A 230,686-nucleotide genomic window follows, 5' to 3' on the forward strand; every position below is an offset into this window, starting at 1 on the left:
GCTAAGCCCTTCAGCGCCGATGGTACTGCACTCGGTAGGGTGTGGGAGAGTAGGACACCGCCGAACATAATTTACGCAGAGGGTCGGTCACGAGCACTTGAAAGTGTTTGTGACCGGCCCTTTGTCATGTTTGGGAACGTTCCGCCGGCCGAGGGGCCGCGCGGCGTACGGTGAAGTTCGAGCGCGGTGGTCGACTGAAGGATCATGGCGCACGGGAATCTTGGAGAGTTGGTGCGTCCGGTGACGAATGACGATGAGGCGCAGCCCGGTAAGGGCTCCGACGGTGGCCGCCGTTCTGGACGTTGGTCACGTGCAGCAGGCGACGGCTCGACGCGCCGCGGGAGTGCCGGCGATTTCGGCGACCGTACCGAGCGCACCGACCAGACCCGTCAAGACCGAGGGGGTCCCGACCAGGACCGTCAGGACCAGAAGGCCGGGCGGTCCGACGTGCGTGGGCGCGGTAGTAGTCCGGAACGTCCCGCGGATCGGGAGCGACCACGACGGGACGACCGTGGAACGGCCGCCGGACGGCGCGATGCCGACCGTGGTGGACAGCGCAGGGACGACCGCGGGCGCCCGCCGCGTCGCGACGGCGGACCACGTGACGAGCGTGGCCGCGACATCGGGCCTGGACGGGACGATCGCGGTGCCGGCTCCGGTGCGCGTGGCGGCGACCGACCGAGCTACGGCCGTGGGCCGCGTGAAGCTGACCGTCGGGACAGTCGCGGGAGCGGCGGTTCGTACGGTGACCGGCGTCCCCCTCGGTCCAGCGATGGTCCGCAGCGTGGCCGGAGTGATCGCCCGCAGCGCGGCGGCAGTGATCGGCGGGACGACCGGCGTGATGACCGGCGGGATGAGCGTTCGTCGGCTGGAGACCGTGCGCCGCGGGGGCCGCGCTCCTGGGACCGTTCCTCGCCGTCGCATCGCTCCGATCGTGACACACGGGTAGAGCCGCCGCTGCCGGAAGAGATCACCGGCAAGGAGCTGGACCGCTCTGTGTGGCGTGAGATGCGCACGCTGACGAAGGAGAACGCTGAAGGCGTCGCCAAGCACTTGGTGGCCGCGGCGACATTGCTGGAAGAGGACTCCGATCTCGCACTGGCGCATGCTGAGCACGCTGCACGACGGGCTGGCCGGGTGGCTGCTGTGCGCGAGGCGCTGGGGCTGGTGCACTACCGGCGCGGAGAGTTCAATGATGCGATCCGCGAATTTCGTACTGCCAAGCGACTTTCGGGCTCCAATCACCTGCTGCCCTACTTGGTCGACTGCGAACGCGGGCTGGGCCGCTACGAACGTGCCCTCGACCTGGCAGCGTCGCCCGAAGCGCGGAGCTTGGGTGAGGCGGACAACATCGAACTCGCGATCGTCGTGTCCGGTGTCCGGCGAGACCTCGGTCAGCCGGAGGCCGCCCAGATGGTGCTGCGCATTCCTGCTCTGGAGCGTGCTTCGAAACAGCCATGGGCAGCCCGACTGTTCTATGCGTATGCCGAGGCGCTGCTCGCAAGCGAATCCGAGGACGAAGCCCGCGACTGGTTCGCCAAGGCCTTGGATGCGGACTCGGAGGGTCAGACCGATGCGGCCGAGCGGGTCGCCGAACTCGAGGGTCTGGTATTCATCGATGCCCTGAGTGATGACGATGAAGACAATGGCGAAGCCGTCGATGAGCAACACGATGCTGCCGGTGTGGCTCTTCCGAAGCCGTCGCCTGCTGCAGCGCAGCCCGATGATGATGGTTCGACGGCAACTGCGACGGCAACTGCGACGGCGCCGGCAACGGCGCCGGCCGATCGCGACGACTCGTTGGAGCAGGCCGAGTCGACAGATGAGGCGGCTGTGGCCCCAGAGCCGATCGTGCCGGGACAGCTGACCTTCGACGACGGGGACGAGGACAACCGTCGGGCTTGATACGGGCGTCGGACGGTGATCGTCCACATCCCCGGTCCCCGCGGCTCGAGCGTCCACAGCGCGCCGCGCGGTAGTGGTCGGCGGAGTATCGAGTCCGCATGCTGGATGGGAACACATGTTCCCATCCAGCAAGGAGTAGCGATGACTGCACAGCCGAAAGCGACCCGACCCACTCGACCGGCTGGGCCGCCTCGGCCCGCCGAAGCATCGGGCGCCGTCAACGAGGTACGTCTGGTGGGACGACTCAGCGCACCGCCGGTGGTCAAGCATCTCCCGAGCGGTGCCGAAGTCGTCCAATTGCGGGTCGTCGTCGACCGAGAGCGACGCCCCGGGGCGAAGGCATCCGACGGCGCGACCCGGTCTCCGACAGTGGACACGATCGACATCGCATGCTGGTCGGCGCAGGTTCGCCGCCGCGCGATGTCGTTCGCCGGCACCGAGACGGTAGAAGTGTCGGGTGCGCTTCGGCGCCGATTCTGGCGTGGCCCCGTGGGGGTGGCCAGCCGATACGAAGTCGAGGTCGACAAGCTGCGGGTGATCAAGCGCGCGTCCTGACGGGTGAGCCACCCGGTCCGCGTTTGCGGGATCACGGGCAAGATGGTCGGGTGCCACACACTTCACAGCCGCAAGGGACGCCGGACGATCAGGAGAGCCGGCGTCCGTCGGATCAGCAGTCGTCGGATCAGCAGTCGCCAGATGGGCGGTCGCCAGATGGGCGGTCGTCTACCGGTGAGCGCAGCCTGGTTGCCGCCTACCCAGGGTTGGTGTGTGACCTGGACGGGGTGGTCTACCGCGGCGCGCAGGCGGTGCCCCATGCGGTCGTCGAGCTGACGGCTGCACGAGAAGGTGGCGCAAGGGTGGTGTTCGCGACCAACAATGCATCGCGTCCGCCTGCCGTCGTGGCGGAGGCGCTGCGTGGGCTGGGGCTCACCTTGGACGACCAAGACGTGCTGACCAGTTCGCTTGCGGGTGCGCGGCACCTGGCCGAGCATTTCCCGGACGGTGCCACAGTGCTGGCGATCGGTGGGCCAGGGGTGGCAGACGCGTTGCATTCGGTCGGTTTGCGTCCGGTGCTCGCGGCCGACGCTGCGGACGCCGATATCGATGCCGTCCTCCAGGGATACGGCGCCGCCGTCACGGCAGCCGAATTGGGTGAAGCGGCATACGCGATTCAACGGGGAGCGAAGTGGGTCGCGACGAACAATGACCTGACGCTGCCGACGGACCGAGGGGTGGCACCGGGCAACGGGTCACTGGTCGCTGCGGTGCGGTTGGCGGTCGACGTCGAGCCGACTGTGGTGGGAAAGCCGGGTCCGTTGCTCTACGAACTCGCGGCGCACGAACTCGGCACCGGCCCGGAGGCTACGCTCGGGATCGGCGATCGGTTGGAGACGGATACGGCGGGTGCCCACGCTGCCGGTATGGACGCGTTGCACGTGTTGACCGGTGTGCACGGGCCGGGCGATCTGGTTCGCGCGCCGCGCGAGTTGCGGCCGCGTTATGTGGGAGTGGATCTGCAGGTGCTGCGCGAGCCCTATGCCGAGCCCGAGCGGTCGGGGGACGGGCGCTGGACCGCTGACGGGTGGACCGCGGCGCTGGACGGCATCGGGTCGTCGGCTCGGATCGTGTACGGGTCGGGCGCAGGGGCGGAGGGAGCGCTCGAGTCAGGGTCGGGCTCGGCGTCGGCCTCGGAGTCCGGACCGGCGTGGGTCACGCGGTTGCGTTTGGCGCTCCGAGTGCTCTGGGAGGCGATCGACGACGGTCGGATCACTGAAGCCGAGGCCGTAGCCGGGTTGCCGGACCAGCAGTAGCCTGTGCCGCAGGCGTGCAGATCACGTCACACCATCAGTGTCGGTGGTTGTCCAGCGCAATGCTCGAGGAGACAGCGAAATGGCGATCAACAGCGTGCGAACGGCCCTGCAACTGCTGAGTGGAGCAGGTGAGGTGACACGCGCCAAAGCGCTGGAAGCAGCCGGCACGCTGCTGGAATTGCCAGGTGTCGGCGAGACGTCCGCACGGGCCGGACAGCTTGCCGAAGAGCTCATCGAAGCGGCTACCGCCAACCAGGCGATGGTCAGCGACCTCGTGCGCACCGAGGTCGACGGTCGGCTCGCGTTCCTGGGCCTGGCGCGAGGCAGTGACCTCGAGGCGGCGCAGCGCAAGATCGAGGCCCTCGAGCGAGAGGTCGCCGAGCTGCGCGAGACGGTCGGGAAGCGCGGGACGTCCGCCGGCGCCGCCGCTGCCAGCGGCGGCGCCGGAGTGACCCGGACCGCGATCAAGACGCCCGCCACGCCGGCGGCCGGTAGCGGTACGGCTGCGAAGGCACCGGCGTCGCCCAAGGCCCCCGCGAAGAAGACGGCCAAGAAGGCAGCGACTCCCGCCAAGAGGGCCACAGCCACCAACAAATCGACCACAGCGAAGAAGTCCGCAGCCACCAAGAAGTCGGCGGCCAAGAAGACAGCCAAGAAGACGACCACTAAGGCAGCCACACCGGCTGCTGCCAAGAAGGCGAGTTCGCGCAGGTCATAATGGTGGGCGTGAGTGACGACGCGGAGCAGACACTTAGCGCACCGATCCCGTCCCCGAAAATGTTCGGGCGGCCAGCCGCTCCGGCCGGGCATCCCGACCAGGGTTCCGCCGACGAGAACTCTGCGGACCAGGACAGCGGTGATGAGACCTCGGTGACCCCGGCGTCGACGGCGACCGAACCGGCCGCATCCACAGCGCCCCCGTCGCGCTTTCCGAGCACCGGAGATGCCCGCGTCGACCAGGCAGTGGCACATCTTCCGGACCCGGACGAGCACCGACCGAACACGCGTCACGACGAGGCGGCATACTCGACGGGCAGCCACGGTCACGGTTCCGTGCCGACGACGGCCGGCGCAGACCCCAACGCAGATCCCGGCGCTCTCGAGACCGAAGGCCCCGCGGAAGGCTCTGCGGAGGCACCGAGCGACGTCAGCCTGCCCGATCCGGGTCTGCTGGACACCCACATCGCCGATGTGACCTCGGTGCACCGGCAGCTGCAGCAGCGCCTGTCGGACCTGTCGGGCTGATCGGTGCGAGCGGACGCAGCCCTGGTCGAGCGCGGCCTGGCCAGGTCACGTGCTGTTGCCCGGGAGCTCATCCAAGCCGGGCAGGTCTCGGCGGCCGGTCGGACCGTCGGCAAGCCGTCGACACCGGTCGATCCCGCTGAGCTGATGGTCTCCGGTGAGGTTGACCAGTGGGTCGGCCGGGCGGCATACAAGCTGCTGCAGGCACTGGAGACGTTCCCGGTGTCAGTGAGCAGGAAGCGATGCATCGACGTCGGAGCGTCTACCGGCGGGTTCACCCAAGTGCTGCTCGACCGAGGGGCTCGCGAGGTCGTCGCCCTCGACGTCGGCCACGGCCAACTTGCCGCAGTGGTGCGAGCGGATGCCCGCGTGATCGAGCGCTCCGGCACGAACGTGCGCGACATCGGGGCTGACGACGTCGGCGGCCCGGCGGACATCGTGGTCGCGGACCTCAGTTTCATCTCGCTGCGGCTGGTCCTCGACCGGCTGGCCGTGCTGACCACGTTCGAAGGCGACCTCATCACGCTGGTCAAGCCGCAGTTCGAAGTCGGGCGCGAGCGGTTGGCGCGCACCGGGGTGGTGTCGTCGCCCCACGAACGACACCGGGTCCTGCGTGACGTGCTGGCCCTGGTGCCGCAGCTCGGGCTGCACGTGCACGGCTTGACGACGAGCCCGATCTGCGGTGGCACGGGCAATCGGGAGTACCTGCTGTGGGCGCGACGGGTGGCGGGGGGCAGTATGACGGAGGTGGACGTGCAACAGGCGCTGGAACAACTGCTGGCCGACGAGCTGAAGGACGCGCACGTATGACGCGGCGCGTGCTGCTGGTCGGGCACCCTGGCCGGCCGGAGGCCCTCGACGTGGCAGCGGAGCTGGTGCACGGACTGACCGCGAACGACATCGAGGTCATCGGCCAGACGGACGAACTCGATGCCTTTGGCGTCCTCGGCGAATCCGGCGTCACCGGTTATGCCGCACCGCAGCCGGACGGCGCCGAGGTGGCGCTCGTCCTCGGTGGTGACGGCACGATCCTGCGTGGCGCCGAGATCGTCCGGGAGAGCGGCGTACCGCTGCTCGGCATCAATCTGGGGCACGTCGGATTCCTCGCCGAGGCGGAGCGGGACGACATACATCACACCGTCCGCAAGGTCGTCGACCGCGACTGGACCGTCGAGGAGCGTGGAACCCTTGAGGTCGAGGCGTCCCTGGACGGTCGCTCCCTGTGGACCAACTGGGCGCTCAACGAAGCATCCGTCGAGAAGGCGGCACGGGAGCGCATGCTCGAGGTGACCCTCGCGATCGACGGCCGGCCGCTGTCCACCTGGGGCTGTGACGGGGTCGTGATGGCGACACCGACGGGATCCACGGCATACGCGTTCTCGGCGGGTGGGCCCATCGTGTGGCCCGGAGTCCCGGCGACACTGGTCGTGCCGATCTCGGCGCATGCGTTGTTCGCGCGTCCGCTGGTGCTCAGCCACGACGTGCACATCGCGATCGACCTGCGCGACACCAGCGATGCCCAAGCCGTGCTCTGGTGCGACGGGCGGCGCTCCTTCGACGTACCGCAAGGAGCACGCATCGAGGTGCGCCGCAGTGACCAGCCGGTCCGGCTGGCGCGCCTGGGCACCGCACCGTTCACCGACCGGCTGGTCGCGAAGTTCGACCTGTCCGTGTCCGGCTGGCGCGGCGCGGATCGGCGTTCGCACAGCTGACCGAGGCATCACGAAGTATCGGCGGAACGGGTCCGGCGAGAACTTCGTGGGGTGACGGAGCAAGGGAGCAGGCCGAGGGTGACTAGGCTGCCGACGTGCTGCGTGAACTGCGGATCCAAGGTCTGGGTGTCATCGACGACGCCCTGCTCGGCCTGTCGCCCGGGCTGAACGTGGTCACCGGCGAGACCGGAGCGGGCAAGACCATGGTCGTGCAGGGACTCGGTCTGCTGCTGGGTGGCCGCAGCGACGCCGGTCTGGTGCGCGGCGGCGCCGACAAGGCATTCGTCGAAGGCATCGTCGAACTCCGCCGGGATCACCCTGCCGTCATACGCGCGCGGGAGGCCGGTGCCGAGGTGGAGGACGAGCTGATCCTTGCTCGGACCGTGTCCGGGCAAGGGCGTTCACGGGCGCACATCGGCGGCCGCACCGCGCCGGTCGGGGTGCTGAGTGAGCTGGGCGAGTTGCTGGTCGCCGTTCATGGCCAGGCCGACCAGTGGCGGTTGCAACGGCCCGAGCAGCACCGGGTGATGCTGGACGACTTCGGCGGTAAGCCCATCGCGTCGGCGCTTGCGGCATACCGCAAGCTGCACCAGGACTGGCAGGACGCGCGCAGCGAGCTCGCGGAGCTGACCGAGCGGGCGCGGGACCGTGCACAGCGGCTGGACCTGCTCACGTCGGCGTTGGCGGACATCGAACGCGTCGACCCCGTGTCCGGCGAGGACGTCGAGCTCGCGGCCGAGTCGGAGAAGCTGACCCACGCGGACGGTCTTCGCGAGGGTGCCGGTGTGGCGCACGATCTGTTGGCCGGCGACGACGACAACGACGACGCGCCGCACGTCATCGACCTGGTCGCCAGGGCTCGCCACGCGCTCGGCGGACTTGTCGCACACGACGCGGAGCTGGCCGGGCTGGACGGCCGGCTGCGGGAGCTGGGCGTGCTCGCCGCGGACATCGCCGGTGACCTCGCGTCCTACCTGGCCGATCTGGAGATCGACCCGGCGCGGATGGAGCGCGTTCAGCAGCGCAGGGCGGAGCTGACCGCGCTCCTGCGCAAGTATGGCGAGAGCATCGACGACGTGTTGGTCTGGGGCAAGGGTGCGGCGGCGGAAGCCGCGGAGCTCGCCGGGTCCGACGACCGCATCGAGGCGTTGCGGGTCCGGCTGGACGAACTCGAGCCGCAACTCGATGCGGCGGCAGAGAAGCTGAGCAAGGCCAGGAGGACGGCGGCCCGGAAGCTGCAGAAGGCCGTGACCGAGGAACTCGGACACCTGGCGATGGGCTCGGCGAAGCTGACTGTCGAGGTGTCCGGCGACCCCGCGCACCGCGGGGCGCACGGCATCGACGAGGTGGAGATCCTGCTCGCTGCCAACGCCGGCGCTGCACCGCGCAGTGTCGCCAAGGCGGCGTCCGGCGGTGAGCTGTCACGTGTCATGCTCGCGCTGGAGGTGGTCACCGCGACCGGCTCGGTCCCGACTTTCGTCTTCGACGAGGTCGATGCCGGTGTCGGTGGAGCGGCCGCGCTCGACATCGGTGCGCGACTGGCGCAACTGGCCGAACACGCGCAGGTCATCGTGGTGACGCACCTGGCGCAGGTAGCGGCATACGCCGACCGCCAGCTGGTGGTGCACAAGTCGAGCGACGGACACGTCACCGCCAGCGGCGTGACGGCCGTTGACGGTGACGAGCGGCTGGCCGAACTGGCCCGCATGCTCGGCGGTGTCAGCGACTCCGCCGCTGCTCGCGAGCATGCGCAGGAGCTCCTCGACGGTGCGTCTCGGGCATCGGCATGATCACTGGGCGTTCCCGGACACGCCCGGAGCGTTCGCTGGTTTCTGACACGAAACACCTTGTGAACGGCGGGATTCCAGCGTTGTATCGCATTTCATCCCTCGACTTGGACCGGCGTGGTCAGTGCCGTGCCGATCGTGGCCTAGACTGAGAGCCCGTGGTGGAGCAGACGAAACATATCTTCGTAACCGGAGGCGTAGCCTCTTCTCTCGGCAAAGGCCTCACGGCCTCAAGCCTCGGACATTTGCTCCGTGCTCGCGGTCTGCGGGTGACGATGCAGAAGCTGGATCCCTATATCAATGTCGATCCGGGCACGATGAACCCCTTCCAGCACGGCGAAGTCTTCGTCACCGAGGACGGCGCCGAAACGGACCTGGACATCGGGCATTACGAGCGATTCCTGGACGTCAACCTGGCCGGCGACGCCAATGTGACGACCGGTAAGGTCTACAGCGAAGTCATCGCCAAGGAACGGCGCGGCGAATATCTCGGCGACACCGTGCAGGTGATCCCGCACATCACCAATGAGATCAAGGCGCAGATGCGCGCTCAGGCCGCGCCCGACGTCGACATGATCATCACCGAAATCGGCGGTACGGTCGGCGACATCGAATCGCTGCCGTTCCTGGAGGCAGCCCGCCAGGTCCGCCAGGACGTGGGCCGCGACAACGTCTTCTTCCTGCACGTGTCGCTCGTGCCATACCTCGCCCCAAGCGGAGAGCTGAAGACCAAGCCGACCCAGCACTCCGTTGCTGCGCTGCGCCAGGTCGGCATACAGCCGGATGCTCTCGTGCTGCGGGCCGATCGCCACCTGCCGGACGGGATCAAGCACAAGATCGCGCGGATGTGCGACGTCGACCTCGAAGCTGTCGCCGCCTGTGTGGACGCACCGAGCATCTACGACATCCCGAAGGTGCTGCACACCGAGGGCATCGACGCCTACGTCATACGCCGGCTCGGCCTGCCGTTCCGCGACGTCGACTGGCACGACTGGGATCGGCTGCTGGAGCGGGTGCACGAGCCCGAGCACCGCGTCGAGATCGCACTGGTCGGCAAATACATCGACCTGCCGGACGCCTACCTGTCGGTCACCGAGGCGATGCGCTCAGGCGGCTTCCACCACGACGCCAAAGTGAGCATCCGCTGGGTGCCCAGCGACGACTGCACCACACCAGCGGGCGCGGCAAAGGCACTCGGCGGGGTCGACGCGATCCTGGTGCCCGGCGGTTTCGGTGTCCGCGGCATCGAGGGCAAGCTCGGCGCACTGCGTTGGGCGCGCGAGCACCAGGTGCCGACCCTCGGGATCTGCCTCGGCCTGCAGTGCATGGTCATCGAATACGCACGCAACGTCGCCGGCATCGAGGGTGCCTCGTCCAGCGAGTTCGACCCGGACACTCCCGACCCGGTCATCGCGACGATGGAGGAGCAGAAGGTCTACGTCGACGGGCAGGGCGATCTCGGTGGCACCATGCGACTGGGTGCCTACCCGGCGCGGCTTACCGACGGCAGCGTCATAGCCGAGGCGTATGGCGCGACAAGCGTCTCCGAGCGGCACCGACACCGCTACGAGGTCAACAACGCCTATCGCGCACAGTTGGAAGCCGCCGGTCTGTCGTTCAGCGGGCTGTCCCCGGACGGTCAGCTGGTCGAGTTCGTCGAACTGCCGCGCGACGTGCATCCCTACTACGTCTCGACGCAGGCTCACCCCGAGTTCCTGTCCCGTCCCAACCGCGCACACCCGCTCTTCGCGGGACTGGTCGGAGCGGCGATCGACCAGCAGCGCGCCAGCAGGCTCGTCGAGGTGGAGAAGCCGAAGGCAGCCGATTCCACCGTGGCCCAGTAGTGCAGTGCACCTGCTCGGTTTCTGAGTCACAGCAATAGCTTTCGCGAGAGGACACGATGAACTCAGTGCACGGTCGCCTGACGACACCGCTCGCGGACCGGCTCGATCCACAACCGGTGACATCGTCGTCACTGGTCTATCGAGGGCGCATCTGGGACGTGGTGTCCGAGGACGTCCAGCTCGGTGACGACAACCACGTCACGCGCGACTTCGTGCGTCATACCGGCGCTGTGGCCGTGGTCCCGATGCGCGGCGCAGCCGGAGCGGAGGAGGTGTTGATGATCCAGCAGTACCGCCACCCGGTCGGCACCTTCGACTGGGAGGTGCCTGCCGGCCTGCTCGACAAGCCCGGGGAGGACCCACGGGCCGCGGCTTCCCGTGAGCTGCGAGAGGAAGTCGACCTCGACGCGAGCACCTGGCATGTGCTCGTCGACATATTCACCTCGCCCGGAGCGCTCTCGGAGAATCTCCGCGTGTTCCTCGCACGCGACGTGCATCCGGCCGTGGCCGACGGCTTCGTGCGCGAAGGTGAGGAGGCCGGTATGCCGACGGGCTGGGTGCCGCTGGACGACGCTGCCGACGCGGTCCTCGACGGCAGGGTGCACAACGGCGTGGCGGTGTCCGCCATACTCGCGGCAACCGTTGCGCGACAACGCGACTGGGAGACCCTGCGGCGGGCTGACGCACCGTGGCCGGAGCACCCGGCATACCGATGAGCGAACGACCGTCGCAGCGGAGTGCTGTCGAACCCTTCCATGTGATGGAGGTCCTGCGCGCTGCCGCTGCACGTCAGCGCAGCCACGGCGACATGATCCTGTTGTGTGTCGGCCAGCCCTCGACACCCGCACCACGGGCCGCCCTCGACGCCGTTCATGCGGTGCTGGAGACCGACAGCCTCGGTTACACCGAAGGTGACGGGATCCCGCAGTTGCGCGAGACGATCGCGGCGCACTATCGCACCGCCTACGACGTGCCCGTGACTCCGGAGGAGGTGCTGGTCAGCACCGGATCGTCCGGTGGCTTCAGCACGGTGTTGATGGCGGCGTTCGATGCCGGAAGCCGTGTCGCGATGGCCCGGCCCGGGTATCCGGCATACCGGAACACGTTGCAGGCATTGGGTATCCAACCGGTCGAGATCGACTGTGGGCCGAACACCCGCTTCCAGCTCACCGTCGATCACCTTGCGGGCGCGCACGCCGTCGCGCCACTGGACGGGGTGATCGTGGCGAGCCCGGCCAACCCGACCGGCACGATCATCGAGCCCGGCGAACTCGAGGCCATCGCGCAGTGGTGCGACGCGCACGACGTGCTGCTGATCTCCGACGAGATCTACCACGGGATCTCTTACGGCGCGCCAGCTCAGACCGCGCGTCGTTTCAGCCGGGACGCAGTGGTGTTGGGTTCGATGAGCAAGTTCTGGTCGATGACCGGTTGGCGCGTGGGCTGGAACCTGCTGCCTGAGGCGTTGCGCCGGCCGGTCGACGTGCTGCAGACAAACCTCGCGATCTGTGCACCAGCAGTCTCGCAACACGCTGCGGTTGCTGCGTTTTCGCCGGAGGCGACGGCAGAGCTGCAACGGCACGTCGAGCGGTATGCCATGAACCGCGACCTGCTGCTGCGACGTCTGCCGGAGTTGGGCATCCAGTCCTTCGCGCCGCCGGACGGCGCGTTCTACGCCTATTGCGACGTCTCACATCTGACCGACGACACCACGCAATGGTGGGCGGAAGTGCTCGACAGGACAGGAGTCGCGATTGCTCCCGGCATCGATTTCGACCCGGTCAACGGACACCGCTTCGTCCGGTTGAGCTTCTGCGGCGCCACCGATGCGCTCGACGAAGCGCTCGACCGTCTCGTCGCCGTCATCTGAGGGGCAGACACCGCCGAGGGCTCACGCGGAAACCCGCAGCGTGCCACCGCTGGACGGACGCTCCTTCGCCGAGAGGACGGCGAACGACCGAGGGGATAGGCGTTTCCGGCCGAAAATGGCCGAATTGCCTATCCCCTCGGTGCTTGGCCTATCCTCTCGGCGAGAATGGTGGGGTGGCAGTCGGCTCAGGCCAGGCCGAGGAAATCCCGTATGGCGGGTAGCTCGCGCTGGGCCTGGTCGTATCCGGCGCGGTAGCTGGCCTCGAGGACGGGCAGGCGGCGCTCCCCGTTGCTCACCGGCTCGATCTCCGGTGCGAAAACGTATGCCTTGCCGGCCTTTTCGAGCTCGAAGAGCTCCTCGCGGGTTCGGTTGTAGCGAGTGGCGCGGGTCCGCATCGCTTCAGCGACTGCGGGGTAGCGACGGTAGTAGGTCTTGAAGAACCAGTCCTTGCCCTCCGGTGTCTTCACGTAGGACCTCGGTTGGGTCAGCACCACGACGAACTTGTCGAACCCGTCGGCCTGTGCGGCATCCAGGGCGATGCCGCCGGACGTGCCGAGCGCGCCGTCGACATACAGGTGGCCGTCGAGCTTCACGGGCGGCATCAGCACCGGCATCGACGCCGACGCCTGCACCCGTGTCAGCAGGTCCGGCAGCGTCTTCATGTCGTCGCGGCCCCAGTAGATCGTTTCCCCGGTCGTGGCATCGAACGCCCCGATCTTCCACTCGTCCGGTGACTCGACATAGCTCTGCCAGTCGAACGGCAGGACGTTGTCCGGCAAGCCGGACTGCTGATAGATGAACTCCGCGTTGAAGATGCCCTTGCGGCGTACGAAGGTGCGCCAACCGCCGAACTCCGGCTCCTGAGCGAACGTCGTGAAGGAGGCGTGCGCTCGCCATACATCTCGGGTGATGTAGTTGGAGGCGTTCGTCGCCCCCGACGAGATCCCGGCCACCCAGGGCAGCCGGATCCCGGCGTCGATCAGCGTGACGACGAAGCCCGCCGAGTGGCTGCCGCGCATGGCGCCGCCCTCGATGACGAGAGCGGCGTCCGCGGCGGTCGGATCAGTCGACACCGAAGTCGATGGCCGCGCGGTCGAGTGCGTCGTCCTCGTCGGACTCCACCGACGGGTTGGCCGAAATCGCAGCAGCGCCACCGGGTTTCAGCTCGCCGACCAGGTCGGAGTCGCGCTGTGGCAGCGCGCCCAGCCCGGCATACAGCTCCAGCTTGGAGCGGGTGTCGGCGATGTCCAGGTTGCGCATCGTGAGCTGGCCGATGCGGTCGGTCGGGCCGAACGCCGCGTCCTCGGTGCGCTCCATCGACAGCTTGTCGGGGTGGTAGCTGAAGGCTTCGCCGCGGGTGTCGACGATCGAGTAGTCCTCGCCGCGGCGAAGCCGCAACACGACTTCGCCGGTGACTGCGGAAGCGACCCAACGCAGCAGGCCCTCGCGGATCATCAGCGACTGCGGGTCGAACCAACGGCCTTCGTAGAGAAGGCGACCCAGCCGGCGGCCGTCGTTGTGGTACTGCGCGACCGTGTCCTCGTTGTGTATGGCGTTGACCAGCCGCTCGTATGCCGCGAAGAGCAACGCCAAGCCGGGTGCCTCGTAGATGCCGCGCGACTTCGCCTCGATGATGCGGTTCTCGATCTGGTCCGACATGCCCAGGCCGTGGCGGCCACCGATCTCGTTGGCCAGCTTGAAGAGGTCGACGACGTCGTCGAAGGTGCGGCCGTTGATCGACACCGGCCGACCGCGCTCGAATCGCACTGTCACATCTTCGGTTTCGATCTGCACCTCGGGGTCCCAGAAGCGGACGCCCATGATCGGCTCGACGATCTCCAGAGAAGTGTCGAGGTGCTCGAGCTTTTTGGCTTCGTGGGTCGCGCCGAGGATGTTGGCGTCGGTGGAATAGGCCTTCTCGGTGGAGTCGCGATAGGGGAGGTTCTTGGCCTTCAGCCATTCGGACATCTCGTGCCGACCGCCGAGCTCGTCGACGAACTGCGCGTCCAGCCACGGCTTGTAGATGCGCAGGTCAGGGTTGGCCAGCAGGCCGTAGCGGTAGAACCGCTCGATGTCGTTGCCCTTGTAGGTGGATCCGTCACCCCAGATCGAGACGTTGTCCTCGCGCATCGCGCGGACCAAAAGGGTGCCGGTCACCGCGCGCCCGAGCGGCGTGGTGTTGAAGTAGACGCGGCCGCCGGAGCGGATGTGGAAGGCGCCGCACGCGATCGCGGCGAGGCCCTCTTCGACGAGCTGGCGCTTGCAGTCGACGAGGCGCGAGAGCTCAGCGCCGTACTCGCCGGCGCGACCCGGGACCGAGTCGATGTCCAGCTCGTCGTACTGGCCGAGATCCGCGGTGTAGGTGCAAGGGACTGCGCCCTTGTCGCGCATCCAGGCCACTGCGACCGAGGTGTCCAGGCCACCGGAGAAGGCGATGCCGACGCGTTCGCCGACGGGGATGGAATTCAAGACTTTCGACACGGCTCAACAGCCTAAGGGCAGCGGGACAGTCGTGGTGGGGCGGTCTACCGTGTGGACGATGAGCACCGACGATCTCTGCCCGTGCGGCTCCGGCAAGGCGTATGACGACTGCTGCGGCCCGCTGCTCGCCACTGAGGAGCTCGCGTCGACCGCGGAGCAGCTGATGCGGTCGCGCTACACCGCGTACTTCTACGGAAATCGGGAACACCTCTGGCGCACCTGGCACCCGCGGACACGTCCGGCGGAGGTCACCGTCGATCCATCAACGACGTGGACAGCGCTGCGGATACTGGATGTTCGCGACGGTGGGCCCGATGACGACACCGGCGTGGTGGAGTTCGTTGCGTCATACGATGGGGGAGAGCTGCGTGAGCGAAGCCGCTTCGCGAAGCGGGGCGGGCGCTGGTTCTACCTCGACGAGGAGTCCTGATGACCGACGCGTTCGGCATACCCAAACGGTCGGGCGAGAGCGGCGCCGGCGATACCGGGAATCCCGTGCACGCTGCCTTGCCGGATCAGAGCAGCGCGATGCGCGAGGCCGCGAGGAATTTGCTGGACAAGGCCGTCCTCGCGCTCGAGGGCGGGGCGACCGAGAAGGCGTTGGGCTACCTCCGCAAAGCGGAGCGCCTGCCGTATGACGACCACGACGCTGCGTCGCCGTTGTCCCTGGCTGCGCACATGTATGCATTGCGGTCGGTGCTCGACGCATACGAGATCGACCGCAGGGTGTGGCTTGACGCCGCTGACGTCCTCCTCGACCCGATGCGGACGTGGAATCCCTTGGCAATGGGCGACTTTCGTCATGTGTTGACCGTCGTCCAGCACGACTACGGGACCACAGCCACCGAGGATCGGAAGTTGCGAGCGCTGATCGCGGGGCAGAAGGTGGGGACCATCCGCGAGATGCAAATACTCGCCGGCGAGGAGTTGTGCGCTGTGGTCGTCGACCTGCTCGAGATCGTCATCGAATACAGCCATGAGGCCGACGCTCTCATCGACGAGCGCACGCCTGACGACTACTGACCCGGACGGTCCGCCAGATAGCGCACCAGCCCGGCGGCGTTGTCCAACTGTGCCGCTTCGGCCGCCGGCATGAAATCGACTCGGTCACGACGGAACTCGACTGCTTCCGGTAGATGGGTCAACGGTTCGGCGGAGCCCAGGAATGCGTCGAGCAGGTCGGTCGCGTCGAGCGCGTCGTCCTCGGTGCGGTAGGCCAGCGCATAACAGGCCAGGATCACCGAGGTGACGGCGACGTCCAGCCCGGGCGGACCCCAGCAGGCGTTCTCCCAATCGATCAGCTGCGGCCCGGCCGGCGCCATCAGCACGTTGTTCGGATGCAGGTCGAGGTGCAGCAGCCGATCCCCGTCCGCGTGGCTGGGCAACTCCTTCTCCCCGTCCGGTCTCCGCACGGCGTGCGTCACCCTGTGCAGGTCTGCCAGCAGCCGCATGGCGGTGTCCATCGACAGCCGTCGGGCCGTCATCTCGGCGAGCATGGTGGGCGCGTCGACCCGTTCCAGGATCAGATCCGGCCCGTGCGAGGCGAGGACGCGAGGAGTGGGCACACCCGCCGACCACGCGATGTCGGTCGCGGTCACGAGCCGGCCGACCGGGCGTCGTTCGTCCCGATAGCGACGCAGCACCCGCCGATCGTCGAGTTCGTAGACCAGGGCCGTCGCGCCGGTCGCGAGCAACGCTCCCGGGTGGTCGCAGGTGGTCATGTGGTCAGCCTAGGGCTGCATCCCGTCGCCGTATGGCGAGTCCACCGGCACCCGCAGCATGAACTCCTCGCCATACGAGCGAAATCCGGCACGCCTCAGCGTGGGTGCGGAGGTCTCCAGTCGGCCGGACACCAGTGCGACTCGGCAGCCCCGCTCGATGGCTGCGCGCAGACGGGACTCCAGGACTGCTCGGTATGCCCCGCGGCCACGGGCCCAGACGGCGCTCGATCCGCCCCACAGCTTCGCGACTGTGCCGTTGACGGGAAAGCTGACGCCGCCGGTTGCTGCGGGGCGTCCGTCGAGATACGCCACGTATGACGTGCCCGAGCCACTGTCGACGGTATGCCGCTGCCCTTCGACGTCCTCGTCTCGTACGGGGCGGACAGGAGTGTCGAACGCTTCGGCCGCGACGGCTGCGGAGTCCTCACAGGTGCCCCTGTCCAGGGGGACGATCGTGGTGACAGCAGCGGGTACGTCGAGGTCTGGGCGTCCTACGGTCAGGTCGAGGGCGAGGATCGCCATACGTTCGAGTTCGACGCCGCCGCGGTCTCGCAGCAGGTCCGCGAGGTCCGCGGGACGGGTGCGGTCGGTGAGGCCATTCCAGTAGAGCGCGTGGCGGCCCCACTCGACGGCTTGGCGTTCGGCCGCGGCAATGACGTCCGGCGCCGACAGGTCCGAGTTCACTGCGTAAACGCCGGTGTCGTAATGGAATCCGTTGTCATAACGCACCATCTCGAAGCCGTCGAGCTGGACGTGCTCGCTCTCGGGCGGGATCCAGAACGTGTGCGCGGAGAGGCGCAGAATCTCGTCGACATCCATCACGACAGCGCGGGACGGATGTCGGTGTGCGTGAAGTCATCGCCCTTGAAGAGCAGCGGCTCGTCATACGCCTTGGCGAGTGCATAGCTGAAGCAGTCGCCGAAGTTGAGCTTCGCCGCTGAGCCGCTTCCTCGGCCAAACGTCTGGTGCGCCATCCGAGCGAGCCGGAGGTGGGCGCGGTCGAAGGGAATAATCTCTGTGCCGGCTGATCCCAGAAGCTCGGTCAGCTCGTCCTCGCGGTCGTGGTGCAGGACCAGCGATGTCTCCAAGAGGGTGGCTGTGCAGATCCGCGAGTGCTGACGCTGTAGGGCCAACGCCATCGAGGTGGCCTCCGGCTCGTCCCACAGAATTGCCACGAGTGCTGAGGTGTCAACGATCATCGAGGCAAGCCGTCTTCGTCGTACATCTCGTCGTCCGTGAGCGGTGGCCGGCCGCCCTTGGCCGCGGACCGCCGGCCGATCGCCAGGATGCGCTCGGCCACGTCGTCTCTGCTTCGTGCGATGGCGGCGTCGTCCTCGGCGAGCGCCTTGGCCAGGGCATCACGGACCGCCCCGGTGGCCGTCGTATGGCGACGCGCCGCCAGCTCGTGCGCCATCCGATGCACCTCGGGATCCTTGATGTTCAGCGTCGGCATGTTCAAATTCTACCGTAGGTAGAAATTGCGGTCCAGGGATGGTGACGCCCATCGGGGAAATGCATTTCAGAGGACAGTACCCGGCGTCGTAGGATGGGCGTCGCCCGTGGTGGTGGTGTGACGAACCACCGGGCGTTCGACGTGTATGACGCGGCAGCTGCCGCCATACACAGGGCGCCGGCCGAGGGACGCGCGTTCGGCGACACCGACGAGAGGCCGAGGTCTCCTCGGCGAAGGTGTGGTGGCACCGCGATCTGGCCCCCGCCCACACCTCCAGGGCTGCCTTTTCGTCAAGGTGGCCGATCTCGCGACCTTGACGGGAACCAACCCCGAAAGGATTCGCACTCATGCTTCGAACTCATGACGCCGGCACCCTGCGCGCCGCCGACGCCGGACAGACCCTGACCCTTGCCGGCTGGGTGGCCCGACGCCGCGACCACGGCGGCGTGGCCTTCCTCGACCTGCGCGACGCGAGCGGCGTCGTCCAGGTCGTCGCCCGCGACGAGGTGCTCACCGGCGCCGCTCACGGCCTGCGCAACGAATACTGCATCACGGTCACCGGCACGGTGCAGCCGCGCGACGCCAAGGACGTCAACTCCGACCTGCCGACCGGTGAGATCGACGTCGTCGCCGACACGATCGAGGTGCTGAGCGCGTCCGCGCCGCTGCCGTTCCAGATCGACGAGCGCATCAACGTCGGTGAGGAAGCCCGCCTCAAGCACCGCTACCTCGACCTGCGTCGCCCGGCCCAGGGCGGCGCGATCCGGTTGCGTTCCCAGGTGAACGCCGCCGCTCGCACCGTATTGGCCGAGCGCGACTTCGTCGAGATCGAGACGCCGACCCTGACCCGCTCGACCCCGGAGGGCGCTCGCGACTTCCTGGTGCCGGCACGGCTCGCGCCGGGCAGCTGGTACGCCCTGCCGCAGAGCCCGCAGCTGTTCAAGCAGCTGCTGATGGTCGCCGGCATGGAGCGCTACTACCAGATCGCGCGCTGCTACCGAGACGAGGACTTCCGCGCCGACCGGCAGCCGGAGTTCACTCAGCTCGACATCGAGATGAGCTTCGTGGAGCAGTCCGACATCATCGAGCTCGGTGAGTCGATCGCGAAGGCGCTGTGGCAGGTCATCGGGGTCGACATCCCGACGCCGTTCCCGCAGATGACGTATGCCGACGCGATGGCGAAGTACGGTTCGGACAAGCCGGACCTGCGCTTCGACCTCGAACTGACCGAGTGCACAGACCTTTTCAAGGACACGACGTTCCGTGTCTTCCAGGCTCCGTATGTCGGTGCAGTGGTCATGCCTGGTGGTGCATCGCAGCCCCGTCGTCAGCTGGACGCCTGGCAGGAGTGGGCCAAGCAGCGCGGCGCGAAGGGCCTTGCCTACATCCTGGTCAAGGAGGACGGCACCCTCAGCGGACCGGTCGCCAAGAACCTCACCGAGGCCGAGATCGCAGCATTGCCAGGACATGTCGGTGCGAAGCCGGGTGACTGCATCTTCTTCGGCGCAGGCGACGCGAAGTCCTCGCGTGCGCTGCTCGGTGCGGCACGGCTGGAGATCGGCCGCCGCTGCGAGCTGATCGACGAGTCGAAGTGGTCCTTCCTCTGGGTGCTGGACGCGCCGCTGTTCGAGCCCGCCGCCGACGCGGTCGCCTCGGGTGACGTCGCGGTCGGTGCCGGCGCCTGGACCGCTGTGCATCACGCGTTCACCATGCCGAAGAAGGAGTATGTCGACACGTTCGACACCGACCCCGGTGCGGCGTTGGCCTATGCCTACGACATGGTCTGCAACGGCAACGAGATCGGCGGCGGCTCGATCCGTATCCACCGCAAGGACATTCAGGAGCGGGTCTTCAAGGTGATGGGTCTGTCCGAGGAGGAGGCGCAGGAGAAGTTCGGCTTCCTGCTGGACGCCTTCGCCTTCGGCGCGCCGCCGCACGGAGGCATCGCGTTCGGCTGGGACCGCATCTGTGCTCTCCTCGCTGGCACCGACTCGATCCGTGAGGTCATCGCCTTCCCGAAGTCCGGTGGCGGCTACGACCCGTTGACCGCAGCGCCTGCGCCGATCACGCCGGCTCAGCGCAAGGAAGCCGGCGTCGATGCGAAGCCGGAGAAGAAGACCGAGGAGTCCGAGACGGCGGAGTAGCGCGGGCGCAGACTTTCACCGAGTGGCACAGTAAACGCCGAGTGGCACATCTGTAGATGTGCCACTCGGCGTCACGTGTGCGACTCGGCGTCAGTCGAGGCTTGCGGGAAACCGTGCCGAGGCGAGTTGCCTCGAGTGCGCGACGAGGCGGCCGGTGGAGTCCCACACCTCGCAGTCCTCGTTGAGGAGTCCGCCGGCGACGTGAGTCGTGTGCAGTCGCAACTGCAGCCAACCCGGTGCGGGTATGCCGCGCACGTAACCGGTGAACTCCACGGTCGGCACCCAGCCGCTCGATCCGAGGTCGAACGACACGGGCGGGAACGCGTCCAGCACGAGCAGGAGACCGATCGCGTCGATCGGGGCCTCGTCCGCGAGCCGTAGCCATCCGCGCATCTCACCCTCGCCGCTGGGTTCGCCGACGGCCCAGCCGATCGTCGCCGGATCCATTCGGGCGTCGAAGCGCTGGAGGAAGCCCGACTTGGTGAGCGTCGACGGTGGGGCATCACTCGCCGAGAGACACTTGTCCGGTGGCGGGATATCAGGCGCCGCAACGGTTTTCAGCACCGGTTCGGCATACCTGTCGAGGTCGCCGAGTGTCACGAGCGCTCGCGACCGCTCGACGGACCTACCGTCGACGTCTTGCGACACCGTGACCTGCGCGGTGGTCATCGAGCGCCCGGATCGCAGGATCTGTGGCTCGACCAGCACCGGGCCCGCGGTGCCGGGGGAGAGGAACACCCCGGAGAAGCTCAGCGGATCGCGATGCCCGCCGGCCGATTCGCTGGAGCGTGCCGTCGCTGTGGTGGCGAGTGACATCAGCAGACCGCCGTTGACCGCCTCGCCGATCGCCCAGTCGTCGCTGAGTTCGCCGGCCCAGCCGGTCCCGGATTGTTCGAGGCGGAGTGCGTCGCCGAGTTCCGTCATGACGACATCATGACGGAGCGGGTTCCCAGGGTTGTCAGCCGGTGATGGTGACCGGTGCCGACTGGCCGAGGAGGGTTCCGTTTGCGTAGACGGCCGCCGCGCACGTAGTCCATGGCTTACCGAAGACGAGTAGCACTCTGGAACCGCGGATCGTGTTCGCGCCGAGCGTGAACGTGGTGGGGAGCTGCTGGCCGTCGAAGACGAACACCATCGTGGTTCCACTCGGCCAGTTCCCGGACGTGAGAGTGCCTGCCGCCGACGCATGCACGTTGTACGCGCCGTCACCCTCGGACGCGTAATAGGCAGACACACTGCTGAAGATGACCAGGGATGCCGGCGTCGAGGCAGATGCCGCCGGAGCCGCCGCGGCGAACGCGACGACGGGCACGCTCCAGGCCGCCGATCGCAGCACGTTGCGTCTGCCGGCTACGGGTTTGCTCATGGCACCATCCTCTGCTCCGGGAGGGGCGCAGGATCAGCGTCCGACAGAGCAAAGGTAGATCCGGAGGTGCCATCAGTAAGGACAAATTGCAGCCCCGATCACGACGAGGGTTGCAGCCTCCGGCTGGCCCAGGCGCGAGCGACGGTGAAACCGAGCCCTTGGTAAAGGGCACGGGCGCGATCGTTCTCGGCATACATGCCGAGCGTGCAGACCCCGTGTTCGGCGATGGCGCGCCGCGTGAGTCCGGCGGTGACCGTGGCACCCAGTCCGCGGCCGCGCAGTCCCGGATGCACGACGATGCCAGCCAGATGCGGCGCACCACCCGGTGTCAGATGTATGGCGCCGACGGCGACCAGCTCGCCCCTCTCCCGGAGCCCGAGCCACAGGCGGGTGCGACCGCTGCCGGGTTCGGACTCGGCGGACGGGTTGCCGACCTCGTACAGCGCGCTGATCTCAGCGGCATCGTGCACGTCGTCCAACTCGACGAGTGCATCCTCCGCCGCGATCGGGTGCGGCGCGCGCTCGGTCCACATCCAGTCCCAGTCCCCGCCGCCGGTCATCCGTGTTCCGAGCCGGTCCTCGAGCAGGGGCAGGAAGCGTCGCTCGACGCCCAGGCCGTTGACCTCCGGTGGCAGGTCGGCTAGCACGGCATCCAGCAGTGACGGGACGTCGTCGTTCCCGATCAGCGAGACGCCGTGGATGTGCCGCGAGTGCGAATGACGTTGGAAACCCACGGCATCCCCGTAGGCCCAGATGTCCGAGCGGTGCGGACGGGCGAGATCCCAGCGAATGAACGGGTCGTCTGGAAACAGCGTGTGCAGTGCGCTGCCGGGGAGGCGGCGAATCATGGTGTCGGCCACAACGAGGCATGTTCTCGCTTGGCGTTGCGAGTCGCAAGTTCCCCGCAGTGCCAACCCAGTCCAGCCTCCGGTGTTCGTGTCGATGAACTTCAACGATTAGCGTGGCATGCGTGTCCGATGATCTGTTCAGCGCTACCAGTGACGAAGCGTCCGAGGGCGCGAGCACTGCGCCGCTCGCGGTACGGATGCGCCCCCGATCGATCGACGAGGTCCGTGGTCAGGACGACGCGCTGAAACAGGGGAGTCCGTTGCGCCGGCTGATCGAGGGCGCGAAGGGCGCCGCCGGCCCCGTGTCGGCCATCCTCTGGGGCCCGCCCGGGACGGGGAAGACCACCGTCGCACACCTTGTTGCCACGGCGGCGGACCGACGATTCGTGGAGTTGTCGGCGATCAACGCGGGTGTCAAGGACGTGCGTGCGGTCATGGAGCAGGCGACCCGTGACCGCAGCCTTTACGACCGGCAGACCGTGCTGTTCCTGGACGAGATCCACCGTTTCAGCAAGGCGCAGCAGGACGCGCTGCTGCCCGGCGTCGAGAACCGCCTCGTGGTCCTCGTCGCGGCCACGACCGAGAACCCCAGTTTCAGCGTCATCGCACCCTTGCTCTCCCGCTCCATGCTGGTGCGGCTGGAGTCGCTGAACGACGACGACATCGCGGCGCTGCTCGATGACGCCGTCACCGAGTCTCGAGGACTCGCAGGCGAGTTCACCCTCGCCGAGGATGCTCGTGCGCACCTCGTGCGGATGGCGGGCGGCGACGCGCGCCGGTCCCTGACCGCTCTGGAAGCAGCCGCTGGAGTCGCGCAGGACGCCGCTGCGATCGGCGTGGACCCGGTGCCGATCGAGTTGCCGCACGTGGAGCAGGCGATGGCGACCGCTGCGGTGCGTTACGACCGCGCGGGGGACCAGCACTACGACGTCGCCAGTGCGCTCATCAAGTCGATGCGTGGCAGCGACGTCGACGCGGCGCTGCACTACCTCGCACGGATGCTCGAGGCAGGGGAGGATCCACGCTTCATCGCCCGCCGGATCGTGATCAGTGCCAGCGAGGACGTCGGTATGGCGGACCCGACCGCCCTGCAGACTGCCGTCGCAGCCATGCACGCCGTCGCTCAGATCGGTATGCCGGAGGCGCGCATCATCCTCGGTCAGGCAGTGGTGCACAACGCACTCGCTCCGAAGTCGAATGCGGCATATAAGGGCATCAACGCGGCCATCGAGGATGTCCGCGCCGGCCACGGGGGAGCGGTGCCGTCGCACCTGCGCGGTTCGGGGTACGCCGGGGCGGCTGCGCTGGGCCATGGCGACGGTTATCGCTACACCCACGACGAGCCTGCTGGGGTCGGGACACAGCAGTTCCTGCCCGACGATCTGGTCGACGCCGACTATTACCGCCCGACCGACCGCGGCTGGGAGCAGAAGCTCGGCCCCCGATGGCAATCGCTGCGCGCGATCATCCGCGGTGTGGACGGTCCGATGAATTGAAGCCCGCGCGGTGAGCGGTGATGGTAAACAAGTAACGATCTCGTTTCAGGGCCTGTAAATGGCGCACCTGTCAGCGGTTCTCATGGCAGCGTGTGCGAGATCGTCCCGTCGCTTCACCGAATCGGAGTAAACAATGCGTAGGTCGAGCAAGATCGCCGCTGCCGTGGTAATGATGGCCATGCCATTGGCCGCGTGCAGCAGTAGTGGACCGAGCAACAACAACGACAAGTCGGACACGTCCGCGTCCACCCCACGGGCCAAGGTGAAGTCCTCGGCCATGGACGCGTCGGTCAAGGGACCGGCGCCCGACATCGCAGGCGCCAAGAAGGGCGGGACCCTGACCATCACGGACGCCGGGGCACCGCCGACGTTCGACCCGGCCGGCGCCTACTACGAGTTCTCGATGACCATCCTGTCGGAGTTGGTGACCCGTGGGCTGACCGGCTACCAAGTAGACCAGGACGGAAAGTCCACCCTCGTGCCCGACATGGCGCAAGGGCTGGGCAAGGAATCGGCGGACGGCAAGACCTGGACCTTCAAGCTCAAGCCGGGGATGAAGTACAGCAACGGCCAGCCGGTGAAGGCCGCGGACTTCGTCTACGCGATCAAGCGCTCGTTCGACGAGAACCTCGGTGGCCAGGGTCCGGTGCCCTACCTGAAGACCACTTTGGTGGGTGGCGACACCTACAAGGGCCCGTTCAAGGACAAGGGCAAGGACTTCAAGGGCGTCACCTCAAAGGGCGACGACACGGTGATCTTCCATCTGACCCGGAAGTGGCCGACCCTGCCCTACTACCTGGCGTTCCCGGCTGCCAGCCCGGTGCCGCAGTCCGCCGAGAAGAAGTCCACCTACGAGAAGAACCCGTTGGCCACTGGCCCCTACAAGTTCAAGACGTTCAACAAGGGCACGCGCATCGTGCTGGAGAAGAACACGCAGTGGGACGCAAAGTCGGACCCGATCCGGCACCAGTACCCGGACACCATCGACGTGAAGCTGGGCGTCACCGCACTCACCGAGCAGCAGCGGATCTTCGCCAACTCGGGCCCGGGCGCTACGACGCTGGACATCTCCGGTCTCGACGCGGGACTGGAGACCAAGGCCAAGTCGCAGGCGAAGCAGGTCGTCTTCGGCCCGTCGCCGTGTGAGTCCTATCTGCCGCTGAACTCCAAGAAGATCCCGCTCGAGGTCCGCCAGGCGATCGCCGTCGCCTACCCCTATGACCAGACCCGCAAGGCCGGTGGGGAGAGCCGTCTCACCTACGACCCGGCCACCACCTACGCGCCACCGCAGGTGCCCGGTATCAAGCAGTACCCCGCGGTCAACGGTCTGATCGGCAAGGGTTCGGGTGACCCGGCCAAGGCCAAGGCGATGCTGAAGAAGGCGGGCAAGTCCAACTTCGAGCTCTCCTGGTACTACGTGAGTGGTAAGGGCCAGGACGAGGCGGCCAACAACGCGCTGAAGTCGGCGATGCAGAAGGCCGGCTTCAAGGTGAAGGACGTTCCGGTCAGTCAGGCGGAGATCTCGGAGAAGATCAACGACCCGAACGCTCCGCAGAACGTCGGTCAAGGCATCAGCTCCTGGTGCTACGACTGGCCGTCCGGGGACTCGATCTACCCGCAGCTGTTCAGCACGACGACTGCCAAGGACGGTCGTTCGGTCGCGAACCTGCAGGACAAGGCAATCGACCAGGAACTCGACCGGATCAGCGCACTGGACCCGACGGAGGCGGCGCCGGAGTGGCTCGCCTTCGACAAGAAGATGACCAAGCAGGTCATGGGCATCCCGTTGTCCTACTCGAAGGCGAGTTCGGTGTTGGGCAACAAGGTGCACAACGTCGTCCCCGACCCCAACCACGGATTGCCCGATTTCGCGCAGGTCTGGGTGGGCTGAGACATAGCTCACTCAATGTAACGATTGGGTGACCTTCACCAAGTCGTGGTTGTGCGCCGCGTCCGCTGTGGCATCGTTAGTGCGTCGCAGCGGGCGGGGGCACGGCTGAGGGACCACGAAAGAGTCGGCCACGACCAATGATTGGCCGACTTCCAAAACTCGTATGGAGGATCGATGACCGCTGGGCCAGGCGGCGTCAATGAGACGCTGACGGAGGTCGGTCAAGTTCACGGGACCGACGGCGCCACCGCAGTCCTGGGCAAGACGGATCACGGGGATGACGGGGGGCAGCAGAGCAAATCGCCGCGGCAGATCGCCTTCGCTCGGTTGCGCAAGGACCGCATCGCCGTCATCTGCACCGTCATCATCGGGCTGTTCCTGTTGATGGGGATCTTCGCACCGTTGATCGCGGGCATCGAGGGCCAGAACCCCACCGACCCGCACTTCGACCTCATCGGTGACGACAACCTGCCGACCTTCTACACCAGTGGCGACCATTGGCTCGGCCTCACGGCCAACTCCGGGTATGACGTCTTCGCCCGGTTCGTCTACGGCATCCGGCCTTCCTTCGCCATTGCGCTGATCGTCACCATCGTCACCACCATCATCGGTGTGCTGCTCGGTCTGGTTGCGGGCTTCTTCGGTGGCTGGATCGACCGGGTCATCGGCTGGCTGGTCGACTTCGTCCTCTCGCTGCCGTTCCTGCTCTTCGCGATCGCGCTGGTGCCGATCATGACGACCTACCTGGTGCCCGGCGGGCAGCCGACCTCCAGCGAGGTGCAGAAGATCCGCATCTTCGCGGTCTTCATCGCCTTGATCTTCTTCGGCTGGGCGGGGCTGTGCCGCCTCATCCGAGGCGAGGTTCTGGCGCTGCGTGAGCGCGAGTTCGTGCAAGCCGCACGGTCACTCGGAGCACCGACCAAGCGCATCCTCTTCAAGGAGATGCTGCCCAATCTGACCAGCGTCATCCTGGTGGCCTTCACCACCTCGCTGCCTGCCTGGATCGGTGCGGAGGCCGGACTGTCCTACCTCGGTGTCGGCATCAGCCTGCCGACGGCCGACTGGGGCCTGGACATCGCTCTCGGCCAGCAGCAGATGCAGGCATTCCCGCTGCCGATGCTGGTCCCACTCGTCGGCCTGCTCATCCTGGTGCTCTGTCTGAGCCTGCTGGGCGATGCGGTGTCGGACGCGTTCAACCCCAACACCCGGCGCTGATCGCGACCGACACACCACAACGCACTTCACACACTCTTTCCGGGCTGTGCCGGGAAGTAACGAAAAAGGGAGAATGACAAATGCGCTGGACGAAATTGGCTGCGCTGAGCGCCGCCGGCGTCACTGCGGTCTCGTTGGCTGCGTGCAGCAGCGGAGGCCCGTCGGGCAGCGGCGGCAGCGGCAGCGGAAACGGCAATGGCAACAACACCGCCGCCGCGAAGCAGTCCGAAGCTGCGGTCGCCGCAACCAACCCGGACCTGAAGGCTCCGGCGCCGGAGGTCAAGGGCGCCAAGAAGGGTGGCACGCTCTACATCGACGACCACTCGAACCCGCCCACCATGGACCCCGCCGGCATCTACTACGTCGACTCGAACGCGTTCGCGACGCAGTACATGTACCGCACGCTGACGCAGTTCCAGATCGTCAAGGGCAAGCCGGTGCTGGTGCCGGACATGGCCGAGGGCGTCGGCAAGCAGTCCGCGGACGGGCTGACCTGGACCTTCAAGATCCGCAAGGGTCTGAAGTACTCCGACGGTTCGCCGGTCAAGATCGAGGACTTCGTCTACGGCCTGAAACGCTCCTTCGCCAAGGAGAGCGTTGCGCTCAACGGCACCGACTACCAGCGCCAGTTCTTGGTGGGCGGCAAGGACTACAAGGGTCCCTACAAGCAGCCCAACGCCGACTTCAAGGGTGTGACGACCAAGGGTGACGACACCCTGGTGTTCCACCTGGTCAAGAAGTTGCCGTCGTTCAACTACTTCGCCTCGTTCCCGGAGTTCACCCCGGTCCCCAAGGCCAAGGACACCAAGGGCGACTACCAGAAGCACCCGCTGACCACCGGCCCCTACAAGGTCGACTCCTACAACATCGGCTCCAAGCTGACGCTGTCGCGCAACACGAACTGGGACCCCAAGACCGACCCGGTGCGGCACGCCTACCCGGACAAGGTGCAGATCAACCTGGCGATCACCGACCTCGGTTCCCAGCAGCGCATCCTGGCCAACAGCGGCACCGGCACCAACACGGTGAACATCGGCGAGATCGACGCATCGCTGGAGTCCAAGGTGACCGGCGCGCAGAAGGACCAGTTCGCACTCGGCCCGTCGTCGTGTGAGTACTACGTCAACCTCGACGTCAACAAGATCCCGTTGGAGGTGCGCAAGGCGGTCGGTTACGCCTACCCCTTCAACCAGATCCGCAAGGCCGCCGGGCTCTCGAAGCTGAACTACCAGCCGGCGACCACGTATGCCGCGCCCAGCCTGCAGGGTTACAAGAAGTACGACCCGCTGCCGTACGCCACTGGTCAGGGCAATGGTGACCCGGCCAAGGCCAAGGCGATCTTGAAGAAGGCCGGCAAGGTCGGCTTCGAGCTGAAGTACTACTACACCGGTGACGACCCCTCGGCGGTCGCTGCCAACACTGCGAAGAAGAACGGCCTGATCAAGGCCGGCTTCAAGGTCAAGGACATCCCGGTGCCCAAGGCCGAGCGCACCAAGAAGATCGCCGACCCGAAGGCGCCGGTCAACATGAGCCAGGGCACGCCGGGCTGGTGCTACGACTGGCCGACCGGTGACTCGGTCTACCCGGTGCTCTTCAGCGGCGAGGGCATCCCGGACGGCACCACCGTGGGTCAGTTCAAGAACGCCACGGTGAACGCCGAGATGGACAAGATCAGCAAGATGGACCCGGAGAAGGCTGCTCCCGAGTGGGCCAAGCTGGACCAGGAGATCATGACGAAGTACGTGCCCGGCCTGCCGGACTACTACTCGATGAACACCGCGACGTTCGGCAAGAACGTCCAGAACGTCACGCTGAACCCGATCATCAGCATGCCCAACTTGTCCCAGCTCTGGGTCAAGCAGTGAGCTGACGGACGACGTCAAATTCACCGGTGACCGGAGCGGGGAGCATCGTCTCCTCCGCTCCGGTCACCGGCGGGTCACCATCTTTCTAGGAGCCACCACGTGATCGTCTACATCGCCCGACGGTTGCTGCTCGCAATCTCGGTGCTGTTCGCGACAATCGTGCTGACCTTCGGCCTCTTCTTCACCGGACCGGCCAAGGACGGCGTCGCATATCAGATTTGCGGCACGAAGTGCACCAATCAGAAGGTGCACGACATCAACCACAGCCTCGGCCTCGACAAGCCTGTCGTGGAGCAGTTCGGCACTTACGTCAAGGGTCTTGTCGCCGGTCGCGACATCACCAACGACGGTCAGGTCACCGGTCACTGTGACGCGCCGTGCCTGGGTTGGTCCTACGTGCAGAGCCAGTCGGTGACCGACCAGGTCAAACAGGTCATGCCGGTCACCTTCGCCATCGTGTTCGGGGGGATGTTCATCTACATCCCGCTCGGCCTGCTGCTCGGCGTGGTCTGTGGACGCAACCGTGGTTCACCCCTGGACCGCTTCCTGGTCGGCGCCTCTCAGCTCATCAGTGCGACGCCCTACTACGCGATCGCGCTCCTGCTGAACCTCTACCTGATCTTCACCTGGAAGGTCCTGCCCGCCACCGGCTACACGCCGTTGACGGAATCTCCGGGAACCTGGTTCAAGGGCTTCATCGCCATCTGGGTCATCTTCGGACTGTTCGCCTCGATGACTTACGTGCGCTATGTGCGTGCCTTCATGATCAACACGCTGTCCAGCGACTTCGTGCGCACGGCACGGTCCAAGGGCATTTCGGAGCGGACGGTGGTGTGGCGGCACGCGTTGCGCGCCACGATCGCGCCCTACCTGACGTTGATCGGTGTCGAGGTGGCCCTGCAGTTGTCCGGATCCATCTTCACCGAGCAGGTGTTCAATGTTCGTGGGATCGGTCGACTCGGACTCGACGCCATCAGCACCAACGACCTGCCGGTGATCGCCGGCACCGTGCTGGTGGGCGCGACGTTCATCGTCCTCGGAAACCTGCTCGTTGATCTCCTCTACGTTGCCGTCGACCCGACAGTGAAGCTGACATGACCCAGACAACAACGCCCCCGGCCGGTGAGCCGGGCACCCAGCGACGCCCACCGCTCGATCCCAACGCCCCGGTAGTCCTCACCGTCGAGGACCTCAAGGTTCAGTTCCCGACCGAAGAGGGCCTGATCAGCGCGGTCAACGGTGTCTCCTACCAAGTGAAGGCCGGCCAGACATTGGCCATCGTCGGTGAGTCCGGCTCCGGGAAGAGCGTCTCGTCCATGGCGATCATGGGCCTGCACGACCCGAAGCGCAGCCGGATCGGCGGTTCGATCAAGCTGGACGGTCAGGAGCTCGTCGGCGCCTCGCAGGCGGAGTTCCGCAAGCTTCGCAGCGCGACAGCAGCGATGATCTTCCAGGACCCACAGTCCTCGCTGCACCCCTTCAAGAAGGTCGGGGCGCAGATCGCGGAGGCATACCTGGCGCATCACAAGGTCTCCAAGTCGGTGGCTGCCAAGCGTGCGGTCGAGATGCTGGACCGGGTGGGTGTGCCGAACCCGGACCGACGGGCCAAGCAGTATCCGTTCGAGTTCTCCGGCGGTATGCGCCAGCGCGCCATGATCGGCCTGGGGTTGGTCAACGACCCGAAGCTGCTCATCGCCGACGAGCCGACCACCGCGCTGGACGTCACGGTGCAGGCCCAGATCCTGGACCTGATGAACGACCTGCAGCGCGAGTTCGGGTCGGCGATCATCATGATCACCCACGACCTGGCGGTCGTTGCCGAGGTCGCTGACCACGTGCTGGTGATGTATGCCGGGCGCAGCGTCGAGCACGGCACGGCACAACAGGTGTTGGCCAACCCGCGGATGCCCTACACGTGGGGTCTGCTCAGCTCGGTGCCGTCGCTGACCGCGGATGTGGGTTCGGACCTCAAGCCGATCCCGGGCAATCCGCCGAGCCTGCTCAACCTGCCCGGCGGCTGCTCGTTCCGGCCACGCTGTGCGTATTCGGACCGCGTGCCGGACAACCGGTGCGCGACCGAGCTGCCGGAGTTCCTCGAGGTGCCGGGCGAGCCGGGACGACTCAGCCGCTGCCACCTGGCAGACCCTGCCGCGATCTTCGCCGATGAAGTCGCCCCCAACCTGGAGTGATCGATGACTGACAACACCACTGACGCCGTCGAAGGTGCGGGCGCCATCGACATCAGCAAGCGGGCCGAAGAGTCCGTCGTGCACGAGTCGCAGCGTGACCGCGAGGTTCTGCTGACGGTCAAGGACCTGGCCAAACACTTCCCGGTCAAGGAATACAGCGGCCTCTTTCCCAAGACCCTGCAGACGCGAGCGGTCGACGGAGTGAGCTTCGACCTGGCCAAGGGCGAGACCCTCGGGCTCGTCGGGGAGTCCGGCTGTGGCAAGACGACCACCGGTCGGCTGGTGACGCGGCTGCTGGAGCCGACATCAGGCTCGATCGAGTTCGAGGGACGCGAGATCGCGCACCTGAAGGAGAAAGCGCTGCGGCCGATGCGGCGCGACATCCAGATGATCTTCCAGGACCCCTACGGGTCTTTGAACCCGCGGTTCACCGTGTCGAAGATCATCGGTGCGCCCTTGGAGATCCACGGACTGGTCCCGAAGGACAAGATCAAGGCCCGTGTCCAGGAACTGCTGGAGATCGTCGGTCTGAACCCCGAGCACGTCAACCGCTACCCGAACGAATTCTCCGGCGGTCAGCGCCAGCGCATCGGGATCGCCCGCGCGCTGGCGGTGGAGCCGAAGGTCGTGGTGGCGGACGAGCCGGTCTCCGCGCTGGACGTGTCGATCCAGGCACAGGTCATGAACCTCATGAGCCAGCTGCGGCGGGACCTCGGCATCGCGTTCGTGTTCATCGCGCACGACCTGGGCATCGTGCGGCACTTCTGTGACCGCATTGCGGTGATGTACCTGGGCAAGATCGTCGAGGTGGGTGACCGCGAGGACATCTACGAGAAGCCCCAGCATCCCTACACCCAGGCGCTGCTTTCCGCGGCGCCGGACCTCAACGTCGTGCGTGGCGCGGTGCCGAACGAGCGGATCCGGTTGATCGGCGACGTGCCGAGTCCGATCGACCCGCCGAGCGGTTGTCGGTTCCGGACCCGTTGCTGGAAGGCACAGGAGATCTGTGCTGCGGAGGAGCCGCCGCTGGATCCCGAGGACGGCAAGCCGAGTCACACCATCGCCTGCCACTTCCCCGAGGTGAAGACCAACCTGGTCGCCGAGGCGGATGCCTCCTGACCTACCCATCAGTTCGTCGCCGGGCCCGTGCCACTCCTGAGTGGCACGGGCCCGGCGTCGCCATGGGGCCGGTTTCGCTAGGCTGGAGCCCAATCATGGAACGAGACCTGTAATGAGCACCCCACGAAGTTTCTCCCCCGCTCCGTCACCCCACGAAGTTCTCCCCCGCTCCGCTCCTCCGATACTTCGCGGGTGCCCCGACACCCTCCTCCGAATACTTCGCGAGGACCCCGCATGAATGTGTCCCTCGGGGACGTCGCCGGGATGATCGCCGCGTTGGCGTTCGTCGTTCTCGTGCTGCGCCTGGGCTCGGTCGTGGGGAAGGCGGGCAAGGTTCTCGACGAGACCCGTGCCGGTGTCCGCGAGATCACCGACGAGACCGTGCCGTTGTTGCGCGAGGTCACCGACACCGTTGCCGCGACGAGTCAGCAGCTGTCGCGCCTGGACACCATCTCCTCCAACGTCGCGACGATGACCACCAACGTGAGCGCGCTGACGTCGGTGGCGACCGCGACAGTCGGTCGGCCGCTGATCAAGATCGCGGCGTTCTCCTACGGGGTGCGTTCCGCGGTGGAGTCCCGGCGCCTGAAGCCGGTCAACAAGGGCGGTGACGGCTCATGAAGTGGTTGCTGCCGGTGACGGTCGCCGCGATGGGCGTCGCGTTCGCGAGTCGACGTGGCACGCGTGAGGAGGCCGCGCGCTTCCGCGACGACGTGCGGCACGGCATGGGTGCCCGCGAGGCGCAGCTGCGCGAGGTGCTGGCGATGGACACCCACCTCACCCTGCCCGGTGAGCGGGTCGCCGATGGCCGGGACACCGACGCGCGAGCTATCGAGGGCCGGTAAGGCCCCGCTTCCGACCCGACCTGTGTTCTTTGGCTCGACTCCTCGCGGCCGACTCGCGCGTCATGCTCGCGTAGACGCGCGACCCGACCGGTCGCCCGTCTCGCGTTGCACCCAGGTGCAGCGCCGTCGCCGTGCGAGACTCGAGCCGCACTTTGCTACGTAAAGGAATTGATGATGGAAACCGCAGAGATCCGGCGACGCTGGCTCGACTATTTCGAGCGGAACAAGCACACAGTTGTGCCTTCCGCGCCCCTGATCTACGACGACCCGAACCTGCTGTTCGTCAACGCCGGCATGGTGCCCTTCAAGCCCTACTTCCTGGGCCAGCAGACGCCGCCCTGGGACCGCGCCACCAGCGTGCAGAAGTGCGTGCGCACCGGCGACATCGAGGAGGTCGGCAAGACCTCCCGGCACGGCACTTTCTTCCAGATGAACGGCAACTTCAGCTTCGGTGACTACTTCAAGGAGGGCGCGATCCGCCTCGCCTGGGGTCTGATCACTGCCTCCGTCGAGGACGGCGGCTACGCGCTGGACCCCGAGCGCATCTGGCCGACGGTCTACACCGACGACGACGAGGCGTTCGCGATCTGGCACGAACAGATCGGCATACCGACCGAGCGCATCACCCGTCGCGACGCCAACGACAACTACTGGCACATGGGCGTGCCCGGGCCGGGCGGACCGTGCTCGGAGTTGTTCTACGACCGGGGACCGGAGTACGGCGCCGACGGCGGCCCGGCGGTCGACGAGGACCGGTTCATGGAGTTCTGGAACCTGGTCTTCATGCAAGAGGTGCTGTCCGACGTCCGCTCCAAGGCCGACTTCGACGTCACCGGGCCGTTGCCGCAGCGCAACATCGACACCGGCATGGGCCTGGAACGGATGGCGACCCTGCTGCAGGGCAAGGACAATCTCTACGAGATCGACGAGGTCTATCCGGTGCTGGCCAAGGCCGCCCAGATGACCGGCAAGCAGTACGGCGCGCACTCCGGGCACGCCGCGACCTCCAGCCACCCCGACGACGTGCACCTGCGCGTCGTCGCGGACCATGTCCGGTCCTCGCTGATGCTCATCGGTGACGGGGTCACCCCGGGCAACGAGGGCCGCGGTTACGTGCTGCGCCGCATGTTGCGGCGTGCGGTCCGCGCGATGCGACTGCTCGGCTACCGCGACACGGTGCTGCCGCAGCTGCTCCCGGTGAGCCTGGAGAAGATGAAGGCGTCGTACCCGGAGTTGGAGGCCGACTTCGGCCGGATCAGCCAGATCGCGTATGGCGAGGAGGACGCCTTCCGGCGCACGCTGGACCAGGGCACGACGATCCTGGACACAGCGGTGACGAAGGCGAAGCAGTCGTCCGCGGCGCTCGGCGGCAGCAGCACGCCGACGCTGCGCGGCTCCGAGGCGTTCGCGCTGCACGACACCTACGGCTTCCCGATCGACCTGACCCTGGAGATGGCGGCCGAGCAGGGCGTCGAGGTGGACCGCGAAGGCTTCACCCGGTTGATGACCGAGCAGCGTGAGCGCGCGAAGGCCGACGCAAAGTCGAAGAAGAGCGGCCACGCACACACCGAGATCTGGCGGGAGCTGCGGGCGCTCGGAGCGACCGATTGGCAGGCCTACCAGGCGCTTTCGACCGAGGGCAAGGTCGTCGGGCTGGTCGCCGACGGACACCGCGTCGAGGGGTTCGAGCAGGGCGCGACCGGTCAGGTCGTGCTCGACCGGACGACGTTCTACGCCGAGTCCGGTGGTCAGATCGCCGACGAGGGCGTCATCACGACCCCCAGTGGCCAGCTGCGGGTGCTCGATGTCCAGCGTCCGGTCAAGGGCCTGGTCGTCCACACCGTGGAGGTCGCTTCCGGTGAGGTCAAGGTCGGCGAGCAGGTGGAGTCCCAGGTCGACCCCGACTGGCGCATCTCGGCATGCCAGGCGCACTCCGGAACCCACGTGGTGCACGCGGCGCTGCGGCAGGTGCTCGGCCCGTCGGCGCTGCAGAGCGGTTCCTACAACAAGCCGGGCTATCTGCGGCTCGACTTCGCCTGGAGCAGTGCCCTGTCGGCCGAGACCCGCTCCGAGATCGAGGAGGTCGCCAACCTGGCCGTGCGTCAGGACCTGCCGGTGTCCTCGCAGTACATGACGCTGCCCGAGGCGCGCGAATGGGGCGCGCTCGCACTCTTCGGTGAGACGTACGACGAGCAGGTCCGCGTCATCGAGATCGGCGGACCGTGGTCGCGCGAGCTGTGCGGTGGCACGCACGTGGCGCATTCCTCCCAGGTGGGCGCGCTGACGCTGACCGGCGAGTCATCGGTCGGCTCCGGTGTGCGCCGGGTCGAGGCATTCGTGGGCATGGACGCGTTGCGTTACCTGGCCAAGGAGCGCGCGATCGTCGCCGAGCTCGGCCGGTTGGTCAAGGCGCAGCCGGGCGAGTTGCGCGAGCGGGTCGAGGAACTGCTCGCCCGGGTCAAGACTGCCGAGCGAGAGATCGCGACCCTGCGGCAGCAGCAGTTGCAGGCGCAGGCCGGCGAGTTGCTCTCGGGGGCGACCTCCATCGGGGGAGTGCGGGTGCTCACCCACGACGGCGGCGACCTCGGCGCGGACGAGGCGCGGTCGCTCGTGACGAACCTGCGCGACCGCCTCGGCGACGAAGCCCCGAGCGTGGTTGCCGTGACCGGCTCGGCAAAGGGCCGTCCGCTGGTCGTAGTCGCGACGAATGCACGCGCCCGCGACCGCGGCATCAAGGCGGGTGACCTGGTGCGGATCGCGGCGGGTGTGCTCGGCGGCGGTGGAGGCGGCAAGCCGGACCTCGCCCAGGGTGGTGGCACCGACGCCTCGGCGGTCGGTGCGGCCCTCGAAGCGGTCGAGAGCCGGCTGCACACCCTTACCGGGGTCCAGTGAGGCACGGCATACGGATCGGCGTCGACGTGGGCAGTGTCCGCGTCGGCGTCGCCGTGTGCGACCCGGACGGCGTCCTCGCGACGCCGCTGCGGACACTGCGGCGGGCCGGCGACGAATCCGACATACAAGAAATAGCGCACCTCGCCGCCGACAGCGCCGCGATCGAGGTCGTGGTGGGCCTACCGCTGTCCCTGGACGGAGCCGAGCGGGCAGCGGCCGAAGTGGCCCGCGGATGGTCCAAAGCGCTGCGCCGGCGGGCTCCCGGTCTGGCCGTGCGCCTCGTCGACGAACGGATGACGACGGTCGACGCGCACCGTGCGATGCAGGCCAGTGGCCTTCATGAACGTGACCGGCGTGACGTGATCGATCAACAAGCAGCTGTGCTGATCCTGCAAGCCGCGCTTGACGCGGAGCGCATTTCCGGCCAACCTGCCGGAGAACTCGTCGGCGGACGCAAACCACGCCACTCGCACCGAGCCGACACGGAAAGGTGACACTGAGTGCCGACCGAACCGAGGACCCGAGTGAGGATTGAGCGAGGTGCGGGGTCCCCGCGAAGTATCGGAGCGAGGTACGAGCGGAGAACTTCGTGGGGTGCAGACCCGCAGGCGAGGGAAGAGGCGCGACAGAAGGTATGAACACTCCTCCAGACGGGCCGTCGGGCCACGCACCGGGCCCACGTACCCGCCGCGAAGCACGAGACGCGGCGCGCCGTGCCGCCGCGACCGCTGATACGCGCGCGACCGGCCGCCAGCGCAGGCCCGCTTCCCGACCCGCGCCACCGCCCCCGACTGTTGCGGACGACGACGAGACGAGGGAGTTCGTCGCCGCCTCGGTCGACGGTCCGCGAGCTGACGGCGAGCAGGAATGGACCGGCATCCACGACTGGCTGAGTGAGGACGACGCCGAGGGTCGGCACGGCCACCACATCTCCTACGAGGAGCAGCAGCGCCACCGGCGTCGTCGGGCCGGGCGTTCGTGCCTGCTGTTGGTGGTGTTGATGCTCCTGGTGGTCGGCGGCGCCGGTTATGCGGCGAGCCGGGTCGGGCGGATCAGCCTGCCCGGCATGGAGGAGGGCAGCCCCGACTACGCCGGCAAGGGAAGCGGCTCGGTCACGATCGTCGTCAAGGAGGGCGATTCCGGCACCGCGATCGCCCAGAGCCTGCTCAAGGCCGGTGTGGTGAAGTCCACCGGCGCCTTCGTCCAGGCGGCGGGTGCCAGCCGTGACTTCGGCCGGATCCAGCCGGGTAGCTACACACTGCACCAGAAGATGAGTGCGCGCGCCGCGCTGGCGATGATGCTTGACCCGAGCAGCTTCAAGAGCACCGGCATCACCATCCCCGAGGGCCTGTGGGCCGGCCAGATCTTCACGCTGCTGTCGAAACGGACCGGCGTGCCGGTGGCCGATTACCAGAAGGTGAGCGCGGCGTCGATCGGGCTGCCCGCGGCCGCGAAGGGCAACGTCGAGGGTTACCTGTTCCCGTCGACATACAACTTCGGCAAGGACGCGACCGCGCAACAGCAGTTGCGCGCGATGGTCACCGAATGGCACAAGAAGGTCGAGTCGCTGCACATCCCGCAGGACAAGCTGCACGACGTGATGGTGAAGGCGTCGCTGGTCGAGGCAGAGTCCCGCCTCGCGGCGGACGGCCCGAAGGTCGCGCGGGTCATCGAGAACCGCGTCGAGCAGGGTATGCCGCTCCAGCTGGACTCGACGATCCATTACGCCGAGAAGAAGCGCGGCACCATCACCACGACCGACGAGGAGCGCGCCAAGAAGGGCCCGTACAACTCCTATCTCAACACCGGGCTGCCGCCGACGCCGATCAACAGCCCTGGCCTCGCGGCGATCAAGTCGGCACTGAATCCGGCGAAGGGTGGCTGGCTCTACTTCGTCACCGTCGACCCGGAGACCGGTGAGACCCTCTTCGCCGACACCTACCCCGAGCAACAGAAGAACGAGCAGGTGTTCCACGCGTGGTGCAAGAAGCATTCCGGCAAGTGCTGACCAGACATCGGGCAGCAGTCCTCGGCAAGCCGATCGCCCACTCGATGTCGCCGGTGTTGCATCGCGCGGCATACGAGGCGTTGGGTATGGCGGATTGGTCCTACGACCTGCGTGAGTGCGACGTCGCCGCGCTGCGTGAACTCGTGTCGGGCCTGGGCCCGACCTGGCGCGGACTGTCGCTGACCATGCCGCTGAAGGCGGAGGCGCTGCTGATCGCCGACACCTCCAGCGAGGTCGCGCGGCGGACCGGTGCGGTCAACACGCTCGTCCGGGACGGCAGGGCCTGGCACGGCGACAACACCGACGTCGTGGGCATCCGGCAGGCGTTGTGCGACGCCGGAGTCATCGCCGGTGTGGTGCCGCAGGCCGTGGTGGTCGGTTCCGGGGCGACCGCGCGGTCGGCACTGGCCGCGCTGGCCGACCTCGGTGTGCCCGAAGTCGTCTTCGTCGTACGCAGCGACGTGCGTGCCTCGACCCTGGCCCAGGCACGTGACCACGGTTTCCGAGTGGTGGCGCTGGGGGAGTCCGACGGTGCCGCCGCGCTGCTGGAGTCGCCGTTGGTGATCAGCGCCGTCCCCGCCGGTGCCGCCGACTCGCTCGCCGGCGCGGTGGCCGCGAGGGTTGCCGAGGGCGCCACCGGCTCGGCCGGTCAGGTGCTGCTCGACGTCGTGTATGCCGGCTGGCCGACCGCACTGGCTGCGACAGCCGCGGCATACGGTGCCCGCGTCGTGCCCGGGATCGAGATGCTGATCCATCAGGGCGCCGCACAGTTCGAGCTGATGACCGGCAGTCCGGCACCGCTGGAGGTCATGCAGCGCGCCGGCCGCGCGGCGAGCGGGCTGGGCGCGAGCTGAGTCACCGCGTCCGGCATACGGCGGCGGCATACGGGCCCTTGCTGCCACATGAAAAGATCAGCCCATGCTTCGTTGGTTGACTGCAGGTGAATCCCACGGGCCCGAGCTCACCGCCGTGATCGACGGCCTTCCCGCCGGTGTCACCATCAGCGCGAACGACCTCGCGGACGCGCTCGCCCGGCGCCGCCTCGGTTACGGGCGGGGCGCCCGGATGAAGTTCGAGCAGGACGAGGTGTCGTTGACCGGCGGCGTCCGGCACGGCAGCACGCTCGGCTCACCGATCGCGATCACCATCGCCAACACCGAGTGGCCCAAGTGGCAGGTGGTGATGAGCCCGGAGCCCATCGACCCCGACGCGCTCGCGGCCGCCGCCGACGTCGGCGCATCCGGCGAACTGGCCCGCAACCGGCCGTTGACCAGGCCGCGGCCGGGCCACGCCGATCTGGTCGGCATGCAGAAGTACGGCTTCGACGAGGCCCGCCCGGTGCTCGAGCGCGCGTCCGCACGGGAGACCGCGGCGCGGGTGGCGCTCGGACGTGTCGCCGCGGCGTTCCTGGAGCAGGCACTGGGCATCCGGCTGGTGTCTCACACGGTCGCCATCGGCGGCGAGGGGACGACTGACGACGCGCCGTTGCCCGCGCCCGACGACGTCGCCGCGCTCGATGCCGACCCGGTGCGCTCCCTCGACGCGGACGCATCCGGTCGGATGGTCGCGGCCATCGACGCGGCCAAGAAGGACGGCGACACGCTCGGCGGCGTCGTGGAGGTGCTCGCGTATGGCGTGCCACCTGGCCTCGGCTCGCACGTGCACGGCGACCGCCGGCTCGACGCACAGCTGGCCGGCGCGCTGATGGGCATCCAGGCGATCAAGGGCGTCGAGGTCGGTGACGGTTTCCGCACCGCGGCCCGGCGCGGCTCGGCCGCGCACGACGAGATCGTCCGCGAGGACGGTCGCATCCGCCGCGAGACCAACCGCGCCGGCGGCACCGAGGGCGGTATGTCGACGGGGGAGGTGCTGCGCGTGCGTGCGGCCATGAAGCCGATCTCGACCGTGCCGCGGGCCCTGAAGACCGTGGACGTCGCCTCCGGTGACGACGCCACCGCCATCCACCAGCGTTCGGACGTCTGCGCGGTGCCCGCTGCAGGCGTCGTTGCCGAGGCGATGGTGGCGCTGGTGCTCGCCAAGGAAGTGCTGGAGAAGTTCGGCGGGGACAGCGTGCCCGAGGTGGCGCGCAACCACGACGCGTATCTGGCTGCGATCCCGGAGTTGCTCAAGTGACGCGTCCTGTAGTTGTCCTCATCGGTCCTCCCGGCGCCGGCAAGACCACCGTCGGCCGGCTCGTCGCCGCCGAGTTGGGTATGCCGTTCACCGACACCGACGAGCTCATCGAGACCGAGCAGCAGATGTCCATCTCGGACATCTTCGTCGAGCGCGGTGAAGCCCACTTCCGGCAGTTGGAGGCGGACGCGGTCGCCCGAGCTGTCACGACAGGTGGGGTCGTAGCCGTTGGTGGCGGGGCACCGATGACGCCGGCGACGGCAGAACTCCTCGAGTCGATGCCGGTGGTCTTCCTGAGCGTCACCATCGCCGACGCAGCCGGACGGGTCGGTTTCTCCTCGGCTCGGCCACTGCTGTCAGTCAATCCGCGGGCGACCTGGACGCGCCTAATGGGGGACCGGCGCCCGACATACGAGCGACTGGCTACCTGGGTCGTCGAGACGGACGGCAGGAGCGCCGAAGAGGTCGTTGGCGACGTCGTCGCTGAGGTCCGTGGATCATGAGTGATACCAAGGTGATCCGCGTCGGTGACGACTATGACGTGATCATCGGCAATGGCGTGCTGGACCAGGTCGTCCCCGGGGTCCCTGCCGGTGCGCAGCGGGTGCTGATCGTGCACGCGCCGGTCATGGCCGATGCTGCGGCGACCATCGCCGGCGCCGCGACGGCCGCGGGTCTGGAGCCGTTCGTCGAGGAGTTGCCGGACGCCGAGGCGGCCAAGACGGTCGACGTGGCGACCCGGTTGTGGTCGGTGCTGGCCGAGGCCGGATTCACCCGCACCGACGCGGTGATCGCGCTCGGCGGCGGCGCCACCACCGATCTCGGCGGCTTCGTCGCCGCCACCTGGCTGCGCGGAGTGCCGGTCGTGCAGGTTCCGTCCACCGTGCTCGGCATGGTGGATGCGGCGGTCGGTGGCAAGACCGGCATCAACATCCCCGAGGGCAAGAACCTCGTCGGTTCGTTCCATCCGCCCGCCGCAGTGATCTGCGACCTCGACCTGTTGCGGACCCTGCCGCGCGACGACCTGGTGGCCGGACTCGGCGAGGTCGTCAAGTGTGGGTTCATCGCCGACCCAAGGATCCTGGAGCTCGCAGCGGATCCCGTTGCCGCCACTGATGTTTCGGGTGCGGTGCTGCCCGAGCTGGTTGCCCGCGCGGTGCAGGTCAAGGCCGATGTGGTGTCCACCGATCTGCGTGAAGCCGGGCTTCGCGAGATCCTGAACTACGGGCACACCTTCGCGCACGCCGTCGAGCAGGTCTCCGGCTTCAGCTGGCGGCACGGCGACGCTGTGGCGGTCGGGATGGTCTATGTCGCCGAGGTGGCCCGCAGGGCCGGACTGATCGACGACGCGCTGGTCGACCGGCACCGGAAAGCGTTGCAACTGTTGGGACTGCCCACGTCATACCCGGTGGATGGCGATGTCGACGAGCGGTGGACGGCACTGCGCGTGGCCATGGGACGGGACAAGAAGACCCGCGGCTCGACATTGCGCTTCGTCGCGCTGACCGAGGTCGCCGCGCCCACCCGGCTCAGCGGGCCCGACGAGACGATGCTGCGCGAGGCGTTCGACGCCGTGCGCTCCTGAGCACCACGCAGCACCTCATGTGGCGGTCTGCCGCCGGCGGACCAGCGACCGGCCGCTCAACTCACTGGTCGCCCACTCCAACGGACCCTTGCCGATGGTGCGTGCCCACAACCAGCTCAGCAACAGGCACGCCCCGACGAAGACCACCGCAGGCTGCCAGCCGAAGGGCAGCCACGACGGCGGATGCTGGACGAGCACCTTGAGCAGCACGAACTGCAGGGCGTAGGCCGACAGCGCCACCGTGCCGATCAGCGCCGCCGGCCGGAGCGCAACGCGTGACACCTTGCCGACGGCGGCGGGGGCGCCTGCCGCCATACAGACGACGGCGAAGACGATGGCGCACAACGCCAGGTCGTGGGTGCTGTCGACCCACCGGCCGGGATCCGTCGACAGGTGCAGCGCCTTGCCGGCCAGCCAGCCGATCGCTGCGGCCACGCCGACCGCGAGAGTCAGATGCAGGGTGTGGCGGTGGGTGTGCCCGACCCGGCCGACGACGACGCCGAGCAGGAAGAGCGGAAGCAGGCCGGTCAACCGATAGTGGGAATCGCTGAGCACATAGACGTGCAGCCAGTGCCAGGGTGCGTGCCAGTCGGCGTTGTCCGGCTCCGTCCCCGGCAGGGTGTTGGCCAGCGCCAACAGCCAGGTCAGCACGGCCAGCGGGATCAGGTGCCGCGGGCGGAGGAACATCACGAACGCGCCGACGAGTGCGGTCAGCCCGAGTGGCTGCAGCACGACGGCGATCCAGGTGTCGAACTTCACCAGCAACTCGCCGATCACGATCAACAGCACTGCGCGCACCGCGAAGTGCGCGATGGTCGGCCAGCGCTCCTGGTGTCGGGCGACGATGTCCCGCGCGACGAGTCCGGCCGAGACTCCCATCACCAGCGCGAACAGCGGTGACGCCAGGTCGTTGATCTCGCCGACGAGCCGATTCAGCGGACCGGGTGCGACGAACCAGGGATGAGCGTGGGCGATGACCATCGCGACGATGGCCAGACCGCGGGCGGCGTCCAGACCGAGGTCGCGACGCGGGGGAACGCGGTCAGTGGTCACGAGCAGCGAGTATGTCGCATCAGGGCGCCTCGGGGACGCCATACGCATCGACGGTCGGCGTAGCGTGACGCGCATGCAGGTACATGCCGAACGTGCCGACATCACCAAGGTGCAGGTGGACGCCGTTGTCAACGCTGCGAATTCGTCCCTGATGGGCGGCGGTGGCGTCGACGGAGCGATCCATCGGGCAGGAGGGTCGGACATCCTGGCCGAATGCCGGGTGTTGCGTGACGAGCGTTATCCGGACGGTCTGCCGACCGGTCAGGCGGTGGCAACGACCGCCGGGCGACTGCCCGCACGATGGGTGATCCACACGGTCGGCCCGGTCTTCTCGAACACCGAGGACCGGTCCGCGTTGCTGGCGAGTTGCTACCGGGAGTCACTGCGGGTCGCCGACGAACTCGGCGCTGCGACGATCGCCTTCCCGGCGGTCTCGGCGGGCATCTACGGCTGGCCGATGGACTCCGCCGCACGGATCGCGGTCGACACCGTGCGCAGCAGCGGCACCGCCGTCCGAGAAGTGACGTTCGCGCTGTTCTCGGCGGATGCGCTCGCGGCGTTCGAGAGCGCGCTGGCGGGCGCGTGAACGGTCCGGGTCGGACAAACCGCTAGACTTGTGACCTCCCGCCACCTTCCGCGGCTGCCCCACGCCCTGACACAGGCAGCCCACGACGTGGCGGCGCGTCATACGTCCCGAGCGCCGACGGCGTCCGTAGATCCGAAAGAGAAGAGCGAAACGTGGCATCCACCAACGACCTGAAGAACGGCCTGGTCCTCAAGATCGACAACCAGCTGTGGTCCGTGGTCGAGTTCCAGCACGTCAAGCCCGGCAAGGGCCCGGCGTTCGTGCGCACCAAGCTGAAGAACGTCCTGTCCGGCAAGACCGTCGACAAGACCTTCAACGCCGGCGTCAAGGTGGAGACCGCCAACGTCGACCGTTCCGACATGCAGTACCTCTACAACGACGGCACCGACTACATCTTCATGGACACCAAGACCTACGACCAGCTGCCGATCGCCGCTGACACCGTGGGCAAGGCCGCCGACTACCTGCTGGAGAACCAGGAGGCCATCGTCGCGCAGCACGACGGCACCGTCCTGTATGTCGAGCTGCCCGCCTCGGTCGTCCTCGAGATCAGCCACACCGAGCCCGGATTGCAGGGTGACCGCTCCTCCGGTGGCACCAAGCCGGCGACGCTGGAGACCGGCGCCGAGATCCAGGTGCCGCTCTTCCTCGAGCAGGGCACCAAGGTCAAGGTCGACACCCGCGATGGTTCCTACCTGGGCCGCGTCAGCTGACGATGCCGCAGACGCCGGACACCTCCGCCCGCCGAGGCTCGCGCAGCAAGGCGCGCAAGAAGGCGCTCGACCTGCTCTTCGAGGCCGAGCAGCGTGGCGTCAACGCCCGTGACCTGGTCGACCAGCGGGTCGATGTGCCGACCACGCAGACACCGCTGCCGGACTACACCGTGCAGATCGTGCGCGGCGTCGTCGATCACTGGGCCGCCATCAACGAGGCGTTGCTGACGTACAGCTCCAGCGACTGGCCGCCGGAGCGCATGCCCGCCGTCGACCGGTCGCTGCTGCGTGCCGCGACCTGGGAGCTGGTGTGGGCCGAAGGCGTCGATGCGCCGGTCGTCATCTCCGAGGCGGTCAAGCTCGCTCAAGAGCTGTCGACCGACAGCTCCCCGAAGTTCGTCAACGGACTGCTCGGCAAGATCGCGGCCGTCAAGCACTCGCTCGCCTGACGGATCCGACGGCGCCCGTCGCGAGTCGGAACCTGTATGACGAAAGCCGCACCGGACGCAGCCGCGACCGAGGTCGGGGCCTGCGCCGGGTCTCCATTCGACCGCCCATCACGCACCGCGCGATGGGCGGTCGTCGACGTGTTGCGCGGGATCGCGATCATCGCGGTGGTGGCGTTCCACCTGACCTGGGACCTGGGCGACCTCGGATTCATCTCCTGGCGGATCAGCGCCCACTGGTCGGGCAAGGTCATCGCGCACGCCATCGCCGGGTCGTTCCTGTTGCTGGTCGGGCTGTCGCTGGTGCTGGCGCATCGGCGGGGGATCCGCTGGGCATCGTTCTGGCGGCGGGAGGTGCAGCTGGTCGCACTCGCGCTGGTCATCACCGGATTCAGCGCGATCTTCGAGCCCGGTGAGCTGGTCACGTTCGGGATCCTGCACGCCATCGCGCTCGTCTCGCTGGTCGGGTTGCCGGTGGTGCAGGCCCCGCGCATCGTGCCCTGGGCGCTCGCGGTCGTCGCCCTCGTCCTGCCGTGGATCGTGCACCTGCCGGGACGGTCGCCGTGGGTGTCGTGGACCGGACTCGCCGACGGGACCGAGCCGTCGCTGGACTGGCAGCCGATGCTGCCGTGGATCGCGTTGACCTTCGGGGGTGTCGGCCTGATGCGGTGGCTGCTGGATACCGGCGAGGAAGCGACGACAGTAGCCAGATTGCGGGCGTGGCGTCCGACTGCGACGCCGGTGCGGTGGGTCGGCGTGCTCGGGCGCCATACGCTCGCGATCTATGTGGTCCACCAGCCGGTTCTGTATGGCGCCCTCTGGCTCCTCGCCCAGCCGCACCCCTGACCACCCCCTCTCCTTAGCCGACAGGACAGGCGATGACCGAAAGGACAGGGGATTTGGGGCATTTCGACCCGGTTTCGCCTGTCCTCTCGGCAATCGGGTGTCCTCTCGGTAATGGGGTGGCGGGGCGGGCAGCGACATGAGTGAGGACCGGTGCGTGGACGTGGTGCGGACCACATCGGCGTGAGCGGTACCCTTGCCGCGTTCGACATCCTTTAACGATTCCGTCCTGTGAGGCGGCGAAGGAGGTCCTGACGCATGGAGCGTCCTGACTCAACTGTGCCCAGGCCTGAGGCGGATCCGCCCGGCCGGATCGTGCTCACCGCATCCGACATCTCCCGCGCGCTACGGCGCATCGCACACGAGATCGTCGAGCACAACAAGGGCGTGCAGGACCTGGTGGTCCTCGGCATCCCGACCCGCGGCGAAGCGCTCGCCACCCGCATCGTCGCACTGCTGCGTGAGATCGAAGGCGTCGACGTCCCTGTCGGGTCGCTCGACACGACGATGTACCGCGACGACCTGCGCAGCCAGCCGACCCGTGCGGTCGGCGCCACCACGATCCCCGACAGCGGTGTCGACGGGAAGGTCGTGGTGCTCGTCGACGACGTGCTCTACTCCGGTCGCACCGTCCGCGCCGCACTGGACGCGCTGGGTGACCTCGGCCGGCCGCAGGCGGTACGGCTCGCCGTGCTCGTCGACCGCGGCCACCGCGAGCTGCCGATCCGCGCCGACCACGTCGGCAAGAACCTCCCCACCGCCCGGTCCGAGCGAGTGAGTGTGCGGCTGACCGATCCGGACGGTGTCGAGGAAGTCCGCATCGCGACACCCCATGGAGAGTTGTCATGAAGCACCTGTTGTCGGCGGCGGACCTCAGCCGTGACGACGCCCGGCAGATCCTGGACACCGCGGCCCAGATGCACGACGTGCAGCAGCGCGAGGTCAAGAAGCTGCCCGTCCTGCGCGGCCGCACGGTCGTCAACCTCTTCTTCGAGGACTCCACCCGCACCCGCTCGTCGTTCGAGATCGCCGGCAAGTGGCTGTCCGCCGATGTCATCAACGTCTCGGCCAAGGGCTCGTCGGTCAGCAAGGGCGAGTCGCTGCGCGACACCGCGATGACGGTCGCGGCCATGGGGGTCGACGCCCTCGTCATACGGCACCATGCGAGCGGAGCGCCATTGCAGGTGACCGACTGGGTGGACGCTGTCGTGATCAACGCCGGCGACGGCACCCACGAGCACCCGACGCAGGCACTGCTGGACGCCTACACGATGCAGGCCCGGCTCGGTGATCTGGCCGGCAAGCGGATCGGCATCATCGGCGACCTGACCCACTCCCGGGTGGTGCGCAGCAACCTCATCCTGCTGCGCACGCTGGGGGCGGACGTCACGCTGGTCGCGCCGCCGACGCTGATGCCCAGCGGCATCGCGAACTGGGCTGCGGCAGAAGGATTTTCGTACAGCTATGACTTCGACGAGGTCCTCCCGAAACTGGACGCGGCGATGATGCTGCGGGTCCAGAAGGAACGTATGTCGGGAGGCTTCTTCCCGACCCCACGCGAATACACCGTCGGCTACGGGCTGACCCGTGACCGGCTGCGCGCACTGCCCGAGCACGCGGTGATCTGCCACCCCGGACCGGTGAACCGCGGACTGGAGATCACCGCCGACGCCGCGGACGAGGCACGCTCGCTCATCCTCGACCAGGTCTCGGCCGGAGTCGCGGTCCGGATGAGTGTGCTCTACCACCTGCTCGGAGGGGCTGAGAACGCATGACGACATACCTCATCAAGGGCGCCGACCTGCTCGGCGCCGGCCGACAGGACCTGCTGGTCACGGACGGTGTCATCGCCGAGGTCGGCACGGTCACGGCCGTCGACGCCACGGTGATCGACGCGGACGGGCTGGTCGCACTGCCCGGTCTGGTCGACCTGCACACCCATCTGCGTGAGCCGGGCCGCGAGGACGCCGAGACCGTCGCGACCGGATCTGCGGCCGCCGCGGCCGGCGGCTTCACCGCTGTGCTGGCGATGGCCAACACCAGCCCGGTCACCGACACCGCCGAAGCGGCCGAGCGGGTCTTCGACCTGGGACGCAGCTGCGGCCTGGTCGACGTCCAGCCGATCGGTGCGGTCTCCAAGGGCCTCGCGGGGGAGGAGCTCGCCGAGCTCGGTCTGATGGCACGCAGCCGCGCCGCCGTCCGGGTCTTCTCCGACGACGGCAAGTGTGTGCACGACGCGCGGCTGATGCGCCGGGCACTCGAATACGTCAAGACGTTCGGCGGCGTCGTCTCACAGCACGCGCAGGAGCCGCGGCTCGCCGACAGCAGCGCCTGCTGCCACGAGGGTGAGCTGTCCGGACGGCTTGGCCTACCGGGCTGGCCCGGCGTCGCCGAAGAGGTCATCGTCGCCCGCGACGTGATGCTCGCGCGCCATACCGGCTCACGCGTGCACATCGCACACGTCTCCACGGCCGGCTCGGTCGAGGTCGTCCGATGGGCCAAGTCGCAGGGCATCGCGGTGACCGCCGAGGTCACCCCGCATCACCTGATGCTCGACACGACCCGGCTCACCGACTACGACCCGACGTTCAAGGTCAACCCGCCGCTGCGCCCGGCCGAGGACATCGCCGAGCTGCGAAAAGCCTTGGCGGACGGGACGATCGACGCAGTCGCGACCGATCATGCGCCGCACGCACGGCACGACAAGGAGCACGCGTTCGCCGAAGCGGCGTTCGGGATGCTCGGCCTCGAGCAGGCGCTGCAGGTCGTCAACACCGTCATGGTGCAGCCCGGCCTGATGAGCTGGGAGCAGGTGGCCGCTGCGATGTCGACCACGCCTGCCCGGATCGCGGGCCTGACCGGCCACGGCCGCCCGCTCGCCCTGGGTGAGCCCGCGAACATCACCCTGATCGACCCCAGCGCCACTGTGGAGGTCGACCGCGCCGACTCGCGCTCGCTGTCGCGCAACAACCCGTGGCACGACATGACGCTCACCGGCCGGGTGCACTCCACCCTGCTGCGCGGCCGACCGACGCTACTCGACCAGGAGGTTCAGCAATGACAACTTCGACCGACCCACTCTCGGGGCGTCGTCGCGCGACCCTGGTGCTCGAGGACGGCACCACCTTCACCGGCCTGGCGTATGGCGCCATCGGTGAGACCTTCGGTGAGGCGGTCTTCTCGACCGGCATGACCGGTTACCAGGAGACGCTGACCGACCCCAGCTACCACCGCCAGGTGGTCGTGATGACCGCACCGCACATCGGCAACACCGGCGTGAACGACGAGGACTCGGAGTCCAAGCGCATCTGGGTCAGCGGCTACGTGGTGCGCGACGCGGCGCTGCGTCCCTCCAACTGGCGCTCGCAGCGCACGCTCGAGGACGAGCTGGCCGAGCAGGGCGTCGTAGGCATCTGTGACATCGACACGCGCGCCCTCACCCGCCACCTGCGCGAGTCGGGTGCGATGCGGGTCGGCATCTTCTCCAGCACCGACGAGACGGCCGCGGTCCTGACCGGGCGCGTGCGCGAGCAACCGCAGATGGCCGGATCCGAGCTCGCCTCCGAGGTCAGCACCGACACGGCGTATGTCGTCCCGGCGCAGGGAGAGCGGCGCTTCACCGTTGCGGCCCTCGACCTGGGTATCAAGGCGATGACACCGCAGCGGCTGGCCGAGCGTGGCATCGAGGTGCACGTGCTGCCCGCGGACAGCACGTTCGAGCAGATCCAGGCGGTCCGGCCCGACGGTGTCTTCTTCTCCAACGGCCCCGGGGACCCGGCCACCGCTCCGCAGGTCGAGGTGCTGCAGCAGGTGCTGGCGGCGAAGGTGCCGTTCTTCGGGATCTGCTTCGGCAACCAGCTGCTCGGGCGGGCGCTCGGCTTCGGCACCTACAAGCTGAAGTACGGCCACCGCGGCATCAACCAGCCGGTGCTCGATCGCACGACGAACAAGGTCGAGGTCACCGCGCACAACCACGGCTTCGCGGTGGACGCACCGCGCGACGGTCAGCCGGTGCCGGCCCCGGCCGGTGAGCAGTTCGGGCAGGTGCGCGTCTCGCACATCTGCCTCAACGACGACGTGGTCGAAGGGCTGGAATGCCTTGACATTCCTGCCTTCTCGGTCCAATACCACCCTGAGGCGGCCGCCGGACCACACGACGCGGCATACCTCTTCGACCGGTTCGTGGGACTTCTCGAGTCCAAGAAGGAGAACAAGTAATGCCGAAGCGGGACGACATCAAGAGTGTCCTGGTGATCGGCTCCGGCCCGATCGTCATCGGCCAGGCGTGCGAGTTCGACTATTCCGGCACCCAGGCCTGCCGGGTGCTGCGCGAGGAGGGCCTGCGGGTCGTCCTGGTCAACTCCAACCCGGCGACGATCATGACCGACCCCGAGTTCGCGGACGCGACCTACGTCGAGCCGATCACTCCGGAGGTCGTCGAGACCATCATCGCCAAGGAGCGCCCGGACGCGGTGTTGGCGACCCTGGGTGGGCAGACCGCGCTAAACACCGCGATCGCGTTGCACGACGCGGGAGTGCTGGAGAAGTACGACTGCCCGCTGATCGGAGCGAGCGTCGAGGCGATCCAGCTGGGCGAGGACCGCGAGCGGTTCAAGGGCGTCGTCGAGCGCTGCGGCGCGGAGTCGGCGAAGTCGATCATCTGTCACACGATGGACGAATGCATCGCTGCCGCGGGCGAACTCGGCTACCCGATGGTCGTCCGGCCGTCGTTCACGATGGGCGGACTCGGCTCCGGTTTCGCGTATGACGAGACCGACCTGCGTCGCATCGCGGGCGCCGGCCTGCACGCCAGTCCGACCACCGAGGTGCTGCTGGAGGAGTCGATCCTCGGCTGGAAGGAGTACGAGCTCGAGGTCATGCGCGACCACGCGGACAACGTGGTCGTCGTCTGCTCGATCGAGAACGTCGATCCCGTCGGTGTGCACACCGGTGACTCGATCACCGTCGCGCCGGCGCTGACGCTGACCGACCGCGAGTACCAGCAGATGCGCGACATCGGCATCGCCGTCATCCGCGAGGTGGGTGTCGAGACCGGTGGCTGCAACATCCAGTTCGCGATCGATCCCGAGAACGGCCGGATCATCGTCATCGAGATGAACCCCCGCGTGTCCCGGTCTTCTGCATTGGCTTCCAAGGCAACGGGATTCCCGATCGCGAAGATCGCCGCCAAGATGGCTATCGGCTACACCCTCGACGAGGTGCCCAACGACATCACGCGCGAGACGCCGGCAAGCTTCGAGCCGACCCTCGACTACGTCGTGGTGAAGGTGCCGCGCTTCGCGTTCGAGAAGTTCCCCGCCGCCGACCCGACTCTCACCACGACGATGAAGTCGGTCGGCGAGGCGATGGCCATCGGTCGCAACTTCACCGAGGCGCTGCAGAAGGCTCTTCGGTCGCTGGAACGCAGCGGCGCGACCTTCCACTGGGACCCGGACAACGCTCCGAGCAAGGAGATGGGGCAGGCGCTGCTGGACCAGGCACGCACTCCCACCGACGGCCGGATCGTGTTGGTGCAGCAGGCTCTTCGCGCCGGATTGAGCGTCGAGGAGGTCTTCGACGCCACCAAGATCGACCCGTGGTTCCTGGACCAGATCGAGCTCATCAACAAGATGGCCGGCATCATCGCCGAGGCCGACCAGCTGACGCCGGAGCTCTTGCGGCTGGCGAAGCGGCACGGTTTCTCCGACGCACAGATCGCTCAGCTCGCGCGGATGCCTGAGGCGGTCGTGCGCGGGCTGCGCTACGCGCTCGGTGTGCGGCCGGTCTTCAAGACGGTGGACACCTGCGCCGCCGAGTTCGCGGCGCAGACGCCCTACTACTACTCCAGTTACGACCAGGAGTCCGAGGTGCTGCCGCGTGAACGTCCGGCGGTGCTGATCCTCGGCTCCGGACCCAACCGCATCGGCCAGGGCGTCGAGTTCGACTACTCCTGCGTGCACGCTTCCTTCGCGCTGCAGGACAAGGGATTCGACACCATCATGGTCAACTGCAACCCGGAGACGGTCTCGACCGACTACGACACCTCCAGCCGGCTCTACTTCGAGCCACTGACCCTGGAGGACGTGCTCGAGGTCGTGCACGCCGAGCGACAGGCCGGCCCCATCGCCGGCGTCATTGTGCAACTCGGCGGTCAGACACCGCTCGGTCTGGCGCAGGCGCTCAAGGACGCGGGAGTGCCCATCGTCGGCACGTCGCCCGAGGCGATCGACCTCGCCGAGGACCGTGGCGCCTTCGGGCGGGTCCTCGCCGAAGCCGACCTGCCCTCGCCCAAGCACGGCACGGCATACAGCGTCGACGAGGCCCTGGCGGTCGCCCGCGAGATCGGCTACCCGGTGCTGGTCCGGCCGTCATACGTGCTCGGTGGGCGCGGCATGGAGATCGTGTATGACGACCCGACGCTCACCGACTACATCACCCGGGCGACCGAGGCATCGAGTGACCACCCGGTGCTGGTCGATCGGTTCCTCGACGACGCCGTCGAGATCGATGTCGATGCACTCTTCGACGGCACCGACATGTACCTCGGCGGCATCATGGAACACATCGAGGAGGCCGGGATCCACTCCGGTGACTCCGCCTGCACGTTGCCACCGGTGACCCTCGGTGCCGAGGAGATCGAGCGGGTCCGCACCTCCACGCGGGCACTGGCCGAGGGTGTGGGAGTGCGTGGCCTGATCAACGTGCAGTTCGCGCTGGCCCACGACACCCTCTACGTCCTCGAGGCCAACCCGCGTGCGAGCCGGACCGTGCCGTTCGTCGCCAAGTCCACCGGAGTGCCGCTCGCGAAGGCCGCGGCCCGAGTGATGCTCGGCGAGTCGATCCAGCAGCTGCGCGACGACGGACTGCTGCCACCGGCCGGCGACGGCGGCATGTTGCCGCCCGACTCCGCGATCGCGGTGAAGGAGGCGGTCCTTCCCTTCAAGCGCTTCCGTACCCGCGAGGGTGACGTGGTCGACAGCCTGTTGGGCCCGGAGATGCGCTCCACCGGCGAGGTCATGGGTTTCGACGACGACTTCGGCGCCGCCTTCGCCAAGAGCCAATTGAGCTCGATCACCGGCCTGCCACGCGAGGGACTGGTCTTCGTGTCCGTCGCCAACCGCGACAAGCGCGCGATGATCTTCCCGGTCAAGCGCCTGGCCGACCTGGGCTTCCATGTCCTGGCCACCGCAGGCACCGCGGATGTGTTGCGGCGCAACGGGATCCAGGCCGAGGTCGTGCGCAAGCACAGCGAGGGCACGGGGGAGCACGGGGAGCCAACGATCGTCGACCGCATCCAGGCCGGTGACGTCGCCATGGTCGTCAACACACCGTCCGGACAGGGCGCCCGCGAGGACGGCTACGCGATCCGCGCAGCCACCACCAGCATGGATCGCCCGATCATCACGACCGTGCAGCAACTGGCGGCGGCGGTGCAGGGGATCGAGGCCCAGCTCGCCGGACCGTTCAAGGTGAAAGCGTTGCAGGACCACGCAGTCGATCTGGACCTCTACGGTCGCGGACGGTGACCGCTGCCATGGCAACAGATCAGCACAAGGACCGAAAAACGTTGGATCCGTTTGGGATTCGGCTCGGCGAGGCCGTCGCCCGGTTCGGTCCGGTATGTGTCGGCATCGATCCCCATGCATCGCTGCTGGAGGCGTGGAAGCTGCCCGACACGGTGCAGGGGCTACGCCAGTTCGCCGAGATCACCGTCGAGGCGTTCGGCGGGCACGCCGCACTGGTGAAGCCGCAGAGCGCCTTCTTCGAACGTTTCGGGGCGGCGGGCGTGGAGATGCTGGAGGACGTGCTCGCCGGGTTGCGCGAGGTGGGCACACTCAGCCTGCTGGACGTCAAACGAGGCGACATCGGCTCGACGATGGCGGCATACGCCCAGGCCTACCTGTCGGATTGCTCGCCGCTGCGTGCCGATGCGATCACCGTCAGCCCGTTCCTCGGATTCGGTTCTTTGACACCGGCATTCGACCTCGCCAAGCGAACCGGCCGTGGTGTCTTCGTGCTCGCCATGACCTCCAACCCAGAAGCCGGCCACGTGCAGCACGCCGTCTGGGAGCAGGAAACCGTCAGCGGCGCGATCATCGACGAGGTCGCCGAGGCGAACGCGTTGGCGTCGGCCGGAACCTTCGGCGATGTCGGCATGGTCGTCGGCGCCACCGTCGGCGAGGACATCGCCGACCTCGGTCTCGGTGAGCGGCTGGCCCAGTCACGAGCGCCGCTGCTGGCGCCCGGGGTCGGCGCGCAGGGCGCGACCGTCGGTGACATCGGCCGCGGTTTCGGTGCCGCAGCGCCGCTTGTGCTGCCGGCCACCTCGCGAGCGGTCCTCGAGGCAGGCCCTGACGTCGATGCGCTGCGGAAGGCACTGCAGGCCGTCCAGGAGGAGGCGTCGGCGCTGCGGCCGCCTGCGCCACTGGACTGATCGCCACCTCCCGGAGTGGGCAACCTCACCCGGACGCGCCGTCAGCCGAAACGTAGGCTGAAATCGTTGGATCGGCACGGGGTCCCCGGGCCGTGACGTGAGCGCGCAGCGAAGGAGTTGGCATGATCCTGGTGGGGTATGACGGATCGCCGCAATCGGCGGAAGCGGTGCGATGGGCGGCCCGGGCAGCGGACTTACGATCGGAGGCGTTGCGGGTGCTCTCGGCAGTGCCGCTACCGGTGGTGCCCGGCATCGAGTACCTGCCGACGACCTCCGTCGACGACTTCTCGCGCGCGGCTGAAGTACTCGCCCAGGAAGGGCTGGAGTTGGCCCGCGCGGAGGGATCCGCAGATGCGGACGCGCAGGGTCTGAGCGCCAACCCCGCGCACGCGCTCGTCGAGGCGTCGGACCACGCATCTCTGGTCGTCGTCGGGCATCGCGGTCACCACGAGTTGATCGAGACGCTGCTCGGATCAGTCGGATTCGCGGTCGCGGCCCACGCGTCGTGTCCTGTAGTCGTCGTGCGCGGGGAGTTCGCCACTCCCGCACGCCGCATCGTGGTCGCCGTCGACGGGTCCGAATCCTCCCTGAAGGCAGTTGATTTCGCTGCAGACGCAGCTCATGGCGCGGGCGCGACGGTGGAGGTGGTGAGTGTGTGGGGTGATCCGGTGCTGGCCGCCGGGCTGCCGGTGTGGGACGACCCCGACGAGGTACAGCGCGCGGTCACCGACGATCTGGAGCGGGCGCGGACGGCCGCGCTCGAGCGGCACGCCGGGCTCACCGTGACCACTGAAGTTGCGCGTGGTCAGGCTGCTCCGGAGATCGCCCGGCTGGCCGACGGGGCGGACCTGCTCGTCGTCGGCAGCAGGGGGCGCGGCGGGTTCGCGTCGTTGCTGCTGGGCTCTGTCAGTCGGCGGCTGGTCTCCTCCGCTTCGTGCCCGGTGGCCGTGATCCGCTGAACGGGCGGTCGCGCAGGGCCGGCTCAACCGCCGAGGTGCTTCAGTGCCTCCCGCCGCGACAGCGGACTGAGTGATCCGCCATGCGCGGTGACGAATCCACGCACCCACTCCGGCCGGACCTTGGCGTACTCCCGCAACGCCCACCCGATCGCCTTGCGGATGAAGAACTCCCGGTCCGACAGGTTGGCCTCGATCACCTCGCCGAGCAGTACGGGATCCAGCCGGTCCTTGCGTCCCAGCTGGCTGATGATCGCCAGCCGCCGTAACCACATGTCGTTCTCGACGCTCCAGCGACGCACCGCGACCGCCGTCTCGACCGGATGGATGTCGTGCAGATCCGCGATCCGGTGTGCGGTCTCGTCGACGAGATCCCACCACGCGCCGGCGCTGGCGAAGTGCTGGTGCAGCGGGAGCAACTCCAGCTTCCCGCGCGCCGGTGGCAACGCCAGCAGCGCCAGGGCGGCATACCGCTCCTCGCGGTGGGTCGCGTGGTCGAACAGCTCCCGTGCGGCGGCCGCGAGCGTTTCGATGCCGGGACCGGTGTCGGAGACGCCGGCGTCCCGGACGGCCGCGCGGACGATCGTCCGGACCTGTGGAAGGCGGACGCCATACAGCGGCAGCACCGACTTCACGTAGGCCCGCATCGCCGGCGCGGCATCCGGGTCACCGGCGGTGGCGAGCTCGGCGCGCACCCGCATCACCAACTCATCGGGTTGCTCGCTCATGCCGACCTCCTCGTTCCTCGGGTGTCGGCATTCGCCCTGCGCTCATCGGTCGCTCGCTCACGCGGCACCGTCGTCCGGTTCACCGCTTCAGCGTAGGCACGGGTTCGAGTTCCTCGGCCGCGGCAGCCGCACGGGCCTCCTCCTCGGCGGCCTCGGTGCCCGGGATCTCCTTGCCGCGCAACGAAACACCCTTGGTCTCCAGGACGAACCACAACGCCACCAGGCCGATGACGCAGGCGCCGGACATGTAGTAGGCCGGCCAGAGGTCGTCGCCGCTCCAGCTGATCAGTCGATCGTTGAACACCGGAGCGGTGCCGCCGAAGAGTGAGGTGGCGACGTTGTAGCTCAGCGCGAGTCCGGCGAACCGGACGTGCGCCGGGAAGAACGCGGGGAAGGTCGCCGAGATCGTCGACAGCTGTGGCGCATAGAGCAGCGCGAGCACTGCGAAGGCGACCATCGCGCCCACGGTCCCGGTCGACATCAGCGCGAACATCGGCACCGACAGCACCGCGAGCGAGATCAGCGACGTCGCCCACAGCGGTTTGCGTCCGACCCGATCGGACAGGGCACCCAGGAAGGGCAGCACCGCCATCATCAGGAACTGCCCGATCACCGGGACGATGAGCGCGCCGTTGTCCGACAGCCCGATCGCGTCCTGCAGGTACGTCGGCATGTACGAGATGAGCGTGTAGTTGACGACGTTCAGCGCGAGCACCAGACCGAAGAGCTGGAAGATCTGCGGGGAGTACTTCGCGACGAGATCGCGCAGATTGCGGGCCGGGCTCTCCTGCACCTCGTCCTGCTTCTCCAGGTCGCGGTAGACCGGGGTGTCCTGCATCTTCGAGCGCAGGTAGCTGCCGATCAGCCCCAACGGCCCGGCCACCAGGAACGGCAACCGCCATCCCCAGGTGTCCATCTGGCTGTCGCTGAGCACATTGGTCAACAGCAGCATCAGCAGGGCGCCGAGGTTGAACCCGGCAAGCGTGCCGAACTCCAGGAAACTGCCCCAGAAGCCGCGGCGACGGTCCGGTGCGTACTCGGCCATGAAGGTGGCGGCACCGCCGTACTCCCCGCCGGTGGAGAAGCCTTGGAGCATCCGCAGCAAGTACAGCAGGATCGGCGCCCAGATGCCGATCGTGGCGTATGACGGGATGACCCCGACCAGCACGGTCGAGCCGGCCATCAGCAGGATCGTCGCCGCCAGCACCTTCTTGCGGCCGATGCGGTCGCCCAGCGGCCCCCAGAAGAAGCCGCCGATCGGCCGGATGAGGAAGCTGAGCGCGAAACCCAACAGGGTGAACGCGACGGCGCTGTCCGAGCCGGACGGGAAGAGCGCATTGGATATGTGTGCAACGCCATACGCGTAGATGCCGTAGTCGAACCATTCGACGGCATTGCCGAGTGCGGAGGCACCCACGGCACGGCGGAGGACAGAATTCGGGACAGGTTTCGAGGTCGGGTGAGTGGCACTCACCGAATCATCTCCAGGTCCTGATCGAGGACTTTCGGGCACAAACGGCGTACGACGTTACCCGCCGGTCGGCAGCGGACCAATTCGCCGCCGCCCCGCCGCACGCGATGACGACCCCTCGTTGCCGAACGGCGCTGACACTCGCTAGGTTCGCGGGGTGGGGGTGATGAGCACCTTCGCAGCGACTACTTCACAACTGACGCACGCCAGGAGAAAGACACGTGGCCCTACCGCAATTGACGCCGGAGCAGCGCGCTGAGGCACTCGCCAAGGCGGCGGCCGCGCGGCGAGAACGGGCCGAGATCAAGAACCGCCTGAAATACGCACAGGGTTCGTTGCGCGAGGTCATCGAGGCGGGCAAGGGCAACGAGGTCATCGGCAAGATGAAGGTCTCCGCGTTGCTGGAGTCGCTGCCCGGTGTCGGCCGCGTGCGTGCGCGGCAGATCATGTCCGAGATCGGCATCGCCGAGACCCGCCGGGTCCGTGGCCTGGGAGCCAACCAGGTGCACCGGCTCCTCGAGCACTTCGAGCAGGCGGGGGACTCGTGACGTCCGACCAGGACAGTCAGCAGGAGCGCCCGGCGAACGCTGCCAAGGACTGCGCTCCGCTGGTCGTGCTCGCGGGACCGACCGCGGTCGGCAAGGGCACCGTCTCGGCATACATCCGCGAGCACTACCCGGAGGTGTGGCTGTCGGTGTCGGCGACCACCCGCGCAGCACGCCCGGGTGAGGTCGACGGCAAGCACTACCACTTCATCAGCCAGGAACGCTTCGACCAGATGGTCGCCGACGGCGAGTTCCTCGAGCACGCGATCGTGCACGGACGCGCCAGCTACGGCACCCCCCGGGGGCCGGTCACCGCGGCCGCTCGAGAGGGCAAGCTGCCGCTGCTGGAGATCGACCTGCAGGGCGCTCGCCAGGTGCGTGAGCAACTTCCCGAGGCCTTCTTCGTCTTCCTCGAGCCGCCCAGCTGGGACGAACTCGTCCGCCGCCTGGTCGGCAGAGGCACCGAGGGCCCCGCCGAACGCGAGGTCCGGCTGGCCACGGCGCGGCGCGAACTCGCCGCCAAACCGGAGTTCGACACGACCATCGTGAACGACGATGTGCAGCGGGCGGCCGAGGAACTCGTACACTTGATGCAGCAGCACATCTGCGCGACCTCCTGACCGCGCGCGTGCTGACCCGATACAACCCCAACGAGAAGTGAGATTTTCTTCGTGTCTGGCACCAAGGCTGCCCCCGAGGGCATCACCAACCCGCCGATCGACGACCTGCTGAAGGTTGCCGACTCCAAGTACGCGCTGGTCATCTACTCGGCCAAGCGGGCACGGCAGATCAACGCCTACTACTCCCAGCTGTCCGAGGGTCTGCTGGAGTACGTCGGCCCGCTCGTCGACAGCCAGGTCAACGACAAGCCGCTCTCGGTCTCGCTGCGCGAGATCAATGACGGCCTGTTGTCGATCGAGAAGATCGAGGCCTGAGAAGACCACCGCTTCCATGCGCATCGTCCTCGGCGTCAGCGGAGGCATCGCCGCCTACAAGGCGTGCCTGCTGCTGCGCCGGTTCACCGAAGCAGGTCACGACGTCACGGTGATCCCGACCGCCGCCGCGCTGCGGTTCGTCGGCGCCCCGACATGGGCCGCGCTGTCCGGCAAGCCGGTCGCCGATGACGTGTGGACGCGCGTCGAGGACGTCCCGCACGTGCGCATCGGCAAGAGCGCCGACCTGGTGGTCGTCGCACCGGCCACCACGGACCTGATCGCCAAAGCCGCTCAGGGGCTCGCCGACGATCTGCTGACCAACACCCTGCTGACGGCCCGGTGCCCGGTCGTCTTCGCCCCGGCGATGCACACCGAGATGTGGCAGCACCCGGCCACCGTCGCCAACGTCGCGACGTTGCGCGAGCGTGGCGTGCACGTCATGGATCCCGACTCCGGCCGACTCACCGGAGCCGACACCGGTCCCGGCCGGTTGCGCGAGCCGGAGGAAATCGCTTCCTACGCACTGGGATTCGCCCAGGACGCCGCTGGGGACTCGGCCGATGGCCCACTGGCCGGCCGACGCGTCGTCGTCTCCGCCGGAGGCACTCGAGAGCCGATCGACCCCGTGCGGTTCCTCGGCAACCGCTCCAGTGGCAAGCAGGGCTACGCGCTCGCGACCGTCGCCGCCGAGCGGGGCGCCGAGGTCACCCTGGTCAGCGCCAACTCGTCCTTGCCGACACCTTCAGGGGTGGAGCTGGTGCGGGTCGAGACGACACTGCAGCTGCAGCAGGCCGTGACCGCCGCCGGTCAGGACGCCGACGTCATCGTGATGGCCGCCGCGCCCGCCGACTACCGCTCAGCGGCATACACCGATCACAAGATCAAGAAGACGGCTGACGGCGATGACCTGACGCTGCGCCTGGTCGAGAACCCTGACATCGTCAAGGGCCTGGTCGCCGCACGAGGTGAGGCGACACACCCGGTGATCGTCAGCTTCGCCGCCGAGACCGGCGACGCCGGCAGCTCGGTCATGGAACACGCCCGCGCCAAGTTCGCCCGGAAGGGCAGCGACCTGCAGGTCGTCAACGAAGTGGGGCCCGACGTGACCTTCGGTCAGGACCGGGCCGCCATACACATCCTCACGCGCCGCGGCGACGAGACCGAGGTCGGTCCCGCCGACAAGGCGACTCTCGCACGCGCTGTGTGGGATGCCGTCCAAGAGCACCTCGACACCGTTTAGACTCCGGTTGGCCCGCCGGTCGGTGGGCCAGCCAGCAGCCGCTGCACATCGAAGGAGCAACCTGTGGCCCGTCTCTTCACCTCGGAATCGGTTACCGAGGGACATCCCGACAAGATCTGCGACCAGATCAGCGATTCGATCCTGGACGCCATGCTCGCCGACGACCCGAAGTCACGCGTCGCCGTCGAGACGATGGTGACCACAGGTCTGGTGCACGTCGCCGGCGAGGTGACGACCAACAGTTACGTCCCGATCGCGAAACTGGTCCGCGACACCATCAAGGAGATCGGTTACGACTCCTCGCTCAAGGGATTCGACGGCACGTCCTGTGGTGTCTCGATCTCCATCGGGGAGCAGTCGCAGGACATCGCGCAGGGCGTCGACACCGCACACGAGCACCGCGCCGAGGGCGGCACCGACGCAAAGGACAGCCAGGGCGCCGGCGACCAGGGCCTGATGTTCGGCTACGCGTGCTCCGACACCGCAGAGCTGATGCCGCTGCCGATCTTCCTGGCGCACCGCCTGTCCGAGCGACTGACCGGTGTGCGCAAGAGCGGCGAGCTCGCCTACCTGCGCCCCGACGGCAAGACCCAGGTCACCATCGAGTACGACGGTGAGAAGGCCGTCCGTCTCGACACCGTCGTCCTGTCCACCCAGCACGCCGAGAACATCTCGCTGGAGGGCATGCTCGAGCCGGACATCGACACGCTGGTCATCCAGCCGGTGCTGGCCGAGCTGGCGGCGACCGGCAACACCCTGGACACCTCGTCCTACCGCAAGCTGATCAACCCGACCGGCAAGTTCGTCATCGGTGGCCCGATGGGCGACGCCGGCCTGACCGGCCGCAAGATCATCGTCGACACCTACGGCGGCATGGCCCGCCACGGTGGCGGCGCGTTCTCCGGCAAGGACCCCTCGAAGGTCGACCGCTCGGCGGCATACGCCATGCGCTGGGTCGCCAAGAACGTCGTCGCAGCCGGTCTCGCGGACCGCTGCGAGGCGCAGGTCGCCTACGCGATCGGCAAGGCGCAGCCGGTCGGTCTGTATGTCGAGACGTTCGGCACCGAGAAGCAGCCGCTGGAGAAGATCGAGAACGCCATCACCACGGTCTTCGACCTGCGCCCCGCGGCGATCGTCGAAGAGCTCGATCTGCTGCGACCGATCTACAAGCCGACCGCGGCATACGGACACTTCGGCCGGACCAGGGCCGACGGCGTCGACAACCCCTTCACCTGGGAGCGCACGGACAAGGTGGAGGCACTGCTCAGCGCGTTGTGAGCTGGTTTGCTTCAACTCCTCGCACGCGAACAGGAACGCCCGCCGAATCCGTTCGGCGGGCGTTCCTGTTGGCGTGACACCCACAAACGCCGAGAGGACAGGCGATACATCGAGCGGACAGGGGATTCGGGCAGAATTGCCCAGAATCCACTGTCCCCTGGGTAATCCGGTGTCCTCTCGGCGAGGTGGTGCCGGTATGGCGTCGAGGGTGTCCGAGCGATCGCGTATAAACATGACATGCGTTCGTCCGACCGGCCCACCGATCTGCCGGCCGACGGACGGGACACCGACGACGCTCCACGACCGGCGACACCGGAGCAACTGCATCTGCTGCACGCCGCCGCGCCGCGGGTGAAGACCGAGCGCGTGCAGGCCGAGCCCGTCGGTCCCGAGGTGCCGTTGCCCGTGGCGCGGGTGGTGCTCGACGTCGGACTCGCGCACCTGGACCGGCCGTTCGAATACTCCGTGCCGGCCAAGGTCGCCGACGACGCGCAGCCCGGTGTGCGTGTCAAGGTCCGCTTCGCCGGCAAGGACGTGTCGGGCTACGTGGTCGAGCGGGTGCAGGAGCCGGAACACACGGGCAAGTTGACGCCGCTGCGACGGGTGGTGAGCCCCGAGCCGGTGCTGACCCGGCCGGTCCTTGACGCCTGCCGTGCGGTCGCCGATCACTACGCGGGTCCGCTGGCCGATGTGCTGCGGCTCGCGGTGCCGCCCCGGCACGCGGCCGCCGAGAAGGCCCTCGACGCCAGACCGGTGTCCGAGGAGGACCTGCCGGGACCCGGTGCCGCCACCGCCTGGGACTGTTACCCGGCCGGGGAAGCCCTGATGCGCCGGCTCTCCGGTGGCGACGATCCGGCAGCATCCTGGCTGGCGGCGCCCACGGTCGAGACCGACCGGGACTGGCCGGCCGCGCTGGCCCAGGCGGCCCGGGCGACGCTGCACGGCGGCCGCGGCGCTCTGCTCGTGGTTCCTGACCATCGTGACCTCGACCGACTCGACGCTGCACTCACCGCCGAGCTCGGCGAGGGTCGACATGTGCGGCTCACCGCCGAGCAAGGACCGCAGGCCCGCTACACCGCCTGGCTGAAGGTTCTGCGTGGCCACGTGCGCTGCGTCATCGGCACCCGCGCTGCGGCATGGGCACCGGTGCAGGACCTCGGCCTGCTCGCATGCTGGGACGATGGCGACGACCTGCTGGCCGAGCCCCGTGCGCCATACCCACAGACCCGCGAGGTGCTGCGGCTGCGTTCGGTGTGTGAGCACGCTGCTCTGGTGCTCGGCGGGTTCGTGCGATCGGTCCCGGTGCAGGCCTGGCTCGATGCCGGGTTGGTCCGCCCGGTCCAGGCGCGCACGGCACCGAGCTCGGTGCCACGTGTCGTCGTCGCCGGCGACGAGCGTGAGGTGGAGCGGGCCGGGGCCGCAGCGCACGCGCACCTGCCGCCCGTCGCCTGGTCGGCCGCGCACACCGCGCTGGCCGACGGACCGGTGCTCGTCCAGGTGCCGCGCCGTGGCTACCTGCCGACCCTGCGGTGCGGGCAGTGCCGCGAGGTGGCGCGTTGCGAGCACTGCCACGGTCCGCTCGGGCTGACCTCGCCCGACGCTCCGGCACTGTGCCGATGGTGTGGGCGGGCGGCACAGCCCTGGCGCTGCCCGGAATGCTTCAGCACCCGGCTGCACGCCGCGGTGGTCGGCGCACGCCGGACCGCCGAAGAGCTCGGCCGCGCGTTCCCCGGTGCCCCGGTGTTGCGTTCCGGATCCGGCGAGGTCGTCAGCAGTATCGGCCCGGAGCCGAGGCTGGTGATCGCCACCCCCGGCGCCGAACCCGTGGCTGAATCCGGTTATGCCGCAACGCTGTTGCTCGATGGATGGGCCTTGCTGGACCGATCCGCACTGGACGCAGGGGAGGAGACCCTGCGCCGCTGGACCGCTGCTGCGGCCCTGACCCGGCCCGCGTCACTCGGCGGCATGGTTGTCGTGTGCGGAGTCACTTCCGGCGTCACACTGCCGCCGGTCGAGGCCCTCGTGCGATGGGCGCCGGACAGCTTCGCCGAGCGTGAGCTCGCAGCGCGCCGTGAGCTGGACCTGCCGCCCGCATCGTGGATGACGATGCTCACCGGCGAGCCGGCCGACCTGGACGGCTTCGCCTCGGCCGTCCGGCACGCCCTGGACGACTCCGTGCCGCTGGAGCGCATCGGCCCCATGCCGGCGCCGGGCGGCGGTGACGGGCTGCACCTGCTGTTGCGGACCACGCGCTCCCACGGGGCGGCGGCGGCCAAGGCGGTGGCTGCTGCGCGTGCGGTCCGCAGTGCGCGCAAGCTGCCAGGCACGGTGACGGTGCGTGTCGATCCGAGCGGCGCCCTGCTCTAATCACCCCACGAAGTTTTCTCTCCCGCTGCGCTCCTCCGAAATACTTCGCGGGGACCCCGATCTTCTTTCCAGAGTTTCCTTGGAACGTGGACACGAGCTGCCCTCTAACCCCACGGGACGTCCCGACTGTCAGCGCCGTTAGTCTCTGCGTGGTGAGCCAGCAGCAGAGCGTGACCCCCGACGAGCCCGACCTCAACCCCTCACCGGTGGATGCCGTCGTCTTCGACCTCGGCAACGTGCTCATCGACTGGGATCCGCAGCCGGCGATCGCGGCCGGTGTCGGTGAAGACCGCGCCCGCAAGTTCCTGACCGCCGGTGAGTTCGACTTCGGCGCCTGGAACCACGAGCAGGACGCCGGCCGCACCTTCGCCGAGGCGGAGCAGGACGCAGCGACGGCATATCCTCACCTGGCCGACGAGATCCACTCGTACCGCGCTAATTTCGCGAAATCTCTGCGCGGTCAGATCGACGGCACCGTCGCCATACTCAAGCAACTGCATGCTGCCGAGATCCCGCTCATCGCGCTCACCAACTGGTCCGCGGAGACGTTCCCGATCGCGGTCGACAGGTTCGATTTCCTCGATCTGTTCGAGGACATCATCGTGTCGGGCGAGGAGGGCGTGGCCAAGCCGGACCCGGAGATCTTCGAGGAACTGGCCGATCGCGTGCGGCACCTCGGCAGCCTCGACGACTGCATCTTCATCGACGACAAGCTCGCCAACGTGCAGGCGGCCGTCGAGGCGGGCATGGACGCGATCGCGTTCACCACCCCGGACGAACTGCGCGCCGACCTGCTCGTGCGCGGACTTCCGGTGGAGGCGTAGGAACACGATGTCGATCACCCCCATCCGCCTGTATGGCGACCCCGTCCTGCGGACCCCGGCCGCGCCGGTCACGACGTTCGACAAGGAGCTGCGGACCCTCGTCCAGGACCTGACCGACACCATGCTGGAGGCGCCGGGCGCCGGACTCGCCGCGCCCCAGTTGGGTGTCGGCCTGCGGGTGTTCACCTATTACGTGGACGGACAGCTCGGACATCTGGTCAATCCCGACCTCGACCTGTCCGCCGACATCGAGGTGGACGAGGAGGGCTGCCTGTCGATCCCGGCGTTCTCCTGGCCGACACCGCGATCGCTGTCCGTGGTCGCACGCGGCCTCGACATGTATGGCGAGCCGGTCGAGCTCGAGGGCAGCCACCTGCTGGCCCGATGCATCCAGCACGAGACCGACCATCTGGACGGGATCCTCTTCATCGATCGGCTCGACAAGGAGCAGCGCAAGCTTGCGCTGAAGGAGATCCGGGCCGCTGAATGGGCCGGGATGCCCGGGCCGATCATCCGCGACAGCCCACATGCCAACCCGAGCTACGGAGCCTGAGATGCGCGTTGTCTTCGCCGGTACGCCCGACGTGGCGCTGCCCAGCCTGCGGGCGATCGCGCAGTCCTCGCACGAACTCGTCGGTGTCGTCACCAGGCCGGACGCCCGCGCCGGTCGTGGCAGGTCGCTGCAGCCGTCGCCGGTGAGTCGGCTCGCCGACGACCTCGGTGTCCCGGTGCTCAAACCCCGCTCGGCCAAGGCCCCGGGTTTCGTCGAAGAACTCGCCGCGTTGCAGCCGGACGTCTGCCCGGTGGTCGCTTACGGCTCGCTGGTCCCGCGGCCGGTCCTTGAGGTGCCCCGCTACGGCTGGGTCAACCTGCATTTCTCGTTGCTGCCGGCCTGGCGCGGTGCGGCACCGGTGCAGCACGCGATCCTGCACGGCGACGAGGTGACCGGAGCCACGGCGTTCCTGCTCGAGGAGGGCATGGACACCGGCCCCGTCCTCGGCACCATGACCGAGGCGATCCGCCGGTCCGACACCACCGGTGACCTGCTGGGCAGACTGTCCGATGCCGGCGCCGGACTCCTCGTCGCGGCGCTCGACGGCCTGGCCGATGGTTCGATCACGCCAGTGCCACAGCCCGCCGAGGGCGTGTCGATGGCGCCCAAGATCACCACCGCGGATTGCGAGATCCGTTGGCAGGAGCCAGCATTCGCTATCGACCGGCGAGTTCGGGCGTGCACACCGGACCCCGGTGCGTGGACCACATTCAGGGATGCGCGGCTGAAGGTCGTCGGTCTGACCGGCGACGTCGCCGACGACATACGGCTCGATGCAGGCGAGCTGCTGGCGACCAAACGCGCCGTGTATGCCGGGACGGGCACCACGCCCGTCCGCCTCGACACCGTGCAGCCGCATGGCAAGAAGGCCATGGCAGCGGCAGACTGGGCTCGCGGCGTCCGCGTCGCAGAAGGAGAGACTTTCGCATGATCACCCCACTCCGGGCACTTTGCGGGGCCACCGCATGAACTCCGACCATCCGGGCGGATACCGGGATGACCGCGGTCGTCAGCGACCGGAGTCACGTCGCGCCGGTGCCAAGAACCGCACCGCGACACGTCCGGCCGACCGGCGCCGTGGCGGCGACCCGGCACGCAAGGTCGCGTGGGAGGTCAGCCGCGCGGTCGCGGACGGCGCCTACGCCAACCTCGAATTGCCGAGGGCGCTGCGATCCGCGGACCTGCACGGCCGGGACGCCGCTTTCGCCACCGAGCTGACGTATGGCGCCATCCGGATGCGCGGTCTCTATGACGCCATCATCGAGTTCGCCGCCGGCCGGCCCGTGGGACAGATCGACCCGCCAGTCCTGGACTCGCTGCGGATCGGCGCCCACCAGATCCTCGGCATGCGCGTGCCACCGCACGCGGCGGCGTCGGAGACGGTCGCGCTCGCTCGCGAGGTGAACGGCACGGGCGCCTCGGGGTTCGTCAACGCGGTCCTGCGGCGGGTCACCGAGCGCACCCGTGAGGAGTGGATCCGCGAGGTCACTGCGGGCCGTTCCACCGACGAGGCGCTCGCCGTGGAGCACTCGCACCCGACCTGGATCGTCCGTGCGCTGCGTGGTGCGCTGCGTGCGGACGGCATCTCCGACGACGCGGATCTGGACGTGGCACTGGTGTCACTGCTGGAGGCCGACAACGCGGCTCCTGCGGTCTCACTGGTTGCTCGCCCCGGCCTCGCGACCGTGCAGGAGTTGGTCGACGCGGGGGCCGAGCCATCGAAGCTGTCGCCGGTGGGCGCCGTTCTGCCCAGCGGTGACCCGGCCGAGATCGCCGCCGTCCGGCAGACCCGCGCCGCGGTGCAGGACGAAGGCTCGCAACTGGTCGCCCTCGCGCTCGCGGCGGCTCCACGACGTGCCGAAGGACCGCAGGACTGGCTCGACCTGTGCGCCGGCCCCGGCGGGAAAGCCGCTCTGCTGGCTGCGCTTTCGACCGAGCAGCCCGACACGACAGTGTTCGTCAACGAGATCAGCGAGCACCGCACTGAGCTGGTGCGCCGCACGTTGCGCGCGGCCATCGATGCCGGCATCGAAGTGATGATCGGCACCGGGGACGGGCGTGACCTCGGTGCGGAGGAGCCGGACACCTACGAGCGCGTGCTCGTCGACGCGCCGTGCACCGGGCTGGGCGCCTTGCGGCGACGGCCGGAAGCACGCTGGCGGCGCAGCCCCGGTGACGTGACCGACCTGACCGCCATACAGGCTGAGTTGTTGCGGTCCGCGCTGGACGCGACGGTCGACGGTGGTGTGGTCGCTTATGTCACCTGCAGCCCACATGTCGCCGAGACGACTGCGGTCGTCCACGAGGTAGTCCACGGCCGGCAGGACGTCGTCGTCGAGGATGCTCGGCCGCTGTTCCGCGACGCGGCAGGGGAGCAGCTCCAGCAGCTCGGCGACCACCCGACGGTGCAACTGTGGCCGCACGTGCACGGCACGGACGCGATGTTCTTCGCGCTGTTGCGCAAGTCGGCATCGCCCGAAAGCTGAAGAACGACAACCTGATCCGCCTGAACACCACAACTGGAGGACGCGTGCAAATCGCACCCAGTATCCTGTCGGCCGACTTCGCCAACCTCGAGCGGGACCTGAAGCGCATCGCGGGCGCGGACTCGGCGCACGTCGACGTCATGGACTACCACTTCGTGCCCAACCTGACGATCGGCCTACCGGTCGTCGAGGCGCTGCACCGGGTGAGCCCGATCCCACTGGACTGCCACCTGATGATCGACGACCCCGATCGCTGGGCGCCGGCCTACGCCGAAGCGGGCGCCGACAGCGTCACCTTCCACATCGAGGCCGCCGGCCACCCCGAGGATCTGGTCAAGGACCTGCACGCCGCAGGTGCGAAGGCCTGTATGGCGCTGAAGCCCGGCACGGCGTTCGCGCCCTACGAGGAACTGCTCGAGGTCGTCGACATGGTGCTGGTGATGACGGTCGAGCCGGGCTTCGGTGGGCAGAGCTTCATGGCGGACCAGCTGCCGAAGGTGCGCGAGGTCCGTGAGGCGATCCGCCGCCGCGGGGGAGAGATCCGCATCCAGGTCGACGGCGGTGTCTCGGCAGCGACCATCGAGCAGTGTGCCGAGGCCGGCGCCGACGTATTCGTCGCAGGCTCAGCGGTTTACGGCGCCGAGGACGCTGCTGCGGCGATCGACCAGCTGCGTGAGTTGGCGTCCGCCTGCGTCGGCCACGGCTGATCTCGTCAGCCGGACGTCCCGTCCACAGGGGTTGACGGGGCGTGTAATACTGATGTTGAACGTGCTCCGGGGTCGGTGAAATTCCGAGCCGGCGGTGATAGTCCGCGACCCGGTTGCCAGTGGCAACCGGTTGACCTGGTGGAACTCCAGGACCGACGGTTAAAGTCCGGATGGGAGGCAGCACGAGGGATGCGTCAATGGCGCTCCCTGCGGAGACGCATTCGCCGATGAGGCGAGTCGCGTGACCGCTCGTCACCCCCGGAGCCGGTGAGACCGGACCGGGAAGGAGTGACGAGGCGATGTCGTCCCAGTTGTCGACCCATGCTGACACCCCCGCCTTCGAGCAGCGGATGCGTGCTGCGCTCGAGCTGGCCGCACGTCGCCCCGCCGTCGACCCGAACCCCCGCGTGGGCTGTGTGCTGGAGCGTGACGGCGCGGTCGTCGGGCGCGGCTGGCATGCCGGTGCCGGCACACCGCACGCCGAGGTGTCCGCGCTGGCCGATGCCGGTGAGTTGGCCCGCGGCGCAACGGCATACGTCTCCCTGGAGCCCTGTGCGCACACCGGGCGCACCGGACCGTGCATCGACGCCCTGACCGAGGCGGGCGTGCGGCGAGTGGTCTTCGGGCAACACGACCCCAACCCCGTCGCGCAGGGCGGGGGCGAGGTGCTGCGGTCCCGCGGGCTCGAGGTGGTCGGCGCTGTGCTGGCCGATGAGGCCCGGGCGCTCAACGAGCACTGGACCTTCGCCGTGTCCCACGAACGCCCCTGGGTCCGCTGGAAATTCGCCGCGACGCTCGACGGTCGCTCCGCGGCAGCGGACGGCAGCAGCCAGTGGATCAGCAACGCGCTGTCCCGTGTCGACGTCCACGAGCAGCGACGACTGGCCGGCGCGATCATCGCCGGCACCGGGACCGCGTTGGCCGACGACCCGCACCTCACCGCGCGGTCCAGCACCGGGGGAGTCGCCGGTCCGCAGCCGTTACGTGTCGTGGTGGGCGATCGCGAACTGCCGGCGGACGCCCGCGTCCTGGACGACGCAGCCGCAACTATCCAAGTGCACACCCATGACCCTGCGGTCGTCCTCAAGGAGTTGCACGCCCGCGGCGTTCGCTCCGCCCTGCTGGAGGGCGGCCCGACGCTCGGTGCCGCGTTCTGCGCTGCGGGACTGGTCGACGAGGTCATCGCGTATGTCGCACCACTCATGCTCGGAGCGGGCCGCTCAGCGGTCGGCCCACTGGGCGTCGGGACGCTGTCCGACGCCACAGCTTGGACCCTCTACGACGTCACGCGGTTCGGCGATGACGTCCGACTCATCTATCGGAGGAAGTGACGTGTTCACTGGCATCATCGAGGAGCTTGGACGAGTGGAAGAGCTCGTCCGGCAAGGAGATTCGGCACGGTTGGCGATCGCGGCGACGGAGGTCGTGGCGGACGTGCAGCACGGTGCGTCGATCGCCGTCAACGGCGTCTGCCTCACCGTCGTCGAGCACGCACCGACCGGCTTCACGGTCGATGTGATGGCCGAGTCGCTCGACCGCAGCAGTCTGGGAGCGCTGCAGCCCGGCAGCGCCGTCAATCTCGAACGCGCCGTCCGCGCGGACGGCAGGCTCGACGGGCACATCGTGCAGGGACACGTCGACGGTGTCGTGGAGTTGCTGCGCCGCTCCGAGCACGAGCACTGGACCGAGGTGACCTTCGGATTGCCGTCGGCCCTGGCGCCATACATCGTCGAGAAGGGGTCGGTGGCGCTGGACGGCGTGTCCCTGACCGTCGCTTCCGTCGGCGACGATGAATTCTCGGTGTGCCTGATCCCGACCACGCTGTCGCTGACGACGCTCGGTGCGCGTCAGCCGGGTGACCCGGTGAATGTCGAAGTGGACGTGCTGGCCAAGTACGTCGAGCGCATGATCGGTCTGCGGGTGACCGCATGAACTTCTTCGAGCGCCTCTACGACGCGTCGATCACGATCGGCGGACACGGGATCACTTGGCGCGAGATCATCGGCAACCTCTTCGGGCTGGCGTCCGCGATCGGTGGCATGCGGCGCCGCGTGTGGGCGTGGCCGGTCGGCATCATCGGCAACGCGTTGCTGTTCACTGTGTTCTTCGCGCTGGGCTTCACCGCGCACGGCGGCCAGGTGATGTTCGGCCAGGCCGGCCGCCAGGTGTTCTTCATCCTCACCTCGATCTACGGCTGGTGGGTCTGGCAGGGCAACAAGGCCGGCCGGCGGCGTGACGCTCCGGCGGTGCAACCGCACTGGGCGAGCATGAAACAACGGCTGGCACTCGGCGGATTCTGGGTCGTCGCAGTCATTTTCGTCCAGTGGGTCACCAGGATGATCGGTGTCGGCTGGACGCCCCCGAGCTGGTACTACTGGGCCGACGCGTGGATCTTCGTCGGCTCGATCGTGGCGACGTTCGCGATGGCGCGCGGCTGGAACGAGTTCTGGCTGGCGTGGATCGCGGTGGACCTGGTCGGCGTGCCCGAGCTGCTGCACTTCGAGTACTACCCCTCGGCAGTGCTCTACGCGATCTACGCGGCATTCGTGATCTGGGGCTTCGTCGTCTGGTTGCGGGTCAGCCGCAACTCGGCTCGCGGAGCTGATCGAAGTGAGGAGTTGGTGACGTCATGATCGCCACCGTCGAGGCCGCACTGGCCGAAATCGCAGCGGGCCGACCGGTTCTCGTGGCTGACGACGCGGATCGCGAGAACGAGGTGGACCTCGTCATGGCGGCCGAGCACGCCGACCAGCGCTGGATCGGCTGGGCGGTCCGGCACGGTTCCGGCGTCATCTGCGCGCCGATGCCCGATCAGGTCGCCGACCGACTCGCGCTGCCGCAGATGGTCCGGGACAACCAGGACCCGAAGGGCACGGCATACACCGTGTCGGTGGACGCCGCAGGGCTGACGACCGGCATCAGCGCCGCCGAACGCGCGACGACGCTACGGCTGCTCGCGGACCCGGGCGCGGTCGCCGAGACCTTCACGCGACCCGGTCACGTCTTTCCGCTGCGGGCCCGGTTCCGCGGTGTGCTGGAGCGTGCCGGACACACCGAGGCCGCAGTGGACCTGGCCCGGTTGGCCGGGTGTGCGCCGGTCGGCGCAATCGTGGAGCTGGTCCACGACGACGGCTCGATGATGCGGCTCGCCGACGCCGAGGAGCTTGCCGAGCGGGAGGGCCTGGTCGTGATCACGATCGAGGACCTCGCCACCTGGCGCACCCTGCACGATCGGGTGGAGTGCCGCGCGCGGACGAGCCTGCCGACGGTGCACGGCACCTTCGAGATGACCGGGTATGCCGACCTGCTCACCGGCGCCGAACACGTCGCGCTGGTCTCGCCGCTCGGCATACCCGACGAATCACCGCTCGTGCGAGTGCATTCCGAATGCCTCACCGGTGACGCGTTCGGGTCGACGCGGTGCGATTGCGGCCCGCAGCTGGCCGAGTCCATGCGCCGGGTCTCGGCCGAGGGCGGCGTGGTCATCTACCTGCGCGGCCACGAGGGTCGTGGCGTCGGACTGCTGGACAAGCTGCGTGCCTACGCCCTGCAGGACGAGGGTCTGGACACCGTCGACGCACAGACCGCGCTCGGGCTACCGGTCGACGACCGCGAGTTCGGCGCCGCGGGATCGATCCTGCGCGACCTCGGCATCAGCGCGATGCGGCTGCTCACGAACAACCCCGAGAAGGAGAAGCAGTTGAGGTCTTTGGGTCTGACCGTCGACCGGTTGCCACTGGTGACCGGCCGCACCATCAACAACAGTCGCTATCTCGACACCAAACGCGACCGCCTCGGTCACCAGATCGGAGAGACGGCGTGACCGAGCGCAGCGGCGGAACAATGACTCAGGCTCGTGACGGCATCCGAGGAACGAGGAGGGCGCAATGAGCGAGCGCAGCGAGGGAACAATGACTCAGGCTCATGGCGGCATCCGAGGTACGAGGAGGGTGCAATGAGCGAGCGCAGCGAGGGAACAATGACTCAGGCTCATGGCAGCATCCGAGGGATTGTCCGAGGAACGAGGAGGGCGCAATGAGCGAGCGCAGCGAGGGAACAATGACTCAGGCTCATGGCGGCATCCGAGGAACGAGGAGGGCGCAATGAGCGGGCACGGCGCACCGGAGACGGTGGCGGACGGCAGTGGCCTGCGGGTGGCGATCATCGCGGCGTCCTGGCACGAGCAGGTCATGGGCGGTCTCCTCGACGGTGCCCGCCGCGGGCTCGCGGCGTGCGGGGTCACCGAGACCGCAGAGGTCCGCGTGCCGGGCACCTTCGAGTTGTCCGTCGCGTGCGCCCGGCTGGCGCCGTCGTATGACGCACTGGTCGCGCTCGGCGTCGTCATACGCGGCGGCACCCCGCACTTCGACTACGTGTGCTCGGCCGCCACGAGCGGCATCACGGACGTCACGGTGCGCACAGGTGTGCCGGTCGGTTTCGGCGTGCTGACGTGCGACGACGAGCAGCAGGCGCTGGACCGGGCCGGGCTGCCGGGTTCGGTGGAGGACAAGGGCTTCGAAGCGGCGACCGCTGCTGTCGCGACGGCGGCCACTCTGCGAGCCGTGTGACCCGAAGTGAGCGGCGGCCCGGCATACCTGCGGACCACAGTGTGGCCGGGTGCGCGGTCGACCCGCCGGTGCAATTAGCCTTGGCCGACGTGAAGACGTTCGATCAGCTGCATGCGGAGCTGACTGCCAAAGCCCAGGACCGGCCGGCTGATTCCGGCACCGTGCGCGAGCTCGATGCCGGAGTGCATTTCATCGGCAAGAAGATCGTCGAGGAAGCCGCGGAGGTCTGGATGGCCGCGGAGTACGAAGGTGTGGAGCGCACCGCTGAGGAGATCAGCCAGCTGCTCTACCACCTGCAAGTGCTGATGGTCGCCCAGGACATCTCGCTGGAGGACGTCTATGCCCACCTCTGAGCCCACCTCTGACGCGCTGCGGGTCGCGATGCCCAACAAGGGCGCGCTGGCCGAAGCGAGTGCAAATCTCATGCGCGAAGCCGGTTACCGGGTCCGCCGTGAGTCCAAGGAGCTCGTCGTCGTCGACGCCGAGCAGCAGATCGAGCTGTTCTACCTGCGGCCGCGGGACATCGCGGTGTATGTCGGCCGCGGCCACCTCGAGGTCGGCATCACCGGCCGCGACCTGCTGCTGGACTCCGAAGCTCCGGCTGTGGAGGTCCTGCAGCTGGGCTTCGGCGGGTCCACCTTCCGCTACGCAGCGCGTGCCGGACAGGTCTCCTCGGTGGCCGACCTGGACGGCAAGCGCATCGCGACGAGCTTTCCCGGTCTGGTCCGCAAGAACCTCGCGGACCACGGCGTCGACGCATCCGTCGTCCGGCTGGACGGCGCGGTGGAGACCGCGGTCACCCTCGGCGTCGCCGATGTCATCGCAGACGTCGTGGAGACCGGCACCACGCTGCGGAACGCGGGGCTCGAGGTCTTCGGGGACCCGATCCTGCAGAGCGAAGCGGTGCTGATCCGGCCGCAGGACCGTGCCGAGACGACACCGGCCGTCGACGTGCTGGTGCGCCGTCTGCAGGGCGTGCTGACCGCGAACCGTTACGTGATGATGGACTACGACATCCGGGTCGAGTTGGTGGAGCAGGCCTGCGCGCTGACACCGGGGCTCGAGTCGCCGACCGTGTCGCCGCTGCACCGTGAGGGCTTCGTCGCCGTTCGGTCGATGGTGCCCCGCACCGCGACCAACGCGGTCATGGATCGTCTCTACGAGCTGGGTGCCCGCGCCATTCTGGTGACCGAGATCGCGGCCTGTCGGCTATGACATCCCGCCGGGAGGACGCCTACGCCACGTTCCGCCCGCGACGTTCGCGGTACGTGAGCATCGGCACGGCGATCGCCGTGGTGGTGGTGTTCGGGATCACCGCGTTCACGATCCCGCGCGGTGGTGTCACCGGGTGGAGCGGCGTCGACTCCGCGGCGATGTTCGTCTTCGGCCTGGCCGTGGCGGGGTTCCTGCTGCGCTACGCGCTGGTGCGCGCGACGCCGACGAAGGAGGGTCTGCACGTCCAGAACCTCATCGTGTCGCGCGACATCGCGTGGGCTCAGGTCGTCAATGTGCAGTTCGGCGGGGGAGCCCCCTGGCTCGTTCTGGAACTGGATGACACCGACACGTTGGCGGTGATGGCCGTGCAACGTTCCGACGGCGACTTCGCCAACGCGGAGGCCCGGCGGATGGCCGCACTCGTCGAGGCGCACAACCGTCGCGCCGGCAACGACTGATCGACCGGACGGAAGACCCGCTGGCGACGTCAGTCGGTGTGCAACACCAGATGGGCGTGCGCGGCAGTGTGGTCGGCGGCGAAGACGGTGTCCTCCTGGTCGGCCCAGCGCTGCCAGTGCGGTGCGTAGGCGTCCCCGTCACGGTCCAGGCCACGACGTTTCCGCACGGCAGGCTCGGCTTCCAGCCAGACGCGCACGTCGGCATACGGCCGAGCGATGCCGACACTGCTACCGGCGCCCTCCACGATGACGTAGCGCGTGCGGGGGACCGGCACCGAGTCGGCGAAAGTGCCTCTGGCCCAGTCGAATCGGCGGTATGACGCGGGCTCACCGCGCCGCAACGGCTCCAGCACTTGGGCGGCGAGCAGCGGCGGTGTCGCGGCCAGACCGTCCCAACCGGGATAGATGTCGTCCAGGTGCACGACCGTTGCGTCCTGCAATTCGGCCGCCACCGCACCGGCCAGGCTGGTCTTGCCGGAGCCGCTGCGGCCATCGATCGCAATGATGACCGCAGCGGGGCCGACCGCACGCGCGAGCGCGGCGATCTGCTGCACGTACTCGGCGGACGCTCGGTCGTTCACGCCGGCAATCTAGTGCAGGGGAGTGAAGTCACGGGCGGCGATGTGGGCCGGCCGCGGTGTCCGAGCTGCGTAGGGCTCGACCGGGGTGTTCGCCACGCTGTTGAACACCAGGAAGATGTTCGAGCGCGGGTATGGCGTGATGTTGTTCGCGGACGCGTGCATGATGTTCGAGTCGAACCACAGCGCCGAACCGGCCGGCCCGGTGAACTGGTCCACCCCACAACGATGCGCCAGATCGGCGATGGACTCCTCGTCGGGCACACCCACCGTCTGCTCCTTGAGCGACTCTGCGTGGTTGTTGTCCGGTGTCTCACCGATACCCGGGACGAACGTCTGGTGCGATCCCGGCATGACCATCAGACCGCCGTTGAAGGGGTAGTTCGGCGTCAGTGCGATAGAACAACTCACCGCCCGGGGAGCGGGCAGACCGTCCTCAGCGTGCCAGGTCTCGAAATCCGAATGCCAATAGAAGCCAGTGCCTTTGAAGCCCGGCATGTAATTGACACGCGTCTGGTGGAGATATACGTCGGACCCGAGCAACTGGCGAGCCCGGTGCAGCAACCGCGGATCGCGGGTCAACGCATCGATCTGCTCACTCAACTGCTCGACCTGGAACACCGAGCGCACCTCGCCCGAAGTCTTCTCGGTGATGACCCGTTCGTCGCCCCGCAGCGTCGGATCGGAGGCCAGCCTGTTCAGCTCGGCAGTGAAGGTCTCCACCTCGGTAGGAGTGATGAAGTCCTGCAGGATCGTGAAGCCGTGTCGCTCGTGCTCGTCGAGTGCGGCTTCGTCGAATGGCCCGTCAGCATCGGTACCCCAGACCGTCGGGTGCGTTCTCGGCGTCGGCGCCGCCTCCGCCTCCACGTGATGGCGCGTCGGATAGTGATCCGTCGTGCGAGTCGTCGTCATACCTTCTCCTCTCGGTCGGAAATGGCTCGACACCCCCACGCGGCTTCGCGTGGGGGTGTCGGGGGTTCTTGGGGTCAGGCGTCCTCGAGCACCAGCGGGTATACGCCGTTCTCGTCGTGCACTTCCCGGCCGGTGACCGGCGGGTTGAACACGCAGACCGTGCGCATCTCGGTCCGTGGCAGCACCTGGTGCTTGTCGTGGTCGTTCAACAGGTAGAGCGAGCCGGGGCGCAGCTCGTGGCGCTCGCCCGTGGCCTTGTTGAGGATCTCGCCCTCGCCCTCCACGATGAAGACGGCTTCGATGTGGTTGGCGTACCAGAAGTCGTTGACCGTGCCGGCATACAGCGTCGTCTCGTGCACGGAGAAGCCAACGCCCTCACGTGCCAACACGATTCGCTTACTGCGCCAATTCTCGGTCTTGATGTCGTCGTCGGTGTCGGTGACGTCGTCCAGGGATCGTACGAGCATGCGGGGTGGTCCTTTCAGGTCAGGTGGAAGTCGGGGAAACGTGCGGCCAGAAGGTCAGTCGAGCGCGTCGGTGGCGGCGTTGCGCAGCAGGGTCAGGCCGTCGTTGAGCTCGTCCTCGCTGATGGTCAGCGGCGGAAGCAGCTTGATGACCTCGTCGCGAGGACCGGAGGTCTCGACCAGCAGGCCGGCGTCGAAGGCGTTGCGGCAAGTCTCGGCCGCCTTCTCCGGGTCGGCGAACTCCAGACCGCGAATGAGGCCGCGACCCTTGGCGGTGAGCTCACCCTCGGGGCGCTTGGCCACCATGCTGTTCAGCGTGGCCTCGACGAAGGCGCCCTTGCTGATCGTGGACTCCTCGAGCGTCTTGTCCGACCAGTAGGTGCGGATCGCCTCGGTGGCGGTGACGAACGCCGGGGCGAACCCTCGGAACGTGCCGTTGTGCTCGCCCGGCTCCCACACGTCCAGCTCGGGACGGATCAGGGTGAGCGCGAGCGGCAGGCCGTAACCGCTGATCGCCTTGGACAGGCAGATGATGTCGGGCACGATGCCGGCTTCCTCGAAGCTGAAGAAGCCGCCGGTGCGACCGCAGCCGACCTGGATGTCGTCGACGATGAGCAGGATCTCGTACTTCTTGCAGACCTCGGCAAGCTGACGCAGCCACTCCAGGCGCGCGGCGTTGACGCCGCCTTCGCCCTGCACGGTCTCAACGATCACGGCCGCCGGTTTGTTCAGGCCCGAGCCGCTGTCGGCGAGCATCCGCTCGAAGTAGACGAAGTCGGGGACGTCGCCGTCGAAGTAGTCGTCGTACGGCATCGGTGTGGCGTGGACCAGCGGGATGCCGGCGCCGCCGCGCTTCATCGAGTTGCCCGTGACGGCGAGCGCGCCGAGCGTCATACCGTGGAAAGCGTTGGTGAAGTTGACGATCGACTCACGCCCGGTGATCTTGCGGGCCAGCTTGAGCGCCGCCTCGACGGCGTTCGCGCCACCAGGCCCGGGGAACATCACGGTGTGGTCGAGTCCACGCGGTCGCAGGATCTGCTCGGTGAACGTGTTGAGGAAGTCCTCGCGCGCGGTGGTCAGCATGTCCAGCGAGTGAACGATGTTGTCCTCGGTCAGGTAGCGAAGCAACGCGTCCTTGAGGATGGGGTTGTTGTGCCCGTAGCTCATGACTCCGGCCCCGGTGAAGAAGTCGAGGTACGGCTCGTCGTCCGGTGTGTAGAGGAAGCTGCCCTTGGCCCGCTGGAACGTGGTGGGCCAGGTCCGGGAGTAACTCCGGACGCCGGACTCAAGGCTCGTGGTGTCGGCGGTCACGGTCATGGAGTTTCCTTCGGTCGATCGGCAATGAGGCTGATTCCCCGTTGGCGTTGGAGGTCGCAAGCTCCCTGCAACGCCAATGGATCTCGAGCCTTCTGGCTTGTTCTCGATAACTTCCGTGCGCGCTTTCCCGGGCACGGACGCCGCGACTGGCGGATGCGGCGTTACAGCTGTGGCGCTCAACGCAATGGGCTGATGCGCAGCAAGGGTTCCCCGGCGTGGCCGTCGGGGAAGTGTGCTGCGGGAATGCCCTCGGACCAGGTCAGCTCGGCCTGATGCTTGCGGGCGATGCTGGCGAACAACGCGCGTGACGCCCCGTTGGTCTCCTCGACGGTCGCCTCGAGGGCGTCCACGTCACCGGTAGTGACGAGGTGCTCGAGCATGTGCGCCGCGACACCGCGCCCGCGCTGGTCGCCACGCACGGCGACCTGCCAGACGAACAGATGTGTCGGGCGTTCGGGCGGGCAGTAACCGAGGACGTATCCCACAACTTCGTTGTCGGACAACGCAACTCGGCACGTCGTGGCGAAATCGCGCGCCATCATGAGATAGGCGTATGACGAATTCAGGTCGAGTTCGCCGCCGTCGCGAGCGACGGTCCACATCTGGGCGCCCTCGGACGGGTGCGGTGTCCGGATCACCAGCGAGTGTGCGTCGCCGGATCGCGGACCGTGCGCTCGGGAGGAGCGCCCGATGTGCTGCTTGGTGGACGATGGTCGGGTCGGTACTTCGATTGGTATCGGCATGACTGGCCTCGACGTTATGCGCTGGCAGAGCTAAGTCAACTCAAGATCGACGCGCAACGCCGCGAACGAATCACGTTGCGGGAGCGCAATTTCCGCTGTCTGACGTGGATAGATCGATTTCTCGCAGTGCGGTTTCAGGGCCTCCAAAGTCCGTCTCATGATTTGAGATGAACCCTTACGGCTGTTTCCTGCGGCGCGTGCCGGGGGTCACACTCTCGCCCCGGACTGGCGCCGGGGACACTCACGCCGCGGGCTACCCTTGGCTGCCATGACGGTTGCCGTGCGCGTGATCCCCTGCCTGGACGTGGACGCCGGTCGGGTGGTCAAAGGCATCAATTTCGAGAATCTGCGCGACGCGGGTGACCCGGTGGAGCTGGCCGAGCGGTATGACGGCCAAGGCGCGGACGAGCTGACCTTCCTGGACGTCACTGCGAGTTCGGCCGGCCGGGAGACGACATACGACGTCGTTGGCCGGACCGCGGAGCAGGTGTTCATCCCGCTCACCGTCGGCGGTGGGGTCCGCACGGTCGAGGACGTCGACCGGTTGCTGCGCGCCGGCGCCGACAAGGTCGGCATCAACACCGGCGCGATCGCCAGACCCGCAGTCATCACCGAGATCGCCGAGCGGTTCGGTTCCCAGGTGCTCGTGCTGTCGGCCGACGTTCGTCGTTCACAACACGGCAACTTCGAGGTCACGACACACGGTGGCCTGAAGTCGACGGACCTGGACGCAATCGAATGGTGTGCTCGTGCAGCACGGTTGGGCGTCGGGGAGATCCTGCTCAACTCGATGGACGCCGACGGCACCAAGGACGGCTTCGACCTGGAGCTGATCCGCGCGGTCCGCGCGGAGGTGGATGTGCCGATCATCGCCAGCGGGGGAGCCGGGCACGTGCAGCACTTCGTGCACGCGGTCGAGGCCGGGGCCGATGCGGTGCTCGCGGCGTCCGTCTTCCACTTCGGTGAGTTGACCATCGGCGAGGTCAAGGACGCGCTGCGGGACGCCGGCCACGAGGTCCGCTGATGGCCGTGGACTCCGCGTGCACGGTGGTCACGGCGCTGCGGCGGGCGACCGGCTGACCGAGCCGCCGAGCCGGTTGCCGTGCTTGGGACCAGCAGGAGGCGCGTCATACCGCACGTGCTGCTGGTCCCAGTTGTGGGGCGGCGTTGGTGGTGGGTTGGCTCCTGCCGATGGTGCGCGCGTGCCCTGCGCACGGTGTGCAGGCCCGGGATGTGTCAGGTGGCGTGTGCGTGCTTGGGACCAGCAGGAGGTGCGTCATACCGCACGTGCTGCTGGTCGGTAGCGCTCAGAAGCCGAGCGTGGTGGCTCGGAACGCCTCGATGTCGGAATCCGAGCCGTCGAGTCCCACATCGGTGACGGCATCGCGGCCGAAGATGTAGAGCAACACCTCGCTGGGCGCGCCGGTCAGCACCACGTTCCCGCGTTCGTCCCTCGGACCACGCAGGCTCCGCCGGCCGTGGCCGGGGCAGTCCGCGACGACCCCGGTGCGGGAGTCGCGCAGTGTCAGCCGGCCGATGCGGGGCAGGATCTTCCACAACGCCGCCTGCTCGTCGGCCGGCACCTCGCGGCGGGCGTCCGGGTGGTCGCCTGCACGCAGCACGTCCTCGTGATGGATGAAGAACTCCGACAGATTCGCCTTCTCGTCGACGCCTGGCAGGCCGAAGGGCCCGAGCCGCGGCGGGCCGGAGCGCACCTTCTCGACGAGCTCTTCCCAGGGCGCTTCGGCGATCTTGCGCTGCACCGATTCCAGCCGGCCGGACAGCAACGGCAGGAACATCCCGGCGGCCGCATCCGGTCGGCCCTCGCGCACCACGAGGTGTGCCGCGAGGTCGCGAGTGGTCCAGTCCCCGCACAACGTCGGCGCGTCGGGCCCGACCTCGGCGAAGACATCACACAGCGCAGCGCGTTCGGCTCGGGCGAAATTCGGCATACGCCAAGCATGACCTACGGCGACGCGACACAGGTCACACCGTCACACCTCACCTGCTGCGGCGGCCGCGTGACGCCGACGCCGGTGCGGCAGAATGGCAATCGTGAGTCCTTCCGCTCTCGACCCCGACATTGCCGCACAACTGAAGCGCGACCCGGCAGGGCTGGTCCCTGCCGTGATCCAGCAACACGACACCGGCGAAGTGCTGATGGTCGGCTGGATGGACGACGAAGCCCTGCATCGCACGCTGACCTCCGGCCGGGTGACGTTCTGGTCGCGCAGCCGCGGCGAATACTGGCGCAAGGGCGACACGTCCGGTCACGTCCAGCACGTGAAGTCGGTCGCGCTCGACTGCGACGGCGACACCCTGCTGGTCCGTGTCGACCAGATCGGCGCTGCCTGTCACACCGGCGAGCGGACCTGCTTCTTCACCGATCTGCAGGCGGTGACCGCGTGAGCGCCGAAGGACAACTCAACGCCGAGCTGGAATGGGGTGTGACCTGGCCGAGCCTGCCGCAGTTCCTGCAACTGGCGAGTGACGGCCGCCGCGTCATACCGGTGGTGCGCCGGCTGTTGGCCGACGGCGAGACGCCGCTGGGCATCTACCGCAAACTCGCCAGTGACCGTCCGGGCACCTTCCTGCTGGAGTCCGCGGAGCACGGGGGAGTGTGGTCGCGCTACTCGATCATCGGTGCGGACAGCCGCGCCACTCTCACCGAGCAGGACGGCCGGGCGCTCTGGCTCGGCTCGCCACCGCTGGGAGTGCCCACCGACGGCACCGCGACCGATGTCCTGCGCGACACGATGCAGGTCCTCGCGACCCCTCGCATCCCGGGCCTTCCGCCGCTGACCGGCGGCTTGGTCGGCGCCGTCACGTATGACGCGGTCCGGCACTGGGAACGACTGCCCGACACCGGAACGGACGAGTTGCACACCCCCGAGCTGGGGATGGTGCTGGCGACGGATCTCGCGGTCATGGACCACTCCGACGGCAGCGTGCTGCTGATCGCCAACGCGATCAACCATGACAACACCGATGCGCGCGCCGAGCAGGCGTGGGCGGGCGCGGTGGACCGGCTCGACGCCATGCAGGAAGCGCTGGCCGTCGACGCGCCGAGCACGGTGTCGGTGCCGGAGCCGGTCGAGCTGCAGCCGACCAGCACCCACACCCGCGAGCAGTACCACGACATGGTCGAGCAGGCGAAGGAGGACATCCGCTCCGGCGAAGCCTTCCAAATCGTTGTGTCACAACGGTTCTCGGTGCCGTGTGGTGCCGACGCGCTGGACGTCTACCGGGCGCTGCGGGTCGGCAACCCGAGCCCCTACATGTATCTGCTGCGCCTGCCGCATCCCAACGGCTCGACCTACGACATCGTCGGGTCCAGTCCGGAGGCGCTGGTCAAGGTCACCGGCGACCATGTGATCACCCACCCGATCGCAGGGTCCCGCCCGCGCGGCAAGAGTCCCGAGCAGGACGAGGACCTCGCCGACGAGTTGCTCGCCGACCCGAAGGAACGCGCCGAGCACCTGATGCTCGTCGACCTGGCACGCAACGACCTGCAGAAGGTCTGCGACGCGGGCACGGTCGACACCGTCGAGTTCATGCAGAACCGCCGCTACAGCCACATCATGCACCTGGAGTCGACCGTGGTCGGCCGCCTCGCGGAGGGTCGCTCGGCATACGACGTGCTCGTGGCGACCTTCCCCGCCGGCACGCTCAGCGGTGCCCCGAAACCGCGGGCGCTGCAGATCATCGAGCGGCTCGAGGGCGTTCGCCGTGGTGTGTATGGCGGAGTCGTCGGCTACTTCGACTTCGCCGGGGACTTGGACATGGCCATCGCCATTCGCACGGCGGTGCTGCAGGACAACGTCGCCTACGTGCAGGCCGGTGCCGGCATCGTCGCGGACTCGGTGCCGGAGTCCGAATACCAGGAGACCCGCACCAAGGCCGCCTCGGCGCTGCGCGCGGTCGCGGTGGCCTCCGGGATGCGACTGATCGGGTGACGCAGCATCAGAGGAGAGGAAGCAGATGATCGGCAAGCGGACCGTCCTGCTCACGGGGGCCCTCGCGGTGATTCTGCTGGTGGCGGCCAACACTCGCACCTGGGTCAGCGGCACCGTGACCGATGCTGTGCTGCAGGGCGCGCACACCGACGCCTCCGGGGGCAAAGCCGCTCCGGCGCTGCTCGCGTCGGCACTGGTGGGCGCAGCGGCAGTGTTGGCGACCCTGACGACCGGCCGCATAGCGCGCTGGATCGCCGCCGTCATCACCCTGCTCGCCGGCATCGTGGCAGTCATCGCCGTGATGGTGGTCGTGCGCGACCCGGTCAAGACACTTGGCGACGTCGCGACGTCGATGACCGGCCACACCGGCGACCGGAAGGTCACCGCCGATCTGACGTTCTGGCCATGGGTGGCGCTGCTGGGCGCCGTACTCCTGGTGCTGACCGGCGTGCTGGGGATCCTCGGCGCGCGCGCCTGGTCCGGCCTGTCCAGTCGGTATGACGCCCCCACCGCCCCCAAGGCCGCCGCGCGTTCGGACTGGGACAAGCTGACCGACGGCGAGGACCCGACAGACTCCTCAGCCGGGTCTGACACAATCGACGACACCAGACCGACTGACCGGTAGGGCACGAACGACAAGGTCGTGATGACGACCGAGTGACGTGTGGGACGCGAGGGACCAAGTGATCGCGTCGCACACCGCGCTCGCGAGAGGTTTGCGACCACAGACTCAGGCGAAGGAGCAACGGCTGATGGCCGAAGAAATCCACGAGGACCACGGACACAGCGTCGCTGCTTGGACCACCGTGTGCTTCCTGCTGGTGGCCGCGATCTGCGTGAGCATCGGCGTGGCCTGGGGTCTGCACCCGTTCTATTACATCGGCGGGGCCCTGGCGGTCGTCGGAGTCCTGGTCGGCAAGGTCCTGGGCAAGATGGGCTTCGGCAACCACCACAAGATCGCAGCTCCGCCGCTCACTCCGCAGGAGCAGGCGCAGATCCGGTCCCAGCAGGCGTCCTAGGTGGCCACGGTCCTCGACGACATCATCCTCGGGGTTCGCGAGGACCTCGAGGATCGACGACGTCACATCTCGGCACCGGAGGTCGCGCGGCACGCCCGCGAGACCGCACCGGCCCTCGATGCACTTGCTGCTTTCCGGGCGGACGGCCCGGTCAAGGTCATCTCCGAGGTGAAGCGCCGCAGCCCCAGCAAGGGAGATTTGGCGACGATCCCGGATCCGGCGGAGCTGGCAGCGGCATACGAGCAGGGCGGTGCGACCGCGATCTCGGTCCTGACCGAGCAGCGTCGCTTCGGCGGCTCAATTGCCGACCTCGACGCAGTGCGTGCCAGCGTCCGGATTCCGTTGCTGCGCAAGGACTTCATGGTCGATCACTACCAGATCGACGAGGCACGTGCGCACGGCGCGGACATCATCCTGCTGATCGTCGCGGCGCTGGACGACGTCCTGCTGCGCGACCTCTTCCAGCACGCGACCGAGCTCGGTATGACGGCGCTGGTCGAGACCCACGACGAGCCGGAGATCGATCGGGCGCTCGCCGTCGACGCCCAGCTGATCGGCGTCAACGCGCGCAACCTCAAGACCCTGGACGTCGACCGTGGCTTGTTCGCCGAACTCGCACCGCGCGTGCCGGCCGACCGCGTGCGTGTCGCCGAGTCCGGCATCCGCAACCCGCAGGACGTCGCCGACTACGTCGCGGCCGGCGCTGACGCGGTGCTCGTCGGTGAGGCCCTGGTCACCGGCGGCGACCCGCGCTCCGCAGTCCGCACGATGATCGAAGGTTCCCGATGAGTCAGACCACACCGCCACTCGGCCGCTTCGGTGCGTATGGCGGCCGCTATGTCCCCGAGGCCCTGGTCGCGGCGCTCGAGGAGTTGGACGAGCACCGTCGCAAGGCATCGGCCGACCCGTCGTTCGTCGGCGAGTTGTCCGAGCTGCACCGCAGTTACACCGGCCGGCCCAGCATCATCACGCCGGTCCACCGCTTCGGTGACGAGCACTGCGGGGGAGCGCAGGTCGTGCTCAAGCGCGAGGACCTCAACCACACCGGCTCACACAAGATCAACAACGTGCTCGGCCAGGCACTGCTCACCAAACGCATGGGCAAGACCCGTGTCATCGCCGAGACCGGCGCGGGCCAGCACGGCGTCGCGACCGCGACGGCGGCTGCGCTGATGGGACTCGACTGCACCGTCTACATGGGTCGGGTCGACACCGAGCGGCAGGCACTGAACGTCGCCCGGATGCAGCTGCTCGGCGCCGAGGTCGTCCCGGTCGACCACGGGTCGCGCACCCTGAAGGACGCGGTCAATGAAGCGTTCCGTGACTGGGTCGCCAATGTCGGACACACCCACTACGTGCTGGGTACGGTCACCGGCCCCTACCCGTTCCCGGAGATGGTCCGCGACTTCCACCGCATCATCGGTGTCGAGGCCCGCGCCCAGATGCTCGACGCCTACGGCCGGCTGCCCGACGCCGTGTTGGCGTGCGTCGGCGGCGGCTCCAACGCGATGGGCATCTTCCACCGCTTCATCGACGACCCCGACGTCCGGTTGATCGGCCTCGAAGGCGGCGGGGACGGACCCGACTCCGGGCGTCACGCGTCCCGCTTCAGCGGCCAGGCGAGCCCCGGGGTGCTGCACGGCGCGTTCACCTACGTGCTGCAGGACGACGAGGGCCAGACCATCGAATCCCATTCGGTGTCAGCGGGTTTGGACTACCCGAGCGTCGGACCGGAGCACTCCTTCCTGCGTGACTCCGGCCGTGCCGAATACCTCCCGGTCACCGACACCGAGGCCATGAGCGCCTTCCAAGCGCTCTCCCGGACGGAAGGCATCCTGCCCGCCATCGAGAGTGCACACGCGCTCGCGGGGGCGATGAACCTCGGTCGCGAGCTCGGCCGCGACGCGTTGCTGCTGGTCAACCTGTCCGGCCGTGGCGACAAGGACGTGCACACAGCAGCGCAGTGGTTCGGTCTGCTCGACGAGAAGGACACCCAGATATGAGCACCCCACGAAGTTCTCCCCCGCTGCGCTCTTCCGATACTTCGCGGGGGCCCCGCATGTCTTCGTCGGATTCGTCGCAGGGCCATGTGAGTGCGGTGTCGGAGCGACTCGCGAAGACGAAGTCCGAGGGGCGCGCAGCGCTCGTCGGTTACCTGCCGGTCGGCTACCCCGACGTCGACGGCTCCATCGAGGCGATGGTCACGATGGTCAAGGCCGGTGTGGACATCGTCGAGATCGGCCTGCCCTACACCGACCCGCTGATGGACGGCCCGGTCATCCAGACCGCCGCGACCGGTGCGCTGGCCGCCGGCGTGCACGTGCGCGACGTCTTCCGCGCCGCCGAAGCCGTCGCCGCTGCAGGCGCCGCGTGCGAAGTGATGACCTACTGGAATCCCGTGCTGCGGTATGGCGTGGACGCCTTCGCCCGCGACCTCGCCGCGGCGGGCTGCTCCGGCCTCATCACGCCCGACCTGGTGCCGGACGAGGCCGCCGACTGGATCGAGGCCAGCGCGGCGCACGACCTCGACCGGGTGTTCCTCGTCGCTCCGAGCTCGACACCTGAACGCTTGGTGACCACCACGGCCGCCTGCCGCGGATTCGTGTATGCCGCCTCGCTGATGGGTGTGACCGGAGCGCGTGCGCAGGTCGACAGTGAGGCAGCGAAACTGGTGCAGCGCGTCCGCGCGGTGAGCGACATACCGGCCTGCGTCGGCCTGGGCGTCTCGACCGCCGAACAAGCACGAGAGGTCGCGGGCTACGCCGACGGCGTGATCGTCGGATCCGCGCTCGTCGCCACGTTGGTGGACGCCGACGACCGGCAAGCAGGTCTGTCCGCGCTCGCACGCAAGGCCGAGTCCCTTGCCGACGGAGTGCGAGGGTGATCGCCGAGGGGTCGTACTTCCCGAGCCCGACGGTCGGGGTCTTCTGGCTGGGACCGTTCCCGATCCGGATGTACGCGCTGTGCATCCTGGCCGGCATCGTCCTGGCGATCTGGGTCACCGGACGCCGGATGGAGGATCGCGGCTACCAGCGTGAGGACGCACTCAACGTCGCCTGGTGGGCGGTGCCGTTCGGCATCGTCGGCGGGCGCATCTACAACGTCATCACCTCGCCGCAGCCCTACTTCGGCAAGCACGGCAACCCCTGGGACGCGTTCGCGATCTGGCACGGCGGCCTCGGCATCTGGGGCGCCATCGCGATCGGTGCGCTTGGCGCGTACATCGGCTGTCGCCGCAACAACATCCGCTTCCTCGACTTCGCCGACGCCGGTGCGCCCGGTGTCGTCCTGGCGCAGGCGCTCGGCCGGTGGGGCAACTACTTCAACAACGAGCTGCACGGCCGCACCACCGATCTGCCCTGGCGGCTGAAGATCTATGAATGGGACGAGACCGCCGGCCACGCGGTGAAGGACTCGGCCGGTCACCCGATCGTCAAGGGCTACTTCCAGCCGACCTTCCTCTACGAGTCGCTGTTCTGCCTGGTCATCGCGCTCATCGTGGTGTGGCTGGACCGCCGTTACCGGCTCGGCCGGGGCAAGTCGTTCTTCCTCTACGTCACGCTCTACCCGATCGGCCGGATCTGGATGGAGTGGATGCGCAACGACCCCGCCAACCACATCCTCGGCCAGCGCGTCAACGTGTGGGTGTGCGTGCTGGTGTTCATCGGCGGCCTCGTCGGCCTGGTGATCAATGCGCGTCGGCATCCGGACGGTGAGCGGGAGCCGATCCCGGGCAGCACCCCGACCGACGACGGGGCGCAACCGGACGCAGCGGCCGAGGACCCGTCACCGGCGCAGGCCGGGCCGGTCAAGGACCCCGGCCCACCGCACGACAACTGATCCGCACCCGCGCGTTCGAATGCGCGGATCGTGCAGTGGTGTCATAAGATCGGCCCGCAGCGGGGGATGAACGCGCCCGAACCAGTGGGTGAAACGAAGGAGTACGACGATCGAACTCGCGGTCGAGCCTGTCCCGAGGGACGCCGACACCCCGACCTTCGGGGTGGTGGTGCTCACTCAGGGGACCCGCCCACCGGAGTTGCGTCGCGGCCTCGACTCGCTGCTGGGTCAGACCGGTGTCCGGCTCGACATCGTGGTCGTCGGCAACGGCTGGGATCCGGTCGATCTGCCTCCTCGGGTCAAGGCGTTGCCGCTGCCGGAGAACGTCGGCATACCCGCCGGACGCAACGCGGGTGTCGATCACGTCACCGGCGACCTGCTCTTCTTCCTCGACGACGACGCGTGGCTGCTGGACGACGACTTCCTGGTCAAGTGCGCCGCGGAGTTCCGCGCCGACCCGACGATCGGGATGATCCAGCCGCGCATCGAGGACCCCGAGGTCGGAGACCTGCCGACCCGGTGGATCCCGCGGCTGCGCAAGGGCAGTCCCTACCGTTCGTCCAACGTCTTCTCGGTCGTCGAGATGGCTGTCGCCATACGTCGGGAGGTCTTCGAGCAGACCCTGGGCTGGCCGGCACCCTTCTTCTACGCGCACGAGGGCATCGAGCTCGCCTGGCGCGTCTGGGGCGCCGGCAGTCGCACCGTCTACCTCGGTCACCTGCGCGCCGGGCACCCGGTCATCGACCCGCGCCGGCACGACGACTACTTCACCAAGAACGCCCGCAACCGGGTCTGGCTCGCGCGTCGCAACCTGCCCTGGCCGGTCAGTTGGGGGTATGTCGGCTCCTGGACAGCGGTGCAGGTGGTCCGCTCCCGCAACGTGCGCGAGAGCCTGCGGCCCTGGTTCGCCGGCTGGCGCGAGGGCTGGACCACCCAGCCGTGGGCGCCCGGTGAGCCGCACCGCAAACTGCCGTGGTCAGCCGTATGGCGCATGGCCCGCAACGGTCGATGGCCGGTGATCTGACGTGACGATTCGTTCCTCATCGCCACGTCAATCACCTGATGTTCTCTGCGACCTTCGGCCGGTCATCTAAATGGCGACCACCAAACCCACCATCGAAGAGCTGCGGGAGCGCTCGCAGCCGATGTCCGTCCGTGGCCGCCAGAACGCCGAGCACTGGTCGGGCGAATACCTCCGGCACGGCTCGCTCTACCTGACCCGGCAGCTCGTGCCCACCCGGATGACGCCCAACGGCGTCACCGGCCTGATGATCCTGTCCGGTTGGTGCATCGCCCTGTCGTTGCTCGTGCCGGGTGTGCTCGGTGCGCTGCTCGCGGTGTTCTTCGGGCAACTGCAGATGTATCTCGACTGCGTCGACGGCGAACTCGCCCGGTGGCGGCAGAAGTTCAGCCCGGCCGGTGTGTTCCTGGACAAGGTCGCGCACTACACGACCGAGGGCTTCGTCGGGCTGGCGTTCGGGCTGCGTGCGGCCGGGGTCTTCGGTGGGCAGACCGGCTCGACCGACACCTGGAAGTTCGCGTTCCTCGGTGCGGTGCTGATGTCCGGCATCATGCTCAACAAGGCCCTCAACGACTTCGTCCACGTGGCACGCGCGTTCAGCGGCGTGGACCGGCTGCCCGACACCGCCGAGGCCAAGGCGGTGCCGCGTCGAGGCCTGGTCGGCATACTCCGCGGTGCCGCGCGCTTCCTGCCGTTCCACCGGATCTTCCACTCCGTGGAGTTGAGCCTGCTGGCGCTGGTCCTGTCGATCGTCGGGCTGATCACCGGCAACGACGTCGACGTCTTCCGGGTGACGGTCTGGGTGCTGGCGCCCGTCGTCTGGACCGTCGTGCTCGGCCACTTCGTGTCGATCATGGCCTCGCCCCGTGTGAAGGCGGCGAGGTGACCGCGCTGCGCCGACTCGGTCAGTCCCTGCTGGCCGTTGTCGGTCTCAACCTGTTGGCGACGCTGCTGGTGATCGTCACCGCGTTCGGGTTGCCGGAGTTGGTCGTCGCGCTGGTCTCCATCGCGCTGATGATCGGTCTTGCCTGGGTCGGTCGACTGCGCCCGGGCCCGGCCCTCAACGTGATGGCCCTGGTCGGGGTCCTCGCGACCTTCGTGGGGTTCGTGCAGCACGAGGACGAGACACCGTGGTTGGTCCTCGCAGTGGCCGTTGTGCTCGGCGCCGGCCTGGTCGACGAGCCGCTGGAGCGACGGTTGGTGCCGGAGATCCGCGCCGCCCAGTTGCCCGGTGTGCCGGACGATCGCCGCCCGCAGACCCTCGGTCCGATGGCCGGCGCCGTGCAGGCCAGCACCCTGTTGTTCGCCGTCTGGCTGCTGCTGGAGTGGCTGGTCGACCTACCGGACCCCGCCGACGCGATCCTGCTGGTGGCCGTGGTGGCGATCATGGCGCGCAGTGTGCTGCGACTGCGATCGGCGGTCCATGTCCGGCGGGCGCAGACCGTCAACCGAGCGGTGACCGAGGCCCTCGTCGCATACGCGCCCGCGTTCTACATCTACTTCAGCGGCCAGGTGGCCGGCGACTATCAGGTGCGGATGTGGGTGCCCTACCTCGAGCGTCTCGGACTGCCGTATGCCGTGCTCGCGCGGGACCCGCAACTGCTCGCGCGGGCCGCCGCGCTGACCGACCAGCCGGTCGTCGCCTGCCAGCGGCTGGCCGGACTTGACGACGTCATGGTGCCGAGCGTGCGTGCGCTCTTCTACGTCAACACCGACGCGCAGTGCGTCGATGGTGTGCGCTTCCTCGACCGCACCCACGTCCACCTGAACCACGGCGACTCCGACAAACCGTCCAGTTATCACCCGATGATCGGGATGTTCGATCAGATCTTCGTCGCCGGGCAGGCCGGCATCGATCGCTTCCACCGCAACGGCGTCGTCGTCCCGGAGGAGAAGTTCCGTCTCGTCGGTCGGCCCCAGGTCGCCGACGTCCTGGAGCACAACACCGATCCGTGTGCCGGCACCCGGACGGTGCTCTACGCGCCGACGTGGCGCGGCGGCATGCGAGACATGAACTTCAGTTCGTTGGCACGCGGCGAGACCATCGTCCGGGCGCTGTTGGAGCAGGACGTCCGAGTTGCCTTCCGGCCGCATCCGCTGTCGCGGAACGAGCGGCGCTCCGCGGCCGCCATCGGCCGGATCGATGCGCTCCTCGCGGACGCAGCAACCGCCGAACGCCCGCATCTGACCAGCGAGCAGACCCGGCACGACACAGTCTCAGAGTGGTTCAACCGCTCCGACGCGCTGGTGACCGACGTCTCGAGCGTCGCGTCGGACTACCTGCACTCGCGCAAGCCGATGGCGGTCGTCGACCTGGCGGCCACGGGGGAGGGGCAGCCGGCGGACCCGGAGGCCTTCCCGATGCTGCGAGCGACCTACCTGCTCGACCTGGGCGGGGAGCTCAGCACCGGTCTGCGCGCCATGCTCACCGACGACCCGCTCGCCGAGACGCGCTCGCGATTGCGGACCTATTACCTGGGCGACCATCAGGACGAAGTGGCCCGCTTCGTCGACATGGCATCCCGTGCGGTGCACGGGGAATCTCCGGGACGACCCTGATCCACGGAACTACTGAAAGGTTAAGGTGCACGGCATGTATACCCTCGCTCTCCTGAACGGCGGTGTAGGCACTCGAGTCGCTGCTGGTCAGCCCAAGCAACTCATCCGGGTCAATCACATCCCGGCGATGATCTACCCCCTGATCGCTGTCGACGACATCCCAGAGATCGACCAGATCATTCTCAACTTCCCGGCGGGCTGGGAAGACACCATGCGCAAGCTGGTCGCCGACTATGCGATCAAGACGCCGATCACGTATGTCGAGGGCGGCGACACCCGCCACGCGTCGGTTCGCTCGATGCTCGAGCACTGCGACAACGAACACGTGATCCTGCACGAGACCGCACGGCCGCTGGTCACCAAGGCCGAGTTCGAGGCGCTCATCGCCGCCGACAAGGACAACGTCAGTTTCATGCTGGAGATCCCGTTCACCGTCGCGCCGGTCGACCCCGACACCCAGCAGGTGACCGGGTCGCTGGAGCGCGCGCGGCTGCGCAATGTGCAACTGCCGCAGAAGTTCCGCAAGACCACGCTCGAGGCGGGCCACGCCTACGCGCAGAAGGAGGACGTGGTGTTCACCGAGGACGCCACCCTGTGCGCGGTGGCCGGCGCGGACGTCTACTACATCCCCGGCAACGACCGGAACTTCAAGGTCACCACCAAGACCGACGTCCGTCTGGCGGGCTACCTGCTGGCAGGTGACGACGACGATGCGTAAGACCATCCTGATCAGTGGTGCGTCCAAGGGCATCGGGCTGGCAACCGCGGAGCGCTTCTTCCGCGAGGACAACGACGTCACCGACTACGTGCTGCTGGCACGCAAGTCCGACGACTTCGCCGAGGCCGAGAAGGAACTGCTGGCCGACAACCCGTTCGGCAAGAAGGTCTTCTGCTACGAGATCGACCTCAACGACCGCGACGCCATCGGGCAGCTCATGCCGAAGATCATCGAGAAGCACGGCAACATCGAGTTCCTGGTCAACAATGCCGGTTACACCGCGCCAGACCCGATCCACGAGATCGACTTCGGCGACTTCGAGCGCACCATCGGCGTCAACCTCTACGCACCGTTCCTGATCGTGCAGCATCTGCTGCACCTGGGGAACACCTTCGAGTACATCGTCAACGTCGCCTCGACCGCCGGCATCACCGGCCGGTCCGGCTGGCTGACCTACTCCAGCTCGAAGGCGGCGCTCATCGCGATGAGCCAGGTCCTCAAGGAGGAGCTGGCCATCTACGGCACCCGCGTCATCACCATCTCGCCCGGCCGGTGCGCGACCGCGTTGCGGCGCAAGCTCGCGCCCGACGAGGACCCCACGACGATCATGCAGCCGGAGGACGTCGCCGATGCCATCCGGATGCTCACCAGTCCGGTGGGACGCTACGTCGACAGTGAAAACCTCGTCGTACGCCTGTGAGCAGCGCGCGACCCGGGCGGCATATCACGGCCCGGGTCGGCGCTGCCGCCGTCGCGTGACCGTCGCCGGCCGGCGACAACGGCGACGGATCGACCTCATCAGCTCCTCACAATCCTGCAGCGTCGTCTGCTGAATCGGGTACCTCCTTGCTCCAGCGTGAACTCCGCAACGTGTCGATCGTCCTCATGGCGCTCGTCGCAACCCTGCTGCTGCTGTCCGGGGCGAAGTACCCGGGCGTGGTGGTCTGGCTGGTGGGTTACGCCGGCTGCGTCGTCATGTGCCGCAAGATGTGGCGCGGGCGCGGACTCGGCGCGCACCTCATCGCGCGGGTGCTGTTCGCCATCGGGCCGGCCGGCCCGATCATCCACCACGGCCTGAGCGTCGCCTGGGCGGCCTGGACCGCGATCGCCATCCTGGTGATGCTGGTCCGCAGCGAATCGTTCGTACGCCGTGCCCACGGTTACACCGGTGTGCGTGCCTCCGGGTTCGACCAGCTCACCCTCCGGCAGAAGAAGCCGTGGACCGTGCGCCTCTACGGCCGGATCATGCTGGTCCTCCCGGTGGCTCTGCTCGCCGCGGGCTACTTCCATCTGAACGGCCTGTGGTGGCTGCTGATGTCGCTCATCGCCGGCATGATGGCGACCTTCATCCTCGCCGACGCTTTCGCGCGTCGCACCGCTTCGCGGCGGGCCCAACAGATGCTGCCCACCGTGTTGGAGACGCTGAACCCCGCGTTCGTCGTCTACTGGGACGCGCCGCGCAACTCCCAGCAGCAGCTGGGCATGTGGATCCCGCACCTCAAGCGAGTCGGGGTGCCGTTCTACGTGATGGTCCGCGATCGGCGCAGCTACGGGCAGGCGGTCAGCGTGGTCGACGACGTGCCGATCCTGCACTGCCCGACGATGGCGACCGTCGAACGCAACCGCAGCGAGAGCCTGCGGGCGGCGTTCTACGTCAACAATGCCGCGCGCAACACGCATTTCGTCCGGTACGGCGAGCTGACGCATGTGCAGTTGCTGCACGGTGACAGCGACAAAGCGCCGAGCTACAGCCCGGTCACCGCGATGTTCGACAAGGTCTTCGTCGCCGGTCAGGCGGGCATCGACCGCTACGCGGCGCACGGGGTCTTCATCCCGGACGAGAAGTTCGTGATCGTGGGTCGCCCGCAGGTCGTCGGTATCGAGCGGCGGCACACCGAGACACTGGACCTGACGGACTCCACGGTGTTCTACGCACCGACGTGGAAGGGCTTCCACGAGGACGCGGCATACAGCTCGATCCCGCGCGCGTTGGACATCGTCGGTGAGGCGCTCGCCCACGGGTGTCGGGTCATTTTCCGGCAACACCCCTACAACGACCGCGACCCCGAGTTCGCCCTCATCGCCGAGCAGGCCCGCGAGCTCCTCGCGGCCGATGCCGCGAAGACCGGCCGCGCTCACGTCTTCGGGGCCGCAGCGGAGCAGGAGATGTCCATCCTGGAGTGCTTCAACGCCTCGGACCTGATGATCGCGGACGTCTCGAGCGTGGTCGCCGACTACCTCTACTCCGAGAAACCGATCCTGCTGGTCAACCCCGGCCAGGACCCGGCCGAGTTCCGGGAGGAGTTCCCGCTGGCGTCGGCCACGTATGTCGTCGACGGCTCTCGCGAGGAGGTCGGTGCGGCCCTCGAGTCGGCCGCGACCGACGACCCGCTGGGCGTGGTGCGGCGGGAGAAGCGCACCTACTACCTGGGCGACTTCCCGGACGCGACCTACGAGGAGGGCTTCCTCCGGGCGGCGGCCGAGGTGGCGCACGCGCCGTGGCCACCCGCGGAGGCCGTGTGGCCGCCGGTGCGAGCCACGGACGACCTGACCGCGGAAGTGCGGGCGGAGGCGCAGGGCCCCTCGTCGGCTAGTCCGCCTGCTTGAGCCGCTTCATCCGGTCCGCGGCTCGCTGAGCGTTCAGCGGGTCGATGGTCAGCGAGCGGTAACCCTTCTTGCTGATCACCACTTCGTCATACGTCACGGGGACGCGGGATATCTGGCCCGCACGTTCGCGCTCGATGATCTGCTCGATCGCCTGCTCGACGTCGTCGAAGGGGATGCCGGACAGATCGCTGACATCGAACTCCCACCACTTCAGCTCCAGCAGTTTGTCGATGATCTCGTCGCTGAAGCGTTTGCCGATCACCTTGGCCGGCAGGCCGCCGACGATCGTGTATGGCGCCACGTCCTTGTTCACGAACGCGCCGGCGGCGACGATGGCGCCGTCCCCGATGGTCACCCCGCGACGGATCAGCACGTTGGCACCGATCCAGACGTCGTTGCCGATGTTGGCGTTCGCCATCGTCTTCGGGTCGATGTTGCCCGCGTGCCGCTTGATGGTGCGGGGACCGGAGTCGGCCTCCGGCGGGTAGTAGTGGAAGCGGCTGGCGTGGTGGACCGCCGGTGATGTCGTCAGCCAGCTGACCGGGTGCTCACCTTCGCCGATGGTGACGTCAGGCCCGATGCTGGTGTAGCGCCCGATGGTGTCGAGGTAACGGAACCGGCCGCTGCGCAGGAAGGTGTAGCGCCCGATGGCGATGTCCCGGTAGACGTGCATGGTCGCGTTGTTCAGTTGGGCCGGCGGCTCGAAGCGCACCTTGATGTGCCCGGGGCCGGAGCCGAAGAAACCGAGCCCGGGCTGCACGCGGAGACCGTGTTTGCGCAGGCCCGTCCACGGGTTCTTCTTCGGCGCGGGCTTCCCCGACGCCGGCGCCGACGTCGTGTCGGACGGAGCCTCGCCGAGGATCCGCCAACTCGCAGATCGCACTGGACGGACCACACGGGAACGCACGGTACGTCGGACGCTCGAGCGGAAATTCTTCATTGCTGGGGGCACACCTCACTGTGTCTTTGCTGGACCGGTGCGGCGACTCTACAGCGCAACCACAGGTGCTCCTTGTACAACCCATGTGAGGTTCATACGTCTTGATCGGGAGCTCGTTTCGCGCCCCGGCCTCCAGCACCGGGCGACGTACGGTGGTTGGGGAGGGGCGGCGGCACGCTCAGGGGAAGGTGGGAGATGATGCTGAAAATCTCGGTCGTGGTCGCGGTGTACAACCCGGGACGGGACATCGACGAGTTGCTGACGAGCATCGATGCGCAGTCCATGTCGGCCGAGGAGTTCGAGGTCATCTTCGTCGATGACGACTCCACCGACGGCACCCGCGAACGCCTGCAGGAGTGGGCGGGCGAGCGAGCGAACATCCAGGTCCTGCACAACACGCCCAACTCGGGCTGGCCGGGCCGGCCGCGCAACCTCGGCATCGACGTCGCTCGTGGCGAATACCTCTTCTTCGCGGACAACGACGACAAGTTGACCCCCGACGCCCTGACGTCGATGTACGACTATGCCCGCGAGAACGATTCCGACGTGGTGATCCCGAAGGAGATCGGCGTCGGACCGGGGCGGTCGGTGCCGCGCGCGCTGTTCCGGCGCAACATTCCGGACGCGAAACTCGTGCGCGATCCGATCCTGGGCATCCTCACACCACACAAGTTGGTTCGCACCGCGATGGTCCGGGAACACCGGATCCGGTTTCCCGAGGGTCGGGTACGCCTCGAGGACCACTTCTTCATGATGTCGTGCTACTTCGCCGCGCAACGGATCTCGGTGTTCGCGGATGCGCCCTGCTATTACTGGATGCGGCGCACGGGCAGTGGCGACAATGCGAGCTTCTCGGTCGCCGACCCGGTGATGTACTACCAGTCCGTCGAGCGGGTGCTGGGCGTCGTGGAGGTCCACACCGAGCCGGGAGTCTTCCGCGACAAGCTCTACAGCCACTGGTATCAGGCCAAGATGCTGGCCCGCCTGCGCGGCGGATTCCTCCTGGAACAGCCGGAGGATTACCAGGAGTCGCTGCTGACCGAACTGCGCAGAGTCAGTGCGAAGTTCGGCCTCGATGAGCGACTGTTCCCCTACCTCGGTGCAGGTTCCCGGGCGCGGGCGCGACTGTTGTTGCACGGAACGATGGACGAGATCCGGGCGCTCGCCTCGGCCGAGCGTGGGGTGACGCAGCGAGTCCGACTGCGCGACGTGCGGTGGACCGACGACGGCAAGCTCTCGCTGTCGATCGACTCCGAGTTCGTGTATGCCGACGGCTACCCGATCACCATGCAGCGCGACGGGGATCGGGTGCGCTGGGACGTCGCCCGGCGGGTGCCCGAGGTCTCGCTGGAGCCGATCGACGTCTCCGACATCGCGGGCGGCGTCCGGCTGCACACGCTGCTGTCCGATCGCCGCACGATGGAATTGCAGTTCTGCGAGGCCGACATACGCCCCACCACCGGTGACCGGCTGGGCGCGCACTCGGACGTCCTGATCGATCCGGCGGAGGCGTTCCGCGACAAGCCGTCGGAGACCGTCCTCGACCTGCGGGTGCGCTTGAACGGGCTGGGCTGGGCGTCGGAGGTCCGGCTGCCGGTCGGTGAGGTGACGACCCTGTCGTCCGGCCCGTTCCTCGGGGACCGACGGGTCGAGGTCTACGCGACGAAGGGGTATCGGAAGTTGAGTATGCGGCTGGTCGCCCCGCAGACCGGACGGTCCGGAAGTGCGAAACCGACCTCGTTGCGCGAGGGCCGGACAGCGCGCCTGCGTTGGGAGGCGGCGCATTATGCACGCGGTGCGCTGCGCAGGGCGCGGCGGGGCGCAGGGCGTACCCGACGCGCGGTGCGTGGGCGGCTGCGCCGCGGATGAGTGCGGCGTCTCGCAGAGCGAGACGCGACGTCCACTTTGTGAGCACGCCCGGTCACCGGTAAGCTGTGCACGCCTCCTTGGCCAACGTCGTCCACGAGGGGTTTCGGTTCTCCCTTCCAGCGACGTCGTTCGAGGCGTCGCTCGCGACAACTGGACGGTGGTTTGGTGACGACGCACAGCGGCTTCTCTGCGGCTCCGCAGGCGCAAGGCCTCTACAACCCGGCGAACGAGCACGACGCGTGTGGTGTGGCCATGGTCGCCACGATGCGCGGCACGGCCGGGCACGACATCGTGGATCATGCGCTGACGGCGCTGCGCAACCTGGAGCACCGCGGTGCGACCGGCGCGGACCCGGCCGTGGGCGACGGTGCCGGCATACTCACCCAGATCCCGGACGAGTTCTTCCGCGCGGTCTGCGATTTCGATCTTCCGGCCAAGGGCACGTATGCCGTGGGCATCGCCTTCCTGCCGACCGACCCCGATGAGCAGTGGTACATCGGTGAGCGCGTGGCCGAGATCGCGGCCGAGGAGGGCCTGCGGGTGCTGGGTTGGCGCGACGTGCCGACCGACCCGACGCTCGTCGGCGCACCGGCGCAGGCCGTGATGCCCGTCTTCCGGCAGCTCTTCGTGGCCGCAGCCGAGGGCGAGCTGAGCGGCATCGACCTGGACCGCAAGGCCTACGCGCTGCGCAAGCGCATCGAAGCCGAGCGGCAGGTCTACTTCCCGTCGCTGTCCGGTCGCACCGTGGTCTACAAGGGCATGCTGACCACCGGTCAGCTGGAGCCGTTCTACCCGGATCTGTCCGACCGCCGCTTCGCGACCGAGCTGGCGCTGGTGCACTCGCGGTTCTCCACCAACACGTTCCCGTCGTGGCCGCTGTCGCACCCCTACCGGATGATCGCGCACAACGGTGAGATCAACACCGTCCGCGGCAACCGCAACTGGATGCGTGCGCGCGAATCCACTTTGCACAGTGATGTTTTCGGCGGCGACATCGATCGCCTTTTCCCGATCTGCACCGACTCGGGTTCGGACTCGGCCAGCTTCGACGAGGTGCTTGAGCTGCTGCACCTCGGCGGCCGCAGCCTGCCGCACGCGGTGCTGATGATGATCCCCGAAGCCTGGGAGAACCACGAGACGATGGACCCCGCACGACGGGCGTTCTACGAGTACCACTCGGCGATCATGGAGCCCTGGGACGGGCCGGCGTGCGTCGCGTTCACCGATGGCACCCTGGTGGGTGCGGTCCTGGACCGCAACGGCCTGCGCCCCGGGCGGTATGCCGTCACCGACGACGGACTCGTGGTGCTCGCCTCCGAAGCGGGTGTCCTCGACCTGGACCCGGCACACGTGGTGCGCAAGGGGCGGCTCCAGCCGGGCCGCATGTTCCTGGTCGACACCGCACAGGGCCGGCTCATCAGCGACGACGAGATCAAGCGTGATCTGGCCGCCGAGCACCCCTACCAGGACTGGCTGCACGCCGGCATCATCAAGCTGGCCGAGCGGCCCGAGCGCGAGCACGTCTGGCACACACCGGCATCCGTGGTCCGCCGACAGCAGACCTTCGGTTACACCCACGAGGAGCTGCGGATCCTGCTGACGCCGATGGCCGCAGCGGCGGCCGAGGCACTCGGCTCGATGGGCACCGACACTCCGGTCGCGGTCCTGTCGGACCGCCCGCGGTTGCTCTTCGACTACTTCAGCCAGCTGTTCGCGCAGGTGACCAATCCGCCGCTGGACGCGATCCGCGAGGAGCTCGTCACCTCGCTCGGTACCCTGATGGGTCCGGAGCACAACGCGCTCGAGGTCGGTCCGCAGCACGCTCGGCAGGTCGAGTTGGACTTCCCGGTCATCGACAACGACGAGTTGGCCAAGCTGGTCAACCTCAACAAGGCCGGCGACTTCCCGGGTTATCAGACCTACGTCATCCGCGGCACCTACCGGGTCGCCGGTGGCACCAGCGCGCTGCGTGCCCGGCTCAAGGGCATCTGCGCCGAGGTGTCGCAGGCGATCGCGGACGGACACCGCTTCGTGGTCCTGTCGGACCGGGAGAGCACCGCGGCGTTCGCCCCGATCCCCTCGCTGCTGCTGACCGCGGCCGTGCACCACCACCTGGTACGTGAGAAGACCCGCACCCAGGTCGGTCTGATCGTGGAAGCCGGCGACGTCCGCGAGGTCCACCACGTCGCGCTGCTGATCGGGTATGGCGCCGCCGCCGTGAACCCTTATCTTGCAATGGAATCCGTCGAGGACCTGGTCCGTCGCGGTGCGATCGACGGTGTCACGCCGGAGCAGGCGGTCAAGAACCTCATCAAGGCGCTCGGCAAGGGCGTGCTGAAGGTGATGTCCAAGATGGGCATCTCGACCGTCGCGTCATACCGCGGTGCGCAGGTATTCGAGGCGCTTGGCCTGTCACAGGACCTCATCGACGAATACTTCACCGGCACCGTGTCGCGCATCGGTGGCATCGGCCTGGAGGAGATCGCCGAGGAGATCGCGCAGCGGCACCAGACGGCATACCCGAAGAACGGCCTGCACCAGTCGCACCGCACCCTGGAGACCGGCGGCGAATACCAGTGGCGTCGCGAGGGCGAGCCGCACCTCTTCGACCCCGAGACCGTCTTCCGGTTGCAGCACTCCACCCGGTCACGGCGCTACGACATCTTCAAGAAGTACACGCAGCGCGTCGACGACCAGTCGCAGCGGCTGATGACCCTGCGAGGACTGTTCTCCTTCAAGGGAACCCGCCCGAGCATCCCGATCGAAGAGGTCGAGCCGGTCAGCGACATCGTCAAGCGGTTCTCGACCGGCGCGATGAGCTACGGCTCGATCAGCAAGGAAGCACACGAGACGCTCGCGATCGCGATGAACCGGTTGGGCGCCCGCTCCAACACCGGTGAGGGCGGCGAGGACCTCGACCGCCTGCTGGACCCGGAGCGCCGCTCGGCCATCAAACAGGTCGCATCGGGCCGGTTCGGCGTCACTTCGGTCTACCTGACCGGTGCGGACGACATCCAGATCAAGATGGCCCAGGGTGCCAAGCCGGGGGAGGGCGGTCAGCTTCCCGGCCACAAGGTCTACCCCTGGGTGGCCAGCACCCGGCACTCGACCCCGGGAGTCGGTCTGATCTCGCCGCCGCCGCACCACGACATCTACTCGATCGAGGATCTGGCACAGCTGATCCACGACCTGAAGAATGCCAACCCGTCGGCACGCATCCACGTCAAGCTCGTGTCCGAGGTCGGCGTCGGCACCGTCGCCGCGGGGGTGTCCAAGGCGCACGCGGACGTGGTGCTCGTCTCGGGCCACGACGGAGGCACCGGTGCGGCACCGCTGACGTCGCTGAAGCACGCCGGTGGTCCGTGGGAACTCGGTCTCGCCGAGACCCAGCAGACGCTGTTGCTCAACGGGCTGCGTGACCGGATCGTCGTGCAGACCGACGGCCAGCTCAAGACCGGTCGCGACGTGATGATCGCTGCGCTGCTGGGTGCGGAGGAGTACTGCTTCGCGAGTGCGCCGCTGGTCGTCAGCGGCTGCATCATGATGCGTGTCTGCCACCTCGACACCTGCCCGGTCGGCGTCGCGACCCAGAACCCCGAGCTGCGTCGGCGCTACAGCGGCAAGCCGGAGTTCGTGGAGACCTTCTTCGAGTACATCGCCGAAGAGGTCCGAGAGCTGTTGGCACAGTTGGGTTTCCGTACCCTCGACGAGGCGATCGGTCAGGTCGGGCTGCTGGACACCGAGCGCGCGGTCGACCACTGGAAGGCCGCCGGGTTGGACCTGGCGCCGATCCTCACCGACGTGGACCTGCCCGAGGGCACGCCGCGCCGGCACGTCGTGCCGCAGGACCACGGGTTGGCGAAGGCACTCGACCAGCAGCTGATCACGATGAGTCACGACGCACTGGAGGACCAGGCGCCGGTCCGGCTGGACCTGCCGGTGGCCAACGTCAACCGCACGGTCGGGACGATGCTCGGCCACGAGGTCACCAAGCGCTATCCGGGCGGCCTGCCGGACCAGACGATCGACGTGACGCTCACCGGTGCCGCCGGGCAGTCGCTCGGTGCGTTCCTCCCGACCGGCATCACGCTGCGCCTCTTCGGCGAGGCGAACGACTATGTGGGCAAGGGACTTTCAGGTGGTCGCGTGGTCGTCCGACCGCTGCGTGACGCGTCGCTGGTCGCTGAGCAGAACGTCATCGCCGGCAACGTCATCGGGTATGGCGCCACGAGCGGCGAGCTCTTCCTGCGCGGTGTGGTGGGCGAGCGGTTCTGCGTGCGCAACTCCGGTGCGACCGCGGTGGTCGAGGGTGTGGGTGACCACGGTCTGGAGTACATGACCGGCGGCACGGCGCTGATCCTCGGCCCGACCGGCCGCAACCTGGGCGCCGGTATGTCGGGTGGCGTCGGCTACGTGCTGGACCTCGACGAGCAGCTGGTCAACCGGGAGCTGGTGGACGTGAGCCCGTTGCGCGAGGAGGACCGGGCGGCTGTGCATGCGCTGCTCGAGAAGCATCAGGAATGGACCGAATCATCCGTGGCCGCAAAGCTGTTGGCGCAGTGGCCGGTCAGTGCGGAGCGTTTCTCGCTCGTGCTGCCGCGTGCCTACCAGCAGGTGCTGGACGTGCGAGCGAAGGCTTCGGAGGAAGGACTCGATCCGGACGGCGATGTCGTCTGGGCGCGAATCATGGAGGTGTCCCGTGGCTGACCCACGCGGCTTTCTGAAGGTGCGGGAGCGCAGCCTCCCGGAACGTCGTCCGGTCCCGGTGCGGATCAAGGACTGGAAAGAGGTCTACGAGGAGCAGCAGCTCTCCGACCTGCAGCAGCAAGCGGGCCGGTGCATGGATTGCGGCATCCCGTTCTGTCACCAGGGATGTCCGCTGGGCAACCTGATCCCGGAGTGGAACACCCTTGCGTGGCGCGGGGACTGGCCCGATGCGAGTGACCGGTTGCACGCGACCAACAACTTCCCGGAGTTCACCGGGCGGCTGTGTCCAGCTCCGTGCGAGACCGCCTGCGTGCTGAGCATCAGCCAGCCCGCGGTGACGATCAAGCAGATCGAGGTGACCACCGTCGAGCAGGCGTTCGCGGAGGGCACCGTGGAGCCACAGCCGCCCGAGCGGCTGACCGGTCGAACCGTCGCGGTCGTGGGTTCCGGACCTGCGGGCCTGGCTGCCGCGCAGCAGTTGACGCGTGCGGGTCACACCGTCGCGGTCTTCGAACGGGCAGACAAACCAGGCGGATTGCTGCGTTACGGCATTCCCGAGTTCAAGATGGAGAAGTCGATCGTCGACCGGCGCATCGACCAGATGACCGCGGAGGGCACTCGGTTCCGGTGCAACACCGAGATCGGCAAGGACATCACCTGGGCACAGTTGCGCGCACGGTATGACGCCGTGATCGTCGCGATCGGCTCGACCGTGCCACGTGACCTGCCGGTGCAGGGCCGCGAGCTCGACAGATTCGTCCAGGCGATGGACTTCCTGCCTCCGGCCAACCGGGTCGCCCTGGGCGAGCAGGTGACCGACCAGGTCACCGCCGAGGGCAAGCACGTCGTGGTGATCGGTGGCGGCGACACCGGAGCGGACTGCATCGGCACGTCGCTGCGACAGGGCGCGAAGTCGGTGACCTCGCTGGAGATCATGCCGCGGCCGGGGGACGAGCGTTCCGAGGCACACCCGTGGCCGACATACCCGATGATCTTCCGGGTCGCCAGCGCGCACGAGGAGGGTGGTGAACGCGTCTACGCGATCAGCACCAAGGAGGCCATCGACGATGGCACTGGGAAGCTGCGCGCGCTGCGGGTAGCCGAAGTCCGTTCCGGTGACAACGGATTCGAAGAGGTCGAAGGCACCGAACGCGAGATCGACGCCGACCTGGTGTTGCTCGCGATGGGCTTCCTCGGGCCGTTGACCGAGAGCCTGGTCAGCGACCTCGGCGTCGAGCTCGACGAGCGCTCCAACGTGCGGCGTGACGCGGACTTCATGTCGTCGGTGCCGGGGGTCTTCGTCGCAGGTGACGCCGGTCGTGGACAGTCGCTGATCGTGTGGGCGATCGCCGAGGGCCGCGCCGCCGCGCACGGCGTCGACGCGTTCCTGTCCGGTGGGCACTCCGACCTGCCGGCGCCGATCGCGCCGACCGACCGCCCGCTGACCGTCTGAGGAGCGACCCACTCGCTACTGTCGCGAGTTATTCGTCCTGCGAGGCGGTTCCGGGCGAGTAGGTCGCTACTGTCGCGAGTTATTCGTCCTGCGAGGCGGTTCCGGGCGAGTAGGTCGCTACCGTCGCGACTTACTCGTGCCGCGAAACGGAAGTTACTCACTCGTATGTCGGACGGTCTGCCCGACGATGCGTTGAGTGGTTGTCCGGCTCACTAGGGTGGAGGCATGCGTCGAGCCAAAATTGTTTGCACCCTCGGACCTGCCACTGCTGCACCGGAGAAGGTGCGGGCCTTGGTCGACGCCGGAATGGATGTCGCGCGACTGAACCTCTCGCACGGCGCCTACTCGGACCACGAGCAGGTCTACCGGGCGATCCGTGCGGCGTCGGACGATTCCGGTCGCGCCGTGTGTGTCATGTGCGACCTCCAGGGCCCGAAGATCCGGACCGGCAATTTCGCAGACGGTCCGATCATGCTCGCCAACGGTGATCCGTTCACGATCACAGTCGACGACATCGAGGGCGACCAAAGCCGAGTTTCCACTACTTACAAGGGTTTGCCGGGCGACGTGCAGCCCGGCGACCTGCTGCTCATCGACGACGGCAAGGTCTGCCTGCGGGCGCGGGAAGTCACCGAGACCGAGGTGCATGCCGAGGTGATCGAGGGCGGTCCGGTCTCCAACCACAAGGGCATCAACCTGCCCGGGGTCGCGGTGAGCGTCCCCGCACTGTCGGAGAAGGACGAGGCCGACCTGCGCTGGGCACTGAAGCTGGGCGCCGATGTGGTCGCACTGTCCTTCGTGCGGGATGCCTCCGACATACGGCGTGCGCACGAGATCATGGACGAGGAGGGGCGGCGGGTCCCGGTGATCGCGAAGGTCGAAAAGCCCCAGGCGGTCGACAATCTCGCGGCGATCATCGACGCGTTCGACGGTGTGATGGTGGCGCGTGGTGACCTGGGCGTGGAGCTCCCGCTGGAGGAGGTCCCGCTCGTGCAGAAGCGCGCGATCGAGATCTGCCGGCGCAACGCCAAGCCGGTCATCGTCGCGACGCAGGTGCTCGAGTCGATGATCGAGAACTCCCGGCCGACGCGGGCCGAGGCCAGCGACTGCGCCAACGCGGTGCTCGACGGTGCCGACGCGATCATGCTGTCCGGGGAGACCAGTGTCGGCGCGTGGCCGATCGAGTCCGTCCAGACGATGGCTCGCATCATCGACAGCACCGAGGAGCACGGGCTGGACCGGGTGCCGCCGCTGGGCACCCGCCCGCACACCAAGGGTGGCGCCGTGACCGCCGCCGCAGCGGAGGTCGGCGACCTGCTGGGCGTCCGCTATCTGGTGACGTTCACCGAGTCGGGCGACTCCGCGAAGCGGATGTCGCGCATCCGCAGCGCCCGCCCGATGCTGGCGTTCACACCGGCGGCGTCCACGCGGTCCCAGCTGGCGATGGTGTGGGGAGTGGAGACCTACCTCGTGCCGCAGGTGAAGCACACCGACCAGATGGCCATGCAGGTCGACGAGACGTTGCTGGGGGAGGGCCGCGCGGAGGAAGGCGACCTCGTCGTCATCGTGGCCGGTTCGCCCCCGGGGATCCCCGGCTCCACCAACGCGTTGCGCGTGCACCGGATGGGTGACGCCCGGAACAAGGTCGCCCCCGCCTACCACTGAGCCTTCTGCTGCGCCTCCTCGCAGAACGCCGCAGATGTAACGCTCGCGAGCTCGCGAACATCGGCGGCGTTCTGGTCGTCGGCTCCGCGCGAGTTGGCGTTTCGTCGGGTGCCGTTGCGCTGCGTTGTCGCCTGTGTGTTCCGGGTAGGGGATGGCCCGCGAACATCGGTTGCTTTCTGGTCAGCTGGTCACCAGGCGGGCGAGGTGCTGCAGTGAATTGTTCAGGTGTGCGCTGTCGGCTGCCGGGAACGAGATCATCGCCCGCACGTCGCCCGGCACGTGTGACCAGTCGTAGGTGAGCGTGACGGCGGTCCGACCGGTCCCGACCGGCACGAGGTCGTAACGCCAGCTCCACCCACCGGCGTGCACCTCACCGTCCGCGCCTTCCTGGCCGGGCAGCCAGCCGATCGCTTGAGGCACGTCGAAGACGTTGACCCTGTTGGCGATTCGGTAGTTGCCGTCCTCGAACTCCGGGTTGTCGAAGTACATGTCCATCCTGAAGAGCTGCCCGTCGGCGGTCAGCGGGTCCGGATCGACCGGTTTCACGACCCACCCGGTCCCGTCGATCACGGGATGGGTGGTCGGATCCGCGAGCACCCTGAACACGGCGTCCGCCGGTGCATCGATGGTCAGCGTGGCCGTCAATTGCTCGATCATGTGGTGCCTTTCTGCCGCGGCCGGTCATCGGCCGCCGGGACGTTCCCACCTGTATGACACGCCGGCCACGCGGAATTCATCGGTCCGCGCCGAAGGAGCATCGCCGCGGGCGGAACCGACATACGGTCAGTCGGCCACGAGCTCGTAGACGTTGCCGTCCGGACCCCTGAAGTGCTGCCAGGTCGGGCCGGGTTCGCCGAGCAGTTCGACCCCAGCAGCTCGCAGTTCCTCGGCCGCGGACGGTAGATCCTCGACGGCGAAGCCGACCACCGGTCCGGTGACCATGTGCTGTTTGCCCGCGTAACCCTCGCCGAACACCTCGACGTTGCGTCCGTCGGGCAACGTGAAGACCCAGAAGTCGGCTTCGTGGTGAGCGAGCGGCAGACCCAGGACGTTGGCGTAGAAGTGGGCGAGCTCCGGCGCTGCCGACGTCCTCGAACCTGACCAACCCAGTCCAGTGATGTTCATGCGTCGCATCCTGGGTCTTCAAGCATGCTTGAGGTCAAGGCTGGTTCTGCCGGGGCGCCGCGCGTCCGATTGGAGCCGCACACGGACTCTCCCGTATGCTGTCCCAGCACTCCTGCCGGAGTGGTGGAACGGCAGACACGGAGCACTCAAAATGCTTTGCTCGAAAGGGCGTGCGGGTTCAAATCCCGCCTCCGGCACCCAATGACCAGCCTGCTGTGGCTGCGTCGCGACCTGCGGCGATCCGATCTTCCGGCCCTGCGCTCCGCGGCGGATGCCACCGGCGACGACGTCGGCGTGGTGTTCGTCGTCGACCCGGCCCTCTGGAAGTCCGCCGGCACTGTCCGCCGCGCATGGTTGGCGACTTCGGTCGAGGCGGCGGTCGACTCCTACGACGGCCACCTCGCGGTCCTGTATGGCGACTCCCGGCAGGTCATCCCGCAGACGGCTCGCCGGCTCGGCGCCACCTCCGTGCACGTCTCCCGGGAAACCACACCGTTCGGAGCGCGCCGAGACCGTGAAGTCGCGAAGGCGTTGCAGGACAACGGAATCGACTGGGTGGAGACAGGCACGCCATACGCGATCGGTCCGGGTGTCCTGACCACCGGGGCGGGGACCGGGTTCAAGGTCTTCACCGCGTTCCGGCGGGCGTGGAACGAGCACGGAGCTCCGGGACCGGCCGGTGAGGTGGACGTGTCGTGGCGCGCCGTGGACTCCGACGAGGCAGCGTTGACCGCACTGCAGTCCGCGCGTGCGGCCGACGGCCTCCCGGATCTGCCGGACGCCGGGGAGGGAGCCGCGCTGCGCCGCTGGCGTGACTTCCTCGACGAATCGATCGGTGACTACGACACCGCGCGGGACCGGCCCGATCTCGCCGGGACGAGCGGACTCAGTCCCTACCTGAAGGTCGGCGCGATCCACCCACGCACGCTCCTGGCGGATCTCGCGTCCGTGTCCGGTCCGGGCCGCGACTCGTTCGTCTCCGAGCTCGCGTGGCGCGAGTTCTACGCCGACGTGCTGTGGCGGCACCCGCGCAGCGCCTGGCACGATCTCACGACGACGCTCGGCCACATGTCGTATGACGAGCCGGGCCTCGAGCTGACAGCGTGGCAACAGGGCCGGACCGGCTACCCGCTGGTGGACGCCGGAATGCGCCAGCTGGTCGCGACCGGCTGGATGCACAACCGGGTCCGGATGGTGGCCGCGAGCTTCCTGACCAAGGACCTGCACCTCTGGTGGCCGCTGGGTGCGCGCTTCTTCCTCGACCGGCTGATCGACGGAGACGTGGCGTCGAACAACCACGGGTGGCAGTGGGTGGCCGGGACCGGGACCGACGCTTCGCCATACTTCCGGGTCTTCAACCCGGTCACGCAGGGCAAGAAGTTCGACCCCGACGGCGACTACGTCCGCCGGTGGGTGCCGGAGCTGCGGCACCTGAGCGGGGGCGCCGCACACGAGCCCTGGCGGCAGACCGACGGATACCGTGAGGGATATCCCGAGCGGATCGTCGACCACGCCGTCGAACGGGAGGTCTCCCTGTCCAGGCTCCGTGGGGGTTCCGCACCACCTGCTTCCTAGCGGCCGGCGCGCCGCCAGGAGGCGCCTCTGGTGCCATACTCAGATCATGGGTCGGCCGGGTGCCGGCCACGGGGAGGGCACGACATGGGATACCAGGTCTCTTTTGCAATGGCACTGCCGCTGATAGTCCTCGGCGTGCTGCTCATCGCCTACTGCCTGGTCGACATCGCACGGACCGAGCGGCAGCTGTTGCTGCGCAAGTGGCAGTGGGCGCTGGCGGTGCTGATCCTCGTGCCGCTCGGCGCGTTCGCCTACCTCGCCTTCGAGAAGCTGGGCATCGTGCAGCAACCCAGCACCGCCCCGGAGGAGCTGACCACCAAGGAGGGCGACGGCACCCTCTTCCTGAGAAGGGACCGCTGAGGACGGCGGGCGCGGCGAGCGGCGCTACCTGGTGGCGTGTGCCGACGGGTGAGGCATCCTGCGGGAGGGACGAGGGTGGTGCCGGAGCTGGGACACATCGACGGCGTCCAACGTGTCGACCCGGAACGATTCCGACGACGAGTGAGTGCCTCGACAGCGCCGAACCGCACTGGTGTTTGATAGCTCCCATGGCACTTTTCGGCAAGCGACGGGACACCAGTGGCGACGCGATCGACGCGTTCTGGTCCTGGTGGAGTGACGGCGGATCGGGACAGGTCGCGATGGCCGACCCGGAGACCGGCACCGTCGCATTGCTCGACCCGCGGGTGCACGCCATCGACGAGCGCCTGGCGTGGGAGATCGCCCCGGGCAGCGCAGCGGCGCACCTGCTGGTCGTCACCGCTGATGGCGACCCCGAGGTGCGCGCGGTGGCCCGCCGCTGGCTCGCAGCGGCTCCGCAGGCCGACTTCGTCTGGTCGTATGCCGACAGCCGTCAGCCCGCGACGACGATCGATGGGCGGGTCCTGAAGTTCGACGGGCACGAGTTCGACCTGGGCGCCGTCCAGGTCGGTGTGCGCCGCAGCGGCAGCCGCGTCGACGTGACCGTCTACCACCCGCGGCTGGCGGACGTGGCCGAGGATCAGCGGCTCGGGGTCTGCTTCGTCGCGCTGGACACGGCTCTCGGCGAGGAGATGACCGAGACCTGGATCGGCGAGTTGCAGCCGGTGACGACGCCGCCGTTGGACGGTTTCGGCCTGACCGGGTTGCGGGCCGTGGTGCGCGACCTGCGTGAGGAGTTCACCGGCGACGACGGTCGGCCACGGTGGATCACGTTGCAGGGCACCGGTCCTCGCGGTCCAGTGACCGCCGGCGCGCAGGTGCCGCTGGCGGCAGCGTCTGCGCCGCAGTTGGACCAGCACATCGTCGTGGCCGTCCCTTATCGCGGGCACAACGACAACGGACTGCCGAGCGCCGCCGCGCTGACCGAGCTGGAACGACTCAAGCAGCACGTCACGGACCGGCTGGAGGAGCAGGGCCGGGTCGTGGCGCACGAGTGCAGCGGCGGCGTCTGCCTCGTCCACGTGTACGCCGACGGGACGACGCCGGCAGCCGACCAGATCAAGGCTGCCGTGACCGGCTGGCCCGACGGCACCGTCAAGGTCGACGTCGAGTCGGATCCCGGGTGGTCCGGTGTGGCGCACCTGCGAGGCTGACGTCCGTGCGGTGGGAGGTGAGCCACGCCATACACCGGCACATGCGAAGCTGATGCGCGTGACGAACCAAGAGACCAACGTGCGAGTGCTGGTCGCCGAGGACGAAGCGATCATCCGACTCGATCTCGCCGAGATGCTGCGGGAAGCCGGGTATGACGTCGTGGCCGAGGTCGGCGACGGGCGTCAAGCGGTCGACTCCGCCCGGGAGCTGACCCCCGACCTGGTGGTGATGGACGTCAAGATGCCGGTCCTGGACGGCATCAGCGCGGCGGACGAGATCGGGCGGGACGGCATCGCGCCGGTCGTCATGCTGACGGCGTTCTCCGACAAGGAGCTGGTGGAGCGTGCCTCCGACGCCGGCGTGATGGCCTACGTGCTGAAGCCGTTCACGATCGACGACCTGCAGCCGGCGATCACGGTCGCACGGTCCCGGTGGGCCGAACGCAAGGCACTGGAAGGTGAAGTCGCGGACCTCGGGGCGCGCCTGGAGACACGCAAGCGGATGGACCGCGCCAAGGGCATCCTGATGAGCCGGCTCGGGTTGGACGAACCCGGTGCCTTCCGGTGGATCCAGAAGACCGCGATGGACCGCCGTCTGGGCATGCGCGAGGTCGCGGATGCGGTGATAGCGGGCGGTTCCGAGGAGGATCCCGGCGGTTCCGCGGACGGCCTGCCGACCGAACCCTGAGGCAGTAGAGTTGAACGGCCGTACACGCCTCGGCGTCCTCTCAGCCCGATGTGGGCAGGCTGTGAGCGAGCGCTGAACGACTAGGCGTAATCTGCGGCATGCACGTGTGGCTCGGGGTCATTCGGCGGAGGTTCGAAAGTGGCAAGATCGGCGGTTCAGGTCACGCGCATGACATCCGGCGACGAGGAAGAACTCGTCGCTTTGTGGCGTCAGGCCAAGAGTGCCGAAGGGCACAGCGACGACCATGTGGAGCGCTCGTTGCGAGAGGGTCGGTTGACCCGTGCCTGCGCACGCGCGGATGTGCGCGTCTATGTCGCCTCGATCGACGCGGAGCCGGTCGGCTACAGCGTGGTGATGTCCGGTCCGGTGTCTGCGCTGCAGGACACGCCGGCGGTCTGGGTGGACGTGCTCTGGGTGCGGCCGGGTCGACGCCAGCGCGGCGCCGCCGGCGCGTTGCTGAAGGCAGTGGCGTCATACGCCGAGCACATCGGTGCCCCCGAGATCGTCTCCTGCGTCCCGGCGAGCAGCCGTGACGCCAATCGCTTCTTCGCCCGACTCGGCTTCTCCGCGGTGGTGACCGAGCGCAGCACGACCCCCGCGGCGTTGCGGCGGCGACTGGCCGGCCACGGCCTGTCGACCGTCAGTGACGCGGTCCGGTTACGCCGGTCGCTGCGCGCCAGGGCACGTGCCCGCGACTGCGACCCGGTGCTGGTCCCGGCGCAGTCCACGCTTGTCGACTGAGCCGCCTACTGCGCCTTGGGCGCACTGTCCCGAAGCAGGCAGGTGATCCGACTGGTGCACAGCCGGTTGCCGTCCTCGTCGGTGACGACCACTTCGTATGAGGCGAGCGTGCGACCGAGCGACAACGGCGTCGCAGTGCCGGTGACCAGTCCCGAGCGTGCGCCACGGTGATGTGTGGCGTTGATGTCCAGGCCCACAGCGATGCGTCCTTCGCCGGCGTGCAGGGCGGCGCCGACCGACCCGAGCGTCTCGGCGAGCACCACGCTGGCGCCGCCGTGCAGCAAGCCGTAGGGCTGGTTGTTGCCCTCGACGGGCATGGTCGCAACGATGCGTTGCGGGCTCGCCTCGACGAATGTGATGCCCATCCGCTCGCTGAGCGTTCCGGCACTCATGTCGTTGAAGAGCTTGACGAGTTCCGCGTCGGCGGCCGGAGTGGGGGACTGCGCACTGGTGTCGGTCATGCCCCTTAGGCTGCCATGCGTGAAACGCCTCCTTCTCCTCGACGGTCATTCGCTCGCCTACCGCGCGTTCTACGCGCTCCCGGTCGAGAACTTCTCGACCTCCACCGGGCAGCCCACCAATGGCGTCTACGGCTTCACCTCGATGCTGATCAACGTGCTGCGGGACGAGGAGCCCACCCACATCGGTGTCTGTTTCGACGTCTCCCGGCAGACCTTCCGCGCGGAGGAATACGCCGAATACAAGGCCGGTCGGGCCAAGACCCCGGACGAGTTCAAGGGGCAGGTGTCGCTCGTCCACGAGATCCTCGACGCGCTGAAGATCCGCTACATCGAGCTGGCCGGCTGGGAGGCCGACGACCTCATCGCGACGCTGTCGACCCAGGCCGAGGACCAAGGCTTCGACGAGGTGCTGATCGTGTCCGGCGACCGCGACGCGATGCAGCTGGTCACCGACAAGGTGACCGTGCTCTACCCGGCCAAGGGAGTGTCCGACCTGTGGCGGATGACACCGGCGAAGGTCGAGGAGCGCTATCTGGTCTCCCCGGAGCGCTACCCCGACCTGGCCGCGCTGGTGGGGGAGAAGTCCGACAACCTGCCCGGGGTGCCCGGCGTCGGCGCCAAGACTGCTGCCAAGTGGCTGGCGCTGTATGGCGACCTGCCCGGCATCGTCGACCACGTCGGTGAGATCAAGGGCAAGGTCGGCGACTCGTTGCGTGAGCATCTGGACGGGGTGCTGCGCAACCGTCGGCTCAACCAGCTGGTACGTGACGTCAGCCTCGACGTGACCGTCGACGACTTGGAGCGCCAGGTGTGGGACCGCGACCAGGTGCACCAGGTCTTCGACGGCCTCGAGTTCCGGGTGTTGCGTGAGCGGCTCTTCGCGACCCTCGACGCGGCCGGTGATGAGGCTGAAGGTGTGGTCGAGGTCGAAGGTTCGGTCCTGGCGCCGGAAGAGGTCGCCGGCTGGGTCGCCGACAACCTCACCTCGAAGGAACGCGCCGGACTGCACGTCATCGGCGACTGGTCCCGCGGGACCGGCGACGTGCGTGCGATCGCCGTCGCTGTCGGTGACGGGGAGGCCGCACGGGCGGCATACTTCGACGTGGCGGAGCTGACGCAGGCGGCCGACAAGGTCGTGCGCGAGTGGCTGGCCGACCCGGAGCGTCCGAAGGTCATGCACGACGCCAAGGGTCCGCTGCAGGCGTTGTATGCCGCGGGCCTCCCGCTCGCCGGGCTGGTGAGCGACACCGCGCTGGCGGCATACCTCGTGCGGCCCGACCAGCGCGCCTACGACCTCGCCGACCTGGTGTTGCGCTTCCTGCGCCGCGAGCTGCGGCCCGAGCAGGACAACCCGGCCCAGGGGATGCTCGACCTGGACGGCCACGACCACCAAGGCGAGGAGGCGATGGTCCAGGCGCGCGCCGTGCTCGACCTGTCGACGGCGCTGGACGAGCAGGTCGCCGAGACCGGCGGCACCGAGCTGCTGGCCGAGATGGAGCTGCCGCTGGTCGATCTGCTGGCGCAGATGGAGCGCGTCGGCATCCACGTCGACCCGGAGCTGCTGGAGCGGCTGGAGAGCGATTACGCCGACGCGCTGGATCGCGCGGCCGAGGACGCCTACGAGGCGGCCGAGGGTGAGCGCATCAACTTGGGTTCGCCGAAGCAGTTGCAGGTGCTGCTCTTCGACAAGCTCGGCATGCCCAAGACCAAGAAGACCAAGACCGGCTACACGACTGACGCCGATGCGTTGACCGATCTCTACGCCAAGACCGAGCACCCGTTCCTGGAAGCGCTTCTGCGGCATCGGGATTCGGCACGTCTGCGGGTGACCGTGGAGGGACTGACCAAGTCGATCGCGGACGATGGTCGCATCCATACGACCTACCAGCAGACGATCGCGGCGACCGGTCGGCTCTCGTCGACCGACCCCAACCTGCAGAACATCCCGATCCGCACCGAGGAGGGGCGCCGCATCCGTGAGGCGTTCGTTGTCGGTGACGGATTCGAGTCGTTGATGTCGGCCGACTACAGCCAGATCGAGATGCGGATCATGGCGCACCTGTCCGGCGACGAAGGCCTGATCGAGGCGTTCCGCAGCGGTGAGGACCTGCACCGGTTCGTAGGCTCCCGGGTGTTCGCCGTCGAGCCGCAGGACGTGACGGCCGAGATGCGCGCGAAGGTCAAGGCGATGTCCTACGGCCTCGCCTACGGTTTGTCGGCATACGGACTGTCGAAGCAGCTGGCGATCTCCGCCGGCGAGGCGACGACGCTGATGGAGGAGTACTTCACCCGGTTCGGGGGAGTGCGTGACTACCTGCGGGAGGTCGTCGACGTCGCTCGCAAGACCGGTTACACCGAGACGATGCTCGGCCGCCGGCGCTACCTGCCTGACCTGACGTCGGACAATCGGCAGCGACGCCAGGCGGCCGAACGGATGGCGCTCAACGCACCCATCCAGGGTTCGGCCGCCGACGTGATGAAGCTGGCCATGCTGCACGTGCGTGCTGCACTCGATACCGCGGACGTGAAGTCCCGCATGCTGCTGCAGGTCCACGACGAGCTCGTCATCGAGATCGCGCCGGGGGAGCAGGCCACGGTCGAGGAGATCGTCCGGCGCGAGATGGGTGCCGCGATCGAGCTCGACGTGCCGCTGGACGTCAGCATCGGCGTGGGAAACTCCTGGCACGCCGCCGCGCACTGACTCAGCCGACCCGTGGCCGCCTGCGGTCACGCTGACCCACGTCCACTTCCGAAAACGGCTGAGCGCCGGTGCGTTTCGCACCGGCGCTCAGCCGTTCGTGGTTACGGGTCGCCCGGCGTGTACCGAAGTCTCCCCAGTGTCGGGGTATGGGCGGTGTGAGTGGCCGCACGCGTGCACGGCTTGACCCTGGGGCGGCGTATGGGCGGTGTGAGTGGCCGCACGCGTGCACGGCCTGACACTGGGTCGGGACACACCCGGATCGGTGCGGCGGCGGCGCAGGTCAGGCGCGGTCGTCGTCCCAGTCCCGACGCGGTCGACGACGCTCCCGTCGCGACTCGAGGTGATCGGACTCGTCCTGTGCGGCGGCCCCGAAACCGGCGCGGTCCGCGCCGTCATCGGCATGCTCGACGCGGTCGGGCCGGTCGTCGTCCTGCCGACGGCGCGGCTCGTCGTCCCACCCACGGTCGTCGCGGTCGGCCGAGCGCGGCCGGTCGTCCGCATAACCCTCGTGCCGGGCACGTCGGGTCTCGGTCCGACGGTCGACCCCGAACATCACCGCACCCAGCACGATCGTCAGGATGCCGATGGCGGCGGCGGCTATGGCGCGGTACTTCTCCACGTCGGTCACCCGCCAGCAAGTGCCCTTGGCGAACGTGCTGTTCGACGGGTTCGCAGCGGTGCCGCACCCGAAGACCGATCCGCTGTCGGTGTGCACACTCGTTGCGGGGACGAAGTAGAAGTAGACGGCGGCGACGATGAACGCCAGGCCGACGAGGATGCAGATCTTGGTGCCGGTGCGAGGTGTCATCACCGTGCGGGTCTCGAGGTCTTCGGGCATGGCCCGAATGTTACTCATCGGTCGGATCGGATTTGTGCCTCACCGGGCCATGATCGAGGGAATCTTCACCCATGCCCGCACGTCGGTGTCGCGGAAACGGCCCAGGTCCAGTTGCGCAGCCCCGTCCGGTCGCTCCCGCGACCACTTGCCACCGTCGGTGCGTTCGGCGATGACGACGCTGACATGGGTCGGTGGCGCATGATCGACGTGCCACTTGTCGGTGTCCTCCGGCACCGGCCAGCCGAGCATGTAATAGGTGTCGAAACCCTGCCGGCCGAGCTGGAAGCCGATCGCCGAGTCGACACTGAGCGAGTAGATTCCGCTGCCCTGCACCGCGACCGGCGCGGAGGGTTGCACGTGCTTGCGCAGGTATGACGTCACGACCGACGAGGCGTGCCGGGCCGCGGACTCGTTGCCCCATGACGGCGCGGCAGCGCTGACCGACGCGAGCACCGCCAGCACGACCGCGACGACCGCCGAGACCCCGAGACGCCATACGGCCGGGATGCGCTGCAGCACCGTGACCAGCCGGCGACGCGGCACCAACTCGGTCGCCCGGACCAGCAGCGCGGCCACACCGAACGCTGCGATCACCAGGGTCGGTAGCAGCCAGTAGCCGACCGTGAAGCCGGCCATGTGGGTCAGCCCCCACGCCTCGATGGGTATGGCGACCAGGGTGACGCCACACGCGAAGCTGCCCGCCGTACGCGGCCGCCGGGATCCGGCGAATGCGCCGAGGCCGAGCAGCAGTGCTCCGACCGCTCCGACGACGACGGCGAGCCCGGTCTCGGCCGGTCGGTAGGTGTTGTGGAACCGACCGAAGCCGAGCGGCGACAGCCGGTCCAGGGTGTAGGCGAGCGCGTGCGGCCAGGAGGCGCCGACATCGGTGGACTGCGAGCGGTACTTCAGCAGTTGCTGCAGATTGTTGGGCTGGTACGCGACCAGCTCCAACAGCGACGGCAGCCACACCAGGAACAACACCCCGCTGGCGATCTGCCAGGCCCGCCGCAGCCGGTCGTGCCCGAGGCGGGACATCCGCACGTGTCGCAGCCGGCGCGAGAGCGTCAGCAGCGCGAGTGCCACGGTCAGCCCGACGACGAACGGCGCGAACGCCAGATTGGACTGGGCGACGAACGACGCCGAGACGGCGTAGAGCCACAGCACCGACAGGTCACCGTCGACCAGCGCCCACGCGCACGCCAGCACCAGCAGCATCGGCAGCGTGGCGACATACACGTTCAGCGGACGCACCAGTTGCTCCGGCCCGAGGGACCATTCGAGCAACAGCGCCGCGAGTGCCACGGGTATGGCGGTCCGCAGCGCCCGCAGCCGGAACGCGACAATGATCGATCCGGCGGCCGCGATCGCGTTGCCGATCGCGACCGACAGCAGGATGCCGGCTCCGGAGAAGCCGAAGAGTGCCGCGATCGGTGCGCCGAAGTAGTACTCGAGCGGGCCGAGATGGTGGGTGGGCACGTTCGCGCCCTCGGTCAGGATGCTGGTGGAGCGCTGGCCCATCAGCGGCGGGTGCCAGCTGAGGACCGCCCGCATCCGGTCGGCGATGACGGCGTCGTCACCCTCGGGCGCCCACCCGTGCGACACGGCGCGGACATACGCCACGGCGATCGGCACGAGCGCGACCACGACGAGCCAGGTGACCGGCAGGCGTGCGACATACCGCAGCCGGCGCAGCAGGTTCACCTGCATGTGTCACCTCGGGGTCGTGGGCGGGCGTTGGGTGCCCGTGGCAGGTTACCGGTGAGTCAAGCAGGACATAATGCGGACGTGACTCTCGCAGGGATCGTGCTGGCCGGGGGAGCGGGCAGCCGGATGCGTCCGCTCACCGACGATTGCCCCAAACCACTGTTGCCGCTCGGCCCCGAGCCGCTGATCGGCTACCAGTTGCGGCGCCTCGCGGCGGCGGGCGTCCGGGACGTCGTCATCTCCACCGGCTACCTGGCCGGTCATTTCGACGCCGTGCTCGGCGAAGGGGCCCGGTGGGGCCTGCGCCTGCGGCACTGCGTCGAGGACGAACCGCTCGGCACCGGTGGCGCACTGCGCGCGTCGATCGAGCACCTGCCGGACGCGGACCGGGTCGTCGTGCTCAACGGCGACCTGCTGTCCAGCCACGACCTGTCCGGCCAACTCGCCGCGGCCCGGTCGGCGCAGGTGTGCCTGCACGTGCGGCGGGTGCCGGACGTGGCGCCATACGGCCAGGTGACCTGCGACGACGACAGACGGGTGCGGGGTTTCGCCGAGAAGTCCGGCACCGGCCCCGGGCTGGCCAACGCCGGCACGTATGTCGTCGACGCCGACCTCCTCCGGTCGCTGCCTGTCGGCCGGTCCTCGTGGGAACGCGACGTACTGCCGACCCTGATCGCCGACGGCGTCGTGGTCCACGCGTGGACCGGCGACGGCTACTTCCGGGACGTGGGCAGCCCCGCGGCATACCGGCTGGCGAGCGTGGACGCGGTGACCGGCGGGCTGCCGGGTGCGATCGTCGACCACCACGACGTCTACGTCGCACCCGAGGCGTATGTCGATCCTGCCGCGCGGCTGACCGGCGGGTGCAGCGTGCACGCCGGTGCGGCGGTCGACGCCGGCGCAGTGCTCGAGGGGTCGGTGGTGCTGCCCGGCGCGCGGGTCGGCGCGGACGTTCGGCTGATCCGCTGTGTGGTGGCGGCCGGTGCTCGCGTCACCGGCGGCACCGACTGGGCGGACGCGGTACTGACCGCGCAACCTACTGGTCAGTAAGGCCTGGGTGTGACCTGCATCTCGGGCAAGTATGCTTGCGCGACGTCCCGACCCCCGAGCACGTCTGCGACTTGATGAGCCCACGACCCACCGGCGGTGGTTACCGCCCGGCACTGGACGGCATGCGTGCCGTGTCGGTGCTGACGATCATGCTCTTCCACGTCCCCTACCAATGGGTGACCGGAGGTTATTGGTCGGTCAACGTCTTCTTCATCGTCTCCGGTTATCTGATCACCGGTCTGCTGCTGAAGGAGCTGGACAAGTGGGGGTCGATCGACCTCGTCGGCTTCTACGTACGCCGGGCCCGCAGGCTGCTGCCCGCCCTGCTCATCATGCTGATCGTGGTGTCGGTGGCGTGGCCGCGGATCCTCGGTGATGCGACACCCAGCACCATCAAGGGTGACGGTCTGGCCGCGCTCTTCTACGTCGCCAACTGGCGGATGGTGCTGACCGGGCAGTCCTACTTCGAGCAGTTCGGCGCGGTCGCCCAGTCGCCCTTCAAACACGCCTGGACCCTCGGCATCGAGGAGCAGTACTACCTGCTCTTCCCGATCCTGATGATCGTGCTCTTCCGGATGTTCGGGCGGCGGGGCCGCGGCAAGATCCTGGCGGTGATGATCGCGCTGGCCGCGTTGTCCGCGCTGGTCATGGCCAAGCTCTACGTGCCCGGCGGTGACCCGTCGCGCGTCTACTACGGCACCGACAGCCGGATGCAGGACATCCTCGTCGGTGCCGCGCTCGCGGTCGGTATGTCGATGCTCGACCGGCAACGTCTGGCGGCCTGGGCGCAGCGCAACCGGCCATTCGTGGTCGGCGGCGGCTGGGTGGTCGCGGCGCTGACCCTCTACTGGTTCTTCTGGATCCCCGCGCACGGCTGGGTCTTCTACGGCGGCTACCTGGTCTTCGACACGATGTTCGCCCTGCTGATCGCCTCGGTCGAACTGCTGCCCGGCAGCTCGATCGCCCGGGTGATCGCCTGGCGGCCGCTGGCCTGGGTCGGGATGATGTCCTACGGGCTCTACCTGTGGCACTACCCGCTCTTCGTCGTGCTCACCCCCGATCGGACGCACCTGTCCGGCATACCGTTGCAGTTGCTGCGTTTCGGGCTGACCTTCGCCATCGCGAGCGCCTCCTACTACCTGGTCGAGAACCCGATCCGCAAGGGTGCGCTGCGCAAGCTCGGTCGCAAGGTGAGCACCCTCGTGCCGGTCGCGGCGGTCGCGGCCACCGCCGTGGTGATCGCGGTGTCGGTCAACGGGATGCGGCTGGCGCCCGCAGCCCGCGCCGGTGAGGGCGTCACGGTCTCCGGTGGCTCGGGCGGTTACTCACTGCTGATCGTCGGCGACTCGGTCGGCTTCTCGCTGGGCTACAACTTCCCGAAGCACGCGTACCCGGATGTCCGGCCCACCGCCGCTGTCGACTTCGGCTGCGGCACCGCCGAGCAGAGCATCGTCGTCTCCGGCAAGCGCCAACCCACCGAGTCGGAGTGCTCGAACATCTTCGAGCACTGGGCGGAGGGAGTCGGCAGCACCAAGCCGAAGGTCGTCGTGTGGAGCATGGGGCCCTGGGAGGTCTACGACCACTACGTCGACGGCAAGACGCTCAAGGTCGGCAGCGCGGCATACTCCTCCTACCTGCTGTCCCGGATGGAGACCGGATTGGAGGCGATGGACAAGGCCGGCAAGCACGGGCCGATCGTCATACCGACGGTGCCGTGCCTCGGTCAGCCGAAGTACATGGTCAACGGCGTGAACATGGCCACCGACCGCAACGACCCCGAGCGCGCCGCCGCCGTCAACAAGATCCTGCGCACCTTCGCCGCCAAGCACCCGAAGACGGTCCATCTGGTCGACCCGGGTGAATTGGTCTGTCCCACAGGGAAATTCACCGAGAAGGTGCACGGTGTCAAACTCCGCGACGACGGCGTGCATTACACCAAGGCCGGCGCCGAGGATTTCTGGAAGTGGCTGCTGCCGCAGGTCGCCAAGTGGGTGCCCGGCACGCCGAAGGCCACGAAGTGAAGAACGCCTCGTCGACCGGTCGCGTTGACGCGCTGGACGGCATCCGTGGTGTGTTGGTCATCTTCCTGCTGAGCTACCACTTCGGACTCAGCCGGCTCTCCGGCGCCTGGCTGACGCTGAACGTCTTCTTCGTCCTGTCCGGATTCCTCATCGTGCGGCTGCTGGTCCAGGAGCGGGCGCGCTCCGGCCGGATCGACTTCCTGGCGTTCTACGCCCGCCGAGCCCGGCGACTGCTGCCGGCGCTCGCGGTCCTGCTCGCGGCGGTGCTCGTCTACGGCCTCGCGTTCGCGTCCGAGTCCCAGCGCGCGACGATGCGGTGGGACGTGCTGGGCACGATGTTCTATTTCATGAACTGGCGGCTGATCTCCCAGAGCGACCAGTACTTCGTGCACTTCACCGAGCCGTCGGTGTTGCAACACGCCTGGTCGCTGTCGGTCGAGGAACAGTTCTATTTGGTCGCGCCGCTGCTCGTGCTCGCGCTGATGGCACTCCTGCGCACCCGCCGTGCGTTGATCGCCGTGCTCGTCGGTCTCGCGGTGGTCTCCGCCGGCTGGATGGCGTATGTCGGGGTCGGCAGCGATCTTGCACGCTCGCACCTCTATTACGGCACCGACACACGAGCGCAGTCGCTCCTGCTCGGAGCTGCGCTGGGCGTCGCGTCCGCGCACCTGGGCCGGAACGCGCAGTCCTATTCGGTGCCGGTGAAGCAGGTGCAGATCATCGGCTGGGCAGCCTTCGCCCTCACGGTGCTGTCCTTCGTCGTCGCCGCACCGCAGACGACCCTCATGGCGGACGGCGGCATGTTCGTCCTGTCCCTGATCACCGTCGTGTGGGTCTGGGCGACCGCTGACGAACGCGGCGGATCGATGCAGCGTGTGCTGGGCTGGCGACCGTTGGCCGGGCTGGGCCGGATCTCCTACGGTGCTTACCTCTACCACTGGCCGATCGGTCTGTGGGTGGAGCAGGCGCTGCCTGACGCACCGGTGTGGCAGCGAGTGCTGCTCGCGTTCCCGCTGAGCATCGGGGTCGCCACGCTGTCCTACCAGCGCATCGAGCGGCCGATCCACGATCGGGGTTGGCGCGTGGTGGTCGGCGGGCCGATCAAGGCCCGGACCGTCGCGGTGGGGATCGCCGTCGCACTGGCCGTGGGAGCGCTCGGTGTCCACGGAAATCCGGCAGCGGCGGCCGAGAGCCCCAACGTCTCCGCCCCGACGCCCGATCTGGTGAGGGGGCAGGCGGCATACGAGGCGTCCGACGGCAAGCGGACGATCGCGCTGTTCGGCGACTCGGTGCCGGACCGGTTGGCGAAGGACTTCCCGTCGAGTGACTACCGGAACCTCGAGGTGGTCGACGCCGCGAGCTCCGGATGCGATCTGCTGGACGTGCCCTACCTCAATCCGGGCAACGGTGATCGCGAACCATTGCGGAAGGACTGCGTCGCGTTCAAGAAGAAGTGGCCGCAGCAGTTGGAAGGCACCGGCACGGAGCTGCTGCTCGTCATACCGTCGCGGCTGCTGCAGTTCCCTCACCAGCTGGACGGCAAAGCGCGCACCTGGGGTGACCCCGTCTATGACAGGGCCGTCGAGAAACAGCTGGACGTCGTCGCTGCCGGCGCCGAACGTGCCGGCGCAGGGGTCGCGATGGTCACCATGCCCTGCTACGACGAGAAGTCCGCGGCCGGCGTCTTCCTGAAGACCATGCGGGAGCACTCGCCGCAGAGCCTGCGCTCGTTCGCGCATCCGGCCCAGCTGAACGCCATCGTCCGCAAGTGGGCGCGCGCCCACGGTGCACCGGTGATCGATCTGAAGGACGCGGTCTGCGGATCGGGCGACAGCCCGAAGCGTCCCGGCGGTTACAGCCTGTATGCCGACGGCGTCCACTTCTCGCCCTGGGGCGCGAAGGTCGTCTGGAAGTGGCTGGTACCGCAGGCAGTTCGCCTACTTGGAGAGAAGTCGTGAGCGACCCGGTCAAGTCCCGCGCGAGTCGCCACTACATTCCGGCCATCGACGGATTCCGCGGTGCCGGTGTGCTCATCGTGCTGCTCTACCACGCAGGTTGGTCGGTGCTGACCGGCGCGTTCCTGTCGATCGACATGTTCTTCGCGATCAGCGGTTACCTGATCACCGCGCTGTTGTTGCGGCAGGTCGGACGCTGGGGGACGGTGCCGTTGCTGGCTTTCTGGTGCGGTCGCGCGCGTCGTCTGTTGCCGGCGATGACCGGAGTGGTCGTGCTGGCGGCGGCATACGCGAAGTTCTTCGCCGACCCGACGACGCTGGGCCGCTTCCGGGTGGACATGCTTTCGGCGCTGACGTTCTGGTCCAACTGGCACTTCATCGATGACAAGCAGTCGTATTTCCAAGGTGGCGCAACAGTTTCGCCGTTGCTGCACACCTGGTCGCTCTCGATCGAGGAGCAGTTCTACGTCGTCTGGCCGCTGCTGTTGCTGGCGTGGCTGACCTGGCGTCGGGGACGGCTACGTGGGCTGCCGGCCGTGCTCGCGGTGCTGGCCGGCGGGTCCGCGTTGTGGATGGCGATGATCTATCACCCGACCGGTGACCCCTCGAGCGCCTACTACAACACTTTCAGCCGCGCCCAGGCGATCCTGGTCGGCTGTGCGCTCGCCGTCGTCCTCGAGCAACAGGCCAGGCGCCGCCGGCGCCCGCGTCGACAGGTGATGGTCGTGCTCGGCATACCGATGCGTTCCTCGATGTGGTCGACGCTGGCAGCCGCCGGGGGACTGATCTGGCTCTTCGGGGTGCCCCTGGTCGTAGACGCGCAGACCGAGTGGATCTTCCGGGGCGGGTTCCTACTGTCCGGGCTCGCTGCGACCGGACTGTGCTGGCACCTGGCGACCTGTCGGGACAGCCGCATCTCTCGCGCGCTGGAGTGGGCGCCACTGACAGCTGTCGGCCGGCGCATCTACGGGCTGTACATCTGGCACTGGCCGCTGTTCCTGATCTTCGACTCGCAGCGCACTCATCTGTCCGGGGTGCCTCTCGTGGCAGTCCGGATGGCCATCGTCTTCGTCGTGGCCTTCGCCTTCGACTGGTTCGTCGAGCGACCGATCCGCTCCGGTGCGCTGCGCCGGCTGGTGCCACACGGCGGCGTGGTCGGCGCCGTGGTCGCGCTGGCGCTCGGCACGACCTGCGCGTTCGCGTCGACGGCCGCCGCCAAGGATCCGATCTTCGGCACCGCGTTGCCGGGCAGCGTCACCACCGTGACCGGCCCGATGCGCGCGGACCAGAGCCGGGTCGACATCTTCGGTGACTCGGTGGCGTTCACCCTCTGGAAGTACCACTCGGCGGGTGCGCCGCACTCCCTGAGCGTCGGTTCGAGCACTCAGCTGGGGTGTGGGGTCGCCATACCGCAGCAACTGCAGGTGGGGAAGTTCGAGACGGCGCCCGCACCGCAATGCGCGAACTGGCAGCAGCGCTGGGCAGCGCTGGTCGAGGAGACCAAGCCGCGACTGTCGATCGTCGTCTCCGGATCCGCCGAGCTGTTCGATCGCCGGGTCGGCGGCAAGGTGTTGCGGGTCGGGACACCCGCCTGGCGTGATTTTCTGCGGAAGGCATACGGACAAGCAGCCGACGTCGCGGGTCAGCACGGACGCTTCCCGGTGACCATCGCCAACATCCCGTGCTACGACCGCAAGGGCGCGAGCGGCATCGGAGCACTGCCGGGCGTGAACCAGGACGAGGACGCCGAGGCGGCGTCGACCCAGAACCAGGTATGGCGCCAGCGCGCCGTCAACGACGTGCTGGCAGAGGTGGCGAAGACCCATCCGAAGACGAGCCTGCTCGACATGCGCAGCTACCTGTGTCCCAACGGGAAGTACCAGAAGCAGCTGGACGGCGTCACCATGCGTTCCGACGGAGTGCACTTCGACAAGGAGGGCGCGGCCCAGTGGTGGCGGCACTTCACGCCCGAGCTGCGCAAACTCTTCGGGCCGAAGCTTTCTGTTGACTCCGTCTCGCAGTGACCCGGGGCCATAAGGTGTGACGGTGAGATGGGGGAGGCGGTCGGGCACCGTCCTGTTCGGCCTCCTGCTGTTGCCCCTCGTAGTCAGCTCGATCTGTTGGCTGAGCACTGGTTGGCTCCCGCAGGGTGACGAAGGCTGGATCGCGTTGCGAATTCACGATGTCTTCAGCGCGCACCCGCCGCTGCAGGGGATGCGCTCGACCAGCGGCATCACGAATTCCGGTGTGTGGGCGCATCATCCGGGTCCCATCGAGTTCTATCTGCTTGCCGTCCCGTATGCCGCGACGGGCTTCCACCCGGCGGGTCTGGTCCTCGGTTGCCTGTTGCTGGCGGCAGGCATGGTCGCCACGGCGTTGTGGCATGGGCGGCTGGCCGGCGGACGCACCGGCGTGGCCATGGTGGTCATCGCAGTCGCCGGTTGCGAGCTCCTGCTCGGCCCGTTCCTGGTGCTGCCGTGGAATCCGTGGCCGGCCGTGCTCGGGTTCATCGCGCTGATGGTCGTGTCGTGGCGGATCCTGCTGGGCCACCGGGCGGCGTTGCCGTGTTTCGTCGCGGTCGGCTCGGTGGTGGTGCAGGCAAATCTCGCCCTGATCCCGATGGTCCTCCCGCTGTTCATCGTCATGTGCGCAGTGGGCATGCTGCGCTGGCGCCGGGAGCGGGGAACGGTCTGGCCGCTGCCGGGCTGGCGGCCGCGGGGCCGACCACCGATCTGGCGCCGCCCCGGAGTCCTCGCCATCGTTCTGACGCTGGCGCTGTGGTTGCCGGCTCTGGTGGAGCTGTTCGTGGTGACGCCGAACAACGCGTCGCAGGTCTGGGCGCTTGCACTGGACACCCTGGGCAGCCCGCTGCGGTTGGTGGCGACAGTGGTCCTCGTGGCGGGTTGTTGCTGGTGCGCGTGGCCGATCGACTCGACTGTGCGCATCTCGCCGCGCAGCGCCCTGCGGTGGGTCAGCGGTCTCGTCGGGCTCGGCCTCGCGCTGTCCGTTGCGGCCAGCGGCGCGACCCGTGTGCTTTACCTGGTGATGGCTCTCGGGGCCATCATCCTCGCCGGAGTCGCGTGGTGCGACACCTGGGTGAGATCCCTTCCCGCGCAAAGAGTTCCACCGGTCGCGTGGGCGGCCCTCGGATTGCTGGTCGCCCTGCTTATCGGTCCCGCCGGTCCGATGCACAACCGGTTCGTCGGCGGCGAGACGTCGGACTCGAAGCTTGCCCGCCAACCGGTCGAGGAAGCGGTTCGCCAGCTGCGCGCGGCGGGCGTCCACGGCGGAGCGGTCGTCGTCCATTGCGACGCCGGCCGCGCACTCGTGAGCTTCTGTCCTGCCGTCGTGGCGCGGCTCGCTGCGGACGGTTATGCGCCGTACTTCGACACCTACTGGCCGAAGCGCGAGGACGATGCCTATCGACGGATCGATCGCGCGCCGGCCGACGCGGTGGCGGTCACCATCCGGGACGACCACTCGCCGCTCGTCACCATGCCGTCCGGGCGGGGCTGAGTCTGCGCTCGGTTGGTGTGGTCGGGAGGGCGACCAAGTCTTCGTTGGGATGCCGGAGGCGGTCAACGCGGCTTGCAGCGGATGCTGTCGAAACCGTCTACGAGTCAGGTTTGATGGCCGTCCAGCCTACGGAATACCCGAAATATGTTCGATGATTCCCTAGTCATTGACGGTGCTTCCAGGTATCCTGTAAGTAGGCGAAAATGCTTACAGGGGAAGGGGATTCACGTCATGATCGGTGATCAATCCGTGCTGGATGGTGTCCCGGTCGCGGAGCCGGGGCGGGGGCCGGAAGTGCTTGCCGGGTTGCAGGCGGCGGAGCAGGTGTTGGACGAGGTCCCCGGTGCGGTGCATCAACTGGGGCAGGGCCAGGAAGCCGAGCTGGTGACAACGCTTTTGCGGTTGCTGGGCCGGTCCGCGCAGGTCGTGACGTTGGTGGCTTCGGATGCGGTGACTCGTGGCGTGCTGGTTGGTTCCGATGCTGCGACCACGGCGCAGTGGTTGGGCGGGCAGGTCCGCGATGTCCCGGTGGAACCGCGGACGGTGCGGGTGGTGGCGTCGGTGGCTGATGCGTGCCGGGACCGGAAGAACACTGTCATCACGGCCGCGTTGCGGGAGGGTTCGTGTTCGGTGGAGTCGGCGCGGACTGCGTTGACGCAGGCCGACAAGGTGGCACCGGTGATTCCGACCGCGGAGCGTGAGGAGATTCTGGGTTGGTACCTGCAGCTGGACCCGGCCCTCGGGTGTGCGGGGTTGACGCAGTTGACGCGGCAGATCATCGCCCGGTTCGACCCGGACAAACTCTCTAAGGGCGACGAGAAGCTGGAGCGGACTGAGTCGTTGACCTGGTCGACGACCCCGACGGGGATGACGCGGTTGGTGGCGGAGTTGTCGCCGGCGAACGCGGCGATCCTCAAGGACGCGATCAACGCCAAGTCCGCACCCGACCCCGCGAAACCCGCCGATGGTGGTCCAGTAGCGGCGGAGGTGCGGGACGAGCGGTCCCCGGGCAAACGACGCCCGGACGCGCTCCTCGACCTCATCGGTGCCGGCGCCCGGGCCGCGACCGGGGAAGGCACCCAATCCAGTGCGGCAACAGTGCTGTTGACGATGGGGTTGGAGGCCCTCGCCCAGGGTGTGGGTGCGGCGTCCACGACCACCGGTGACACGGTCGACGCGGGTGCTGCTCGCCGGTTCGCGTGCACCGCGGACCTGATCCCGGCCGTGCTCGGCGGACCCAGCGCACCGTTGGATGTGGGCCGGCGAGAACGGTTGGCCACTAAGGCGATCCGGGCCGCGGTGATCCTGCGCGATGGCGGGTGCAGCTTCCCCGGTTGTGACCGGCCACCGGGTTTCTGCGAAGTGCACCATGTCCGGCCGTGGTGGGCCGGCGGCGAAACCTCCCTGGCCAACTCGGCCATGCTGTGCGGCCGGCATCATCAGACCGTGCACCGCAAGGGCTACACCGCCGACATACAACCCGACCGCGTGCACTGGGACCTCACACCCGGCCTGATGCCCGGCCACCGGACCGCAGCGGCCTGAACCTGCGAATCGGCAACTCCGCGAACAGGATTCGCGTGCTTAGGTCAATCTCCTTGTCGCGATAGAGGATTCGCCATGGACGCGGTCGTGTGGCCGCTGGGCAATTCACCGCGTCGCCACTGCCGTGTTGATAGCTGGCAGGAGAGTTCGGTAACCGGCGCCACTGACGTGCACGCCGTCCCGAGCGAATGCTTTCTCGCCAAGGGGCTCCAGGAGCTGGTCCGCCTGATGACCCGGACACAGCAAGCCCGACAGACGTCGAGGGCAGTGGCGCGGTACTGGTCGATGGTCGCGTTCGCCCAGGTCGTGCCCGGCGGCACGCGAGCCTCGACCACTCCCGGCGGCGCGACGTAGGTCACGGCGGCGGCGTTCAGCCGGCCCAGGACGCGCGCCAACTCGTCAGTGAAGCCCTCGAGGTCGACGCTTCGCCACGGCGCGGCGTCGTTCGTCCCGATCGACAGCACGATGCTCGTCGGGTCTTCGACGTCGATACCGGTCAGTTGAGCCGACAGGTCGAAGACTGTCGAACCGCCAACGGCCAGGTTGCAGACGGCCGCGTCGATGGCACGGAGCGACCGTCGCACGCGGGCGAGGTGACTGTCCCCGACGAAGAGGACGTCTGCTGCGGCAACAGTGGAAAGTGCTCGAGTTGATGTCTCTCGCGGTCTCTTCGGCACGGACACGCTGCCACGATCCCAGAGACCAGTTGCCGTCGCCCGGAAAGAGATCGTTGTCGAGCGCCTTGCTCGCAGCCACATCGGAGCATCCGACCGCAATCGGGACGAGTCAGGAACACGCTTTGCCAGGATGTCCACCATGACGACCCTCCGCTCCCTGGCTCTGTTCGTTGTGGCGGCTTTCGCTGAGATCGGCGGAGCGTGGCTGATCTGGCAAGGAGTACGTGAACACCGAGGCTGGGTCTGGATCGGAGCCGGTGTCGCGGCACTAGGAATCTACGGCTTCGTTGCGACCCTGCAACCCGATGCGACATTCGGACGCATCCTCGCTGCCTACGGCGGCGTCTTCGTCGCAGGTTCGCTTGCCTGGGGCATGGTCGCCGATGGTTACCGCCCCGACCGGTGGGACGTCGCGGGCGCTCTCATCTGTATTTGCGGGATGGCCCTCATCATGTACGCACCACGCGGGACGTGAGCGGCTCCGAAGTGGGAACCTTCCAAGGTGAGCGAACTGACCGACGACGAGCGCCGCGTGCTGGACCTGGTGGACGAGGAGGCGATGCTGGCCGATCTGTCGGCGCTGGTCGGCATACCGTCCGTCGGCGGAACGCCCGGTGAGGTCGCGGCACAGCGCTGGTGCGCCGACCGACTGCGTGTCCTGGGCCTCGAGGTCGATGAGTGGGAGATCCACCTTGCGGAGTTGAGTGCCGATCCCGACTTCCCCGGAGTGGAGGTCGATCGTGCGCGAGCGGTCGGTGTCGTCGCAGTCCTTCCGCCGTCAGACGACGTGGCACCGAGCACGCCGGCGCTCGCGTTCTGCGGACACACGGACGTGGTGCCGCCCGGCAATCTCGACGCATGGACCAGCGACCCGTTCGTGTTGCGCGTCCAGGACGGCCGTGCCCACGGCCGCGGCGTCTGCGACATGAAGGCGGGCGTCATCGCGATGATGAGTGCCGTGGACGCGTTGCGCCGTGCCGGCGTGCGACGGACGCGGCCGATCGCCATACATTGCGTGAGCGGTGAGGAGGACGGTGGTCTCGGCAGCTTCGCCACCCTGCGCAGGGGACACCGGGCCGAGGCGTGCGTCATCGCCGAGCCGACCGCCGAGAGCGTGATCCCCACCAACGCCGGTTCGCTCACCTTCCGGCTCGAGGTGCCCGGTCTGGCCGTCCATGGCTCGCGTCGCGACCACGGTGTCAGCGCCATCGACAAGCTGGCCGTGGTGCAGGACGCGCTACGCATCCTGGAGATCGACCGAAACACAGATGTACCAAGCGAATTCGCTCATCTGGACCTGCCGTGGCCGCTGTCGATCGGCATGGTGCACGCCGGCGACTGGGCCAGCACCGTGCCCGACCTCCTGGTCGCCGAAGGCCGCTACGGCGTGCGACCCGGAGAGACGACCGCCGAAGCGCGCGCCGCGTTCGAGCACGCCGTGGCCGAGTGCGTCGAGCAGGACCCGTGGTTGCGCGATCATCCGGTCCGGATCAGCTGGCCGGGCGGCGAGTTCGCGCCGGGCAGCCTCCCGAGCGGCCATGCGCTGTTGGCCGACGTCACCGAGGCAGCGACACAGGTGCGGGGGAGCGCACCGGCGGTGACGGGTGCGCCATACGGTTCCGATCTGCGGTTGTATGCCGCCGCCGGCGTGCCGACGCTGCAGTACGGACCGGGGCGGGTCGAGGACGCCCACGCGGTCGACGAATCGGCCGAACTCGCCGACCTGCTGGCCTGTGCACGGGTGTTCGCGATCCTCGCGACACGCGCGTGCAAGAAAAGAAGTGACTGACGGGTAACAAACGCGGGAAGAGCCGCTATTCTCTGCGGCCATGCAGACATCGCGCTTGTTCGACGCGCTTCCGGACGCTTTCCACGGCGACCCGCACACGGGCGACCCGGTCGACCCCCGTTGGCACGACATCGCCGAGCACGTCAGCGGTTTCACCAGCCCGAACGAGCTCGCCGTGCTCAACCTGGCAGCCGCCGTCCTGCCGGCCGACGAGGCGTACCTGGAGGTCGGGACCTTCAAGGGCCGATCGCTCGTGGCGGCCGTCCAGGACAACGCGGACAAGACGTTCTACGCGATGGAGAACTTCGTGGAGTTCGGTATGGCGGGCCAGGAGGCCCACGCCGAGCTGAAGGACAACCTGAAGCGCTTTGCCGGCGAGACCGACGTCCATCTGTTGGAGGGCGACGCCTTCACGCTGATGGCCAAGCCGGGCCTGATCGACCGACCGGTGGGTGTCTACTTCTACGACGGTGAGCACACCCTGCTGTCGCACTACCTGGCGCTCGCGGTCGTCGAGCCGCTGCTCGCCGACGAGGCACTGGTCCTCGTCGACGACGCCACCTGGCCGGTCGTGCAGCGGGCGCACCGCCTCTTCCTCAAGCGCCATCCGGGCTGGCGGATCGAGGCGACCTGGGACGCCGAGCGCGCCGACGACCCGCGCTGGGCCAACGGACTGCACGCGCTGGTGTTCCGCCGGGTCCCGGGTCGGCGCCGGGGGATGTCCCGCACCGACGAGGCGCTGCGCGGTTACCAGACGACGGTCCAGGACCGGGTCAACAAGGTGGCGTGGGCCGCTGCCCACCGTTTCCCGGGACCGGTCAAGAAGGCGGCGTCCGTGCTGTTGTCACGCTCGCGGGCTATCGGCGGTGACGATCACTGAGTCGTCCGCAATGGCGGTCGCCTGATGGCGCAACACCACGCGCAGCAGCCCGGACATCGCGACGATGAGCGCGCCGACCAGGCAGACGCAGACGATCTCGGTCGGGGAGTGGTGCCACTGGACGGCGATCGCGATCAGCTCGACGACGATGACCGCCCACGTCAGGGCACCGAGCAGGCCGGTGTCGCTGCCCATCTCGGAGAACAGCCACACCTGCGCCAGCGCCCACGCGACACCGAGCACCACACACAACAGCGCGAGGCTGCCGAACTCGCCGTAGTCGGCGCCGCCCGCGACGGTGATCCAGGTCCGCGGTGAGATCGCGACGATCCCGAAGCCGACGAGGCCGATGATGCCGACGACCCCGCTGGCCCGCAGCAGCGTCCGGGTCGGCCGCGACCCCTGCATCCGCGGCACGATGATCAGCGCGACGAACTGCGTGCCCCAGCACATCGCCCGCGCGAAGGTAGTGGCCAGCGCGTAACCGCCGGAATCGTGCGGGGTCAGGAAGTGCCGGGCGAGCAACATGTCCACGTTGGTGAGTGCCACGTATGCCGCCAGGGTGCTGTTGGACCGGATCAGCTCGCGAGCCAGGCGGGCGGTGCGCGGCAGCCGGGCCAGGTCGGCTCGGCAGAGCCACGCGCCGTACAGGCCGGCGGCGACCCCGGCGATGAGCATGGCCGCGAAGACACCGGTGACATCGGCGCCCAGGAAGGCGCACGCGGCGGCCGCGAACACCCGGGTGACGGCGTTGGACAGGTAGAGCAGTGACAGCGCCCGCAGTCGCCCCCGACCCAGCAGGATGCCCTGGAAACACCCGGTCACCATCATCGGCACGAGCATCCCGCCGAGCAGCACGGCGGCCCAGGACGACGGCAGGTGGAACCAGTGCGCCAGCGCGGGGGAGAGAGCGGCGGTGACCGCGAAGCAGACCAGGCCGGTCAGCAACGCCGGTCGTATGGCGCTGGTCGGCCCCTCCGGATCATCCCCGGACAGCCGCCGCGCCACCACGACCTGGAACACCCCGGCCGGTATGGCGAGCAGCACGCCATACGTGGAAAGTGCTGTGTAGCCACCGAATTCGCCCGGTCCGAGGGGACGCGAGAGCAGCACGACCACGAGATAACCGAGCGCGTTCGCCATACCCATGGCAACGCCGAGCAAAGCACCCATCGCGGTCCTCGATGAGGGAGAGCGAAGAGCGCTACGTGAGGTCACGACCATTGAGGTTACCCGCGAGTTATATTTGGGTGCTCGCAACCGTAAGGACACCGCGACGACAGCCGACCTCAACCCCGGGAGCCGACCACGTGCGCCGACTGATGACGGGCTATCGGCTCACCGTCCTCGGACTGACCCTGCTGCTCGCGCTGATCGTGGCGCTGAACGGATTCGGGCACTTCTACACCGACATCAAGCCTGAGGTCTATCTCGCGCCCGGCCGGATGATCGGTCAGTACCTCTCCGCCTGGACCGACACGCCCTATCTCGGCTCACCCAACTTCAACGTCGGCCTCGTGCCGGTGCTGCTGGTGACAGGGGCGCTACGCGGTATCGGTCTGTCGCCGGAGTGGACCTTCAAGGTCTTGCACTTCGCTCTGTGGCTGGCGACCGCTTGGGGAACTGCCCGGCTGACCCGTCGGATCGTGCCGAAGGCAGGTCAGTGGGCTGGGCTCGCGGCAGGCGTGCTGATCCTGGCCAACCCCTACACCATCCAGGCCGGCAGCACCCTCGCGATCGCGCTGCCGATGGCGCTGCTGCCCTGGTCGTTGCTCGCCTTCATCAACGCGCTGTGGAACCCGGGCCGGCGATGGTTCTCTCCGCAAGGATGGCTGTGGCCGGCAGTCTTCGGGCTGGTCTTCTTCGCGATGAGCGGCATGAACGTCGCCATCGTGCCGATCTTCCAACTGCTCGCACTGCTGCCGATCCTGTATGTCGCCCGCCACGCCTGGCGACTCCGCTGGTCCGTGGTGCTCGGCGCACTCGGGAAGTGCGCGGCGTTCGCCGTCGGCGTCTCGATCTACTGGCTCATCCCGGGCTTCGGCGCCGTGGCGACCGGCAATCAGATCGTCGACGAGTCCGAGTCCCTGACCGGTATCGCCAAGGTCGCGTCCTTCCCCGAGGTGCTGCGCGGCATGGGGTTGTGGTCGCTGTACGGCCAGGACAACCACGGCGCCTGGGTGCCGCAGGACGCGGTCTTCCTCACCAGCTCCGTCGTGATGGTGCTGACGATGCTGTGGCCGGCACTCGCGCTGCTCGCGATGCGCTGGCTGCACGGCGCCGCGCGGATCATCGTCGCAGGGACGGTCGCGATCTCGGCGGTGCTGATGGTCGGCATGTTCCCGGCCGCGGGCCATCCGGCATCACCGTTCGGCGTCGCGTTCCACTGGTTCGTCGACCTACCGGGCATGGCCGCCTTCCGAACCTCCAACAAGGTCGGCGCCCTGCTCGCGCTGTCCTTCGCCATCGCCCTCGGCGCAGCGGCCGCGAAGGTCGTCCCCAAGATCATGCGACGCGACGGCCTGGCGCCGATCGCCGCCGTGGCCGTCGCCATGCTGCTGCTGTCCTGGACGCTGCCGGCGCTGACCAACCGGCTCTACACGTCGCCGATGGACGTCCCCGCCTACTGGAAGCACGCGGCGTCCGCGATCGACAAGGGCGACCCCGACTCCGCGGTGCTCTTCCTGCCCGGTCAGACGCGGCCGGCCTACCGCTGGACCGTCGACCGCCCCGACGACGTGGCCAACTCCCTGTTCAGCCGGCGGGTCATCCTGCCCGAGACAAGCCCTAACGCCTCCCCGCCGGGCGGCAACTTCCTCGCCTCGCTCGACTCGACCCTGGAGAACGGCGTGGTGCCGGCCGGGACGCTGTCGACATACGCGCGCTACCTGGGTGCCGACACCGTGCTGATGCGGCACGACATCAACTGGGAGGACGCCGGCGGGGTGCGTCCCGGCCTGGTGTCCGCGCTTGCCGCGCAGGACAAGGGACTGCACGGCGTCGCCAACTACGGCTATCCCGGTGAGTATGTCGGCAGCACGACCGCCGACAGTTCTGCCGACGAGCAGCAGCTGCCACCGTTGCAGCAGTACTCCGTCAAGGGCGCCGGCAACAGCGTGCGAGTCGAACCCACCGACAACTCGGTCGTCGTCGCGGGTGACGGCTGGGCGGTGCCGTCGATGGTGGACGCCGGTCTGCTCAAAGGCAATCCGAGCTTCCGCTATGCGCAGGACTTGTCGACACGCCAGTTGGCCGGCAGCCTCGGCGGCGACCACACCCTGGTGCTGACCGACACCAACGCACGTCGTGACGCCATACCCAACCGGCTGTCGAACAACCAGGGACCGCTGCTCGCGGCCGACCAGTCACTCGGGGTCACCCGCACGCTCGGCGACGATCCCAAGGATCAGACGGTGCTGCAACGCTCCGGTGCCCGGGTGACGGCGACCTCGCAAGGCGGTGCGTTCTTCGATCTGCCGTATGCCGTGCCGGAGAACGCCGCCGACGGTGACCCGTCGACCGCATGGTTGTTCGGTGACTTCGGCCGGGCGACGGCCAACCGGCTCACGATCACCGAACCGAAGACCACCAGCGTCGGCACCCTGCGCATCGCGCAGGCCCAGATCGGCGGCGTGCGGCTGGACAAGGTCACCGTCCGGGCCGGCGGGAAGACCGTCACCCGCAAGCTGCCGACCAGTGGCTACGCCGACTTCCCGATGGGGAACGTCTCGGCGAAGCAGATCACGATCACGATCGACTCGACGCGCGGCAAGGGCTACAACCTGGTCGGCATCCGCGACATACAGGGCCTGGACACCCCCGCGATCCGGTCGGCGCGCACCCCGCTGACGTTCACGACGGCGTACCAGAAGTTGAGCGCAGCCCAACGGGCGAAGTTCGACCGCACCCCACTGGACGTCGTGCTGACCCGCGAGCAGGGCACCGCGGAGAGCGGGGACGACTCCGAGCGCGGGCTGCGGCGAGTCATCAGCCTGCCGGACGGGCGCTCCTTCGACGCGACCGCCGCCGTCCGTGTCGACGGGTCCTTCGAGACCGTCTACGACCGGACCGCCGGGATCTCGGACAAGGTCACCGCGACGTCGTCGGGGTTCTACTTCGGGCTGGCCGGCGCGCGGGCGTCGATGGCCGCCGACGAGGACACCTCGACGGGCTGGCAACCCGGCGGGAAGCTGCGCGGCGCCTGGTGGCAGCTGTCCGGTCCGGAGCGCGCGATCCGTTCGGTGTCGGTCACCCAGGAGGCGGGCAGCAACGGCGACTCCAACAATGCGTTCGCGCGCACGGTGACGATCAGCGTCGACGGCGAGGACGTCGCCTCCGCGAAGCTGCGCAAGGAGGGGACGACCCGGATCGTCATACCCGAGGTCGACGGGCAGGCCGTCCGCGGCAAGGACGTCCGGATGACCATCGACTCGATCGACGGCACCGAGCGCAACGTGCCGCCGCGCTTCACCTCCATCGAGACCGGCCGGCACGTGCAGAAGCTGCAGGACCTCGGACCGATCAAGCAGGCCGACGGCACCGATCCGCGGTGCACGACGGTGGCGACCGTGGACGGCTCGCCGCTGCGGATGCGTCCGACCGGCGATCTGCAGGGTTCGACGACGCAGGGCAGCAAGTGGCTCTCGTGCGGGACGGTCGATCTGAACGGCGGGACGCACCGGATCGTGCCGGCCGACGGGTTCACCCTGGACAACCTGCACCTGGCGGACACCCAGGACCGCACCGGCAGCGCCGCGAAGGCGCCGAAGACCTGGCTGTCGAAGAACACCAGCACCGACAAGCAGGTGCACGTCACGACCAAGGGCGCGACCGCGGTCGTGCTGGGTCAGAGCATCGCGGACGGCTGGCACGCCACCGCGAACGGTAAGGACCTGGGCTCCCCGCAGACGCTCGACGGTTACTCGTCCGGATGGATCCTGCCGAAGGCTGGCAAATACACCGTCGACATCACCTACTCGCCGCAGTTGCGTTCCAACATCGCGCTGGGCGTCAGCGTCGTCGTCATCCTGCTGGCCGTGGCGCTCGCGGTGTTCCCGTTCTTCGGCAGGCTGGGCGCGGCTGCGAAGAAGAAGCGTGGTGCGGATGGTGAGGCCGACGAGGATGACACCGAGGACCTGGACCTCTTCCATCGGAGGCTTGCGGAGATCCTTCCGGCCGAGGGCGACGAGCCCTCTGCCGAGCGGGAGGCGGAGCTCCCGTCCGGCCGAGGGCTGGCCGAGCACGCACCACGCCTCACCACCCGGATCGCACCGATGCGTATGTCGCGGGTGGCGCTCGAGGTCGGGCTGGTGCTGATGGCGGGCTTCTTCGTCGGTTGGGCGGGTCTGGTTGCCGGCGCAGCCGTCGTCGCGGTGCTGCGCTGGCGCCGTTCGATCCCGGCGTGGTGGCTGCAGGTGGCCGGCGCCGCGCTGCTGCTGATCGCGATGGGCGTTTATCTGCTGGCCCTGGGGGACATTCGAGGCACACTGAGCGCCGACGGGGTCGCCCGCAGCATGTGGCCGCACTGGCTCGCAGGTGCCGGTCTGGTCGTCGGGCTGGCCGGAGCGCTGCGGGATGCCGGACGTGACGAGGATGAGGGCAACTGATGAATGAGCACGCTCTGGTCTCGGTCGTCGTGCCGACCCGCAACAACGCACGCACCATCCGCGCGTGCCTGCAGTCGGTGCGCGACCAGACCTATCCGCGCGTCGAGCTGATCGTGGTCGACAATCACAGCACCGACGAAACCCTCGCCGTCGCAGCCGAACTCGCGGACGTCGCGGTGACCGGTGGCCCCGAACGCTCGGCGCAACGCAACCTCGGCATCAGCAAGGCCGAGGGGGTGTGGGTGCTGTGGCTGGACAGCGACATGGTGCTCCCGCCGCGCAGCATCGAGCTCGCCGTGCGCACCGCGCAGCAGAGCGGTGCGACCGGCGTCGCGCTGCCCGAGCGGACCATCGGGGACGGCTTCTGGACGGCCTGTCGTGCGCTGGAGCGGGAGTGCTATCTCAACCAGCCGTGGCTGCACAACCCGCGCCTCGTGCAACGCGACTATCTGCTCGGTGAGGGCGGTTTCCACCTGGCGATGTCCGGCCCCGAGGACGCCGACCTGCGACTGCGGATGCGTGCCGAGGGCAGGCGCATCGAACTCGCGCCGATCGTGGTCGATCACGACGAAGGGCGGCTGACCGTCGCGGACGTGCTGCGCAAGCGCTACTACTACGGCCGCAGCATCCCGGAGTTCGCCGGCCGGCATCAGGGCGCCGTCGGTGCGCAGGGCCGTGCCGTGCTCACCTCGTATGCCGTCAACTGGCGCCTGCTCGCCCGCGACCCGGGACACGCGGCCGGCATGGTCGCGCTGCGCAGTCTGGAAGCCGTCGGGTATGCCGCGGGCGCGCGCCGAGGCAAGCGGGACCGAGCCCGGTCCGGGGCGACACCGTGAGTCGAAGACTTCTGTGGGTGTCGTTGCCGGACCAGCGGACGCGGCGCGAGCTCTACTGGATGAGTCGGATGCCGGACACCGACGTGACCGCACTGGCGGCACAGGAGCCGTATGGCGATCTGACCTGGGTGCCGAGCACCTACCGGCGGCCGGTCAAACGTTTCGTCGAGGCCGGTGCCCTTGCCTGGGTGCGTGACTTGGAGCGGCAGGAGCCGGCGGCATACGACTGGGTGGCGACACTCGAGTTGTGCTCGCTGGTGACCGGCCAGGCGAGCAAGTGGCGGCGCGACAGCAGGGTGCGGCAGGTGGTCGTCACCTGGGAGAACCTCCCGCACCAGCCGCTCTACAAGGTGCCGCCCTACAAGCAGGCGCTGGGCTCGGCACGTGACGCGGATTTGTTCCTGTGCATGATCGACGCCGCGCGGGACCACTTGATCGACAACGGTTTTCCCGATCACCGCATTCGAGTGGTCAAACCGGGCGTCGACACGGCCGTCTTCACTCCGGCGGCCGAACCTACGCACGAACCGGTCGTCGTGTTCTGCTCACCGCTGGCCCCCAACAAGGGGATCGACCGGGTGCTCGACGCGATGCGGATCGTCCGCCGGCAGGTGCCCGAGGCGCGACTCGTGGTGGCCGGCAACGGCCCGCTGCGTGGCCTGGTCGAGCGGGCGGCGGCCGACCCTCGCACCGGTGTGCACCTGGCCGGACAACTCGACGCGCACGGCGTCGCGGACCTGCTCGCGAACGCCGCCGTGTTCTGCACCGCGCCCCGCCCGAACTGGAAGTGGACCGAGCAGTTCGGTCTCGCTTACCTGGAGGCGCAGGCCTGCGGCATACCCGTGGTGACCACGCGGTGCGGCACCAACGACGAGGCCGTACAACCTCCCAACACCCTGGTCGACGACGACGTGGAGGCGATCGCCGCAGCTCTGGTGACGCACCTGACCGACCGTGACCGACGGGCCCGGGTGGGGGCCGCGAACCGTGCGCGGATGATCGCCGACCACGACCTGGCCACCCAATGTGCCCGCATGGGAGCGGCATTCGCCGACATCGAGGCGCAAGGCCGCTGATGCTGGGGCGACGTGGCACGGGGGCACTCGTCGGCCTGGTCTGTGGCCTCATCGCGCTCGGCCCCTCTCTCGCGCCGGGTTACCTGCTGCACTACGACCTCGTCTTCGTGCCTCGGTTGGCACTCAGCGACCGGACGATGGGAGTCGACGGGTCGGTGCCCCGTGCGGTGCCGAACGATTTCGTCGTGGCGTTGCTGTCCCATGTCGCACCGGGTTGGGTCGTCGAGAAGGCCTTGCTGCTGGCGGTTTTCGTCCTGGTCGGCGCCGGGGTGGGGGCGCTGGCCCGGAGTCGGACCGGTGCGGCCGCGGCGGCCCTGGTCGCCGCCTGGAACCCGTATGTCGCCGAACGCCTCGCGATCGGCCACTGGGGTTACCTGCTGGGTTACGCGTGCCTGCCCTTCCTGGTCGCCGCTGCTGCGGCCGTGCGGACGGGGGACCAGCACCGGCGGACCCGGCTCGGCGTGTGGCTACTGGTGAGTGCCGCGACCGGCTCGACAGGGGCGGTGCTGGGTCTGATCGCGGTGCTGGCCGTGCTCGTGATGCCGTCGGAGGAGCGCGTGTCGCCCGGGCGTCGGATCGGCGAATTGGGTTGGGCCGTGGGCGTCTTCGTGCTCGCCAACGCGACGTGGTGGTTCGCCTACCTGTTCCTGGCGCCGTCCCAATCGACGTCCGAGACCGGTGTCGAGGCGTTCATGTCGCGGGCCGACACCCCATGGGGTGTCATCGGCTCACTGCTGACCGGCGGCGGGATCTGGAACGAAGGAGTCTGGTTCTCCGAGCGGGATTCGCTGGTGGTGTCCGGTCTGGCGGTGCTGGTCGTGCTGGTGACGCTCGCGTTCGCCGTGCGTGATCGGGTATGGCGCCTCGGGCCTGCGTTGTCCGGGTTGTCCGGGGCGGGAGCCGTCGGTCTCGTGCTCGCCGCGGCCAGTGCGGTGCCCGGGGGCCGGCAGCTGATGACGACAGTGATCACCGACCTGCCCGGTGGTGGTCTGCTGCGGGACGCGCAGAAGTTCCTCGGGCTCTGGGTCGTGCTCGTCGCGGTGCTGGCCGGGCGCCTGGTGGAGCGGGTGCGAGCGGCCGGAATGGCTGCCGGCGCCGAGCGCGCTGCTGCTCTCGCGATCGCCGCAGTCGTCGCGTCCTGGCCGGTGGTGACGCTGACCGGGCTGGCCTGGGGCGCCGGGGGCGAGTGGCGGGCGGTCGACTACCCCGCGTCATACAGCCGGATGGCGGACCGGGTGGACGCCTTGCCGTCCGGTGCGGTCGCGGTCCTGCCCTGGGCGCCGTACCGGCAGTACGCCTTCGATCACGATGTGGTGTTGCTCGACCCGTGGCAGCGCTTGCTCGACCGCGACGTGCTGGTCGACGACAGCCTTCCGCTGGTCGGCGGCACGGTGGTGCCGGGGGAGAGCCCCGATGCAGCCCGGATCGGTGCCGCGGTCACGGCGAAGTCCGGCCTCGCGTCCGCCATGCGAGACGTGGGTGTCCGGTATGTGCTCGTGCAGACCGACCAGCCCGCCGCGGGCGGCATACCGCAATTGGCGGCGAAGCGACCGCTCGCGACCGACGGGACGCTGCGCCTCTACAACCTGGACGGTGCGGTCGAGCGTCCCGACGACACCACCGGGCCGGCGCGCTACACCGGTTGGGCACTGGCCGGACTCGCCGTCATCGGGGTTGCCGGAAACTTCCTCGTTGATAAGCTGCGCGCCAAGCACAATGGCTACTGACTCTCCGGTAACATGGAGACAACCCGCGTCGAACCGAGAGGGAAGCAATGGGCTCCTCCAACATGAAGTTGCTCTACAACATCGGCGGAGCTGTCGCCGGTGTCGTGCTGGCCACCGTGGCGATCTTCGGCCTGATCGCTCAACAGGGTTCGGTCACGCAGCCGCAGAAGTTCTCCTCGACGATCAACTACAACCAGTAGGTCGTCGATAGGTCCGTCCGCAGGACGGCCAGCAAAGTCAACAGCAACGTCGAAGGCGGTCATCCTCGCTCGAGGGTGACCGCCTTTCGCGTGCGTGTCTGGGGGTTGCGGGACTCCTGGCTCAGAAGTTCGCGGCGACGGGTGCTTCGGCGTCGTCGGTGGTCGCGCCGCGTCGGGACGCCAGGATCTCGTGCACCGACCGGAGCCGGGGCGCGCGGGCCGTCGGCTGCTCCGGGCGGACGGCACGGCCCAGCACCGACTGCAGCGTCAGCTCCAGCGCCTTGCCACTGCTTGCCCAGTCGAAGCTCAGCGCGTGTTCGCGAGCCGCGCGACCGAACGCGGTCCGCAGGTCGTCGTCGCGCAGCAGGACGTCGACCTGCTCGCGCATCTCCTCGGGCGTGTGAGCCAGCAGGCCGGTCTCGCCGTGCAGCACCGACTCGGTCGGGCCGCCGGCATGGGCGAACGCCAGCGCCGGTGTCTCGTGCAGTCCCGCCTCGACGATCGTCAGCCCCCAGCCCTCCTTGTGCGAAGGCATCAGCATCAGCCAGGAGCGGCCGAGCAGCCTGTGCTTGGTCGCGTCGTCGACAAAACCGTGGAAGTCGACCCGGTCCAGCACGCCGCGCGCGGTCGCGTGCCGCACGAGTTCTTCATGCCAGTAACCGGCGCCGATGATGTCCAGCCGAAGCTGCGGGTGCTCGTCCTGCAGGTCAGCGAGGATGTCGATCGCCGTCTCGACCTGCTTGTGCGGAACCAACCGGCCGAGCACGGTCATCACCGGGTGGGGGCTGTGCGGATGCATCGTGCCGTGCTCCAGCTGGGCAGGGCGGTCGTTGCCGGAGTAGACGATGTCGATGCGCTCACGATCGATGCCGAGCTCCACCAGGTCGTCGCGACTGGCCTGGGACACCGTCACGTAGCGGCAGTTGCGGTAGACCTTCGGCGCGACCTTGGACTCCAGGAACCAGCCGAACCGCGCCAGTTTCGGACCGAAGATCACATGCCACTGGTCGCGGTGCACGTGGTGCGTGACGTTGACGACCGGCAGGCGGGCAAGCAGCGGCGCCCAGAACGGCACGCCGTTCTGGACATCGATGACGATGTCGAAGTCCTGGCGGTGGCGGGCGGCATACAGCAACCCGGCCGCATAACAGGTGAATCGTCCGCCCCTGCGGACCACGCCGACCGCGCCGTGCTGGTCCCTGGGCTGCGCGCCGGGGAAGCGGCTGGTGACGATGGTGACCTGGTGGCCCAGCTCGGTCAGCACCTCGGCGGTGCGCTCGGTGAAGGTCTCGGCGCCGCCGGCTTCCGGGTTGTCCCGGTCCCGCCACGAGAGATAGAGCACCCGCAAAGGTGGTCCTGCCTCGTCGGAACGAGAGCGCACGTGGCCTCCAGTCGGTGTGTGTGGCGCCGGACACATGCGAACCGGCACCGGTAGAGTAGCGCCGAATGCTACCCGTTGGTAACTGGAGGTTCGTGCGTGTCCGACGAGGTGGCCCATCGAATGTGTGAAATCTGCGGAAATCGCACGGCGCGACTGCCGCTGCGTGGCGGCGGCTCGCTCACGCAGTGCCTCGACTGCGGGCACCTGACCCGGGATCTGGCCGCCGCGCCCGCCGCGCATCGCGATCATGCGTATGGCGGAGAGCCGACCCTGGACGTCTGGCGGCTCGCCCTGACCCATCGTCTGCTGACGAAGGGCGGCACGCCGCCGCGGTCGGTCTTCGAGGTCGGATACGGCTCGGGTGCGTTGTTGCGTCGATTCCTGAACGACGGTGCGCGGGCCGCCGGCACCGACCCGGACCAGCTCGAGGTCGACGTCGACCCGGTCGTCCGCGAGCGCGCCGAGCTGTATGACGTGCCGATCGAGCAACTGGCCGCGACCGTCGACCCGGTCCAACTCGTCTACGGCATTCACGTGCTGGAACACGTGCTCGATCCGATGCGCACGCTCCGACACTCAGCCGACCTGCTGGCGCCCGGCGGAGTTGTGCAGTTCCTGACCCCGGCCGGGGACAGCGACGGCCTGCGCGCCTACGGCGGGGCCTGGTGGATGCTCGAGGACCCGACCCACGTCCGGTTCTTCAGCGCCGAGAGCCTGCGTCGCGCGGCAGCGTCCGTAGGGTTGGTCGATGTGCGCGTGACTCGACCTGCCCTGGACAGTCTGGTGACCGATGTCGCCAGCCTGGCCCGGCTCACCCGACCGAGGAAGCGACCGCACGGCGTGCTCGCCCAGCGCTCGGTGCTGGCCGCCGGGCTGGCGTCCGCACCGGTGGTGCTCGCGGCGCGTGCCCTCCGCCCCACACTGCGGCCGACGCTGCACCTGACCGCTCGAAGGCCCGGCTGATGGAGCGTGGCATCGGACGGTCCGTCCGCCTCTTCCGCGCTTTCCTCGTCGAGCAGACCGAGCCGGAGGTCTTCTACGGCACCCTCGCCCGTGACTCGTGCGAGCTGCTCGCCGAGCTGACCACTCTCGACGGCGCCCGGGTGCTGGACGTCGGGGCCGGACCTGCCGAGTTCGCACACGAGTTCCGCGCGGCGGGGGCGACATACGTCCCGATCGACCACGACCCGTCGGTGTCGTCGGTGCGCGACGGCGGCGTCGTCGCGACCGCGGAGGCGCTGCCTTTCGCCGACGGATCCGTCGACGTGGTCTTCAGCAGCAATCTCTGGGAGCACGTCCGCGCGCCCGAGCATGCGGCCGACGAGATGGTGCGCGTCGTGCGACCCGGCGGTCTGGTCTTCCTCTCCTACACCAACTGGCTGTCGCCATGGGGTGGCCATGAGACCTCGCCGTGGCACTGGCTCGGCGGAGAGCGCGCGGTCCGGCGTTACACCCGCAAGCAGGGCCACCCTCCGAAGAACACCGTCGACCGGACCCTCTTCCGGGTCAGCGTGGCGCAGGGCCTGCGGTGGGCCGAGAACAACCCCGACGTCGAGGTGCTGGCCGCTCGGCCGCGCTACCTGCCGGATGTCGCGCGTCATGTGCTGCGGGTGCCGGGGCTGCGCGAGATCGTCACCTGGAACCTGTTGCTGATCCTGCGTCGCCGATGACGGACGCCGACACGCAGCCGAGGGAGCGCGCGCCGCTGGGCCGTGCCGCCGTCGAGCGGCTGCAGTTGTGGCTGGTCCTCGCGGTGCTGGTCGTGTTGCCGTGGCTGATCTCGCCCGGGCGGACCCAGCCGGACACGAAGATCGACCTCACCCTGTCACCGTGGCGTTACCTCGGGCGCTCGCTGGACGCCTGGAACACCCATGCCGGGCTCGGCGAGTTGCAGAATCAGGCCTACGGCTACCTCTTCCCGATGGGGCCGATCTTCGGCGTATGCCGGTCCCTGGACGTCCCCGCCTGGGCGACTCAGCGGGTCTGGTGGACAGTGTTGCTGGTCGTGTCGTTCCTCGGCGCCCAGCAGCTGCTGCGCCGGCTCGGGGTGGCGGGAGCGGTGCCCGCGCTGGTCGGCGGGGCGGCATACGCGCTGGCTCCGCGGATGCTCACCGTGCTACCGGTCATCTCGGTCGAGGCCTGGCCGATGGCGCTCGCTCCCTGGCTCGTGATCGCGGTGCTGCCGCTGGTGCGCCGTGAGTTGCCCCGTGCCGAGCTGATCCGGGCCCTGTCGCTCGCCGGGGTGTTGACGGCCGCGCTCGGCGGGGTCAACGCGACCGCGTCGGGGATCGTGCTGGCACTGCCCTTCGCGTTCCTGCTGACGCACCCGATCGGACGACGCCGGCTGCTGCCCTGGCTGGGTGCGGTGCTGCTCGGCGCACTGTGGTGGCTGCTGCCACTGCTGGTGCTGGGCAAGTACGCCTACCCGTTCCTGGACTACATCGAGACGTCGTCGATCACGACCGCCGTCACGTCTGTGCCGAACGTGCTGCGCGGCGCCGACGACTGGATCGCCTACATCCTGGACAGCGCGGATCACCCCGTCTGGCAAGGCGGTTGGGTGCTTGCGCAGTCCGTCACGGCGATCCTTGCGACCGGGCTCGTTGCTGCGATCGGCTGTTGGGGCCTGCTACGGCAGCGCGGGCACCTGGGGCGCTGGACGCTGCTGTGCGCGGTCGGCGCCACGCTCTTCATGGTGCTCGGTCACGGTGGAACGGTCGGCAGCCCGTTGTCGGAGACGGTCCGCGGACTGCTCGACGGCTCACTCGCACCGTTGCGCAACATCCACAAGGCAGACCCCGTGCTGCGCCTGCCGCTGGTGATCGGCTTCACCGCGGTCCTGCAACGGGTCACCGTGTCGCGGCGGGAGCGTGACCGCTTCGTGCCGGTGCTGCTCGCCCTCTCGGTCGCGCTCGCGGCAACACCGATCTGGCAGGGGCGCGTCGGTGCGTCGGACGCGTATGGCGCCATACCCACGCAATGGACGCAGGTGGCGCACGAGATCGACCGAGCGGCAAAGGAGTCCGGCGGCTCGACGATGCTGCTGCCCAACTCCCGCACCCCCACCTACACCTGGGGCAGCACCACCGACGAACCGCTGTCGGCTCTGGCCACCTCATCGGTGGTGACCCGGGAGGCGGCACCACTGGGGATCCCGGGGTCGACGCGGATCCTGGACGTCGCGGACGAGCTGGCGGCGTCGGGGGAGTCGCAGCCGAGCCTGGCCGCCGGACTGGCGCGACTGGGGATCACCAGGGTCGTGCTCCGCCGCGACCTGGCGACCTCGGTGAAGGCCCAGCCGTGGCGCAAGGTGCAGCAGACGCTGAGTCGGTCGCCCGGCTTCCGGGTCGCCGCCACCTACGGCACCGGTCGCTCCGCGCTCACCGTGTATGACGTGACGGTCGCGTCGGACACGGGAGCATCCCTCTACGGTGCGACACCGGTCACCGTCGCGGGCGGTCCGGAGTCGCTCTTCGACCTGTACACCGCCGGGCTGCTGTCCGCGCAGCAGTGGATGCGACTGGATCCGAGGCCGTCCGGCGACGCGGCTGTTGTCACCGACACAATGCCCTGGCGCGCCTACAACAACGGCGTACCGACGGCCTTCGCCTACGGCCCGGTGCTGACCCGTGGCGACGACACCCCGACGCACATCGGAGCGAAGGACCTGCTGCCGGCGGGTGACCCGGCACAGCAACCCGCGCGTGAGTGGATCGGCTGGAGTGGCCTCGCCGTGTCCTCATCGGCGGCGGATCCGTTCGCGCAGCACTACCTCGGCGTGCACGACGGGCCGGCGTCGGCCTTCGACGGCGACGTCACCACGGCCTGGCTGGCCGGCGACCACGAAGCGACGGCATCGCTCACCGGGGTGTTGCCCGGCCGAGAGGTCTCGACACTTCGACTGCACCTCGCCGGCCGCAAGCAGCACGCCACGCTGCCGTCCCACGTGCGGGTGCAGGTGGGGGACCGCAGCATCTCGATTGCCGTGCGTGGACGCACCGAGCTGACGCTGCCGGTGCCGGCGACTCGTGCGGGCACGGTGTCCGTGCAGCTGACCGCACCGCCCGATGCGGTCGACCCGGTGTTGGGCATCGTCGAATTGCGTGTCGACGGAACCAAACTGGGATCGGTCATCGACGTGCCACAGCAGGTCGACCTCACACACCAGGCACTGCTGCTGCACCGGCTCCCCGAGGACGGCGCAACCATCACCCGGCAGGTGCACATCACCGCGAGTGGGTCGATGCCGGCGACCGTGTGGCTGCGCTCCTCCGGTGGCTCGGTGTCGGCTTCGTGCGGTGCTGCCGGTGAGATCACCGTGCGTGCAACCGATGGCAAGACTCAGCGGATTCCGTTGCGGCTCAAGGACTCCGGACCGGCCGCCGAGGGCGAGCTCGTCGAAGCGACCACCTGCAAAGCACGCTGGTCGAGTAGGGCGAGGAACGAGCCCGTATCGAGACCGAGTGCGGCTGTCATCAGCATCGCCGGAAAGCCGGGCCTCACACCGCAACTCGCGACGTTCGGCACGCGCCCGACAGTGTCCGCCGCCGAACGCGCTGTCACGTCCGTCAGCGGCGACTCCGGCGAGCGCGTCGTCCGGATCGGCGCCGGTGCCCCAGGGGTCGTCGCGTTGAGCGAAGGCTTCAACGCCGGCTGGCACGCGACCGCCGGTTCCGGCCGTTCACTGCAACCGGTCGAGGTCGACGGCTGGCGGCAGGGCTTCCGCGTGACCAGCAAGGACGCCGACACGATCACGCTGCGCTTCATTCCGACCACACCGCAGCGGCTCGGACTGCTGGGCGGCGGGCTCGTCGCAATCGCACTGCTGCTGACGTTCCTGGCAGCGGCATACGTATGCCGAAGAACTGGGCACACTTCGACTTCCCGAATGACGGCTCTCTCGGCGAATGACGGTGCAATCAAGCCGTCACTCGCCGAGAGAGCCGTCATTCGGCCAAGAAGGGCGATGCCTGGCCCGGGCAGCGGAGCGGTGGGAGCCGCTGCAGCGGTGCTCGTCGGGTTCCTGGCCGCCGGACCGGCAGGGCTGATCGCGGGTCTCGTCGTCGCGGCGGTGCCGGTGCGCTGGTTGCGCCATACAGCCGGCGGCGCAATGGTCGCCGCTGCGATCGCGCTGGCGTTCTTCGGGGTGGTCGACGCGCAGTCGACCGGAGCCGTCGCGGGTCAGCTGCTCGGCACGGTCACACTGAGCGCGCTGGCACGCGCGGGGTGTGTGTTCGGCGGTGCGCCCAGCGCAGCACCGGACGCTCCAGCAGCGACGCCGACGCCCACGCGAGCAGCACGCTGAAGACCAGCACTGCGAAGAGCACCGCGCTGAACGGGCCGGTGAAGAGCGCCCAACCCGACGCCAGGTAGATCACCTGCAGCACGAGCACGTGCCAGAGGAAGACGCCGTAAGAGATGTCGCCGAGGAACCGGTTGACGGGGGAGTCCGCGATTGCGGTCCACCGCTCGTCCGACGGTCCCCGGACCGCAGCGAGCAGCAGCAACAACGCGAGCAGCGTGTAGAGGATCTCCTTTGCTGCCGCCTGCCCGACGGTCGGCGCGTGCAGGTCGCGCGGTCCGGCGATGTCGCTCGAGGCGATGAGGTAGACCACGGCCGCGGCGCCCAGCCAGGTGCCGACACCGATCTCCTGCAGCCGATGAAGGTCTCCGCGCCGCACCGCGACGGCCAGTGCCGCACCGGCCGCGAACCAGGCAGCGTGTCCCAGCACGCTGGTGCCCAACACTCCCGCGTGCGTGGTCGGGCCGGCCTGCGTCCACACCGCAACCAGTGCCTGTATGGCGACACCGGCGACTCCGACGCCACCGAGCACGCCGTAGACGGACCGGCCGGACCGCCGCAGCAGCCGGCCGAGTGCGGTCCCGATGACCGGCACGAGGAGATAGAACGTCGCTTCGGTCGTCAGGCTCCAGGTCTGGCTGAACGACTGGTACGACGTGTCGGCATACCCCTGGACCAGCAGCAGGTGCGCCACGATCTTGCCGATGCCGCCGAGTCCGCCGCCGCCGACCGCACCCCAGGTGCCGGCCACCAGCAGTACGGCGATGAGCGCGACCAGATAGGCGGGCATGATGCGGGCGGCACGGCGCACGGCATACACGCCGGTCGACTGTCGCTCGGCGACGCCGGAGCCGACCTCGATCCACGGACGCAGCAGCAGGAAAGCACTGATCCCGAAGAAGACCGCGACGCCGCTGTCGCCGCGTGCGAGCAGTCCGCCGGACAGGTCGAGGCCGTCGGCGCCGGTCCAGAAGCCGACGTGCGAGAGCAGCACCAAGAGCGCGGCCAGCCCGCGCAAGCCGTCGATCAGCCGGTAGCGCGCCATGCTTCCTCCCTCCGCGGGTCGTCGGTGGCTACTCTGCAGTAGATTTCACCAGCACGCACCTTCCGAAGGCCCCGAGGATTCCATGACCGCACGCGAGACCGCACGCGACCCGCTGCCGGCCGACACGTCGATCGATCACAGCCGACCGGTGCTTCGTGCCCGGGCGCCGCTGCGGATCTCGTTCGCCGGCGGCGGCACCGACGTGACGCCCTTCCCGCAACGTGAGGGCGGTGCCGTGCTCTCGGCGACGATCTCCGCATTCGCGTTCAGCACGCTGCGCCCCCGCACCGACGGTCAGGTCACCGTGCGATCACTGGACTACGGCACTTCGATCGGCTTCGGCATCGACGAGCCGGTCGAGTATGACGGCAAGCTCGACCTGCCGAAGGCCGCCATCAACCGGGTCCGCGACATCGAGGGAGCTCGCCCGTCCGGCGGCTTCGACCTGTTCCTGCACACGCAGGCCCCTCCTGGCTCGGGTCTCGGGTCGTCCAGCGCGGTGATGGTCTCGGTGATCGGGCTGGTCGCCCAGCACTGCGGTCTCGACCTGACGCCATACGACGTGGCAGAGCTGGCCTACCGGCTCGAGCGCGAGGACCTCGCGATCCCGGGCGGGTCCCAGGACCAGTACGCCGCCGCCTTCGGCGGTTTCAACTACATCGAGTTCAAGCGCGACCAGGTGATCGTCAACCCGTTGCGCGTGCGGGACGACACGGTGCACGAGCTGGAGCACAACATGCTGCTGGCGTTCACCGGCAACACCCGGGTGAGCGATCACATCATCGAGGACCAGCGATCGCGCTACGAGACCGGCAACGCCGAGGCGTTGGAGGGGCTGCGCGCCCAGAAGGAACTCGCCGAGCAGATGAAGGTCGCGCTGGTCCGCGGCGAGGTCGACGGCTTCGGCCGTCTGCTCGGGCAGGCGTGGGCACAGAAACGCAAGATGTCCGACCGCATCTCGACACCGCTGATCGATCAGGCCGTGGCGACGGCGCTCGACTCCGGTGCGCTCGGCGGCAAGGTCACCGGTGCCGGCGGCGGTGGTCACCTGGTCTTCGTGTGCGAGTTCGAGCGCCGGCACATCGTCGCCCAGAAACTCTTGGAGCTCGGACTGACACTGTCCGAGATCACCTTCAGCCAGCACGGTGTCACCACCTGGAGAGGACAGCACTGATGCCCACCGGACACGCGCTGCACGATGTCGCGCCCGAACGCCGCGGACCGGCGGTCGCCCAGCGTCAGCAGCAAGGACTGGCCGCCTGGGCGCAGCTGTCCCGCTCGCTGGCCGAGCCCGAGCTGGTCGCGCAGGTGGACGCCGCCGGCACAGCCCTGCTCGACGCCCTCGTCGACGGTGGCACGCTGCTGGTCGCCGGCAACGGCGGTAGCGCCGCCATCGCCAGCCACGTGGCCGCGGAGTTCATCGGCAAGTGCATCCTCGACCGGGCGCCGCTGCCCGCGGTCAACCTCGCCGAGTCGCTCAGCTCCATCACCGCGGTGGCCAACGATTACGCGTATGACGAGACGTTCGCCCGCGGGATCGGCGCGCTCGGACGGCCCGGCGACGTGCTGCTCGCGATGAGCACGAGCGGCGCGAGCCGCAACATCCTGCGCGCACTCGAGGTGGCCAAGGAGCAGGACATGCTGACGATCGTGCTGACCGGCAGCCAGGGGAGTGGGCTGGCCGGCCGGGCTGATCACGTACTGGTCGTGCCGTCGACGGAGACACCGCGCATCCAGGAGGCACACATGCTGTGGACGCACGTGTGGTGCGAAGCGGTCGACGTCGTCTGCCAATGAGGTCGGAGGCGACGGTGTTGTCGGATGCCGAGTTGCTCGGCGAGTGCCGTGCGCCGATCGCCCGACCTGCCGGGTCCGCGCACGCGCCGTACGACGTGCTGCTGCTGGACCGGGACGGCACCGTCAATGTGCACCGGCCGGGGTACGTCGACGACCCCGCCGACCTGGTGCTGCTGCCGGGTGCGGCGGACGCGATCGCGACGGCGAACCGCGCCGGGACCGCGGTCGTGCTGGTCACCAACCAGCGCGGCGTCGCGACCGGCGCGCTGACTCGTGTCCAACTACTGCGGGTGCACCGGCGCCTGGTCGCCGAGCTGGCACGCGCGGGTGCGTCCCTGGACGCCATACAGGTGTGTCCGCATGGGCACGGCGGGTGTGATTGCCGTAAACCGCGCGGCGGCCTCGTCCGGGAGGCATTGCGGCGCGCCCCGTGGGCGACCCGCACGCGGTGTGTGCTGCTCGGTGACCAGCCCGGCGATCTCGATGCTGCGGCCGCGGCGGGCGTTACCGCAGTCCGTGTCGACGACGCAGAATCGTCTCTGCAGGTGGTCGTGCAAAAAATGTTTCGAGGTCACGGATCGTCGGTGTGACACAACTCGCACGGTTACTGCTACTGTCCGGTAAGTTCCAGCTCACAACCGGAGGTCAGACCAGTGCGGAAATCCGCGATCGTGATCGGATTTGGCGCGTTCTTCGTGACCATGGCGCTCCTGCTGAAGTTCTATGCGTTCGACAGGTTGGCCGTCATTCCGGCAGACCAGAACACCAAGCAGGTTGCCGTTGACAAGAACGCCTACATCTTCGACGCCGGCACCTTGAAGTTCCACCACACGACGCTCACCACCACGGTCGGCGCGGTGGCGCAGAAGGACGCGAGCGACAAGTTCGGCCACAACTCGGTCATCTTCAGCAAGTGGCAGTACTCCACGATCCCGCAGACCAAGACGCCGCAGACCGCGTCGACGGAGAAGTTCGCGGTCGACCGGCACACCGGCAAGATCATCAAGTGGAGCGGTGACGAGGAGAACGGCAAGGCCATCGAGCACAAGGGCTACACCGTCAAGTTCCCGTTCGGCGCCAAGAAGACGACGTATCCCTACTGGGACGCGAACATCAAGAAGACCATGAACATGAAGTACGCCGGGACCGACAAGCTCGACGGCCTCGAGGTCTACCGCTACGAAGGCACTGTCCCGCGGCAGACGCTGGCGACCCAGCCGACGAAGGACACCCCCGGCTTCCTGTTCGGCGGCGCCAAGAGCAGCCCCGGCGTCAAGGCCGACTACACCTACTCCAACGACCGCAAGATCTGGGTCGAGCCGAAGACCGGTGCGTTCATCAAGGTGAGCGAGGGTCAGAAGCAGTGGTTGACCGACCCGAAGACCGACAAGTCGGTGCAGGTGCTGCAGACGACCTCGGTGTTCGACAAGGCGACCGTGAAGGCCAACGTCGACGAATACAAGGGCAAGGCGTCGCAGCTAAAGGCTCTGAAGATCGCTCCCTGGGCGCTGGGCATCCTCGGCGTTCTGCTGCTCGTCGGCGGCGCCGTGATGGCCGCGCTGATCGCTCGCCGCAACAGCGGCGACGAGCAGTACGACGGTGACGACTACTACGAGGACGACAACCGGGACGACGAGACCCAGGCCGGCGTCGCCGGGCTGCTGGGCGACGACGACTCGACCCAGCCGACCTCGCGCAGTGCGAGGCGCCTGGACAACGAGTCCTGACGCCTGACCTCCAGATACATCTCGGCGGCTTCTTCGCCGAGTGACGGTCCTGACCGGCCCGGCACTCGGCGAGGGAGCCGTCAGTCGTGTCGGGGTTTCCGGGCGACGAAGATCGCCGTGCCGGGGATGACCCGGCCGCGAGTCGGCGACCAGCCGCCCCAGACCTGCGCGTTGCGGTCCGGCCACTCGGGTTCGACCAGATCGACGAGCGACAGTCCCGATGCGGCGATCTCGCGGATGCGGTCGCCGAGGGTCCGATGGTGCTCGACGTATGTCGCGGTGCCGTCGTCGCCCTCCTCGACATACGGCGTGCGGTCGAAGTACGACCGGTCGGCCACCAGACCCTCCGGTCCCGGTGCGTCCGGGAACGCCCAGCGGATCGGGTGCGTGGTGGAGAAGACGAACCGGCCGCCCGGGCGCAGCACGCGCGCCGCCTCGCGCATGATCGCGCCGCTGTCCGCCACGAACGGCACTGCGCCGTATGCCGTGAAGGCGACATCGAAGGACGCGTCGGCGAACGGCAACGCCATGGCGTCGCACTGGGCGAGCGGCAGGCGGCGGCCGGACCGTTCATCGATCAGCGCGCCCTGCCGCAGCATCCCGGCCGACAGGTCGGTCGCCACGACCCGGGCATGCTGCGCGGCGACATACCGGCCGCCCTGTGCGGCGCCGGCGCCGATCTCGAGGACGTCCCGACCGGCCAGCGGACCGAGCAGGCCCAGCTCCGACTCGGTCAGTCCCTCCGGGCCCCAGACGAGTTCGCTGTCACCGAGGAAATCGCCGTGCTCCGCGTAGTAGGCGACCGCCTCTTCGTCCCACCAGCTGCGATTGGCCGTCCGTGTCTCGCCGGTGCCGGCGGTGCGGCGTCCGACTCCGAAGCCGTCCATCAGGCTGTCCATCGATCAGGTCGCTCCTTTTGACCCAGCTGTGGACGGGCCGATAGGATCAATACGCGTACGCATGTGCGTGTCAGGGGTTTGTCTGCTCGACGCTGGCTCCGGCCAGTGTCGCGACGTCATTCCAACACACATTGTCCACATCTAGAGTCCACCGAAGGTTTCCTACTACATGACTGCCACCACCACCTCCCAGGTCGCGATCAACGACATCGGATCCGAGGAGGAGCTGCTCGCCGCCATCGACGCGACGATCAAGCACTTCAATGACGGCGACATCGTTGACGGTGTCATCGTCAAGGTCGACCGGGACGAAGTCCTCCTCGACATCGGCTACAAGACCGAGGGCGTCATCCCCTCGCGAGAGCTGTCCATCAAGCACGACGTCGACCCGAATGAGGTCGTGGCGGTCGGCGATGAGGTCGAAGCCCTCGTTCTCCAGAAGGAGGACAAGGAAGGCCGCCTCATCCTGTCCAAGAAGCGCGCACAGTACGAGCGCGCCTGGGGGACCATCGAGACCATCAAGGAAGAGGACGGCGTCGTCACCGGCACCGTCATCGAGGTCGTCAAGGGCGGCCTCATCCTGGACATCGGCCTGCGCGGCTTCCTGCCGGCATCGCTGGTCGAGATGCGTCGGGTCCGCGACCTCCAGCCGTACGTCGGCAAGGAGATCGAGGCCAAGATCATCGAGCTCGACAAGAACCGCAACAACGTGGTCCTGTCGCGTCGCGCGTGGCTCGAGCAGACTCAGTCGGAGGTCCGCACGACCTTCCTCAAGGAGCTGCAGAAGGGTCAGGTCCGCACGGGTGTCGTCAGCAGCATCGTCAACTTCGGTGCGTTCGTCGACCTCGGTGGCGTCGACGGTCTGGTGCACGTCTCCGAGCTGTCCTGGAAGCACATCGACCACCCGTCCGAGGTCGTCGAGGTCGGCGACGAGGTCACCGTCGAGGTGCTGGACGTCGACATGGACCGCGAGCGCGTCTCGCTGTCGCTGAAGGCGACCCAGGAAGACCCGTGGCAGCACTTCGCTCGCACCCACGCCATCGGCCAGGTCGTGCCGGGCAAGGTCACCAAGCTGGTGCCGTTCGGTGCGTTCGTCCGTGTCGAGGACGGCATCGAGGGTCTGGTCCACATCTCCGAGTTGGCCGAGCGCCACGTGGAGCTGCCGGAGCAGGTTGTCCAGGTCGGCCAGGAGATCTTCGTCAAGGTCATCGACATCGACCTCGAGCGTCGCCGCATCTCGCTGAGCCTCAAGCAGGCCAACGACGAGGCCGCAGCCGCGACCGAGTTCGACCCGACGCTCTACGGCATGGCCGCGGAGTACGACGAGCAGGGCAACTACAAGTACCCCGAGGGCTTCGACCCCGAGTCGGGCGAGTGGCTCGAGGGCTACGAGACCCAGCGCGAGGTCTGGGAGAAGCAGTACGCCGAGGCGCACTCCCGCTACGAGGCGCACCAGGCGCAGATCGAGCAGGCACGCAAGGACGACGCGGAGGCTGCCGCCACCGCTGCGACCTCCGGTTCGACCTCCTACTCCTCGGAGTCGTCGGACAACGCTCCGGCCTCGTCGCCCGCTCAGTCGGCTTCGCCGGCTGCAGCACCGGCCGAGGGCACGCTCGCCTCGGACGAGGCGCTCGCCGCCCTGCGCGAGAAGCTCACCGGCAACTGAGCTGACCGCCAGCAGTAGCTGAGCAACCGAAAGCCCCTGGAACCATGTGGTTCCGGGGGCTTTCGTCATACCAGGACATGCGGCGTGCACAACCGGCAACGGTCGGTGGTTAGGCTCGCGCGCTCGGAGCCTTCTTCGGGAAGAACGTGTAGCTGAACGAGATGACGGCGTCGATCGCGAGCACGAGCGTCCACAGCTGCAACGTGTTCAGTAGCGCCTCGGTGCGCGACGCGTCGTGTATGGCGACGATCGCCAGTCCCAGCAGCGCCGCACCGACGGCATACGCGCGCAGGTGCGCGTACCAACCGGAGCGCTCGAAAGCGGCTCGCGCCGCGCCATACTTCGGCTTCGGTGCCGGGGGAGGCCCGCCTGCGAAACGGTGCGCGAAGCGCACGTCCGCCCACTGCAGCATGCGATGTCCGAAGCCGACGGACACACCGATGTAGATGGCAGCCAGTCCGTGCGCTGCGGTGGCTTCGCCTCCCTGCTGGAGGTCCAGCACGGTGGCGATCAGGAGGACCAGATCGACTGCGGGTGCGAGTGCGAGGAGCACATTCGAAAGACGTTGTCGCCGCAGGAGATACCGGCAGCTGAGGCCGGCCAGGAGGAACAGCCAGAAACCGATCTCGCACGCGACGATGACCCCGATGAGCACCGCGAACCCCTTGATATCGCACGGTCGTGACAAATACAAAATAGCACGATCGTGTGATAAAACCAGAGCATGCCGAAGGTCGTGGATCACGACGCGCGTCGCAGTGAGATTGTCGACGCCGTGATCGGCGTGGTGCATCGCGACGGTTACGGGGGAGTGTCGGTGCGAGCGGTCGCCGAGGAGGCCGGCTGGTCCACCGGCGCGATCCGGCACTACTTCGCCAGTCAGCCGGAGCTGATCGCGTTCGCGATGGCCGACCTGGCCGAGCGCGCCCGGGTGCGCATCGACCGTCGCGGGCAGCACGCCACCGATCTGGATGGTCTCGTCGCCCTGCTCGAGGAGGTGCTGCCGCTCGACGCGACGCGGCGTGCCGAGTCCGAGATGTGGCTAGCCCTGGCCATCGCCGCGCGCACCGAGCCCGAGCTCGCAACCGTATGGCGGGACGTCCAGGGTCAGTTGCGCGGCTTGATGGAGTCGTGCGTGCTGATGCTCGCGGAGGTGAGTGGCCGAGCGCTCGACATACGCACCGAGACCCAGCGACTGCACGCCCTGATCGACGGTCTGGCGCTGCACGGCACGCTCTCACCACGGCTGTCCGCAGCGCGGATGCGAGCCACGTTGCGCGCGCATCTCACCCAGCTGGCCGGCTGCCGGTAGCTCTGGCCGGTCGGTTCAGTGTTGGTGCGGCTCCGTCTCGCCGAGCGCACGCAGCGCCAGGGTCGAGTGCGCGTAGGCGCCCCCGGCCCGCATCTCCGCGGCCACCCAGATCGACTCCATGATCTCTTCCGGGGTGGCGCCCTTGCGCTTGGCCAGCTTGGTGTGGCCGTCGATGCAGTAAGGGCACTGGGTCGTGTGTGCCACGGCCACCGCGATCAGCTGCTTGGTCTTCTCGTCGAGCGCGCCCTCGGCGAACACCGCTTTGCTGAAGGCCGTGAACGCCTCGTACGGACCGGGCGCGAGTTCCTTGCGTCGCTGGTCGATCTCGCGGGTGGCGGGTTCGTAGAGGCTCTCGGCCATGGCAGGCATCCCTTCGGACGGATCGGGCTGGTCCTTTCACGTTAGACCGCGGCGATCGGTCGCGCGCTGGACCCCCGTTCCACTGCATTAGAGTCTGGCGCGTGCTCTACGTGGGACTCAGCGGAGGGATCGGCTCCGGCAAGTCGACGGTGTCGGCGCGCTTCGCCGAACTCGGCGCGGTCGTCATCGACGCCGACCAGCTCGCCCGCGAGGTGGTGGACAGGGGCAGTGACGGACTGGCAGAGATCGCAACACGTTTCGGCCAGGAGGTGCTTCTGCCCGACGGGTCACTGAACCGTCCGGCGCTCGGCGCGATCGTGTTCGCCGACGAGCGAGCACGTCGAGACCTCGAGGCCATCACCCATCCACGGGTCCGCGATCTCACCGAGCGTCGCCGCGAGTCGGCACCGCGCGACGCGATCGTCGTGCATGACGTGCCGCTGCTCGTCGAAGCGGGCCTCGCCCCCGATCATCATCTGTCCCTCATCGTCGACACCACGGCCGAACGTCGCGCGGGACGTCTGATCCGGGACCGCGGTATGACGCAGCAGGAGGCCTCGAACCGGATCGCTGCACAGGCCACGGACGAGCAACGGTATGCCGTCGCCGATGCGCTCCTGGACAACAACGGCACCCGTGAGGAAGTGCTGCAACAGGTGGAAACGCTGTGGCGGGAACGCCTTTCGCCATACAACGACAACCTGCTGGCTGATCGCGGCGTACGCCGACCACTGCCGACACGGCTCGCCGAACCGAACCCCGCGTGGCCGCTCGTCGCGGAACGTGCGACAGCGCGGCTCTCGCGCCACCTCGACACCGCCGGGCTGGGCGAGCGAGTGGCCGGCATCGAGCACATCGGCTCCACGAGCGTTCCCGGGCTGGTCGCCAAGGACGTGATCGACCTGCAGGTCCGGGTCGACGACCTCGAGCTCGCCCCGACGACCGGGTTCCGCGATGCGTTGCGCGCCGCCGGCTTCGTCGAGGGCCGTCGCAACCGGGACACCGTGCATGCCTGGGCGCCCGACCCGCTGCAGTGGGAGAAGTACTACTTCAACGGTGCCGACCCGGAGGTCGTCCATCACCTGCACGTGCGGCAGACGGATGGTCCCGGCGCGGACACCGCACTGCTCTTTCGTGACTGGTTGCGCGCGAACCCAGTCGAACGCGACGCGTATGCCGCCGAAAAACGACGACTGGCCGGGTTGCACCCGGGCGGCACGGAAGCGACCCGTGGCGATTACCCGCAAGCGAAGGAGCCATGGATCGCGGCGGCACTGCTGCGCGCGCGATCCTGGCGGGAGACCACGGGCGGCCAGGTAACGAAGTAACACACTTCGGTCGTGTCCCGCGATTGTTACCCCCGCGTCGACGATCGGCGCACTAATGTTCAGGCCGTGTTGTGCATCGTCGATGAAGCTGTGCGCTCGTGACCGCATCTTCCGACGCCTCCTCGGTGGCGCCGCGATCCGGTCCGTCGGCTCCGGTGGGGCCGCCACCACGGCGCAGTGGCCGTCCGTACGGCGAGTGGCTGCTCGCCGCGGGCCTGTTGCTGCCCAACCTGGTGCTGCTGGTGATCTTCACCTACCGGCCGCTCGTGGACAACTTCCGCCTCTCGTTCACCGACTGGAACATCGCAGCCCCCGTCGCGCACTACATCGGTTTCGAGAACTACAAGACGTGGTGGCACGACCCCAACTCGCACGAGGTACTGCGCAACACCCTCATCTTCACCGTGTGCGCGGTCGGCATCTCGATGGTGCTCGGTCTGGCGCTGGCGATCCTCCTGGACCAGAAGCTGCGCGGCCGCAACCTGGTGCGGTCGGCGATCTTCGCGCCGTTCGTGATCTCCGGTGCGGCGGTCGGCATCGCGTTCCAGTTCGTCTTCGATCCCAACTTCGGCATGCTGCGCGACCTGTTCCATCGCATCGGGATCCAGGTGCCGGACTTCTATCAGCGGCCGGGATGGGCACTGGTGATGGTGACCACGACCTACGTCTGGAAGAACCTCGGCTACACCTTCGTGATCTATCTGGCCGCCCTGCAGGGACGCCGGGCCGACCTCGACGAGGCTGCGGAGATCGACGGTGCGTCCGCGTGGCGGCGGTTCCACAAGGTGCTGCTTCCGCAGCTGCGGCCGACGACGTTCTTCCTGTCGATCACCGTGCTGCTCAACTCGGTCCAGGTCTTCGACATCATCAACGTGGAGACCAGGGGAGGCCCGCAGGGGTATGGCACGACGACACTCGTCTATCAGGTCTACCGGGAGACCTTTGTCAACAGCAAGGCCGGGTATGGCGCGACGATCGCCACCATCATGTTCGTGATCCTGTTGATCATCACGGTGATCCAGGTCCGGGTCATGGATCGAGGGATGCACCGTGACTGACACAGCAGCGGTGACCGGGTTCGACTCGGACGAGAAACCGACCGGCGCGCACAACGCGGAGGCCGCCAGTTTCGGTGGCACCGGGATGAAGATCGCCGGCTACGTGGGCATGGTGCTGGTCTTCCTGGTGGTGGCGGGTCCACTTTTCTGGATCGTGGTGACCTCCGTCAAGGAGCGACCGGACATCTACACCCAGCCCGCTCAGTGGTGGCCGGCACACCCGACGTCGGACGGCTACCACTCGGCCACGACCGCGATCCCGTTCTGGGACTACTTCCGCAACTCGGTGATCATCACCGCGATCCTGTCGATCGCCAAGATCGTGCTGGGCGTGATGAGCGCCTATGCGCTGTCGCTGATGCGTTTCCCGGGGCGGAACCTGCTGTTCGTGGTCATCATCGCCGCGTTGATGGTGCCGAACCAGATCACCGTCATCTCCAACTACGCGCTGGTCAGCCAACTCGGCTGGCGCAACACCTATCAGGGCATCATCATCCCGCTGGCCGGTGTCGCCTTCGGGACATTCCTGATGCGCAACCAGTTCCTCTCGGTGCCGGGCGAGATCATCGAAGCGGCTCGCCTGGACGGAGCCGGGCCGCTGAAACTGCTCTGGCGGGTCGTGCTGCCGATGTCCTGGCCGACCTTGATCGCGTTCTCGATCATCACCGTCGTCAACGAATGGAACGAGTACCTCTGGCCGTTCCTGATGTCCGACGACAGTCGCAGTGGCACCTTGCCGATCGGGTTGACCCACCTGCAGAACAACGACGGCATCACCAACTGGGGTCCGGTGATGGCGGCCACCGTGCTGGCGATGTTGCCGGTGCTCATCGTGTTCCTCGCACTGCAACGTCACATGATCAAGGGCCTGACCGCCGGTGCGGTCAAGGGCTGAACTTCGAAGAAGGAGCAATCACATGTCTGGTTTGACTCGCCGCGGGTTCCTCGGCGCAGCAGGAGGCGCCGTGGCCGCGACCGGCCTGGCAGCCTGCGCCGGGACCGGCTCGGACTCGTCCGGCAAGGGCGGTAAGGGCGGCGGTGAATCAAACACCATCGACTTCTGGAGCAACCACCCGGGCACGTCGACCGCCACCGAGAAGAAGATCATCGCGGAGTTCGAGAAGAAGTACCCCGACCTGAAGGTGAAGCTCACCGACGCGGGCAAGGACTACGAAGAGGTCGGGCAGAAGTTCAACGCGGCCCTGGCCGGTGGCAACCTGCCGGACGTGATCGTGGCCTCCGACGTGACGTGGTTCAACTTCGCGCTGAACAACCGGTTCACGGACATCGACGCGCTCTTCAAGAAGGAGGGCCTGTCGACGGACGACTACGTCGAGGGCCTGTACGGCGACTATGAGTACCAGGGCAAGCACTACGCGATTCCCTACGCCCGCTCGACGGTCCTCTTCTACTACAACAAGGACGCCTTCAAGAAGGCCGGCCTGCCGGACCGCTCGCCGAAGTCCTGGGACGAGTTCACCCAGTGGGCACCGAAGCTGCAGGCGGCCATGGGCGGCGGCAAGCACGCACTGATCCTGGACGACGGTGCGGATTACCTGGACTGGACCTTCCAGTCCATCGCGTGGTCGTACGGCGGAGGCTATTCCAAGGGTTGGAAGACAACGTTCAGCGACCCGAAGACGATCAAGGCCGCCACGGTGCTGTCGGACTGGGGCAAGAAGGGCTGGGTGAAGACGTCCGCCGATTCCGCGAGCGACTTCGGTGCGGGTCTCGGTGGAGTTCTGCTGGAGTCGACCGGTGACCTCGGCGGCTTCAAGGAGCTGCCGTTCGAGTTGGGCGTCGGTTTCGTGCCTGCTCCGGGTGGCGTGAAGTGCTGCCCGACGGGTGGCGCGGGTCTGGCGATTCCGGAGGGGCTCTCGGCGAAGCGGAAGGCGAATGCCGCGAAGTTCCTGGAGTTCCTGACCAATGCCCAGAGCACGGTGACCTTCACCCAGGCGACCGGTTACATGCCGGTGCGCAAGTCGGCACTGAAACTCCCCGCCGAGGTGGCATACCTGAAGAAGAACCCGAACTTCAAGGTCGCCGTCGATCAACTCCCCAAGACACGGCCGCAGGACAACGCCCGCGTCTTCGTGCCCGGTGGCGGCGCGACGATCGGCCAGGCCCTGGACAAGATCATCGCCGGCGCGAACGTCGAGTCGACGATGAAGGGACTCGACAAGACCATCACCAAGGCGTACGAGTCGCAGGTGAAGCCGAAGCTCAAGGCCTGACCATGAAGTGTGATTTCGAACGGACACAGCGAGCTGAGGCTGCGTTGGTAGGGCGGCAGCTTGCTGACGCGCCTGCCAACGCAGAATAAGCCGATGGCATCGGTGTATTTCGACGCCGCGACCCGGCGGCACAAGGGAAACTCGGAGCCCTCGGTGGACAGCGTCACGCTGGACATCGAGGACGGCGAATTCCTCGTGCTCGTCGGGCCGTCGGGCTGCGGGAAGTCGACGACGCTGCGCATGCTGGCCGGTCTGGAGCCGGTCGACGAGGGCCGGATCCTGATCAATGGACACGATCAGAAGGGCGTGCGCCCGCGCGACCGTGACGTGGCGATGGTGTTCCAGAGCTACGCGCTCTACCCCAACATGTCGGCGGAGGAGAACATGGCGTTCGCCCTGCGCAACGCGGGGGTGAGCAAGGCCGACGCCCATGCACGGGTGATGGAGGCGGCGCAGATCCTCGAGTTGGAGAAGCTGCTCAAGCGCAAGCCGGGTCAGCTCTCCGGTGGCCAGCGGCAACGCGTGGCCATGGGGCGCGCCATCGTGCGCAATCCGAAGGTCTTCTGCATGGACGAACCGTTGTCCAACTTGGACGCCAAACTGCGTGTGTCGACCCGCGCCCAGATCGCGGCGCTCCAGCGACGGCTCGGTGTGACGACGGTCTACGTCACGCACGACCAGACCGAGGCAATGACGATGGGACACCGGGTCGCAGTGTTGCGGGACGGCGTCCTGCAACAGGTGGACACTCCGGAGGCGCTCTACGACCACCCGGTCAACACCTTCGTCGCGGGTTTCATCGGCTCGCCGGCGATCAACCTCATCGACGCGACGGTGCAGGACGGACGGGCCGAGTTCTTCGGTGCCGCAATACCGTTGGAGCGCGACAAGCTCGGAGCGGCGGAGCGGGTGACGGTCGGCATACGACCCGAGTCCTGGACGATCGGCGACTCACTCGCCAAGAACGGCGTGGCGCTCAAGGTGGAGTTGGTCGAGTCCCTCGGCGCAGAGGTGTTCGTCTATGGCAAGCCGGAGGCTGCCGGCGAGGACGGTCCGCGGCTGACCGTGCGCACGGACAAGAAGCATCGGCCGCGCGATGGTGAGATCGTGCGGGTGACGCCGGCAACGGAGGAGGTCCACGTCTTCGACGCGGGCTCCGGCGCCCGGCTCTGACGCTCCGCACGGACCTGCGGGTCACGGGGCGGTTCGTGCTCGCGGTCGTCGTGGTCGGCGTGCTGACCGGCATCGTCGGTGCGTTGCTGACGCTGCTGCTTCACGCTGCTCAGCACCTGGTCTTCGGTGCGGACGGCACGTCGTTCGCCCAAGACGTGCGCCTCGCCTCTCCACCTCGTCGGTTGATCGGCATGACGATAGCCGGCGCCATGATCGGACTCGCCTGGTGGCAACTGCGTCGCCGGATGCGGGTGGTGCGGGTGCGCGAGGCTATGGCCGACCCGTCGCAGCGGCTGCCGTTCCGATCCAGCGCCCTGGACGCGATCACGCAGATCGTCGCAGTCGGTGCCGGGGCATCGCTCGGGCGTGAGGGCGCGCCCCGGCAGGTGGCGGCAGCTGTGGCCGAGTCGGTCGCAACGCGTCTCGGATTCGACGCGCCGCATCGTCGTGTGCTGCTCGGTTGTGCGGCCGGTGCGGGTCTCGCGGCCGTCTACAACGCGCCTGTCGCAGGTGTCCTCTTTGCCGTCGAAATCGTATTGGTCTCAGTCGATTACGTGGCGATCGCCAGTGCTGCGCTGATGTCCTGCATCGCGGTGGTCGTGGCGTGGCCGGTGGTCGGCTGGAACGCCGTCTACCAGCTCGGCACCCATCGGACCGCGTCGGACGTGTGGGTCTGGGCGCTGGTCGCCGGACCGGTGTGCGCGGTCGCTGGACTGGGTTTCAACCGATTGATGGACGCGGCGCGGTGGAATGCGCCGACGCGTCCCGATCGCCTGCTGCCGGTGCGGGTGACCGTAGCGATGGCGCTGGTCGGTCTCGTCGCGATGTCCCTGCCAGGAGTGACCGGGAACGGCAAGAGCGTCCTGGAGGCACTGGTCGGCCGTGGCGGTCTGTCGGCAGGGGTGCTGGTGGCGTTGCTGCTCGGGAAACCGCTGTTGACGGCGGTCTGCCTGCGCGGAGGACTGGTGGGCGGACTGATCACACCGTCGATGGCGACCGGCGGTGCTCTCGGCGCGCTTGTCGCGCTCGCGCTCGGCCATGACCAGGGCGGCACTTCGATGATCGTCTGCGCGATGGTGGGCGCCGCCGCGATGCTGGCGACGACGCAGCATGCACCGATCATGGCCGGCGTCTTCATGCTCGAGGTCTCCCAGGCGCCACCGACCCTGTGGGGTCCGGTGGTGCTGGCCGTTGCCGGAGCATGGCTGACCTCGAGATTGATCGCCCGATGGAAAGTAGTTGGTTCAAACCAATAGTTGTGTGTATACAATGGTTGTATGAAACCAACTACAACGACTCCAGTGGCAGTGTGGCTGAACCTGCACGCCCTGGTGATGGACCACAAGTGGCTGTCTCGCGATCTCCTTCACGACCGGACGGACGGGATGCCCTGGAACGGCTACCGGGTGCTCCGCCGCGTCGAGGACGGCCCGATGCCCCAGGGCGAGATCGCGGAACGGATGGGCGTCGACGCACCGGCGGTGTCCGGGATCGTCGCCGATCTGATGGCACGGGGCTACGTGCTGCGCACCACCGATCCCACGGACGGACGGCGCAAGCTGGTGCAGATCAGTGACAGCGGCCGGGACATCCTGGAGAAGTTGCGCTCGGTGGGCGACGTCGTGCCACCACCCGTCGCCACGTTGACCGCGGCCGAGCGGCGCGAGCTCACCCGGTTGATCGACAAGATGCGCGAAGCCGCGGACGTATGAGCGCCGCACCGGACACACTCACTCGTGCGCGCCGCCTCGGTGTGCTGGCCATCTGCTGCATGAGCTTGTTCATCGTCGGGATCGACGCGACCGCGGTCAATCTCGCCATACCGTCGATCGGCCGTGACTTGGACGCCAGTGGGTCGCAGCTGCAATGGGTCATGGACGCCTACACGCTGGTCCTGGCGAGCCTGCTGATGCTCGCCGGATCGATGGGTGACCGGATCGGCCGGCGCCGGGTCTTCCAGGTCGGGCTGGTGCTCTTCGGAATAGGTTCGGTCTGCTGCTCCTTGGCCGCGGACCCGGCTCTGCTGATCGGCGCCCGCGGTTTGCAAGCGGTCGGTGGATCGATGCTGAATCCGGTCGCGATGTCCATCATCACCAACACTTTTCGAGAGCCGCGCGAACGTGCCCAGGCCATCGGCATGTGGGGCGGAGTCATCGGTGTGAGCATGGCTCTCGGTCCGGTGATCGGCGGCGCCCTGGTCGCCGGCGTCGGCTGGCGGGCGATCTTCTGGATCAACGTGCCGGTGGTGGTGGCTGCCGTCATACTCACGCAGTTGTACGTGCCGGAGTCACGGGCCGAGCGGGTGCGGCGGCTCGACGCCGTCGCGCAGGCACTGGTCATCGTCATGCTGACCGCCGTGACCTACGCGATCATCGAAGGCGGCACACTCGGCTGGGGCTCGCTCACCGTGTCGAGTTGCTTCGCCGCCACGCTGATCGCCATGATCGCGCTCGTCGGATGGGAATTGCGCCGCAAGGAGCCGCTGCTGGACCCGCGCTTCTTCCGCAGCATTCCGTTCAGTGGTGCCGTCGTGGCGGCGGTCGTCGGATTCTGTGCAATGGCCGGCTTCCTCTTCCTGAACACCCTGTATTTGCAGGATGTTCGGGGTATGTCGGCACTGCACGCAGGGTTGATGACCTTGCCGATGGCAGTGTCCGTCGCGGTCTTCGGACCGGTGTCCGGGCGGATCGTCGGCGATCGCGGGGTGCGCCTACCGATGTGCATCGCCGGCATCGGCATCGGACTGAGCGCCCTCTTGCTGCTGCGGATCGACAACCACACCAGCCTGGTCTACCTCGGCCTTGCCTACCTGTTGTTCGGCGTCGGCTTCGGGATGCTCAACGCGCCGATCACCAACTCCGCGATGTCGGGGATGCCACGGGAGCAGGCCGGCGTCGCGGCGGCCATCGCGTCCACCAGCCGGCAGGTCGGCGGATCCCTGGGCGTCGCAGTGCTCCCGGCGATCGCGTTCGGACACCTGCAGGGCGGTATGGCGACCGGCTTCGCCTCCGCGACGCATCCGGCGTGGTTCGTCATGCTCGGTTGTGCTGGCATCCTGCTCGTGCTCGCTTTCGTGCTGACCGGAGGCATTGCGGTGCGCTCCGGACAACGGGTCGCGGCCGAGCTAGGAGCGTCCTGAGCGCTCAAGCGGGTCGAGTGCCCGGGGGAGCGCAGCGGCGGAGGGTGTATCGAGACCAACTGCGCCTTACTGTGGAGTCATGCGCGGTGAATACAAGGTTCCTGGCGGCAAGCTCGTCGCTGTTGACGTCGAGGTCGAATCGGGCCGGTTGGCAAGGGTTTCGGTGTCCGGCGACTTCTTCCTCGAGCCGGACGACGCGCTGGAGGACATCAACGCGGCGCTGACCGGCATGCCCGCCGCCGCATCCGTTGACCAGCTGGCGGGTGCGATCACCGGAGCGCTCGACCCGCAGGCCAGGCTCATCGGGTTCGACGCCGACTCGGTCGGCGTCGCTGTGCGTCGCGCACTCGGCAAGGCGACCGGATGGGACGATCACACGTTCGACGTCATACCCCCTACCGTGCTGCCGCCGGTCGAGCACGTCGCGCTGGACGAGGTGATCGCGCACGAGGTGGCCGCCGGCACCCGGCCGCCGACGCTGCGCTTCTGGGACTGGGACTCGCCGCTGGTCGTCATCGGTTCGTTCCAGAGCTACCGCAACGAGATCGACGCCGACGGCGCTGCGAAGCACGGCATCGACGTGGTGCGCCGGATCTCCGGTGGCGGTGCGATGTTCATGGAGCCCGGCAACTGCATCACCTACTCCCTGGTCGTGCCGACGTCGATGGTCGAAGGGCTGAGTTTCGAGCGGTCCTACGCGTTCCTGGACGAGTGGGTGATGGGGGCGCTGGCCGAGGTCGGCATCAACGCCCACTACGTGCCGCTCAACGACATCGCCTCCGACAAGGGGAAGATCGCCGGTGCCGCACAGAAGCGGTTCGCTGACGGGGCGGTCCTGCACCACGTGACGATGGCTTACGACATCGACGCCGACAAGATGCTCGAGGTGCTGCGCATCGGCCGGGAGAAGATGTCGGACAAGGGCACCAAGAGCGCGAACAAGCGCGTCGATCCGATGCGTTCGCAGACCGGCCTGCCACGGGAGCGGATCCTGGAGACCTTCACGAAGTCGTTCCTCGCGCGTTACCGGAGTCAGGTGTCGGCATACACCGATGCAGAGCTGACCGAGGCACAGCGATTGGTCGACGAGAAGTTCGACACCCAGGAGTGGACACACCGCGTGCCCTGACCGGGTCAGCCGCGGCCGAGCAACGTGCCACCGTTGACCTGCAGGATCTGTCCGGTGGTCCAGCCCGCGTCGGGCGATGCCAGGTAGGCCACAGCCTCCGCGACCTCGTCGGGTGTGCCGGGCCGGCCCGCCGGGATGACAGCCGTACGTGCAGTCGCGAGCGAGGGGTTGGCGGCCAGTCGGTCGGCCCAGAACTCCGTGTCCGGGACGAAACCGGGCGCCACCGTGTTGACCGTGACCCCTTCCGCAGCAACGGAACTCGCCAGATCGAGCGCCCACGCGTTCACGGCCGCCTTGGCCGCGCCATACGAACCGGAGCCGCGCAGCGCGGCGATCGAACTCATCGCGACGATGCGTCCGCCGGGGCGCGAGACGTGAGGGAGCAACGCGTGCGTCAGGAGCACGGTCGTCAGGACGTTGCCCTCGAAGTCCGCGCGCCAGGACCGCGCGACGTCCGCGAGGCCGTCTCCACCACCGACGCCGTAGTTGCCGCCCGCGTTGGCGACCAGCACGTCGATCGGACCGCCTTGCACGACCTGAGCGGCGAGAGCGTCGACCGCGCCCGGGTCGGTCAGGTCACAGCTGCATGTCGTGACGTTCGCCAGCTCGTCGACCTCGCGCAGCTCCTCCGCCGCTGCTTCGAGCACCTCTCGCCGGCGGCCGACGAGGACCAGTTCGGGTTCCTCGGCGAGCAGTCGGTGCGCGATGGCCTTGCCGATGCCGGTGCCACCACCGGTGATGAGTATGCGTCGTGTCATGAATGCCACGCTAATGCGTTGTGCAAGCGCGCTACTCGCGTGGTTCGTGGAGCCAGGTGCCTACAACCGCTCGACGTCCGTGAGGTCGATGTTCTCGATGTCGGGTGTCTCCGCGGGGTCCAGGAAACGGTCGACCGCCCGGCCCGCCGCGCTGCCGATCAGGGTGCCGGCGGCGACCGCGACCACCGAGCCGATCGCGACGGTGACCGCGTCGAGACCTCCGTGGCCGGCCGCGATCTCGGTGGTGCTGAGCAGACCGAGGCTGCCGGGCACCAGCAGCCAGAACGCAGGTAGGAACACGACGAGCCGCAGCGGCCGCCCCGACAACCGATGGACCACCGCGGCCGCGAGCCCGGCGACGGTCGCACCTGCAAGGGCGCCGAGGACCAGACCGGAGAGGGCCTGCACGGCCGACTGCGTGGCGAAGGTCAGCGCGAGCACCAGCAGGATCCACGGTATGGCGGCGCGGGACGCCGCCACGTTGATCACGATGCCGCACCCGATCACCAGCACGCCGATGTATGGCGCCAGCGGCCCCAGGTCCTGCGCACGCACGTTGGTCAGAGCATCAAGTTGTTCGCCGGTGACGGACACGGCCGAGAAGAGTCCGACCGCGAACAGGACCAGCTGCATCACGCCCGAGACGAGTCGCGAACTGCCCGCGACCGCCGCACCGGAGGCGATCTCCGACATACCCGTGACGATCACCGACCCGGGCAGCAACACGGCGAACGACGCGACCATCGTGCGCAGCGTGCCGTGCAACGGCCAGTGCTGTGCGACCAGCAACACCAGCACCGCGACCGCGAACGACGCCAGCAGCGGCAGCAGGGTGCGCACGAGCGCGAAGCGCCGGCTCAGGATCATCAGGGTCATCACGACCAGCGAGCTGGCGGCGGCGGTGACCAGATCGCGCCAGGTGGGTTGCAGGATCGCGCAGATGCCGGTGCCGATCGGCACCAGTGCCAGGTCCGACAGCCACGCCGGCCGGGACGAAGGCATCACCTCGATGTCGTCGAGTTCGCGCAGCGCCGCCGCATCGCCGATGCCACCGCGCATCAGCTGCTCGTAGACGTCCTGGACCCGCGTCACCTGCTCGAGCCGCAGTGAGCCGGTCACCGGCTCGAAGCCGACCGCGTCGTCGCTGCTGAGGCCGGCGAAGATCCCGGTCGGTGTGGCCGCGACCCGCACACCCGGCGCGTCCATCCGGCGTGCGAGAAGGGTGATCTGCCACTCCACATCCGGCACCGGCGCGCCTCCGGCGAGCAGTGCGCTGCCCATCCGGAGCAGTACTTCGCGTGTCGCGGCCAACGTCATACGGACCATGATGCCGGGCTGTTCTCGACCGTGCTGCGTGCCATGGTGGAGGACATGACTGCACGAGCCGTCGACGTGATCGTCACCGGTCGGGTTCAAGGGGTCTTCTTCCGCGCATCGAGCGCGCGTGAAGCGGAGCGGCTCGCGGTGACCGGCTGGGTCAGCAACGCTCCGGACGGGTCGGTCACCGGACACTTCGAAGGCGAGCCCGGTGCCGTGGCCGCACTGGTGGACTGGTGCCACCACGGCCCCGGACACGCCAGCGTCGATCACGTCGACGTCCGGGCGGTCGACGTGGAGGGGTGTGCCGGGTTCGCGGTCCGCTGACCAGGACCCTCCGGATCGAGCACGGGAACAATGTCTGTCGGTGAGGGCGTTTACCGTTGCAGTATGCGTCCCACCACTGACCTGCAGCGCAGCGTCGCACCGTTCGAGGTCGTTTCCGAATACTCGCCGAGCGGTGACCAGCCCACCGCGATCGCGGACCTGACGCGCCGCGTCAAGGCGGGGGAGCAGGACACCGTGCTGCTGGGCGCTACCGGCACCGGCAAGTCCGCGACGACGGCCTGGCTGATCGAGCAGGTGCAGCGGCCGACCCTGGTGATGGCGCCGAACAAGACGCTGGCGGCCCAGCTGGCCAACGAGTTCCGTGAGTTGCTGCCGAACAACGCGGTCGAATACTTCGTCTCCTACTACGACTACTACCAGCCCGAGGCCTACATCCCGCAGACCGACACCTACATCGAGAAGGACTCCTCGATCAACGACGAGGTCGAGCGGCTGCGGCACAGTGCCACCAACTCGTTGCTGACGCGACGCGACGTCATCGTCGTCGCTTCGGTGTCGTGCATCTACGGCCTGGGCACCCCGCAGGAGTATGTCGACCGCATGCAGGCGCTCAAGGTCGGCTCGCAGATCGACCGCGACGACCTGCTGCGCAGGTTCGTCCAGATGCAATACACCCGCAACGACCTGGCCTTCACCCGTGGCACGTTCCGGGTGCGCGGAGACACCGTCGAGATCATCCCCGTCTACGAGGAGTTGGCGATCCGCATCGAGTTCTTCGGTGACGAGATCGAGCGCATCTACACCCTGCACCCGTTGACCGGTGAGATCGTGCGTGAGGAGCAGGAGATGTACGTCTTCCCCGCCTCGCACTACGTGGCCGGACCGGAGCGTATGGAGCGCGCGATCAACTCGATCGAGACCGAACTCGAGGACCGCCTGGCGACGCTGGAGAAGCAGGGCAAGCTGCTCGAGGCGCAGCGGCTACGGATGCGCACCACCTACGACATCGAGATGATGCGCCAGGTCGGTGCGTGCTCGGGCATCGAGAACTACTCGCGGCACATCGACGGTCGTGGTCCGGGCACGGCGCCCAACTGCCTGCTCGACTACTTCCCCGAGGACTTCCTGCTCGTCATCGACGAGTCGCACCAGACGGTGCCGCAGATCGGTGCGATGTACGAAGGCGACATGTCCCGCAAGCGGATGCTCGTCGATCACGGCTTCCGGCTGCCCAGTGCCATGGACAACCGGCCGTTGAAGTGGGAGGAGTTCCTCGAGCGCATCGGGCAGACCGTCTACCTGTCGGCGACGCCCGGCGACTACGAGCTGGCCAAGTCCGACGGTGTGGTCGAGCAGGTCATCCGCCCGACCGGGCTGATCGACCCGGAGATCGTCCTGAAGCCGACCAAGGGTCAGATCGACGACCTGCTGCACGAGATCAACCAGCGCACCGAACGCGACGAGCGGGTCCTGGTCACCACCCTGACCAAGAAGATGGCCGAGGACCTCACCGACTACCTGCTGGAGAAGGGCGTCCGCGTCCGCTACCTGCACTCCGAGGTCGACACGCTGCGACGAGTGGAGCTGCTGCGCGAGCTGCGGATGGGCGAGTTCGACGTGCTGGTCGGTATCAACCTGTTGCGCGAGGGCCTCGACCTGCCCGAGGTCTCGCTGGTCAGCATCCTCGACGCCGACAAGGAGGGCTTCCTGCGATCCGCCCGGTCGCTCATCCAGACCATCGGTCGCGCAGCGCGCAACGTCTCCGGCCAGGTGCACATGTATGCCGACAAGATCACGCCTTCCATGCAGGAGGCCATCGACGAGACCGGGCGTCGCCGCGAGAAACAGGTGGCCTACAACAAGGAAGCCGGCGTCGACCCGACGCCGCTGCGCAAGAAGATCGCCGACATCACCGACATGCTGCAGCGCGAGGACGCCGACACCGACGCGCTGATGGGCAGCGGGCGCGCGCAGTCGCGCGGCAAGACCGACGGTCGCGGCAAGCGCGGGCTGCGTGGGGCGGTCGTCGCCGACGGCGAGGTCGCTGGTGCCGGCCGTGTCTCGGGGCTACCCGCGGCGGACCTGGCCGGGCTGATCCAGGAGCTGACCGAGCAGATGCACCAGGCCGCCTCCGACCTGCACTTCGAGCTCGCGGCGCGGCTGCGTGACGAGCTGGGCGACCTCAAGAAGGAGCTGCGTCAGATGGAGGCGGCGACCAAGTGAGGCGCTGACGACGCCGGTGTCGCGTCGGGACGATGCGGTGCGCCGGCGCGTCTACTACGTCACGTAGCATGTGCGTCATGGTCACCACTCTCGACGAGAACGCCGCCGCCGCGAGCGTCACCACCAGCAAGCCCGCGTTGGCCTTCAAGATCACCGCGTTCGCCGAGGCCGTTTCCTGGATCGGTCTGCTGATCGGCATGTTCTTCAAGTGGGTCGTGCAGTCCGGCGACTTCGGAGTGCGGCTCTTCGGGCCTATCCACGGCACCGTCTTCATCTTGTATGTCGTCAGCCTGATCTGGGTCTCGGTCTCGCACAAGTGGACCACCAAGGAATCGCTGCTCGGTCTGATCAGCAGCATCCCGCCGCTGATGACGGTGTGGTTCGAGCGGCGCGCCGAGCGGCGTGGCGCGCTCGTTCGGCATACCGCCTGAGCACCTGTAGATAACCGGCGACTGTCGTTACTTCCTCGCCAGTTTCGGGCTGGTGTGGGCGAACAACCGGCGACTGTCGTTACCTCCTCGCCAGTTTCGGGCTGGTATGGGCGAACAACCGGCGACTGTCGTCACTTTGTCGCGGCGGTGCGACGGTCGCTACTTCGGGACGTCGGATCGGGTGCCGGGATCGACCGCGTTCCCGGTGATCAGCGCGGCGACCCGCTTACCGTGCCAGCGATCCGCGGTCGCGCGCAGCAACGCCACGGACGCGGCGGCCGCGCCTTCCACCGCGAGCCCGTCCTCCGTCGACAGGAGGTCCAGCGCCTCCTGCATCTGTTCCTCGCTGACGGTGCCGATCTCGTCCACGACCTGCGATGCGATCCGGAACGTGTAGTCGTTGTCCGAGCCGAGATCGCCCAGCAGCGACGTCGCGATGGTCTCGACCTCCGGCACAGGCACCGGGTGCCCTGCCCGCAGTGACCGCAACATGGCGTCGGCACGATCCGCGCACACCCCGATCACCAGAGTCTCCGGTCGGATCGCCTTGACTGCCAGGCCGATTCCACTGATCAGACCGCCACCGGAAACCGGCACGACGACCGCATCCAGGGCGTCCAGGTCGTCGCACAGCTCGACGCCGATCGTGCCCTGGCCGCTGATGACGTCCGGATGGTCGAAGGGCGGCACGAACGCATAGCCGCGCTCGGCGGCGAGTTGTCGGGCGGCATCGATCGCCTCGCCCTGGTCCTTGCTGGAGACGTCGACGGTGGCGCCGAGCTCCTCCAGGGCACGAACCCGATAGGCGGGCAACGACGCCGCGACGTAAGCCGTGACCGGCACGTCGAACCGCCGGCCCAGGTAGGCAACCGCCCGCGCATGGTTGCCGGTCGACGCGGTGGTGACACCCGGAAGATAGCCACTCTCCCGCGCGGCGAGGATCGCATTGCACGCCCCTCGCACCTTGAAACTGCCGGTGGGTTGCTCGATCTCGAGTTTGAGGTGGACGTCGCCACCGGTCACCTCGCTCAGCCACGCAGTGCGTGAGGTCGACGTGTGGCGCACGTGCGGTGCGACGCGCTGCTGTGCAGCACGGATCGACTGCAGCCCGGGTAGTACCGGCTCATCCATCACGTTACGCACCCGCTGTCGGCACGAAACCGAGTTGCTTGTCGACCGGATGCGGCAGCTCCTCACCGGCCAGCCAGAGGTCGGCCAGCCGGACGAACTGCGCGGCGAGCGCATCGAGCCAACCGGCCGAGTCGCCGGACAGGTGCGGGGAGATCGCCAGCGTCGGCACGTCCCACAGTGGTGAGTTCTCCGGCAGCGGCTCGGTCCGGAAGACGTCCAGCGCCGCTCCCGCCAACTCGCCCGCGGTCAGCGCATCGACCAGGTCGGCCTCCACGACGCTCTGACCACGCCCCACATTGACGAAGTATGCCGAGGGCCTCATCGCCCCGAAAACCTTGCGGTCGAACAGGTTCCGCGTCGCATCAGTCAGCGGCGTCACGTTGACCACGATGTCGAAATCGCCCACCGCGTCGGCCAGCCCGGAACTCGCGATGATCGTCCCGAAGTCCGGATCACCGGACCGTGCCGTCCGTCCTGCTCCGGTCACCTCGACGTCGACCGCGCGCAGCAGGCGGCCGATGTCCCGGCCGATGGAACCGGTCCCGACCACCAGCGCGCGGCGCCCACGCAACGGGTCGGTCTCGCGGTGTCGCCATACGTGCTCACGCTGCAGGTCGTAGCCCTCGCGCAACAGCTTCAGGTGCGCCAGCACCGCCGCCAGCACGTATTCCGCGATCGGCCGGTCGAAGATGCCGCGTGCGTTCGTCACCACGACCCGTGAGTCGCGCAGCTCGGGGAAGAGCAACTTGTCCACGCCCGCGGCGGCGACGTGGACCCAGCGCAGTGCGTCGCACTGTGCCCACACACCCTCCAACGCGGAGGAGAAGAAGTCCCACAGGAAGAGCGCGTCGGCGCCCCGGACCGCGTCGCCGAGTCCCGCCGCGTCGGTGAAACGGAAGGTCACGCGATCCGCAAGCGAGGCCAGTCCCGGTGGGCGATCCGCGGAATCGGCGACGAGGACCGTGATGACAGGCAGGGATGAAGTCACTCCGCCACTAAAAAGGTGCCGTGTCTGATTGTCAACAATCGATTCTGGGATGCACCATGATCACGTGACACAGACTGCCCCCGACGCCACTCTCAGTGGCCTTCGCTCCCGGCCCTTCCCGGAGCAGGAATACCTGACGCGACTCGTTGCGGTTCAGGAGAGCATGGCGGAGCGATCGATCAGCTCGCTGATCGTCGCGGACCCCGCGAACATCTACTATCTGACCGGCTACAACGCATGGTCCTTCTACATGCCGCAGTGCCTCATCGTTCCGGTGGAGGGTGACTGCCACCTCTTCACCCGGACCATGGACGCAGCCGGAGCGCACTACACCGCGTTCCTGCCGTTCGATCGAATACACGGCTACCCGGATTATCTGGTCAATCGGCCGGACGCGCATCCCTTCGATTGGGTCGTCGAGCGCGCGTTGGAGATCGGGGTCCTCGTCGACGAGGTGGGCGCGTATGTCGCCGCCGAGCTCGACGCGCACTTCTTCTCGGTGCGCAGCTACCTCGCCATCCAGTCCGGGCTGAAGACGTCGGCGTTGGTCGACAGCAACGAGCTGGTCAACTGGGTCCGGGTGATCAAGTCACCGTTGGAGCGGGAGAAACTCCACACCGCCGGCCGGATCGCCCAACGGGTGATGGAGACCGCGCTTCGTGAGTTGGAGCCCGGGCGTCGGCAGTGCGACGTCGTCGCCGAGATCCAGTACGCACAGGCGCTCGGCGCGCACAAGCTGGGTGGCGACTATCCGGCGATCGTGCCGATGCTGCCGACCGGTGAGACCGCGGGCACCCCACACCTGACCTGGAGTGATCTGCCCCTGCAGCGCGGTGAGGCGACGACCATCGAGCTCGCCGGCGTGTTCCACCGCTACCACGCACCGCTGGCCCGGACCGTCGTGCTCGGCAAGCCACCGCACAAGCTGGTGGAGGTCGCCGACGCCACCAACGAGGCGATGGAGGCGTTGCTGCAGAAGATGCGACCCGGCACACGCACCTGTGATGTGCACCGGGAGTTCGCCCAGACGATCGGCCGGTACGGGCTGACGAAGGAATCGCGGATCGGTTACTCGATCGGCATCGGTTACCCGCCCGACTGGGGCGAGCGCACCATGAGCGTCCGACCCGAGGACGAGACGGTGATCGAGGAGAACATGGCCTTCCACGTGATCCTCGGTATGTGGATGGACGGGTGGGGGTACGAAACCTCGGAGTCCATGCTGATCGGCCCGACCGGGCCGGACCTGCTGACCGATGTTCCCCGCGGACTGACAGCGAAGGAGTGACGATCTGTGACAACGGCCCGGCTACCTCTGGCCTCCCGGACCACCGACCTGGTGGGGTCGGTGATCGACTCGAGCACGTCGCTGCTGGCGAAGCAGCAACATGACATCGTCCGCTTCGCGATGGGCAGTCCCGCGCCCGACGCGGTCCCGGCGCACGTGCTGCGTGAGCTTGCGGCGACCGAACTCGACCGACCTGACGCCTACGACTACGGAGCGAGCGAGGGCGACCCGCGGCTGCGGGAAGCGTTGCTCGCTGAACTCCGTGGGACCACCGACGAGACCAGTCCCGAGAGGGTGCTGATCACCGCCGGCGGGATGCAAGGGCTCGATCTGGCGTTCAAGCTCTTCGTCGATCCGGGTGATCTCGTGGTCGTCGAGTCGCCGACCTACACCAACGGGTCCGCGACCGCGATGTCCTACCAGGCGCAGTTGCTGGAGGTCCCGGTCGACGACGAGGGCATGCAGGTCGACCGGATGGAGGAGATGGTCGAGCAGGCCGGTCGTGCGCCGAAGGCGATCTACGCCATACCGACCTTCCAGAACCCGTCCGGGGCATCGATGTCGCTCGAGCGGCGACGCCGGCTGATCGAACTCACCCAGCGGTGGGGCAGCCTCCTCATCGACGACGACCCCTACGGTCGGCTGCGCTTCGCAGGGGAGGACGTCCCGTCGCTGCACGAGCTGGCCGACGGCGACCCGCTGGTCCTCTCCGTGCGCACGTTCTCGAAGATCATGGCGCCCGGCCTGCGGGTCGGGTGGGTCGACGCTGATCCGTCGCTCCAGCAACTGCTGATCAACGCCAAGCAGGCGATGGACACCTGCACCAACCTGCCGCTGCAACGACTGATCGCCGCCTTCCTCGAGGGCGGCCACCTGCGCGAGCACCTGGCGACGCAGCGGGCGGCATACCGCGAGCGCAAGGTGGCGATGCAGGAGGCGCTCACCGAGCACTTCAGCGGCGAGGCGCGCTGGACCGACCCGGAGGGCGGCTTCTTCCTCTGGGTCACCTTCGGCGACGAGGTCGACACCGAAGCGCTGTTCGAGCAGGCGTTGGCCGACGGTGTCGCCTTCATTCCCGGCAACGCGTTCTCACCCAGCAAGTTCTTCCCGAACGCGTTGCGCCTGTGCTTCGCGTCGAGCGAACCGGATCGCATCCGGGAAGGCGTCGCCAGGCTGCGCACCGCTGTCGATAACATGGGAAAGCTGTGACTACTGAATCCGCTGAGAGACAACAGGTTTCGCAACTCGAGGCGCGCGCGCTCGAGCTGATCGAGGAGGCGGACCTCGTCGGACTGACGCAGACACTGGTCCGCATCCCCGGTGAGAACCCACCCGGTGAGGAGGCCGCGCGGGTCGAGGCGCTGGTGTCAGCCTGCCGTGGTCGCGACCTGTCCGTGGTGCGCACCACTGCGGCGCAGGACCGGGACAACGTCAGCGCTACGACACTCGGTGGCGACGGCCCGCGGCTCCTGCTGCTCGGACACACGGACGTCGTGCCGGTGGGCGACGGGTGGACCGTCGAGCCGTTCGGTGGTCTGGTCCGCGACGGGCGGATCTTCGGGCGGGGGAGCACCGACATGCTCGGCGGCCTCGCTGCGAGCGTGGTCGCCATGCACGCGGTGCAGCGTGCAGCCGGCGACGTGGGGGAGCAGTTGTCCGGTCGGATCGAGCTCGTCGCCACCGTCGACGAGGAGGAGGGCGGCATCGGCATCCGCCGGTTCATGGCGGACGACCCGCCGACGTACCTCGGCTGCATCACCGCCGAGCCGACCGACCTGCAGACGATCGTGGCCGCGCGCGGCGACTGTTACCTGGACATCACCGTGCACGGAGTGGCCGCACATGCCGGGCGTCCGTCCGACGGTCGCAACGCGATCTACGGTGCCGCGCGGGTGATCGAATCACTGCGCGGATGGAACGACGAGCTGGCCGCGTCGCCTCACCCACTGGTGGGACCGGCGACCTGGAGCGTCGGCATCGTGACCGGCGGACAGGGCACCGCCATCGTGCCGGCGACCTGCCGCGTGCAGGCCGACCGGAGGCTGCTGCCGGGGGAGGACCCGGAGGCGGTGCGTCGTGCGGTCATCGCCCGGATCGACTCGCTGGACCTCGGGCGCGACGACCTGCGCGTCGAGGTGGCGCTGCCGATGAGCATGCCCGGTTTCGAGACCCCGGCCGACGCCGGGTTCGTCCAGGAGGTCGACCGCGCACTGGCCGACTCCGGCGGACCCGGTCTGCCGTTGGGTGGCTGGACGGCGGCCTGCGACGGCGGCTACGTCAGCCGTGACTTCGGTGTGCCCACCGTCGTGCTCGGCCCGGGCTCGGTCAACGACCAGGCTCACCGGCCGGACGAGTCGGTGTCGATCGCGGAGCTGGTGACCGCGGCCCGCACCTATGCGCGGACGGCTGCACGACTGCTTGCTCCCCGAGGCGGTCGGGTATGACGAAGGCACCCGCGAAACCACGCGCCCTCAAACCCGTCGTGCGCCAGTCGACTGCCGCGATGATCGCGGACAGCGTGCGCGGCGCGCTGGAGCGGGGCGATTTGCCGCCGGGTAGTCAGCTCGGCGAGGCCGATCTCGCCAAGCAACTCGGTGTCAGTCGTGGTCCGCTGCGCGAGGGCCTGCAACGCCTCACCCAGGAAGGGTTGCTGCTGTCGATCCGCAATCGCGGACTGTTCGTGATCGAGATGACGCCGGACCGGGTGCGGGACATGTATGTCGCCCGGCAGGCCGTCGAACGAGCCGCGGCCGAGCAGATCCACCTCCTCGATGCACCGGAACAGGCCGGTGCCGAGTTGATGGAGATCACCGATGCCATGACCGTCACCGCTGAGGCGGAGGACGCGACCGGTGTCGGCGAGGCGGACATCGCTTTCCACGACCTGCTCGTGCGACTGGCCGGGAGCACGCGCTTGTCGCTGATGCACCGCACGTTGCTCACCGAGACCCGGATGGGCATCCACGCGCTCGATCCGACATACGAGGGCAACGACTCCCGGGCCGCCGAGCACCGTGCCATCGCGCAGTCGTTCATCGACCACGACCCCGCAACGACCGACCGGCTGCTGCAGTTGCACATGGCCGACGCGGTCGAGCGGCTGGTCCCCGGGGATGGGGCGCCCGAGGACTGATCCCCGGGCGCCGTGCTCACACGCTGATCCCGATGTATTTCACCTCGAGGAACTCGTCGATGCCGACGCTGCCGCCTTCGCGGCCGAGACCGGACTCCTTGATGCCTCCGAACGGCGCCGCCGGGTTGGACACCACGCCCTGGTTGAGCCCGACCATGCCGGACTCCAGCCTCTCGGCCACGCGCAGCGCCCGCCGCAGGTCGTTGGTGAAGACGTAGGAGACCAGGCCGTACGGCGTGTCGTTCGCCGCCTCGACCACGGCGTCCTCCTCGTCGAACGGGATGATCGACGCCACCGGGCCGAAGATCTCCTCCTGCGCCATCCGTGCGTCACCCGGCACATCGAGCAGAACTGTTGGGGGATAGAAGAATCCGTCGCCGTCGGGCACCTGACCGCCGGTCAGCACGCGCGCCCCTCGCTCGGTCGCGTCAGCCACCAGATCGACGACCTTGCTCCGGCCGGCGTCATCGATCAGCGGGCCGACCTGAGTGCCGTCCGCGGTGCCCGGACCGACCTGCAACGCCTTCATCTTCTCGGCCAGCCGACCGGCGAAGTCCTCGGCCACACCGCGCTGTACGTAGATGCGGTTGGCCGCGGTGCACGCCTCGCCCATGTTGCGCATCTTGGCGGCCATGGCACCGGCGACCGCCTCGTCGAGGTCAGCGTCGTCGAAGACGAGGAAGGGTGCGTTGCCACCCAGCTCCATCGAGGTCCGCAGCACCTTGTCCGCGCACTGCTCGAGCAGCACCTTGCCGATCTTGGTCGATCCGGTGAACGACAGCTTCCGCGCCTTGCCTGACTTGATGAGTGGCTCCATGACCCCGCCCGCATCCGTGGTGGTCACGATGTTGACGACGCCATCGGGGACGCCGGCGTCGATCAGGATCTGACCGAGCGCGAGCATCGACAGCGGGGTCTGCGCGGCGGGCTTGATGACGCTGGTGCAGCCGGCCGCGATGGCGGGTCCGATCTTGCGGGTGCCCATCGCCATCGGGAAGTTCCACGGCGTGATCAACAGGCACGGTCCGACCGGTTGCTTGGTCACCAGGAAGCGCGCACCGCCCGCCGGCGCCGTCTGGTAGCCACCGTCGATGCGCAACGCCTCACCGGCGAAGTGCCGGAAGAACTCTGCGGCATACGTGATCTCACCGCGGGACTCGGCCAGCGGCTTACCCATCTCGAGGGTCATCAGCAGCGCCAGGTCGTCGATCCGCTCGGTGAGCAGGCCGAAGGCCTTCATCAACATGTCGTAGCGCTCGCGAGGAGAGGTCGCGGCGAAGTCGCGCTGTGCGGCAACGGCGGCGTCGAGTGCCCGCAGGCCGTCCGCGGGCGAGGCGTCCGCGACCTGGCTCAGCTCCTTGCCGGTGGCCGGATCATTGACCGGGAACGTCGCGTGCTCGGCTGCTGCGGACCACGACCCGCCGATCAGCAGGTCGGTCGGGACGGCGTCGAGGACGCGTGCCTGGTCGCTGGTTGCGGCGTTCGAGTTAGCCATATCTGCACTCCCATCGCGTTAGTCTGATTGTCGACAATCTAGCAAAAAGGCTTGTGCTTGTTCCGAATCAACCTCAGGAGAAAGTGTCATGACTCAGCTTTCCGGTGCGCTCAAGCAGGCGACCCCCGTGCTCGCGACGCACGGCAAGGGCGTCAATCTGTATGACGAAGCCGGCCGCCGCTATCTGGATTTCACCGCGGGGATCGGCGTGACCAGCACAGGCCACTGCCATCCGAAGGTCGTCGCGGCGGCTCAGGAGCAGGTCGGCAAACTGATCCACGCGCAATACACGACGGTGATGCATCAGCCGCTGCTGACCTTGACCGAGCGGCTCGGCGAGGTGCTGCCGAGCGGCCTGGACCGGCTCTTCTTCGCAAACTCCGGCTCCGAAGCGGTCGAGGCGGCACTGCGGCTGGCCCGGCAGGCGACGGGGCGACCCAACATCGTGGTCTTCCACGGCGGCTTCCACGGGCGGACGGTGGCGACCGCGTCGCTGACGACCTCGCACACCCGCTACAGCGCTGGTTTCGCGCCGTTGATGGCCGGGGTGCACGTCTCGCCGTTCCCCAACCCGACCTACTACGGCTGGAGCGTGGAGCAGGCGACCGAGTTCGCGCTCAAGGAGCTCGACCACACGTTGCAGACGCTCAGCCAACCCAACGAGACCGCGGCGTTCCTGGTCGAACCCGTCCTCGGCGAGGGCGGTTACGTGCCCGGCAACACCGAGTTCTTCGCCGGCCTGCGCGATCGCGCCGACAAGTACGGCATCCTGCTCGTCTTCGACGAGGTGCAGACCGGTTGGGGCCGGACCGGCAAGTTCTGGGCGCAGGAGCACTTCGCGGTCACTCCGGACATCCTGGTCACCGCCAAGGGCATCGGCTCCGGTTTCCCGCTCTCGGGCATCGCCGCACCGGCGGCCCTGATGGAGAAGGTCTGGCCCGGTTCACAGGGCGGAACGTATGGCGCCAACGCCGTGGCATGCGCCGCGGCCATCGCGACACTCGACGTCATACAGGAGGAGAAACTGGTCGACAACGCGGCCGAGCGTGGTGCCCAGTTGACCGACGCGCTACGCGCCACCGCGAGCAAGTATGACGCCATACACGACGTCCGCGGCCTCGGTCTCATGATCGGAAACGAATTCAGAGACGCCGACGGTAATCCCGATGGGGCGACGGCCGGCGCGGTACAAAGGGAAGCGGCCGACCGCGGCCTGCTGCTGCTCAACTGTGGTCCGTGGGGCGAGGTCGTGAGGTTCATTCCCGCGCTCGTGGTGAACGACAAGGAGGTGGACGAGGCAGCTGCGCTGTGGGCGGAGTCGGTGAACGCCGTGCTGCAGGGTGGGACGAGCTAACAGCGGCGTCCGACGTGGCGGGCGACGAATACCCAGGAAATGCAGATCCATCTAGGAGGACCCGCATGTCAGTGGATATGAGCAAGTCCGACGAGGTCGAACCGCCCGAGGTCGACGAGAAGACATTGAGGCGCGCGGTCGGCGCCTCGATGATCGGTAACGCCACCGAGTGGTACGACTACGGCGTCTACGCCTACCTGACCGCCGAGATCACCCACAACTTCTTCCCGAACGCCGGGAATGCCGCCACCTTGCTGGTCTACGCGGTCTCCTTCATCCTGCGCCCGCTGGGCGGCATCGTGTGGGGCCCGATCGGTGACCGGCTCGGTCGCAACAAGGTGATGGCGATGACCATCATCCTGATGTCCGTCGGCACCGCCCTGGTGGGCCTCATCCCCAATTACCAGTCGATCGGGATCTGGGCGCCGATCTTCCTGGTGTTGCTGCGCATCGTGCAGGGCTTCTCCACCGGTGGTGAATACGGCGGCGCCGCCACCTTCATGGCGGAGTACTCGCCGGACAAGAAGCGCGGCTTCTGGGGTTCGTTCCTCGAGTGCGGAACCCTGCTGGGCTTCAGCGGTGGCCTCGCCGTCGTGCTCATCCTGCGCGCGTCGCTCAGCGACGACGCGATGATGTCTTGGGGCTGGCGCATCCCGTTCCTGATCGGGCTCCCACTGGGTCTGGTCGGGCTCTATCTGCGAAGCAGGATGGAGGACACTCCCGTCTTCCGCGAGTTGCAGGACAACGACGAAGCGGAGGAGGCGGCGACCGGAGCGCTCAAGAGCCTGTTCCGCGACTACTGGCAGCCCATCCTGCGTCTCTTCCTGATGGTGGTCGCGCTCAACATCGCCAATTACACGCTGCTGACCTACATGCCGACCTACATGACCAGCGCGCTCGGCATCTCGGCAACCAAGTCCGACATCGTCCTGCTCATCGGGCAGCTGATCATGGTGGCACTGATCTGGATCGCCGGGAGCACCTCCGACCGCGTCGGGCGCAAACCGATGTGGTGGTTCTCGCTGACCGCGATGTTCGTGCTCGCAGTTCCGTGTTTCTGGCTGATGGGTCAGGGGCTTGGCTGGGCCATCGTCGGATTCACCGTCCTCGGATTGGTCTACCTGCCGCAGCTCGGCACCATCTCGGCGACCTTCCCGGCGATGTTCCCGGCGCACGTGCGCTACGCGGGTATGGCGATCAGCTACAACATCTCGACCGCCGCCTTCGGTGGCACGGCCTCACTGGTCAACGATTGGATGGTCGGCTGGGGCGGCCGCTATATGCCGGCCTACTACATGATGCTCGCGATGGTCATCGGCATGATCGGCCTGGTGAAGGTGCCCGAGACCGCGGGTGAGTCGATCCGCGGGCGCGGCATACCGGGCACGGATGACGAGGAGGAGCAGCAGCCTCGAGACAAGTCGGGCATCCACAACGTGTCCGGGATCCGTGACGTGTCGAAGGAGTTCGGCGTCAGGCGCCGCCCGCGAGGCCAGTAGCTGCCCATGCGCACCTGAAGGTGCCCGGCCCCGTGATACGGGTCCGGGCACCTTCTCGTATGTCGGTGTGTGCTACTTCCGCAGCCGGGCCAGGACCGCGTCGGTGAAGTCCGTCGTCGACGCGGTGCCGCCGAGGTCGCGGGTGCGGGTGCCCTCCGCCAGCACCGCGCCGAACGCCGCCTCCAGGGTGTCCGCCGCCTCGGGTTGACCGAGATGGCGCAGCATCATGCCGCCGGCCCAGATGGCCGCGACCGGGTTGGCCACGCCCTTGCCCGCGATGTCCGGGGCGCTGCCGTGCACGGGCTCGAACAGCGACGGATGCTCGCGCTCCGGATTGAGGTTGGCGCTCGGTGCGACACCGAGGGACCCGGCGACCGCGGCGGCCAGGTCGGACAGGATGTCGCCGAAGAGGTTGGACGCGACGACGACGTCGAGGCTGTCCGGTGCGAGCACGACACGTGCGGCGAGCGCGTCGACCAGGACCTTCTCCAGCGTGACTCCTGGGAACTCCGCGACGGTCTCGCGGGCCACCTCGTCCCAGAACGGCATCGTGTGGATGATGCCGTTGGACTTGGTCGCCGACACCAGTCGTCCGCTGCGCTCCGTCGCCAACTGCGCCGCGAAGCGGGTGACCCGGGACACGCCCTTACGGGTGAAAATCGCTTCCTGCAAAGCCAATTCGTCCGGCTGACCACGGCGGAAGCGACCGCCGATCTCGGAGTATTCGCCCTCGACGTTCTCCCGCACGACGACCACGTCCAGCTTTTTGTCGCCTGCGAGAGGCGACGGCACACCGGGGAGGGTGCGGCTGGGGCGCAGGTTGATGTACTGGTCGAACTCACGGCGGATCGGGATGAGCAGCCCCCACAGGGTCACGTCGTCCGGGATGTCCACGTCGCCGACCGCACCGAGGAGTATGGCGTCCGCATCGGCCATCTGCTCCAGCCCGTCGACCGGCAGCATGCGACCGGTCGAGCGGTAGTGGTCGGATCCCCAGTCCCGGTCGCGCCACTCGATCGTGAAGTCATGACGCTCGGCCAGCGCGTCCACACAGGCGGTCGCCGCAGGCGTCACTTCCTGTCCGATTCCGTCGCCGGGAATGACATCGACCGTGTAGCTGGCTCCCATGCAGGCGATGCTAGTTGGTCCGCCGAGGCGCAGTGCGGCGCCTCGACCGACGGAGTCGGGCCGTCATACGTCCTGCGGGGGAGGGTCGGCGGCCGCGCCGCGCTGTGCGCCGAGGATGAGCACGCTCGCGCTCACGACGAACACCATGCCGAGCAGCTTGATGGCGGACAGGTGCTGGCCGAGCACCAGCAACCCGGCGAGTGCCGCGACCGCGGGCTCGAGGGAGAGCAGGATGCCGAAGACGTTGGCCGCGATGCGCCGCAGCGCGATCATCTCCAGCGAATAGGGGAGCACCGAGGACAGCACCGCGATGCCGGCACCCTTGAGCAGTGCTTCGCCGCCGATCAGGTCGCTGCCCGCCTCGAACGCACCGAACGGCAGCACCACGATCGCGGCCAGAGCCATCGCGATCGCCAGTCCGTCCAGGCCGGCGAAGTGCTGGCCGGTCCGGCGCGAGGTGAGGATGTATGCCGCCCAGCACGCACCGGCGGACAACGCCAGCAGGATGCCGACGCCGTCCAACTCGTGCCAGGGCGTGTTGACGGCACCCGAGACGAGGACGACGCCGGCGGCCGCGAGCGCCACCGCAGCGGCGTCGCGCAGGTGCCGCGACAGGACCGCCGAGAGCACCAGCGGCCCGACGAATTCGATGGTCACGGCGACGCCGATCGGCAACCGCTCCAACGAACCGTAGAAGCACCAGTTCATCGCGCCCAGCGCCACGGCGTATGACGCGACGGCCACCCAATCGGCACGCGTGCGTCCACGCAGGGACGGTCGTGTCCAGGCCAGCACGACGACGGCGGCGAGCGCCAGCCGCAACGCGACCGACCCCGGCACTCCGACCAGCGGCAACAGCGTTGCCGCGAGCGCGCCGCCGAACTGGACCGACACGATGCCGCCCAGCACGAGCAGCGGCGCGGGAACAGGTCCCGCGCCGCGTCGGCGTTGCATCATGTGCGGTCCGAAGGACAGCGGACGGTCGGTGTCATTGCAGTTGGCGGATCCGGCCGACCTTCGTCAGGGTCTGCAGGCGCTGGGCCGGCATCTCCTCCTCGACGACGTCCTGGCCGGTCGACGGAGAGTGCAGGATGCGACCCGGTCCGGTGACGATCCCGACGTGGTGGATCTCCTTGCCGGGCTGTGCGAAGAAGTAGAGGTCGCCCGGCTGCGCCTGGTCGATCGGCACGTCCGCGCAGGCGCGGTACTGGTCACCGCCGTCGCGCGGGAAGACGATGCCCAGCCGGCGCAGGCTGAGATGCACCAGGCCGGAGCAGTCCAGCCCCTTCGGCGAGATGCCGCCCCACAGGTAGGGCAGGCCGATGTGGGTGCGGGCCTCGGCCAGGAAGGTCTCGGTGGTGGGGGCGAGTCCGCTGTCCGGCAACGCGTCGAGCGACGCATCCTCCACCGGCGTCAGGTGCGCCGTCCGGATGTACCCCGGGTAGCCGGTGTCGCTGCCGTCATACGGCTGCCAGGGCGAGGTCACCCTGGTCCAGCCGTCGGTGTCGCCGGAAGCGACGATGACCGGCTCGCCCTCCAGCAGTTCGGAGTCGAAGCGGTCGTAGAGACCCAACCGGCCGTCCTCCAGGGTGGTCCGGTCCATGGCGGTCAGCCACTCCTGGTGGTCGGGACGGTCGGCGACCAACGGCGCGTCGATCGGACGCGGTGAGTCGGGAGTCGTCCACAAGCCGGTGATGTCGACGTTCACAATTGCCAGTCGGGTGGCAGCCGTGTCATTTGTCACCACGCCATCAAACACGCTGTCGCCGGTCCGCGCACTCACCACCCCCGGGTCCGCCACTCCGTGAGATGGGGGCGCTCGACGGCGAGGGTGGTGTCGTCACCATGGCCGGGGTAGACCCAGGTGTTGTCGTCATACCGACCGAAGAGCCGTTCCTCGACGTCGTCGATGAGTTGCGGAAATGACTGGTACTCATAGCGGTCCGTCGCACCGACACCACCGGGGAAGAGCGAGTCGCCGGTGAACAGGTGCGTCATGCCGTCGCTGCCGCGCAGGGACAACGCGATCGAACCCGGAGTGTGGCCGCGCAGTGTGACGACGTCGAACGCCAGCTCACCGACCTGCACGGTGTCACCGTCCTGCAGCCGGCGATCCACCTCGACCGGCAGGTCGGCCGCGTCGTCGGCGCCGGCCAACAGTTGCGCACCGGTCTCCCGTGCGGCCTCGGGCAGCGCACGGACGTGGTCGAAGTGTCGGTGGGTCGTCGCGAGGTGGGTCACGCGACCGCCGTCCGCGGCGATCATCGCGCTGATCGCGGGCCAGTCGTCGGCGGCGTCGATGAGGAGGGCGTCCCCGCCGGCGGTGTCGGTGATCAGGTAGACGTTGTTGTGCATGTCCGAGACGCTGATCTTGCTGATCCGGGCGATGCCCACATCACGCGTCGCAGGCGCCTCACCAGGAGTCACCTGTCCGTCGTAGCCCATCGGGGTCTCCTCACGATTCGGGGTTGTCGGTGGTGCGACTTAGCATTGTCGTCGTGCCTTCGTCGACGTCATCCACCGTGCCAGCTAGTCGAGGTCATGACCACCTTCGGGTGCGTGGTGCCCGCGAGCACAACCTCCAGAACATCTCCATCGACATTCCCCGCGATTCGCTCGTGGTCTTCACCGGGCTCTCAGGGTCCGGCAAGTCGTCGTTGGCCTTCGACACCATCTTCGCCGAGGGTCAGCGTCGGTATGTCGAGTCGCTCTCGGCATACGCCCGGCAGTTCCTGGGTCAGATGGACAAGCCGGACGTCGACTTCATCGAAGGGTTGTCGCCGGCGGTCTCGATCGACCAGAAGTCGACCAACCGCAACCCTCGGTCGACCGTCGGCACCATCACCGAGGTCTACGACTACCTGCGACTGCTGTTCGCTCGCGCCGGACGCCCGCACTGCCCGGTCTGCGGTGAGCCGGTCGGCCGGCAGACACCGCAGCAGATCGTCGACCAGTTGCTGACGTTGCCGGACCGCACCCGCTACCAGGTGTTGGCTCCCGTCGTGCGGTCCCGCAAGGGCGAATACCTCGAGCTGTTCGCCGAGTTGCAGGCCAAGGGCTACTCCCGTGCCCGGGTCGACGGCGACGTCACGACACTGACCGATCCGCCGAAGCTGGCCAAGCAGAAGAAGCACACGATCGAGGTCGTCGTCGACCGGCTGGTCGCCAAGGAGGGCGACACCTCCGGCAAGCAGCGGCTGACCGACTCGGTCGAGACGGCGCTGGGCCTGGCCGGCGGGGTGCTGCTGGTCGACATGGTCGATCTGGACGCCGACGATCCCGATCGGGAGCGCCGTTTCTCCGAGAAGATGGCGTGCCCCAACGAGCACCCGTTGTCGATGGACGAGATCGAGCCGCGTTCGTTCTCGTTCAACAGCCCGTTCGGCGCCTGCCCCAAGTGCACCGGCATCGGCACCGAGCTGGAGGTCGACGTCGATCTGGTGATCCCCGATCAGGACAAGTCGATCCGCGAGGGTGCGATCCTGCCGTGGGCACAGGGAGCACAGTCCTCCGACTACTTCCTGCGGGTCATCGGCGCGCTGGCCGAGGAGCAGAAGTTCTCGCTCGACATGCCGTGGCACGCGCTGCCGGAGCGGGCCAAGGAGTCGTTGCTGCACGGCAAGAACCACCAGGTGCACGTCAAATATCGCAACCGCTATGGGCGGGAGCGCAGTTACTCGACAGGTTTCGAGGGCGTGATCCCGTTCGTCAAGCGGCGTCACGAGGAGACCGAGTCCGATTGGAGCCGCGACCGCTACGAGGGCTACATGCGTGAGGTCCCGTGCCCGGTGTGCGGCGGTGCCCGCCTCAAGCCGGAGTCGCTCGCGGTCACGATCGGAGGCCGCTCCATCGCCGAGGTGTGTGCGCTGCCGATCTCGGACTCGGCCGGTTTCCTCGACACGGTCGACTTCACCCCGCGTGAGCGGCAGATCGCCGAGCGGGTGATCCGTGAGATCGACGCACGGCTGGGCTTCCTGCTCGACGTCGGCCTCGACTACTTGTCCCTCGATCGGCCGGCTGCGACGCTGTCCGGTGGTGAGGCGCAGCGCATCCGCCTGGCGACCCAGATCGGGTCCGGGCTGGTCGGCGTCCTCTATGTGCTCGACGAGCCGTCCATCGGCCTGCACCAGCGGGACAACCACCGTCTGATCGAGACGCTGACCCGGCTGCGCGACCTCGGCAACACGCTGATCGTCGTCGAGCACGACGAGGACACGATCGCCACCGCCGACTGGGTGGTCGACATCGGCCCGGGTGCGGGGGAGCACGGCGGCAACGTCGTCTACTCCGGTCCGGTCGAGGGCCTGCGCGACGAAGCGGACTCGATCACCGGCGCCTACCTGTCCGGCCGCCGCGAGATCCTCACTCCTGCGATTCGGCGTCCGCAGGACGGCAGGCAGATCGTCGTGCGCGGCGCGCGCGAGCACAATCTGCAGAACGTCGATGTCGCCATACCACTCGGCAATCTGGTTGCTGTCACTGGTGTTTCGGGTTCCGGCAAGTCGACCTTGGTCAACTCCATCCTCTACAACGTGCTCGCCAACCAGCTCAACGGCGCACGCCACGTGCCCGGGCGGCACCGCACGGTCGAGGGTCTCGAGCAGCTCGACAAGGTCGTGCACGTCGACCAGGGCCCGATCGGCCGGACGCCGCGGAGCAACCCCGCGACCTACACGGGTGTTTTCGACAACGTCCGCAAGTTGTTCGCCGAGACCACCGAGGCGAAGGTGCGCGGCTACCAGCCGGGCCGTTTCTCGTTCAACGTCAAGGGCGGTCGCTGCGAGGCGTGCAGCGGCGACGGCACCCTGAAGATCGAAATGAACTTCCTGCCGGACGTCTACGTCCCGTGCGAGGTGTGTCACGGCGCCCGCTACAACCGCGAGACGCTCGAGGTCCATTTCAAGGGCAAGACCATCGCGGACGTGCTCGACATGCCGATCGAGGAGGCGAAGGACTTCTTCGCCGCCGTGCCGGCCATCGCGCGACACATGAACACCCTGGTCGATGTCGGCCTCGGCTACGTCCGGCTCGGGCAGCCGGCACCCACGCTGTCCGGTGGGGAGGCGCAGCGCGTGAAGCTCGCGACCGAGCTGCAGAAGCGATCGACCGGCCGGACGATCTACGTCCTCGACGAGCCGACCACCGGCCTGCACTTCGACGACATCCGCAAGTTGCTCGGGGTGCTGCAGGGCCTGGTCGACAAGGGCAACTCGGTCATCGTGATCGAGCACAACCTCGACGTGATCAAGTCCGCCGACTGGGTGATCGACATGGGCCCCGAGGGCGGTCACCGCGGCGGCACCGTGGTGGCGACCGGCACGCCGGAGGAGGTCGCCGAGGTGCCGGAGAGCTACACCGGGCAGTACCTCGGTGCGCTGCTGGCCAAGTCCAGTCGCGCGGAGCGTCCCTCGCAGGGTGCGCGGGCGACGAGCGCGAAGTCGGCTGCGCCGAAGGTCACTACCAAGAGGGCGGCCACGAAGAAGCCCGCCACGAAGAAGGTCGCGGCCACGAAGACGGCCGCGACCACGAAGACGGCCGCCAAGACGCCGGGGCGGACACGCACGGCCGCTGCGGCGGTCAAGTCGCCGAAGCCGGCCGCGGTCGCCAAGGCCACCCGCAGCGGGACGGTCAAGCGGGGAGCGGGGTCGAAGTAGCCGGCCTTCGTTCGATGGGGTGCACTGCGGCCGCGTACGACTGCACAGCATCTGCACAGGTCCTGGTCATCTATTGACCTTTCAATTACTGCATCCTGGTGGCATGACTACTCCGGACGAGACCGAAGCATCTGACCCGGCAACGCCCAGTGGCACCCAACGGCGGACGGTGTTGCGTTCCGCGGGCATGGCAGGGGGCGCCGTCGTCGCAGCCGCCGCACTCGCGGCGTGCGGAGGCTCGTCCGGCTCCGCCGGCGCCGCCGCGGCCGATACCGGTGACGCGTCGGGCGATGCCGCGTCGAGCGGGGCCCCCACCGGCGGACAGGGCATCGCCAAATCCAAAGTGCCGGTCGGCAGCGGCGTCATCGACGACGATCTGAAGGCTGTCGTCACCCAACCGGCCGAGGGTGAGTTCAAGGCGTTCAGCTACGTCTGCACCCACCAGGGCTGTCCCGTCACCAAGATCAGTGGCGACACGATCAGCTGCCCCTGTCACGGCAGCCAGTTCAGCACCAAGGACGGCTCGGTCAAGAACGGCCCGGCGACCAAGCCCCTCAGCCCGATGAAGGCCACCGTGAAGGGCTCGCAGGTCATCGTCAGCTGAGCGCACCCGCAGCGACCGTAGTCCGGCTCTGCTTGACGTGATTTTGGGACGACGGTCGTTCGGTCCGTGTGGGTTGTGGCGTCATGCGTGTGATTTAGGGACGACGGTCGTCACGAAGTGCCGGCGCGGTACGCGACCGGTGCTGTTCGGGACTGTCCGACGCACTCCATAGAGTGGAGTCGTGGCTGATCCGTCGACCTACCGCCCGAAGCCGGGGGAGATCCCGGTCGATCCGGGTGTCTACAAATTCCGGGACAAGGACCGCCGGGTCATCTACGTCGGCAAGGCCAAGTCGCTGCGCAGCCGGTTGTCGTCATACTTCCAGGACATCGCGGCATTGCATCCGCGCACCCGGACGATGGTGACGACCGGCGCGAGCGTCGAATGGACCGTCGTGCGCAACGAGGTCGAAGCGCTGCAACTCGAATACTCCTGGATCAAGGAGTTCGATCCGCGCTTCAACGTCAAGTACCGCGACGACAAGTCCTATCCCTACCTCGCGGTGACGATGGGCGAGGAGTTCCCCCGGGCGCAGGTCATGCGCGGCACCAAGCGCAAGGGCACCCGCTACTTCGGTCCCTACGCGCACGCCTGGGCCATCCGCGAGACCCTCGACCAGTTGTTGCGGGTCTTTCCGGTGCGCACCTGCAGCAGCGGAGTCTTCAAGCGGGCCGGCCAGGTCGGGCGGCCCTGCCTGCTGGGCTACATCGACAAGTGCTCCGCGCCGTGCGTCGGCCGGGTGACACCGGACGAGCACCGGGCGATCGCCGAGGAGTTCTGCGACTTCATGGCCGGCAACACCCGCCGTTTCGTCAAACGCCTCGAGCGCGAGATGCGCGCCGCCAGTGCCGAGCTCGACTTCGAGGCGGCCGCTCGGCGGCGCGATGACATCGCGGCGCTGGAGAAGGCTCTCGAGCGGTCCGCCGTCGTGCTCCCCGACGCAACCGACGCCGACGTCTTCGGCATCGAGGACGACGAGCTCGAGGCCGCCGTGCAGGTGTTCCACGTGCGCGGTGGCCGCATCCGCGGCCAGCGCGGCTGGGTCGTCGACAAGCAGAGCGAAGGCGATCTCGGCCTCTCCGAGGTCGTCGAGCGACTGCTCGGCCAGGTCTATGGCGGGGAGTCGCCCGAAGGCGTCCCGCGCGAAGTCCTCGTGCCTGCGTTGCCACCCGACCCCGACGCGATGGCCGACCTGCTGACCCAGGTCCGCGGCGCGCGCGTCGAGCTTCGGGTGCCCCAGCGCGGTGACAAGCGGACCCTGATGGAGACCGTCAACCGCAACGCCAAGCAGGCGCTCGGCCGGCACAAGGTCGCCCGGGCCGGCGACCTCACCGCGCGCAGCCAAGCTCTGCAGGACCTGCAGGACGCGCTGGAGCTGCAGCAGGCGCCGCTGCGCATCGAGTGCTTCGACGTCAGCCACGTGCAGGGCACCAACGTCGTGGCCTCGATGGTCGTCTTCGAGGACGGGCTGCCCCGGAAGGGCGAATACCGCCGGTTCATCGTGCGCGGCACCCCGCAGCCCGACGGTTCGGTCCGGCTGGACGACACCGCGGCGATGGACGAGATCCTGACGAGGCGCTTCCGGCACTACCTCGAGGACCGCGACAGCGCGGGCGACATCGAGCTCGACGACACCGACGAGGACCCGGCGTCCGGCAGCGGCCCGATCGACGAAACCACCGGCCGGCCAAAGCGATTCGCCTACCCGCCGCAACTCGTCGTGGTCGACGGCGGCAAGCCCCAGGTCGATGCCGCAGCACATGCGTTGGAGGCGCTCGGCATCGACGACGTGGCAGTGGTCGGCCTGGCCAAGCGGCTCGAGGAGGTCTGGCTGCCGGACGACGACTTCCCGGTGATCCTGCCGCGCACCAGCGACGGCCTCTACCTCCTGCAGCGCGTTCGTGACGAAGCACACCGCTTCGCGATCACCTTCCACCGGCAACGCCGGTCCAAGGCGATGACCCGATCCGCGCTGGACGAGATACCCGGGCTGGGCGAGGTGCGACGCAAGGCATTGCTGCGTGAATTCGGCTCGGTCAAGCGCCTGCGCGCCGCGTCCGTCGAGCAGATCGAAGCGGTCAAGGGCATCGGTCCGGCGCTGGCAGTTACGGTGCACACACATCTGCGAGAAGATGACGCCACCGCACCCGCGGTCAACCTGACGACCGGTGAAGTGCTCGACGATCAACTCGACGCGCCCGACAACAAGGAGATCACTCGATGACCGACGTGGAAGAGTCCCCGGACCCGGCGCCGGAGCTCATCGTTGTCACCGGTATGAGCGGCGCCGGCCGCACCACCGCGGCCAACGTCCTGGAGGACCGGGGTTGGTACGTCATCGACAACCTGCCGCCACAGCTTCTGGTGGCGATGGCCGATCTGCTGGCCAAGCAGGGCGTCGAGAATCGCGAGGGTATGCCGAAGCTCGCCGCCGTCGTCGACGTGCGGTCCCGCGAGTTCTTCACGGACTTCCGTGAGGGCCTGGATCACCTGCGCGACGAAGGCTGGCGCCCGACCGTCATCTTCATGGACGCCACCGACGAGGCACTGGTGCGCCGGTTCGAGTCCGTGCGCCGGCCGCACCCGCTGCAGGACGAGGGGCGCCTCCTGGACGGCATACAAAAGGAGCGCGAAGCGCTGCGCGATCTGCGGGCCACCGCCGACATCCTGATCGACACCAGCGGGCTCAACGTCCATCAGCTCAGCAGCAAGGTTCGCGAATTCGTCGGAGGGGACGACGGTCCCGCGCTGCGCATCGCGGTGATGTCGTTCGGCTTCAAATACGGCATCCCCCTGGACGCAGACCTCGTGTTCGACATGCGGTTCCTGCCCAACCCGTTCTGGAATCCGCAGTTGCGACCGCACACCGGCCAGGAGTCGATCGTCGCCGACTACGTGCTCGCGCAGCCCGGAGCCAAGGAGTTCCTCGATCGCACCCTCAGCCTCCTGGAACCCATGACAGCGGGCTACCTGCGTGAGGGCCGCAGCTACGTCACCCTCGCGGTCGGCTGCACCGGTGGCAAGCATCGATCGGTCGCGATGGCCGAGGCGCTGGCGGACAAGCTGAACTCCCGCGAGGTGAAATCACTCGTCGTGCACCGCGACCTCGGGCGCGAATAACAATGAGCCTCAAGATGATCGGGCGCCCGGCCGTCGCGGCGCTCGGCGGTGGACACGGCCTCTTCGCGTCATTGCAGGCGTTGCAACTGGTCACCGACAAGATCACCGCGATCGTGACGGTCGCCGACGACGGCGGGTCCAGCGGCCGGCTTCGCGAGGAGTTCGACATCCTGCCTCCCGGCGATCTGCGGATGGCGCTGGCCGCGCTGTGCGACACCTCCGAGTGGGGGCTGCAGTGGGCTGATGCGCTCCAACACCGGTTCGCCGGTGAAGGCCCGTTGGGCGGGCACGCGCTCGGCAACCTGATCATCGCCTCGTTGTGGGACCTGCTGGGTGACCCCATCGCCGGACTGGACCTGGTCGGCCGGCTGCTCGGTGCACGGGGGCGCGTTCTGCCCATGGCGGCCGAGCCGCTGCGCATCGAAGCCAGCGTGCTCGGTGCCGATCCCGCTCTGCCGGACGCGGTGACCGAGATCCTCGGCCAGGTGGAGGTCGCGACGACGCCCGGCCGGGTGCTCGGGGTGCGGCTCAACCCCGACCCGCCGCTGGCCTGCCAGGAGGCGGTGGAGGCGGTGTATGACGCCGACTGGGTGATCCTGGGGCCGGGATCCTGGTTCACCTCGGTGATGCCGCACCTGCTCGTGCCCGACCTGCGCGAGGCGCTGGTGCACACCACCGCGAAGCGGATGCTCACCCTGAACATGGTGATGAACACCGGTGAGACGACCGGATTCAGCGCCTCCGACCACCTCGAGGTGCTGGCCGCGCATGCGCCGGAGTTGCACCTCGATGTGGTGCTGGCCGATCCGAGCGTTGTCATCGACCACGGTGAACAACTGCGCGCCACCGCTCAATCCCTAGGCGCGGAAGTGGTTTTCGCCGATGTGGCCGACTCAGATCAACCTGGCGCACATGACACACTGCGGCTGGCTGCGGCCTATCGTGATGTGGTGGAGTGACTGGTCCGCGTTGTCACGACACGTAGCATGAGCAGACCGCACGGGACCTGTTTTGACTTACTGCATGAGGAACTGAAACGACATGTCGATGACCGCAGCCGTCAAGGACGAACTCAGCAGACATGTCGTCACGAAGACGTGCTGCCGCAAGGCGGAGATCTCGGCGATGCTGCGTTTCGCCGGTGGCCTGCACATCATCGGCGGCCGGATCGTGATCGAAGCCGAGCTCGACACCGCGTCGGCCGCGCGCCGGTTGCGACAGGCGATCGCCGACCTCTACAGCCAGACACCGCAGGTGCTGGTCATGAGCGGCGGTGGACTGCGGCGCGGCAGCCGTTACATCGTTCGGGTGGCGCAGGACGGCGAGGCACTCGCTCGGCAGACCGGACTGATCGACCACCGCGGACGGCCGGTGCGTGGCCTGCCCCCGCGCGTCGTCAACGGCGCCGTCTGTGACTCCGAGGCGGCCTGGCGCGGGGCCTTTCTCGCGCACGGGTCGTTGACCGAACCGGGGCGTTCCTCGTCCCTGGAGATCACCTGCCCCGGCCAGGAGGCCGCATTGGCGCTGGTCGGCGCCGCGCGCCGGCTGGGCGTGCAGTCCAAGGCCCGGGACGTGCGTGGTGTCGACCGGGTCGTCATACGTGACGGGGACGCCATCGGCGTCATGCTCACCCGGCTGGGCGCCACCGACGCGTTCATGGCCTGGGAGGAGCGCCGGATGCGCCGCGAGGTGCGGGCCACTGCCAACCGGCTGGCCAACTTCGACGACGCGAACCTGCGTCGTTCGGTGGAGGCCGCCGTGCAGGCGGGGACCCGCGTCGAGCGGGCGCTCGAGATCCTCAGCGACGACGTCCCCGACCACCTGGCCGAGGCGGGCCGGCTGCGCCTCGAGCACAAGGAGGCGAGCCTCGAGGAACTCGGTCAGAAGGCCGACCCGCCGATGACCAAGGACGCCGTCGCCGGCCGTATCCGGCGCCTGTTGGCGATGGCTGACAAGCGCGCGGCCGAGATCGGCATACCCAACACCGAGGCCTCCCTGACCGCGGACATACTCGACCGGTAGAGCGACGCCGGCCGCGCGAGCGACATCGGGCGATGACCATTCAGCAGGACACATTCCGGTCGACGGACCCGATCAAATAGGCTCGACGTTGTCGATCCCGGTCGGTGCCCCGTCGGCGCCGCCTCCGACACACATCACCTGACCAACAGAAAGGGATGAGTCGCCTGTGACCGTCCGTGTGGGAATCAATGGCTTCGGCCGCATCGGCCGCAACTTCTTTCGGGCGGTTGTCGCGTCCGGTGCCGACATCGAGATCGTCGGTGTCAACGACCTGACCGACAACGCCTCACTGGCGCTCCTGCTGAAGTACGACTCGATCCTGGGTCGCTTCCCCGGAGACGTGTCGTCGACCGACACCGACATCACGGCCGGCGACAAGACCTTCAAGGCGTTCGCCGAGCGCGACCCGGCCAAGCTGCCGTGGGGCGAGCTGGGCGCCGACGTGGTGATCGAGTCGACCGGCATCTTCACCGACGCCGAGAAGGCCAAGGTCCACATCGACGGCGGTGCCAAGAAGGTCATCATCTCCGCCCCGGCCAAGAACGAAGACATCACCATCGTGATGGGCGTCAACGACGGTGACTACGACGCGGCCAAGCACACGATCATCTCGAACGCGTCCTGCACCACCAACTGCCTCGGCCCGATGGCCAAGGTGCTCAACGACGAGTTCGGCATCGTCAAGGGCCTGATGACGACCATCCATGCCTACACCCAGGACCAGAACCTGCAGGACGGTCCGCACAAGGACGCGCGCCGCGCACGCGCTGCCGCGATCAACATCGTGCCGACCTCCACCGGGGCCGCGAAGGCGATCGGTCTGGTGCTGCCGGAGCTGAAGGGCAAGCTCGACGGTTACGCGCTGCGTGTGCCGACCCCGACCGGATCGGCGACCGACCTGACCTTCGAGGCCGGCCGGGAGACCACCGTCGAAGAGGTCAACGCCGCCGTGGAGAAGGCCGCGGACGGCAAGATCCTGCGCTACACCGAGGACCCGATCGTGTCCTCCGACATCGTCACCGACCCGGCGTCGTGCATCTTCGACTCGGGCCTGACCAAGGTCATCGGCAACCAGGTCAAGGTCGTCGGCTGGTACGACAACGAGTGGGGCTACTCCAACCGCCTCGCCGACCTCGTCGAGCTCGTCGGCAAGAGCCTCTGAGCCGATACCCGCACCTTCGAGGAACGGAACTCCATGCGAACTATCGACGACCTGGGCAACCTCTCCGGTAAGACCGTGCTGGTCCGCAGCGACCTCAACGTCCCGTTGAACGACGCCGGTGAGATCACCGACGACGGCCGGGTGCGGGCCTCGGTGCCGACCATCAAGCGACTGGCCGACGCGGGTGCCCGGGTCGTCGTGTGTGCGCACCTGGGCCGCCCCAAGGGCACGCCCGACCCGAAGTTCTCACTCCGTCCGGTCGCCGACCGGCTGTCCGAATTGCTTGGCTTCCCAGTGCTTTTCGCCACTGACACGGTGGGGGAGTCCGCCAACGAGACGGTGGACAAGATGCACAAGGGCGAGGTCGCGCTGCTGGAGAACCTCCGTTTCAACCCTGGCGAGACCAGCAAGGACGACGCCGAGCGCGGTGCGTTCGCGGACCAGCTGAGCCACCTCGCGGACGCTTACGTTTCCGACGGTTTCGGCGTGGTCCATCGCAAGCAGGCCAGCGTCTACGACATCGCCGACCGACTGCCGCAGGCTGCCGGTGGGCTCGTCGAGACGGAGGTGGACGTGTTGCGCCGGCTCACCACCTCACCGCAGCGGCCGTATGCCGTGGTGCTCGGCGGCGCGAAGGTCAGCGACAAGCTCGGTGTGATCGAGAACCTGCTCGGTAAGGCGGACATGCTGCTCATCGGCGGCGGAATGGTCTTCACCTTCCTGGCTGCGCAGGGCCGTGAGGTCGGCAAGAGCCTGCTGGAGCAGGACCAGGTCGCTCGGGTGAAGGGCTACCTCGCCGACGCCGAGAACCGCGGCGTCAAGATCGTGCTCCCCACCGACGTGGTGGCCGCCACCGAGTTCTCCGGCGACGCGGAGCACGAGGTGGTCGGTGTCGACGACATCCCTGCCGACCGGATGGGTCTGGACATCGGGCCCGAGTCGGCACAGGCCTTCGCCGACGTGATCGCCACCGCGAAGACCATCTTCTGGAACGGCCCGATGGGTGCCTTCGAGATGAGTGCGTATGCCGAAGGCACCAAGGTCGTCGCGCAGGCGCTGGTCGACGTGACCAAGGGCGGCGCACTCACCGTCGTCGGCGGTGGCGACTCCGCGGCCGCCGTGCGGCAACTCGGATTCGCCGACGACGACTTCGGGCACATCTCGACCGGCGGCGGCGCGAGCCTGGAGTTCCTGGAGGGCAAGAACCTGCCCGGACTGAGTGCGTTGGAGGACTGAAGCATGGCTGACAAGAAGGAAACCCCCGGTGGCCGTACCCCGTTGATCGCCGGCAACTGGAAGATGAACCTGGATCACCAGCGGGCGACCGTAGTGGTGCAGAAGCTCGACTGGACACTCAAGGACAAGCGGCACGATCACGACGAGACGGAAGTCGTCGTCATCCCGCCGTTCACCGACCTCCGGTCGGTCCAGACGCTCATCGACGGTGACCGCCTGAAGTTGCAGTTGGGTGCGCAGGACCTTTCGCCATACGACTCCGGCGCCTACACCGGCGACGTGTCCGGCGAGTTCCTGGCCAAGCTGGGTTGTGCTTACGTGATCGTCGGTCACAGTGAGCGACGCACGGTGCATCAGGAGACCGATGAGGTCGTGGGCGCGAAGGTGAAGGCTGCGCTCCGACACGAGCTCGTACCCATCCTGTGCGTCGGTGAGCCGTTGGAGATTCGCAAGGACGGCGGCCAGGTCGAGCACATCGTGGCGCAGCTGACGGCTGCGCTCGAAGGCATCGCCGCCGCCGACGTCGCGTCGATCGTGGTCGCCTACGAGCCGATCTGGGCGATCGGCACCGGTGAGGTCGCCACCCCGGACGATGCGCAGGAAGCGTGCGCGGCATTGCGCAACACCGTGGCGGACCTCTACTCCGGTGACGTCGCGGACCAGGTGCGCTTCCTCTACGGCGGTTCAGTCAAGTCCGGCAACGTCGCATCGATCATGGCGCGCGACGACGTGGACGGCGCGCTGGTCGGCGGAGCCTCGCTGGACCCGGGGGAGTTCGCCGCAATCTGCCGCTTCAAGGCCCATCAGGGAACCATCACCGGCTGACCGCCCGGCGTGGCCCGACGCGGATGGCGAGCCGGCCGGCGTCGGCGTGTAATCTTGTCCGAGGTGCTCTTCGGGTGCCGGTTCAGTCTTTCTCAACGTGAAGGTGAGTCTCCAGCGTGGACGGCATGCGCATCGCGCTCCAAGCGGTCGTGGTCATCAGCAGCCTGTTTCTGGTGCTGTTGATCCTGATGCACAAGGGCAAGGGCAGCGGCCTGTCCGACATGTTCGGCGGCGGCGTCAGCAGCAGCCTCGGCGGCTCCTCCATCGCGGAGCGCAATCTCAACCGCTTGACGGTTTTCGCCAGTATCATCTGGCTGGCCGCGATCGTCGGCCTCGGCCTCGTCGCGCGCTTCCAGTAGCCGCATCTGCAGGTCCCTAACAGTTTCGATCCCGTCAAGGAGTAATTGTGGCCGGTGGCAATGCAATTCGAGGTAGTCGAGTCGGCGCCGGCCCGATGGGCGAGGCCGAACGAGGCGAAGCGGCACCTCGAGTGGTCGTCTCCTATTGGTGCTCCAACGGTCACGAGACGACGCCGAGCTTCGCGCAGGAGCCCGGCCTCTCCGTGCCGGAGACGTGGGACTGCCCCCGCTGCGGTCTGCCGGCCGGACAGGACCAGGCGAACCCGCCCGCTCCGCCGCGAGCCGAGCCCTACAAAACCCACCTGGCCTACGTGAAGGAACGCCGTTCGTCCGAGGAGGGTGAGGTCATCCTCGACGAGGCGCTCGACACGTTGCGCCAACGTGGCCTGATCCAGTAGTCGTCAGGCACCGGCGGCCTGCAGGTCGCCGATGACGATCTTGTGCATGCCCATCAGCGCCTGTATGGCGGCCGGCCCGGTCATCAATTCACCCAGGTTCGCCGGCAGGATCTGCCAGCTGACGCCATACCTGTCCTTGCACCAGCCGCACTGTTCCGCCTCTGGCACCGCTGAAAGCGCCTGCCAGTAGCGGTCGATCTCCGCCTGATCGGCGCATGCGACCGTGAACGAGACCGCTTCGTTGAAGGTGAACGACGGACCACCGTCGAGGCAGACGAACTGCACGCCGTTGAGGGTGAACCGGCCGTTGATCACTTTCCCGCTCATACCCTTGTAATGCTCGTCCAGCGACTCGTCCGGATAGCGCTCGATCCCGTCGATGTGCGAGTCCGGGAAGAGTTCGACATAGAACTTCATCGCCTCCTCCGCATTGTCGTGGAACCACAGGCACGGCCGGATCGGGGCCTCCACCCCACGAAGTTCTCCGCTCGTACCTCGCCCCGATACTTCGCGGGGACCCCGGTCCTTCTCGAAGTCCTCTCGATTGCTCATCGCAGTCCTCCGTCTGCGAGCAGGGCGTCGAGCTTCGCGTAGCCGTCGTTGACACCGACCTCCATGCCGCTGGCGAGCCAGCCGTCGCGGGCCTCGAAGGAGTCGACGAGGGACTGGGCGTGCAGCCGGGTGCGGCCGTCGCCGAGGTCCTCGAAGGTCAACGTCTCGAGCGAGACGCCTTCGGGCATGGCCTCCCAGGTGAAGGTCTGCACGATGCGGGTGTCGCTGACCTCGTGGAACGAACCGTGGAAGGCGAAGTCCTGGCCGTGGTGCGTGTTCAGGAAGCGCCAGCTGCCGCCGGTGCGCGCGTCCCAGTAGTCGATCTCGACGGAGATGCCGTCGGGTCCGACCCAGCGGGCGTAGAGCTCGGGGTCGGTGTGCGCGGTGATCAGCTGTGCCGGCGTCGCCTGGAAATCCCTGGTGATCCGGATGATCGGGAGCTCCTTGTCCGCCTCGATCACTGCTTCGGGGTAGGTGGTGGTGCTCATGATGCGTTGCCTTTCGTCGTGGGTTGGTCGCGTCCGTTCAGCTCGTCGAGCAATCTGTCCAACCGCTGGTATCGCTGCTCTGCCTGGCGCTGATAGCGCTCGATCCATTTGGTCATCAGGTCGAAGACCTCTGCTTCCAGATGCACCGGGCGCCGCTGCGCCTCTTTGGTGCGGGTGACCAGGCCGGCACCCTCGAGCACCTTCAGGTGCTTGGACACCGCCTGGATGCTCACGTCGTATGGCGCTGCCAGCTCGCTCACGCTGGCGTCGGCCTCGGTGAGCCGGGCCACCATGTCGCGCCGGGTGGGGTCGGCCAGGGCCGCGAACACCTGGGAGAGCTGATCCATCGATGCCTCCTCCCTTCGGTAATCAACCGGATGGTTGAATAGAATCAATGGTGCCGCGGCCGCACCTCATTGTCAACCGTTCGGTTGAATTGAATTTGATTGCTGCGGGATGGCTCGGCTGGCTACCGTTGACGCATGCATCACCAGCGGCGATTTCGGTGCCCTCGACCGGTGTTCGGTCGTGGGCTCGGCGCCGTGCGCGGCTGAGGTCCGCCGCACCGGTCGAGGGAGACAGTTCCCGACCCGACCGACCGTGAGGACCCTCGATGACCATCTACCTGAACAACGAAGAACTGCGTGCCGCGCTGCACTTGCGCGACCTGACCGATGCCGACCATGGCCCGCACGCGATGCAGCATCTCGAGGCCGAGATCGTGCGAGCGGTCGCGGCGCTCGACGAGAGCACGGTCCGCCGGATCCGCCACAGCCCGCTGGTCTCAGTAGCTGCCAACTACGACGCACTCGGCTACGGCACCGCGGATGTCACTCGCAATGAACGATATTCGCGCTACGTGAGTCCCACTGTGATGTTGCGTAGCCACACCAGCGCCATGCTGCCGCCGACGCTCGACCGACATCGGGGCACTGACAACGTCCTGTATGCCGCAGCCGGGCTCGCCTACCGCCGGGACGCCATCGATCGCACTCACACCGGAGAGCCGCACCAGCTGGACCTGTGGCGCGTGAGCAGCAGCATGCGGTGGGGTGAGGAGGATCTGACAGCACAGCTGGGAGCGATCGCGGAAGCAGTCCTGCCCGGAGCCCGCCGGCGGCTCACTCCTTCGCCGCACAGTTACACGACCGGGGGGCTGCAGCTGGATGTCTGGGACGACCTGACCGGCGGGTGGCTCGAGCTCGCGGAAGGTGGGCTGATCGCCCCCTGGGTGCTCCGGTCCGCGGGACTCCCGCCCGAACGATGGACCGGCGTCGCAGCCGGTCTCGGCCTGGACCGCGCGCTGATGTTGCGCAAGTGCGTTCCGGACATCCGTCTGCTTCGGTCGCCGGACCCACGAGTCGCTGGCCAGATGCTGGATCTGAGGCCATACCAACCTGTTTCGGCGATGCCTGCCGTCCGCCGGGACCTTTCCGTGGTCCTGCGCTGGGGTGTCGACGAGGAGTTGCTCGGCGACCGGGTCCGCACGGCGCTCGGGGACCAGGCCGGGGACCTCGAGTCGGTCGAGCTGGTGTCGGTGACGTCATACGACGATCTGCCCGAGGGTGCTCGTCGCCGGCTACGTCTCCGGCCGGGCCACGTCAATGCACTGGTGCGCCTGACGCTGCGAGCGGTCGACCGAACGCTGACGGCCAGCGAGGCGAACCGCCTCCGGGACGCGGTGTACCTCGCCATTCACGAGGGGGAGGTGGCGGAGCTGGCGGCGCCGACCGGATGACACCCGTCACAGCGTCCGCGGCGCGCGCAATGATGCGGCTGAAGGCCTACGGAGAGCGTAGAATCGCCGCCAGTACGTTGCGCTGGCGATGCCGGACGTGCTCGGGTCTTCAGGGGGAGTTCTTTTCGTGAATCTACGTTTCGGTGCTCGGAGGGCGGCTGACTCCGCCTCGCCGCGCCCCCGACGGCCGCTGCGGCGCTTCCTGGCCGGCGCCGTCGCGGTGGTCGTGGTCATGGCCATGCTGGTTGTCGGCATCTCACTGCACCGCGCGTCGCCGAGCGTCGACGCGTTCTACGAAGGCCCGAAGGCGGTGCCCACCGGTGCCGGCCGGCTCGTGCGAGCGGAGCCCTTCACACGGGGGATACCGGACACGGCGCGTGCCTGGCGCATTCTCTACACGACCACGCGCGCCGACGGTCGTCCGGCGTTGGGCAGCGGGATCGTGATGCTGGGCAAGAACGCACCGGCCGGCCCCCGGCCGGTGCTCGCCTGGGCACACGGCACGTCGGGGTATGCCGAGGTGTGCGCCCCGAGCATGTTCGCCCAACCCTGGGGATCCGGCATCCGGCAGGAGCTCGGTGCGATCATCCGGCACCACTGGCTCCTGGTCGCACCCGACTACACCGGACTGGGCACTCCCGGCCCGCATCCCTATCTGATCGGCCGGGGTGAGGGACGCTCGATGCTGGACGCAGTCCGGGCCGCCCGGCAGCTTCGGCACGTTTCGGCGTCGAAACACACTGTGCTGTGGGGGCTTTCGCAAGGTGGCGGAGTCGCGTTGTGGACGCGTCAGATTCAGCCGACCTACGCTCCCGATGTGCCTCTCGACGGTGTGACGGCGATCGCGCCGACCAGCGACATGTCCGCGCTCGCGCGACACTTCAACGACATCCCGGGCGGCATGGTCTTCATGGCGTTCGTGCTGACGGCATACTCCGCGGCATACCCGGATGTTCGCGAGCAGGACTATGTGACCCCGGCGGCGCAGAAGGTGGTCAAGGGGGCGTCCCAACGTTGCCTGCGCACCGCGGAGTCGCTGGTCGCCACCGCCGCCTCGCACGGGATCGGACCGCCACTGCTGAGTCATGAGCCGACCGACGGAGCACTAGGGCGCCGGTTGCGGCAGAACACGCCGATGGGCACGAACGACACTCCGCTGCTGGTCGCCCAGGGCGGCGCCGACCGCCTGGTCCCGGTCGGCGTGCAGCGTGCCTACGTGAAGGCGTTGTGCGCCCGCGGCCAACGACTGGACTACCGCGAATACCCCGGCCGTGGTCACGGCGGCGTCGCACGCGGCAATGCACCGCTTCTCGCGCAGCTGATCACCTGGACCGAGGACCGCCTCGTCGGCGAACCGGCACCCGACAACTGCGCGCGGCTGGGTCACTCCCGGTAGTTCTCCACGATCGCTGCGGACCGCTCTGACGCGTCGGCCGGGTCCTGCGCGAACTCCCGGCGTGCCTGCCGCTGTCGCAGCAGGTCCCACAACCTGTCGAGTTGGACCTCGGCCTCGCGCAGTTGAGCATGCTCGTCCGGTGCGCTGATCTCGCCCCGGCCGAGCTTCGTACGCAACTCGTGCTCGGTCGCGATCAGTTCGGTGATGTGGTCGCGGATGGTCTTGTCGTCCATGCGACTCATCGTGGCACTCGCGGTGCCGCACCGCCATGCCGTGTCGACGTCACTCGGTGCCGGGCAGTTTCGCCGCAGCCGCAGCGTCCAGCCACCAGACAGTGTCGTCCGCGCCGCGGACGCCGGCAGCCGGCACATCCCAGCGGTCGGCATCAGGCGCATGAGCGGCAGCGACCGCTTCGGCCTTCTCGTCGCCAGCGACCAGCAGCCACACCTGCCGGCTGCGGTTGAGACACTCGAAGGTCAGCGACACCCGGTCCGGCGGCGGCTTGGGGGAGTCATGGACCGCGATGGCTATGGCGTCCTCGGTCCGCTGCGCAGGATGATGCGGGAAGAGAGAAGCGACGTGGCCGTCAGGGCCCATACCGAGCATGACGATGTCGAACATCCCGTCGCCCGCCTTGGGCGCACGGATGGCCGCCGAGTATGCCGATGCTGCCGACTCGACGTCGGCGACGTGCTCCGGGCCTGCCACCCGGTGGATGTTCTCGGCAGGTACCGGGAGCGCGTGCAGCGCAGCCTTGTCGGCTTCGAGGTCGTTGCGGTCGGCCGCGCCGGCCGGCACGAATCGCTCGTCACCCCACCAGAAATGCACGTTCGACCAGTCGATGTCGTCCGCGGACGGCAGCGACTGCAGTGACAGGCCACCCATCGAGCCGCCGGTCAGCACGATGTGCGCGACGCCGCGATCACGTTGGGCGGCGACGATCTCGGTAACCAGCCGGTCCGATATCGCCTTACCCAAATCGTCCTTGGTGTCTCGTAGTTCGAGCGTCATTTCGCTGCCTTCTTCGCAGCTGCCTTCTTGGCGCCGGCTTTCCTGGCACCGGTCTTGGTCGCGACCACCTTCTTCGCCGACGTCTTCGCGCCGGTCGGCTTGGTGGCCGCCTTCGTCGCGGCGGCCGTTTTCGCACCCGTCGTCTTCGTGGTCGTCTTGGTGGTCGCCTTCGTCGCGGCAGCGATCTTCGCGCCGGTCTTCGCGGTGCTGCGCTTGCTGGCCGGGGCGTTCGTGACCAGTGGCAGACCCTTGACGAGCGCTTGCCGGTAGACCTCGTCGCCGCCGAGGCGGCTCAACTCCTCGGCCAGCGACTCGGTGCGGTCCGGGCGGGTGAGGTCGAGTTGGCGCTCGGGTTGACCCGGCTGGGTGAGGCACCCGACCTGGCGGTCCGGGCGGACCAACTCGATGGCCCCGGACTTGCGCTCCATGACGACATTGACCAGCCCGGTGCCGGGCTTGGACCGCGCCCGCCGCACCGGGCACTTCAGCCGGACGGCCAACCAGCCGGCGAGCAGGTCGGTGCTCGCCGAGTCGGAGGCGCCGGTGACCGTGACCGACGTGACGGGTTCGTATGGCGGAAGGTCGAGCGCTGTCGCGAGCAGCCCGCGCCACCGCGTCGTGCGGGACCACGCCATGTCCGTGTCGCCGTCGGTGTATTCGACGCGCCTGCGCTGCAACGCCTTTCGGGGGTCGTTGGACAGCGACGCGTCGGTGATCCGCCGACCGGCGAGCTTGCCGATCGGGGACGAACCGACGTCCTGTGCGCCACTCGGCCACCAAGCGACGATCGGTGTGTCCGCGGCCAGCAGCGGCGTCACCACGCTCGCTCCGTGCTTGGTCAGCTCGCCATACATCCGCAGCACGATGATCTCGCTGCCGCCGGCGTCGCTGCCGAGCCGCACCTGGGCATCAAGTCGCCGCGCCGCGCGCGGGTTGCCCGACACGAGCGCGATGATGCGGCTGGGGTGCTGGCGGCTCGCGGTGATCGCCGCCTCGATGGCTTCGTCGGCATCCGCTTCGTCGACGACGACGATGAGCGTCATCACCCGACCCAGCGTCATTGAGCCGGACTCGTTGCGCAGTCTGACCAACTGCTTGCTGACTGCTTTTGTCGTCGCGTTCGGCAGGTCGGCGATCATTTGATCCTCACCTCGGTGCCTCGGGCGGCGCGCTCGTCGCGCACCTTTGTCGTCGCGTTCGGCAGGTCGGCGATCATTTGATCCTCACCTCGGTGCCTCGGGCGGCGCGCTCGTCGCGCACTTTTGTCGTCGCGTTCGGCAGGTCGGCGATCATTTGATCCTCACCTCCGTGCCTCGGGCGGCGCGCTCGTCGCGCACCTTTGTCGTCGCGTTCGGCAGGTCGGCGATCATGGCAGCCTCCACTCACGTCCGTCGCGCTCCAGTAACTGGTCCGCACTGCGCGGACCCCAAGTGCCGGACTCGTATCCCTCGGGTTTGCCCTTGCGTGCCCAGAACCGCTCGACGGGGTCGAGGATCTGCCAGGAGAGTTCCACCTCCTCGTGCCGCGGGAACAGCGGTGGCTCGCCGAGCAGTACGTCGAGGATGAGCCGCTCGTAGGCCTCGGGACTGGACTCGGTGAATGCAGTGCCGTAGCCGAAATCCATTGTCACGTCACGGACTTCCATCGATCCGGCACCGGGCACCTTGGAGCCGAAGCGGATCGTGGTGCCCTCGTCGGGCTGCACGCGGATGACGATGGCGTTCTGACCGAGTTCCTCGGTCGACGTGTCGTTGAACGGCAGGTGCGGCGCCCGCTTGAAGATGACGGCGATCTCGGTGACGCGCTTGCCGAGGCGTTTCCCGGTGCGCAGGTAGAACGGCACGCCGGCCCACCGGCGGGTGTGCACCTGCAGCTTGAGTGCGGCATACGTCTCGGTCGTCGACTTGGGGTCGATGCCGTCCTCGGTGAGGTAGCCGATGACCTTCTCGCTGCCCTGCCAGCCGGCGGTGTACTGACCCCGTGCGGTGGCCGTGGCCAGGTCGTCGGGCAACCGCACCGCGGCCAGGACCTTCTCCTTCTCGGCGCGCAACTCGTCCGCGCCGAAGGAGTTGGGTTGCTCCATCGCGGTCAGCGCCAGCAACTGCAGCAGGTGATTCTGTATGACGTCACGCGCGGCGCCGATGCCGTCGTAGTAACCCGCGCGACCCGTGATGCCGATGTCCTCGGCCATCGAGATCTGCACGTGGTCGACGTAGTGGGCGTTCCAGACCGGCTCGAAGAGCTGGTTCGCGAACCGCAGCGCCAGCAGGTTCTGGACGGTCTCCTTGCCGAGGTAGTGGTCGATCCGGAAGATCGCGTCGGCCGGGAAGACCCGCTCCAGCGTTGCGTTGAGGTCGCGCGCACTGGCCAGGTCGTGACCGAACGGCTTCTCGATGACCACTCGGCTCCACGACCCGTTCTTCGGACGGGCCAGACCTGATCGGTCCAGCTGGGAGCAGACGAGCTCGAACGCTCCCGGCGGGATCGACAGGTAGAACGCGGTGTTGCCACCGGTCCCACGCTCCTCGTCGAGCTCCTTCAGCGTTTGGGCGAGCTCGTCGAAGGCGGCATCGTCGTCGAAGCTGCCGTGCACGAAGCGCAGGCCCTCCTCGAAGTTGCGCCACACCTCCTCGCGGAATGGGGTGCGTGCACCGGCCCGGACCGCGTCCTTCACGATGCGCGCGAAGTCCTGGTCCTCCCAGTCACGCCGGGCGAAGCCCACCAGGGCGAAACCCGGCGGCAGCAGCCCGCGGTTGGTCAGGTCGTAGATCGCCGGAAGCAACTTCTTGCGGGCCAGGTCGCCGGTGACGCCGAACATCACCAGAGCGCACGGCCCGGCGATCTGAGGCAGCCGGCGATCATCGGCCTGGCGCAAGGGGTTGGCTCCGCGCGCCACGCGCGCCGGACTCATGAAGCAGTTACCTCCGAGATGGCATGTTGCAACTGGGCGAGACCGGCTTCGTGGTCGGTCAAGTTGAGACGCAGCACCGGCCTGCCGTGCTCGGCGAGCACCTTGGCGTCGCCGCCGGATTGAGAGTCGATGAAGTCACCGAAGGTGAACTCACGTCCCGGTATGTCCAGGTCCTGCGCCGGTGCTGTGGTGATCTGCAGGAAGACCCCGTTGGCGGGTCCACCCTTGTGGTATTGCCCCGTCGAGTGCAGGAAGCGCGGGCCGAAACCGAACGTCACCGGGCGGCTCAGCTTGCGCGCCAACGGGATTCGCACGTCGGCGAGCGACCCGTCAGCGATCCGGTCGACATACGCCATGACTGCGAGGTAGCCGTCGTCGGGCAGCTGCGCGAAGAGCGCACGCAGTGCGTCGCCGACCGTCCCGGCGTCACCCAGGAAGTCCGGTCCGGCGCTGCGCACCTCGACCGCACCATCGGTGTATGCCGGAGCGGCGACCGACCCTGTGCCCGCGCCGAGCAGGTCGCGAGCGGCGGCCTTCGCGCTCTCCACGTCGGGCTGGTCGAACGGGTTGATGCCGATCAATCGGCCTGCAGTGGCCACGGCGGCCTCCCACAGCAGCATGGCGCCACCGAGTGAGCCGCCGACGTCGACGACCGCGTCGCCGGACGGTTGAGAGTCGTCGTCAGCGGCGACCAGGCGCACGTAGAGCTCGTCCGTGAGCTGATCACCGACGGGGGAGTCACCGACGACGACGGGCAGCAGCCCCTTGCCGTTCTTGCCGGTGCTCTCCGCGATCAGCTGCTCCGCCCAATCACCGAATCCGAGAGCCTTCGTGCCTGCGTCGATGAGCACGATCTTGTCGCGCAGCGGCTGCGTGCCACCGAGCGCTGCGCCCAGACGCAGTGCGGGGTTGGCTTCGTCGTCGGACGCGAGCAGGTCGGTCACCGCCTCCGCCTCGTCGAGCAGCCGGCCGATGTCGGCACCCGCCAGACCACTCGGCACCAGGCCGAACGCGGTCAGCGCGGAGTAGCGGCCGCCGACGCCCGGGTCGGCGTTGAAGACGGTGAAGCCGCCGTCGCGTGCTTCCTTGTCGAGCGGGCTGCCCGGGTCGGTGACGACGACGATCCGCTCCGTCGGGTCGATGCCGGCGTCCTGGAAGGCCTTCTCGTAGACGCGTCGCTGGGAGTCGGTCTCCACCGTGGAACCCGACTTGGAAGAGACGACGACGACCGTCTGCTCGAGCCGGTCCTCCAGCGCGGCGCGGACCATGTCCGGCTGCGAGGAATCCAGGACCGTGAGGGGAACGCCGTCGGACCCACAGATGACCTCGGGCGCGAGAGACGAGCCACCCATGCCGCAGAGAACGACGTGGTCGAGACCCTTGTCGGCGAATTTGCCTCGCAGCGCTTCGATCTCAGCGACCAGTGGCCGCGACGACGAACCCAGGCCGACCCAGGACAGGCGCTTGCCGGCCTCGGACTCGGCGTCCGGACCCCACAGCGTCGCATCCTGCGCGAACAGCTTGCCGGCGAAACCGTCGGCCACCAGTTGCGGGACGTGCGCCGTGATCGCGTCCGCGGCCCCACCCACCGCGGTCACGGTGAGGTCGGCATCGCTCACAGCGTTGCACCCGCCTTCTCCAGCTCGCTCTTGACCGAGCCGAGCAACTCGTCCCACGACTTGTCGAACTTCTGCAGACCCTCGGTCTCCAGCACCTGCACGACGTCGGAGTAGGAGACGCCGAGCTTGTCGAGCGCGTCGAGCACCCCGGCCGCGTCCTCGTAATTGCCGGTCACCTGGTCACCGGCCAGCTCACCGTGGTCCGCGACGGCGTCGAGCGTCTTCGGCGGCATGGTGTTGACGGTGTCCTTCACCGCGAGGTCCACGACATACATCGTGTCGGGGTACGCCGGGTCCTTGACACCGGTCGACGCCCACAGCGGACGCTGGGTGTGCGCACCGTCGTCGGCGAGCGACTTCCACCGAGGCGTGCTGAAGACCTCTTCGTAGGCCTGGTAGGCCAGTCTCGCGTTGGCGACTCCGGCCTTCCCCTTGAGGGCCTTCGCCTCGTCGGACCCGATGGCGTCCAGCCGCTTGTCGACCTCGCTGTCGACACGGGAGACGAAGAAGGATGCGACCGAACGGATCTTGGACAGGTCCTTGCCGGCCTGCTTGGCCTGCTCGAGGCCGGCCAGGAAGGCGTTCATGACACCGCGGTAGCGCTCCAGCGAGAAGATCAAGGTCACGTTGATGCTGATGCCCTCGGCCAGTGCGGCGGTGATCGCCGGCAGGCCCTCCTCCGTGGCAGGGATCTTGATCATCACGTTGGGCTGGTCGACCTTGGCCCAGAGCTGCTTGGCCATCTCGACGGTGCCGTCGGTGTCGCGGGCCAATCGCGGGTCGACCTCGATGGAGACGCGGCCGTCGAGACCGTTCGTCGCGTCATAGACCGAACGCAGCACGTCGCAGGCGTCGTGCACATCGCGCGTGGTGATCTCGAAGACCGTCTCGTCGACGCCGGTCCCGCCCTTGGCGAGCTCGGCGACCTGCTCGTTGTATGCCGTGCCGTCCGACAGCGCGGTGGCGAAGATCGTCGGGTTGGTGGTGACTCCGACGACGTTCTTGTCATCGGCCAGCTTCTTCAGGTCGCCGCTGCTGATCAGCGTGCGGCTCAGGTCGTCCAGCCAGATCGAGACGCCGAGGTTGCTCAGTGCCTGAGTGTTTGTGTTTGCCATCTTCAGTTGCCTCCTACTGCTGCCTGCATGGACTCCTGCGCGGCGGACACGACTGCGTCCACCGTGAACCCGAACTTCTCCATCAGCACCGGTCCAGCGGCGCTGGCGCCGAAGTGGTCGATGCCCACGATGCGTCCGGCGTCGCCGACGATGTCTCGCCAGCCGAACGGCGTGGCCGCCTCGATGCTGACTCGTGCCTTCACCGAAGCCGGGAGCACCTCGTCGCGGTAGCTGTCGTCCTGCTCCTCGAACCATTCCCGACTGGGCATCGACACCACACGAGCTGCAACGTTCTTCTCGGCCAAAGCCTTCCGCGCCTCAAGTGCCAGGCTCACCTCGGAGCCGGTTGCGACCAGGATCACGTCCGGTGTGCCCTCGGTGTCGGCCAGCACGTAGGCGCCGCGTGCGACACCCTCGGCCGAGGCGAACTCGGTGCGGTCCAGGGTCGGCAGCGCCTGGCGGGACAGGATGAGCCCCGCCGGCCGGTCGGTGTGCTCCAGGATGGTGCGCCACGCGACCGCGGTCTCGTTGGCGTCCGCCGGTCGCACGACGTCGAGGTCCGGGATCGCGCGCAGCGCGGCGAGGTGCTCGATCGGCTGGTGCGTCGGGCCGTCCTCACCGAGGCCGATGGAGTCGTGTGTCCAGACGAACGTCACCGGCACTCGCTGGATGGCGGCGAGCCGGACCGCGGGCCGCATGTAGTCCGAGAAGACCAGGAAGGTGCCACCGTAAGGACGGGTCAGACCCTCGAGTGCGATGCCGTTGAGCGTCATACCCATGGCGTTCTCGCGAATGCCGAAGTGCAGGGTGCGTCCGTAGGGGCCGCCCTTCCACTCATCAGTCTGGCGGTTCTCCGGAACAAAGCTGGGCTCGCCGTCCATCGTGGTGTTGTTGGAGCCGGCCAGGTCCGCCGAGCCGCCCCACAACTCCGGCATGACCCCGGCCAGCGCGGACAGGATCTTGCCCGATGCCGCGCGGGTGGCGATGCCCTTGGAATCGGCCTCGAAGGTCGGGAACGCGGCGGCGAAGTTCTCCGGCAGCTCGCGCTTGACCAGGCGGTCCAGCAGCTTGGCGCCCTCGGGATTGCCGTCGCGCCAGGCGTCGTACGACTTCTGCCACTCGGCGTGCGCCTGCTGGCCGCGGTCCTTGACCTTGCGGGTGTGCTCGATGACCTCGTCGTCGACCTGGAAGGACTGCTCCGGGTCGAAGCCGAGCAACTTCTTGGTGCCGGCGACCTCGTCGTCACCCAGCGCGCTGCCGTGCGCGGCGCCGGTGCCCTGCTTGGTCGGAGCCGGCCAGCCCAGGATCGTGCGAAGGCAGATGAGCGACGGCTTGTCGGTGACCGACTTCGCCTGCTCGATGGCGTCGAGCAGGTCGTCGACGTTCTCGGTGTAGGAGTCGCGGTCACTGTCCGGCTTGGCACCGGGCCGCCAGTCGACGGTCTGCACGTGCCAGCCGTATGCCGCGTAACGGGCCGCGACGTCCTCGGAGAAGGACACGTCGGTGTCGTCCTCGATGGAGATCTGGTTCTCGTCGTAGAACGCGATCAGGTTGCCGAGCTGCTGGTGTCCGGCAAGCGAACCCGCCTCTCCCGAAACACCTTCCATCATGTCGCCGTCGGAGGCGATGACCCACACATGGTGGTCGAAGGGGCTCTGGCCGGGTGCGGCGTCCGGGTCCAGCAGACCGCGCTGGCGGCGTTGCGCCATCGCCATACCGACCGAGGAGGCGATGCCCGAACCGAGCGGGCCGGTGGTGATGTCGACACCATCGGTGTAGCCGTACTCCGGGTGGCCCGGGGTGAGCGACTCCCAGGTGCGCAGGGCTTCGAGGTCGGACAGTTCGAGTCCGTAACCGGACATGTAAAGCTGGATGTACTGGGTCAAGCTCGAATGGCCGCAGGAGAGCACGAACCGGTCGCGACCGATCCAGTGCGGGTCGCTGGGGTCGATGCGCATGACGCTCTGGTAGAGGAGGTAGGCCAGCGGAGCGAGGCTCATCGCGGTGCCGGGGTGGCCATTGCCCTTCTTCTGTACGGCGTCGGCGGCGAGCACCCGCACGGTGTCGACCGCACGAACGTCTACCGGCGACCAGCCGGCCTTGGTGGCTACGGGCTCGGCGAGCGCCGGGTCGCGGCGACCGGTGGTGGCTGAGGTGTCCTGGCTCACGGCAGATTGCTCCCACGAATAATCGAACGTTCTGGATCTCTTTCCGGCACGAGCCTAGCCCTGCCACCCAGACGATCAGCAACGTCCGGCAGCGGGATAGACTGCGGAGCGTTCGGGTGGTGAGATGCCCAGCCGGACACGATCCCCCAGCAACGGAAGTGACGAGAGTGACTGCGATCGAGCCGCGCTCGGCGGACGGCCGAGCCACCGCCGACGCCACTCTCGTCTCCGACTCCGGTTCCTCCGGTTCTCGCAAGCCGTTCGGCGCAGTGGTGCGCGACTACGTCGCGTTGACCAAGCCGCGCATCATCGAGCTGTTGCTGGTCACGACCTTCCCCGTGATGTTCCTGGCCGACAGGGGAGTGCCGTCGGTCTGGCTGATCCTCGCGACGCTCGTCGGCGGCTCCTTCTCGGCCGGGTCCGCCAACTCCCTCAACTGCTACCTCGACCGCGACATCGACCGCCTGATGCACCGCACCGAAGGACGCCCGCTGGCGACCGGTGCGATCTCGCCGCGGGCCGGCCTGATCTTCGGCGTCGTCCTCGGGGTCATCTCGGTGCTCTGGCTCGGCCTCCTGGTCAACTGGCTGTCGGCCGCGCTGTCCTTCGGCGCCATCGTCCTCTACGTCGGCTTCTACACGCTGCTGCTCAAGCGCCGCACCTCCCAGAACATCGTGTGGGGCGGCATCGCAGGCTGTATGCCGACGCTGATCGGCTGGTCCGCGGTGACCAACTCGCTGAGCTGGTCCGCGGTGGTGCTCTTCCTGGTGGTGTTCTTCTGGACGCCGCCGCACTACTGGCCGCTGTCGATGCGCTTCCGCGACGACTACGCCAACGCCGGTGTGCCGATGCTGCCGGTCGTCGCCGAGGACATCGCCGTCGCGAAGCAGATCGTGGCCTACACCTGGGTCACCGTCCTGGTCACGCTCGCGCTGGTGCCGGTCGGTGACATGGGCCTGATCTACACGGTCATCTCGTTGGTCGCCGGTGCGGTCTTCCTGCGCGAAGCGCACCTGCTGCTGCGCCGTGCTCGCGCCGGCGCGTCATACAAGGTGCTGAAGCCGATGCGGCTGTTCCACTACTCGATCAGCTACCTCACCCTGGTCTTCGTCGGTGTCGCGATCGACCCGCTGGTCCACCTCGTCTTCTGAGCTCGTCCTCTGCTGAAGGTTGTGCGCGCAGCTGGGTCGAGACCGGCTCAGCGCGTCTCGCGCAGTTGCTTCCACAACTCGGTGTATGCCGAGGCCGCGGCGTCCCGATCGCGCAGTGCTCGCAACTCGCCCCACACCGGTGACGACAGGATCGCGCTCGGTGCGTAGGCATCGGTCCGGCGCAACCAGTCGGCGTCGACCGTCTGCGGGTCTGGCGCGCTGAGCCGGGGGAGCTCCGCGTCATACACCTCGTCCAGCACGGTGGACGTGGGGTCGAGGCCGACCACGAGGTAACTGCCGGTCGGCTCGGTGTTGACCGGCAGGATCGTCAGGTCGGGTCGGTGCCGTCGCAGCACGTCGTGCACCTTGTAGACATCGCCGGCCCACGAGGTGGTCCGTCGGATGCGCTGTGCTTCCAAAGAGTTTCGCGGCAACATGTCGTCGAGAATGATGACCCCGCCGGGGGACATGTGCTTCTCGGCGTTCATGAAGTCCCGGATCACGAACTCCGCCAGGTGCATGCCGTCGATGAAGGCCAGGTCGGCGGGGCGACCGTCGAAATGGTCGAAGCTGCCCGGCTTCGCGAAGAAGTCGTCGCTGGTCAGCAGGAACGTGCGCACGTCGCACTGGATGGATCGGGTGATCCGGTATGCCGGGTCCACCGCAATGGTGCGGGCACTGGACAGGGTCAGGCTCTGGCCCTGGTCGACACCGATCTCGAAGTAGGTGCGCGGCTGCAGGAGGTCGTGCATGGTCGCGAGCAGATGGTGCTTGTGCACCCCGCTGCTGGTGTGCTGGAAGGGGTCGGGGGAAGCCCACTTCAACCCGCCCGGCGGCTTCGACCCGGCGCCGAGGCCTTCGACCCCCGCGTGCCCCAGAGCTTCGATCGTCTGCTGTCGGGTCATCGGCCTCCGGGCGGGCTTCGGTGCCGGCGGCTTCCCGACCCCGGTGGTCGCGGGGACCGCGGTCGCTTGTGGTGCGAGCCGCCTCGCCAGACCGGCGCGCACAGCGACCTCCTGGCGGCGGAGTTGCTCCGTGCGGGACCGACCGATGGTGTCACGCAACTTGGCACCGACCGTTGACCGGATCGACATTGAGGGGCCTTTCTGCTCGACGAACGACTCACTTCACACTAAGTGATCGTCCTGTCCGCGGCAGGAGGTCGAGACGCACAGGATCGTGCTCGGTCGTCGACCGCTCGGCGCCCGCTCGGCGCCCGCTCGGTGCCCGCTCAGCGCTCGCGCAGGCTGAGCACCGCCCAGGTCGTGACGACCACGAGGAGGCTGGCCAGGATCATGTGGATCTCGACGAGGCTGCCGGGCACTTCGAGGAAGTACTGCGTGTAACCGACGATCCCCTGCAGCACGATCACGCCCGCTACCCAACCCCAAGCCCGGGGTGCTCTCGTATGACGAGCAACCAGCAGTGTGGCCACCAGCATCGCGATGACCAGGCCGGTGAGCAGCATCACCGTGTCGGCGTGCAGCCACGCGACGGTGCGCACGTCGAAACCCAACCGGGCGGGGTGCTCGGCGTCGTCGCCGGAGTGCGGACCGGACCCGGTGACCAGGGTGCCGAGGAAAAGGACGACGGCGACCAGCACAGCGGTGAGTGCCCCCAACCAGCGAACTTCGCGTGGCACCAGTGATTTCGGAGCGGTGTCGCCCTCACGGGATCGGTAGACCAGCCAGGCGGATGCAGCGACCAGCACCATCGACGCCAGGAAGTGCGTCGCCACGATCGCCGGGTTGAGGCCGGTGCGCACCGAGATGCCCCCGACGACGGCCTGCACGGCCACGCCGAAGAGGATCCACGCCACCGGCGGCCACAGCCCACGGCGGCCCGAGCCCTTGCGCTGGTCGACGATCAGTGCGACCAGGAGTGCGACCGCCACGATGCTGACCACGCTCGTCATGGTGCGATTGCCGAACTCGATGTACTTGTGCCAGGACTGCTCCTGGTGTTTCACCGGGGTCAGCGAGCCGGGCACGCACTGTGGCCAGTCCGGGCAGCCGAGACCGCTCGCGGTGAGTCGGACCAGTCCGCCGGTCGCAACAATCAGGATCTCGACGAACAGGTTGAGCCAGAAGAGTCGGTGCAACCAGGTCGGCAGGCCCGCTGCGGGCCGCGACGTGGGCAGCGGTGACCAGCGCGGTCGTGCCTCCGGAGCGCCCGTGTCCGGTGCGGATTCGGTGATCATCGGTCGTCCCATCGAAAAGTTGCGGCAGTGAGGGCCGTGGCTGCCGCACCCCACACGAACAGCACCACGACGGGTTCGGCGAGCGAGCTGAAATGCCCCGTCATCGCATCACGGAGCCCGTCACCGAGTGATCCCGAGGGCAACAATCGGAGGATCGCGCCCGCGGCTCCGGGAAACTTGTCCGTCGGCAGGAGCAGCCCGCCGACGCCGGCGAAGAGAACCCAGAGCAGGTTGGCCACCGCGAGCACAGCCTCGGCGCGCAGTACGCCGGAGATCAGCAGCGCCAGAGCGACCCAGGTCCAGGTGCCGAGCAGCATGAGCAGCAGCCCGACGACGACCCCGAGCGGGTCGGGGTGCCAGCCGAAACAGGCGCCGAGTATGCCGAGCACCACGGTCTGCAGGGCGACGATCACGACGACGGCGAGCGCCTTCCCCGCGAGCAGGCCCGAGCGACCCAGCGGGGTGACCCCGAGCAGTCGCAGCACGCCGTACCGCCGGTCGAAGCCGGTCGAGATCGCCTGGCCGGTGAAGGCGGTCGACACGACGGCCAACGCCAGCACGCTCGGTACGACGATGTCGATCCGGCGACCCGCCCCGAGATCGGGGGTGTTGCCGACGGCGAGTCCGACCAGCGCGAGGGCAGGCAGGAGCAAGGAGACGAGCAGCTGCTCGCCGTTGGACAGCAGGGTGCGGATCTCGAAGCCGGCCTGGCTTCGCGCGCGCAGCGCGGGTGTGCTCATTTCCTCGGCTCGCTCTTCTTCGCCGCGCGGGTGAGCGAGAAGTAGGAGTCCTCGAGCCCGTCCGCGCCGCTCACCTCGGCGACCGAGCCCTCAGCTGCCACCGAACCGGCAGCGACGATGATGACGCGGTCGGCCAACCGGTCGGCCTCGTCGAAGGAGTGGGTGGTGACCACGACACAGCAACCGCGATCGCGGGTGCGTCGCACGAGGTCCCACACGTCCAGTCGCGCGTGGGGGTCGAGGCCCGCGCTGGGCTCGTCGAGGAAGACCACCTCGGGCCGGCCGATCAGTGCGGCGGCGAGCGCGACGCGCTGGCGTTGGCCGCCGGACAGGCGCCGGACGGCGGTGTGGCCGAACTCTTCGATGCCGAGTTCTTCGACGAGCGCGGGGAATTGGTCCGTGGCGTCATACAGGCGAGCGATGTGCTGGAGCAGCCGGAGCGGCTTGACCGACCCGGGCAGGCCACCGTCCTGCAGCATGACTCCGACGCGCCGTCGGTGCGCGGCGTTGGCGCCCCACGGATCGGTGTCGAGCACTCGGACTGCGCCGGACTCCGGGCGCCGCAATCCCTCAGCCATCTCCATGATTGTGGTCTTGCCGGCGCCGTTGGGGCCGAGGACGCAGGTGATCGCACCCTCCGGTGCGCTCCAGCTCATCTTGTCGAGTGCGAGCTTGCTGCCGTAGTGGTGTGTCACCCCGTCAACGACGACCGGCAGAACGGGAGCACTCACGACCGCCAAGTGTAGGTCGTGGCGCTGGCAGGACCTGCCGTGGCCCGGCGGATGACGCGTGGAGCGAAGCCGACTTAGGTAAACCTGGCTAGAAGGTTCCCAGGGAATTACGTCACACTGATGTTGTGTTTATCCCCGGTGGCGAGACCGGCACACGTGAGCGTGTGCTGCGAACGATCTCCGAGCGCGGCCCGATCACGGCGGCCGAGCTCGCGGACTCGCTCGGCTTGACGCCTGCCGCGGTGCGCCGACACCTCGACTGCCTGGCCCACGATGACATGGTCGAAGAGCATGAGTCCACCGGCGCCACCGAGCGCAAGCGCGGACGTCCGGCGCGTGCTTTCGTCGTGTCGCCGACCGGCCACGCCCGGTTGCGCGGCGACTACGAGCCGCTTGCCGGCTCAGTGCTGCGCTTCCTGCGCGACAGCTCCGGCGATGCCGCGGTCACCGAGTTCGCCCGGCAACGGGCCGAGAAGATGGCCGAGCAGGCCGCACCGGTCGTCGAGTCGGCCGGGCGCGACATGGACAGCCGCACCCAGGCGCTCGCGGCCGCGCTGACCGAGCAGGGTTTCGCCGCCACCACCCGACCCGTCGGGAATGACACTGCGCTGGCAGGGGTTCAACTGTGTCAGGGCCATTGCCCGGTGCAGCACGTCGCCACGGAGTTCCCGCAGTTCTGCGAGGAAGAAGCCAAGGCGTTCTCGCGGACCCTCGGCGTCCACGTCCAGCGCCTCTCGTCGCTGGCCCAGGGCGACCACGTGTGCACCACATTCGTTCCAACTCCCAACTCGCCATCGACTGAAAGGGATACGCGATGAGCGAGCGCAGCGAGCGACCAAGAACACAGGCGAAACAGACATCGCGACGAAGGAGAGAAGTCTGATGAGCACGATTGAAGAGCTCAACCCAGGACTAGAAGGCATTGGTCACTACCAATTCGGCTGGGCCGACAGTGACGCCGCAGGTGCGACCGCACGTCGTGGCCTCTCCGAAGAGGTCGTCGCCGACATCTCGGGGCGCAAGGACGAGCCGGAGTGGATGCTCAAGAACCGTCTGAAGGCGCTGAAGCTCTTCGACAAGAAGCCGATGCCTTGGTGGGGCTCGGACCTGACCGGGATCGACTTCCAGAACATCAAGTACTTCGTGAAGTCCACCGAGAAGCAGGCCACCAGCTGGGAGGAGCTGCCGGAGGACATCAAGGCGACCTACGACAAGCTCGGCATCCCGGAGGCGGAGAAGCAGCGCCTGGTCGCGGGCGTCGCGGCGCAGTACGAGTCCGAGGTCGTCTACCACCAGATCCGTGAGGACCTGGAGGAGAAGGGCGTCATCTTCGTCGACACCGACTCCGGCCTGCGCGAGCACGAGGAGCTCTTCAAGGAGTACTACGGCTCGGTCATCCCGGCCGGCGACAACAAGTTCGCCTCGCTCAACACCGCCGTGTGGTCGGGTGGGTCGTTCATCTACGTCCCCAAGGGCGTGCACGTCGACATCCCGCTGCAGGCCTACTTCCGCATCAACACCGAGAACATGGGTCAGTTCGAGCGGACCCTGATCATCGCCGACGAAGACTCCTCCGTGCACTACGTCGAGGGCTGCACCGCGCCGATCTACAAGTCGGACTCGCTGCACTCGGCCGTCGTCGAGATCATCGTGAAGAAGGGCGCCCGCGTCCGCTACACGACGATCCAGAACTGGTCGAACAACGTCTACAACCTGGTCACCAAGCGCGCGACCTGCGAAGCCGGCGCGACCATGGAGTGGATCGACGGCAACATCGGCTCCAAGGTGACGATGAAGTACCCCGCGGTCTTCCTGATGGGCGAGCACGCCCGGGGCGAGACCCTGTCGATCGCCTTCGCCGGCGAGGGACAGCACCAGGACGCCGGATCGAAGATGGTCCACGCCGCACCCAACACCAGCTCGACCATCGTGAGCAAGTCGGTCGCCCGTGGTGGTGGCCGCACGTCATACCGCGGCCTCGTCCAGATCCTCGAGGGTGCACACGGCTCGAAGTCCAGCGTGGTCTGTGACGCGCTGCTGGTCGACCAGATCAGTCGCTCGGACACCTACCCGTATGTCGACGTCCGCGAGGACGACGTCCAGATGGGCCACGAGGCAACGGTCTCCAAGGTCAGTGAGGACCAGATGTTCTATCTGATGTCTCGCGGCATGACCGAGGAGGAGGCAATGGCGATGATCGTGCGCGGCTTCGTCGAGCCGATCGCGCGCGAGTTGCCGATGGAGTACGCGCTCGAACTCAACCGGCTGATCGAGCTGCAGATGGAAGGCGCCGTCGGCTGAACCCCACGAAGTCTCTCCACCGCTTCGCGCCTCCGAATACTTCGCGGGGGCCGCGGTCGAGGACCGGCTTCCCGTAAAGCTCAGTTTCCTGGAAGGACCATTGACCCCACGATGTCCCTGTTGACACCCGATGCGAAGACCCACGTCGACCCTGCCGCTCAGGCGTCGGTACCCGAAAAGTCCCGTGCCGAGCGCAAGACGTCGTTCGACGTCGCCGACTTCCCGCTGCCGCACGGCCGTGAGGAGGACTGGCGGTTCACACCGGTCGACCGACTGACCGGCCTGCTCGCGGACGAGCCGACTGCGGACGGCGCGGTCACCGTCGAGGTTTCCGACCAGTCGGTGGTCGCCGAGCCACTGGCCGCTGATGAGGGTGTGCGTGGCACCGCGCTGGTGCCGGGCGACCGGGCCTCGGCGCTGGCGCACGCCAACAGCGCCAAGGCGCTGCATCTGAAGCTCGACGCCGAGACGGAGTACGACGAGCCGTTGCGGGTGACCGTGCACGGCAACGCCGGCAAGCGGTCCAACGGGCACGTCGTGATCGAGGCCGGGGTTCATTCCAAGGGGCTGGTGATCCTGGAGCACACCGGCTCCGGCGAGCACACGGCCAACGTCGAGGTCGTCGTCGGCGACGGCGCTCACCTGACCGTCGTCAGCCTGCAGCAGTGGGACGACGACGCACTGCACCTGGCGCAGCACGAGGCGCTGGTGGGCCGCGACGCGACATACCGACACATCGCCGTGACGTTGGGCGGCAAGGTCGTGCGGATCAACTCCAACGTCAAGTACGACGGCCCCGGCGGCGACGCGACCCTGCTGGGGGTCTACTTCGCCGACGCCGGGCAGCACCTGGAGCACCGCACGTTCATCGATCACAACGCCGCGCGGACGAAGTCCCTGGTCACCTACAAGGGTGCACTGCAAGGGGAGTCGGCGCACTCGGTGTGGGTCGGCGACGTGCTGATCCGGGCCGAGGCCGAAGGCATCGAGACATACGAGCTCAATCGCAACCTGGTGCTCACCGACGGTGCGCGTGCCGACTCGGTGCCCAACCTGGAGATCGAGACCGGCGAGATCGCGGGAGCGGGACACGCCAGCTCCACCGGTCGGTTCGACGACGAGCAGTTGTTCTACCTGCAGGCACGCGGTATCCCCGAGGGCGAGGCACGTCGACTCGTGGTGCGCGGCTTCTTCGCCGATGTCATCAGCAAGATCGGGGTCCCGGCGGTCGTCGAGCCGCTCATGGAGGCGATCGACGCCGAGCTGGCGGCCGGAGCCCAGGTATGAGCGATACCGAGCAGGGTCTGGACACGGTCTCGGTCGGCGAAGGCGAGTTCGTCCGAGTGTGTGAGCTCGGCGAACTTCCCGTGGGCGAGCCTGCACTCGCCGAGATCAACGGTGTGCGCGTCGCGCTGGTGCGCGACGAGCAGGACGTGGTCCGCGCGGTCAACGACACCTGCAGCCACGCCAACGTGTCGTTGTCCGAGGGCGATGTCGACGGCTGCACGATCGAGTGCTGGCTGCACGGATCCCGCTTCGACCTCAACACCGGTGAACCCACCGGCCCGCCCGCGACGGCTCCGATTGCCGTCTACCCCGTACGCATTCAGGACGGCGACGTTTTCGTCTCCGTTCCCTCGAGCTGAAGAAAGAGCTGGAAATACATGTCAACGCTGGAGATTCGCGATCTGCACGTGTCCGTCGACACCGACAAGGGCAGCAAGGAGATCCTCAAGGGTGTCAACCTGACGGTGAAGTCGGGTGAGACCCACGCGATCATGGGCCCGAACGGCTCGGGCAAGTCGACCCTCGCCTACAGCATCGCCGGGCACCCGAAGTACAACGTCACCAGTGGCACAGTCACCCTCGACGGCGAAGACGTCCTGGCGATGAAGGTCGACGAGCGCGCCCGCGCGGGCCTCTTCCTGGCCATGCAGTACCCCGTGGAGGTCCCGGGCGTCACGGTGTCCAACTTCCTGCGCACCGCCAAGACCGCGGTCGACGGTGAAGCTCCGAAGCTGCGCCACTGGGTCAAGGACATCAAGCAGTCGATGGCCGCGCTGCGGATGGACGACGGCTTCGCCGAGCGAGGCGTCAACGAAGGCTTCTCCGGTGGTGAGAAGAAGCGTCACGAGATCCTGCAGTTGGAGCTGCTGAAGCCGAAGATGGCCATCCTCGACGAGACCGACTCCGGTCTGGACGTCGACGCGCTGCGGGTTGTCTCCGAGGGCGTCAACCGGGTGAAGGACAGCACGGACGCCGGCGTTCTGCTGATCACCCACTACACGCGGATCCTGCGCTACATCAAGCCCGACCACGTGCACGTGTTCGTCAACGGTCGCGTCGCCGAGGAGGGTGGCCCCGAGCTGGCCGACCGCCTCGAGGCCGAGGGCTACGACCGCTTCTTGACGCCGACGGCCTGACCTCTGTCAGGTACGTCGGCCGCCATACAGTTCGGAACTGCCGAGGAGGTGAGCGAGATGACCGGGTTCGACGTCGAGACGTTACGCAAGGACTTCCCGATCCTGCAGCGCACGGTTCGTGAGGGACGGCCGCTGGTCTACCTGGACTCGGGCGCAACCTCGCAGAAGCCGCGCGTCGTGCTCGATGCGGAGCGCGCGTTCTACGAGGAGCACAACGCTGCCGCACACCGAGGCGCTCACCAGCTCGCCGAGGAAGCGACGGAGGCGTTCGAGGGCGCACGCGAGACCGTCGCCCGCTTCGTCGGCGCGGATCCCGGCGAGGTCGTCTTCACCAAGAGCGCGACCGAGTCGATCAATCTGGTCGCCTACGCATTCAGCAACGCCTCGGCCGCCGGTGACCTCGGCATCCCCGGCGCCGATGCCGCAGTGACCGAGCGCTTCCGCATCGGGCCTGGTGACGAGATCGTCACCACGGTGATGGAGCACCACGCCAATCTTGTGCCGTGGCAGGAGCTCGCACGGCGCAGCGGCGCCACGTTGCGCTGGATCGAGGTCACCGACGACGGTGAGCTCGACATGGCACGGGCACGCGAGCTGCTCGCCCGCCCCAGCGTGAAGGTGTTCGCGTTCACGCACGTCTCCAACGTGTTGGGCACCATCAACCCGGTGCGCGAGCTGGCTGACCTGGCGCGCCGGTCCGGGGTCCTGACGGTCCTGGACGCATGCCAGTCGGTGCCGCACCTGCCGGTCGACTTCGCGTCCCTGGGTGTGGACTTCATGGCGTTCAGCGGACACAAGATGCTCGGTCCGTATGGCGTGGGCGTTCTCGTCGGTCGGCGGGAACTGCTCGAGGCGATGCCTCCCTTCCTCTACGGCGGCTCGATGATCGAGCTGGTCCGCATGGAGGGTTCGACCTATGCGCCTCCGCCGCAACGTTTCGAGGCGGGCGTGCCCAACGAGTCACAGGCGGTCGGCCTCGCCGCCGCGTGTGACTACCTGTCCGCTCTCGGCATGGACGCGGTCCACGCGCACGATCGGACGCTGATCGAAGCCACGCTGGACGGGCTGGCGCAGCGACCGTGGGTGCGAGTGCTCGGCCCACTCGATCCCGCGAAGCGCACGGGCGCCGTGGCGTTCGTTATCGACGGCGTCCACCCGCACGATGTCGGGCAGGTGCTCGACGACTCGGGAGTGGCCGTGCGCACCGGACACCACTGTGCGTGGCCACTGCACCGCGCCGGGCGGATCACTGCGACGACTCGAGCCAGCTTCGGGCCCTACACCACGGTCGACGAGGTGCAGGCGTTCTTGGACGCACTCGACCGCGTGCCGGACATCTTCGGGGTGGCGGTCTGATGGATCTCTACCAAGAGCTGATCCTGGATCACTCCAAGCACCCCGCGCACGCCGGTCTGCGTGAGCCCTACGACGCACAGACGCACCACGTCAACACCACCTGCGGTGACGAGGTCACCCTCCGGGTTAACGTGTCTGGATCCGGCGAGGATGCACAGGTCGAGGACGTCTCCTACGACTCGATCGGTTGCTCGATCTCGGTCGCCTCCGCCTCGGTCCTGGCCGAGGAAGTGATCGGACACCCGGTCGCTGAGACGCTGCGGACCTTCGAGGCGATGCGCCACATGCTCACCTCCAAGGGACAGGACGCCGGCGATGAGGAAATCATCGGCGACGGCGTAGCGTTTGCTGGAGTGTCGAAGTACCCCGCACGGGTCAAATGCGCACTGCTGCCCTGGGCGGCATACACCGACGCGCTGGCGCAGGCCGGCGTGGACATCAGTTCCGCCACCACCAGAACGGGAGATTGATCATGGCTGAGGTAGCCACCCCGCCGAATGTCGCGGACGTCGAGGAGGCGCTGCGTGACGTCGTGGACCCCGAGCTCGGCATCAACGTCGTCGACCTCGGGCTGATCTACGGCATCACCGTCGACTCCGACAACGCCGCGGTCATCGACATGACCCTGACGTCGGCAGCCTGCCCGCTGACCGACGTGATCGAGGACCAGACCGCTGCCGCCCTCGAGGGCCTGGTCGAGTCGCACCGCATCAACTGGGTGTGGATGCCGCCGTGGGGCCCGGACAAGATCACCGACGACGGGCGCGAGCAGCTGCGCGCGCTCGGCTTCAACATCTGATCTGAGCCGCCCCTTTCGCCGAGAGGACAGGCGACGGCCGAGAGGATAGGCGAATCAGCCCTCAAAACGGCCTTTTTGCCTATCCTCTCGGTGATCCGGTGTCCTCTCGGCGAAGAGTGTGCTCCGGTCAGGTCACCACCTGTGGGCGACGTCGATCACCAGTCGTTGTCCTGTCGGGTCCTGTATGACGAACGCCCGCATCGGCAGTCGTGCGCGCACACCGAGCCCGAAGGTGCTCTTACCCTCGAAGGACGCGATGAGCGCGACCTGACGGAAGGTCCGGTATCCGGTCACGTCGGTGACGTGCCGAGGATCTGCGGGTCGGTAGGTCGGATTCCCCCGGGAGTCCGATGCCGCCGCATTCACATCGATCTGCAGGCGAGCCGCGCCGCTGAGCGGCACGGGCATGCCGGACGGTCCGCTGACAGCGCTGACGTACCGCACGCGGTATCCGGTGCTGTGGCCGTAGCCGCCGAGATCGAGGACGAGCCGGTCGTAGCACGTGTGCTGACCGGAGCGGGCACCGCGCACGGTGTCCGACGTGAGCGCAGCCGAGACCTTGGCGGTCGAACCCCAGGTGATGCCGCAGTACGGCGCGGCCTGCGCCGACCCGGAGGCTGCCAGGGGTATGACGGTGGCTGCAGTCAGACCACACACCGCAAGCGCAGCCTTGCTGCGCAAACCACCCCGAACTTTGGTGTGAGACATGACGTTTCCTTCCCTTCTTGCACACCACGGAGTGTGGTGTGCAAGAAGGACGCCGTCGTCATACGGGAGGTTGCTCGGTATGCCGAGATCTTTGTGACACAGATCACATCGACGCGTGCCGGAGAGCTACTCGACGCTGGCGGCGTCGAAGGTGTTGCAGGCATTGAGACTGCCCTTGTCGTAGCCGACCTTGAACCACTTCTGGCGTGCCGCGGACGAGCCGTGGGTCCAGGTCTCCGGGGTGACCCGTCCCTGCGCCTTCTGCTGGATCCGGTCGTCGCCGACCGCTGCCGCCGCGGACAGGGCGGAGTCGATGTCCGAGGAGTTGATCTTCTTCAGCAGCGGGTCGATCGTGACGCCGTTCTGGCCGTTACGTGAGCCGTCGGCATACGAGACCCAGATGCCGGCGAAGCAGTCGGCCTGCAACTCGGTGCGGACCGAGGCGGACTCGGCGCCCTTCGGGTCCTGCTGGGCGCGACCGAGCAGCCCGAGGATGTCCTGGATGTGGTGGCCGTATTCGTGCGCGAGCACGTATTCCTTGGCCAGCTGGCCGCCGTCGGAGCCGTACTGGCTCTGCAGCTCCTGGAAGAACCCGGCGTCGATGTAGACCTGCTTGTCCAGCGGGCAGTAGAACGGCCCCATCTCGGTCGTTGCGGTGCCGCAACCGGACTGCATCTGCCCGGAGTAGACCTTGGTGATCGCGGGGGAGTAGTCCTTGTTCGCGGTCTTGGGGAGGTAGACCTTCCAGAAGCCCTCGACGCTGGCGACGGTGCCCTTGATCAGACACAGGTCGTTCTTGTTGGCGTCGGCCCCGGTCTTGCACTGGTCCAGTTGCTGCTGGATGGCGTCGCCGCCGGAGTCGATCTGGTCCTGGCCGTAGGGGTTGGCCTGGTTGCCGTTGAGTTGCCCGGCGTAACCGCCGCCGCCCCCGGAGCCGCCGGTCAGATCGCCACCGAAGAGCACCATGAGAATCATCACGATCACGCCGCCGACACCGCCGACCGCCATACCGCCGGGCATCAGGCCGCCGACGCCGCCCCCGCCTCCGCCACCGCTGCCGCCACTGGAGACGTCGCCGGTGCCGATGTTGGCGTTGTCGTTGAACGTCACGGCAGGTTCCCTTCGTTGCTGCGACACCGAAAACGGATTGGGGCGTCGCTGACCCTGGACGTAGACTAGCGAGTGAACAGCTTCGGGCGCCTGAAGCACGCGCTGAGCACGGCGTAGCGGCAGGCGCTCCGTCATGTGTGAGAAGCCATCAGAAAGGAAGCGTCGTGATCACCGCACAGGGGATCGAGTTGCGTGCGGGGTCACGGATCCTTCTCGAGGAGGCCACCTTCCGGGTCGCTGCGGGTGATCGGGTTGGTCTGGTCGGCCGGAACGGCGCCGGCAAGACGACGCTGACCAAGGTGCTCGCGGGCGAGGGGCAACCGGCTGCGGGCACGGTGACCTCGTCGGGGGAGATCGGCTATCTGCCGCAGGATCCGCGCACCGGCGATCTGTCGATGCTGGCGCGTGATCGCATCCTGTCGGCGCGCGGGCTGGACATCGTCCTGCGTGATCTGCGTGCCGCGGAGAAGGCAATGGCGGACGAGGACGAGGAGAAGCGCGAGCGTGCGATGCGTCGCTACTCGCGGCTGGACGCCGAGTTCCTCGGCAAGGGCGGGTATGCCGCCGAGTCCGAGGCCGCATCGTTGGCCTCGTCGCTGGCTCTGCCCGGCCGCGTGCTGGACCAGCCGCTCGAGACGCTGTCCGGTGGACAGCGTCGGCGTGTCGAGCTTGCCCGGATCCTCTTCTCGGGCGCCGAGTCGTTACTCCTCGACGAGCCGACCAACCACCTGGACGCCGACTCGGTGCACTGGCTGCGCGATTACCTGAAGACCTACTCCGGCGGACTGGTGATCATCAGTCACGACGTCGAGATGCTCGATCAGGTCGTCAACAGGGTCTTCCACCTGGACGCCAACCGCGCGGAGATCGACCAGTACAACGTCGGCTGGAAGACCTACCTGAAGCAGCGGGAGACCGACGAGCGCAGGCGGCATCGGGAGCGGCAGAACGCCGAGAAGAAGGCCGGCGCGTTGCTGGCCCAGGCCGAGAAGATGCGCTACAAGGCGACGAAGGCGACAGCCGCCCAGAACATGATCCGGCGTGCCGAGCGGATGCTGCAGAGCGCCGAAGGCACGCGCCAGCAGGACAAGGTCGCCAAGCTGCGCTTCCCGACGCCGGCCTCCTCTGGCAAGACCCCGTTGATGGCGCAGGGCCTGTCGCGCTCCTACGGATCGCTGGAGATCTTCACCGACGTCGACCTGGCGATCGATCGCGGGTCCAAGGTCGTGGTGCTCGGACTGAACGGCGCGGGCAAGACGACCTTGCTGCGGATCCTGGCCGGCGTCGATCAGCCGGACACCGGTGAGGTGCAACCCGGTCACGGCCTCAAGCTGGGCTACTACGCGCAGGAGCACGAGAACCTCGACGTAGATCGCACGGTGCTGGCCAACATGAAGTCCGCGGCACCGGATCTGGACGAGACCGAGACCCGCAAGGTTCTGGGATCGTTCCTCTTCAGCGGCGACGACGTCGAGAAGCCGGCCAGGGTGTTGTCCGGTGGCGAGAAGACGCGGCTTTCCCTTGCGCTGCTTGTGGTTTCGGCTGCGAACGTGCTGCTGCTCGACGAGCCGACGAACAACCTCGACCCGGCGTCCCGCGAGGAGATCCTCGGTGCGCTGCGGGCGTTCGAGGGAGCCGTCGTGCTCGTCACCCACGACCCTGGCGCGGTCGAGGCGCTCGAGCCGGAGCGCGTGTTGCTGCTGCCGGACGGCGTCGAGGACCTGTGGGGCCCGGACTACCAGGACCTGGTCGAGCTCGCCTGAGCGTGATTTTGGGACGACGGTCGTTCCGATGTCGCGAGCTTGGGCCCAGGAGGTGCGATTTTGGGACGACGGTCGTTCCGATTGCATCAGCCGAAGTGGCGCCGCCATTCCTGCTGGAGGTGAATGTCGGTCGCGCCGGCGAGAACGAGTGCGTCGGCTATCCGCTTGAGCACGTCGAGAGGGGCCGCGTACAACGTCGACGACGTGATGATGATGAAGCGCCAGCCCATCGCCTCGAGCTCTTCACGACGCAGAATGTCTTCGTTCCACTGATTGATCTGCTCGATGTGGTGCCGTCCGTCGAACTCCACTCCGACTTTGTACTCCTCGAAGGCGAGGTCGATTTTGCGGCTGGCGCGTCGGGTGGTTCCGTGCACCACGAGGTTGAGGGTGGGCTCGGGAAGTCCGCCGCTCACCATCAGCAGCCGAAGGCGGCTCTCGTTCGGTGAGTCGACCCGGCTCCGAACCAATTTCGCGACGGCGCGAGCGTGGCTCGCCCCGTGGGCTGACGAATCTGCGACGAAACGCTGTATGTCGGAGGGCGTGCAATCCGACCGTCGCACCAGCGAATCGCCGAGAACGAGCAGGTCGGCGAACTCCAGCGACCGCGCGAGGTCCAGAAACGTCTGCGGGGGTGCGGTAGCCCAAACGCCTTTTACAAGTACGAGTCTCGGTGGATGTGTGTAGAACCGAAGTTTGATGCCGTCTCTCTTGCACTTGTGCCGGACGGTGGTGCCAAGATGCAGATTCGATGCGCCCGGCGCTATTCCACCGAGCAGCCGCGACGCGCTGTGCTCGGTTGCGAACGCCGCGCTGGGCACGACCCGGAGAGCGAACGCGACCTCGTCGGCATACGTCGGACTTGCGCTGGTCTTCACATAACCACCCCAGAAGACCTGTCGGAAGTCGTCCCCGGCTGCGAGGTCGCGTGGCCGGAGTCCGGCGGCAAGCGCCTCGTCGGTGGTGAAGAAGTCCGAGAGCCGAGAGGCAGGTCCCAGAAGCGGCGCTGGCGAGGTCATCACAGCACAGTTGCAGAGAGATGGCGATCGCCGCAGAAGTTGTCCACAGGGCCCGATGGCGCTGCTCACGTGATTTTGGGACGACGGTCGTTCTGATTGCGCTGGACTGGGGCGTGCTCACGTGATTTTGGGACGACGGTCGTTCTGATTGCGCTGGAATGGGCGGTGCTTACGTGATTTTGGGACGACGGTCGTTCTGATTGCGCTGGAATGGGCGGTGCTTACGTGATTTTGGGACGACGGTCGTTCTGATTGCGCTGGACTGGGGCGTGCTTACGTGATTTTGGGACGACGGTCGTTTGGAAGGTGCGGGTATGGCGACCGCCCCGGGCCGCTACTACTTCTGGCGCGCGCGGTGAGCAGCGGCTTTGGTGCGGTTCTGGCAGCGCGTCGAGCAGAACTGCCGGGTGCCGTTGCGCGAGGTGTCGACATACACCCGGTCGCAGCGCTCGGCGTTGCAGACACCGAGCCGGCCGATCTCGTCGACCCCGAGCGCCATCGTCAGGCCGGCCGCCAGACCTGCCGTCCAGCCCGGCCCGAGACTGTCCGTCGGACCGTGGAAGTGCAGGTGCCAGGTGCCATCCGGGTCCGGGTTGAGCTGCGGACGAGCGCCGGTGCGGGTCAGCAGTGCGTTGGTGACCTGTGCCGCACGGGCGGTGTCACCGGCTGCTGCGGACTCGAAGACTGCCCGGACGTCCGGCACGACATCGACGATGATGCGCGCCGCAGCCGCACTGACGGTGGGTGTGGCGTGGTCGAAGGTCAGCGCCTCGCCGATCGCTGCGCGGAGGGCGCCGCCGCGAGGTGACTCGACGGGCTGGCCGCCGTCCCATCCTGGGGTGAGTGCATTCACCAATCGCGAGGACGCGGTGAGTAATCTTTCAATGTGACTGTCGAAACGCACTTGACCAGTTACTCCGTTCCTGCGTAGCGTTTGCTGCGTGACCACCCAAACCATAGACGACAGTCACGCGACCTCGCATCCGCTTGCCGCGTGGAGACTGTTGTCGTCGGGTGCGAAGGCTCTGCTGGTCGCCCGGATGGTCAATCGCGTCGGCGGTTTCTCGATGGCGTTCCTGGCGGTACTGCTCACCGAGGAGCTGCACGAGTCGGTGCGCAGCGCCGGGCTCATCGTCGCTGCATTCGGACTTGCGACGATTCCTTCGCGGCTGGCCGGCGGGTGGTTGTTGGATCGGATCGGCGCCCGAAGAACCATCCTTTTGGGTCTGATTGGGTGTGCCACAACGCAATTCATTCTCGCCGCATCGCATACGACCGTCGTCGCAGTGGTGGGCGCGATCGGGCTGGGGCTCTCCTACGAACTCATCGAGCCGCCGACCCAGGCGTTGATCTCCGAGGAGAGCGACGACCGCACCCGCCCGGCGCTGTTCGGACTGCTCTTCGTGTCCATGACCATCGCAGCTGTGGCCGCCGGGGGAGTGGCCGGCGTCGTTGCGGGTCTGGACCTGCGTCTGCTGTTCGTCATCGACGCCGCCACCTGTCTGCTGTGCGCCGTGGTGATCCGCGCCTTCCTGCCCGAAGGCAAGCCCGACGCAACGGCCGGCGTCGCTGCCTGGCCGTGGCAGGACCGCCGCCTGATGGCGTTGTTCGCACTGTCGACGGTCTTCACCATCGTCTACATGATCACCGTCTTCGGGTTGCCACTCACCGTGGCTGACCGCGGGATCGGCCTCTGGGTGATCGGCGTCGACACTGCCGTGTCAGCAGTGGTCGCCGTGCTGGCACAACCGCTGCTACGGGTCGAACGTCTCAATGCTGACGGCGGATTCGTCGCTCTGACAGCCGGATTCGTGATCCTGGCTGCCGCGGTCGGGCTGCTGGCGATCGCGCACACCGCGCTCGTCGTGATCGCCTGCGGTGTCGTCGGCGCGATCGCCGACGTGCTGCTGATGAGTCATCTCTACGCACAGGCCTCCCGGATGGCGCCGAAGGGGGCTGCCGGCCGCTACCTTGCCGTCTTCGGCCTCAGCTGGGGGATCGCGACCACTGTCGCGCCACTCATCATCGGCGCCACCCTCACGGCGTATGACGGAGTGCCTCTGTGGGCGGGGACGGCCGCCGTCACGTTGCTGCTGGCCGTGGTCACACCGCGCGTCGGGGTGTTCCTTCGGCATACATTGCCTCCTGCTGTTGTTGGCGCTTGACGGATGAGTAGATCGCTGGTCCGCTTCAGAGGAGGACGATGAGCAACTGGCAGGTGATGCACTCGCTGACCCGCGAGTCGACCGAGATGTCGAAGCTGAAACCCGGCACGTCTCGGCGGGTGCTCGGCTACGCCCAGCCTTACCGTCGCAAGATCGGTAGCTTCCTCGTGCTGGTCGTCTTCGACTCGCTGCTGGTGATCGCAACACCGTTGATTCTCAAGGAGATCGTCGACAAGGGTGTCGGTGACAAGAACACCGAACTGGTCGTCTGGCTCGCTGTCGCAGCCGCCGTCGTGGCGATCGTCGACGCGGCCCTCGGAGTCGTCGAGCGTTGGCTGTCCGCGGGGCTCGGTGAGGGGTTGATCTACGACCTGCGGCGTGAGGTGTTCAGCCATGTGCTGCGGCAACCGATCGCGTTCTTCACGCGTGCACAGACCGGCGCTCTGGTGACCCGGCTGAATTCGGACGTCATCGGCGCCCAGCAAGCGTTCACGTCGGTGATGTCCAACGTGGTGTCCAACCTGGTCAGCGTGCTGGTCATCGTCATCGCCATGGCGGCACTGTCGTGGCAGATCACGCTCGCAGCGCTGTTGCTCGTGCCGTTCTTCCTCATCCCGACACGGATCCTGGGCCGCCGGCTGGCCGGCCTCACCCGCGGCCAGATGACCGAGAACGCCGACCTCGGCGCCCGGATGACCGAGCGCTTCAACGTCGCAGGTGCCCTCCTGGTCAAGCTCTTCGGACGCCCGACCCAGGAGGACGAGGAGTATGCCGAGCGTGCTGCGAAGGTGCGTGACTACGGCATCAGCATCGCGGTGCAGCGCGCGATCTTCCTGGTCGGACTGACCCTGCTGGCCAGTCTCGCGACCGCGGTGGTCTACGGCATCGGGGGAGTCATGGCGGTCAACGGCACGCTGACCATCGGCACATTGCTTGCGCTGGCCGCTCTGCTGGGCCGGCTCTACGCTCCGCTGACCCAGCTCTCGAGTGTGCGCGTCGACGTACTCACGGCGCTCATCTCCTTCGAGAGGGTCTTCGAGATCCTGGACCTGAAGCCATTGGTCGCCGAAGACCCCGACCCGGTCGGACTACCCGCCGGACCGATCGGAGTGGAGTTCGACGACGTCGTCTTCGGCTACCCGACCGCCGAGCAGGTGTCGATCGAGTCTCTGCAGACTGTGCTCACGCGCGACAAGGGTGATGGATCGACTGTGCTGCAAGGGATCTCGTTCCAGGCACAACCAGGTCGGATGGTCGCCCTGGTCGGACCCTCGGGTGCCGGGAAGACGACCACCATCGGCCTGGTGTCCCGCCTCTACGACCCGGTCAACGGTGCTGTCCGCATCGGGGGACAGGATCTGCGCAAGGTGTCGTCGGACTCGCTGCGCGAACGGGTCGGCGTCGTGACGCAGGAGGCCCACATGTTCCACGACACGATTCGGGCCAACCTGCTCTACGCCAAGCCGGACGCCTCCGACGACGACCTGGAGCGGGTGCTGCGGGAGGCCCAGGTCTGGGACCTGGTCAGCCGCCTTCCGTACGGATTGGACACCATGGTCGGCGATCGTGGGCACCGTCTGTCCGGCGGGGAGAAGCAGCGGCTCGCGATCGCACGGCTGTTGCTCAAGGCGCCGTCGGTCGTCGTGCTCGACGAGGCGACGGCGCACCTGGACTCGGAGTCCGAGGCCGCCGTCTCGCGTGCGCTGGACTCGGCGTTGGCCGGCCGCACCTCGATCGTCATCGCGCACCGGCTGTCCACGATCAGGGACGCCGACCTGATCCTGGTTATGGAGGACGGGCGCATCGTCCAGCGTGGCTCGCACGAGGAGTTGCTCGCCGCCGGCGGCACCTACGCCGACCTCTACCACACGCAGTTCCGCGATCAGCCGGACAAGTCGCCGGCGCCGATCGACTGAGGTCCCGGTGAGCGCGCCAAAGGCCAGTCGTCGGAGCTCGGGGCCCCGCGAAGCATCGGAGCGAGGAACGAGCGGAGAGCTTCGTGGGGTGAGCTAGCGTCGGCCGTATGACGACAACGCAGCTGGTCCACCTGCAGACCGACCGTGGGATCGCGACCATCACCCTGGACAGCCAGCACAACCGCAACGCGCTCAGCAAGCAATTGGTGGGGGAGTTGTCCCAGGCACTGCACACGGCCGATGAGGACGTCGAGGTCCGGGCGGTGCTGCTGACCGCCGCGGGCAGCGTCTTCTGCTCCGGTGCGGACCTTTCCGAGGCGAAGTCCGGCGGGATGGAGCAGGGTGCACACGACCTGGTCGCGCTGCAGCGGCAGATCGTTGCCTCGGGCAAGCCGGTCGTCATACGGCTGCACGGGCCGGTGCGCGCCGGTGGCCTGGGCCTGGTCGGCGCCGCCGACATCGTCGTTGCGGCCGACACGGTGACATTCGCATTCACCGAGGCTCGCCTCGGCCTGGCGCCTGCGCTCATCTCACTGACGACGCTGCCGCGGATGACCAGCAGGGCTGCCGCTCGCACGTTCCTGACAGCCGAATCCTTCGACGCGACAACGGCGGCCGAGGTCGGACTGATCACCGAGGCGGTCCCTGCCGGGGAGTTGGATGCGACGGTTGCCGCGGTGTTGGAGCAGCTCACGAAGGCCAGCCCGCAGGGTCTGCGGGAGAGCAAGGCATTGGTCTCGGCGCCGTTGCTGGCGAACATCGACGCGCACGGGGACGACATGGCGAAACTGTCGGCGCGGTTGTTCGGCTCCGATGAGGCCAAGGCTGCGATGCAGGCGTTCCTCGACCGGAAGAAGAAGCC

Annotated in this window: 211 protein-coding genes, 1 tRNA gene and 1 riboswitch (1 of these 213 cut by a window edge); of the genes, 153 read left to right on the forward strand and 59 right to left on the reverse strand. The window is 68.0% G+C overall.

The window, feature by feature from the left end; translation table 11 throughout:
• Window positions 1–306 precede the first annotated feature (306 nt).
• The gene (locus tag IEX71_RS12005; RefSeq protein WP_188837292.1) at window positions 307–924 is read right to left on the reverse strand and encodes a hypothetical protein; all 618 of its coding nucleotides are present in this window, start codon (window positions 922–924) and stop codon (window positions 307–309) included.
• Between the two features lie 72 nt (window positions 925–996).
• Here IEX71_RS12005 and IEX71_RS12010 point away from each other — a divergent pair, with 72 nt between their 5' ends.
• From IEX71_RS12010 to IEX71_RS12060, 11 genes are all read left to right on the forward strand, one after another.
• Complete coding sequence (locus tag IEX71_RS12010; RefSeq protein WP_188837293.1) at window positions 997–1,905, forward strand: tetratricopeptide repeat protein; 909 nt, start codon at window positions 997–999, stop codon at window positions 1,903–1,905.
• Between the two features lie 141 nt (window positions 1,906–2,046).
• Window positions 2,047–2,460 (forward strand): single-stranded DNA-binding protein, encoded by a 414-nt coding sequence (locus IEX71_RS12015; RefSeq protein WP_188837294.1) that lies wholly within the window; start codon window positions 2,047–2,049, stop codon window positions 2,458–2,460.
• Window positions 2,461–2,669: 209 nt separating this feature from the next.
• Complete coding sequence (locus tag IEX71_RS12020) at window positions 2,670–3,716, forward strand: HAD-IIA family hydrolase (protein WP_188837295.1); 1,047 nt, start codon at window positions 2,670–2,672, stop codon at window positions 3,714–3,716.
• A 79-nt stretch (window positions 3,717–3,795) separates the two neighbouring features.
• A complete protein-coding gene (locus IEX71_RS12025) occupies window positions 3,796–4,434 on the forward strand; it encodes a hypothetical protein (protein WP_188837296.1) in 639 nt (212 codons plus the stop codon).
• An 8-nt stretch (window positions 4,435–4,442) separates the two neighbouring features.
• On the forward strand, window positions 4,443–4,961 hold the full coding sequence (locus IEX71_RS12030) for a hypothetical protein (RefSeq protein WP_188837297.1): 519 nt from the start codon (window positions 4,443–4,445) through the stop codon (window positions 4,959–4,961).
• Window positions 4,962–4,964: 3 nt separating this feature from the next.
• The gene (locus tag IEX71_RS12035) at window positions 4,965–5,768 is read left to right on the forward strand and encodes a TlyA family RNA methyltransferase (protein ID WP_188837298.1); all 804 of its coding nucleotides are present in this window, start codon (window positions 4,965–4,967) and stop codon (window positions 5,766–5,768) included.
• Window positions 5,765–6,670, forward strand: coding sequence for an NAD kinase (locus tag IEX71_RS12040; RefSeq protein ID WP_188837299.1), 906 nt, complete (start codon window positions 5,765–5,767; stop codon window positions 6,668–6,670). Before IEX71_RS12035 ends, IEX71_RS12040 begins: the two co-directional genes overlap by 4 nt.
• Before the next feature lie 95 nt (window positions 6,671–6,765).
• Window positions 6,766–8,460: a DNA repair protein RecN gene (gene recN / locus IEX71_RS12045; RefSeq protein ID WP_188837300.1), complete on the forward strand. Its 1,695-nt coding sequence runs from the start codon at window positions 6,766–6,768 to the stop codon at window positions 8,458–8,460.
• A 155-nt stretch (window positions 8,461–8,615) separates the two neighbouring features.
• Entirely contained in the window at window positions 8,616–10,301 is a 1,686-nt protein-coding gene (gene pyrG / locus IEX71_RS12050) for a CTP synthase (protein WP_188837301.1), read from the forward strand.
• Between the two features lie 56 nt (window positions 10,302–10,357).
• Window positions 10,358–11,017 carry an NUDIX domain-containing protein gene (locus IEX71_RS12055; protein WP_188837302.1) on the forward strand — a complete coding sequence of 220 codons (660 nt, stop codon included), beginning with the start codon at window positions 10,358–10,360 and terminating at the stop codon, window positions 11,015–11,017.
• 44 nt (window positions 11,018–11,061) lie between these two features.
• Window positions 11,062–12,171 (forward strand): aminotransferase class I/II-fold pyridoxal phosphate-dependent enzyme, encoded by a 1,110-nt coding sequence (locus tag IEX71_RS12060; RefSeq protein WP_229749683.1) that lies wholly within the window; start codon window positions 11,062–11,064, stop codon window positions 12,169–12,171.
• A gap of 185 nt (window positions 12,172–12,356) precedes the next feature.
• Here the strand turns inward: IEX71_RS12060 and IEX71_RS12065 are convergent, their stop codons facing one another.
• Window positions 12,357–13,244 (reverse strand): patatin-like phospholipase family protein, encoded by an 888-nt coding sequence (locus IEX71_RS12065; protein WP_229749684.1) that lies wholly within the window; start codon window positions 13,242–13,244, stop codon window positions 12,357–12,359.
• Entirely contained in the window at window positions 13,234–14,652 is a 1,419-nt protein-coding gene (gene argG / locus IEX71_RS12070; RefSeq protein WP_188837303.1) for an argininosuccinate synthase, read from the reverse strand. Before argG ends, IEX71_RS12065 begins: the two co-directional genes overlap by 11 nt.
• 58 nt (window positions 14,653–14,710) lie before the next feature.
• Between argG and IEX71_RS12075 the strand changes: the two genes are divergently transcribed.
• Together IEX71_RS12075 and IEX71_RS12080 are read left to right on the forward strand one after the other, a co-directional pair.
• The gene (locus IEX71_RS12075; RefSeq protein ID WP_188837304.1) at window positions 14,711–15,082 is read left to right on the forward strand and encodes a YchJ family protein; all 372 of its coding nucleotides are present in this window, start codon (window positions 14,711–14,713) and stop codon (window positions 15,080–15,082) included.
• On the forward strand, window positions 15,082–15,675 hold the full coding sequence (locus IEX71_RS12080; RefSeq protein ID WP_188837305.1) for a hypothetical protein: 594 nt from the start codon (window positions 15,082–15,084) through the stop codon (window positions 15,673–15,675). The genes IEX71_RS12075 and IEX71_RS12080 overlap by 1 nt, the downstream gene beginning before the upstream one ends.
• Here the strand turns inward: IEX71_RS12080 and IEX71_RS12085 are convergent.
• Genes IEX71_RS12085 through IEX71_RS12100 form a run of 4 tightly spaced genes read right to left on the reverse strand, consistent with a single transcriptional unit; the run spans window position 15,669 to window position 17,826 of the window.
• On the reverse strand, window positions 15,669–16,373 hold the full coding sequence (locus IEX71_RS12085; protein ID WP_188837306.1) for a phosphotransferase: 705 nt from the start codon (window positions 16,371–16,373) through the stop codon (window positions 15,669–15,671). The two genes, IEX71_RS12080 and IEX71_RS12085, sit on opposite strands and share 7 nt — an antisense overlap.
• A gap of 9 nt (window positions 16,374–16,382) precedes the next feature.
• A complete protein-coding gene (locus tag IEX71_RS12090; protein WP_188837307.1) occupies window positions 16,383–17,192 on the reverse strand; it encodes a GNAT family N-acetyltransferase in 810 nt (269 codons plus the stop codon).
• Complete coding sequence (locus IEX71_RS12095) at window positions 17,192–17,572, reverse strand: type II toxin-antitoxin system VapC family toxin (protein WP_188837308.1); 381 nt, start codon at window positions 17,570–17,572, stop codon at window positions 17,192–17,194. The genes IEX71_RS12090 and IEX71_RS12095 overlap by 1 nt, the downstream gene beginning before the upstream one ends.
• Window positions 17,569–17,826 (reverse strand): type II toxin-antitoxin system VapB family antitoxin, encoded by a 258-nt coding sequence (locus IEX71_RS12100; RefSeq protein WP_188837309.1) that lies wholly within the window; start codon window positions 17,824–17,826, stop codon window positions 17,569–17,571. Before IEX71_RS12100 ends, IEX71_RS12095 begins: the two co-directional genes overlap by 4 nt.
• A gap of 347 nt (window positions 17,827–18,173) precedes the next feature.
• Between IEX71_RS12100 and aspS the strand changes: the two genes are divergently transcribed.
• Window positions 18,174–19,970, forward strand: a complete 1,797-nt coding sequence (gene aspS, locus IEX71_RS12105; protein WP_188837310.1) for an aspartate--tRNA ligase — start codon at window positions 18,174–18,176, stop codon at window positions 19,968–19,970.
• Between the two features lie 90 nt (window positions 19,971–20,060).
• Here the strand turns inward: aspS and IEX71_RS12110 are convergent, their stop codons facing one another.
• The 3 genes from IEX71_RS12110 to IEX71_RS12120 all read right to left on the reverse strand — a co-directional run bounded on the left by IEX71_RS12110 (window position 20,061) and on the right by IEX71_RS12120 (window position 22,196).
• Window positions 20,061–20,894, reverse strand: coding sequence for a thioesterase family protein (locus tag IEX71_RS12110; protein WP_188837311.1), 834 nt, complete (start codon window positions 20,892–20,894; stop codon window positions 20,061–20,063).
• 34 nt (window positions 20,895–20,928) lie between these two features.
• Window positions 20,929–21,336 (reverse strand): hypothetical protein, encoded by a 408-nt coding sequence (locus tag IEX71_RS12115; RefSeq protein WP_188837312.1) that lies wholly within the window; start codon window positions 21,334–21,336, stop codon window positions 20,929–20,931.
• Between the two features lie 98 nt (window positions 21,337–21,434).
• Entirely contained in the window at window positions 21,435–22,196 is a 762-nt protein-coding gene (locus IEX71_RS12120) for a GNAT family N-acetyltransferase (RefSeq protein WP_188837313.1), read from the reverse strand.
• A 110-nt stretch (window positions 22,197–22,306) separates the two neighbouring features.
• On the opposite strand from IEX71_RS12120, the gene IEX71_RS12125 reads away from it, so the two are divergent.
• From IEX71_RS12125 to aroB, 16 genes are all read left to right on the forward strand, one after another.
• Complete coding sequence (locus tag IEX71_RS12125; protein ID WP_229749685.1) at window positions 22,307–23,680, forward strand: replication-associated recombination protein A; 1,374 nt, start codon at window positions 22,307–22,309, stop codon at window positions 23,678–23,680.
• A gap of 133 nt (window positions 23,681–23,813) precedes the next feature.
• Window positions 23,814–25,571, forward strand: a complete 1,758-nt coding sequence (locus IEX71_RS12130) for an ABC transporter substrate-binding protein (RefSeq protein ID WP_188837314.1) — start codon at window positions 23,814–23,816, stop codon at window positions 25,569–25,571.
• A gap of 174 nt (window positions 25,572–25,745) precedes the next feature.
• Complete coding sequence (locus IEX71_RS12135) at window positions 25,746–26,786, forward strand: ABC transporter permease (protein WP_188837315.1); 1,041 nt, start codon at window positions 25,746–25,748, stop codon at window positions 26,784–26,786.
• Window positions 26,787–26,866: 80 nt separating this feature from the next.
• Window positions 26,867–28,651, forward strand: coding sequence for an ABC transporter substrate-binding protein (locus IEX71_RS12140; protein ID WP_188837316.1), 1,785 nt, complete (start codon window positions 26,867–26,869; stop codon window positions 28,649–28,651).
• Window positions 28,652–28,750: 99 nt separating this feature from the next.
• Window positions 28,751–29,749: an ABC transporter permease gene (locus tag IEX71_RS12145; RefSeq protein WP_188837317.1), complete on the forward strand. Its 999-nt coding sequence runs from the start codon at window positions 28,751–28,753 to the stop codon at window positions 29,747–29,749.
• Window positions 29,746–30,840 (forward strand): ABC transporter ATP-binding protein, encoded by a 1,095-nt coding sequence (locus tag IEX71_RS12150; protein ID WP_188837318.1) that lies wholly within the window; start codon window positions 29,746–29,748, stop codon window positions 30,838–30,840. The genes IEX71_RS12145 and IEX71_RS12150 overlap by 4 nt, the downstream gene beginning before the upstream one ends.
• Before the next feature lie 3 nt (window positions 30,841–30,843).
• Window positions 30,844–31,959, forward strand: coding sequence for an ABC transporter ATP-binding protein (locus IEX71_RS12155; protein ID WP_188837319.1), 1,116 nt, complete (start codon window positions 30,844–30,846; stop codon window positions 31,957–31,959).
• Between the two features lie 240 nt (window positions 31,960–32,199).
• Complete coding sequence (locus IEX71_RS12160; protein ID WP_188837879.1) at window positions 32,200–32,580, forward strand: DUF948 domain-containing protein; 381 nt, start codon at window positions 32,200–32,202, stop codon at window positions 32,578–32,580.
• On the forward strand, window positions 32,577–32,804 hold the full coding sequence (locus tag IEX71_RS12165; protein ID WP_188837320.1) for a hypothetical protein: 228 nt from the start codon (window positions 32,577–32,579) through the stop codon (window positions 32,802–32,804). Before IEX71_RS12160 ends, IEX71_RS12165 begins: the two co-directional genes overlap by 4 nt.
• Window positions 32,805–32,978: 174 nt before the next feature.
• Window positions 32,979–35,696: an alanine--tRNA ligase gene (gene alaS / locus IEX71_RS12170; protein WP_188837321.1), complete on the forward strand. Its 2,718-nt coding sequence runs from the start codon at window positions 32,979–32,981 to the stop codon at window positions 35,694–35,696.
• Window positions 35,693–36,190 carry a Holliday junction resolvase RuvX gene (gene ruvX, locus IEX71_RS12175; protein ID WP_188837322.1) on the forward strand — a complete coding sequence of 166 codons (498 nt, stop codon included), beginning with the start codon at window positions 35,693–35,695 and terminating at the stop codon, window positions 36,188–36,190. Before alaS ends, ruvX begins: the two co-directional genes overlap by 4 nt.
• A gap of 140 nt (window positions 36,191–36,330) precedes the next feature.
• Window positions 36,331–37,704 (forward strand): endolytic transglycosylase MltG, encoded by a 1,374-nt coding sequence (mltG, locus tag IEX71_RS12180; RefSeq protein WP_188837323.1) that lies wholly within the window; start codon window positions 36,331–36,333, stop codon window positions 37,702–37,704.
• A complete protein-coding gene (locus IEX71_RS12185) occupies window positions 37,674–38,558 on the forward strand; it encodes a shikimate dehydrogenase (protein WP_229749686.1) in 885 nt (294 codons plus the stop codon). The genes mltG and IEX71_RS12185 overlap by 31 nt, the downstream gene beginning before the upstream one ends.
• A gap of 64 nt (window positions 38,559–38,622) precedes the next feature.
• Entirely contained in the window at window positions 38,623–39,837 is a 1,215-nt protein-coding gene (gene aroC / locus IEX71_RS12190) for a chorismate synthase (RefSeq protein WP_229749687.1), read from the forward strand.
• The gene (locus IEX71_RS12195; RefSeq protein ID WP_229749688.1) at window positions 39,834–40,340 is read left to right on the forward strand and encodes a shikimate kinase; all 507 of its coding nucleotides are present in this window, start codon (window positions 39,834–39,836) and stop codon (window positions 40,338–40,340) included. The genes aroC and IEX71_RS12195 overlap by 4 nt, the downstream gene beginning before the upstream one ends.
• Window positions 40,337–41,422 (forward strand): 3-dehydroquinate synthase, encoded by a 1,086-nt coding sequence (aroB, locus tag IEX71_RS12200; RefSeq protein ID WP_188837324.1) that lies wholly within the window; start codon window positions 40,337–40,339, stop codon window positions 41,420–41,422. The genes IEX71_RS12195 and aroB overlap by 4 nt, the downstream gene beginning before the upstream one ends.
• Before the next feature lie 15 nt (window positions 41,423–41,437).
• Here the strand turns inward: aroB and IEX71_RS12205 are convergent, their stop codons facing one another.
• On the reverse strand, window positions 41,438–42,475 hold the full coding sequence (locus tag IEX71_RS12205; protein WP_188837325.1) for an acyltransferase family protein: 1,038 nt from the start codon (window positions 42,473–42,475) through the stop codon (window positions 41,438–41,440).
• Window positions 42,476–42,548: 73 nt separating this feature from the next.
• On the opposite strand from IEX71_RS12205, the gene IEX71_RS12210 reads away from it, so the two are divergent.
• The 11 genes from IEX71_RS12210 to IEX71_RS12260 all read left to right on the forward strand — a co-directional run bounded on the left by IEX71_RS12210 (window position 42,549) and on the right by IEX71_RS12260 (window position 54,456).
• Window positions 42,549–43,061, forward strand: a complete 513-nt coding sequence (locus IEX71_RS12210; protein ID WP_188837326.1) for an O-acetyl-ADP-ribose deacetylase — start codon at window positions 42,549–42,551, stop codon at window positions 43,059–43,061.
• 152 nt (window positions 43,062–43,213) lie between these two features.
• Window positions 43,214–43,774 (forward strand): elongation factor P, encoded by a 561-nt coding sequence (gene efp, locus IEX71_RS12215; protein ID WP_188837327.1) that lies wholly within the window; start codon window positions 43,214–43,216, stop codon window positions 43,772–43,774.
• Between the two features lie 2 nt (window positions 43,775–43,776).
• Window positions 43,777–44,223 (forward strand): transcription antitermination factor NusB, encoded by a 447-nt coding sequence (gene nusB, locus IEX71_RS12220; RefSeq protein WP_188837328.1) that lies wholly within the window; start codon window positions 43,777–43,779, stop codon window positions 44,221–44,223.
• 36 nt (window positions 44,224–44,259) lie between these two features.
• Entirely contained in the window at window positions 44,260–45,066 is an 807-nt protein-coding gene (locus IEX71_RS12225; RefSeq protein WP_188837329.1) for an acetyltransferase domain-containing protein, read from the forward strand.
• 255 nt (window positions 45,067–45,321) lie between these two features.
• A complete protein-coding gene (gene pyrR, locus IEX71_RS12230; protein ID WP_188837330.1) occupies window positions 45,322–45,912 on the forward strand; it encodes a bifunctional pyr operon transcriptional regulator/uracil phosphoribosyltransferase PyrR in 591 nt (196 codons plus the stop codon).
• A complete protein-coding gene (locus tag IEX71_RS12235; protein ID WP_188837331.1) occupies window positions 45,909–46,838 on the forward strand; it encodes an aspartate carbamoyltransferase catalytic subunit in 930 nt (309 codons plus the stop codon). The genes pyrR and IEX71_RS12235 overlap by 4 nt, the downstream gene beginning before the upstream one ends.
• Window positions 46,835–48,124 carry a dihydroorotase gene (locus IEX71_RS12240; RefSeq protein ID WP_188837332.1) on the forward strand — a complete coding sequence of 430 codons (1,290 nt, stop codon included), beginning with the start codon at window positions 46,835–46,837 and terminating at the stop codon, window positions 48,122–48,124. Before IEX71_RS12235 ends, IEX71_RS12240 begins: the two co-directional genes overlap by 4 nt.
• Window positions 48,121–49,281 carry a glutamine-hydrolyzing carbamoyl-phosphate synthase small subunit gene (carA, locus tag IEX71_RS12245; protein WP_188837333.1) on the forward strand — a complete coding sequence of 387 codons (1,161 nt, stop codon included), beginning with the start codon at window positions 48,121–48,123 and terminating at the stop codon, window positions 49,279–49,281. Before IEX71_RS12240 ends, carA begins: the two co-directional genes overlap by 4 nt.
• Window positions 49,281–52,589, forward strand: a complete 3,309-nt coding sequence (gene carB, locus IEX71_RS12250) for a carbamoyl-phosphate synthase large subunit (protein WP_188837334.1) — start codon at window positions 49,281–49,283, stop codon at window positions 52,587–52,589. Before carA ends, carB begins: the two co-directional genes overlap by 1 nt.
• A gap of 8 nt (window positions 52,590–52,597) precedes the next feature.
• Window positions 52,598–53,497 (forward strand): orotidine-5'-phosphate decarboxylase, encoded by a 900-nt coding sequence (pyrF, locus tag IEX71_RS12255; RefSeq protein WP_188837335.1) that lies wholly within the window; start codon window positions 52,598–52,600, stop codon window positions 53,495–53,497.
• A 122-nt stretch (window positions 53,498–53,619) separates the two neighbouring features.
• Window positions 53,620–54,456, forward strand: coding sequence for a universal stress protein (locus tag IEX71_RS12260; protein ID WP_188837336.1), 837 nt, complete (start codon window positions 53,620–53,622; stop codon window positions 54,454–54,456).
• 23 nt (window positions 54,457–54,479) lie between these two features.
• On the opposite strand, the gene IEX71_RS12265 is transcribed toward IEX71_RS12260, so the two are convergent.
• Together IEX71_RS12265 and IEX71_RS12270 are read right to left on the reverse strand one after the other, a co-directional pair.
• Complete coding sequence (locus IEX71_RS12265) at window positions 54,480–55,181, reverse strand: DNA alkylation repair protein (protein ID WP_188837337.1); 702 nt, start codon at window positions 55,179–55,181, stop codon at window positions 54,480–54,482.
• A gap of 79 nt (window positions 55,182–55,260) precedes the next feature.
• The gene (locus IEX71_RS12270) at window positions 55,261–56,598 is read right to left on the reverse strand and encodes an MFS transporter (RefSeq protein ID WP_229749689.1); all 1,338 of its coding nucleotides are present in this window, start codon (window positions 56,596–56,598) and stop codon (window positions 55,261–55,263) included.
• A 275-nt stretch (window positions 56,599–56,873) separates the two neighbouring features.
• On the opposite strand from IEX71_RS12270, the gene mihF reads away from it, so the two are divergent.
• The 19 genes from mihF to IEX71_RS12365 all read left to right on the forward strand — a co-directional run bounded on the left by mihF (window position 56,874) and on the right by IEX71_RS12365 (window position 73,828).
• Window positions 56,874–57,200, forward strand: coding sequence for an integration host factor, actinobacterial type (mihF, locus tag IEX71_RS12275; RefSeq protein WP_188837339.1), 327 nt, complete (start codon window positions 56,874–56,876; stop codon window positions 57,198–57,200).
• Window positions 57,197–57,817, forward strand: coding sequence for a guanylate kinase (gene gmk, locus IEX71_RS12280; protein WP_188837340.1), 621 nt, complete (start codon window positions 57,197–57,199; stop codon window positions 57,815–57,817). The genes mihF and gmk overlap by 4 nt, the downstream gene beginning before the upstream one ends.
• A gap of 51 nt (window positions 57,818–57,868) precedes the next feature.
• Window positions 57,869–58,132, forward strand: coding sequence for a DNA-directed RNA polymerase subunit omega (gene rpoZ / locus IEX71_RS12285; RefSeq protein ID WP_188837341.1), 264 nt, complete (start codon window positions 57,869–57,871; stop codon window positions 58,130–58,132).
• Between the two features lie 16 nt (window positions 58,133–58,148).
• Complete coding sequence (gene coaBC, locus IEX71_RS12290; protein WP_188837342.1) at window positions 58,149–59,372, forward strand: bifunctional phosphopantothenoylcysteine decarboxylase/phosphopantothenate--cysteine ligase CoaBC; 1,224 nt, start codon at window positions 58,149–58,151, stop codon at window positions 59,370–59,372.
• A 63-nt stretch (window positions 59,373–59,435) separates the two neighbouring features.
• The gene (gene metK, locus IEX71_RS12295; protein WP_188837343.1) at window positions 59,436–60,650 is read left to right on the forward strand and encodes a methionine adenosyltransferase; all 1,215 of its coding nucleotides are present in this window, start codon (window positions 59,436–59,438) and stop codon (window positions 60,648–60,650) included.
• A gap of 237 nt (window positions 60,651–60,887) precedes the next feature.
• Window positions 60,888–63,017, forward strand: coding sequence for a primosomal protein N' (locus tag IEX71_RS12300; RefSeq protein WP_188837344.1), 2,130 nt, complete (start codon window positions 60,888–60,890; stop codon window positions 63,015–63,017).
• Window positions 63,018–63,169: 152 nt separating this feature from the next.
• Window positions 63,170–63,841 carry an HAD family hydrolase gene (locus IEX71_RS12305; protein ID WP_229749690.1) on the forward strand — a complete coding sequence of 224 codons (672 nt, stop codon included), beginning with the start codon at window positions 63,170–63,172 and terminating at the stop codon, window positions 63,839–63,841.
• Window positions 63,842–63,848: 7 nt separating this feature from the next.
• Window positions 63,849–64,394, forward strand: a complete 546-nt coding sequence (gene def, locus IEX71_RS12310) for a peptide deformylase (protein ID WP_188837346.1) — start codon at window positions 63,849–63,851, stop codon at window positions 64,392–64,394.
• A 1-nt stretch (window position 64,395) separates the two neighbouring features.
• Window positions 64,396–65,325: a methionyl-tRNA formyltransferase gene (gene fmt, locus IEX71_RS12315; RefSeq protein ID WP_188837347.1), complete on the forward strand. Its 930-nt coding sequence runs from the start codon at window positions 64,396–64,398 to the stop codon at window positions 65,323–65,325.
• A gap of 34 nt (window positions 65,326–65,359) precedes the next feature.
• The gene (locus IEX71_RS12320; RefSeq protein WP_188837348.1) at window positions 65,360–66,880 is read left to right on the forward strand and encodes an RsmB/NOP family class I SAM-dependent RNA methyltransferase; all 1,521 of its coding nucleotides are present in this window, start codon (window positions 65,360–65,362) and stop codon (window positions 66,878–66,880) included.
• 44 nt (window positions 66,881–66,924) lie between these two features.
• Window positions 66,925–67,587 carry a ribulose-phosphate 3-epimerase gene (gene rpe / locus IEX71_RS12325; protein WP_188837349.1) on the forward strand — a complete coding sequence of 221 codons (663 nt, stop codon included), beginning with the start codon at window positions 66,925–66,927 and terminating at the stop codon, window positions 67,585–67,587.
• 58 nt (window positions 67,588–67,645) lie between these two features.
• Window positions 67,646–67,774, forward strand: a riboswitch (FMN riboswitch).
• Window positions 67,775–67,886: 112 nt separating this feature from the next.
• A complete protein-coding gene (gene ribD / locus IEX71_RS12330; protein WP_229749691.1) occupies window positions 67,887–68,918 on the forward strand; it encodes a bifunctional diaminohydroxyphosphoribosylaminopyrimidine deaminase/5-amino-6-(5-phosphoribosylamino)uracil reductase RibD in 1,032 nt (343 codons plus the stop codon).
• A 1-nt stretch (window position 68,919) separates the two neighbouring features.
• Window positions 68,920–69,519 carry a riboflavin synthase gene (locus IEX71_RS12335; protein ID WP_188837350.1) on the forward strand — a complete coding sequence of 200 codons (600 nt, stop codon included), beginning with the start codon at window positions 68,920–68,922 and terminating at the stop codon, window positions 69,517–69,519.
• Window positions 69,516–70,220 (forward strand): nicotinamide mononucleotide transporter family protein, encoded by a 705-nt coding sequence (locus IEX71_RS12340; protein ID WP_188837351.1) that lies wholly within the window; start codon window positions 69,516–69,518, stop codon window positions 70,218–70,220. The genes IEX71_RS12335 and IEX71_RS12340 overlap by 4 nt, the downstream gene beginning before the upstream one ends.
• Window positions 70,217–71,410, forward strand: a complete 1,194-nt coding sequence (gene ribA / locus IEX71_RS12345; protein ID WP_188837352.1) for a GTP cyclohydrolase II — start codon at window positions 70,217–70,219, stop codon at window positions 71,408–71,410. Before IEX71_RS12340 ends, ribA begins: the two co-directional genes overlap by 4 nt.
• A gap of 280 nt (window positions 71,411–71,690) precedes the next feature.
• Window positions 71,691–72,155 (forward strand): 6,7-dimethyl-8-ribityllumazine synthase, encoded by a 465-nt coding sequence (ribH, locus tag IEX71_RS12350; RefSeq protein ID WP_188837353.1) that lies wholly within the window; start codon window positions 71,691–71,693, stop codon window positions 72,153–72,155.
• Between the two features lie 89 nt (window positions 72,156–72,244).
• Window positions 72,245–72,508 carry a phosphoribosyl-ATP diphosphatase gene (locus IEX71_RS12355; RefSeq protein WP_188837354.1) on the forward strand — a complete coding sequence of 88 codons (264 nt, stop codon included), beginning with the start codon at window positions 72,245–72,247 and terminating at the stop codon, window positions 72,506–72,508.
• Window positions 72,495–73,370, forward strand: coding sequence for an ATP phosphoribosyltransferase (gene hisG / locus IEX71_RS12360; protein WP_188837355.1), 876 nt, complete (start codon window positions 72,495–72,497; stop codon window positions 73,368–73,370). Before IEX71_RS12355 ends, hisG begins: the two co-directional genes overlap by 14 nt.
• Window positions 73,367–73,828: a PH domain-containing protein gene (locus tag IEX71_RS12365; protein ID WP_188837356.1), complete on the forward strand. Its 462-nt coding sequence runs from the start codon at window positions 73,367–73,369 to the stop codon at window positions 73,826–73,828. Before hisG ends, IEX71_RS12365 begins: the two co-directional genes overlap by 4 nt.
• A gap of 29 nt (window positions 73,829–73,857) precedes the next feature.
• Here IEX71_RS12365 and IEX71_RS12370 read toward each other — a convergent pair whose 3' ends face one another.
• From IEX71_RS12370 to ectA, 5 genes are all read right to left on the reverse strand, one after another.
• The gene (locus IEX71_RS12370; RefSeq protein ID WP_188837357.1) at window positions 73,858–74,409 is read right to left on the reverse strand and encodes a nucleoside/nucleotide kinase family protein; all 552 of its coding nucleotides are present in this window, start codon (window positions 74,407–74,409) and stop codon (window positions 73,858–73,860) included.
• Between the two features lie 9 nt (window positions 74,410–74,418).
• On the reverse strand, window positions 74,419–75,318 hold the full coding sequence (thpD, locus tag IEX71_RS12375) for an ectoine hydroxylase (RefSeq protein ID WP_188837358.1): 900 nt from the start codon (window positions 75,316–75,318) through the stop codon (window positions 74,419–74,421).
• A gap of 74 nt (window positions 75,319–75,392) precedes the next feature.
• Window positions 75,393–75,785 carry an ectoine synthase gene (locus IEX71_RS12380; RefSeq protein WP_188837359.1) on the reverse strand — a complete coding sequence of 131 codons (393 nt, stop codon included), beginning with the start codon at window positions 75,783–75,785 and terminating at the stop codon, window positions 75,393–75,395.
• Window positions 75,786–75,839: 54 nt separating this feature from the next.
• Complete coding sequence (gene ectB, locus IEX71_RS12385) at window positions 75,840–77,099, reverse strand: diaminobutyrate--2-oxoglutarate transaminase (protein WP_188837360.1); 1,260 nt, start codon at window positions 77,097–77,099, stop codon at window positions 75,840–75,842.
• A gap of 176 nt (window positions 77,100–77,275) precedes the next feature.
• A complete protein-coding gene (gene ectA, locus IEX71_RS12390; RefSeq protein ID WP_188837361.1) occupies window positions 77,276–77,842 on the reverse strand; it encodes a diaminobutyrate acetyltransferase in 567 nt (188 codons plus the stop codon).
• Window positions 77,843–78,110: 268 nt separating this feature from the next.
• Between ectA and hisF the strand changes: the two genes are divergently transcribed.
• Window positions 78,111–78,866, forward strand: a complete 756-nt coding sequence (hisF, locus tag IEX71_RS12395) for an imidazole glycerol phosphate synthase subunit HisF (RefSeq protein ID WP_188837362.1) — start codon at window positions 78,111–78,113, stop codon at window positions 78,864–78,866.
• Between the two features lie 283 nt (window positions 78,867–79,149).
• Here the strand turns inward: hisF and IEX71_RS12400 are convergent, their stop codons facing one another.
• Entirely contained in the window at window positions 79,150–79,794 is a 645-nt protein-coding gene (locus IEX71_RS12400; RefSeq protein WP_188837363.1) for a TIGR03085 family metal-binding protein, read from the reverse strand.
• Window positions 79,795–79,897: 103 nt separating this feature from the next.
• On the opposite strand from IEX71_RS12400, the gene hisI reads away from it, so the two are divergent.
• From hisI to IEX71_RS12470, 14 genes are all read left to right on the forward strand, one after another.
• Window positions 79,898–80,251, forward strand: coding sequence for a phosphoribosyl-AMP cyclohydrolase (hisI, locus tag IEX71_RS12405; protein ID WP_373284621.1), 354 nt, complete (start codon window positions 79,898–79,900; stop codon window positions 80,249–80,251).
• Window positions 80,248–81,798, forward strand: a complete 1,551-nt coding sequence (locus IEX71_RS12410; RefSeq protein ID WP_188837365.1) for an anthranilate synthase component I — start codon at window positions 80,248–80,250, stop codon at window positions 81,796–81,798. The genes hisI and IEX71_RS12410 overlap by 4 nt, the downstream gene beginning before the upstream one ends.
• 25 nt (window positions 81,799–81,823) lie before the next feature.
• A complete protein-coding gene (locus IEX71_RS12415) occupies window positions 81,824–82,423 on the forward strand; it encodes a Trp biosynthesis-associated membrane protein (protein WP_188837366.1) in 600 nt (199 codons plus the stop codon).
• Between the two features lie 127 nt (window positions 82,424–82,550).
• Window positions 82,551–82,817, forward strand: a complete 267-nt coding sequence (locus IEX71_RS12420; RefSeq protein ID WP_188837367.1) for an HGxxPAAW family protein — start codon at window positions 82,551–82,553, stop codon at window positions 82,815–82,817.
• Complete coding sequence (gene trpC, locus IEX71_RS12425; protein WP_188837368.1) at window positions 82,818–83,606, forward strand: indole-3-glycerol phosphate synthase TrpC; 789 nt, start codon at window positions 82,818–82,820, stop codon at window positions 83,604–83,606.
• Window positions 83,603–84,820 carry a tryptophan synthase subunit beta gene (gene trpB / locus IEX71_RS12430; protein ID WP_188837369.1) on the forward strand — a complete coding sequence of 406 codons (1,218 nt, stop codon included), beginning with the start codon at window positions 83,603–83,605 and terminating at the stop codon, window positions 84,818–84,820. Before trpC ends, trpB begins: the two co-directional genes overlap by 4 nt.
• A 56-nt stretch (window positions 84,821–84,876) precedes the next feature.
• Window positions 84,877–85,701 carry a tryptophan synthase subunit alpha gene (trpA, locus tag IEX71_RS12435; RefSeq protein ID WP_188837370.1) on the forward strand — a complete coding sequence of 275 codons (825 nt, stop codon included), beginning with the start codon at window positions 84,877–84,879 and terminating at the stop codon, window positions 85,699–85,701.
• The gene (gene lgt, locus IEX71_RS12440) at window positions 85,698–86,657 is read left to right on the forward strand and encodes a prolipoprotein diacylglyceryl transferase (protein WP_229749692.1); all 960 of its coding nucleotides are present in this window, start codon (window positions 85,698–85,700) and stop codon (window positions 86,655–86,657) included. The genes trpA and lgt overlap by 4 nt, the downstream gene beginning before the upstream one ends.
• Before the next feature lie 109 nt (window positions 86,658–86,766).
• On the forward strand, window positions 86,767–87,681 hold the full coding sequence (locus IEX71_RS12445; RefSeq protein ID WP_188837884.1) for a glycosyltransferase family 2 protein: 915 nt from the start codon (window positions 86,767–86,769) through the stop codon (window positions 87,679–87,681).
• Between the two features lie 70 nt (window positions 87,682–87,751).
• Complete coding sequence (locus IEX71_RS12450) at window positions 87,752–88,564, forward strand: CDP-alcohol phosphatidyltransferase family protein (RefSeq protein WP_188837371.1); 813 nt, start codon at window positions 87,752–87,754, stop codon at window positions 88,562–88,564.
• Window positions 88,561–90,237, forward strand: coding sequence for a CDP-glycerol glycerophosphotransferase family protein (locus IEX71_RS12455; RefSeq protein WP_188837372.1), 1,677 nt, complete (start codon window positions 88,561–88,563; stop codon window positions 90,235–90,237). Before IEX71_RS12450 ends, IEX71_RS12455 begins: the two co-directional genes overlap by 4 nt.
• Before the next feature lie 34 nt (window positions 90,238–90,271).
• Window positions 90,272–90,955, forward strand: coding sequence for an IspD/TarI family cytidylyltransferase (locus IEX71_RS12460; protein WP_188837373.1), 684 nt, complete (start codon window positions 90,272–90,274; stop codon window positions 90,953–90,955).
• Window positions 90,948–91,655: an SDR family NAD(P)-dependent oxidoreductase gene (locus IEX71_RS12465; protein WP_188837374.1), complete on the forward strand. Its 708-nt coding sequence runs from the start codon at window positions 90,948–90,950 to the stop codon at window positions 91,653–91,655. The genes IEX71_RS12460 and IEX71_RS12465 overlap by 8 nt, the downstream gene beginning before the upstream one ends.
• 170 nt (window positions 91,656–91,825) lie before the next feature.
• Window positions 91,826–93,562 carry a CDP-glycerol glycerophosphotransferase family protein gene (locus IEX71_RS12470; RefSeq protein ID WP_188837375.1) on the forward strand — a complete coding sequence of 579 codons (1,737 nt, stop codon included), beginning with the start codon at window positions 91,826–91,828 and terminating at the stop codon, window positions 93,560–93,562.
• Here IEX71_RS12470 and IEX71_RS12475 read toward each other — a convergent pair.
• Window positions 93,546–94,445, reverse strand: coding sequence for a CatB-related O-acetyltransferase (locus IEX71_RS12475; RefSeq protein ID WP_188837376.1), 900 nt, complete (start codon window positions 94,443–94,445; stop codon window positions 93,546–93,548). The genes IEX71_RS12470 and IEX71_RS12475 overlap by 17 nt on opposite strands.
• Window positions 94,446–94,700: 255 nt before the next feature.
• Here IEX71_RS12475 and IEX71_RS12480 point away from each other — a divergent pair, with 255 nt between their 5' ends.
• The 4 genes from IEX71_RS12480 (at window position 94,701) to pyk (ending at window position 104,196) form a co-directional block, all read left to right on the forward strand.
• On the forward strand, window positions 94,701–96,371 hold the full coding sequence (locus tag IEX71_RS12480) for a glycosyltransferase family 2 protein (RefSeq protein WP_188837377.1): 1,671 nt from the start codon (window positions 94,701–94,703) through the stop codon (window positions 96,369–96,371).
• 165 nt (window positions 96,372–96,536) lie between these two features.
• Entirely contained in the window at window positions 96,537–101,078 is a 4,542-nt protein-coding gene (gene gltB, locus IEX71_RS12485; protein ID WP_188837378.1) for a glutamate synthase large subunit, read from the forward strand.
• On the forward strand, window positions 101,071–102,531 hold the full coding sequence (locus tag IEX71_RS12490) for a glutamate synthase subunit beta (protein WP_188837379.1): 1,461 nt from the start codon (window positions 101,071–101,073) through the stop codon (window positions 102,529–102,531). Before gltB ends, IEX71_RS12490 begins: the two co-directional genes overlap by 8 nt.
• A 225-nt stretch (window positions 102,532–102,756) precedes the next feature.
• Entirely contained in the window at window positions 102,757–104,196 is a 1,440-nt protein-coding gene (pyk, locus tag IEX71_RS12495; protein ID WP_188837380.1) for a pyruvate kinase, read from the forward strand.
• 180 nt (window positions 104,197–104,376) lie between these two features.
• On the opposite strand, the gene IEX71_RS12500 is transcribed toward pyk, so the two are convergent.
• Both IEX71_RS12500 and IEX71_RS12505 read right to left on the reverse strand, forming a co-directional pair.
• Window positions 104,377–104,853 carry an SRPBCC family protein gene (locus IEX71_RS12500; RefSeq protein ID WP_188837381.1) on the reverse strand — a complete coding sequence of 159 codons (477 nt, stop codon included), beginning with the start codon at window positions 104,851–104,853 and terminating at the stop codon, window positions 104,377–104,379.
• A 126-nt stretch (window positions 104,854–104,979) separates the two neighbouring features.
• Window positions 104,980–105,321: a VOC family protein gene (locus IEX71_RS12505; protein WP_188837382.1), complete on the reverse strand. Its 342-nt coding sequence runs from the start codon at window positions 105,319–105,321 to the stop codon at window positions 104,980–104,982.
• A gap of 114 nt (window positions 105,322–105,435) precedes the next feature.
• Between IEX71_RS12505 and IEX71_RS12510 the strand changes: the two genes are divergently transcribed.
• From IEX71_RS12510 to IEX71_RS12535, 6 genes are all read left to right on the forward strand, one after another.
• Window positions 105,436–105,518 (forward strand) — tRNA-Leu (locus IEX71_RS12510).
• Window positions 105,519–105,522: 4 nt separating this feature from the next.
• Window positions 105,523–106,896 carry a cryptochrome/photolyase family protein gene (locus IEX71_RS12515; RefSeq protein ID WP_188837383.1) on the forward strand — a complete coding sequence of 458 codons (1,374 nt, stop codon included), beginning with the start codon at window positions 105,523–105,525 and terminating at the stop codon, window positions 106,894–106,896.
• A 108-nt stretch (window positions 106,897–107,004) separates the two neighbouring features.
• Window positions 107,005–107,256, forward strand: coding sequence for a PLDc N-terminal domain-containing protein (locus IEX71_RS12520; RefSeq protein ID WP_229749693.1), 252 nt, complete (start codon window positions 107,005–107,007; stop codon window positions 107,254–107,256).
• 188 nt (window positions 107,257–107,444) lie between these two features.
• A complete protein-coding gene (locus IEX71_RS12525) occupies window positions 107,445–108,470 on the forward strand; it encodes a DUF695 domain-containing protein (protein ID WP_188837385.1) in 1,026 nt (341 codons plus the stop codon).
• Between the two features lie 52 nt (window positions 108,471–108,522).
• Complete coding sequence (locus tag IEX71_RS12530; protein ID WP_188837885.1) at window positions 108,523–109,158, forward strand: ANTAR domain-containing response regulator; 636 nt, start codon at window positions 108,523–108,525, stop codon at window positions 109,156–109,158.
• A gap of 168 nt (window positions 109,159–109,326) precedes the next feature.
• On the forward strand, window positions 109,327–109,899 hold the full coding sequence (locus tag IEX71_RS12535) for a GNAT family N-acetyltransferase (RefSeq protein ID WP_188837386.1): 573 nt from the start codon (window positions 109,327–109,329) through the stop codon (window positions 109,897–109,899).
• A gap of 5 nt (window positions 109,900–109,904) precedes the next feature.
• Here the strand turns inward: IEX71_RS12535 and IEX71_RS12540 are convergent, their stop codons facing one another.
• Window positions 109,905–110,360 carry a PaaI family thioesterase gene (locus IEX71_RS12540; RefSeq protein ID WP_188837387.1) on the reverse strand — a complete coding sequence of 152 codons (456 nt, stop codon included), beginning with the start codon at window positions 110,358–110,360 and terminating at the stop codon, window positions 109,905–109,907.
• A gap of 19 nt (window positions 110,361–110,379) precedes the next feature.
• Between IEX71_RS12540 and polA the strand changes: the two genes are divergently transcribed.
• Window positions 110,380–113,061, forward strand: coding sequence for a DNA polymerase I (polA, locus tag IEX71_RS12545; RefSeq protein ID WP_188837388.1), 2,682 nt, complete (start codon window positions 110,380–110,382; stop codon window positions 113,059–113,061).
• Window positions 113,062–113,341: 280 nt separating this feature from the next.
• On the opposite strand, the gene IEX71_RS12550 is transcribed toward polA, so the two are convergent.
• On the reverse strand, window positions 113,342–113,899 hold the full coding sequence (locus IEX71_RS12550; protein ID WP_188837389.1) for a hypothetical protein: 558 nt from the start codon (window positions 113,897–113,899) through the stop codon (window positions 113,342–113,344).
• 39 nt (window positions 113,900–113,938) lie between these two features.
• Window positions 113,939–115,606 (reverse strand): hypothetical protein, encoded by a 1,668-nt coding sequence (locus IEX71_RS12555; protein ID WP_188837390.1) that lies wholly within the window; start codon window positions 115,604–115,606, stop codon window positions 113,939–113,941.
• 78 nt (window positions 115,607–115,684) lie between these two features.
• Here IEX71_RS12555 and IEX71_RS12560 point away from each other — a divergent pair, with 78 nt between their 5' ends.
• From IEX71_RS12560 to IEX71_RS12585, 6 genes are all read left to right on the forward strand, one after another.
• A complete protein-coding gene (locus tag IEX71_RS12560) occupies window positions 115,685–116,653 on the forward strand; it encodes a nucleotidyltransferase family protein (RefSeq protein WP_188837391.1) in 969 nt (322 codons plus the stop codon).
• Between the two features lie 74 nt (window positions 116,654–116,727).
• Window positions 116,728–118,674, forward strand: coding sequence for an acyltransferase family protein (locus IEX71_RS12565; protein WP_188837392.1), 1,947 nt, complete (start codon window positions 116,728–116,730; stop codon window positions 118,672–118,674).
• Window positions 118,617–120,632, forward strand: a complete 2,016-nt coding sequence (locus IEX71_RS12570) for an acyltransferase family protein (protein WP_188837393.1) — start codon at window positions 118,617–118,619, stop codon at window positions 120,630–120,632. The genes IEX71_RS12565 and IEX71_RS12570 overlap by 58 nt, the downstream gene beginning before the upstream one ends.
• Window positions 120,629–122,653 carry an acyltransferase family protein gene (locus IEX71_RS12575; RefSeq protein WP_188837394.1) on the forward strand — a complete coding sequence of 675 codons (2,025 nt, stop codon included), beginning with the start codon at window positions 120,629–120,631 and terminating at the stop codon, window positions 122,651–122,653. The genes IEX71_RS12570 and IEX71_RS12575 overlap by 4 nt, the downstream gene beginning before the upstream one ends.
• Window positions 122,654–122,675: 22 nt before the next feature.
• On the forward strand, window positions 122,676–124,145 hold the full coding sequence (locus IEX71_RS12580; RefSeq protein ID WP_188837395.1) for a hypothetical protein: 1,470 nt from the start codon (window positions 122,676–122,678) through the stop codon (window positions 124,143–124,145).
• A gap of 231 nt (window positions 124,146–124,376) precedes the next feature.
• The gene (locus tag IEX71_RS12585) at window positions 124,377–125,690 is read left to right on the forward strand and encodes an HNH endonuclease signature motif containing protein (protein WP_188837396.1); all 1,314 of its coding nucleotides are present in this window, start codon (window positions 124,377–124,379) and stop codon (window positions 125,688–125,690) included.
• A gap of 44 nt (window positions 125,691–125,734) precedes the next feature.
• Here IEX71_RS12585 and IEX71_RS12590 read toward each other — a convergent pair whose 3' ends face one another.
• Window positions 125,735–126,274 carry an SGNH/GDSL hydrolase family protein gene (locus tag IEX71_RS12590; protein WP_188837397.1) on the reverse strand — a complete coding sequence of 180 codons (540 nt, stop codon included), beginning with the start codon at window positions 126,272–126,274 and terminating at the stop codon, window positions 125,735–125,737.
• A 232-nt stretch (window positions 126,275–126,506) separates the two neighbouring features.
• Here IEX71_RS12590 and IEX71_RS12595 point away from each other — a divergent pair, with 232 nt between their 5' ends.
• The 3 genes from IEX71_RS12595 to IEX71_RS12605 are packed head-to-tail and all read left to right on the forward strand — an operon-like array spanning window position 126,507 to window position 129,036.
• Window positions 126,507–126,842, forward strand: a complete 336-nt coding sequence (locus tag IEX71_RS12595) for a YnfA family protein (protein ID WP_188837398.1) — start codon at window positions 126,507–126,509, stop codon at window positions 126,840–126,842.
• Between the two features lie 27 nt (window positions 126,843–126,869).
• Window positions 126,870–128,156: an ArgE/DapE family deacylase gene (locus IEX71_RS12600; RefSeq protein ID WP_229749695.1), complete on the forward strand. Its 1,287-nt coding sequence runs from the start codon at window positions 126,870–126,872 to the stop codon at window positions 128,154–128,156.
• A gap of 40 nt (window positions 128,157–128,196) precedes the next feature.
• Window positions 128,197–129,036, forward strand: a complete 840-nt coding sequence (locus tag IEX71_RS12605) for a class I SAM-dependent methyltransferase (RefSeq protein WP_188837399.1) — start codon at window positions 128,197–128,199, stop codon at window positions 129,034–129,036.
• On the opposite strand, the gene IEX71_RS12610 is transcribed toward IEX71_RS12605, so the two are convergent.
• Entirely contained in the window at window positions 129,001–130,209 is a 1,209-nt protein-coding gene (locus IEX71_RS12610) for an oligosaccharide flippase family protein (RefSeq protein ID WP_188837400.1), read from the reverse strand. The genes IEX71_RS12605 and IEX71_RS12610 overlap by 36 nt on opposite strands.
• A gap of 137 nt (window positions 130,210–130,346) precedes the next feature.
• On the opposite strand from IEX71_RS12610, the gene IEX71_RS12615 reads away from it, so the two are divergent.
• From IEX71_RS12615 to IEX71_RS12635, 5 genes are read left to right on the forward strand one after another with little or no spacing between them, the layout of a single operon-like run.
• A complete protein-coding gene (locus IEX71_RS12615) occupies window positions 130,347–134,642 on the forward strand; it encodes an alpha-(1->3)-arabinofuranosyltransferase domain-containing protein (RefSeq protein ID WP_188837401.1) in 4,296 nt (1,431 codons plus the stop codon).
• A complete protein-coding gene (locus IEX71_RS12620; RefSeq protein WP_188837402.1) occupies window positions 134,642–135,478 on the forward strand; it encodes a glycosyltransferase family 2 protein in 837 nt (278 codons plus the stop codon). Before IEX71_RS12615 ends, IEX71_RS12620 begins: the two co-directional genes overlap by 1 nt.
• A gap of 17 nt (window positions 135,479–135,495) precedes the next feature.
• Window positions 135,496–136,554 carry a glycosyltransferase family 4 protein gene (locus IEX71_RS12625; RefSeq protein WP_229749696.1) on the forward strand — a complete coding sequence of 353 codons (1,059 nt, stop codon included), beginning with the start codon at window positions 135,496–135,498 and terminating at the stop codon, window positions 136,552–136,554.
• Window positions 136,554–138,281: an MmpA family trehalose lipid delivery protein gene (locus IEX71_RS12630; RefSeq protein WP_188837403.1), complete on the forward strand. Its 1,728-nt coding sequence runs from the start codon at window positions 136,554–136,556 to the stop codon at window positions 138,279–138,281. The genes IEX71_RS12625 and IEX71_RS12630 overlap by 1 nt, the downstream gene beginning before the upstream one ends.
• A 47-nt stretch (window positions 138,282–138,328) precedes the next feature.
• Window positions 138,329–138,481 carry a DUF2613 family protein gene (locus IEX71_RS12635; protein ID WP_188837404.1) on the forward strand — a complete coding sequence of 51 codons (153 nt, stop codon included), beginning with the start codon at window positions 138,329–138,331 and terminating at the stop codon, window positions 138,479–138,481.
• Window positions 138,482–138,602: 121 nt separating this feature from the next.
• On the opposite strand, the gene IEX71_RS12640 is transcribed toward IEX71_RS12635, so the two are convergent.
• Window positions 138,603–139,862, reverse strand: a complete 1,260-nt coding sequence (locus IEX71_RS12640) for a glycosyltransferase family 4 protein (RefSeq protein WP_229749697.1) — start codon at window positions 139,860–139,862, stop codon at window positions 138,603–138,605.
• 120 nt (window positions 139,863–139,982) lie between these two features.
• Here IEX71_RS12640 and IEX71_RS12645 point away from each other — a divergent pair, with 120 nt between their 5' ends.
• Genes IEX71_RS12645 through IEX71_RS12655 form a run of 3 tightly spaced genes read left to right on the forward strand, consistent with a single transcriptional unit; the run spans window position 139,983 to window position 145,167 of the window.
• On the forward strand, window positions 139,983–140,825 hold the full coding sequence (locus IEX71_RS12645; protein ID WP_188837406.1) for a class I SAM-dependent methyltransferase: 843 nt from the start codon (window positions 139,983–139,985) through the stop codon (window positions 140,823–140,825).
• A complete protein-coding gene (locus IEX71_RS12650) occupies window positions 140,825–141,532 on the forward strand; it encodes a class I SAM-dependent methyltransferase (RefSeq protein WP_188837407.1) in 708 nt (235 codons plus the stop codon). The genes IEX71_RS12645 and IEX71_RS12650 overlap by 1 nt, the downstream gene beginning before the upstream one ends.
• The gene (locus IEX71_RS12655) at window positions 141,529–145,167 is read left to right on the forward strand and encodes an alpha-(1->3)-arabinofuranosyltransferase domain-containing protein (protein WP_188837408.1); all 3,639 of its coding nucleotides are present in this window, start codon (window positions 141,529–141,531) and stop codon (window positions 145,165–145,167) included. The genes IEX71_RS12650 and IEX71_RS12655 overlap by 4 nt, the downstream gene beginning before the upstream one ends.
• Here IEX71_RS12655 and IEX71_RS12660 read toward each other — a convergent pair.
• On the reverse strand, window positions 145,061–146,209 hold the full coding sequence (locus IEX71_RS12660) for an acyltransferase family protein (protein ID WP_188837409.1): 1,149 nt from the start codon (window positions 146,207–146,209) through the stop codon (window positions 145,061–145,063). The genes IEX71_RS12655 and IEX71_RS12660 overlap by 107 nt on opposite strands.
• A gap of 82 nt (window positions 146,210–146,291) precedes the next feature.
• On the opposite strand from IEX71_RS12660, the gene IEX71_RS12665 reads away from it, so the two are divergent.
• The 4 genes from IEX71_RS12665 to pgfA all read left to right on the forward strand — a co-directional run bounded on the left by IEX71_RS12665 (window position 146,292) and on the right by pgfA (window position 149,733).
• The gene (locus tag IEX71_RS12665) at window positions 146,292–147,383 is read left to right on the forward strand and encodes a GHMP family kinase ATP-binding protein (protein ID WP_188837410.1); all 1,092 of its coding nucleotides are present in this window, start codon (window positions 146,292–146,294) and stop codon (window positions 147,381–147,383) included.
• On the forward strand, window positions 147,383–148,006 hold the full coding sequence (locus IEX71_RS12670; RefSeq protein ID WP_188837411.1) for a D-sedoheptulose-7-phosphate isomerase: 624 nt from the start codon (window positions 147,383–147,385) through the stop codon (window positions 148,004–148,006). Before IEX71_RS12665 ends, IEX71_RS12670 begins: the two co-directional genes overlap by 1 nt.
• Window positions 148,007–148,020: 14 nt before the next feature.
• Window positions 148,021–148,596, forward strand: coding sequence for a D-glycero-alpha-D-manno-heptose-1,7-bisphosphate 7-phosphatase (locus IEX71_RS12675; RefSeq protein WP_188837412.1), 576 nt, complete (start codon window positions 148,021–148,023; stop codon window positions 148,594–148,596).
• A 63-nt stretch (window positions 148,597–148,659) separates the two neighbouring features.
• Window positions 148,660–149,733, forward strand: coding sequence for a cell envelope lipid trafficking protein PgfA (pgfA, locus tag IEX71_RS12680; RefSeq protein WP_188837413.1), 1,074 nt, complete (start codon window positions 148,660–148,662; stop codon window positions 149,731–149,733).
• An 80-nt stretch (window positions 149,734–149,813) separates the two neighbouring features.
• Here pgfA and IEX71_RS12685 read toward each other — a convergent pair whose 3' ends face one another.
• Complete coding sequence (locus tag IEX71_RS12685) at window positions 149,814–150,632, reverse strand: class I SAM-dependent methyltransferase (RefSeq protein ID WP_373284623.1); 819 nt, start codon at window positions 150,630–150,632, stop codon at window positions 149,814–149,816.
• 169 nt (window positions 150,633–150,801) lie between these two features.
• Here IEX71_RS12685 and rpsA point away from each other — a divergent pair, with 169 nt between their 5' ends.
• Window positions 150,802–152,298: a 30S ribosomal protein S1 gene (gene rpsA, locus IEX71_RS12690; protein WP_188837414.1), complete on the forward strand. Its 1,497-nt coding sequence runs from the start codon at window positions 150,802–150,804 to the stop codon at window positions 152,296–152,298.
• Window positions 152,299–152,407: 109 nt separating this feature from the next.
• Here the strand turns inward: rpsA and IEX71_RS12695 are convergent, their stop codons facing one another.
• Window positions 152,408–152,953 carry a hypothetical protein gene (locus IEX71_RS12695; protein WP_188837415.1) on the reverse strand — a complete coding sequence of 182 codons (546 nt, stop codon included), beginning with the start codon at window positions 152,951–152,953 and terminating at the stop codon, window positions 152,408–152,410.
• Between the two features lie 69 nt (window positions 152,954–153,022).
• On the opposite strand from IEX71_RS12695, the gene IEX71_RS12700 reads away from it, so the two are divergent.
• Window positions 153,023–153,610 carry a TetR/AcrR family transcriptional regulator gene (locus tag IEX71_RS12700; protein WP_188837416.1) on the forward strand — a complete coding sequence of 196 codons (588 nt, stop codon included), beginning with the start codon at window positions 153,023–153,025 and terminating at the stop codon, window positions 153,608–153,610.
• 15 nt (window positions 153,611–153,625) lie between these two features.
• Here IEX71_RS12700 and IEX71_RS12705 read toward each other — a convergent pair whose 3' ends face one another.
• Complete coding sequence (locus tag IEX71_RS12705) at window positions 153,626–153,970, reverse strand: carboxymuconolactone decarboxylase family protein (RefSeq protein ID WP_188837417.1); 345 nt, start codon at window positions 153,968–153,970, stop codon at window positions 153,626–153,628.
• 101 nt (window positions 153,971–154,071) lie between these two features.
• On the opposite strand from IEX71_RS12705, the gene coaE reads away from it, so the two are divergent.
• From coaE to lplAB, 9 genes are all read left to right on the forward strand, one after another.
• Complete coding sequence (coaE, locus tag IEX71_RS12710) at window positions 154,072–155,298, forward strand: dephospho-CoA kinase (protein ID WP_188837418.1); 1,227 nt, start codon at window positions 154,072–154,074, stop codon at window positions 155,296–155,298.
• Between the two features lie 98 nt (window positions 155,299–155,396).
• Entirely contained in the window at window positions 155,397–156,356 is a 960-nt protein-coding gene (locus tag IEX71_RS12715; RefSeq protein WP_229749698.1) for a carbohydrate ABC transporter permease, read from the forward strand.
• On the forward strand, window positions 156,349–157,251 hold the full coding sequence (locus IEX71_RS12720; protein WP_229749699.1) for a carbohydrate ABC transporter permease: 903 nt from the start codon (window positions 156,349–156,351) through the stop codon (window positions 157,249–157,251). The genes IEX71_RS12715 and IEX71_RS12720 overlap by 8 nt, the downstream gene beginning before the upstream one ends.
• Window positions 157,252–157,273: 22 nt before the next feature.
• Window positions 157,274–158,590 carry an ABC transporter substrate-binding protein gene (locus IEX71_RS12725; RefSeq protein WP_188837419.1) on the forward strand — a complete coding sequence of 439 codons (1,317 nt, stop codon included), beginning with the start codon at window positions 157,274–157,276 and terminating at the stop codon, window positions 158,588–158,590.
• Between the two features lie 93 nt (window positions 158,591–158,683).
• The gene (locus tag IEX71_RS12730; RefSeq protein ID WP_188837420.1) at window positions 158,684–159,763 is read left to right on the forward strand and encodes an ABC transporter ATP-binding protein; all 1,080 of its coding nucleotides are present in this window, start codon (window positions 158,684–158,686) and stop codon (window positions 159,761–159,763) included.
• A gap of 35 nt (window positions 159,764–159,798) precedes the next feature.
• Window positions 159,799–161,019, forward strand: a complete 1,221-nt coding sequence (locus tag IEX71_RS12735; protein WP_188837421.1) for a chloride channel protein — start codon at window positions 159,799–159,801, stop codon at window positions 161,017–161,019.
• 21 nt (window positions 161,020–161,040) lie between these two features.
• Window positions 161,041–161,475: a MarR family winged helix-turn-helix transcriptional regulator gene (locus IEX71_RS12740; RefSeq protein WP_188837422.1), complete on the forward strand. Its 435-nt coding sequence runs from the start codon at window positions 161,041–161,043 to the stop codon at window positions 161,473–161,475.
• Window positions 161,472–162,902: an MFS transporter gene (locus IEX71_RS12745; protein ID WP_188837423.1), complete on the forward strand. Its 1,431-nt coding sequence runs from the start codon at window positions 161,472–161,474 to the stop codon at window positions 162,900–162,902. The genes IEX71_RS12740 and IEX71_RS12745 overlap by 4 nt, the downstream gene beginning before the upstream one ends.
• Before the next feature lie 79 nt (window positions 162,903–162,981).
• Window positions 162,982–164,031: a lipoate-protein ligase LplAB gene (gene lplAB, locus IEX71_RS12750; protein ID WP_188837424.1), complete on the forward strand. Its 1,050-nt coding sequence runs from the start codon at window positions 162,982–162,984 to the stop codon at window positions 164,029–164,031.
• Window positions 164,032–164,036: 5 nt separating this feature from the next.
• Here the strand turns inward: lplAB and IEX71_RS12755 are convergent, their stop codons facing one another.
• Window positions 164,037–164,789, reverse strand: coding sequence for an SDR family NAD(P)-dependent oxidoreductase (locus IEX71_RS12755; protein ID WP_188837425.1), 753 nt, complete (start codon window positions 164,787–164,789; stop codon window positions 164,037–164,039).
• Between the two features lie 60 nt (window positions 164,790–164,849).
• Window positions 164,850–166,106, reverse strand: coding sequence for a threonine/serine exporter family protein (locus IEX71_RS12760; protein ID WP_188837426.1), 1,257 nt, complete (start codon window positions 166,104–166,106; stop codon window positions 164,850–164,852).
• 54 nt (window positions 166,107–166,160) lie between these two features.
• On the opposite strand from IEX71_RS12760, the gene IEX71_RS12765 reads away from it, so the two are divergent.
• The 3 genes from IEX71_RS12765 to IEX71_RS12775 all read left to right on the forward strand — a co-directional run bounded on the left by IEX71_RS12765 (window position 166,161) and on the right by IEX71_RS12775 (window position 169,048).
• The gene (locus IEX71_RS12765) at window positions 166,161–166,433 is read left to right on the forward strand and encodes an acylphosphatase (RefSeq protein WP_229749700.1); all 273 of its coding nucleotides are present in this window, start codon (window positions 166,161–166,163) and stop codon (window positions 166,431–166,433) included.
• A 63-nt stretch (window positions 166,434–166,496) separates the two neighbouring features.
• On the forward strand, window positions 166,497–168,617 hold the full coding sequence (gene uvrB, locus IEX71_RS12770; RefSeq protein ID WP_188837427.1) for an excinuclease ABC subunit UvrB: 2,121 nt from the start codon (window positions 166,497–166,499) through the stop codon (window positions 168,615–168,617).
• 77 nt (window positions 168,618–168,694) lie between these two features.
• Window positions 168,695–169,048 (forward strand): DUF3817 domain-containing protein, encoded by a 354-nt coding sequence (locus tag IEX71_RS12775; protein WP_188837428.1) that lies wholly within the window; start codon window positions 168,695–168,697, stop codon window positions 169,046–169,048.
• 159 nt (window positions 169,049–169,207) lie between these two features.
• Here the strand turns inward: IEX71_RS12775 and IEX71_RS12780 are convergent, their stop codons facing one another.
• Window positions 169,208–170,179: a threonine ammonia-lyase gene (locus IEX71_RS12780; protein ID WP_229749764.1), complete on the reverse strand. Its 972-nt coding sequence runs from the start codon at window positions 170,177–170,179 to the stop codon at window positions 169,208–169,210.
• Between the two features lie 4 nt (window positions 170,180–170,183).
• Complete coding sequence (locus IEX71_RS12785) at window positions 170,184–171,167, reverse strand: D-2-hydroxyacid dehydrogenase (RefSeq protein WP_188837430.1); 984 nt, start codon at window positions 171,165–171,167, stop codon at window positions 170,184–170,186.
• A 64-nt stretch (window positions 171,168–171,231) separates the two neighbouring features.
• Between IEX71_RS12785 and IEX71_RS12790 the strand changes: the two genes are divergently transcribed.
• From IEX71_RS12790 to IEX71_RS12805, 4 genes are read left to right on the forward strand one after another with little or no spacing between them, the layout of a single operon-like run.
• A complete protein-coding gene (locus IEX71_RS12790; RefSeq protein WP_229749701.1) occupies window positions 171,232–172,455 on the forward strand; it encodes a M24 family metallopeptidase in 1,224 nt (407 codons plus the stop codon).
• Window positions 172,456–172,461: 6 nt separating this feature from the next.
• Window positions 172,462–173,664, forward strand: coding sequence for an aminotransferase-like domain-containing protein (locus IEX71_RS12795; RefSeq protein ID WP_188837432.1), 1,203 nt, complete (start codon window positions 172,462–172,464; stop codon window positions 173,662–173,664).
• A complete protein-coding gene (locus IEX71_RS12800; RefSeq protein WP_188837433.1) occupies window positions 173,661–174,899 on the forward strand; it encodes a M20 family metallopeptidase in 1,239 nt (412 codons plus the stop codon). The genes IEX71_RS12795 and IEX71_RS12800 overlap by 4 nt, the downstream gene beginning before the upstream one ends.
• The gene (locus IEX71_RS12805) at window positions 174,896–175,588 is read left to right on the forward strand and encodes a GntR family transcriptional regulator (protein ID WP_188837434.1); all 693 of its coding nucleotides are present in this window, start codon (window positions 174,896–174,898) and stop codon (window positions 175,586–175,588) included. Before IEX71_RS12800 ends, IEX71_RS12805 begins: the two co-directional genes overlap by 4 nt.
• 16 nt (window positions 175,589–175,604) lie before the next feature.
• On the opposite strand, the gene IEX71_RS12810 is transcribed toward IEX71_RS12805, so the two are convergent.
• On the reverse strand, window positions 175,605–177,083 hold the full coding sequence (locus tag IEX71_RS12810) for an NAD-dependent succinate-semialdehyde dehydrogenase (protein ID WP_188837435.1): 1,479 nt from the start codon (window positions 177,081–177,083) through the stop codon (window positions 175,605–175,607).
• An 88-nt stretch (window positions 177,084–177,171) separates the two neighbouring features.
• On the opposite strand from IEX71_RS12810, the gene IEX71_RS12815 reads away from it, so the two are divergent.
• Window positions 177,172–178,437: an aspartate aminotransferase family protein gene (locus IEX71_RS12815; RefSeq protein ID WP_188837436.1), complete on the forward strand. Its 1,266-nt coding sequence runs from the start codon at window positions 177,172–177,174 to the stop codon at window positions 178,435–178,437.
• A 65-nt stretch (window positions 178,438–178,502) separates the two neighbouring features.
• Window positions 178,503–179,936, forward strand: coding sequence for an MFS transporter (locus IEX71_RS12820; RefSeq protein WP_188837437.1), 1,434 nt, complete (start codon window positions 178,503–178,505; stop codon window positions 179,934–179,936).
• A gap of 72 nt (window positions 179,937–180,008) precedes the next feature.
• Here IEX71_RS12820 and IEX71_RS12825 read toward each other — a convergent pair whose 3' ends face one another.
• The 4 genes from IEX71_RS12825 to IEX71_RS12840 all read right to left on the reverse strand — a co-directional run bounded on the left by IEX71_RS12825 (window position 180,009) and on the right by IEX71_RS12840 (window position 183,509).
• Window positions 180,009–181,064, reverse strand: coding sequence for a tartrate dehydrogenase (locus tag IEX71_RS12825; protein WP_188837438.1), 1,056 nt, complete (start codon window positions 181,062–181,064; stop codon window positions 180,009–180,011).
• A 63-nt stretch (window positions 181,065–181,127) separates the two neighbouring features.
• Window positions 181,128–182,021 carry an EamA family transporter gene (locus tag IEX71_RS12830; protein ID WP_229749702.1) on the reverse strand — a complete coding sequence of 298 codons (894 nt, stop codon included), beginning with the start codon at window positions 182,019–182,021 and terminating at the stop codon, window positions 181,128–181,130.
• A 31-nt stretch (window positions 182,022–182,052) separates the two neighbouring features.
• Window positions 182,053–182,808 carry a C40 family peptidase gene (locus tag IEX71_RS12835; RefSeq protein ID WP_188837439.1) on the reverse strand — a complete coding sequence of 252 codons (756 nt, stop codon included), beginning with the start codon at window positions 182,806–182,808 and terminating at the stop codon, window positions 182,053–182,055.
• 35 nt (window positions 182,809–182,843) lie between these two features.
• A complete protein-coding gene (locus IEX71_RS12840) occupies window positions 182,844–183,509 on the reverse strand; it encodes an MBL fold metallo-hydrolase (RefSeq protein WP_188837440.1) in 666 nt (221 codons plus the stop codon).
• A gap of 53 nt (window positions 183,510–183,562) precedes the next feature.
• On the opposite strand from IEX71_RS12840, the gene uvrA reads away from it, so the two are divergent.
• The 11 genes from uvrA (at window position 183,563) to IEX71_RS12895 (ending at window position 196,444) form a co-directional block, all read left to right on the forward strand.
• Entirely contained in the window at window positions 183,563–186,718 is a 3,156-nt protein-coding gene (uvrA, locus tag IEX71_RS12845; protein ID WP_444542667.1) for an excinuclease ABC subunit UvrA, read from the forward strand.
• 103 nt (window positions 186,719–186,821) lie between these two features.
• Window positions 186,822–187,322 (forward strand): Rieske (2Fe-2S) protein, encoded by a 501-nt coding sequence (locus IEX71_RS12850; RefSeq protein ID WP_188837441.1) that lies wholly within the window; start codon window positions 186,822–186,824, stop codon window positions 187,320–187,322.
• A gap of 181 nt (window positions 187,323–187,503) precedes the next feature.
• Window positions 187,504–189,546 carry an excinuclease ABC subunit UvrC gene (gene uvrC / locus IEX71_RS12855; protein WP_188837442.1) on the forward strand — a complete coding sequence of 681 codons (2,043 nt, stop codon included), beginning with the start codon at window positions 187,504–187,506 and terminating at the stop codon, window positions 189,544–189,546.
• Window positions 189,543–190,442 (forward strand): RNase adapter RapZ, encoded by a 900-nt coding sequence (gene rapZ / locus IEX71_RS12860; protein WP_188837443.1) that lies wholly within the window; start codon window positions 189,543–189,545, stop codon window positions 190,440–190,442. Before uvrC ends, rapZ begins: the two co-directional genes overlap by 4 nt.
• Before the next feature lie 14 nt (window positions 190,443–190,456).
• On the forward strand, window positions 190,457–191,401 hold the full coding sequence (locus IEX71_RS12865; protein WP_188837444.1) for a gluconeogenesis factor YvcK family protein: 945 nt from the start codon (window positions 190,457–190,459) through the stop codon (window positions 191,399–191,401).
• A gap of 82 nt (window positions 191,402–191,483) precedes the next feature.
• On the forward strand, window positions 191,484–192,464 hold the full coding sequence (gene whiA / locus IEX71_RS12870) for a DNA-binding protein WhiA (protein WP_188837445.1): 981 nt from the start codon (window positions 191,484–191,486) through the stop codon (window positions 192,462–192,464).
• A 166-nt stretch (window positions 192,465–192,630) separates the two neighbouring features.
• Window positions 192,631–193,626, forward strand: coding sequence for a type I glyceraldehyde-3-phosphate dehydrogenase (gene gap, locus IEX71_RS12875; protein WP_188837446.1), 996 nt, complete (start codon window positions 192,631–192,633; stop codon window positions 193,624–193,626).
• 33 nt (window positions 193,627–193,659) lie between these two features.
• A complete protein-coding gene (locus tag IEX71_RS12880; RefSeq protein WP_188837447.1) occupies window positions 193,660–194,862 on the forward strand; it encodes a phosphoglycerate kinase in 1,203 nt (400 codons plus the stop codon).
• Window positions 194,863–194,865: 3 nt separating this feature from the next.
• Complete coding sequence (gene tpiA / locus IEX71_RS12885; protein WP_188837448.1) at window positions 194,866–195,687, forward strand: triose-phosphate isomerase; 822 nt, start codon at window positions 194,866–194,868, stop codon at window positions 195,685–195,687.
• A 116-nt stretch (window positions 195,688–195,803) separates the two neighbouring features.
• Complete coding sequence (secG, locus tag IEX71_RS12890) at window positions 195,804–196,046, forward strand: preprotein translocase subunit SecG (protein WP_188837449.1); 243 nt, start codon at window positions 195,804–195,806, stop codon at window positions 196,044–196,046.
• A 47-nt stretch (window positions 196,047–196,093) separates the two neighbouring features.
• Window positions 196,094–196,444 carry an RNA polymerase-binding protein RbpA gene (locus tag IEX71_RS12895; RefSeq protein ID WP_188837450.1) on the forward strand — a complete coding sequence of 117 codons (351 nt, stop codon included), beginning with the start codon at window positions 196,094–196,096 and terminating at the stop codon, window positions 196,442–196,444.
• Between the two features lie 3 nt (window positions 196,445–196,447).
• Here the strand turns inward: IEX71_RS12895 and IEX71_RS12900 are convergent, their stop codons facing one another.
• From IEX71_RS12900 to IEX71_RS12910, 3 genes are read right to left on the reverse strand one after another with little or no spacing between them, the layout of a single operon-like run.
• Window positions 196,448–196,996 (reverse strand): VOC family protein, encoded by a 549-nt coding sequence (locus IEX71_RS12900; protein WP_308420976.1) that lies wholly within the window; start codon window positions 196,994–196,996, stop codon window positions 196,448–196,450.
• Window positions 196,993–197,484, reverse strand: coding sequence for an SRPBCC family protein (locus IEX71_RS12905; RefSeq protein WP_188837451.1), 492 nt, complete (start codon window positions 197,482–197,484; stop codon window positions 196,993–196,995). The genes IEX71_RS12900 and IEX71_RS12905 overlap by 4 nt, the downstream gene beginning before the upstream one ends.
• Window positions 197,481–197,831: an ArsR/SmtB family transcription factor gene (locus tag IEX71_RS12910; protein WP_188837452.1), complete on the reverse strand. Its 351-nt coding sequence runs from the start codon at window positions 197,829–197,831 to the stop codon at window positions 197,481–197,483. Before IEX71_RS12910 ends, IEX71_RS12905 begins: the two co-directional genes overlap by 4 nt.
• Before the next feature lie 266 nt (window positions 197,832–198,097).
• Between IEX71_RS12910 and srmL the strand changes: the two genes are divergently transcribed.
• A complete protein-coding gene (gene srmL, locus IEX71_RS12915) occupies window positions 198,098–199,222 on the forward strand; it encodes a PheS-related mystery ligase SrmL (protein WP_188837453.1) in 1,125 nt (374 codons plus the stop codon).
• Window positions 199,223–199,349: 127 nt separating this feature from the next.
• Entirely contained in the window at window positions 199,350–200,618 is a 1,269-nt protein-coding gene (locus tag IEX71_RS12920) for a lipase family protein (protein ID WP_188837454.1), read from the forward strand.
• Here IEX71_RS12920 and IEX71_RS12925 read toward each other — a convergent pair.
• The 7 genes from IEX71_RS12925 to tkt form a co-directional block, all read right to left on the reverse strand.
• A complete protein-coding gene (locus IEX71_RS12925) occupies window positions 200,606–200,851 on the reverse strand; it encodes a DUF2630 family protein (protein ID WP_188837455.1) in 246 nt (81 codons plus the stop codon). The two genes, IEX71_RS12920 and IEX71_RS12925, sit on opposite strands and share 13 nt — an antisense overlap.
• Window positions 200,852–200,900: 49 nt before the next feature.
• A complete protein-coding gene (gene pgl, locus IEX71_RS12930) occupies window positions 200,901–201,629 on the reverse strand; it encodes a 6-phosphogluconolactonase (RefSeq protein WP_188837456.1) in 729 nt (242 codons plus the stop codon).
• Complete coding sequence (locus IEX71_RS12935; RefSeq protein WP_188837457.1) at window positions 201,626–202,768, reverse strand: glucose-6-phosphate dehydrogenase assembly protein OpcA; 1,143 nt, start codon at window positions 202,766–202,768, stop codon at window positions 201,626–201,628. The genes pgl and IEX71_RS12935 overlap by 4 nt, the downstream gene beginning before the upstream one ends.
• Before the next feature lie 227 nt (window positions 202,769–202,995).
• Complete coding sequence (gene zwf / locus IEX71_RS12940) at window positions 202,996–204,540, reverse strand: glucose-6-phosphate dehydrogenase (protein WP_188837458.1); 1,545 nt, start codon at window positions 204,538–204,540, stop codon at window positions 202,996–202,998.
• A complete protein-coding gene (locus IEX71_RS12945) occupies window positions 204,537–206,159 on the reverse strand; it encodes a glucose-6-phosphate isomerase (RefSeq protein ID WP_188837459.1) in 1,623 nt (540 codons plus the stop codon). The genes zwf and IEX71_RS12945 overlap by 4 nt, the downstream gene beginning before the upstream one ends.
• Entirely contained in the window at window positions 206,156–207,274 is a 1,119-nt protein-coding gene (gene tal / locus IEX71_RS12950) for a transaldolase (protein WP_188837460.1), read from the reverse strand. The genes IEX71_RS12945 and tal overlap by 4 nt, the downstream gene beginning before the upstream one ends.
• Before the next feature lie 2 nt (window positions 207,275–207,276).
• Window positions 207,277–209,442: a transketolase gene (tkt, locus tag IEX71_RS12955; protein WP_188837461.1), complete on the reverse strand. Its 2,166-nt coding sequence runs from the start codon at window positions 209,440–209,442 to the stop codon at window positions 207,277–207,279.
• A gap of 167 nt (window positions 209,443–209,609) precedes the next feature.
• On the opposite strand from tkt, the gene IEX71_RS12960 reads away from it, so the two are divergent.
• Window positions 209,610–210,593, forward strand: a complete 984-nt coding sequence (locus IEX71_RS12960) for a heme o synthase (protein WP_268248382.1) — start codon at window positions 209,610–209,612, stop codon at window positions 210,591–210,593.
• Window positions 210,594–210,640: 47 nt separating this feature from the next.
• On the opposite strand, the gene IEX71_RS12965 is transcribed toward IEX71_RS12960, so the two are convergent.
• The 4 genes from IEX71_RS12965 to IEX71_RS12980 all read right to left on the reverse strand — a co-directional run bounded on the left by IEX71_RS12965 (window position 210,641) and on the right by IEX71_RS12980 (window position 214,264).
• Entirely contained in the window at window positions 210,641–211,687 is a 1,047-nt protein-coding gene (locus IEX71_RS12965) for a class I SAM-dependent methyltransferase (protein WP_188837462.1), read from the reverse strand.
• A gap of 137 nt (window positions 211,688–211,824) precedes the next feature.
• A complete protein-coding gene (locus tag IEX71_RS12970) occupies window positions 211,825–212,793 on the reverse strand; it encodes a COX15/CtaA family protein (protein WP_229749704.1) in 969 nt (322 codons plus the stop codon).
• Window positions 212,790–213,533: an ABC transporter permease gene (locus IEX71_RS12975; RefSeq protein WP_188837464.1), complete on the reverse strand. Its 744-nt coding sequence runs from the start codon at window positions 213,531–213,533 to the stop codon at window positions 212,790–212,792. The genes IEX71_RS12970 and IEX71_RS12975 overlap by 4 nt, the downstream gene beginning before the upstream one ends.
• Window positions 213,530–214,264 carry an ABC transporter ATP-binding protein gene (locus IEX71_RS12980; protein WP_308420978.1) on the reverse strand — a complete coding sequence of 245 codons (735 nt, stop codon included), beginning with the start codon at window positions 214,262–214,264 and terminating at the stop codon, window positions 213,530–213,532. Before IEX71_RS12980 ends, IEX71_RS12975 begins: the two co-directional genes overlap by 4 nt.
• 164 nt (window positions 214,265–214,428) lie before the next feature.
• Between IEX71_RS12980 and IEX71_RS12985 the strand changes: the two genes are divergently transcribed.
• The 8 genes from IEX71_RS12985 (at window position 214,429) to IEX71_RS13020 (ending at window position 221,143) form a co-directional block, all read left to right on the forward strand.
• A complete protein-coding gene (locus tag IEX71_RS12985) occupies window positions 214,429–215,082 on the forward strand; it encodes a helix-turn-helix transcriptional regulator (RefSeq protein ID WP_229749705.1) in 654 nt (217 codons plus the stop codon).
• Window positions 215,083–215,146: 64 nt separating this feature from the next.
• Entirely contained in the window at window positions 215,147–216,565 is a 1,419-nt protein-coding gene (sufB, locus tag IEX71_RS12990; RefSeq protein WP_188837466.1) for a Fe-S cluster assembly protein SufB, read from the forward strand.
• Window positions 216,566–216,676: 111 nt separating this feature from the next.
• The gene (sufD, locus tag IEX71_RS12995; protein WP_188837467.1) at window positions 216,677–217,852 is read left to right on the forward strand and encodes a Fe-S cluster assembly protein SufD; all 1,176 of its coding nucleotides are present in this window, start codon (window positions 216,677–216,679) and stop codon (window positions 217,850–217,852) included.
• Entirely contained in the window at window positions 217,849–218,211 is a 363-nt protein-coding gene (locus IEX71_RS13000; protein WP_188837468.1) for a non-heme iron oxygenase ferredoxin subunit, read from the forward strand. The genes sufD and IEX71_RS13000 overlap by 4 nt, the downstream gene beginning before the upstream one ends.
• Window positions 218,212–218,229: 18 nt before the next feature.
• Complete coding sequence (gene sufC / locus IEX71_RS13005) at window positions 218,230–218,988, forward strand: Fe-S cluster assembly ATPase SufC (protein WP_188837469.1); 759 nt, start codon at window positions 218,230–218,232, stop codon at window positions 218,986–218,988.
• Window positions 218,989–219,045: 57 nt separating this feature from the next.
• Window positions 219,046–220,344, forward strand: a complete 1,299-nt coding sequence (locus IEX71_RS13010; RefSeq protein ID WP_188837470.1) for an aminotransferase class V-fold PLP-dependent enzyme — start codon at window positions 219,046–219,048, stop codon at window positions 220,342–220,344.
• Window positions 220,344–220,814: a Fe-S cluster assembly sulfur transfer protein SufU gene (gene sufU, locus IEX71_RS13015; RefSeq protein WP_188837471.1), complete on the forward strand. Its 471-nt coding sequence runs from the start codon at window positions 220,344–220,346 to the stop codon at window positions 220,812–220,814. The genes IEX71_RS13010 and sufU overlap by 1 nt, the downstream gene beginning before the upstream one ends.
• A 2-nt stretch (window positions 220,815–220,816) precedes the next feature.
• The gene (locus tag IEX71_RS13020; RefSeq protein ID WP_188837472.1) at window positions 220,817–221,143 is read left to right on the forward strand and encodes a metal-sulfur cluster assembly factor; all 327 of its coding nucleotides are present in this window, start codon (window positions 220,817–220,819) and stop codon (window positions 221,141–221,143) included.
• 132 nt (window positions 221,144–221,275) lie between these two features.
• Here IEX71_RS13020 and IEX71_RS13025 read toward each other — a convergent pair whose 3' ends face one another.
• Together IEX71_RS13025 and ypfJ are read right to left on the reverse strand one after the other, a co-directional pair.
• Window positions 221,276–221,851, reverse strand: a complete 576-nt coding sequence (locus IEX71_RS13025; protein WP_188837473.1) for an AMIN-like domain-containing (lipo)protein — start codon at window positions 221,849–221,851, stop codon at window positions 221,276–221,278.
• A 126-nt stretch (window positions 221,852–221,977) separates the two neighbouring features.
• On the reverse strand, window positions 221,978–222,961 hold the full coding sequence (gene ypfJ, locus IEX71_RS13030; protein WP_188837474.1) for a KPN_02809 family neutral zinc metallopeptidase: 984 nt from the start codon (window positions 222,959–222,961) through the stop codon (window positions 221,978–221,980).
• Window positions 222,962–223,125: 164 nt separating this feature from the next.
• On the opposite strand from ypfJ, the gene IEX71_RS13035 reads away from it, so the two are divergent.
• A complete protein-coding gene (locus tag IEX71_RS13035) occupies window positions 223,126–224,724 on the forward strand; it encodes an ABC-F family ATP-binding cassette domain-containing protein (protein ID WP_188837475.1) in 1,599 nt (532 codons plus the stop codon).
• 86 nt (window positions 224,725–224,810) lie between these two features.
• Here the strand turns inward: IEX71_RS13035 and IEX71_RS13040 are convergent, their stop codons facing one another.
• Both IEX71_RS13040 and IEX71_RS13045 read right to left on the reverse strand, forming a co-directional pair.
• Complete coding sequence (locus tag IEX71_RS13040; RefSeq protein ID WP_188837476.1) at window positions 224,811–225,743, reverse strand: endonuclease domain-containing protein; 933 nt, start codon at window positions 225,741–225,743, stop codon at window positions 224,811–224,813.
• Window positions 225,744–226,080: 337 nt separating this feature from the next.
• Window positions 226,081–226,596 (reverse strand): CGNR zinc finger domain-containing protein, encoded by a 516-nt coding sequence (locus tag IEX71_RS13045; protein WP_229749706.1) that lies wholly within the window; start codon window positions 226,594–226,596, stop codon window positions 226,081–226,083.
• 88 nt (window positions 226,597–226,684) lie between these two features.
• On the opposite strand from IEX71_RS13045, the gene IEX71_RS13050 reads away from it, so the two are divergent.
• The 3 genes from IEX71_RS13050 to IEX71_RS13060 form a co-directional block, all read left to right on the forward strand.
• On the forward strand, window positions 226,685–227,908 hold the full coding sequence (locus tag IEX71_RS13050; protein ID WP_188837478.1) for an MFS transporter: 1,224 nt from the start codon (window positions 226,685–226,687) through the stop codon (window positions 227,906–227,908).
• A 38-nt stretch (window positions 227,909–227,946) separates the two neighbouring features.
• Entirely contained in the window at window positions 227,947–229,824 is a 1,878-nt protein-coding gene (locus tag IEX71_RS13055; RefSeq protein WP_188837479.1) for an ABC transporter ATP-binding protein, read from the forward strand.
• Between the two features lie 107 nt (window positions 229,825–229,931).
• Window positions 229,932–230,686, forward strand: partial view of an enoyl-CoA hydratase family protein gene (locus tag IEX71_RS13060; RefSeq protein WP_188837480.1) — the 5' portion only. It continues 4 nt past the right edge of the window; 755 of the gene's 759 nt are visible here — the first part of the coding sequence; the start codon lies at window positions 229,932–229,934; its stop codon lies beyond the right edge, outside the window.

This window comes from Flexivirga endophytica (genome assembly GCF_014640635.1).
Classification (GTDB): Bacteria; Actinomycetota; Actinomycetes; order Actinomycetales; family Dermatophilaceae; genus Flexivirga; species Flexivirga endophytica.

What these genes read in the sequence shown, in the direction of transcription:
- IEX71_RS12760 (WP_188837426.1), bottom strand. Translation starts at nt 166,106, where the DNA reads ATGACGTTGGCCGCGACACGCGAAGTACTGCTCCGGATGGGCAGCGCA.
- IEX71_RS12015 (WP_188837294.1), top strand. Translation starts at nt 2,047, where the DNA reads ATGACTGCACAGCCGAAAGCGACCCGACCCACTCGACCGGCTGGGCCG.
- fmt (WP_188837347.1), top strand. Translation starts at nt 64,396, where the DNA reads ATGCGCGTTGTCTTCGCCGGTACGCCCGACGTGGCGCTGCCCAGCCTG.
- pyrF (WP_188837335.1), top strand. Translation starts at nt 52,598, where the DNA reads ATGGCAACAGATCAGCACAAGGACCGAAAAACGTTGGATCCGTTTGGG.
- sufD (WP_188837467.1), top strand. Translation starts at nt 216,677, where the DNA reads ATGTCCCTGTTGACACCCGATGCGAAGACCCACGTCGACCCTGCCGCT.
- IEX71_RS12080 (WP_188837305.1), top strand. Translation starts at nt 15,082, where the DNA reads ATGACCGACGCGTTCGGCATACCCAAACGGTCGGGCGAGAGCGGCGCC.
- IEX71_RS12110 (WP_188837311.1), bottom strand. Translation starts at nt 20,894, where the DNA reads ATGACGGAACTCGGCGACGCACTCCGCCTCGAACAATCCGGGACCGGC.
- IEX71_RS12520 (WP_229749693.1), top strand. Translation starts at nt 107,005, where the DNA reads ATGGCACTGCCGCTGATAGTCCTCGGCGTGCTGCTCATCGCCTACTGC.
- IEX71_RS12535 (WP_188837386.1), top strand. Translation starts at nt 109,327, where the DNA reads ATGACATCCGGCGACGAGGAAGAACTCGTCGCTTTGTGGCGTCAGGCC.
- IEX71_RS12005 (WP_188837292.1), bottom strand. Translation starts at nt 924, where the DNA reads ATGCGACGGCGAGGAACGGTCCCAGGAGCGCGGCCCCCGCGGCGCACG.
- IEX71_RS12140 (WP_188837316.1), top strand. Translation starts at nt 26,867, where the DNA reads ATGCGCTGGACGAAATTGGCTGCGCTGAGCGCCGCCGGCGTCACTGCG.
- IEX71_RS12210 (WP_188837326.1), top strand. Translation starts at nt 42,549, where the DNA reads ATGCAGGTACATGCCGAACGTGCCGACATCACCAAGGTGCAGGTGGAC.
- IEX71_RS12090 (WP_188837307.1), bottom strand. Translation starts at nt 17,192, where the DNA reads ATGGATGTCGACGAGATTCTGCGCCTCTCCGCGCACACGTTCTGGATC.
- tpiA (WP_188837448.1), top strand. Translation starts at nt 194,866, where the DNA reads ATGGCTGACAAGAAGGAAACCCCCGGTGGCCGTACCCCGTTGATCGCC.
- aroB (WP_188837324.1), top strand. Translation starts at nt 40,337, where the DNA reads ATGAGTGATACCAAGGTGATCCGCGTCGGTGACGACTATGACGTGATC.
- pyk (WP_188837380.1), top strand. Translation starts at nt 102,757, where the DNA reads ATGCGTCGAGCCAAAATTGTTTGCACCCTCGGACCTGCCACTGCTGCA.
- IEX71_RS12565 (WP_188837392.1), top strand. Translation starts at nt 116,728, where the DNA reads ATGAGCCCACGACCCACCGGCGGTGGTTACCGCCCGGCACTGGACGGC.
- IEX71_RS12040 (WP_188837299.1), top strand. Translation starts at nt 5,765, where the DNA reads ATGACGCGGCGCGTGCTGCTGGTCGGGCACCCTGGCCGGCCGGAGGCC.
- IEX71_RS12420 (WP_188837367.1), top strand. Translation starts at nt 82,551, where the DNA reads ATGGCCGAAGAAATCCACGAGGACCACGGACACAGCGTCGCTGCTTGG.
- ribH (WP_188837353.1), top strand. Translation starts at nt 71,691, where the DNA reads ATGAGCGGGCACGGCGCACCGGAGACGGTGGCGGACGGCAGTGGCCTG.
- IEX71_RS13025 (WP_188837473.1), bottom strand. Translation starts at nt 221,851, where the DNA reads ATGTCTCACACCAAAGTTCGGGGTGGTTTGCGCAGCAAGGCTGCGCTT.
- IEX71_RS12130 (WP_188837314.1), top strand. Translation starts at nt 23,814, where the DNA reads ATGCGTAGGTCGAGCAAGATCGCCGCTGCCGTGGTAATGATGGCCATG.
- IEX71_RS12415 (WP_188837366.1), top strand. Translation starts at nt 81,824, where the DNA reads ATGATCGGCAAGCGGACCGTCCTGCTCACGGGGGCCCTCGCGGTGATT.
- IEX71_RS12700 (WP_188837416.1), top strand. Translation starts at nt 153,023, where the DNA reads ATGCCGAAGGTCGTGGATCACGACGCGCGTCGCAGTGAGATTGTCGAC.
- IEX71_RS12670 (WP_188837411.1), top strand. Translation starts at nt 147,383, where the DNA reads ATGCCCACCGGACACGCGCTGCACGATGTCGCGCCCGAACGCCGCGGA.
- aspS (WP_188837310.1), top strand. Translation starts at nt 18,174, where the DNA reads ATGCTTCGAACTCATGACGCCGGCACCCTGCGCGCCGCCGACGCCGGA.
- IEX71_RS12555 (WP_188837390.1), bottom strand. Translation starts at nt 115,606, where the DNA reads ATGCAGGTGAACCTGCTGCGCCGGCTGCGGTATGTCGCACGCCTGCCG.
- IEX71_RS12925 (WP_188837455.1), bottom strand. Translation starts at nt 200,851, where the DNA reads ATGGACGACAAGACCATCCGCGACCACATCACCGAACTGATCGCGACC.
- trpB (WP_188837369.1), top strand. Translation starts at nt 83,603, where the DNA reads ATGAGTCAGACCACACCGCCACTCGGCCGCTTCGGTGCGTATGGCGGC.
- IEX71_RS12515 (WP_188837383.1), top strand. Translation starts at nt 105,523, where the DNA reads ATGACCAGCCTGCTGTGGCTGCGTCGCGACCTGCGGCGATCCGATCTT.
- IEX71_RS13010 (WP_188837470.1), top strand. Translation starts at nt 219,046, where the DNA reads ATGACCGGGTTCGACGTCGAGACGTTACGCAAGGACTTCCCGATCCTG.
- IEX71_RS12780 (WP_229749764.1), bottom strand. Translation starts at nt 170,179, where the DNA reads ATGGATGAGCCGGTACTACCCGGGCTGCAGTCGATCCGTGCTGCACAG.
- IEX71_RS13055 (WP_188837479.1), top strand. Translation starts at nt 227,947, where the DNA reads ATGAGCAACTGGCAGGTGATGCACTCGCTGACCCGCGAGTCGACCGAG.
- IEX71_RS12650 (WP_188837407.1), top strand. Translation starts at nt 140,825, where the DNA reads ATGGAGCGTGGCATCGGACGGTCCGTCCGCCTCTTCCGCGCTTTCCTC.
- IEX71_RS13020 (WP_188837472.1), top strand. Translation starts at nt 220,817, where the DNA reads ATGGCTGAGGTAGCCACCCCGCCGAATGTCGCGGACGTCGAGGAGGCG.
- zwf (WP_188837458.1), bottom strand. Translation starts at nt 204,540, where the DNA reads ATGAGTCCGGCGCGCGTGGCGCGCGGAGCCAACCCCTTGCGCCAGGCC.
- IEX71_RS12820 (WP_188837437.1), top strand. Translation starts at nt 178,503, where the DNA reads ATGTCAGTGGATATGAGCAAGTCCGACGAGGTCGAACCGCCCGAGGTC.
- alaS (WP_188837321.1), top strand. Translation starts at nt 32,979, where the DNA reads ATGGAAACCGCAGAGATCCGGCGACGCTGGCTCGACTATTTCGAGCGG.
- def (WP_188837346.1), top strand. Translation starts at nt 63,849, where the DNA reads ATGTCGATCACCCCCATCCGCCTGTATGGCGACCCCGTCCTGCGGACC.
- sufC (WP_188837469.1), top strand. Translation starts at nt 218,230, where the DNA reads ATGTCAACGCTGGAGATTCGCGATCTGCACGTGTCCGTCGACACCGAC.
- IEX71_RS12905 (WP_188837451.1), bottom strand. Translation starts at nt 197,484, where the DNA reads ATGAGCACCACCACCTACCCCGAAGCAGTGATCGAGGCGGACAAGGAG.
- thpD (WP_188837358.1), bottom strand. Translation starts at nt 75,318, where the DNA reads ATGACGACGACTCGCACGACGGATCACTATCCGACGCGCCATCACGTG.
- IEX71_RS12500 (WP_188837381.1), bottom strand. Translation starts at nt 104,853, where the DNA reads ATGATCGAGCAATTGACGGCCACGCTGACCATCGATGCACCGGCGGAC.
- nusB (WP_188837328.1), top strand. Translation starts at nt 43,777, where the DNA reads ATGCCGCAGACGCCGGACACCTCCGCCCGCCGAGGCTCGCGCAGCAAG.
- IEX71_RS12055 (WP_188837302.1), top strand. Translation starts at nt 10,358, where the DNA reads ATGAACTCAGTGCACGGTCGCCTGACGACACCGCTCGCGGACCGGCTC.
- IEX71_RS12550 (WP_188837389.1), bottom strand. Translation starts at nt 113,899, where the DNA reads ATGCCCGAAGACCTCGAGACCCGCACGGTGATGACACCTCGCACCGGC.
- IEX71_RS12400 (WP_188837363.1), bottom strand. Translation starts at nt 79,794, where the DNA reads ATGCCGAATTTCGCCCGAGCCGAACGCGCTGCGCTGTGTGATGTCTTC.
- carB (WP_188837334.1), top strand. Translation starts at nt 49,281, where the DNA reads ATGCCGAAGCGGGACGACATCAAGAGTGTCCTGGTGATCGGCTCCGGC.
- ribD (WP_229749691.1), top strand. Translation starts at nt 67,887, where the DNA reads ATGTCGTCCCAGTTGTCGACCCATGCTGACACCCCCGCCTTCGAGCAG.
- tal (WP_188837460.1), bottom strand. Translation starts at nt 207,274, where the DNA reads ATGGCAAACACAAACACTCAGGCACTGAGCAACCTCGGCGTCTCGATC.
- IEX71_RS12815 (WP_188837436.1), top strand. Translation starts at nt 177,172, where the DNA reads ATGACTCAGCTTTCCGGTGCGCTCAAGCAGGCGACCCCCGTGCTCGCG.
- IEX71_RS12655 (WP_188837408.1), top strand. Translation starts at nt 141,529, where the DNA reads ATGACGGACGCCGACACGCAGCCGAGGGAGCGCGCGCCGCTGGGCCGT.
- IEX71_RS12635 (WP_188837404.1), top strand. Translation starts at nt 138,329, where the DNA reads ATGGGCTCCTCCAACATGAAGTTGCTCTACAACATCGGCGGAGCTGTC.
- IEX71_RS12620 (WP_188837402.1), top strand. Translation starts at nt 134,642, where the DNA reads ATGAATGAGCACGCTCTGGTCTCGGTCGTCGTGCCGACCCGCAACAAC.
- carA (WP_188837333.1), top strand. Translation starts at nt 48,121, where the DNA reads ATGACAACTTCGACCGACCCACTCTCGGGGCGTCGTCGCGCGACCCTG.
- rpsA (WP_188837414.1), top strand. Translation starts at nt 150,802, where the DNA reads ATGACTGCCACCACCACCTCCCAGGTCGCGATCAACGACATCGGATCC.
- IEX71_RS12235 (WP_188837331.1), top strand. Translation starts at nt 45,909, where the DNA reads ATGAAGCACCTGTTGTCGGCGGCGGACCTCAGCCGTGACGACGCCCGG.
- IEX71_RS12725 (WP_188837419.1), top strand. Translation starts at nt 157,274, where the DNA reads ATGTCTGGTTTGACTCGCCGCGGGTTCCTCGGCGCAGCAGGAGGCGCC.
- IEX71_RS12975 (WP_188837464.1), bottom strand. Translation starts at nt 213,533, where the DNA reads ATGAGCACACCCGCGCTGCGCGCGCGAAGCCAGGCCGGCTTCGAGATC.
- IEX71_RS12605 (WP_188837399.1), top strand. Translation starts at nt 128,197, where the DNA reads ATGCAGACATCGCGCTTGTTCGACGCGCTTCCGGACGCTTTCCACGGC.
- srmL (WP_188837453.1), top strand. Translation starts at nt 198,098, where the DNA reads ATGACCATCTACCTGAACAACGAAGAACTGCGTGCCGCGCTGCACTTG.
- IEX71_RS12880 (WP_188837447.1), top strand. Translation starts at nt 193,660, where the DNA reads ATGCGAACTATCGACGACCTGGGCAACCTCTCCGGTAAGACCGTGCTG.
- IEX71_RS12150 (WP_188837318.1), top strand. Translation starts at nt 29,746, where the DNA reads ATGACCCAGACAACAACGCCCCCGGCCGGTGAGCCGGGCACCCAGCGA.
- IEX71_RS12805 (WP_188837434.1), top strand. Translation starts at nt 174,896, where the DNA reads ATGACGAAGGCACCCGCGAAACCACGCGCCCTCAAACCCGTCGTGCGC.
- IEX71_RS12260 (WP_188837336.1), top strand. Translation starts at nt 53,620, where the DNA reads ATGATCCTGGTGGGGTATGACGGATCGCCGCAATCGGCGGAAGCGGTG.
- IEX71_RS12910 (WP_188837452.1), bottom strand. Translation starts at nt 197,831, where the DNA reads ATGGATCAGCTCTCCCAGGTGTTCGCGGCCCTGGCCGACCCCACCCGG.
- IEX71_RS13000 (WP_188837468.1), top strand. Translation starts at nt 217,849, where the DNA reads ATGAGCGATACCGAGCAGGGTCTGGACACGGTCTCGGTCGGCGAAGGC.
- IEX71_RS12505 (WP_188837382.1), bottom strand. Translation starts at nt 105,321, where the DNA reads ATGAACATCACTGGACTGGGTTGGTCAGGTTCGAGGACGTCGGCAGCG.
- IEX71_RS12540 (WP_188837387.1), bottom strand. Translation starts at nt 110,360, where the DNA reads ATGACCGACACCAGTGCGCAGTCCCCCACTCCGGCCGCCGACGCGGAA.
- IEX71_RS12610 (WP_188837400.1), bottom strand. Translation starts at nt 130,209, where the DNA reads ATGGGTGCTTTGCTCGGCGTTGCCATGGGTATGGCGAACGCGCTCGGT.
- IEX71_RS12155 (WP_188837319.1), top strand. Translation starts at nt 30,844, where the DNA reads ATGACTGACAACACCACTGACGCCGTCGAAGGTGCGGGCGCCATCGAC.
- IEX71_RS12825 (WP_188837438.1), bottom strand. Translation starts at nt 181,064, where the DNA reads ATGGGAGCCAGCTACACGGTCGATGTCATTCCCGGCGACGGAATCGGA.
- IEX71_RS12380 (WP_188837359.1), bottom strand. Translation starts at nt 75,785, where the DNA reads ATGCTCGTACGATCCCTGGACGACGTCACCGACACCGACGACGACATC.
- IEX71_RS12365 (WP_188837356.1), top strand. Translation starts at nt 73,367, where the DNA reads ATGACATCCCGCCGGGAGGACGCCTACGCCACGTTCCGCCCGCGACGT.
- IEX71_RS12240 (WP_188837332.1), top strand. Translation starts at nt 46,835, where the DNA reads ATGACGACATACCTCATCAAGGGCGCCGACCTGCTCGGCGCCGGCCGA.
- IEX71_RS13040 (WP_188837476.1), bottom strand. Translation starts at nt 225,743, where the DNA reads ATGACCTCGCCAGCGCCGCTTCTGGGACCTGCCTCTCGGCTCTCGGAC.
- IEX71_RS12075 (WP_188837304.1), top strand. Translation starts at nt 14,711, where the DNA reads ATGAGCACCGACGATCTCTGCCCGTGCGGCTCCGGCAAGGCGTATGAC.
- uvrB (WP_188837427.1), top strand. Translation starts at nt 166,497, where the DNA reads ATGCGTCCCACCACTGACCTGCAGCGCAGCGTCGCACCGTTCGAGGTC.
- IEX71_RS12740 (WP_188837422.1), top strand. Translation starts at nt 161,041, where the DNA reads ATGAAACCAACTACAACGACTCCAGTGGCAGTGTGGCTGAACCTGCAC.
- IEX71_RS12165 (WP_188837320.1), top strand. Translation starts at nt 32,577, where the DNA reads ATGAAGTGGTTGCTGCCGGTGACGGTCGCCGCGATGGGCGTCGCGTTC.
- IEX71_RS12865 (WP_188837444.1), top strand. Translation starts at nt 190,457, where the DNA reads ATGATCGGGCGCCCGGCCGTCGCGGCGCTCGGCGGTGGACACGGCCTC.
- pgl (WP_188837456.1), bottom strand. Translation starts at nt 201,629, where the DNA reads ATGACGCTCGAACTACGAGACACCAAGGACGATTTGGGTAAGGCGATA.
- IEX71_RS12765 (WP_229749700.1), top strand. Translation starts at nt 166,161, where the DNA reads ATGACTGCACGAGCCGTCGACGTGATCGTCACCGGTCGGGTTCAAGGG.
- IEX71_RS12685 (WP_373284623.1), bottom strand. Translation starts at nt 150,632, where the DNA reads ATGGACAGCCTGATGGACGGCTTCGGAGTCGGACGCCGCACCGCCGGC.
- IEX71_RS12840 (WP_188837440.1), bottom strand. Translation starts at nt 183,509, where the DNA reads ATGGGCTACGACGGACAGGTGACTCCTGGTGAGGCGCCTGCGACGCGT.
- sufB (WP_188837466.1), top strand. Translation starts at nt 215,147, where the DNA reads ATGAGCACGATTGAAGAGCTCAACCCAGGACTAGAAGGCATTGGTCAC.
- IEX71_RS12095 (WP_188837308.1), bottom strand. Translation starts at nt 17,572, where the DNA reads ATGATCGTTGACACCTCAGCACTCGTGGCAATTCTGTGGGACGAGCCG.
- ectA (WP_188837361.1), bottom strand. Translation starts at nt 77,842, where the DNA reads ATGCCGATACCAATCGAAGTACCGACCCGACCATCGTCCACCAAGCAG.
- IEX71_RS12665 (WP_188837410.1), top strand. Translation starts at nt 146,292, where the DNA reads ATGACCGCACGCGAGACCGCACGCGACCCGCTGCCGGCCGACACGTCG.
- aroC (WP_229749687.1), top strand. Translation starts at nt 38,623, where the DNA reads ATGCTTCGTTGGTTGACTGCAGGTGAATCCCACGGGCCCGAGCTCACC.
- IEX71_RS12135 (WP_188837315.1), top strand. Translation starts at nt 25,746, where the DNA reads ATGACCGCTGGGCCAGGCGGCGTCAATGAGACGCTGACGGAGGTCGGT.
- IEX71_RS12965 (WP_188837462.1), bottom strand. Translation starts at nt 211,687, where the DNA reads ATGTCGATCCGGTCAACGGTCGGTGCCAAGTTGCGTGACACCATCGGT.
- IEX71_RS12775 (WP_188837428.1), top strand. Translation starts at nt 168,695, where the DNA reads ATGGTCACCACTCTCGACGAGAACGCCGCCGCCGCGAGCGTCACCACC.
- IEX71_RS12450 (WP_188837371.1), top strand. Translation starts at nt 87,752, where the DNA reads ATGGCGACCACCAAACCCACCATCGAAGAGCTGCGGGAGCGCTCGCAG.
- pyrR (WP_188837330.1), top strand. Translation starts at nt 45,322, where the DNA reads ATGGAGCGTCCTGACTCAACTGTGCCCAGGCCTGAGGCGGATCCGCCC.
- IEX71_RS12525 (WP_188837385.1), top strand. Translation starts at nt 107,445, where the DNA reads ATGGCACTTTTCGGCAAGCGACGGGACACCAGTGGCGACGCGATCGAC.
- rapZ (WP_188837443.1), top strand. Translation starts at nt 189,543, where the DNA reads ATGACCGACGTGGAAGAGTCCCCGGACCCGGCGCCGGAGCTCATCGTT.
- IEX71_RS12630 (WP_188837403.1), top strand. Translation starts at nt 136,554, where the DNA reads ATGCTGGGGCGACGTGGCACGGGGGCACTCGTCGGCCTGGTCTGTGGC.
- ectB (WP_188837360.1), bottom strand. Translation starts at nt 77,099, where the DNA reads ATGACCGTGACCGCCGACACCACGAGCCTTGAGTCCGGCGTCCGGAGT.
- IEX71_RS12745 (WP_188837423.1), top strand. Translation starts at nt 161,472, where the DNA reads ATGAGCGCCGCACCGGACACACTCACTCGTGCGCGCCGCCTCGGTGTG.
- IEX71_RS12585 (WP_188837396.1), top strand. Translation starts at nt 124,377, where the DNA reads ATGATCGGTGATCAATCCGTGCTGGATGGTGTCCCGGTCGCGGAGCCG.
- IEX71_RS12340 (WP_188837351.1), top strand. Translation starts at nt 69,516, where the DNA reads ATGAACTTCTTCGAGCGCCTCTACGACGCGTCGATCACGATCGGCGGA.
- IEX71_RS12480 (WP_188837377.1), top strand. Translation starts at nt 94,701, where the DNA reads ATGCTGAAAATCTCGGTCGTGGTCGCGGTGTACAACCCGGGACGGGAC.
- IEX71_RS12705 (WP_188837417.1), bottom strand. Translation starts at nt 153,970, where the DNA reads ATGGCCGAGAGCCTCTACGAACCCGCCACCCGCGAGATCGACCAGCGA.
- IEX71_RS12530 (WP_188837885.1), top strand. Translation starts at nt 108,523, where the DNA reads ATGCGCGTGACGAACCAAGAGACCAACGTGCGAGTGCTGGTCGCCGAG.
- IEX71_RS12465 (WP_188837374.1), top strand. Translation starts at nt 90,948, where the DNA reads ATGCGTAAGACCATCCTGATCAGTGGTGCGTCCAAGGGCATCGGGCTG.
- trpA (WP_188837370.1), top strand. Translation starts at nt 84,877, where the DNA reads ATGTCTTCGTCGGATTCGTCGCAGGGCCATGTGAGTGCGGTGTCGGAG.
- IEX71_RS12850 (WP_188837441.1), top strand. Translation starts at nt 186,822, where the DNA reads ATGACTACTCCGGACGAGACCGAAGCATCTGACCCGGCAACGCCCAGT.
- IEX71_RS12225 (WP_188837329.1), top strand. Translation starts at nt 44,260, where the DNA reads ATGACGAAAGCCGCACCGGACGCAGCCGCGACCGAGGTCGGGGCCTGC.
- IEX71_RS12320 (WP_188837348.1), top strand. Translation starts at nt 65,360, where the DNA reads ATGAACTCCGACCATCCGGGCGGATACCGGGATGACCGCGGTCGTCAG.
- IEX71_RS12300 (WP_188837344.1), top strand. Translation starts at nt 60,888, where the DNA reads ATGCGTTCGTCCGACCGGCCCACCGATCTGCCGGCCGACGGACGGGAC.
- IEX71_RS12970 (WP_229749704.1), bottom strand. Translation starts at nt 212,793, where the DNA reads ATGATCACCGAATCCGCACCGGACACGGGCGCTCCGGAGGCACGACCG.
- hisF (WP_188837362.1), top strand. Translation starts at nt 78,111, where the DNA reads ATGACGGTTGCCGTGCGCGTGATCCCCTGCCTGGACGTGGACGCCGGT.
- IEX71_RS12755 (WP_188837425.1), bottom strand. Translation starts at nt 164,789, where the DNA reads ATGACACGACGCATACTCATCACCGGTGGTGGCACCGGCATCGGCAAG.
- IEX71_RS12810 (WP_188837435.1), bottom strand. Translation starts at nt 177,083, where the DNA reads ATGGCTAACTCGAACGCCGCAACCAGCGACCAGGCACGCGTCCTCGAC.
- IEX71_RS12265 (WP_188837337.1), bottom strand. Translation starts at nt 55,181, where the DNA reads ATGAGCGAGCAACCCGATGAGTTGGTGATGCGGGTGCGCGCCGAGCTC.
- IEX71_RS12730 (WP_188837420.1), top strand. Translation starts at nt 158,684, where the DNA reads ATGGCATCGGTGTATTTCGACGCCGCGACCCGGCGGCACAAGGGAAAC.
- hisG (WP_188837355.1), top strand. Translation starts at nt 72,495, where the DNA reads ATGCCCACCTCTGAGCCCACCTCTGACGCGCTGCGGGTCGCGATGCCC.
- IEX71_RS12060 (WP_229749683.1), top strand. Translation starts at nt 11,062, where the DNA reads ATGGAGGTCCTGCGCGCTGCCGCTGCACGTCAGCGCAGCCACGGCGAC.
- IEX71_RS12085 (WP_188837306.1), bottom strand. Translation starts at nt 16,373, where the DNA reads ATGACCACCTGCGACCACCCGGGAGCGTTGCTCGCGACCGGCGCGACG.
- IEX71_RS12645 (WP_188837406.1), top strand. Translation starts at nt 139,983, where the DNA reads ATGTGTGAAATCTGCGGAAATCGCACGGCGCGACTGCCGCTGCGTGGC.
- whiA (WP_188837445.1), top strand. Translation starts at nt 191,484, where the DNA reads ATGTCGATGACCGCAGCCGTCAAGGACGAACTCAGCAGACATGTCGTC.
- IEX71_RS12900 (WP_308420976.1), bottom strand. Translation starts at nt 196,996, where the DNA reads ATGAGCAATCGAGAGGACTTCGAGAAGGACCGGGGTCCCCGCGAAGTA.
- lplAB (WP_188837424.1), top strand. Translation starts at nt 162,982, where the DNA reads ATGCGCGGTGAATACAAGGTTCCTGGCGGCAAGCTCGTCGCTGTTGAC.
- IEX71_RS12025 (WP_188837296.1), top strand. Translation starts at nt 3,796, where the DNA reads ATGGCGATCAACAGCGTGCGAACGGCCCTGCAACTGCTGAGTGGAGCA.
- sufU (WP_188837471.1), top strand. Translation starts at nt 220,344, where the DNA reads ATGGATCTCTACCAAGAGCTGATCCTGGATCACTCCAAGCACCCCGCG.
- IEX71_RS12100 (WP_188837309.1), bottom strand. Translation starts at nt 17,826, where the DNA reads ATGCCGACGCTGAACATCAAGGATCCCGAGGTGCATCGGATGGCGCAC.
- coaBC (WP_188837342.1), top strand. Translation starts at nt 58,149, where the DNA reads ATGCGCATCGTCCTCGGCGTCAGCGGAGGCATCGCCGCCTACAAGGCG.
- IEX71_RS12460 (WP_188837373.1), top strand. Translation starts at nt 90,272, where the DNA reads ATGTATACCCTCGCTCTCCTGAACGGCGGTGTAGGCACTCGAGTCGCT.
- IEX71_RS12595 (WP_188837398.1), top strand. Translation starts at nt 126,507, where the DNA reads ATGACGACCCTCCGCTCCCTGGCTCTGTTCGTTGTGGCGGCTTTCGCT.
- IEX71_RS12660 (WP_188837409.1), bottom strand. Translation starts at nt 146,209, where the DNA reads ATGGCGCGCTACCGGCTGATCGACGGCTTGCGCGGGCTGGCCGCGCTC.
- mltG (WP_188837323.1), top strand. Translation starts at nt 36,331, where the DNA reads ATGAACACTCCTCCAGACGGGCCGTCGGGCCACGCACCGGGCCCACGT.
- ribA (WP_188837352.1), top strand. Translation starts at nt 70,217, where the DNA reads ATGATCGCCACCGTCGAGGCCGCACTGGCCGAAATCGCAGCGGGCCGA.
- IEX71_RS12935 (WP_188837457.1), bottom strand. Translation starts at nt 202,768, where the DNA reads ATGATCGCCGACCTGCCGAACGCGACGACAAAAGCAGTCAGCAAGCAG.
- IEX71_RS12115 (WP_188837312.1), bottom strand. Translation starts at nt 21,336, where the DNA reads ATGAGCAAACCCGTAGCCGGCAGACGCAACGTGCTGCGATCGGCGGCC.
- IEX71_RS12830 (WP_229749702.1), bottom strand. Translation starts at nt 182,021, where the DNA reads ATGATGCAACGCCGACGCGGCGCGGGACCTGTTCCCGCGCCGCTGCTC.